218 protein-coding genes and 3 pseudogenes (2 of these 221 only partly in view) are annotated in these 223,316 nt (G+C 63.4%); 123 read left to right on the forward strand and 98 right to left on the reverse strand.

The window, feature by feature from the left end; genetic code table 11:
• Positions 1 to 620, reverse strand: partial view of a GNAT family N-acetyltransferase gene (locus ABIB66_RS03570; RefSeq protein WP_354206475.1) — the 5' portion only. Its footprint begins 517 nt before the window's first position; the window shows 620 of its 1,137 coding nt (coding positions 1-620); it begins with the start codon at positions 618 to 620; its stop codon lies off the left edge, out of view.
• 1,211 nt (positions 621 to 1,831) lie between these two features.
• Between ABIB66_RS03570 and ABIB66_RS03575 the strand changes: the two genes are divergently transcribed.
• The 9 genes from ABIB66_RS03575 to ABIB66_RS03615 all read left to right on the forward strand — a co-directional run bounded on the left by ABIB66_RS03575 (position 1,832) and on the right by ABIB66_RS03615 (position 9,921).
• On the forward strand, positions 1,832 to 2,980 hold the full coding sequence (locus tag ABIB66_RS03575; RefSeq protein ID WP_275167555.1) for an ABC transporter substrate-binding protein: 1,149 nt from the start codon (positions 1,832 to 1,834) through the stop codon (positions 2,978 to 2,980).
• A gap of 232 nt (positions 2,981 to 3,212) precedes the next feature.
• Positions 3,213 to 3,917, forward strand: coding sequence for a GntR family transcriptional regulator (locus tag ABIB66_RS03580; protein ID WP_354218090.1), 705 nt, complete (start codon positions 3,213 to 3,215; stop codon positions 3,915 to 3,917).
• Between the two features lie 51 nt (positions 3,918 to 3,968).
• A complete protein-coding gene (locus ABIB66_RS03585; protein WP_354254143.1) occupies positions 3,969 to 4,937 on the forward strand; it encodes an ABC transporter substrate-binding protein in 969 nt (322 codons plus the stop codon).
• Positions 4,938 to 4,939: 2 nt separating this feature from the next.
• Positions 4,940 to 5,695, forward strand: a complete 756-nt coding sequence (locus tag ABIB66_RS03590; RefSeq protein ID WP_354254222.1) for an ABC transporter permease — start codon at positions 4,940 to 4,942, stop codon at positions 5,693 to 5,695.
• Positions 5,674 to 6,480 (forward strand): ABC transporter ATP-binding protein, encoded by an 807-nt coding sequence (locus ABIB66_RS03595; RefSeq protein ID WP_275167552.1) that lies wholly within the window; start codon positions 5,674 to 5,676, stop codon positions 6,478 to 6,480. Before ABIB66_RS03590 ends, ABIB66_RS03595 begins: the two co-directional genes overlap by 22 nt.
• 7 nt (positions 6,481 to 6,487) lie before the next feature.
• Entirely contained in the window at positions 6,488 to 7,297 is an 810-nt protein-coding gene (locus ABIB66_RS03600; protein ID WP_275167551.1) for an ABC transporter permease, read from the forward strand.
• A gap of 11 nt (positions 7,298 to 7,308) precedes the next feature.
• Positions 7,309 to 7,968: a polysaccharide deacetylase family protein gene (locus ABIB66_RS03605; RefSeq protein WP_354204508.1), complete on the forward strand. Its 660-nt coding sequence runs from the start codon at positions 7,309 to 7,311 to the stop codon at positions 7,966 to 7,968.
• A gap of 3 nt (positions 7,969 to 7,971) precedes the next feature.
• Positions 7,972 to 8,841 (forward strand): fumarylacetoacetate hydrolase family protein, encoded by an 870-nt coding sequence (locus ABIB66_RS03610; RefSeq protein ID WP_354254146.1) that lies wholly within the window; start codon positions 7,972 to 7,974, stop codon positions 8,839 to 8,841.
• A gap of 36 nt (positions 8,842 to 8,877) precedes the next feature.
• The gene (locus tag ABIB66_RS03615; RefSeq protein ID WP_354204505.1) at positions 8,878 to 9,921 is read left to right on the forward strand and encodes a uroporphyrinogen decarboxylase family protein; all 1,044 of its coding nucleotides are present in this window, start codon (positions 8,878 to 8,880) and stop codon (positions 9,919 to 9,921) included.
• 49 nt (positions 9,922 to 9,970) lie between these two features.
• On the opposite strand, the gene ABIB66_RS03620 is transcribed toward ABIB66_RS03615, so the two are convergent.
• The gene (locus ABIB66_RS03620; RefSeq protein ID WP_354204503.1) at positions 9,971 to 10,729 is read right to left on the reverse strand and encodes an SDR family NAD(P)-dependent oxidoreductase; all 759 of its coding nucleotides are present in this window, start codon (positions 10,727 to 10,729) and stop codon (positions 9,971 to 9,973) included.
• A 162-nt stretch (positions 10,730 to 10,891) separates the two neighbouring features.
• On the opposite strand from ABIB66_RS03620, the gene ABIB66_RS03625 reads away from it, so the two are divergent.
• From ABIB66_RS03625 to ABIB66_RS03650, 6 genes are read left to right on the forward strand one after another with little or no spacing between them, the layout of a single operon-like run.
• The gene (locus tag ABIB66_RS03625) at positions 10,892 to 12,151 is read left to right on the forward strand and encodes an extracellular solute-binding protein (RefSeq protein ID WP_354204501.1); all 1,260 of its coding nucleotides are present in this window, start codon (positions 10,892 to 10,894) and stop codon (positions 12,149 to 12,151) included.
• Between the two features lie 2 nt (positions 12,152 to 12,153).
• On the forward strand, positions 12,154 to 13,095 hold the full coding sequence (locus ABIB66_RS03630; protein ID WP_473321536.1) for a carbohydrate ABC transporter permease: 942 nt from the start codon (positions 12,154 to 12,156) through the stop codon (positions 13,093 to 13,095).
• Positions 13,088 to 13,936: a carbohydrate ABC transporter permease gene (locus ABIB66_RS03635; RefSeq protein WP_354204499.1), complete on the forward strand. Its 849-nt coding sequence runs from the start codon at positions 13,088 to 13,090 to the stop codon at positions 13,934 to 13,936. Before ABIB66_RS03630 ends, ABIB66_RS03635 begins: the two co-directional genes overlap by 8 nt.
• A gap of 22 nt (positions 13,937 to 13,958) precedes the next feature.
• A complete protein-coding gene (locus tag ABIB66_RS03640) occupies positions 13,959 to 15,056 on the forward strand; it encodes a Gfo/Idh/MocA family protein (protein WP_354204497.1) in 1,098 nt (365 codons plus the stop codon).
• Between the two features lie 10 nt (positions 15,057 to 15,066).
• On the forward strand, positions 15,067 to 15,711 hold the full coding sequence (locus tag ABIB66_RS03645) for a ThuA domain-containing protein (RefSeq protein ID WP_354204495.1): 645 nt from the start codon (positions 15,067 to 15,069) through the stop codon (positions 15,709 to 15,711).
• Positions 15,708 to 16,757, forward strand: coding sequence for a LacI family DNA-binding transcriptional regulator (locus ABIB66_RS03650; RefSeq protein WP_354204493.1), 1,050 nt, complete (start codon positions 15,708 to 15,710; stop codon positions 16,755 to 16,757). Before ABIB66_RS03645 ends, ABIB66_RS03650 begins: the two co-directional genes overlap by 4 nt.
• A 23-nt stretch (positions 16,758 to 16,780) precedes the next feature.
• Here ABIB66_RS03650 and ABIB66_RS03655 read toward each other — a convergent pair whose 3' ends face one another.
• From ABIB66_RS03655 to ABIB66_RS03775, 25 genes are all read right to left on the reverse strand, one after another.
• On the reverse strand, positions 16,781 to 17,407 hold the full coding sequence (locus ABIB66_RS03655; RefSeq protein WP_354204491.1) for an FMN-dependent NADH-azoreductase: 627 nt from the start codon (positions 17,405 to 17,407) through the stop codon (positions 16,781 to 16,783).
• A gap of 3 nt (positions 17,408 to 17,410) precedes the next feature.
• Positions 17,411 to 18,985 carry an isochorismatase family protein gene (locus tag ABIB66_RS03660; protein ID WP_354204489.1) on the reverse strand — a complete coding sequence of 525 codons (1,575 nt, stop codon included), beginning with the start codon at positions 18,983 to 18,985 and terminating at the stop codon, positions 17,411 to 17,413.
• A gap of 17 nt (positions 18,986 to 19,002) precedes the next feature.
• On the reverse strand, positions 19,003 to 19,851 hold the full coding sequence (locus tag ABIB66_RS03665; protein ID WP_275167539.1) for an MBL fold metallo-hydrolase: 849 nt from the start codon (positions 19,849 to 19,851) through the stop codon (positions 19,003 to 19,005).
• A 41-nt stretch (positions 19,852 to 19,892) separates the two neighbouring features.
• Positions 19,893 to 20,777, reverse strand: a complete 885-nt coding sequence (locus ABIB66_RS03670; RefSeq protein ID WP_354254148.1) for an amidohydrolase family protein — start codon at positions 20,775 to 20,777, stop codon at positions 19,893 to 19,895.
• Positions 20,774 to 21,895 (reverse strand): vWA domain-containing protein, encoded by a 1,122-nt coding sequence (locus ABIB66_RS03675; protein ID WP_354204484.1) that lies wholly within the window; start codon positions 21,893 to 21,895, stop codon positions 20,774 to 20,776. Before ABIB66_RS03675 ends, ABIB66_RS03670 begins: the two co-directional genes overlap by 4 nt.
• On the reverse strand, positions 21,892 to 22,773 hold the full coding sequence (locus ABIB66_RS03680; RefSeq protein WP_354204482.1) for an AAA family ATPase: 882 nt from the start codon (positions 22,771 to 22,773) through the stop codon (positions 21,892 to 21,894). Before ABIB66_RS03680 ends, ABIB66_RS03675 begins: the two co-directional genes overlap by 4 nt.
• 7 nt (positions 22,774 to 22,780) lie before the next feature.
• A complete protein-coding gene (locus tag ABIB66_RS03685; protein ID WP_063992928.1) occupies positions 22,781 to 23,803 on the reverse strand; it encodes a xanthine dehydrogenase family protein molybdopterin-binding subunit in 1,023 nt (340 codons plus the stop codon).
• A 1-nt stretch (position 23,804) separates the two neighbouring features.
• Positions 23,805 to 25,400: a xanthine dehydrogenase family protein molybdopterin-binding subunit gene (locus ABIB66_RS03690; RefSeq protein WP_354204479.1), complete on the reverse strand. Its 1,596-nt coding sequence runs from the start codon at positions 25,398 to 25,400 to the stop codon at positions 23,805 to 23,807.
• A gap of 11 nt (positions 25,401 to 25,411) precedes the next feature.
• Positions 25,412 to 25,888, reverse strand: a complete 477-nt coding sequence (locus ABIB66_RS03695; RefSeq protein WP_354204477.1) for a (2Fe-2S)-binding protein — start codon at positions 25,886 to 25,888, stop codon at positions 25,412 to 25,414.
• Positions 25,889 to 25,893: 5 nt separating this feature from the next.
• Complete coding sequence (locus tag ABIB66_RS03700) at positions 25,894 to 26,712, reverse strand: FAD binding domain-containing protein (RefSeq protein WP_354254150.1); 819 nt, start codon at positions 26,710 to 26,712, stop codon at positions 25,894 to 25,896.
• Positions 26,709 to 27,158 (reverse strand): SRPBCC family protein, encoded by a 450-nt coding sequence (locus ABIB66_RS03705; RefSeq protein ID WP_354204473.1) that lies wholly within the window; start codon positions 27,156 to 27,158, stop codon positions 26,709 to 26,711. The genes ABIB66_RS03700 and ABIB66_RS03705 overlap by 4 nt, the downstream gene beginning before the upstream one ends.
• 5 nt (positions 27,159 to 27,163) lie before the next feature.
• On the reverse strand, positions 27,164 to 27,601 hold the full coding sequence (locus ABIB66_RS03710; RefSeq protein ID WP_007593021.1) for an SRPBCC family protein: 438 nt from the start codon (positions 27,599 to 27,601) through the stop codon (positions 27,164 to 27,166).
• A 9-nt stretch (positions 27,602 to 27,610) separates the two neighbouring features.
• A complete protein-coding gene (locus ABIB66_RS03715; RefSeq protein WP_354204471.1) occupies positions 27,611 to 30,511 on the reverse strand; it encodes a flotillin family protein in 2,901 nt (966 codons plus the stop codon).
• Between the two features lie 25 nt (positions 30,512 to 30,536).
• On the reverse strand, positions 30,537 to 31,370 hold the full coding sequence (locus ABIB66_RS03720; protein ID WP_275167529.1) for a phosphoenolpyruvate hydrolase family protein: 834 nt from the start codon (positions 31,368 to 31,370) through the stop codon (positions 30,537 to 30,539).
• Positions 31,371 to 31,373: 3 nt separating this feature from the next.
• A complete protein-coding gene (locus ABIB66_RS03725; protein WP_354204469.1) occupies positions 31,374 to 33,587 on the reverse strand; it encodes an ABC transporter permease in 2,214 nt (737 codons plus the stop codon).
• Positions 33,580 to 34,362, reverse strand: coding sequence for an ABC transporter ATP-binding protein (locus ABIB66_RS03730; RefSeq protein ID WP_007593014.1), 783 nt, complete (start codon positions 34,360 to 34,362; stop codon positions 33,580 to 33,582). Before ABIB66_RS03730 ends, ABIB66_RS03725 begins: the two co-directional genes overlap by 8 nt.
• Entirely contained in the window at positions 34,355 to 35,500 is a 1,146-nt protein-coding gene (locus ABIB66_RS03735; protein ID WP_354254152.1) for a branched-chain amino acid ABC transporter permease, read from the reverse strand. Before ABIB66_RS03735 ends, ABIB66_RS03730 begins: the two co-directional genes overlap by 8 nt.
• A 1-nt stretch (position 35,501) precedes the next feature.
• On the reverse strand, positions 35,502 to 36,512 hold the full coding sequence (locus ABIB66_RS03740; protein WP_354204465.1) for a branched-chain amino acid ABC transporter permease: 1,011 nt from the start codon (positions 36,510 to 36,512) through the stop codon (positions 35,502 to 35,504).
• A 200-nt stretch (positions 36,513 to 36,712) separates the two neighbouring features.
• The gene (locus tag ABIB66_RS03745) at positions 36,713 to 37,540 is read right to left on the reverse strand and encodes an AraC family transcriptional regulator (RefSeq protein WP_354204463.1); all 828 of its coding nucleotides are present in this window, start codon (positions 37,538 to 37,540) and stop codon (positions 36,713 to 36,715) included.
• A gap of 129 nt (positions 37,541 to 37,669) precedes the next feature.
• Positions 37,670 to 38,920 carry an ABC transporter substrate-binding protein gene (locus tag ABIB66_RS03750; protein WP_275167525.1) on the reverse strand — a complete coding sequence of 417 codons (1,251 nt, stop codon included), beginning with the start codon at positions 38,918 to 38,920 and terminating at the stop codon, positions 37,670 to 37,672.
• Between the two features lie 338 nt (positions 38,921 to 39,258).
• Entirely contained in the window at positions 39,259 to 40,224 is a 966-nt protein-coding gene (locus tag ABIB66_RS03755) for an ABC transporter ATP-binding protein (protein WP_354204460.1), read from the reverse strand.
• Positions 40,221 to 41,195 carry an ABC transporter ATP-binding protein gene (locus ABIB66_RS03760; protein WP_354204458.1) on the reverse strand — a complete coding sequence of 325 codons (975 nt, stop codon included), beginning with the start codon at positions 41,193 to 41,195 and terminating at the stop codon, positions 40,221 to 40,223. Before ABIB66_RS03760 ends, ABIB66_RS03755 begins: the two co-directional genes overlap by 4 nt.
• A 3-nt stretch (positions 41,196 to 41,198) precedes the next feature.
• A complete protein-coding gene (locus ABIB66_RS03765) occupies positions 41,199 to 42,059 on the reverse strand; it encodes an ABC transporter permease (protein WP_354204456.1) in 861 nt (286 codons plus the stop codon).
• On the reverse strand, positions 42,056 to 43,000 hold the full coding sequence (locus tag ABIB66_RS03770; protein WP_354204454.1) for an ABC transporter permease: 945 nt from the start codon (positions 42,998 to 43,000) through the stop codon (positions 42,056 to 42,058). Before ABIB66_RS03770 ends, ABIB66_RS03765 begins: the two co-directional genes overlap by 4 nt.
• Positions 43,001 to 43,073: 73 nt before the next feature.
• The gene (locus ABIB66_RS03775) at positions 43,074 to 44,615 is read right to left on the reverse strand and encodes an ABC transporter substrate-binding protein (RefSeq protein WP_354204452.1); all 1,542 of its coding nucleotides are present in this window, start codon (positions 44,613 to 44,615) and stop codon (positions 43,074 to 43,076) included.
• A 171-nt stretch (positions 44,616 to 44,786) separates the two neighbouring features.
• On the opposite strand from ABIB66_RS03775, the gene ABIB66_RS03780 reads away from it, so the two are divergent.
• Positions 44,787 to 45,812, forward strand: coding sequence for a MurR/RpiR family transcriptional regulator (locus ABIB66_RS03780; RefSeq protein WP_354254154.1), 1,026 nt, complete (start codon positions 44,787 to 44,789; stop codon positions 45,810 to 45,812).
• 147 nt (positions 45,813 to 45,959) lie between these two features.
• Here the strand turns inward: ABIB66_RS03780 and ABIB66_RS03785 are convergent, their stop codons facing one another.
• The 4 genes from ABIB66_RS03785 to ABIB66_RS03800 all read right to left on the reverse strand — a co-directional run bounded on the left by ABIB66_RS03785 (position 45,960) and on the right by ABIB66_RS03800 (position 47,569).
• Positions 45,960 to 46,235: a hypothetical protein gene (locus ABIB66_RS03785; protein ID WP_354204448.1), complete on the reverse strand. Its 276-nt coding sequence runs from the start codon at positions 46,233 to 46,235 to the stop codon at positions 45,960 to 45,962.
• Between the two features lie 167 nt (positions 46,236 to 46,402).
• A complete protein-coding gene (locus ABIB66_RS03790; RefSeq protein ID WP_354204446.1) occupies positions 46,403 to 46,576 on the reverse strand; it encodes a hypothetical protein in 174 nt (57 codons plus the stop codon).
• Positions 46,577 to 46,667: 91 nt separating this feature from the next.
• On the reverse strand, positions 46,668 to 47,000 hold the full coding sequence (locus tag ABIB66_RS03795; protein ID WP_275167517.1) for a hypothetical protein: 333 nt from the start codon (positions 46,998 to 47,000) through the stop codon (positions 46,668 to 46,670).
• Between the two features lie 278 nt (positions 47,001 to 47,278).
• Positions 47,279 to 47,569, reverse strand: coding sequence for a hypothetical protein (locus tag ABIB66_RS03800; RefSeq protein WP_275167516.1), 291 nt, complete (start codon positions 47,567 to 47,569; stop codon positions 47,279 to 47,281).
• Positions 47,570 to 47,888: 319 nt separating this feature from the next.
• On the opposite strand from ABIB66_RS03800, the gene ABIB66_RS03805 reads away from it, so the two are divergent.
• The 3 genes from ABIB66_RS03805 (at position 47,889) to ABIB66_RS03815 (ending at position 50,129) form a co-directional block, all read left to right on the forward strand.
• Complete coding sequence (locus tag ABIB66_RS03805; RefSeq protein WP_354204443.1) at positions 47,889 to 48,407, forward strand: hypothetical protein; 519 nt, start codon at positions 47,889 to 47,891, stop codon at positions 48,405 to 48,407.
• A gap of 425 nt (positions 48,408 to 48,832) precedes the next feature.
• A complete protein-coding gene (locus ABIB66_RS03810) occupies positions 48,833 to 49,108 on the forward strand; it encodes a hypothetical protein (protein WP_275167514.1) in 276 nt (91 codons plus the stop codon).
• Positions 49,109 to 49,373: 265 nt separating this feature from the next.
• Positions 49,374 to 50,129: an outer membrane protein gene (locus ABIB66_RS03815; RefSeq protein WP_275167809.1), complete on the forward strand. Its 756-nt coding sequence runs from the start codon at positions 49,374 to 49,376 to the stop codon at positions 50,127 to 50,129.
• Positions 50,130 to 50,446: 317 nt separating this feature from the next.
• Here the strand turns inward: ABIB66_RS03815 and ABIB66_RS03820 are convergent, their stop codons facing one another.
• Positions 50,447 to 50,884: a hypothetical protein gene (locus ABIB66_RS03820; RefSeq protein ID WP_354204440.1), complete on the reverse strand. Its 438-nt coding sequence runs from the start codon at positions 50,882 to 50,884 to the stop codon at positions 50,447 to 50,449.
• Between the two features lie 365 nt (positions 50,885 to 51,249).
• Here ABIB66_RS03820 and ABIB66_RS03825 point away from each other — a divergent pair, with 365 nt between their 5' ends.
• The 4 genes from ABIB66_RS03825 to ABIB66_RS03840 all read left to right on the forward strand — a co-directional run bounded on the left by ABIB66_RS03825 (position 51,250) and on the right by ABIB66_RS03840 (position 55,136).
• Positions 51,250 to 52,095 carry an HD domain-containing protein gene (locus ABIB66_RS03825; protein WP_354204438.1) on the forward strand — a complete coding sequence of 282 codons (846 nt, stop codon included), beginning with the start codon at positions 51,250 to 51,252 and terminating at the stop codon, positions 52,093 to 52,095.
• A 94-nt stretch (positions 52,096 to 52,189) separates the two neighbouring features.
• Positions 52,190 to 53,278 (forward strand): AI-2E family transporter, encoded by a 1,089-nt coding sequence (locus ABIB66_RS03830; protein WP_354204436.1) that lies wholly within the window; start codon positions 52,190 to 52,192, stop codon positions 53,276 to 53,278.
• 86 nt (positions 53,279 to 53,364) lie between these two features.
• Positions 53,365 to 54,573: an acetate/propionate family kinase gene (locus tag ABIB66_RS03835; protein ID WP_354204434.1), complete on the forward strand. Its 1,209-nt coding sequence runs from the start codon at positions 53,365 to 53,367 to the stop codon at positions 54,571 to 54,573.
• Positions 54,574 to 54,677: 104 nt separating this feature from the next.
• Positions 54,678 to 55,136, forward strand: a complete 459-nt coding sequence (locus ABIB66_RS03840; RefSeq protein WP_354204432.1) for a potassium channel family protein — start codon at positions 54,678 to 54,680, stop codon at positions 55,134 to 55,136.
• On the opposite strand, the gene ABIB66_RS03845 is transcribed toward ABIB66_RS03840, so the two are convergent.
• Entirely contained in the window at positions 55,114 to 55,797 is a 684-nt protein-coding gene (locus tag ABIB66_RS03845) for a helix-turn-helix domain-containing protein (RefSeq protein ID WP_354204430.1), read from the reverse strand. The genes ABIB66_RS03840 and ABIB66_RS03845 overlap by 23 nt on opposite strands.
• A gap of 316 nt (positions 55,798 to 56,113) precedes the next feature.
• On the opposite strand from ABIB66_RS03845, the gene ABIB66_RS03850 reads away from it, so the two are divergent.
• Positions 56,114 to 56,737: a response regulator transcription factor gene (locus ABIB66_RS03850; RefSeq protein ID WP_354204428.1), complete on the forward strand. Its 624-nt coding sequence runs from the start codon at positions 56,114 to 56,116 to the stop codon at positions 56,735 to 56,737.
• Between the two features lie 195 nt (positions 56,738 to 56,932).
• Positions 56,933 to 57,307, forward strand: a complete 375-nt coding sequence (locus ABIB66_RS03855; protein WP_354204426.1) for a response regulator — start codon at positions 56,933 to 56,935, stop codon at positions 57,305 to 57,307.
• A 12-nt stretch (positions 57,308 to 57,319) separates the two neighbouring features.
• Here ABIB66_RS03855 and ABIB66_RS03860 read toward each other — a convergent pair whose 3' ends face one another.
• Genes ABIB66_RS03860 through ABIB66_RS03870 form a run of 3 tightly spaced genes read right to left on the reverse strand, consistent with a single transcriptional unit; the run spans position 57,320 to position 60,550 of the window.
• On the reverse strand, positions 57,320 to 57,931 hold the full coding sequence (locus ABIB66_RS03860; protein WP_354204424.1) for an invasion associated locus B family protein: 612 nt from the start codon (positions 57,929 to 57,931) through the stop codon (positions 57,320 to 57,322).
• 31 nt (positions 57,932 to 57,962) lie between these two features.
• Positions 57,963 to 58,850, reverse strand: coding sequence for an alpha/beta hydrolase family protein (locus ABIB66_RS03865; RefSeq protein WP_275167504.1), 888 nt, complete (start codon positions 58,848 to 58,850; stop codon positions 57,963 to 57,965).
• An 11-nt stretch (positions 58,851 to 58,861) separates the two neighbouring features.
• A complete protein-coding gene (locus ABIB66_RS03870) occupies positions 58,862 to 60,550 on the reverse strand; it encodes an aspartate-alanine antiporter-like transporter (RefSeq protein ID WP_354204421.1) in 1,689 nt (562 codons plus the stop codon).
• 128 nt (positions 60,551 to 60,678) lie between these two features.
• Between ABIB66_RS03870 and ABIB66_RS03875 the strand changes: the two genes are divergently transcribed.
• From ABIB66_RS03875 to ABIB66_RS03895, 5 genes are all read left to right on the forward strand, one after another.
• Entirely contained in the window at positions 60,679 to 61,353 is a 675-nt protein-coding gene (locus tag ABIB66_RS03875; RefSeq protein ID WP_354204587.1) for a YoaK family protein, read from the forward strand.
• The gene (locus tag ABIB66_RS03880) at positions 61,350 to 63,092 is read left to right on the forward strand and encodes a SulP family inorganic anion transporter (protein WP_354204419.1); all 1,743 of its coding nucleotides are present in this window, start codon (positions 61,350 to 61,352) and stop codon (positions 63,090 to 63,092) included. The genes ABIB66_RS03875 and ABIB66_RS03880 overlap by 4 nt, the downstream gene beginning before the upstream one ends.
• Positions 63,093 to 63,264: 172 nt before the next feature.
• The gene (locus ABIB66_RS03885) at positions 63,265 to 66,018 is read left to right on the forward strand and encodes a decarboxylase (protein WP_354204417.1); all 2,754 of its coding nucleotides are present in this window, start codon (positions 63,265 to 63,267) and stop codon (positions 66,016 to 66,018) included.
• A gap of 15 nt (positions 66,019 to 66,033) precedes the next feature.
• Positions 66,034 to 67,734 (forward strand): aspartate:alanine exchanger family transporter, encoded by a 1,701-nt coding sequence (locus ABIB66_RS03890; RefSeq protein WP_275167500.1) that lies wholly within the window; start codon positions 66,034 to 66,036, stop codon positions 67,732 to 67,734.
• Between the two features lie 31 nt (positions 67,735 to 67,765).
• Positions 67,766 to 68,203 carry a hypothetical protein gene (locus tag ABIB66_RS03895; RefSeq protein WP_354204415.1) on the forward strand — a complete coding sequence of 146 codons (438 nt, stop codon included), beginning with the start codon at positions 67,766 to 67,768 and terminating at the stop codon, positions 68,201 to 68,203.
• A 189-nt stretch (positions 68,204 to 68,392) separates the two neighbouring features.
• Here the strand turns inward: ABIB66_RS03895 and ABIB66_RS43540 are convergent, their stop codons facing one another.
• Positions 68,393 to 68,536 (reverse strand): hypothetical protein, encoded by a 144-nt coding sequence (locus ABIB66_RS43540; protein WP_354055757.1) that lies wholly within the window; start codon positions 68,534 to 68,536, stop codon positions 68,393 to 68,395.
• On the opposite strand from ABIB66_RS43540, the gene ABIB66_RS03900 reads away from it, so the two are divergent.
• The gene (locus ABIB66_RS03900) at positions 68,501 to 68,830 is read left to right on the forward strand and encodes a hypothetical protein (protein ID WP_502917379.1); all 330 of its coding nucleotides are present in this window, start codon (positions 68,501 to 68,503) and stop codon (positions 68,828 to 68,830) included. The genes ABIB66_RS43540 and ABIB66_RS03900 overlap by 36 nt on opposite strands.
• Before the next feature lie 91 nt (positions 68,831 to 68,921).
• On the opposite strand, the gene ppk2 is transcribed toward ABIB66_RS03900, so the two are convergent.
• Together ppk2 and ABIB66_RS03910 are read right to left on the reverse strand one after the other, a co-directional pair.
• Positions 68,922 to 69,722 (reverse strand): polyphosphate kinase 2, encoded by an 801-nt coding sequence (gene ppk2 / locus ABIB66_RS03905; protein ID WP_354204411.1) that lies wholly within the window; start codon positions 69,720 to 69,722, stop codon positions 68,922 to 68,924.
• Positions 69,723 to 69,760: 38 nt separating this feature from the next.
• Positions 69,761 to 70,213 (reverse strand): hypothetical protein, encoded by a 453-nt coding sequence (locus ABIB66_RS03910; RefSeq protein ID WP_354204409.1) that lies wholly within the window; start codon positions 70,211 to 70,213, stop codon positions 69,761 to 69,763.
• Positions 70,214 to 70,393: 180 nt separating this feature from the next.
• Here ABIB66_RS03910 and ABIB66_RS03915 point away from each other — a divergent pair, with 180 nt between their 5' ends.
• The 6 genes from ABIB66_RS03915 (at position 70,394) to ABIB66_RS03940 (ending at position 77,287) form a co-directional block, all read left to right on the forward strand.
• Positions 70,394 to 70,804, forward strand: a complete 411-nt coding sequence (locus tag ABIB66_RS03915; protein ID WP_354254223.1) for a hypothetical protein — start codon at positions 70,394 to 70,396, stop codon at positions 70,802 to 70,804.
• A complete protein-coding gene (locus tag ABIB66_RS03920; RefSeq protein WP_275167495.1) occupies positions 70,797 to 72,029 on the forward strand; it encodes an HlyD family secretion protein in 1,233 nt (410 codons plus the stop codon). The genes ABIB66_RS03915 and ABIB66_RS03920 overlap by 8 nt, the downstream gene beginning before the upstream one ends.
• A 113-nt stretch (positions 72,030 to 72,142) precedes the next feature.
• A complete protein-coding gene (locus tag ABIB66_RS03925; RefSeq protein ID WP_354204583.1) occupies positions 72,143 to 73,486 on the forward strand; it encodes a TAXI family TRAP transporter solute-binding subunit in 1,344 nt (447 codons plus the stop codon).
• Positions 73,487 to 73,635: 149 nt separating this feature from the next.
• Complete coding sequence (locus tag ABIB66_RS03930; protein ID WP_354204407.1) at positions 73,636 to 74,628, forward strand: ABC transporter substrate-binding protein; 993 nt, start codon at positions 73,636 to 73,638, stop codon at positions 74,626 to 74,628.
• Between the two features lie 104 nt (positions 74,629 to 74,732).
• Complete coding sequence (locus tag ABIB66_RS03935) at positions 74,733 to 76,373, forward strand: DUF3300 domain-containing protein (RefSeq protein ID WP_354254224.1); 1,641 nt, start codon at positions 74,733 to 74,735, stop codon at positions 76,371 to 76,373.
• Entirely contained in the window at positions 76,370 to 77,287 is a 918-nt protein-coding gene (locus tag ABIB66_RS03940) for a DUF2950 domain-containing protein (protein WP_354204405.1), read from the forward strand. Before ABIB66_RS03935 ends, ABIB66_RS03940 begins: the two co-directional genes overlap by 4 nt.
• A gap of 112 nt (positions 77,288 to 77,399) precedes the next feature.
• On the opposite strand, the gene ABIB66_RS03945 is transcribed toward ABIB66_RS03940, so the two are convergent.
• The 3 genes from ABIB66_RS03945 to ABIB66_RS03955 form a co-directional block, all read right to left on the reverse strand.
• A complete protein-coding gene (locus ABIB66_RS03945; protein WP_354204403.1) occupies positions 77,400 to 79,094 on the reverse strand; it encodes a sensor histidine kinase in 1,695 nt (564 codons plus the stop codon).
• A gap of 102 nt (positions 79,095 to 79,196) precedes the next feature.
• Positions 79,197 to 80,564, reverse strand: a complete 1,368-nt coding sequence (locus ABIB66_RS03950) for an amidase (RefSeq protein ID WP_354254157.1) — start codon at positions 80,562 to 80,564, stop codon at positions 79,197 to 79,199.
• A complete protein-coding gene (locus tag ABIB66_RS03955) occupies positions 80,545 to 81,741 on the reverse strand; it encodes an MFS transporter (RefSeq protein ID WP_354254159.1) in 1,197 nt (398 codons plus the stop codon). The genes ABIB66_RS03950 and ABIB66_RS03955 overlap by 20 nt, the downstream gene beginning before the upstream one ends.
• A 26-nt stretch (positions 81,742 to 81,767) precedes the next feature.
• Here ABIB66_RS03955 and ABIB66_RS03960 point away from each other — a divergent pair, with 26 nt between their 5' ends.
• Positions 81,768 to 82,103 carry a hydroxyisourate hydrolase gene (locus ABIB66_RS03960; RefSeq protein ID WP_354204397.1) on the forward strand — a complete coding sequence of 112 codons (336 nt, stop codon included), beginning with the start codon at positions 81,768 to 81,770 and terminating at the stop codon, positions 82,101 to 82,103.
• Here the strand turns inward: ABIB66_RS03960 and ABIB66_RS03965 are convergent, their stop codons facing one another.
• Genes ABIB66_RS03965 through ABIB66_RS03980 form a run of 4 tightly spaced genes read right to left on the reverse strand, consistent with a single transcriptional unit; the run spans position 82,104 to position 85,958 of the window.
• Positions 82,104 to 82,919 carry an ABC transporter permease gene (locus ABIB66_RS03965; RefSeq protein ID WP_354204395.1) on the reverse strand — a complete coding sequence of 272 codons (816 nt, stop codon included), beginning with the start codon at positions 82,917 to 82,919 and terminating at the stop codon, positions 82,104 to 82,106. It lies immediately after the preceding gene.
• Positions 82,919 to 83,782, reverse strand: a complete 864-nt coding sequence (locus ABIB66_RS03970) for an ABC transporter permease (protein ID WP_354204394.1) — start codon at positions 83,780 to 83,782, stop codon at positions 82,919 to 82,921. Before ABIB66_RS03970 ends, ABIB66_RS03965 begins: the two co-directional genes overlap by 1 nt.
• A gap of 4 nt (positions 83,783 to 83,786) precedes the next feature.
• Positions 83,787 to 84,833, reverse strand: coding sequence for an ABC transporter substrate-binding protein (locus ABIB66_RS03975; protein ID WP_008138281.1), 1,047 nt, complete (start codon positions 84,831 to 84,833; stop codon positions 83,787 to 83,789).
• Positions 84,834 to 84,863: 30 nt separating this feature from the next.
• On the reverse strand, positions 84,864 to 85,958 hold the full coding sequence (locus ABIB66_RS03980; protein ID WP_354204391.1) for an ABC transporter ATP-binding protein: 1,095 nt from the start codon (positions 85,956 to 85,958) through the stop codon (positions 84,864 to 84,866).
• Between the two features lie 88 nt (positions 85,959 to 86,046).
• On the opposite strand from ABIB66_RS03980, the gene ABIB66_RS03985 reads away from it, so the two are divergent.
• Positions 86,047 to 87,438 (forward strand): amidase, encoded by a 1,392-nt coding sequence (locus tag ABIB66_RS03985; RefSeq protein WP_354204389.1) that lies wholly within the window; start codon positions 86,047 to 86,049, stop codon positions 87,436 to 87,438.
• Here the strand turns inward: ABIB66_RS03985 and ABIB66_RS03990 are convergent.
• Positions 87,435 to 88,184 (reverse strand): aspartate/glutamate racemase family protein, encoded by a 750-nt coding sequence (locus ABIB66_RS03990; protein WP_354204387.1) that lies wholly within the window; start codon positions 88,182 to 88,184, stop codon positions 87,435 to 87,437. The genes ABIB66_RS03985 and ABIB66_RS03990 overlap by 4 nt on opposite strands.
• A 2-nt stretch (positions 88,185 to 88,186) precedes the next feature.
• On the reverse strand, positions 88,187 to 88,897 hold the full coding sequence (locus tag ABIB66_RS03995; RefSeq protein ID WP_354204385.1) for a GntR family transcriptional regulator: 711 nt from the start codon (positions 88,895 to 88,897) through the stop codon (positions 88,187 to 88,189).
• A 203-nt stretch (positions 88,898 to 89,100) separates the two neighbouring features.
• Here ABIB66_RS03995 and ABIB66_RS04000 point away from each other — a divergent pair, with 203 nt between their 5' ends.
• Both ABIB66_RS04000 and hydA read left to right on the forward strand, forming a co-directional pair.
• Positions 89,101 to 89,841 (forward strand): maleate cis-trans isomerase family protein, encoded by a 741-nt coding sequence (locus ABIB66_RS04000; protein ID WP_354254161.1) that lies wholly within the window; start codon positions 89,101 to 89,103, stop codon positions 89,839 to 89,841.
• Positions 89,802 to 91,262, forward strand: coding sequence for a dihydropyrimidinase (gene hydA / locus ABIB66_RS04005; protein WP_354204380.1), 1,461 nt, complete (start codon positions 89,802 to 89,804; stop codon positions 91,260 to 91,262). The genes ABIB66_RS04000 and hydA overlap by 40 nt, the downstream gene beginning before the upstream one ends.
• Positions 91,263 to 91,386: 124 nt before the next feature.
• On the opposite strand, the gene ABIB66_RS04010 is transcribed toward hydA, so the two are convergent.
• The 4 genes from ABIB66_RS04010 to ABIB66_RS04025 all read right to left on the reverse strand — a co-directional run bounded on the left by ABIB66_RS04010 (position 91,387) and on the right by ABIB66_RS04025 (position 95,860).
• On the reverse strand, positions 91,387 to 91,926 hold the full coding sequence (locus tag ABIB66_RS04010; RefSeq protein WP_354204378.1) for a hypothetical protein: 540 nt from the start codon (positions 91,924 to 91,926) through the stop codon (positions 91,387 to 91,389).
• Positions 91,927 to 92,028: 102 nt separating this feature from the next.
• Positions 92,029 to 94,284: a xanthine dehydrogenase family protein molybdopterin-binding subunit gene (locus ABIB66_RS04015; RefSeq protein ID WP_354204376.1), complete on the reverse strand. Its 2,256-nt coding sequence runs from the start codon at positions 94,282 to 94,284 to the stop codon at positions 92,029 to 92,031.
• 1 nt (position 94,285) lies between these two features.
• A complete protein-coding gene (locus ABIB66_RS04020; RefSeq protein WP_354204374.1) occupies positions 94,286 to 94,750 on the reverse strand; it encodes a (2Fe-2S)-binding protein in 465 nt (154 codons plus the stop codon).
• A gap of 171 nt (positions 94,751 to 94,921) precedes the next feature.
• Positions 94,922 to 95,860 carry a helix-turn-helix domain-containing protein gene (locus tag ABIB66_RS04025; RefSeq protein WP_502917375.1) on the reverse strand — a complete coding sequence of 313 codons (939 nt, stop codon included), beginning with the start codon at positions 95,858 to 95,860 and terminating at the stop codon, positions 94,922 to 94,924.
• A gap of 357 nt (positions 95,861 to 96,217) precedes the next feature.
• Between ABIB66_RS04025 and ABIB66_RS04030 the strand changes: the two genes are divergently transcribed.
• A complete protein-coding gene (locus ABIB66_RS04030) occupies positions 96,218 to 97,231 on the forward strand; it encodes an aldo/keto reductase (protein ID WP_354204372.1) in 1,014 nt (337 codons plus the stop codon).
• Here ABIB66_RS04030 and ABIB66_RS04035 read toward each other — a convergent pair.
• On the reverse strand, positions 97,200 to 97,625 hold the full coding sequence (locus tag ABIB66_RS04035) for a hypothetical protein (RefSeq protein WP_275167477.1): 426 nt from the start codon (positions 97,623 to 97,625) through the stop codon (positions 97,200 to 97,202). The two genes, ABIB66_RS04030 and ABIB66_RS04035, sit on opposite strands and share 32 nt — an antisense overlap.
• On the opposite strand from ABIB66_RS04035, the gene ABIB66_RS04040 reads away from it, so the two are divergent.
• The 5 genes from ABIB66_RS04040 (at position 97,539) to dusA (ending at position 103,112) form a co-directional block, all read left to right on the forward strand.
• Positions 97,539 to 97,835, forward strand: coding sequence for a hypothetical protein (locus ABIB66_RS04040; RefSeq protein ID WP_354057493.1), 297 nt, complete (start codon positions 97,539 to 97,541; stop codon positions 97,833 to 97,835). The two genes, ABIB66_RS04035 and ABIB66_RS04040, sit on opposite strands and share 87 nt — an antisense overlap.
• Positions 97,832 to 98,173 carry a hypothetical protein gene (locus ABIB66_RS04045; protein ID WP_354055714.1) on the forward strand — a complete coding sequence of 114 codons (342 nt, stop codon included), beginning with the start codon at positions 97,832 to 97,834 and terminating at the stop codon, positions 98,171 to 98,173. Before ABIB66_RS04040 ends, ABIB66_RS04045 begins: the two co-directional genes overlap by 4 nt.
• A gap of 162 nt (positions 98,174 to 98,335) precedes the next feature.
• Complete coding sequence (locus tag ABIB66_RS04050) at positions 98,336 to 98,689, forward strand: putative quinol monooxygenase (protein WP_275167475.1); 354 nt, start codon at positions 98,336 to 98,338, stop codon at positions 98,687 to 98,689.
• Positions 98,690 to 98,899: 210 nt separating this feature from the next.
• Positions 98,900 to 101,779 (forward strand): ATP-binding protein, encoded by a 2,880-nt coding sequence (locus tag ABIB66_RS04055; protein ID WP_354254163.1) that lies wholly within the window; start codon positions 98,900 to 98,902, stop codon positions 101,777 to 101,779.
• A gap of 337 nt (positions 101,780 to 102,116) precedes the next feature.
• The gene (dusA, locus tag ABIB66_RS04060) at positions 102,117 to 103,112 is read left to right on the forward strand and encodes a tRNA dihydrouridine(20/20a) synthase DusA (RefSeq protein WP_354204366.1); all 996 of its coding nucleotides are present in this window, start codon (positions 102,117 to 102,119) and stop codon (positions 103,110 to 103,112) included.
• Between the two features lie 33 nt (positions 103,113 to 103,145).
• On the opposite strand, the gene ABIB66_RS04065 is transcribed toward dusA, so the two are convergent.
• The 5 genes from ABIB66_RS04065 to ABIB66_RS04085 all read right to left on the reverse strand — a co-directional run bounded on the left by ABIB66_RS04065 (position 103,146) and on the right by ABIB66_RS04085 (position 107,882).
• Positions 103,146 to 103,700, reverse strand: a complete 555-nt coding sequence (locus tag ABIB66_RS04065) for a TIGR02281 family clan AA aspartic protease (RefSeq protein WP_275167471.1) — start codon at positions 103,698 to 103,700, stop codon at positions 103,146 to 103,148.
• A 28-nt stretch (positions 103,701 to 103,728) separates the two neighbouring features.
• A complete protein-coding gene (locus tag ABIB66_RS04070; RefSeq protein WP_354204363.1) occupies positions 103,729 to 103,932 on the reverse strand; it encodes a DUF1289 domain-containing protein in 204 nt (67 codons plus the stop codon).
• Between the two features lie 44 nt (positions 103,933 to 103,976).
• A complete protein-coding gene (locus tag ABIB66_RS04075; protein WP_275167470.1) occupies positions 103,977 to 105,572 on the reverse strand; it encodes a sensor histidine kinase in 1,596 nt (531 codons plus the stop codon).
• Between the two features lie 137 nt (positions 105,573 to 105,709).
• Positions 105,710 to 106,987, reverse strand: a complete 1,278-nt coding sequence (gene nhaD / locus ABIB66_RS04080) for a sodium:proton antiporter NhaD (protein ID WP_354204361.1) — start codon at positions 106,985 to 106,987, stop codon at positions 105,710 to 105,712.
• 22 nt (positions 106,988 to 107,009) lie between these two features.
• On the reverse strand, positions 107,010 to 107,882 hold the full coding sequence (locus ABIB66_RS04085; protein WP_354204359.1) for an NAD(P)-dependent oxidoreductase: 873 nt from the start codon (positions 107,880 to 107,882) through the stop codon (positions 107,010 to 107,012).
• A gap of 182 nt (positions 107,883 to 108,064) precedes the next feature.
• Here ABIB66_RS04085 and ABIB66_RS04090 point away from each other — a divergent pair, with 182 nt between their 5' ends.
• The 3 genes from ABIB66_RS04090 (at position 108,065) to ABIB66_RS04100 (ending at position 111,000) form a co-directional block, all read left to right on the forward strand.
• Positions 108,065 to 108,502, forward strand: a complete 438-nt coding sequence (locus tag ABIB66_RS04090) for a VOC family protein (RefSeq protein WP_275167467.1) — start codon at positions 108,065 to 108,067, stop codon at positions 108,500 to 108,502.
• Between the two features lie 53 nt (positions 108,503 to 108,555).
• Positions 108,556 to 109,698 carry an Mrp/NBP35 family ATP-binding protein gene (locus ABIB66_RS04095; RefSeq protein ID WP_354204356.1) on the forward strand — a complete coding sequence of 381 codons (1,143 nt, stop codon included), beginning with the start codon at positions 108,556 to 108,558 and terminating at the stop codon, positions 109,696 to 109,698.
• Positions 109,699 to 109,908: 210 nt separating this feature from the next.
• Complete coding sequence (locus ABIB66_RS04100; RefSeq protein ID WP_027517246.1) at positions 109,909 to 111,000, forward strand: TRAP transporter substrate-binding protein; 1,092 nt, start codon at positions 109,909 to 109,911, stop codon at positions 110,998 to 111,000.
• Positions 111,001 to 111,406: 406 nt separating this feature from the next.
• Here the strand turns inward: ABIB66_RS04100 and ABIB66_RS04105 are convergent, their stop codons facing one another.
• Positions 111,407 to 112,465 carry an alpha/beta fold hydrolase gene (locus ABIB66_RS04105; RefSeq protein ID WP_354204354.1) on the reverse strand — a complete coding sequence of 353 codons (1,059 nt, stop codon included), beginning with the start codon at positions 112,463 to 112,465 and terminating at the stop codon, positions 111,407 to 111,409.
• A 313-nt stretch (positions 112,466 to 112,778) separates the two neighbouring features.
• On the opposite strand from ABIB66_RS04105, the gene ABIB66_RS04110 reads away from it, so the two are divergent.
• From ABIB66_RS04110 to ABIB66_RS04120, 3 genes are all read left to right on the forward strand, one after another.
• Positions 112,779 to 113,453 (forward strand): response regulator transcription factor, encoded by a 675-nt coding sequence (locus ABIB66_RS04110; RefSeq protein ID WP_007592584.1) that lies wholly within the window; start codon positions 112,779 to 112,781, stop codon positions 113,451 to 113,453.
• Between the two features lies 1 nt (position 113,454).
• The gene (locus tag ABIB66_RS04115) at positions 113,455 to 114,873 is read left to right on the forward strand and encodes a sensor histidine kinase (RefSeq protein ID WP_354204352.1); all 1,419 of its coding nucleotides are present in this window, start codon (positions 113,455 to 113,457) and stop codon (positions 114,871 to 114,873) included.
• Positions 114,874 to 115,118: 245 nt separating this feature from the next.
• Entirely contained in the window at positions 115,119 to 116,207 is a 1,089-nt protein-coding gene (locus ABIB66_RS04120; protein ID WP_275167462.1) for a TRAP transporter substrate-binding protein, read from the forward strand.
• Positions 116,208 to 116,282: 75 nt separating this feature from the next.
• On the opposite strand, the gene ABIB66_RS04125 is transcribed toward ABIB66_RS04120, so the two are convergent.
• From ABIB66_RS04125 to ABIB66_RS04145, 5 genes are all read right to left on the reverse strand, one after another.
• Positions 116,283 to 117,938 carry a TRAP transporter large permease gene (locus tag ABIB66_RS04125; protein WP_354204350.1) on the reverse strand — a complete coding sequence of 552 codons (1,656 nt, stop codon included), beginning with the start codon at positions 117,936 to 117,938 and terminating at the stop codon, positions 116,283 to 116,285.
• 28 nt (positions 117,939 to 117,966) lie between these two features.
• Positions 117,967 to 118,548 carry a TRAP transporter small permease subunit gene (locus ABIB66_RS04130; protein WP_354204348.1) on the reverse strand — a complete coding sequence of 194 codons (582 nt, stop codon included), beginning with the start codon at positions 118,546 to 118,548 and terminating at the stop codon, positions 117,967 to 117,969.
• Positions 118,549 to 118,717: 169 nt separating this feature from the next.
• Positions 118,718 to 119,752 (reverse strand): GTP 3',8-cyclase MoaA, encoded by a 1,035-nt coding sequence (gene moaA / locus ABIB66_RS04135; RefSeq protein WP_354254166.1) that lies wholly within the window; start codon positions 119,750 to 119,752, stop codon positions 118,718 to 118,720.
• Positions 119,753 to 119,862: 110 nt separating this feature from the next.
• Entirely contained in the window at positions 119,863 to 120,357 is a 495-nt protein-coding gene (locus tag ABIB66_RS04140) for a hypothetical protein (RefSeq protein ID WP_354204344.1), read from the reverse strand.
• Between the two features lie 136 nt (positions 120,358 to 120,493).
• Complete coding sequence (locus ABIB66_RS04145; protein WP_354204342.1) at positions 120,494 to 121,183, reverse strand: HAD-IA family hydrolase; 690 nt, start codon at positions 121,181 to 121,183, stop codon at positions 120,494 to 120,496.
• Between the two features lie 176 nt (positions 121,184 to 121,359).
• Here ABIB66_RS04145 and rpiA point away from each other — a divergent pair, with 176 nt between their 5' ends.
• From rpiA to gor, 3 genes are read left to right on the forward strand one after another with little or no spacing between them, the layout of a single operon-like run.
• Positions 121,360 to 122,073 (forward strand): ribose-5-phosphate isomerase RpiA, encoded by a 714-nt coding sequence (gene rpiA / locus ABIB66_RS04150; RefSeq protein ID WP_354055680.1) that lies wholly within the window; start codon positions 121,360 to 121,362, stop codon positions 122,071 to 122,073.
• Positions 122,074 to 122,075: 2 nt separating this feature from the next.
• Positions 122,076 to 122,594 (forward strand): DUF2059 domain-containing protein, encoded by a 519-nt coding sequence (locus tag ABIB66_RS04155; protein WP_354055678.1) that lies wholly within the window; start codon positions 122,076 to 122,078, stop codon positions 122,592 to 122,594.
• Between the two features lie 55 nt (positions 122,595 to 122,649).
• Entirely contained in the window at positions 122,650 to 124,038 is a 1,389-nt protein-coding gene (gene gor / locus ABIB66_RS04160; RefSeq protein ID WP_354254168.1) for a glutathione-disulfide reductase, read from the forward strand.
• A gap of 5 nt (positions 124,039 to 124,043) precedes the next feature.
• On the opposite strand, the gene ABIB66_RS04165 is transcribed toward gor, so the two are convergent.
• The 7 genes from ABIB66_RS04165 to ABIB66_RS04195 form a co-directional block, all read right to left on the reverse strand.
• Positions 124,044 to 125,183 (reverse strand): hypothetical protein, encoded by a 1,140-nt coding sequence (locus ABIB66_RS04165; protein WP_354254170.1) that lies wholly within the window; start codon positions 125,181 to 125,183, stop codon positions 124,044 to 124,046.
• 336 nt (positions 125,184 to 125,519) lie between these two features.
• Entirely contained in the window at positions 125,520 to 125,705 is a 186-nt protein-coding gene (locus ABIB66_RS04170) for a hypothetical protein (RefSeq protein WP_275167452.1), read from the reverse strand.
• Between the two features lie 63 nt (positions 125,706 to 125,768).
• The gene (locus ABIB66_RS04175) at positions 125,769 to 126,995 is read right to left on the reverse strand and encodes a carboxylate-amine ligase (RefSeq protein WP_354204337.1); all 1,227 of its coding nucleotides are present in this window, start codon (positions 126,993 to 126,995) and stop codon (positions 125,769 to 125,771) included.
• A gap of 21 nt (positions 126,996 to 127,016) precedes the next feature.
• Entirely contained in the window at positions 127,017 to 127,844 is an 828-nt protein-coding gene (locus ABIB66_RS04180) for a class II glutamine amidotransferase (RefSeq protein ID WP_354204335.1), read from the reverse strand.
• A 91-nt stretch (positions 127,845 to 127,935) separates the two neighbouring features.
• A complete protein-coding gene (locus ABIB66_RS04185; protein WP_354204333.1) occupies positions 127,936 to 128,562 on the reverse strand; it encodes an FMN-binding negative transcriptional regulator in 627 nt (208 codons plus the stop codon).
• A gap of 74 nt (positions 128,563 to 128,636) precedes the next feature.
• Positions 128,637 to 130,103, reverse strand: a complete 1,467-nt coding sequence (gene pdxR, locus ABIB66_RS04190) for a MocR-like pyridoxine biosynthesis transcription factor PdxR (RefSeq protein WP_354254173.1) — start codon at positions 130,101 to 130,103, stop codon at positions 128,637 to 128,639.
• A 172-nt stretch (positions 130,104 to 130,275) separates the two neighbouring features.
• Positions 130,276 to 132,033, reverse strand: a complete 1,758-nt coding sequence (locus ABIB66_RS04195) for an MOSC domain-containing protein (protein ID WP_354254175.1) — start codon at positions 132,031 to 132,033, stop codon at positions 130,276 to 130,278.
• 168 nt (positions 132,034 to 132,201) lie between these two features.
• On the opposite strand from ABIB66_RS04195, the gene ABIB66_RS04200 reads away from it, so the two are divergent.
• The 5 genes from ABIB66_RS04200 (at position 132,202) to ABIB66_RS04220 (ending at position 135,105) form a co-directional block, all read left to right on the forward strand.
• Positions 132,202 to 132,582, forward strand: a complete 381-nt coding sequence (locus ABIB66_RS04200; RefSeq protein ID WP_354204327.1) for a nuclear transport factor 2 family protein — start codon at positions 132,202 to 132,204, stop codon at positions 132,580 to 132,582.
• Between the two features lie 436 nt (positions 132,583 to 133,018).
• On the forward strand, positions 133,019 to 133,492 hold the full coding sequence (locus tag ABIB66_RS04205; RefSeq protein ID WP_275167445.1) for a tellurite resistance TerB family protein: 474 nt from the start codon (positions 133,019 to 133,021) through the stop codon (positions 133,490 to 133,492).
• Between the two features lie 2 nt (positions 133,493 to 133,494).
• Complete coding sequence (locus ABIB66_RS04210) at positions 133,495 to 133,857, forward strand: hypothetical protein (RefSeq protein WP_275167444.1); 363 nt, start codon at positions 133,495 to 133,497, stop codon at positions 133,855 to 133,857.
• On the forward strand, positions 133,854 to 134,489 hold the full coding sequence (locus ABIB66_RS04215) for a TerC family protein (protein ID WP_063992876.1): 636 nt from the start codon (positions 133,854 to 133,856) through the stop codon (positions 134,487 to 134,489). The genes ABIB66_RS04210 and ABIB66_RS04215 overlap by 4 nt, the downstream gene beginning before the upstream one ends.
• A gap of 31 nt (positions 134,490 to 134,520) precedes the next feature.
• Entirely contained in the window at positions 134,521 to 135,105 is a 585-nt protein-coding gene (locus ABIB66_RS04220; protein WP_007608795.1) for a TIGR00645 family protein, read from the forward strand.
• A gap of 22 nt (positions 135,106 to 135,127) precedes the next feature.
• Here ABIB66_RS04220 and ABIB66_RS04225 read toward each other — a convergent pair whose 3' ends face one another.
• Positions 135,128 to 136,066, reverse strand: coding sequence for a LysR family transcriptional regulator (locus tag ABIB66_RS04225; RefSeq protein WP_354204323.1), 939 nt, complete (start codon positions 136,064 to 136,066; stop codon positions 135,128 to 135,130).
• Positions 136,067 to 136,224: 158 nt separating this feature from the next.
• Here ABIB66_RS04225 and ABIB66_RS04230 point away from each other — a divergent pair, with 158 nt between their 5' ends.
• Positions 136,225 to 136,800, forward strand: coding sequence for a hypothetical protein (locus ABIB66_RS04230; protein ID WP_354204321.1), 576 nt, complete (start codon positions 136,225 to 136,227; stop codon positions 136,798 to 136,800).
• Positions 136,801 to 136,832: 32 nt separating this feature from the next.
• On the opposite strand, the gene ABIB66_RS04235 is transcribed toward ABIB66_RS04230, so the two are convergent.
• Positions 136,833 to 137,915, reverse strand: coding sequence for a substrate-binding domain-containing protein (locus tag ABIB66_RS04235; protein ID WP_354204320.1), 1,083 nt, complete (start codon positions 137,913 to 137,915; stop codon positions 136,833 to 136,835).
• Between the two features lie 112 nt (positions 137,916 to 138,027).
• On the opposite strand from ABIB66_RS04235, the pseudogene ABIB66_RS04240 reads away from it, so the two are divergent.
• Positions 138,028 to 139,511: pseudogene (locus ABIB66_RS04240) on the forward strand (aldehyde dehydrogenase family protein).
• 182 nt (positions 139,512 to 139,693) lie between these two features.
• On the forward strand, positions 139,694 to 139,957 hold the full coding sequence (locus ABIB66_RS04245; protein WP_354204319.1) for a hypothetical protein: 264 nt from the start codon (positions 139,694 to 139,696) through the stop codon (positions 139,955 to 139,957).
• 7 nt (positions 139,958 to 139,964) lie between these two features.
• Here the strand turns inward: ABIB66_RS04245 and ABIB66_RS04250 are convergent, their stop codons facing one another.
• Positions 139,965 to 140,861: an alpha/beta hydrolase family protein gene (locus tag ABIB66_RS04250; protein ID WP_354204318.1), complete on the reverse strand. Its 897-nt coding sequence runs from the start codon at positions 140,859 to 140,861 to the stop codon at positions 139,965 to 139,967.
• Between the two features lie 180 nt (positions 140,862 to 141,041).
• On the opposite strand from ABIB66_RS04250, the gene ABIB66_RS04255 reads away from it, so the two are divergent.
• The 3 genes from ABIB66_RS04255 to ABIB66_RS04265 all read left to right on the forward strand — a co-directional run bounded on the left by ABIB66_RS04255 (position 141,042) and on the right by ABIB66_RS04265 (position 144,637).
• Positions 141,042 to 142,430 carry a class II 3-deoxy-7-phosphoheptulonate synthase gene (locus tag ABIB66_RS04255; protein WP_354204316.1) on the forward strand — a complete coding sequence of 463 codons (1,389 nt, stop codon included), beginning with the start codon at positions 141,042 to 141,044 and terminating at the stop codon, positions 142,428 to 142,430.
• 4 nt (positions 142,431 to 142,434) lie between these two features.
• Positions 142,435 to 142,788 carry a diacylglycerol kinase gene (locus tag ABIB66_RS04260; RefSeq protein ID WP_275167439.1) on the forward strand — a complete coding sequence of 118 codons (354 nt, stop codon included), beginning with the start codon at positions 142,435 to 142,437 and terminating at the stop codon, positions 142,786 to 142,788.
• A 91-nt stretch (positions 142,789 to 142,879) separates the two neighbouring features.
• Positions 142,880 to 144,637 carry an NAD+ synthase gene (locus ABIB66_RS04265; RefSeq protein WP_354254177.1) on the forward strand — a complete coding sequence of 586 codons (1,758 nt, stop codon included), beginning with the start codon at positions 142,880 to 142,882 and terminating at the stop codon, positions 144,635 to 144,637.
• Positions 144,638 to 144,802: 165 nt separating this feature from the next.
• Here ABIB66_RS04265 and ABIB66_RS04270 read toward each other — a convergent pair whose 3' ends face one another.
• Positions 144,803 to 145,987: a DUF2865 domain-containing protein gene (locus tag ABIB66_RS04270; protein WP_354254178.1), complete on the reverse strand. Its 1,185-nt coding sequence runs from the start codon at positions 145,985 to 145,987 to the stop codon at positions 144,803 to 144,805.
• Positions 145,988 to 146,117: 130 nt separating this feature from the next.
• Positions 146,118 to 146,423 carry a hypothetical protein gene (locus ABIB66_RS04275; RefSeq protein ID WP_354204575.1) on the reverse strand — a complete coding sequence of 102 codons (306 nt, stop codon included), beginning with the start codon at positions 146,421 to 146,423 and terminating at the stop codon, positions 146,118 to 146,120.
• Between the two features lie 291 nt (positions 146,424 to 146,714).
• Here ABIB66_RS04275 and cysS point away from each other — a divergent pair, with 291 nt between their 5' ends.
• The 4 genes from cysS to ABIB66_RS04295 all read left to right on the forward strand — a co-directional run bounded on the left by cysS (position 146,715) and on the right by ABIB66_RS04295 (position 150,840).
• On the forward strand, positions 146,715 to 148,097 hold the full coding sequence (gene cysS, locus ABIB66_RS04280) for a cysteine--tRNA ligase (protein ID WP_354204309.1): 1,383 nt from the start codon (positions 146,715 to 146,717) through the stop codon (positions 148,095 to 148,097).
• A 115-nt stretch (positions 148,098 to 148,212) separates the two neighbouring features.
• On the forward strand, positions 148,213 to 148,722 hold the full coding sequence (locus tag ABIB66_RS04285; protein WP_354055631.1) for a GNAT family N-acetyltransferase: 510 nt from the start codon (positions 148,213 to 148,215) through the stop codon (positions 148,720 to 148,722).
• Entirely contained in the window at positions 148,719 to 150,317 is a 1,599-nt protein-coding gene (cimA, locus tag ABIB66_RS04290; RefSeq protein WP_354204307.1) for a citramalate synthase, read from the forward strand. The genes ABIB66_RS04285 and cimA overlap by 4 nt, the downstream gene beginning before the upstream one ends.
• 145 nt (positions 150,318 to 150,462) lie before the next feature.
• A complete protein-coding gene (locus ABIB66_RS04295; RefSeq protein ID WP_354204305.1) occupies positions 150,463 to 150,840 on the forward strand; it encodes a VOC family protein in 378 nt (125 codons plus the stop codon).
• Here the strand turns inward: ABIB66_RS04295 and ABIB66_RS04300 are convergent.
• On the reverse strand, positions 150,837 to 151,442 hold the full coding sequence (locus ABIB66_RS04300; RefSeq protein WP_275167431.1) for an LOG family protein: 606 nt from the start codon (positions 151,440 to 151,442) through the stop codon (positions 150,837 to 150,839). The two genes, ABIB66_RS04295 and ABIB66_RS04300, sit on opposite strands and share 4 nt — an antisense overlap.
• Positions 151,443 to 151,644: 202 nt before the next feature.
• Between ABIB66_RS04300 and ABIB66_RS04305 the strand changes: the two genes are divergently transcribed.
• The 4 genes from ABIB66_RS04305 to ABIB66_RS04320 all read left to right on the forward strand — a co-directional run bounded on the left by ABIB66_RS04305 (position 151,645) and on the right by ABIB66_RS04320 (position 156,251).
• Positions 151,645 to 153,600 carry an ABCB family ABC transporter ATP-binding protein/permease gene (locus ABIB66_RS04305; RefSeq protein ID WP_354204302.1) on the forward strand — a complete coding sequence of 652 codons (1,956 nt, stop codon included), beginning with the start codon at positions 151,645 to 151,647 and terminating at the stop codon, positions 153,598 to 153,600.
• 82 nt (positions 153,601 to 153,682) lie between these two features.
• Positions 153,683 to 154,381 carry a phosphatidylserine decarboxylase gene (locus tag ABIB66_RS04310; protein WP_275167429.1) on the forward strand — a complete coding sequence of 233 codons (699 nt, stop codon included), beginning with the start codon at positions 153,683 to 153,685 and terminating at the stop codon, positions 154,379 to 154,381.
• 86 nt (positions 154,382 to 154,467) lie between these two features.
• Entirely contained in the window at positions 154,468 to 155,349 is an 882-nt protein-coding gene (locus ABIB66_RS04315; protein WP_354254180.1) for a CDP-alcohol phosphatidyltransferase family protein, read from the forward strand.
• Between the two features lie 182 nt (positions 155,350 to 155,531).
• Positions 155,532 to 156,251: an RraA family protein gene (locus tag ABIB66_RS04320; protein ID WP_354055620.1), complete on the forward strand. Its 720-nt coding sequence runs from the start codon at positions 155,532 to 155,534 to the stop codon at positions 156,249 to 156,251.
• An 18-nt stretch (positions 156,252 to 156,269) separates the two neighbouring features.
• Here the strand turns inward: ABIB66_RS04320 and ABIB66_RS04325 are convergent, their stop codons facing one another.
• Positions 156,270 to 156,563, reverse strand: a complete 294-nt coding sequence (locus ABIB66_RS04325; protein WP_354204573.1) for a hypothetical protein — start codon at positions 156,561 to 156,563, stop codon at positions 156,270 to 156,272.
• A gap of 328 nt (positions 156,564 to 156,891) precedes the next feature.
• Between ABIB66_RS04325 and ABIB66_RS04330 the strand changes: the two genes are divergently transcribed.
• The 7 genes from ABIB66_RS04330 (at position 156,892) to ABIB66_RS04360 (ending at position 165,683) form a co-directional block, all read left to right on the forward strand.
• On the forward strand, positions 156,892 to 157,665 hold the full coding sequence (locus ABIB66_RS04330) for a motility protein A (protein ID WP_275167425.1): 774 nt from the start codon (positions 156,892 to 156,894) through the stop codon (positions 157,663 to 157,665).
• A 23-nt stretch (positions 157,666 to 157,688) separates the two neighbouring features.
• A complete protein-coding gene (locus tag ABIB66_RS04335; protein WP_007608835.1) occupies positions 157,689 to 158,519 on the forward strand; it encodes an OmpA/MotB family protein in 831 nt (276 codons plus the stop codon).
• A gap of 272 nt (positions 158,520 to 158,791) precedes the next feature.
• A complete protein-coding gene (locus tag ABIB66_RS04340; protein WP_354204297.1) occupies positions 158,792 to 160,690 on the forward strand; it encodes a potassium transporter Kup in 1,899 nt (632 codons plus the stop codon).
• A 141-nt stretch (positions 160,691 to 160,831) separates the two neighbouring features.
• Entirely contained in the window at positions 160,832 to 162,757 is a 1,926-nt protein-coding gene (locus tag ABIB66_RS04345) for a potassium transporter Kup (protein ID WP_354254183.1), read from the forward strand.
• A 302-nt stretch (positions 162,758 to 163,059) separates the two neighbouring features.
• Positions 163,060 to 163,386: a rhodanese-like domain-containing protein gene (locus ABIB66_RS04350; RefSeq protein ID WP_063996571.1), complete on the forward strand. Its 327-nt coding sequence runs from the start codon at positions 163,060 to 163,062 to the stop codon at positions 163,384 to 163,386.
• Between the two features lie 8 nt (positions 163,387 to 163,394).
• Positions 163,395 to 164,573, forward strand: a complete 1,179-nt coding sequence (locus tag ABIB66_RS04355) for an aminotransferase (protein ID WP_275167422.1) — start codon at positions 163,395 to 163,397, stop codon at positions 164,571 to 164,573.
• 3 nt (positions 164,574 to 164,576) lie between these two features.
• Positions 164,577 to 165,683, forward strand: coding sequence for a polyamine ABC transporter substrate-binding protein (locus ABIB66_RS04360; RefSeq protein ID WP_354204292.1), 1,107 nt, complete (start codon positions 164,577 to 164,579; stop codon positions 165,681 to 165,683).
• Between the two features lie 101 nt (positions 165,684 to 165,784).
• Here the strand turns inward: ABIB66_RS04360 and ABIB66_RS04365 are convergent, their stop codons facing one another.
• The 6 genes from ABIB66_RS04365 to ABIB66_RS04390 all read right to left on the reverse strand — a co-directional run bounded on the left by ABIB66_RS04365 (position 165,785) and on the right by ABIB66_RS04390 (position 170,629).
• On the reverse strand, positions 165,785 to 166,717 hold the full coding sequence (locus tag ABIB66_RS04365; RefSeq protein ID WP_354204290.1) for a lipid A biosynthesis lauroyl acyltransferase: 933 nt from the start codon (positions 166,715 to 166,717) through the stop codon (positions 165,785 to 165,787).
• A gap of 9 nt (positions 166,718 to 166,726) precedes the next feature.
• Positions 166,727 to 168,004, reverse strand: a complete 1,278-nt coding sequence (locus ABIB66_RS04370) for a beta-ketoacyl-ACP synthase (RefSeq protein ID WP_027569448.1) — start codon at positions 168,002 to 168,004, stop codon at positions 166,727 to 166,729.
• 100 nt (positions 168,005 to 168,104) lie between these two features.
• Positions 168,105 to 169,310: a beta-ketoacyl-ACP synthase gene (locus ABIB66_RS04375; protein ID WP_354055606.1), complete on the reverse strand. Its 1,206-nt coding sequence runs from the start codon at positions 169,308 to 169,310 to the stop codon at positions 168,105 to 168,107.
• Complete coding sequence (locus ABIB66_RS04380; protein WP_007608856.1) at positions 169,307 to 169,777, reverse strand: 3-hydroxyacyl-ACP dehydratase FabZ family protein; 471 nt, start codon at positions 169,775 to 169,777, stop codon at positions 169,307 to 169,309. Before ABIB66_RS04380 ends, ABIB66_RS04375 begins: the two co-directional genes overlap by 4 nt.
• Before the next feature lie 10 nt (positions 169,778 to 169,787).
• Positions 169,788 to 170,075, reverse strand: a complete 288-nt coding sequence (locus ABIB66_RS04385) for an acyl carrier protein (RefSeq protein ID WP_007592476.1) — start codon at positions 170,073 to 170,075, stop codon at positions 169,788 to 169,790.
• A gap of 212 nt (positions 170,076 to 170,287) precedes the next feature.
• A complete protein-coding gene (locus ABIB66_RS04390) occupies positions 170,288 to 170,629 on the reverse strand; it encodes a hypothetical protein (protein WP_354204287.1) in 342 nt (113 codons plus the stop codon).
• 268 nt (positions 170,630 to 170,897) lie between these two features.
• Between ABIB66_RS04390 and ABIB66_RS04395 the strand changes: the two genes are divergently transcribed.
• Both ABIB66_RS04395 and ABIB66_RS04400 read left to right on the forward strand, forming a co-directional pair.
• The gene (locus tag ABIB66_RS04395; protein ID WP_354204285.1) at positions 170,898 to 171,521 is read left to right on the forward strand and encodes a ParB-like protein; all 624 of its coding nucleotides are present in this window, start codon (positions 170,898 to 170,900) and stop codon (positions 171,519 to 171,521) included.
• 445 nt (positions 171,522 to 171,966) lie between these two features.
• Positions 171,967 to 172,206 carry a hypothetical protein gene (locus ABIB66_RS04400; RefSeq protein ID WP_275167416.1) on the forward strand — a complete coding sequence of 80 codons (240 nt, stop codon included), beginning with the start codon at positions 171,967 to 171,969 and terminating at the stop codon, positions 172,204 to 172,206.
• A gap of 9 nt (positions 172,207 to 172,215) precedes the next feature.
• Here ABIB66_RS04400 and ABIB66_RS04405 read toward each other — a convergent pair whose 3' ends face one another.
• The 3 genes from ABIB66_RS04405 to ABIB66_RS04415 form a co-directional block, all read right to left on the reverse strand.
• On the reverse strand, positions 172,216 to 173,157 hold the full coding sequence (locus ABIB66_RS04405) for a hypothetical protein (RefSeq protein ID WP_354254185.1): 942 nt from the start codon (positions 173,155 to 173,157) through the stop codon (positions 172,216 to 172,218).
• Positions 173,158 to 173,350: 193 nt separating this feature from the next.
• Entirely contained in the window at positions 173,351 to 173,929 is a 579-nt protein-coding gene (locus tag ABIB66_RS04410) for a peroxidase-related enzyme (protein ID WP_354204279.1), read from the reverse strand.
• A gap of 103 nt (positions 173,930 to 174,032) precedes the next feature.
• Positions 174,033 to 175,772 carry an ATP-binding protein gene (locus ABIB66_RS04415; protein WP_354254187.1) on the reverse strand — a complete coding sequence of 580 codons (1,740 nt, stop codon included), beginning with the start codon at positions 175,770 to 175,772 and terminating at the stop codon, positions 174,033 to 174,035.
• A gap of 439 nt (positions 175,773 to 176,211) precedes the next feature.
• Here ABIB66_RS04415 and ABIB66_RS04420 point away from each other — a divergent pair, with 439 nt between their 5' ends.
• On the forward strand, positions 176,212 to 177,174 hold the full coding sequence (locus ABIB66_RS04420; protein ID WP_354204276.1) for a catechol 2,3-dioxygenase: 963 nt from the start codon (positions 176,212 to 176,214) through the stop codon (positions 177,172 to 177,174).
• A 3-nt stretch (positions 177,175 to 177,177) separates the two neighbouring features.
• Here the strand turns inward: ABIB66_RS04420 and ABIB66_RS04425 are convergent, their stop codons facing one another.
• Positions 177,178 to 180,708 (reverse strand): molybdopterin cofactor-binding domain-containing protein, encoded by a 3,531-nt coding sequence (locus ABIB66_RS04425; RefSeq protein WP_354254189.1) that lies wholly within the window; start codon positions 180,706 to 180,708, stop codon positions 177,178 to 177,180.
• The gene (locus ABIB66_RS04430; RefSeq protein WP_354204272.1) at positions 180,708 to 181,190 is read right to left on the reverse strand and encodes a (2Fe-2S)-binding protein; all 483 of its coding nucleotides are present in this window, start codon (positions 181,188 to 181,190) and stop codon (positions 180,708 to 180,710) included. Before ABIB66_RS04430 ends, ABIB66_RS04425 begins: the two co-directional genes overlap by 1 nt.
• 283 nt (positions 181,191 to 181,473) lie before the next feature.
• Here ABIB66_RS04430 and ABIB66_RS04435 point away from each other — a divergent pair, with 283 nt between their 5' ends.
• The 9 genes from ABIB66_RS04435 to ABIB66_RS04475 all read left to right on the forward strand — a co-directional run bounded on the left by ABIB66_RS04435 (position 181,474) and on the right by ABIB66_RS04475 (position 190,114).
• On the forward strand, positions 181,474 to 182,931 hold the full coding sequence (locus ABIB66_RS04435) for a 6-hydroxynicotinate reductase (protein WP_354204270.1): 1,458 nt from the start codon (positions 181,474 to 181,476) through the stop codon (positions 182,929 to 182,931).
• Positions 182,928 to 183,824 carry a UPF0280 family protein gene (locus tag ABIB66_RS04440; protein WP_354204268.1) on the forward strand — a complete coding sequence of 299 codons (897 nt, stop codon included), beginning with the start codon at positions 182,928 to 182,930 and terminating at the stop codon, positions 183,822 to 183,824. The genes ABIB66_RS04435 and ABIB66_RS04440 overlap by 4 nt, the downstream gene beginning before the upstream one ends.
• A gap of 27 nt (positions 183,825 to 183,851) precedes the next feature.
• Positions 183,852 to 184,436 (forward strand): amino acid synthesis family protein, encoded by a 585-nt coding sequence (locus tag ABIB66_RS04445; RefSeq protein ID WP_354204266.1) that lies wholly within the window; start codon positions 183,852 to 183,854, stop codon positions 184,434 to 184,436.
• 25 nt (positions 184,437 to 184,461) lie between these two features.
• A complete protein-coding gene (locus ABIB66_RS04450) occupies positions 184,462 to 185,664 on the forward strand; it encodes an ABC transporter substrate-binding protein (RefSeq protein WP_354254191.1) in 1,203 nt (400 codons plus the stop codon).
• A 157-nt stretch (positions 185,665 to 185,821) separates the two neighbouring features.
• Complete coding sequence (locus ABIB66_RS04455; RefSeq protein WP_354204571.1) at positions 185,822 to 187,711, forward strand: ABC transporter permease; 1,890 nt, start codon at positions 185,822 to 185,824, stop codon at positions 187,709 to 187,711.
• Complete coding sequence (locus ABIB66_RS04460; RefSeq protein WP_275167406.1) at positions 187,708 to 188,499, forward strand: ABC transporter ATP-binding protein; 792 nt, start codon at positions 187,708 to 187,710, stop codon at positions 188,497 to 188,499. The genes ABIB66_RS04455 and ABIB66_RS04460 overlap by 4 nt, the downstream gene beginning before the upstream one ends.
• On the forward strand, positions 188,496 to 189,200 hold the full coding sequence (locus tag ABIB66_RS04465; RefSeq protein WP_354204261.1) for an ABC transporter ATP-binding protein: 705 nt from the start codon (positions 188,496 to 188,498) through the stop codon (positions 189,198 to 189,200). The genes ABIB66_RS04460 and ABIB66_RS04465 overlap by 4 nt, the downstream gene beginning before the upstream one ends.
• A 26-nt stretch (positions 189,201 to 189,226) precedes the next feature.
• A complete protein-coding gene (locus ABIB66_RS04470; protein WP_354204569.1) occupies positions 189,227 to 189,682 on the forward strand; it encodes a MarR family winged helix-turn-helix transcriptional regulator in 456 nt (151 codons plus the stop codon).
• A 42-nt stretch (positions 189,683 to 189,724) separates the two neighbouring features.
• Positions 189,725 to 190,114: a hypothetical protein gene (locus ABIB66_RS04475; RefSeq protein WP_354204259.1), complete on the forward strand. Its 390-nt coding sequence runs from the start codon at positions 189,725 to 189,727 to the stop codon at positions 190,112 to 190,114.
• A 5-nt stretch (positions 190,115 to 190,119) separates the two neighbouring features.
• Here ABIB66_RS04475 and ABIB66_RS04480 read toward each other — a convergent pair whose 3' ends face one another.
• Positions 190,120 to 190,809, reverse strand: a complete 690-nt coding sequence (locus ABIB66_RS04480; RefSeq protein WP_354204257.1) for a hypothetical protein — start codon at positions 190,807 to 190,809, stop codon at positions 190,120 to 190,122.
• Between the two features lie 108 nt (positions 190,810 to 190,917).
• Positions 190,918 to 192,114 carry an amidohydrolase family protein gene (locus tag ABIB66_RS04485; protein WP_354204255.1) on the reverse strand — a complete coding sequence of 399 codons (1,197 nt, stop codon included), beginning with the start codon at positions 192,112 to 192,114 and terminating at the stop codon, positions 190,918 to 190,920.
• A gap of 156 nt (positions 192,115 to 192,270) precedes the next feature.
• On the opposite strand from ABIB66_RS04485, the gene ABIB66_RS04490 reads away from it, so the two are divergent.
• The 8 genes from ABIB66_RS04490 to ABIB66_RS04525 all read left to right on the forward strand — a co-directional run bounded on the left by ABIB66_RS04490 (position 192,271) and on the right by ABIB66_RS04525 (position 196,182).
• Complete coding sequence (locus tag ABIB66_RS04490) at positions 192,271 to 193,044, forward strand: ferredoxin--NADP reductase (RefSeq protein WP_354204253.1); 774 nt, start codon at positions 192,271 to 192,273, stop codon at positions 193,042 to 193,044.
• A gap of 106 nt (positions 193,045 to 193,150) precedes the next feature.
• On the forward strand, positions 193,151 to 193,477 hold the full coding sequence (locus tag ABIB66_RS04495; protein ID WP_354204251.1) for a hypothetical protein: 327 nt from the start codon (positions 193,151 to 193,153) through the stop codon (positions 193,475 to 193,477).
• Positions 193,478 to 193,588: 111 nt separating this feature from the next.
• Entirely contained in the window at positions 193,589 to 194,860 is a 1,272-nt protein-coding gene (locus tag ABIB66_RS04500; RefSeq protein ID WP_354254193.1) for a cytochrome P450, read from the forward strand.
• 138 nt (positions 194,861 to 194,998) lie between these two features.
• Entirely contained in the window at positions 194,999 to 195,181 is a 183-nt protein-coding gene (locus ABIB66_RS04505) for a hypothetical protein (RefSeq protein ID WP_275167399.1), read from the forward strand.
• 13 nt (positions 195,182 to 195,194) lie between these two features.
• The gene (locus tag ABIB66_RS04510; RefSeq protein ID WP_354055569.1) at positions 195,195 to 195,395 is read left to right on the forward strand and encodes a hypothetical protein; all 201 of its coding nucleotides are present in this window, start codon (positions 195,195 to 195,197) and stop codon (positions 195,393 to 195,395) included.
• A 3-nt stretch (positions 195,396 to 195,398) separates the two neighbouring features.
• The gene (locus ABIB66_RS04515; RefSeq protein ID WP_275167397.1) at positions 195,399 to 195,626 is read left to right on the forward strand and encodes a hypothetical protein; all 228 of its coding nucleotides are present in this window, start codon (positions 195,399 to 195,401) and stop codon (positions 195,624 to 195,626) included.
• Between the two features lie 15 nt (positions 195,627 to 195,641).
• On the forward strand, positions 195,642 to 195,905 hold the full coding sequence (locus ABIB66_RS04520) for a hypothetical protein (RefSeq protein WP_007608913.1): 264 nt from the start codon (positions 195,642 to 195,644) through the stop codon (positions 195,903 to 195,905).
• A gap of 34 nt (positions 195,906 to 195,939) precedes the next feature.
• On the forward strand, positions 195,940 to 196,182 hold the full coding sequence (locus ABIB66_RS04525; protein ID WP_354204245.1) for a hypothetical protein: 243 nt from the start codon (positions 195,940 to 195,942) through the stop codon (positions 196,180 to 196,182).
• A 37-nt stretch (positions 196,183 to 196,219) separates the two neighbouring features.
• Here ABIB66_RS04525 and ABIB66_RS04530 read toward each other — a convergent pair whose 3' ends face one another.
• On the reverse strand, positions 196,220 to 197,470 hold the full coding sequence (locus tag ABIB66_RS04530; protein WP_354204243.1) for a DUF763 domain-containing protein: 1,251 nt from the start codon (positions 197,468 to 197,470) through the stop codon (positions 196,220 to 196,222).
• Positions 197,471 to 197,595: 125 nt separating this feature from the next.
• Here ABIB66_RS04530 and ABIB66_RS04535 point away from each other — a divergent pair, with 125 nt between their 5' ends.
• Positions 197,596 to 198,744, forward strand: coding sequence for a mechanosensitive ion channel family protein (locus ABIB66_RS04535; protein WP_354254196.1), 1,149 nt, complete (start codon positions 197,596 to 197,598; stop codon positions 198,742 to 198,744).
• Between the two features lie 84 nt (positions 198,745 to 198,828).
• Here the strand turns inward: ABIB66_RS04535 and ABIB66_RS04540 are convergent.
• Positions 198,829 to 199,809: pseudogene (locus ABIB66_RS04540) on the reverse strand (tripartite tricarboxylate transporter substrate binding protein).
• Positions 199,810 to 199,920: 111 nt separating this feature from the next.
• Between ABIB66_RS04540 and ABIB66_RS04545 the strand changes: the two are divergent.
• From ABIB66_RS04545 to ABIB66_RS04570, 6 genes are all read left to right on the forward strand, one after another.
• On the forward strand, positions 199,921 to 200,631 hold the full coding sequence (locus ABIB66_RS04545; protein ID WP_354204239.1) for a TetR/AcrR family transcriptional regulator: 711 nt from the start codon (positions 199,921 to 199,923) through the stop codon (positions 200,629 to 200,631).
• A gap of 29 nt (positions 200,632 to 200,660) precedes the next feature.
• Positions 200,661 to 201,545 carry an amidohydrolase family protein gene (locus tag ABIB66_RS04550; RefSeq protein WP_354204237.1) on the forward strand — a complete coding sequence of 295 codons (885 nt, stop codon included), beginning with the start codon at positions 200,661 to 200,663 and terminating at the stop codon, positions 201,543 to 201,545.
• A gap of 75 nt (positions 201,546 to 201,620) precedes the next feature.
• The gene (locus ABIB66_RS04555; RefSeq protein WP_354204235.1) at positions 201,621 to 202,334 is read left to right on the forward strand and encodes a PIG-L deacetylase family protein; all 714 of its coding nucleotides are present in this window, start codon (positions 201,621 to 201,623) and stop codon (positions 202,332 to 202,334) included.
• Complete coding sequence (locus tag ABIB66_RS04560; RefSeq protein WP_354204233.1) at positions 202,331 to 203,014, forward strand: 4-carboxy-4-hydroxy-2-oxoadipate aldolase/oxaloacetate decarboxylase; 684 nt, start codon at positions 202,331 to 202,333, stop codon at positions 203,012 to 203,014. Before ABIB66_RS04555 ends, ABIB66_RS04560 begins: the two co-directional genes overlap by 4 nt.
• 19 nt (positions 203,015 to 203,033) lie before the next feature.
• Positions 203,034 to 203,903 (forward strand): substrate-binding domain-containing protein, encoded by an 870-nt coding sequence (locus tag ABIB66_RS04565; RefSeq protein WP_354204231.1) that lies wholly within the window; start codon positions 203,034 to 203,036, stop codon positions 203,901 to 203,903.
• The gene (locus ABIB66_RS04570) at positions 203,903 to 204,826 is read left to right on the forward strand and encodes a DUF1932 domain-containing protein (protein WP_354204229.1); all 924 of its coding nucleotides are present in this window, start codon (positions 203,903 to 203,905) and stop codon (positions 204,824 to 204,826) included. Before ABIB66_RS04565 ends, ABIB66_RS04570 begins: the two co-directional genes overlap by 1 nt.
• Positions 204,827 to 204,838: 12 nt before the next feature.
• On the opposite strand, the gene ABIB66_RS04575 is transcribed toward ABIB66_RS04570, so the two are convergent.
• Both ABIB66_RS04575 and ABIB66_RS04580 read right to left on the reverse strand, forming a co-directional pair.
• Positions 204,839 to 205,150, reverse strand: a complete 312-nt coding sequence (locus tag ABIB66_RS04575) for a hypothetical protein (protein WP_275167386.1) — start codon at positions 205,148 to 205,150, stop codon at positions 204,839 to 204,841.
• 212 nt (positions 205,151 to 205,362) lie between these two features.
• Entirely contained in the window at positions 205,363 to 206,604 is a 1,242-nt protein-coding gene (locus ABIB66_RS04580; RefSeq protein ID WP_275167385.1) for an amidohydrolase family protein, read from the reverse strand.
• A 147-nt stretch (positions 206,605 to 206,751) separates the two neighbouring features.
• On the opposite strand from ABIB66_RS04580, the gene ABIB66_RS04585 reads away from it, so the two are divergent.
• The gene (locus ABIB66_RS04585) at positions 206,752 to 207,168 is read left to right on the forward strand and encodes a nuclear transport factor 2 family protein (RefSeq protein WP_275167384.1); all 417 of its coding nucleotides are present in this window, start codon (positions 206,752 to 206,754) and stop codon (positions 207,166 to 207,168) included.
• On the opposite strand, the gene ABIB66_RS04590 is transcribed toward ABIB66_RS04585, so the two are convergent.
• Complete coding sequence (locus ABIB66_RS04590) at positions 207,165 to 207,923, reverse strand: GntR family transcriptional regulator (RefSeq protein ID WP_354254198.1); 759 nt, start codon at positions 207,921 to 207,923, stop codon at positions 207,165 to 207,167. The genes ABIB66_RS04585 and ABIB66_RS04590 overlap by 4 nt on opposite strands.
• 194 nt (positions 207,924 to 208,117) lie before the next feature.
• On the opposite strand from ABIB66_RS04590, the gene ABIB66_RS04595 reads away from it, so the two are divergent.
• The 5 genes from ABIB66_RS04595 to ABIB66_RS04615 all read left to right on the forward strand — a co-directional run bounded on the left by ABIB66_RS04595 (position 208,118) and on the right by ABIB66_RS04615 (position 213,327).
• A complete protein-coding gene (locus ABIB66_RS04595) occupies positions 208,118 to 208,975 on the forward strand; it encodes an ABC transporter ATP-binding protein (RefSeq protein WP_354254200.1) in 858 nt (285 codons plus the stop codon).
• Position 208,976: 1 nt separating this feature from the next.
• Positions 208,977 to 209,753, forward strand: coding sequence for an ABC transporter permease (locus ABIB66_RS04600; protein ID WP_275167381.1), 777 nt, complete (start codon positions 208,977 to 208,979; stop codon positions 209,751 to 209,753).
• Between the two features lie 39 nt (positions 209,754 to 209,792).
• Complete coding sequence (locus ABIB66_RS04605; protein ID WP_275167380.1) at positions 209,793 to 210,818, forward strand: ABC transporter substrate-binding protein; 1,026 nt, start codon at positions 209,793 to 209,795, stop codon at positions 210,816 to 210,818.
• 15 nt (positions 210,819 to 210,833) lie between these two features.
• On the forward strand, positions 210,834 to 212,273 hold the full coding sequence (locus ABIB66_RS04610; RefSeq protein WP_275167379.1) for an amidohydrolase family protein: 1,440 nt from the start codon (positions 210,834 to 210,836) through the stop codon (positions 212,271 to 212,273).
• A gap of 145 nt (positions 212,274 to 212,418) precedes the next feature.
• Positions 212,419 to 213,327 carry an amino acid ABC transporter substrate-binding protein gene (locus ABIB66_RS04615; RefSeq protein WP_354204224.1) on the forward strand — a complete coding sequence of 303 codons (909 nt, stop codon included), beginning with the start codon at positions 212,419 to 212,421 and terminating at the stop codon, positions 213,325 to 213,327.
• A 212-nt stretch (positions 213,328 to 213,539) separates the two neighbouring features.
• On the opposite strand, the gene ABIB66_RS04620 is transcribed toward ABIB66_RS04615, so the two are convergent.
• Both ABIB66_RS04620 and ABIB66_RS04625 read right to left on the reverse strand, forming a co-directional pair.
• A complete protein-coding gene (locus ABIB66_RS04620) occupies positions 213,540 to 214,751 on the reverse strand; it encodes an acyl-CoA dehydrogenase family protein (protein ID WP_354204222.1) in 1,212 nt (403 codons plus the stop codon).
• 43 nt (positions 214,752 to 214,794) lie between these two features.
• Positions 214,795 to 216,420, reverse strand: coding sequence for a long-chain fatty acid--CoA ligase (locus ABIB66_RS04625; protein WP_354204220.1), 1,626 nt, complete (start codon positions 216,418 to 216,420; stop codon positions 214,795 to 214,797).
• Between the two features lie 178 nt (positions 216,421 to 216,598).
• On the opposite strand from ABIB66_RS04625, the pseudogene ABIB66_RS04630 reads away from it, so the two are divergent.
• The 8 genes and pseudogenes from ABIB66_RS04630 to ABIB66_RS04665 all read left to right on the forward strand — a co-directional run.
• Positions 216,599 to 218,447: pseudogene (locus ABIB66_RS04630) on the forward strand (flavin-containing monooxygenase).
• 39 nt (positions 218,448 to 218,486) lie between these two features.
• Positions 218,487 to 219,305, forward strand: a complete 819-nt coding sequence (locus ABIB66_RS04635; protein WP_354254202.1) for a lytic murein transglycosylase — start codon at positions 218,487 to 218,489, stop codon at positions 219,303 to 219,305.
• 108 nt (positions 219,306 to 219,413) lie between these two features.
• The gene (locus tag ABIB66_RS04640; protein WP_106943097.1) at positions 219,414 to 219,635 is read left to right on the forward strand and encodes a hypothetical protein; all 222 of its coding nucleotides are present in this window, start codon (positions 219,414 to 219,416) and stop codon (positions 219,633 to 219,635) included.
• 12 nt (positions 219,636 to 219,647) lie between these two features.
• On the forward strand, positions 219,648 to 220,070 hold the full coding sequence (locus ABIB66_RS04645; RefSeq protein WP_354055523.1) for a hypothetical protein: 423 nt from the start codon (positions 219,648 to 219,650) through the stop codon (positions 220,068 to 220,070).
• A 384-nt stretch (positions 220,071 to 220,454) separates the two neighbouring features.
• On the forward strand, positions 220,455 to 220,901 hold the full coding sequence (locus ABIB66_RS04650; RefSeq protein ID WP_354204215.1) for a MaoC family dehydratase: 447 nt from the start codon (positions 220,455 to 220,457) through the stop codon (positions 220,899 to 220,901).
• A gap of 94 nt (positions 220,902 to 220,995) precedes the next feature.
• Entirely contained in the window at positions 220,996 to 221,508 is a 513-nt protein-coding gene (locus ABIB66_RS04655; protein ID WP_354204213.1) for a hypothetical protein, read from the forward strand.
• 320 nt (positions 221,509 to 221,828) lie between these two features.
• The gene (locus ABIB66_RS04660) at positions 221,829 to 222,986 is read left to right on the forward strand and encodes a helix-turn-helix transcriptional regulator (protein ID WP_354254204.1); all 1,158 of its coding nucleotides are present in this window, start codon (positions 221,829 to 221,831) and stop codon (positions 222,984 to 222,986) included.
• A gap of 229 nt (positions 222,987 to 223,215) precedes the next feature.
• Positions 223,216 to 223,316: the start of a helix-turn-helix transcriptional regulator gene (locus tag ABIB66_RS04665; RefSeq protein WP_354204209.1), read on the forward strand. 871 nt of this gene lie beyond the right edge of the window; 101 of the gene's 972 nt are visible here — the first part of the coding sequence; its start codon is at positions 223,216 to 223,218; the stop codon falls past the right edge of the window.

Consider the following 223,316-nt stretch of genomic DNA (forward strand, 5'->3'; position numbering starts at 1 on the left):
AGGACGGAGGCGCTGTCGCTGCAGCATGAAAAAATTACGTCCCCCTTCTTCTGGAGCTGCCGGGCTTTCTTTGCGAGCTCCTTCTGGTAGGAACGGTCCAACGCACTGGCGCGCCATTGCTCGAATGGCGTGACGAGAACGGTGGCGTAGGCATTGGTGTCCATCGCTATGCGGCGAGGCGCAGCCAGAAGGTTCTCGATCGGAAGCCGTCCATCCGGCAGCTTGGTCATCCGGAGCAGATCGAACGGGCGGACGAGGCACCGAATTTCTGCGCACGCACTCTCGTCCTTGAGCAGCTCAGAAAATAGCTGCGGGCTGCACACCGGCGCCAGATAGTCGGAGACGCGGAGGTCGGCGAATTCGACGGTCCGTATCGGGCCGCGCCGGATCCGTAGCAAGGGCAGCACCATCGCAAGGGCGCCCGTCGCGCGGTGGCGGACCACAACAACCAGAGGAGTTGCCCCCGCATGAGACGCGAGCCTGGTGTAGAGGGTGTCCAGCCAGAGCGGATGCTGGAACGCGGTGGCGGCCGAGTTGTCAAACAGCTCCGCGTAGTCGGGCGACAGGAAGTCGAATCCCTGCTCGATGGCGATGTTGAATTTGTTGCTAGGTCTGTTCATGTGCAACCAAGAAAACAGATGGCTCGGGGTGGTCGATGGAGCCGGATCTACGCTCTATAGCAGGGTCGTTGCGGGGGAGACACCGGCGGCGTGTGATTTGCATTAATCCTTCGAGCAAGGCTCGTATGGTTACCAAACCGTTAATTTCCTGATCGAGCGGCCTCGCGGCATGGAGGTCGACCTATGAGAGAAATTATAGGCCGCGCTTAAGGAAGGTCAGACGGAGGTGGACTCCGGGGAACCCGGGAGCGCGCAGCCGCGTCTGCGGTTACAGGTCTCAGGCTAAGACGCGTCGGCCGAAACAGCCACGACCGCGTCAACCCCTCTTTTCAAATATATTCCACTTTACCGAAATTCGGTTTTAGCGTATGTGTCGCTCATCCCGGCTCATCCTTGAGGGGCGATCTTGTGGTCGTCACGTTCGCGAGCCGGGCTTGCGGTGGACGCGGCAGCGTTCGGGTGCGAAAGGCTAAGGGCAGGGCGGATTGCTCTCCGTGAGCCCGAGGCTTCGTTCCGACGAGCGGCGCTGCTAGGTTCGTCTCGTCATCAGGTCGGCGGCAACGTGCACAACGCCGTCGAAACCGGTGGCGAAATGGCGAACCGTGCGTACGGCAAAACCGTGTGGTCCTGGCCGTCGTTGCTACGGTCAAGCCCTGGCGAATGCGGCATCTGCGTCAACCGGCGCGATGTCGGTGAATTTCGCTGGGACGAGGGAGGCCAAAAGGAACTCGGCTCCCGGGAGAGCACGGCATAAGCCGTCCAACCATCGCGCAGGGAAGGCCGAGTGATTGGCTACACCTGTATGCTGCTGTGCGGTTTTCCTGCGTGTGCTTTTCGCGCAGCGGACCGCGGGTGCCAGCCGGCACCCGGCCTTCCCTGCGCCCTCTTGGATAAGAGGGTGGAGTGACGAAGCAAAGCTCGGGCGAAATGCGCCGCGAGAACGCGGCTGTGCGTCCGCCTACCCAGAGAGTCCGGTTCGGGCACCGATGCCTTGTCCCTACCGATGGCTTGTCCCTAACGCTAGGGACAGACGCGTTGCTGCGATCCGCTTAGCATGGTCCGCCCGGTTGCTCGGGACCGCGGGAGGAAACGCGTATATCGGACGACATGCCTTCTGAGCAACGACGGTGCCCCTGGGGAGCAGTGCAACCTCGAGCCGGGCGCCCGATGCAGCCGGCGGAGTCATCAGAGCGGACAAGGAGGAACAGGATATGAAGATCGGTTTCGCGCGAGCCTCGCTTCTTGTGGCATGCGTCCTTTATGGAACTGCTGCTCACGCGGACATCAAGATTGGAATTGTGATTTCGGCAAGCGGCCCGGGATCCGCTCTGGGCCAACCGCAGCTCAAGACGGTTGCAGCTCTTCCGAAAGAGATCGGTGGAGAGAAGGTGACCTATATCGTCCTGGACGACGAGTCGGATTCGACTAAAGGGGTCCAGAACGCACGCCGGTTGGTGATCCAGGACAAGGTCGACGTGCTGGTCGGCTCCTCTCTGACCCCGGTGACCATGCCGATGCTGGATGTCGCGCTCGAATCGAAGACGCCGCTGCTGTCGCTCGCTGCCGCTACCGCCATCGTTCAACCGATGGATGAGAAACGCGCCTGGGCTTTCAAGGTCGTTCCCAATGACGACCTCATGGCGGCGGCCATCCTCAAGCATATCGCGAAATCAGGCGTGAAGACGCTCGGCTATATCGGCGTTTCGGATGGCTACGGCGAGGGCTACTACAAGGAGGTGAGCCGCCTCGCGCCCACGTTGGGGCTGACCGTAACCACACATGAGGTCTATGCGCGAGCCGACACCAGCGTCACCGGTCAGGCGCTGAAGGTGATGTCGACCAATCCCGATGCCGTATTCATCGCCTCCGCAGGAACTCCGGCGGTCTTGCCGCAGCAGGCGCTCCGCGAGCGCGGTTACGCCGGGAAGATATTTCAGACACACGGCGTGGCCAGTGAGGAGTTCATCAAGCTCGGTGGCGCGAACGTCGAAGGCGCCGTATTCGCGGGCGAGGCTTTCACCATTGCCGCCGATCTTCCCACGGGAGATCCGTTTCGTCGCTCGACGGAGGAGTTCGTGACCGCGTATGAAGCGGCGAACGGGCAAAAGCCCAACATGTTCGCTGCTCACCTCTGGGATGTCGTCGCGCTGATAGGAAAAGCTGCACCGGATGCACTGAAGACGGCAAAGCCTGGCACAGCCGAATTTCGCGCGGCTCTGCGCGACGCACTCGAGCGTGGGCAGAACATCTATCTCAACAATGGGCTGTCGAACATGAGCAAGGCCGATCACAACGGTTACGACGAGCGCTCGGCCTTTCTGATCAAGGTCGAAGGCGGGAAGTTCCGCCTCGCAAAGTAGCGGGGCGCCAATCAGTTTTGTACGAGCGGGTGGCGGGACACCATGCCTGCGCCGATCTGGTCCGGTGGTCCGTTTTGGGGATCCAGAGATGGCTGATCGGGGATGGGGGCGCTCCATTCCCGGGGCGTCCAATGGGGCGTGAGATGAACAAGAAAAATCGATTTTCGATTTTCTATTGACCCTTTCGCGTTGCCTTGCCATCATTCGACCCATGGGTCCGCTTCAGTTTCACATGACCGGAGGCCCCGGGGATGGTCCGCGCAGCCTGACATCGGCGTTGCATGAGCGCTTGCGCGCCGACGTCCTGGCGACGCGGCTGCTTCCAGGCCAGAAGCTGCATATTGCCGGCCTCGCCAAGCAGTTTTCCGTGAGCCTTGCCGCCGTACGTGAGGCACTTTCCCGACTGGTGGCCGACGGGCTCGTGCTGGCGTCCGACCAGCGTGGCTTCCGGGTGAGCCCGGTGTCGCTCGCTGATCTCGCCGACGTGACGCAGACCCGGATCGATATCGAAGGCCTTGCGCTCCGTCGCTCGATCGAGCGGGGCGACGATGCCTGGCTTGCCTCGGTGAAATCCGCCTGGTCGGACCTGAAGGCGGTTCCCTATCGCTACCCCGACGATCCGACGGTGCATTATGAAGAGTGGGTGGTCCGCCATCGCATCTTCCATCGTGCGCTGGTCAATGCCTGCGGCTCACCGTGGCTGCTCGGCTTCCGCGACGTGCTGCACGAACAAAGCGAGCGATATCGCCGCCTCTCGATCCGCAGGGAAGTCGGCAAGCCGCGCGACGTTGAGGCTGAACACAGGGCGATTGTCGCTGCCGTCGTCAAACGCGACGCGGACGCGGCGGTTCGCGCATTGTCAAAGCACTTCGGCATCACCAAAGAGTTTGTCGAACTCGCCGCGCCTCGCATTGCGGAGGTGAACGGCGCAAACTGACGATCCGGAAAAATCCGGCAAAGAAAAACAGAGACCGGGAGGAAACAGATCATGAAAATAACTCGCCGCAAGGCGCTATTGGCGTCGCTCTTCGCAGCCGGCGTGCTCGCCGGCCCTGCCACTGCCGCCGAAACCATTCGCGTCGGCCTGCCGACCAAGACCTACTGGCCGACGACGATCGCCGAGACGGCCGTGCGGCAGAAATTGTTCGAGAAGGAAGGCATCCAGGCCGAGCTGACGATCTACCGCAGCGGTGCAGAGACGTTCGAAGGCATGGCTGCGGGCGCGGCCGATATCATCCTCGATCCGCCCTCGCTGGTCTCCGCGGGGCGCAAGAAGGGTGTGATGTCGCGGATCGTGGCCAATGCCGCGATGGGAAATTTTGGCTGGCAGTTGATGGTCCCGACCAAGTCGACGCTCGACGTCAAGGGCCTCAACGGCAAGAAGGTCGCGATCACCGCCGCCGGCTCCGGTTCCGACCTGCTCGCACTGTGGACACTCCAGGACAAGAAGATCGATTTCACGCGCGTCCCGGTTGGCGGCGGCGGTCTGGTGCCGAACCTCCTAGCGGGCAACGTCGAGGCCGCCGTGGTCTATTCGCCGCTGAGCTTCCAGATCTCGAAATCGGGCGAAGCCAAGTCGATCCTCGATTACGCCACGGCGGTGCCGCCGAACCTCACGGCAGGCTGGATCGTGCTCGACAAATTGGCGGAGACAAAGCCTCAGCTGGTTCAGAAGGCGGTGAACGCCCTCTATGGCGCAGTTGCGTTCATGCGCGCCAATCGGGACGTGACCGTCAAGCTGATCGCCGAGCTCTACGAAATGCCGGCCGAGATCGCCGCCCTGGAATACGACAACACGATCATGAAGCTCGAGACCAGCGGCGACATGGGCGCGCCCGACGTGAACGCGGCCGTGCAGCTGTCGCTGGACCTCGCCAAGCTCGGCGGGCTCAAGGACATCGTACCGGTCGAGGAAGTGATCTCGACCAGGTTCAAGCCGGTTCCGACCAAGCCGTGACGATGCAGAACTCACTCGCCATCAAGCTTGCACGGATCGCGATCGTCATCGCGGTCCTGGCGCTGTGGGAGGTGCTGTCGCGCACCGGCATCGTCAATCCGCGCCTGCTGCCCTCGGCGTCCGACACGTTCGCGACACTCGGCGACCTCCTGCAGCGCGCGGCCGTGCGGAAAGACCTGATGGTGACTGCGACCGAAGTACTGGCCGCGTTCGCGTTAGCCGTCCCCTTCGGCGCCGCGATCGGCTTCCTGGTTGCGGAGAACCGCTACTTCGCTGACGTGGCCAAGCTGCTGCTGTTCTTCGCCTTCAGCATCCCGAAGTCGATCTTCCTGCCGATGTTCATCCTCGTACTCGGCGTCGGGTTCGCCCAGAAGGTCGGCTTTGGCTTCTTCTCCACGATCTTCATCGTGATCATGTCGACGACCACGGCGGTGGAGTCGGTCAAGGTCGAGCATCTCACGGTGGCGCGCTCCTATGGCGCAACTCCGATGCAGACCGCGTTCCGGGTCTATCTGCCGAGCATGCTGCCGGTGCTGCTCGAGGCCCTGCGAATCTCCATGATCTTCAACCTCACCGGCGTGATCCTTGCCGAGATGTACGCCTCGCGCGACGGCATCGGCCACCAGATCGCGACCTGGGGCGAGAACTTCCAGATGAAGCAACTCCTCGCCGGGGTCGTGATGGTCGCCGCGATCGCCATGACCTTCAACGAACTTGTCAGATGGGTGGAAACGCGATGCAGCCATTGGCGAACGTGACCCCGTTGAAGCCTCCCGCGCGCGCCGGCGCGATCGAGGTGAAGAATGTTGGGCAGGTCTTCAAGACCAGGTCTCAGGACGTCGTCGCCCTGGAAGACGTCTCGCTCGATATCAAGCCGGGTCGCTTCGTCGTGCTGGTCGGCCCGAGCGGTTGCGGCAAGTCGACCCTTCTGATGATGATGGCGGGCCTGCGCCAGCAGACCTCGGGCTCGATCACCATCAGTGGCGCGCCGATTCTGCAGCCCGACCCGGACAGGGTCGGCGTGGTGTTCCAGGAGGCGAGCCTGTTTCCCTGGCTGACGGCCGAAGACAATGTCGAGTTTCCGCTGGCGCTGCGTGGCGTGCCCAAGGCGGAGCGCCGCGCCAAGGCGCAGGATGCGCTCACGCTGGTCGGCCTCGACGGCTTCGGCAAGCGCCATCCGCACGAGTTGTCAGGCGGCATGAAGCAGCGCGTCTCGATCGCGCGCGGGCTGGTGCAGGACCCGCCGGTGCTGCTGATGGACGAGCCGTTTGCTGCCCTCGACGAGCAGACCCGCATGACCATGGGTGACGAACTGCTGCGCATCTGGGCGGCGACCGGCAAGACCGTCGTCTTCGTCACACACAGCCTCACCGAAGCGGTCTATCTCGCCGACGAGGTGATCGTGATGTCGGCGCGGCCCGGCCGCATCGTCGATCATCTCCAGGTCCAGCTGCCGCGGCCCCGCACCTATGAGATGCTGAGCGGCGATGCCTTCGGGAGCTTGCGCGACCGCATCTGGCGGCATATCCGCAAATCGGCCTGAGGCGGAGATGAGCGCCAAAATAAGTGCGAAGACGCTGCGACGTCTGATCGTGATCGGCTTGATCGCGCTGTGGGAGCTGTTGCCGCAAACCGGTCTCATTCCCGAGCTGTTCTTGCCGTCGCTTTCGTCGACGCTGATGGCCGGATGGACCGACGCGGCCGAATACGGTCACGCGCTCGCAGTGACGCTTTATGAGGTGCTGATCTCCATGGCCTTCGCCTGCGGCGGCGGCATCCTGCTTGGCGCTATCGTCGGCAGCCTGCCGCGTCCGCGCGTCCTGATCATGCCGATGGTGTCGAGCCTCTATGCCGTGCCGCTCGTGATCCTCTATCCCGTCTTCACGGTGTGGCTCGGCATTGGCTCGGAATCCAAGATCGCCTTCGCCTCGATTTACGGCTTCCTGCCAACGATGCTGGCCACCGCCGCCGGCATCCAGACCATCGACCCTCAACTCCTGCTCGCGGCACGCAGCATGGGCGCCACGCTGAGCCAGCGGCTGGTTCGCGTCATCATTCCCGCGGCGATTCCGACAGTGCTGTCGGGGCTCCGCGTGGGAGGCGCACTGGTGATCGTTGGCGTCGTCGTCTCGGAGATGCTGATCTCCTCGGCCGGCATCGGTTATCTGATCTCGCGCTACCGCACGATCCTCGATAGTCCGCACGTGTTCGCCGGCGTCCTCCTCGTGCTGTTCATGGCGATCGCCTTCAACGCCGCGATCCGGTGGATCGAACGCAAGGCGGCGATCTGGCAGACCGGCACGCGCGCTGGTCAGGCCAACGATGACATCGCATCGGGCGCGATGCAGCCAGCGACCTGAGGAAATTCCGCGTGTTTGATCTGACCCTGACATTCGACAACGGCCCCGATCCCAACGTGACGCCGCGCGTGCTCGACATTCTCGGAGAGCGCGGCATCAAGACCACGTTCTTCGTCATCGGCGAGAAGCTCGCCGATCCCGCGCGGCATGGCCTTGCAATCCGGGCGCACGGGGAGGGGCACTGGATCGGCAATCACACCTTCACCCACAGCGTCCCGCTCGGCGAGCAGCCGGATCGCGCGACCGCGAAGAACGAAGTTGGCTGCACGCAAGCCGCGATCGGTGATCTCGCCCATCCGCAGCGCTGGTTCCGGCCGTTCGGTGGCGGCGGCAATCTTGATACGCGGCTGTTGAAGCCATCCGTCGTCGACTATCTCGCCCGCCACAAGCATAGCTGTGTGCTCTGGAACGCGATCCCCCGCGACTGGGACGATCCCGACGGCTGGACCGAGCGCGCCGTTGTCCAGTGCGGCCAGCAGCCCTGGACGCTGATGGTTCTGCACGATCTTCCGACCGGAGCGATGGACCATCTGGAGCGGTTCCTCGACCGCGCCGAGGCGGCCGGCGCCCGTTTCCGCCAGGAGTTCCCGCCACAATGCGTTCCGATCCGTAATGGCGCGATCGCACTTCCGATCAACGACTATGTTTCCTCCATCGAAGAGAGCGTTTGACTGATGAAAATCGCAAGTTTCACGATCGCCGGTACCGCGAGCTTTGGTATTGTCACCGACAACGGCGTCATCGATGCCGGCAAGCGTCTCAAGGCCTATCCGACGCTGAAGACGCTGCTTGCCAAGGGATCGCTCGACGAATTGAAGAAGCTTGCCGGCGAGAAGCCCGACCACGCGCTGCAGGACGTCACACTGCTGCCGACGGTCCCCGATCCCGACAAGATCTTCTGCATCGGCGTCAATTACGCCACCCATCTGGCCGAGAGCGGCCATCCCACCCCGCCACACCCGATGATCTTCACCCGCTTCGCCAACAGCCAGGTCGGACATGGCCAGCCGATGATCCGGCCGCTCGAATCCGAGCGCTTCGACTATGAGGGCGAGATGGCGGTTGTCATCGGTAAGGCCGGCCGCCGCATCTCGCGCGAAGCCGCATTGAGCCATGTCGCCGGTTATGCCTGCTACAATGATGGCAGCATCCGCGACTGGCAGCGCCACACCTCGCAATTCGCCCCCGGCAAGAATTTCGCCGGCACGGGCGGCTTTGGGCCCTGGATGGTCACGACCGACGAATTGACCGACGTCAGCAAGCAGACGCTGATCACGCGGCTCAACGGGGTCGAGGTGCAGAAGGCCCCGATCTCCGATCTCGTCTTCGACGTGCCGGCCCTGATTGCTTATTGCTCCACCTTCACCGAGCTCGCGCCAGGCGACGTCATCGTCACAGGCACGACCGGCGGTGTCGGCGCTTATCGTAATCCGCCGCTGTGGATGAAGGGCGGCGACATCGTGGAGATCGAGATCTCCGGGATCGGGGTCCTCAGCAATCCCGTCAAGGACGAAGCGCCGGCCAAGGCGACGCGCGCGGCCTGATTGGCCGCGCTCCACAGCAATAAGAAGGAGACCGTCATGCCGATGCCAACGCATATCCTCCCGACCACGGTGGTCGGAAGTTATCCGCAGCCGGAATGGCTCGTGAATCGCGCCATGCTGTCGAAAGTGGTGCCGCGCACGCGCCTGCACGACATGTGGCGGCTGCCAGCGGAACATCTGGAGGAGGCCCAGGACGATGCGACGATCGTCGCGATCCGCGACATGGAGCGCGCCGGTATCGATATCGTGACCGATGGCGAAATCCGCCGCGAGAGCTACTCCAACCGCTTCGCCACGGCGCTCGACGGTATCGACGGAGACAATCCCGCGATGATCGTAGCACGCACCGGTAACACCCAGACCCCGGTGCCGCGCGTCATCGGGCCGGTGAAACGCAAGGGGCCGGTCGAGCTGCACGACATGCAGTTCTTGCGCAGGAACACCGATCGTGCAGCGAAGATCACGCTGCCGGGTCCGTTCACCATGAGCCAGCAGGCCAAGAATGAGTTCTACAAGGACGACGAAGAGCTCGCGATGGCCTTGGCGGAGGCCGTCAATGCCGAAGCGCTCGATCTGCAAAGAGCAGGCGCGGACGTGATCCAGCTCGACGAGCCCTGGGTGCGGAACAATCCGGAGTCCGCCAAGCGCTACGCCGTCAAGGCGATCAACCGCGCGTTGGAGGGCATCACAGTGCCGACCGTCGTGCATCTCTGTTTCGGCTATGCGGCGGTCGTGCCAGGCTCGAACAAGCCGGCAGGCTATTCGTTCCTCGCCGAGCTCGACGATACGACTGCGGACCAGATCTCGATCGAGGCGGCGCAGCCAAAACTCGACCTCGGTGTTCTGAAGGATCTCTCGTCAAAGAAAATCATGCTCGGCGTGCTCGACCTCGCAGACCCCCAGATCGAGAGCGTCGATACGGTCGCCGACCGCATTCGCAACGGCCTGAAATATGTGTCGCCTGATCGTCTCGTTCCGGCGCCCGACTGCGGCATGAAATACATGCCACGTGCTGTCGCGTTCGGGAAATTGAAGGCGATGTGCGATGCGGCGGCCAAGGTTCGGCAGGAGCTTGGTTGACGAGGTTCCGAGCCGCTCGCAAGTAATGCACGATCCGGTCTGGTCCGCCTCAGACCCAGCCGCCATCGACGATGTAGTGCTGGGCTGTGCAGGCGGAAGCTTCGTCGGAAGCGAGGAAGATGGTGAACTTCGCGACCTCGTCCGGCACGAGCTTGCGCTTCAGGCATTGTCGTTGCATCAGCTCGACCTCGCCCTCGGGCGTCATCCATTTGTCGAGCTGGCGCTCGGTCATGATCCATCCCGGCGCTATCGCGTTCACGCGGATGTTGTAGGAGCCGTAATCGCGCGCCAGCGAGCGTGTGAGACCGATCACGCCTGATTTGCTGGCGGTGTAGGCGGCCATGCCGCCTTGTCCGGCGATCCACGACACGGAGCCGAAATTGATGATGGCACCGGCGTTCGCCGCCTTCATGTCCGGCAACACGGCCTGCGCAGCAAAGAACTGGTGCTTCAAATTGACCGCGATGCGGTCGTCCCAATACTCCGGTGTCATTTCCTCGGTGCTGTGCCGCTCGTCATGCGCGGCATTGTTGACGAGGATGTTGATCGCGCCGTGCACGTTCCGCGCCTCCGCGACACCGGCGCGCAACGCGGCGATATCGGTCAAGTCGACCCGCATGAAACTCGCGTTAAGCCCTTGGTCCGATAGCTCGCATGCCAGGGATTGGCCCTCGTCGACTTTGATGTCGAAGAACACGACATTGGATTTCTGCAGTGCGAAGCGCCGCACGATCGCAGCGCCAATTCCGGATGCGCCCCCGGTGACGAGAACAACCTTGCCGGCGAGGTCGGAATAAACGGCAGCCATGGATATCCCTCGATTTGCGTTGGGCAGCGCAACGCGCTGCCGACTCTCCCGCTCACCTTAGCTACTGCGCTCGTGAGGTGCATAGATCAGAATTTCAGTTGCGTACCTCAAAAATCGAAGGCAGGATTGCACCAAAGAATAAAAGCCGTTGGGAGGAATGTGATGAGACTGCTCGGGAAACTGGGACTGGCCGTTGTCGCATGCCTGTTCGGGGCGAAACTCGCTGCGGCCGAAACGACGGTCAAGTGGCTGCACATCGAGGCCAACCCGGCCCAGGTCAAAATCTGGGAGGAGGTTGCGCGCGCCTATGAGGGGTTGCATCCGGGCGTGAAGGTCGAGATGCAGTTCCTCGAGAACGAGGCCTACAAGGCCAAGCTGCCGACCATCCTGCAATCCAAAGACCGGCCCAACATCATCTACAGCTGGGCGGGCGGTGTCCTGAAGACGCAGATCGAGGCCGGCGTGCTCGAAGAGATCACCGATTCTGTGAAGGGTTACAGCGACAGTCTCACACCGGCGGCGCTCGCCGCCTTCACCAGCAACGGCCGTGTTTATGGTCTGCCCACAGCACTCTCGCAGGTTGGCTTCCTCTGCAACAAGGAGCTGATGGCCAAGGCGAAGGTCGATCCTGCCGGGATCAAGAGCTGGGACGATCTGCTTGCTGCCGTGAAGACGTTGAAATCCGCCGGCGTGACCCCGATCGTCGTCGGCGGCGCCGACAAATGGCCGCTGCACTTCTACTGGACGCATCTTGCTGTGCGCATCGGCGGCAAGGCGGCGTTCGATGCGGCGCTACGCGGCGAGAACGGCGGCTTTGCCGGGGAGACCTTCCAAAAATCCGGCGAGCTGTTCAAGCAGCTCGTGGATCTCCAGCCGTTCCAGAATGGCTTCCTGGGTTTCAAGAATCCGCAAGCCGTCGGCTATTTCGGCGACGGCAAGGCGGCGATGACGCTCGCGATCAGCACGGTCTATCATCTGCAACGCGCTCTCGCCGCCGACAAAGTCGGATTGAACGAAGACAAGATCTGCTGGTTCGACTTCCCGGTCGTGACCGGCGGCAAGGGCGCGCCGACCGATACGCTCGGCGGCATCACCGGTTGGCTGATTACGAAAGGCTCGCCGAAGGAGGCTGTCGATTTCCTGAAATATTTCGTCTCCAAGGATGTGCAGACGCGGCTTGCCGCCGGCAACTTCATCATCCCGGTGGTGCAGGGCGCGGATGTCGGCCTCAACAACGCTTTCATGAAGCTGATCGCCGCCAATCTGGCGAAGTCGAACTACCACCAGAACTTCTATGACCAGAGCCTCGGTCCGTCGGTCGGCCGCGTCGTCAACGATGTCACGGCCGAGATCGCCGGTGGCAGCATGAGCCCGCAAGACGCTGCCAAGGCGATCGAAGCGGCGTGGAAGCAGGGCAACTGACGGTGGCGCGGCGGACCGCGAGCGTGTCGGCGATCGGCGCTGCTGGCGAGATGGTGCCACAGGTCACGATCCGCGGCCCAAGTTGGGACGGCAGGCTGACGGTGCTCATCCTGTTCCTGCCGCCGGCGCTGCTGTTGTTCACGTTGTTCGTTGTGCTGCCGATCGGCGAAGCAGCCTGGTATTCGGGCTTCAATTGGAACGGGTTCGGCAGGCCGACCAATTGGATCGGCTTGGACAATTACCGCTTTGTGCTGGAGACCCGCGCCTTCTGGCTCGCGCTGCGCAACAACGGCCTGATTATCGGAGTTTCGCTCGCCATTCAGCTGCCGCTTGCGCTCACGCTGGCCTTGATGCTCGCCGAACGCTTTCGAGGGGCGGTGGCTCTGCGCATGCTGTTCTTCATGCCCTTTATCCTGGCGGAGATCGCGACCGGGCTGATCTTCAGCTTCGTCTATGATGGCGACTACGGCCTTGTAGCTTCGATCTGGCGCACCTTCGGCGCCGAGCCCCCACATCTGCTTGCCTCGACGGATACGGCCATGCTGGCGGTGCTGATCGTGATCGTCTGGAAGTACTTTGGCTTCCACATGATGCTGTTCATCGCAGCGCTCCAGAGCCTCGACAAGAGCCTGGTCGAGGCGGCACGCATTGACGGCGCGACCCGATCGCAAGCCTTGCGACATGTGGTCATCCCGTTGCTCTATCCGACGATTCGGCTCTCAGTGTTCTTCGCCATCGTCGGCTCGCTGCAGCTCTTCGACCTCGTCATGCCGCTGACGCGCGGCGGCCCTGCGGACTCCTCGAACACGATGGTGAGTTTTCTCTACAACAACGGCATCTCGCGCATGCGGGTCGGCTACGGGAGCGCTATCGGTGTCATTCTGTTCGCGATCTGCGTGACCTTTGCCTTCACGTACAAGCGATGGTTCATGCGCGATGAGTAACGCCAAGGCTATTCGCGCGCCGTTCGATCCCTCAATGCTGTTCAAGATGGTGTTCCTCGCCGTCGTTGCCATCATCGTCATGGTGCCGTTGCTCGCGACCTTGTTCGGTGGCTTCAAATCGCTCGGCGAACTGCGCGTCAATCCGTTTGGCTTGCCACGTCACTGGGAGTGGCAGAACTATGCCGACATCCTGTTCTCGGCACGCTACTGGCAGCTCTTGCGCAACTCACTGATTATCTCGACTCTCACGGTGGCACTGACCCTGATCGTCGCCTCGATGGCGGCATTCACCTTCGCCCATATCAGGTTCTACGGCAGCTCGATGCTGCTGAGCTACCTGACGCTGGGCCTGCTGTTTCCGGCCGCGACAGCGGTGCTGCCGCTCTTCATCAAAGTGCGCGATCTCGGGTTGCTCGATACATATTTTGGCGTTGCCCTGCCGCAGGCAGCCTTCGGTCTTGCGATGAGCGTGCTGCTGCTGCGGCGTTTCTTCAAGGACATCCCGTACGAACTGCTGGAGGCCGCGCTGGTCGACGGCTGCAGCTATATCAAGTTTTTCCGCTATGTGACGTTGCCTTTATCGCGGCCGATCCTGGCGACCGTCGGCACCATCACCTTCGTCAACAGCTGGAATGCCTATCTGTTGCCGCTGGTGATGCTCAACACCGACGCGCTCTATCCCTGGCCGCTCGGTATCATGATTTATCAGGGCGAGTATTCGTCCGAGTGGCATCTGATCCTCGCCTTCATCACGCTGACCATCCTGCCGACGATCGTTCTCTTTCTTCTGGCGCAGAAACACATCGTCGCTGGCCTCACCGCAGGCGCGGTCAAGGGGTGAACGGTACCTCACGGAGATCACAATGAGAAAAGTCGGCATCGGCATCATCGGCTGCGGCAATATCAGCACAGCTTATCTGAAGGCGGCCCAGCGCTTCCCGGTCATGGAAATCAAGGCGCTCGCCGATATGCGCAGCGACGTCGCGGAGCGGCAGGGCTCCGCCTTCGGATTGCCGGCGATGCGGGTCGATCAACTGCTCAAGCGGGACGATATTGAGATCGTCATCAATCTCACCGTGCCACTCGCCCACACTGACGTCAGCCTCGCAGTGCTAAACGCCGGCAAGCACGTTCATTCCGAGAAGCCGCTCGGCATCAACGTCACGGAAGCCCGCAAGGTGATGGATCTCGCCGCGCAAAAGGGTCTTCGCGTCGGCTGCGCGCCCGATACGTTCCTTGGCGGCGGACACCAGACCGCGCGCAAGCTGATCGACGATGGTGCGATCGGCAGGCCTGTGGCCGGTAGCGCGTTCTTCGGCTGCCCCGGCCACGAGCGCTGGCATCCGGCGCCGGGTTTCTACTATTTGCGCGGCGGCGGGCCGATGCTTGACATGGGGCCGTACTACATCACTGATCTCGTGCAGCTGCTCGGCCCGGTGGCGAGCGTGATGGGCTCGACCGCGCGTCCGAAATCCGAGCGGCTGGTCACCAGCCAGCCGATGAACGGCACGCTGATCCCGGTCGAAGTTGCGACCCATGTCGCCGGCACGCTCGAATTCGAGAGCGGGGCGGTTGTCTCAATCGCGATGAGCTTTGATGTGCCGAAGCACCGGCACGCGCCAATTGAGATTTATGGCGACAAGGGCAGCATGCTGGTGCCGGACCCGAACCGCTTCGGCGGCGAAGTGCAGGTCGCCAGGACCGGGGGCGACTGGGAGCCGGTGCCGCTGACTCATGGTCATGTCGATGGCGAGTTCCGTTCCATTGGCGTCGCCGACATGGCCTCCGCGATCCTGAATGACCGGCCGCATCGTGCCAGCGGCGCACTCGCTCTCCACGTGCTGGAGGTGATGGAGGCGTTCCAGACCTCCGCCGACGAAGGGCGACGCGTCAAGATCGAGAGCTGCGTCGAGCGGCCGGCGATGCTGCCGGCCGGGCGTGAAACCGGACAGATCGACTAAGGACAGAAACATGCGCAAGGCAATGATTGTATGGGGCGGCTGGCCGGGGCACGATCCCGATCTCTGTGCTTCGATGATCCGCGGCTGGCTGAAAGCGGAAGGCTTCGAGGTGCGGACCGAAACCACCACCGCCGCGTTCGCCGATCCCGCGATTCACGACCTGTCACTGATCATCCCGATCTATACCATGTCGAAGATCGAGAAGGCGGAAGCGCTCAACCTCTGCGCTGCGGTCCGCAGCGGCGTCGGGCTCGCCGGCCATCATGGCGGCATGGGCGACGCGTTCCGCGATTCCGTCGACTACCAGTTCCTGTGCGGAGGGCAGTGGGTTGCGCATCCCGGCAACATCATCGACTACAAGGTCGACTTGACGAAGCCGGATGATCCCATCATGAAGGGCCTGAAGAGTTTCGAGCACCGTTCCGAGCAATACTACATGCATGTCGACCCCGCCAACGAGGTGTTGGCGACGACGACCTTCACCGGCGAGCACGCGCCCTGGATCGAGGGCGTGGTGATGCCCGTGGTCTGGAAGAAGCGATACGGCGCGGGCAGGGTGTTCTATTCCTCGCTCGGCCACCGCGCCTACGAGCTCGACGTACCGGAGATCCGAACGTTGATGACCCGTGGCATGCTGTGGGCCGCACGCGAATGACTGCTGGTGCGACCCAGCCGGTGATTCGTGCCACGCTTGAGGACGTCGCGCGCACGGCGGGTGTTTCGCTCGCCACGGTCGACCGCGTCGTCAACCGGCGTGAGGGCGTGCGCGCCAAGACCGTCGCGCGAGTCGAGGCCGCGGTGGCAAAACTCGGCTATCGGGCCGACGTCGCGGCCGCTCGGCTTGCCCGCGGGCAGACGTTCCGCTTTGCCTTCGTGCTGCCGACCGGCAGCAACAGCTTCATGACCAACCTGACCGAGCAGGTCCAGCGCACCGCGGACTGGCTCGCCGGCCAGCGCGGCTTCATTGATGTCCTCCATGTTGACGTGTTCGATCCGGACGTACTCGCCGCCGCCCTGGAAAATCTCTCGCCGGCGTATCAGGGCGTCGCCGTCATCGCGCTCGACCATCCCAGGGTACGCGCGGCGATCGACGAACTCACCGCGCGCGGGGTCGCTGTGGTGACCCTTGTGTCGGACGCGCCGAGCTCGCGTCGCCTGCACTATGTCGGCATCGACAATCCGGCGGCAGGCCGCACCGCTGCAACGCTGATGGGACGGTTCCTCACTGGTCGCAAGGGGACGGTGGCCGTGATCGCGGGATCGTTGTCGCTGCGCGATCACACCGAACGGCAATTCGGCTTCCACCAGATCCTGTCCAGCGAGTATCCGAACCTGCTCGCGCTGCCGGTGATCGAGGGCCGCGACGACAGCGAGCGCACGCGAGAGCTCACTGCGGCACTGCTCGCGCGCCAGCCCGATCTGCGCGGCATCTACTGCTGCGGCGCCGGCAACCGTGGCATCGCCGACGCGCTCGAGGCCTCAGGACGCGCGCGCGAGGTGGTCTGGATTGCCCATGAGCTCACTCAATATACACGGCGTTTCCTGGTGCGCGGCGCGCTCGATGCCATCATCAACCAGGATCCCGGCCACGAGGCACGGTCTGCGGCGAGAATTCTGCTCGCGCATTGTTCGGGTGAGCCCATCAGCCCCGACCAGGAGCGCATCCGCATCGACATTTTTCTGCGGGACAATCTGCCGTAATCTCGACTGGCCGGCGGGGCGCATCAGAAGCTCGCGGCCATTTCGGCCAGACGTTGGTGGGCCCTTTCGCGGGCCGCTTCCATGGGCTGTTGCGGTCCGGTGGTTGGCCCAATCAGAATGAAACGGACATTGTTGATGCCGACAAAGCGCAAGATTTCGCGGAGGTAAGGCGTTGCCATGTCGATGCGGCCGCGGTTCATGCCGGTGGCAAAATCGCTGCCACTGGCGATGATGACGATGGTCGGCCGGTCCTTCAGCAGCGGGATATATCCCAGGGACGGGTCGAACCGGAAGGTGAGCCCGGGTTGGACGATGACGTCGAACCATTGCTTAAGCTTATAGGGAATGCTGAAGTTCCACATCGGCGTCGAAATCAGCACCCGCTCGGCGAGCGCTAAGCGCACCGCCATCCGCTCGGCTTCCGCGAAACTGTCCCGCTGCGCGTCGTTGAAGGCTTGCGCCTTCATCCGCGCATATTTGGCTTCGACAATGGGGCCTGAAAACTCCGGCAGGCGCTCCCGCCAGAGATTCATGACGTCCACGTCCCAGTCGGGCCGAGCTCGGCGAAAGCCGTCAAGGAAAACGCGTGCGCCGGCGCTTGACCAGGAGTCGTCGCGGGGCGAGCAGGACAGGTGCAGGAGCTTCGCCACCGCTCATCCCAGCGCTTTGATGACCGCATCGGCCTTGGTCACGACGGCGACGTTTTGCATGGCAAAGTTGATCGACGCAGCGTGCCAATCGGCGTTCATGGTCGAGCAGCAATCCTCGGGAACAACCATGAAGTAGCCCTTGTCGGCACCTGTCCGCGCCGTGTGCTCGACCGACATGTTGGTCCAGGCGCCGGTGTTGATGATCATGTCGCGGCCGGTTGCTTTCAGAATTGTTTCGAGCCTCGTGCCTTCCCAAGCGCTCATGCGCACCTTCTCGACCACGAAGTCGCCGGGCCGTGGTTCGAGACCTGACACCGGTGCCGCGCCCCAGCTTCCGCGCACCATCGCCTTGCTGTCGAGGAGACCCTCGAACAGCGGCGCATTCAAGGTCACGCCGGGCGCGCCGGACTCGACGACGAACCAGACATGAATGATGGCGACGCCGCGCGCCCGCGCCGTTTCCGCCAGGCGGCGAACATTCTCGACGACATGCTGCTGGCGCGCATGCCCGGGCGCGCCGGAATCGGCAAAGGCGCCACCGTCCATGATGACGTCGTTCTGGAGGTCCTGGATGATCATGGCACAGCGTCGCGGGTCGAGCTGCATTTCGCCGTCGGCGAGGACGGGTGCAGCGGAAGCAGAGCCGGTCGCTGCAGTGCCGCTGCCTCGCTTGCCGCTCATATAGGGCTCATGGCGCGGTCCGACCTTGGTGGGGACGGCATAGACCGAGTGCGTCGAAGTCAGGTACAGCGTGCGAAAATCCGGCCCGCCCCAGGTAAGGTTGGCGACGAGCTCGGGCAGGCGGAGCTTGCCGAGCAGCTCGCTCTGCGGCGAATAGACCCAGACCCCGCCGGGTGCCGTAACCCAGACGTTGCCGTGCTGGTCGCACTTCATGCCGTCCGGCAAGCCGGGCTCGAGTTCGGAGCGGATGCCGCTCCCGAATACACGCGCACTCGACAGCGAGCCGTCGCCGTTGACGTCGAATACGCGGATCAGTGCCTGCACGGTGTCGTTGACATAGAGCAGTTTCTCGTCGGGCGAGAAGCACAGCCCGTTCGGTTGGTCGAACAGATTGCGGTCAACGACCAGCTTCGGCTCGGCGCCGGGCACGACGCGATAGACGCCCTGGAAACCGAGCTGCCTTGGCCGCTCGACGCCATAGACTGGCATGCGGCCGTACCAGGGATCCGAGAAATAGATCGCGCCGGAGGAGTGCACGCAGACGTCGTTGGGGCTGTTAAGCTCCTGCCCCCCAAAGTGCGAGGCTAGCACCTCGCGCCGCCCGTCCGGCCGCTCGCGGATCAACGACGATGTCGCGTGCTCGCAAACGATCAAATTGAGCTCGGCGTCATAGGTCATGCCGTTGCATTTGTTCGACGGACGTTTGACCTCGGCGATGCCGCGCCGCCCATCCCAGCGCCGGCGCACGTCGCCCGGCATGTCCGAGAACAGCAGATAATGATCGACCGGATGCCAGATCGGTCCCTCCGTGAAGTCAAAACCGGTGCCGATCTGCGCGACCGGTGCGTAAGGATCGATCAGGGTCTCGAATTCGGAGCGCAAGGTGACGTGCGTCATCGTCCATCCTCTGGCGTCTAGGCCGGAAACCAGTTGCGCTGGGGCAGGGATTGCACGACCGGTCCAGGGACCTGGTCGTGCAGCCGGCCGACGACGTTGCCGCCCTCGATCTTGGCGGGACGGTCGTGGACCGGCAGCAGATAGCGCGAATTGCTGAGCAGCTTCTTGATGGCGGCCTTCTCGGCCCGCTTGGTGGTGCCGTGGTTGCCCGTGGTGCGTGGCTCCCAGTCGTGGATCTCGTTGAAGGGCGTCACGATCTGGTCGTTGAAATCATAGATGACGTCACCGCAGATGGTGGCGATGCCGTCGGCGGTTTCTACGATGATGTTCATCGACCCCTCGGTATGCGCATTCGCGGCGTCGCAGTAGACGCCCGGCATCAGCTCGATGGGACCCGTGATTTCGAGGTCGAGAAAGCGCAGCGCGCTCTTGGTGTGCAGACGGTCGATCAGATGCTTGATATCCGGCGCCGGATATTGCGGATGCATGAGGCCGGACACGGAATACTCGAGCTCGCGGCGGTTGAGGACGACGGTCGTGTTCATCGGAAACAGATCGTCCTTGCCAGCGTGGTCGATATGCAGATGGGTGTGGCAGACGAAACGCACATCGCCCATCCGCACGCCGTGCCGCGCAAGCTGGTTCTCAATCATGTGCTCGTGATACTGCAGGCCGCGCATCCCCAGCGTTTCCATGATCTGGTTGGAGCGGTAACCCGTATCGACCACGACCGGGTATTTGCCGCCGAGGATCAGGAAGCCGAGGGTGAGGACACGGCGGGTGCGGCCGCAGTCGTGGCCGAGAACCAGAAAGCTCGATTCCAGCTCGATATCGCCATAGTCCAGGATCTTGATTTCCAGCGGCATTCCGTCCCTCCTGTGTCCGTTCTTATTGGTTTCCTCGGCGCTCAGAGCCGATAGACGCGCATGGCGGTGGTTCTGAAGATGGCTTCGCGCTGATCATCTCGCAGCGGCGCTGCGGCGGCACGGAACGCATCGATCAACTCGCGGTAGCTGGTCCACAATTTCTCGATTGGAAAATTCGAGCCGAACAAGCAGCGTTCGGCGCCGAAGATCGCGATCGTGTCGGTCAGGACGGATGCGATATGCGCGGGGTCGTTGCGGTGGATGAAGGTTCCGAGCCCCGACAGTTTCGACACGACGTTCGGGCAGGCGGCGAGGCGGGCCATCCCGGCACGCCACGCGGCGCGGGCTGAGGGTGAAAGGTCCTCGAGCATGCCGGCGTGCTGGAGGATGAAGATCACCTTGGGGCAGGCTTCCGCAAGGTGTGCGGCGTCCGGCATCTGCGGCGTGAACACCTGAAGGTCAAAGCTCCAGCCATAGTCCGCAAGGCAAGCGATATTGCGCTGGATCACGGGATCGGTGCAGAGATCCGGCCGCGCGGCAAAGCGATAAAGCGGGTTCTCGTGCCAATGCAGTTGCATGCGAACACCGCGTACCAGGGCATGGCGCTTCAGGCGGTCGAGCTGTGGACGCACATCGCCCACTGAAAAGTCGGCGTAAGCCACGATGGCATGCGGCCAGCCGTGCTCCTCGGCGGTCTGCTGCACCCAAGCGGCCTCGTCCTCGAAGCGGTCATTGGTCCAGTTGGTCTGGACATAGACCGACCGGGTAACGCCGCTGCCTTCGAGGTCGCCGAGATATTCCTCGATCGGGTAATCGCGCCGGATCGGCTCGTATGGACCGAAGATGCGCGGTTGCATCGGACCGACCAGCCAGGGCAGGTCGGCCTGGCGCCAGATATGATGGTGCCCATCGACGATGTCGGTCACGCAACTCTCCTTTGTCCCAGCGCCAGCACGTGCGCGACGATCGACGCGCTCGATCCACCATCGACGAGGTCGTCGACGAGGCGTTCGATCGCGACCAGCGCTTCGGTCTGCGGGCGAAAGCCGGGACCAGACGCGAGCGGCGTCAGCCAGCTCACGCGCCACGCACGGCGCGATAGTTTCGCGACCGCGTCGCGCAGCGCATCGGGTTCGCCCCGCTCCAGGCCGTCGGAAACGATGATCACGGCGGCGCCCCGCGCGTATCCGCCGAAGCGGGGCACCGCGAGAAAGGCCTGAAGCGCATCGCCGATTCGGGTGCCGCCGTCCCAGTCGCTCACCACGTAGGCCGCGGCGTTGAGCGCTTGCTCGCGCCGCTTGAGACGCAACGGCCGGGTGATGCGGGTCAGCCGTGTGCCGAAGGTGAAGACCTCGACGTTGGGCGCCGCCTGCACCAGCGCGTGCGCGAACTTCATATTCTCCTCGGTGCGGGTCTTCATCGAGCCGGAGACGTCGATCAGAAGCAACACCTTGCGTGGACGCTGCCGCCGCTTCAAACGTCCCAGCCGGAGGATTTCGCCGTCGCTGCGAACGGAGTCGCGCAGGGTGCGGCGCAAATCCGCGTAGGGCCCGCTGCGTGCCCGCATGCGGCGATGGCCGCGCCGCTTCGGTAGGCGCCTGGGTGCCTCGCGGGACAGACGGCGCAGCGCACCGGTGGTCGAGAGCTGCGCAAACCGGCGCTCGACGAGGGCTTCGGCGCGCGCTGCTGCGAGACCGGACTCATTGGCTTCGTCCGACAACAGCGGCTCGTCGTTTCCGCGGGCCTCCTCTTGCAGCCGAACCGTCTCGTCGTCCTCACCGTCATCGACGCGCTCGATGGCCTCGTTTCCACGAAAGTGCAGATCGAACAGCCGGTCGAACGTTGCACGACGGTCCGGCGGAGGGGCCAGTGTTGCGAGGGCTGCCTGCCGAATGTCCTCCAGGCGGCGGGGACCGAGCAACTGGATTGCGGCCAGGAACGAGGTCGTCTGTTCCGGTGCGACGGCAAACCTGTTCGTTCGCAACAAGCCGACGAACGAGATGAAAACACGCGCAGCGTGCGGCAGTTCGGGTTCGGCGCTCATGCAGAGGCCTCCGCCAGCAGGGCATCGAGGCGCGGCGAGATAAAGTGCAGATCCTCCTCGTCTTTCAGGGCAACGCCGATCGAGCGCCTGAATGCATCAGGCCAGCGCGCCCCGCCCTTGTGCAGCAGCGTGGCGGCCTCAGCCCAGTCGACGGCCTCGGCAATCCCGGGCGCCTTGCTGAGCGGCTCGCGTCGCAGCTTCTCGACGGCCGCGACGACGGCCCGCGCGGTCCCTTCGGCGACGCTGGAGGCCCGCATCATCACGATGCGCGCTTCGCGCTCAGCGGTGGGATAGTCGATCCAGTGATAGACGCATCGCCTCCGCAACGCTTCATGAAGATCCCGCGTGCGGTTTGAAGTCAGGACGACGACCGGGCGCTCGGAGGCGCGCACCGTACCGCGTTCCGGGATCGAGATCTGGAAGTCAGACAGAAACTCGAGCAGGAAGGCTTCGAATTCCTGGTCGGCGCGATCGATTTCGTCGATCAATAGCACAGTCGAGTCAGGCGCGCGCAGCGTCGCCAGCATGGGTCGCTCGATCAGAAACGTTTCGCCATAGATGTCGATGCTCTCATCGCCGGCCTGACGGATGGCGAGCATCTGGCGCGGATAGTTCCATTCATAGAGTGCGGCGGACGCGTCGATGCCTTCGTAGCATTGCAGGCGGATTAGTCGGCGGCCGAGGACAGCGGCAATAGCTTTGGCGGCCTCGGTCTTGCCGACGCCCGGCGCGCCCTCGAGCAGCAATGGCTTGCCCAACGCCAGCCCGAGATAGGCCGCGGTCGCCAGTCCCTCGTCGGCGAGGTAATAGGCCGCCCGAAGCGCCTTCTCCAGGGCCTCGGGGCTGTCGATGCCGACGATGTTGCTGCGGACGGCCATCGAGTCCTCAGCGCCGCGCCTGAGGGCGCGCACCGCCCTCGGCCTTGATCGCGCGCAGCACCTTCTCCGGCGTAATCGGCAGATCGTCGATGCGGACGCCGACGGCGTTGAAGATGGCATTCGCAACCGCTGGCAATACGGGATTCGCGCACATTTCGCCCGGACCCTTGGCGCCAAAGGGGCCATCGGGGGCGGGACGTTCCAACACGGCGATGTCGTGCGGGCAGATGTCGCCAGGACCGGGCATGACATATTCGACGAAGTCGCGAGGGCCGTGGATAGGGTCGGGATAATAGGGTTCAGGCGTCTCGTAGAGCGCGTGACTGACGCCCATCCACGCGCCGCCGACGAGCTGTTGCTCGACCAGGCGCGGGTTGAGCGCACGGCCGAGCTCATAGGCCGAGTCCATGCGGATCATCGTGACCTCGCCGGTCTCGTCGTCAACCTCGACCTCGGCGACGAGACAGGCGTGGGCGTAGCAGGTCGCCGGCGACATCTCGCCGGTTTCCGGATCGACATTGGACAGGGGAACCAGGAAGATGCCACGACCCGCGATGGTCTTGCCCTGCTTGAACTGCGCCGCGATGGCGACGTCCTTGGTGGAGATCGAGCGGTGCGGCGCGCCCTTGACGTGGATGTTGCCACGCCCGTCGGTTTCGAGATCGGCGGCGTTGACCTCGAGTTCCTCTGCTGCGGCTTCCATCATCACGCCGCGCGCCTCGCGCGCCGCCGCCATCACGGCATTGCCGACGCGATGTGTGCCGCGCGAGGCGAACGAACCCATGCAATGCGGACCGGTATCGGAATCGGCGGTGTCGACATAGACGTCCTCGACGGGTACGCCGAGTGTCTCTGCGCAAATCTGCCGCGTTACCGACTTCATGCCTTGGCCGAGATCAATCGACGACAGCGCCACGGTGAACTTGCCGCTCGGATTGGAGTGAACCAGGGCCTGGCTGGGATCGCCACCGAGGTTCATGCCGATGGGATAATTGACCGACGCGATGCCGCGTCCGCGATGTCGGGTCATCTCAACGCCTCCTGGTGCCGAACACGGATGAGAATCGACCCGCCCCATGCGAGGGCGATGTTGGTCGCGATGGCTGCGGCGGTGGCGGTGCGGGCGGTGGGGGCTCGCGCGGCGGTTCGCGCGACGCGGTCGTTGGCAGGCGATCATAGCTCGTGCGCTGCTGCGCCGGCGTAGTTATCCGCGCGTTGGTGTCGGCAGGCGTCCGCGGGATGGCGGCGCGGCTGCCGCCTCCGTCCTTGCGGGAGGAGGCGCGCTTGAACTCGTCGCGGATCGGCCATTTGGCTTTCTCGGCAGCGACCTGGACGCACTCGATCAGTGCCGTGTTCTTGGCCTCGCGCCGATGCGCCTTCATGTCGCCGTCGCGATAGGCATTGAGGATACGGAACTCCATCGGATCCATGCCGACGAGGTTCGCGAGCTTGTCCATCTGGCACTCGATCGCAAAATCCATTGCCGTGACGCCGAAGCCGCGCATCGCGGTTGCCGGCGTACGGTTGGTGAAGACGCAGTAGACATCGCCATAGACGTTCGGGATGGTGTAAGGCCCTGGCAGGTGGGCTGCGCATTTGACCGCTGCATAGCTTGAGAGCCGCGTATATGCGCCGCTGTCGAAATATGCGCGGATCTTTCGCGCGACGACCCGGCCGTCGCGCATCACGCCGTCCTTGATGTAGATGCGCTCGGCGCCGCGCGGCGGGCCGTATTGCATCTCTTCTTCGCGTCCGAACACGTAACGCACGGGACGTCCCGTCAGCATCGCACCCAGGATGCATAAAGGTTCGGTCAGCGTGTCCACCTTGCCGCCAAAGCCGCCGCCGACGGTGCCGCCAATGAAATGGAAGGTGTTGGAGGGGACGTCGAGAATCTTGGCGCAGGTGTCGACTGAGAAGAACAGTGCCTGCGTCGACGTATAGACGACGTAGCGCCCGTTGGTGTCGGGCGCCGCGATCGAGCCGTTGGTTTCGGTCGGCGCGTGCTCGATAGGCGACATCTGGTAGCGCTGCTCGAGCACGTGATCGGCGGTCGCGAGCGCGGCATCGGCATCGCCGAAGCGGAGTTTTTGGTGGTCATATACGTCGTGATAAATGAAGGCATTCTTCGGATAAGTATCGTTGACGACCGGTGCGCCGGCCTTCAACGCATGTTCCACGTCGAACACGGCAGGCAACGGCTCATAGTCGATCCGCACCTTTGCAATCGCCTCGAACGCCTCGCGCTCGCTGTCGGCGACGACAGCCAGGATCGGTTCGCCCTTGTAGCGGACCTTGTCGACGGCCAGCGACGGTTCGTCGTCCTTGCCGAAATTGATCAGGCTCAAGAGCGTGTTGAGGTTACGGGGCACGTCGGAGCCGCGGATGATCCGGCGCACGCCGGCGGAGCGCTCGGCCTCCGCGGTGTCGATCCGTCGGATCCTTGCATGAGAATGGGTCGAGCGGACGACTTTCAGGTGCAGCATGCCCTGGAGCTTGTGGTCGTTGAAATAGCTCGATGTGCCCGTGACATGGCCGAGCATGTCCTGGCGCTGTGTGCCCTTGCCGATCTCGTTGAGATTATCGTCGCGCTCGTCCGCGAAAATGTCTTTGCGCAGTTCCAGCATGGTCTGGTCCTTCAGGCGCTCACCCGGCCGCCGGAGGCGGCGAGGATGGCGTTGATGATCGGCTCGTAGCCGGTGCAGCGGCAGATGTTGCCGGAGATCGCCTCGACGATCTCGGCGCGGCTCGGGGAGGGATTGCGGTCGAGCAGCGCCTTGGCCGCCATCAGCATGCCCGGCGTGCAATAGCCGCACTGGGCAGCAAAATTCTCGGCGAAAGCGCGTTGCAGCGGATGCAGGTTTGGTCCTTGCTTCAGGCTATCCAGCGTCTCGACGGAGCGGCCGGCGACGGTCTCGGCCAGCGTCAGACAGGAGAGATGAAGCTCGCCGTCGACCAGGACGCTGCACGTGCCGCAGCCCCCCTGGCCGCAACCGAACTTCGGCGTCATGTCGCCGATCAATTCGCGAAGCGCGACGAGCAGGTTGGTGCCGCCATCGACGAAAATGGCGACATCGCTGCCGTTGTGACGAAATTGCAGGGCAGTCCTGGCCATACGATCTATTCCTGACCCAAGAGAAGACGACGCAGATGTACGCCGACGATCTCGCGGCGATACCAGGCGCTGCCGAGCGCGTTGTCGGACGGCGATGTTCCTTCCACGGCTGCAGAGGCTGCGGCCGCAATGGTCGCGGCATCGAGCGAGCGGCCTTCCAGCGCGCGTTCGGCCGCCCGCGCACGTATTTGCGTCGGCGCCATCGATCCCAATGCAATGCGTGCCCCGGCGACCCGCCCGCCGCTGATAGGCAGATGTGCGGCGAGCGTGATAACCGAGCCGCCTTTGGGCTTGATTCGTGCGATCTTGCGGTAGCGGAAAGCCTCCGCGCTCGCCGGCCGCGTGCAGGACACCGACAGCACGAGCGTGCCCGCCTGCCTTTCACGTGACTGCAAAAACTCCTCAATCGGAATGTCGCGCGATCCAAAGCCGCCTTGCAGGGCCACGGTGGCATCGAGCGCAAGCATGGCGACGGTGAAATCGCCATAGGGATTGGGCGCAAACAGATTGCCGCCCACCGTACCCATGTTGCGCACCGCCGGGCCACCAATCGAGCGGGCAGGAGCGTGCAGGAAAGCGAGGTCGCGCTCGCCCAGAATCCGGGCGAAAGTTACGCCGGCACCCAGTGTGATCCGCGGGCCTGAGGGGTCGATGCGCATCAAGGCATGGTCATTGGCGCGCACGACGGTCGAGATGGAGATGTCGCCTTCGTTCAGTGCGCGGATCACGAGCGTGCCGCCGCCGAGATAGCGCGCATTGCGATCGGACGACAGCGCTGCGGCGGCCTCACTCAAACTCGTGAAGGTCTTCACCGTCACAGTCATGTTGACACAGCCTCCTTGAGGTGCCGGCGGATCGCGTCGAACCCCGCTTGGTAGATATCTTCCGCGACCATGTGGGTGATACGGTCCTTGTCCTCCGGCCGTGTCGAGAAGCGGGATTCCCAGTGCCAGAAGGTGCGGTCGCCGTCCGTCACGGGCAGCAGGCGGACGTGGGCCACGTAGTTGAACATCGGGACCGGCGTATCGAGCAGGCAATAGCTGAAGGTCTGCTCCAGATCCGATAGCGTCAGCAATTGCTCGCGCAGCTCGGAGCCGTCCTGGAGCTTGAACCGCCTGACACAGCCGATCTTGTCCGAGGCTTGGGCGCGCTCGATCGTGGAGGTCGCGACCGCCGGATGCCAACGATCGTGCCCGTTGAAATCGCGCAGCACGGCCCACAGGGAGCCGGTCGGCGCATCCACGATCGTGCTCTTGATGATGTGCGGCACGGCGCTCAGCCTCCGAACTGGCGTTTGAGAGCGTCGAAGCCGCCCTGGAACACGCCGCCGCCGATATTTGCGACGAGCTCCGCCTCCCGCTCGGGTGCGCAGTCGAACTCGGCGGTCCATTCCATGAAGGTCTGGTCGCCATCCGTGACCGGCGTCAGCCGAAGCGTGGCGACGTAGTCCTCGACCCCCATCGGGGATTCGAGGATCGAGTAGGTGCAGAACATGTCGTAATCGGACAGGCCGAGCAGCTTCTCCCGGATACGATCGCCGTTGCGCAGGCGAAAATCCCTGACGCAGCCGATCTTGTCGGAGGGCTCGCCGCCCTCGATGCGGCTTTCCGCAATCGCGGGATGCCAGTTCGGCAGACCGTTGAAGTCGCGCACCCGCGCCCAGACGCGGTCGTTGCGCGCGTTGACGACGGTTGAGACGTAGACGCGGGCCATGGTGCGACCTCAGCTCTTCTTCCGAGGGCTGCGCTCGGCGGGCGGCTCGCCCTCGGCCGAAGGCGAGGGTGCAGCGGCTGGCTTCTCGCCGCCGCCGCCCTTGCGTGCGGAGTCCTTGATGCCCTGCATGTCGCGCGCTTCCCGGATCAGGCCTGGCATCTTGGCGAGGCTGCCGCCTTCGACGCCGATGTCCGCCAGAAGCGAGTCGATCAGCGGCGCCTGGACGCGGTAGCGCAGCGCCGAGTCGATCACCTCGTCGGTGGCGCTGCGGCCGCCATTGCCGCCATGGCCGTTGCCGTTGAGGCCGTCGACCTGGAGGATGCGGATGCCCTCGATCTTCTCCATCGGCTTCACGCTCTCACGGACGATGCCCTCGATGCGGTCGAGCAGCTTTCGCCGGAACAGCGAGTAGCGCGCCTGGTCGGTCAGCACGTTCTCGGCCTCGTTGAGCATACGCTGCCCCTCGGCCTCGACCGCAGCGCGGATCCGTTCGGCTTCCGCGGCAATTCGCGTCTCCTCGGCCTGCTTCTCGGCGATCAGGATCTCCACGGTCTTACGGCGCTTCGCAATCTCGCTCTCGCGCGCGGTAATGACACGCTCGGTCGCTTCAGTGGCATGCACCCGCGCTTCCTCGGCCGAGGCCTTGGCCGCAGATTCCTCCAACGACTTCAGGTGGATGGCAATCGCCTTCTCCATCAGAACGGTCTCGACCTCCCTCTCGCGATTGATTTCAAGCTTGCGTAGCTCGCGCTCGCGGCCGATGCGGGCCTCGTCGAGGCCACGATCGGACGCGATGCGGGAGCGCTCGACCTCTTCGCGCGCGGCAATCTCGGCTTCCTGGAGCGACTGGACACGGGCGACCTCGAGTTGTTCGATGGAACGTCGGCGTTCGATCCGCGCCGCCTCCAGCGCATGCTCGCGCGAGACATCCGTGGTCTCGACCTCCCTGCGCGCGACAATCTCGGCCTGCCTGACCTGGCGGTCGGCGTCGATGCGCTCGGACTTCTTGGTCGAAAGCGCAATGACGCGGTCCTCGTCCGCGATCTCGATCGCCTTCTTGTGCTCGATGTTGAGGACTTCGCGCTTCTTGGAGGACGTGATCCGCTCGGCTTCGAGCGCGAGATCGACGCCGATGCGCTGGCGCTCGATGGCGTCGCGACGCTTCAACTCGGCAGCCTCGAGCACGGCGGTGCGCTCGATCTCGAGCGCGCGCGTGTCACGCTCGGCCTGAATACGCTCGGCTGCAACGGACTTCTCCTGCGCAATCCGGGCGGCTTCGATGGCTTCGCGTGAGGCAATGTCGGCTTCCTCGACGGCGCGGTTTCGGGCGATTTCCAGCGAGCGAACGCGTTCTTGCTGGGTGATGCGGGCAGCTTCCGTGGCTTCGCGCGCCGTGACCTCTGCGACTTCCAGCGTCTGGTTGCGTTCGATCTCCAACTGCCGGGTATTTTGCTCGACCGCGATGCGCTCGACGGCGAGCCTATGCTCGCGGGCGATGCGCGCCGCCTCGACCGCGCGTTGCGCCTCAATCTCGGCTTCCTGGATGTTACGCACCTGCTGGATCTCCAGCGCTCGGGTGCGCTCATCGGATGCGATGCGCTCGACATTGACGATCATGATCTGGGCGATGCGGGCCTTTTCGGTGGTCTCGCGGGCAGCGATCTCGGCTTCGTCCACGGCGCGAGTCCGGTCGATCTCGCGGCGTCGGGTCTCCTCCTCGTTCGCGATGCGGGCGTCGGTCACGACGCGGTCTTGCTGGATACGCGCTTTCTCGATTGCCTCGCGGGCGGTGATCTCGGCTTCCTCGACGGTCTGCATCCGCTCGATTTCGCGCTGGCGCACCTCGCGCTCGGAGGCGATGCGGCTGGTATCGATCGAGCGCTGGTTGGCGATCCGGGCCTTCTCGATATCCTCCCGTGCGAGCAGTTCCTTCTCCTCGATGGTGCGGGTGCGCTCGATCTCCCGCTGACGGGTCTCACGCTCCGAAGCGATGCGGGCTTCGGCGATCGCCTGGTCGTTGGCGATTCGCGCCTTCTCGATGGTTTCACGGGCGGAAATCTGCGCCTGCTCGGCTTCGGTCTCGCGCAGGGCTCGCTCACGTGCGACTTCGGTGCGTTGCAGGGCGCGGCGCATCTCGATGTCACGCTCCTGTTCGAGGCGCGCCGTCTCGCTTTCGCGTTCGATCTCAAGCGCCTGCCGCTCGGCCTCCAGGTTGCGGGAGCGGATCTTGATCATCGAAACCTGCTCGATGTCGTTGCGCAGCTTGCGTTTGGCCTCGATGTCCTCCATCAGGCGGGTCAGACCTTCGGCGTCGAAGCGGTTCGAGGGATTGAAGAATTCGAGATCGGTCTGGTCGAGATCGGTGATCGCGACTGACTCCAGCTCGAGTCCGTTCTGGGCGAGTGCTTCTGCCGCGTTGGCTTTGAGGCGGGCGACGTACTCACCACGCTGCTCGTGCATCTGCTCGAGGGTCATCTCCGAGGCAACGGAACGAATGGCTGAGATGAATTTGCCGGCGAGGAGGGCGTGGAGCTGCTCGGGCTCCATGGTGCGGCGGCCGAGCGTGGCGGCCGCGATAGACACGGCTTCGCGGGTCGCCTGGACCCGGACATAAAAGTCAGCCTCGATGTCGACGCGCATGCGGTCTCGGGTGATCACGGCGTCCTGGCGGGAGCGAACGATGCCCATCGGCTGCACGTTCATGTTGACCGGCGTGTAGTCGTGGATGAACGGCAGCACGAAGGCGCCGCCGTTGATCACAACGCGCTCGCCGAGCAGGCCGGTGCGAACGAATGATGTCTCCTTGGACGAGCGATGATAGAGCCAGTTCACGATGTAGACGCCGACCACGATCACCACGACGGCGACGATCAACCAGAGGATCAATTCACCGACCAGAGTCCCTGACATGTTTCTCTCCCTCGACCTTTCGGCGTTATCGCGCGCCGATCGCCTTGAATTTGCGAACCTGATCCGTCAGCGCCCGCTCGACCGGCAGCCGCTCCATCGAGGAGGCGCCGTAGAAGCCGTGGCAATTGCGTGTGTTCCTCATGATGAAATCGGCATCGTCAGGATCGGAGATCGGTCCGCCATGAGCGAGCACCAGAATGTCCGGGTTGACGCCGAGCGCGGCGGAGGCCCAGGTGTCGATGTGCGCTGGGCAATCAGTCAGCTTGTGTGCGGTCTGCGCGCCGATGGTCCCCCCCGTCGTCAGGCCCAGATGACAGACGATAATATCCGCGCCCGCGATCGCCATCGCGGCGGCCTCCTTCTCGCTAAAGACGTAGGGCGTCGTCAGCAGGTCCTTCTCGCGCGCCTTTGCGATCATGTCGATCTCGAGCGCGTAGGACATGCCGGTCTCTTCGAGATTGGCACGGAAGACGCCGTCGATAAGGCCGACGGTTGGAAAGTTCTGCACGCCGGCGAAGCCGAGCGCCTTCAATTGGTCCAGGAAAAGATCCATGTCGCGGAACGGATCCGTGCCATTGACGCCGGCGAGCACTGGCGTTCTGGTGACGACGGGCAGCACTTCGCCGGCCATCTCCAGCACGATCGCGTTGGCGTCGCCGTAAGCCATCAATCCCGCGAGCGAGCCTCGGCCGGCCATGCGGTAGCGGCCGGAATTGTAGATGACGATGAGGTCGACACCGCCGGCCTCTTCGCATTTGGCCGACAAGCCGGTGCCGGCCCCGCCGCCGACGATGGGCTCGCCGCGCCTTGCCATGTCGCGGAAGCGCTTCAACAGTGCAGCGCGTTCAAACCGGGCCATCGGTCACCTCGCTAGTCTCCGGCGCGCCCCGGTGCGGCCGAACAATGTTCGGAACGCGCTGACAATGGTGGAGGCGAACTCGGGGTCATTGATGTTCTTGGGAACGCGGATGAGCCGACGGTTGGCGGTCTGCCGCACGTTGCGCTCCAGCGTTCGGAACAGCGCCGCATCCGCGTCCGGATCCCAGAATGGCTGTCCTCGCGCGTCGAGCGCGGAGACGCCGCCCTCGGGCAGGAAGAAGCGCACCGGGCCGTCCATGCGGTTGAGCCGGTCGGCGACCCAGTGCCCCATGCGCTCGTTCTCCTCCGCCGTGGTCCGCATCAGGGTGACCTGCGGGTTGTGGACGTGGAACTTCCTGCCGCGGTAGCGTTCCGGGATGGTCTCGGGGGCACCGAAATTCACCATGTCCAGCGCGCCCACCGAGCCGACATAAGGCACCCGGCTGCGGATGATGGCGCCAAAGCGATCGTCGGTGGCCGGGAATACGCCGCCCATCAGGAGATCGCCGACCTCCGTGGTCGTGAGGTCGATGACGCCTGCGAGCTGCCCGGAATCGACTAGCTTCTCCATTGAGCGTCCGCCGACGCCGGTGGCGTGGAAGACGAGGCACTCGAAATCCTCGAGCAAGTCGGCGGCGATCTTCTGCACCGCGGGCGTGGTGACACCAAACATGGTGATGCCGACCGCCGGCAATCCGCTGTCGCCGCGATCCTTCCGTGCAGGCTGGTCAAGGCGCGCCTTGACCATGCCGGCCAGCGCATTGGCGCCGTTGGCCAGCACAGCGCGTGAGATCGAATTGAGGCCCTGCACGTCCGCAACCGAATGCATCATGGTGATGTCCGCGGGGCCGACGTAGGGCCCGACGTCGCCGGAGGCGACGGACGAGACGATGAGCTTCGGCACCCCGACAGGAAGCGTCCGCATACCCGGCGCGACAAGCGACGCTGCGCCCGAGCCGCCCGCCGAAATCACGCCGGCAACATTGCTCTGGCGCCGCAGCCAGCTGGCGAAGGCCTCGGCCATCGCGGTGACGGCGGCGCCCCGGTCGGGTCCGAATACCGCCGACCCGCCGCGACCATGGTTCAAGGCGATCTCCTGGGCGGAGACGTCGCTGGCCGCGTGCCTGCCGCTGGTGGAGATATCGACCAATCGGGTTCGCAGGCCGGTCCCGGCGATGATGTCGCGGATGAAGCGGAGCTCCGTGCCCTTGGTATCGAGCGTACCGACGACGAGCACGACCGGAGAGGCCTGCGTTTGCGTCGCGGCCGGTTCGCGTCGTCGCCGTGCCGTTTCGTCGAGTCGCATCACCTGTGTCGAGAACGTGCGGGCCGCAGCTTCGATGCGGGCGATCGGCACGGGCTGCGACCAGCGTGTCGGCGGCGTCGGGTTGGACATGTAGATCCGGATCGCGCCGCCTGGACGGGTCTGCTGCGAAGGAGGCTTCGCTTCCGTATCCGCTGGCGGCACGTCGAGGTCGAGCTCGAGTCCGGCGTGCATTCCGACACCGAGCAGGCGCTGCTGCAGTTCGCGATCGGCGGCAAGCCGCACCGAATCGATGATGCGGTTGACGCGACCATTGACCATGATCGCGACGTTGCGCGACACGGCGGTAGCCACGCCGATATTCTGCTCGATCACGAGCACGGACATGTCGCCGTCCTCGCCAAGCTGTAGCAGCATCTCCTCGACCTGGGCCACGATGACGGGCGCGAGCCCCTCGGTGGGCTCGTCCATGATCAGGAGCCGCGGGTTGGTCAGCAACGCGCGGGCGATCGCAAGCATCTGTTGCTCGCCGCCGGAGAGCTGGCCGCCGCCGTGATCCTTGCGCTCGGCTAACCGCGGAAACGTCTTGTAGATGCGCTCGACCGTCCAGGCGCCGCGGCGCAAGCCGGCGGCAAGCTGCAGATGCTCGTCGACGCTTAGTGAGCGCCACAGCCGGCGTCCCTGCGGAACGTAGCCGACGCCGAGCCGGGCTATGTGGGCGGGCGGCTGCCGGGTGATGTCATCGCCGCGGATGCGGATCGAGCCGCCGCTGACCGGCACCAGCCCCATGATGGCCTTGCACAGTGTGGTCTTGCCCATGCCGTTGCGGCCGACGACCGAGAACACGCCGGCCTCGAGCGTCAGATCCACGCCCTGCAGCGCATGCGAATGGCCGTAATAGACGTCCAGCCCACGGACTTCGAGCGCGGCGGCGGTACGGCGGACCTCATTCATGGCCGCCTCCGAGGTAAAGCTCCTGCACTTCGGGATCTGACTCGATCTCCTGCGGACGGCCTTCCTTGAAGATCCGCCCATTGTGCATCATCGTGACGCTCTCGACGACCCGCAGGGCCACGTCCATGTCGTGCTCGATGATGATGTAGCCGATATGCGCGGGCAGGGACGTCAATATCTCGATCAGCTCGGCACGCTCGGTCGGCGACAGTCCCGCGGCCGGTTCATCGAACAGGACGAATCGCGGCGCGCCGGCAAGCGCAAGTGCGATCTCGAGCTGGCGCTGCTGGCCATGCGCGAGCTCGGCAACGCGCTGATCCTTCACACCCGAGAGATGGACGGCCTGCACGAGATTTTCGGCCGCGTGCATCAACGCATCGTTCTGACCGGGGCGGAGGAACGAGAAGCGCCCCCGTGAGACGCCACGGCAGGCGAGGTAGACATTGTCCTGGACGGTGAGGCCGGGAAACAGCGCGGAGATCTGGTAGGTCCGGCGCAGGCCACGGCGGATGCGCTCATAGGGCGGGAAGTGCGTGACGTCCTCGCCGAAGAAGCGGATGGTGCCGGAAGAAGGTGGGAAGTCGCCGGTGATGCAGTTGAACAGCGTGGTCTTGCCGGCGCCGTTGGAGCCAAGCACGGCGCGCCGTTCGCCGGGGCGGACGGTAATGGTGATGTCGGTGAGTGCCGCGAGCGCGCCGAACAGACGCGTCACGCCGCGCAGCTCCAGCGCCGCGCCTGCGCCTACGACAGAGAGACGTTGCGCGACGCTATCCATGGCGGGATCCTTGGGTGGATCCTTGGGTGGATCCTTGGGTGGATCCTTGGCCAGATTCCCGGCCATGACGCCCGCTTGAACTTGCCGCGCCGGAGCGTTGGCGGCGCCGCCAGCTCTGCCAGAGCCCGATGACGCCGTCCGAGGACCAGAACACGATGGCGAGGAAACCGAGGCCGATCAGGAGGCGAAAGCGGTTGCCGTCGAGCCCCAGCTTGACCAGGAAGTCGAGTGCGAAAGTGCGCAGCAGCACGAAGATCAGCGCGCCGATAAAGGGTCCGATAGGGCGCGTGATGCCGCCGACGACTGCGATGATGAGGATATCGATGCAGGCTCCGACGCTCACGGATCCCGGCGAAATCTGCCGGTAATTCCAGACCTGGAGCACTCCTGCGAGCGCCGCGACAAAGGACGCGAAGGCGTAGGCCGCGACGCGATGCGCATTGACGTTGAAGCCAAGTGCCGCCATGCGGCGGGGATTATCGCGTACACCTTGCAGCGCGAGGCCGAACGGTGCGCGGGAGATGTAGTCGACGGCGAAGTAGCACAGCGCGGCTACCGCGAGCACGATATAGTAGAAGGGAATGTCGGCGCGCCAGTTGACGCCCCAGAAATGCGGTGTGGCAACGGTATTGATGCCGGTATGGCCGTTGAAGATCGCCCAGTTCTGGTTGGTGAAATAATAGAACGCCGCGCCGATCGCGAGCGTGATCATGATGGTGTAGATGCCCTCGGTGCGCACCGCCAGCGCGCCGCCGAGGGTGCCGAAGATGGTCGCGAGCGCAAGCGCCATCGGGACCGCAAGCCACCACGGCCAGCCCAGACTGATGTTGGCGTTGCCGCTGACGCCAAACACCGCGACCATATAGGCGGAGAAACCCGCGATGGTGAGCTGCATCAGGCTGACCATGCCGCCATAGCCGGCAAGAAACATCAGACTCAGCGCCATGAGTCCGAGGATCAGCGTGGTCGCAAAGATCTCGATCAGGAAGAAGCCGTTGGCGATCAGCGGCATGATCAGGAGAATGGCCGCGACGGCCCAGGCCGCCGGATTTTCGATCTCCGGCCATCCGCGCAATTTCGAGCGCTGCACCGCAGCGGCGGGACGAACCGGGACGCGGGCGTCGTGAGCGAGGGACATGTCAGCGCCTCGCCAGCAGGCCCTGCGGCCGAATTGCCAGCACCAAAACCATGATCAGGAAGGTCACGACTATGGCGTAGGTCGGGATGTAGACCGAGCCGAGCTGTTCGGCGAGGCCGATGATGAGCGCGCCCAACGCAGCCCCAGGAATCGAGCCCATCCCACCGACGATCACAACGACGAGGGAGGCGAGCAGGAAGCGGATATCCTCGCCCGGCGAGAGCGACTGGAACGTTCCGCCGACGACGCCGGCGACGCCGGCGAGGCCGGCGCCGAGCGCAAACACCACCACGAAAACGAGTTGGATCCGCACTCCGGTCGCCGCCAGGATGTCGCGATCGTCGACCCCGGCGCGGATGATCATGCCGATGCGCGTGCGGTTGAGCGCCAGCCACATCGCCACGCCGATCACGACGGAGGCGGCGAAGATCACGAGTCGGACCATGGGATAGCGGAGATAGACCGGCTCGCCTGAGGATTTGACCGCGGTGACCAGCGGCAGCTCCACAGGTCCGATCAGCCAGTTCGGGGTCTGGATCTGATAGAAATCGCCGCCGCAGGCCCAAAGCATCAAATCGGCGAATACGATCGAGAGTCCGATCGTCACCATGGTCTGGCGCAAGTCCTGGCCTTCCATGCGGCGGAAGACGAGGACCTGGAGCAGGACGCCGACCAGTGCCGTCAGGATGAAAGCGACGATGAAGCTGAGGACCCACGAGCCGGTCGCGGCGCTGATGGCGTAGCCGACATAGCCGCCGAACAAATAGAGCGAGCCGTGTGCGAGGTTGACGTTACGCATCAGGCCGAAGATCAGCGTAAAACCGCTGGCGACGAGGAAATAGAGGCCGCCGAGCGTGATGCCGTTGAAGAGCGCGTTGAGGAAGACCCGCTTGCGGCCGACCGCATCTTCAAGGCCCTGCGGCCACACTGCGAAAATCAGCCAAAGCGCCACCGCGATCGCGATGATGACGATCAGTGCCCAGGCGGGATGGCGTTCGACAAAGCGGGTCATGATCGCCGCTCCGTCTTCACGTCACCCCATCTCTCATCCCGCAAGCAGGACGGTGGGGCGCGCAGACCGTTGCCGGCCGCAAGCCCTGCCATGAACGTCCGCTCCCTATCGAGCGCGATCCTCTTTTCGGGACCGCGTTTGGCCTATCCTAATGCGGCTGTAACAGAGGCGTTTGATCGTGAGTATCTTTTCGCGCGCGGTCAGGCGCGCAAAACCTTGGCCGCGCGGCGATAATCGGTCGGCGCCATGCCGACATTGGCGGCGAAGAAGCGGGTGAATCCGCTCTGCGACGAGAAACCGAGATCGAAGCCGATATCGGCGATCGGGGCTTCGCTCGCCACCAGCGCCTCCAGCGCCTGCTCCATCATCAGCGTGTTGAGATAGAGGTGTGGCGTGACGCCGGTCTGGGTGCGGAACAGCCGGTAGAAATGCGGCCGCGACAGGCCGGATTCGCGCGCGATGGTGTCGAGCTCGATCTCGGCGCCGGGGCTCTCCGACATCATCTTGATGCACTTGCGCACACGAAAATCCGTGACGAAGCCGTTTGCGCGCGGATCGCGCGCGGTCGCGGCCTGTTGCCAGCTTTCGTCATAACAGATGTCGATGAGACTTCTCAGCTCGCCATCGAGGCTGTTGAGCGAGGGGGCGCCGCACACGAGGGCGGCTGCGTGCCTGATATGCTTGTCGAGCGCAACTGACCGCGTGAACTGGGTACGGCCGAAGCGCAGGCGGTCGGCGCCGGGCGCGTCGGGCGCGAACCACTCTGCATTGACGTAGAGCACGAAGAAAACGGCGCCGCCCTCGAGATCGGATGGCAGGAAATTATGCGGCTCCCACGGATTGACCGCGACGACGGAACCTTCTGTGAGCTCGTAACGTCCGTCGCTGACATCGATGCATGCGGAACGCCCACCCACATGGAAGATCAAATGACCTTCGCGATGTGCGTGGATGTTGAAAGGGCGGTTCAACTGATAGACCGTCGCCCGGCCAAAGCGGCCGTGGAAGACGGCGAGCGCCCGGCTCATGCCTCTCCTCCCAAAAGCTCTTGGTATTTTTTGGTAGCGTTCAACAACCGGGGAGAGAATGCAAGGGCGCACGTGTCGCGTCCTGGCAAATCTCTCCCCGGTCGGTCATCGCTCGCGAACGAGACTAGGTCAGTATTTCTTACATTCCGGTACTGTGCGGCTCGGCAAACCGATTTTAGCGAACACTGCGGGATCGTAGCCCAGCGTCTGGTTGACGTTCGGGATCACCTTCACGACCTTTGAGAACAGTGCGCCCTTGCCGTCGTCGACGACCTCGGTGACGAAGTTGGTGCCGATCGCCTGGCGGTTGGAGTCCAGCTTGATCTTGCCATTGGGTGCGTCGATCTCGATCTTGGCGAGGGCTTCCTTGTACTTGGCCTGGTTGTTGGAGAGGTCTCCGTTGACCTGACGAAGCGCCAGGATCAGCGCCATGGTCGAGTCGTAATAGTTGGTGGCGAGCAGCGATGGGCTGGGGAAGCGCTTGTTGGCCGGGAAGGCGTCCTGATAGTCCTTCACGAACTTCTGCCAACTCGGGTTCTCCCAGGTGTCAGCCTGGCCGCTCGCGGCCAGCGTGCCGATCAGGGCATTCTTGGCGTTGCCCTTGGACGACAGGATGGTCTGGTCGATCATAATCGAGCCGCCCATCAGATGCGCCTTGCCGCCGGCCTGCTGGTACTGGTTCAGGAAGTTGACGGCATCGGCGCCGCCGAGGCCGAGATAGATTGCGTCGACGTCGTCGGGCAGTGCGGCGATAACCGAGGCAAAGTCCTTGGTGCCGAGCGGTACCCATTGCCGGTTGGTGACCTGTCCGCCGGCACCGCAGAACTCGAGCACGAGGCCGAACACCTGCGTATAGATGAAGGAGTAGTCTTCGCCGACGGTCGCGATCTTGCGATACTTCTTTTCGTCATAAGCGTATTTTCCGAGGCCCACCTGCCACTGCGCGCCGTCCATGTTGTAGCGGAAAAAGTTCGGAGCGGGATCGACATAGGTCGTTTCCTGGGCCCCCGAGGCGGCGTTGATGAAGGTCAGTTCGGGATGGGTCTTTGCAAAATTCTTGACCGCGATGCCTTCGTCGCCGGAGAGCGGCGACAGCAGGATCTGTACCTTGTCCTGCTCGATCAGCTTGCGCACGGCTCGTACGGCGGAGTCGGGCGTCGCGTCGGTCGAGGCGATGACAAATTCGAGTTCCTTGTCGCCGACCTTCTTGCCGAGCACGTTGAGGGCCGTCTGGAAGCCGCGGATACCGTCCTCGCCGAGCACGGTGTAGGTGCCTTCGAGCGTCGCGGTGACGCCGACCTTGATCTTCTCCTGTGCGAAGGCGGTGCCCGAAAGTAACAGGCTGCTCAACGCGATCAGTCCTAGACTGCCTTTCAACATTGCTCTCCTCCCTTGGCGTTCTTGTCGCTGTTTTTCACCGCGCCCTGGCGCGTCCGCCGCGTCGTGCGGCGTTCGGGCAGGGCCAACGGTTCTTGAAGTGGAGGCTAACCGAACTCCGAAGCAGCGCACGTATCGGAGCTGTGCGCGGCTTAACGGGCAGTCTCATTTTGAATGCTGCGTCGCGATTAACATCGCGGTGCAACAGGCGTCGGGCTTCCCGAATTTGCATGCGCCTGCCGCATGGCGGTCGCGGACTGCCGCCGCGTGAATGGGAACGCTCGAATAGAGGAGAAATCAATCGTAGGCGTTGCGTGATTTCGCCGCGCGGCACTCGCTGGTTATACGTTGTGGCAGGCGATTGTCCGACCGTCCGCACCGACAGATCGAAGTTGTGGCACATCGACGAGACAGCGATCGCTGGCCATTAGACAGCGGGGCGCATATGCACAACCGTGCGGTCGTGTGAAGAGGCTCGGCGGTTCACCCATTTCGATCGCGCCCAGGATCCGCCTCGATGGATCCGGCTTCGGAATTGCTGCCACCAACGCGCGCGTATAGGGATGGAGCGGATGATCCAGCACCGTCCGCGTCCCGGCCTGCTCCACGATCCGGCCCATATACATGACAGCAACGCGGCTGCTGATCTGTCCGATCACGCCAAGGTCGTGCGAGATGAAGAGCATCGCCAGTCTCAACTGGTCACGCAGATCCATCATCAGATTGAGCACCTGCGCCTGCACGGAAACGTCGAGGGCCGAGACCGGCTCGTCGGCGACGATAATGGACGGCGTGGGAAGAATGGCGCGTGCGATTCCAACCCGTTGCCGTTGCCCGCCACTCAGTTCGTAGGGATAGCGGGCGGCGAAAGACGGGTTCAACCCGACGGCCGTCAAGGTGGCAGCTATGCCCGCGCTGCGCTCGGCGCGGCTCTTGAAGAAGCCGCTGATGTCGGCCGCCTCCGCCACCGAATCTCCAATTGTGCGCCGCGGGTTGAGCGATGCATTGGGATCTTGGAAAACCATTCGGACGTTCAGACGCATCTCGCGGAGGCCGGAGCCGCCGGCTCGGATCACTTCGGTTCCCTTCAAATTGATGTTGCCGCTGTCGGGCTGGACCAGCCCGACGAGGGTTCGGCCCAGCGTGGTCTTGCCGCAACCGGACTCGCCGACGATCCCGAGGACCTCGCCTTCGGCTAGCGATAGCGATACACCATCCACCGCCTCCACCCGGTATTTCCGACCGGCTCGCCTGGCACTGAACGAGACCATCATGTCCCGGACATCGAGGATGACATTGCCGCTCATGGCAGCTCCCCGCGGGCAAGCGGAAATGCGCAGAGCACCTCGTGTCCTTGGGAGGCCTCCAGACGAGGCGGGGTCGCCACGCGGCACTCATCGCGCACCGCTGCGCAACGTAGGGCAAACACGCAGCCAGCAGCGACCGTACCTGGCAGCGGCGGCTGACCAGAAATGGTTGGCAGCCGGCGCGCGCCGGAATTTCGCGACGGCATGCAATCCATCAGTCCGCGGGTGTAATGGTGACGCGGTGCGCCGAACAGCGCATTGACTGCCGCGGTTTCCACGATCCGGCCGGCGTACATGACGGCGACGCGATCGGCGAGCTGCGCAATGACTCCCATGTCGTGAGTGATGAACAGTATCGCCATATCCAGCCGGTTGCAGAGCTCGCGCAAGAGTCCGAGAATCTGAACCTGTATGGTGACATCCAGCGCTGTGGTCGGTTCATCGGCGACCAGCACCTGTGGCCGGCAGGCCAGCGCAATCGCGATCATGACCCGCTGGCGTTGGCCTCCGGACAACTGGTGCGGATACGCGGACAGCTGCATTTTGGGGTCAGGCAAACGCACCAGTTCGAGCAGTTCGCGTGCACGGGCGAGCGCCGCTGCGCCCGGAATTCCCTCATGCACACGCACGGCTTCCGCGATCTGATCGCCGATCCGGCGAACCGGGTTCAGTGAGGTCATCGGCTCCTGAAAGATCATTGCCATGCGGCCGTGGCCCGCTTCGACACGTTGCCAGGGCTGCAGCTGCGTTACGTCGCAGCCCTCCAACAGGACCCGCCCGGCCCGGACCCGGGGACCGGGCTGCGGCAGCAATCCCATGACTGCAAGCGAGGTCATGCTCTTTCCGCAGCCGGACTCGCCGACGAGGCCGAGGATCTCGCCCTTGGCCAGGCTGAAGGACACGCCCGCGACGATGTCGACCGGCGCGGTCTCCGGCCCCACTGACACCGTAAGGTCGCAAACTGTCAGCACGGCCTAACCCTTCTCACCAAAGACCTGACGGAACCGCGGATCGAGTCGATCGCGCAATGCATCGCCGACCAGGTTCAGAGAAAATGCCGTCGCCACGATCATCATGCCCGGAAAGAAGAGCAGCCACGGAGCGCGCGTGATGAAGGTGCGCGATTCCGCCAGCATATTGCCCCAGCTCGGAATGTCCGGCGGCGCGCCGAGGCCCAGGAAATCGAGTGAAGCCGCGCCGAGCTGCGCGAACGCGAAGACGAAGCTGGCCTGTACGAGAAGCGGTGAGACAAGGTTCGGCAAGATGTGCCTGCTAATGAGCCATGCCGTTCCGGCACCCATGCTGCGGGATGCCTCGACATAGGTTTCCGCGCGCAAGCGCAGTGTCAGTCCGTAGACGATGCGGGTCGTCGTCGTCATGTAGCCGAGCCCGATGGCCAGAATGACGGTGCCCACACTCGGGCTCAAGATGACAATCAGCCCAAGTGCGAGAAGCAGAGTCGGAAAGGCCATCAGCACGTCGACCATGCGCATCAGCAGGTGACCCAGCCGCGGAAACAGAGCGGAAAGTACGCCGGCCGGAACGCCCGTTGCGAGGGCGAAGACCACCACGCCCGAGCCGATCAGAAGTGCCATGCGTGATGAATGAATGGTGCGCGAGAGAGTATCCCGGCCGAATTGGTCGGTGCCGAACCAGTGGGTCACGTTCGGGGGCATCAGACGGATCAGGGGATCGATGGCATACGGATCGTAAGGCGACAGCCAGGGCGCGAAGACCGCGGCGAGCACAGTCGCCACAAGGACCCCGAGCCCGGCCAGCGCGATCGGGCGGGCGGTGAACGGCCTGAGCCACAATGTCACGCTGTTGCTGCTCATTGGAGCTCGACCCGCGGATCGAGCAGACGATAGCTCAGATCGACGATCAGATTGATCAGGAGATAAACCACCACGATGACCAGGATGACGCCCTGGATCACAGGGTAGTCTCGACGAAGGATCGACTGAACGACGAGGCGGCCGATGCCGGGCAGGGCAAACACGGTTTCGGTCACCACCGCTTCGGACAGCAGTGCGGCGAAGGTGAAGCCGAAGGCCGAGACGACCGCCAGGAGTGCATTACGCCAAATGTGGCGGCGCACCACCTGCCACGGCCGGATTCCCTTTGCACGCGCCGTGCGCACGTAGTCCTCCCGGGAGACGTCGAGCATGCTGGCGCGCGTCAGCCGCAGGATCAAGGCGGCATTCGGAGCCGCTAGCGCCAGGCTGGGGAGGACGAGATAGCGAAGATTGACGACACCGCCTTCGAAGATCGACGGATAACCGGAGCTCGGAAACCAGCCGAGCCATGCAGCAAAGATCAGGATCAGATAGAGCCCGACCCAGAACGTGGGTATCGAGGCCATCAGCATCGCCCCGCCGGACAATCCCTGATCGAGCCACGTGCCGTGCCGGACTGCCGCAATCATGCCGATCGGCACCCCGATGACCGCAACCCAGATCATGGTCATTGTGGCGAGCAAGGTGCTGGTCTCGGCGCCATCGGCAATCACCGACAGCACGGGTGCCTGGAAGAAGATCGACCGCCCGAGGTCGCCCTCGAGCACATGGCCGGCCCAAGTGAAATATTGCAGGATGATCGGTTGGTCGAGACCGAGTTGGTGTCTCAAGGCGTCGATCTGATCGGGAGTCGCGGTGTCACCGAGCAGAACATAGATCGGGTCACCTGGCACGATATGAATGAACGCGAAGATGATGATGGACGCTGCCACCAGCGTCACCGCCGTCGTTCCTGCGCGCTTGAATGCGTAAGACCACATGTGATTGTGCGCCTGATCAGCGGCAACGATGCGCGCCGGCGCTCGACAGTCCTCGCGGCCTCATTGCCCGTCCTTACTTCGTTGACACATTCCAGAACACGGGACCGTTCGGGTTGAGCCCCTTGAGCTTGGGAGACGCAATGTCATAGGTGTAGGCATCGCCTACTTTCATCACGGGTACCTGCTCATAGATCAGCGACTGGATCTTGTCCCATGTCGACTTGCGCGCGGCTGGATCGGTCGTGTTGATCAACTCAGCCCGAAGCGAGCCGATCTCGGGGCTGTCCCACCATCCGGGATAGCTCGCATTCAGGAACGTGAGCAGCAGCGGGTCGGGCGCGAAGGAATGGTGGGTGACGAAGATGTCCCACTGTTCCGGCTGGCCGCGCATCTTCAGAAGAGTCGCCCAATCGACGACCATCATCTGAACATTGATGCCGGCATCGGCCAGCTGGCGGGTGAAGACGGAGGCTTCGTCATAGTGTGCCTGATAGTTCGTCGAGACCAGCAGGCGGATCGGCGCCCCCGTGTAGTCCGCCTCCTTTGCGAGCTCCTTGGCCTTCTTCGGATCGTGCGCACTATAATTTGAGGCGCCGTCCGTCGAGTACCAGGGTGTGCCGTTGGGAAAGATCGATCCTTCGGCATTCCACAGGTCCTTGGGACCGAAGGCGACGCGCAGCGCCTGCGACTTGTCCAACGCGGTCTGGATGGCGCGGCGGAGCTTGTAATTGTCCTTCAGGATTCCTTGCTTCGAGTTCATGAAAAAAAGGCCGAAGATCGGCGCGTTGGTACGCTGCACCTGAACCGATGGATCTTTGCTCAGGGACTCGTACAGATCGCCGGAGATCATTTCCGCATAGTCGTAGTCGCCCGCCTGCACGCCGCTCACGCGCGTGCCGACGTCAGGCACCGGAATGAACCGGATCTTGTCGAAGCTCGCAAGGCGGGCGCCGGCGAAGCCGTCACCCTTTTCCTTCAACGGCTTGTAGCCGTCGAACTTTTCCACCTCGACGTAGCGGTTCGGCCGCCACTCCACGAACTTGTAAGGCCCGGTGCCGATATAGTCCTTTTGCTCGATCGGCCGGTTTCCCGCTTTGGCGGCAATGTCTTCCGGATAGATCGCAAGACCGCCATTGACGTCCGCAATGAGAGCCTTCCAGGCGCCGTTCGGCGCGGACAATTTCAGCGTGACTTCATACTTTCCGGTCGCCTCGACCGACGTAGCCGCCGCCATCAGGAGCTTGCCGCGCGCACCGAAACTGCCCCATCGCGTCATCGAGGCGACCACGTCCTTGGCGGTCATCTCCTTGCCGGTGTGGAAGAGGACACCCTCGCGGAGCTTGATGACGATGGTCCGACCGCCGTCTTCCGTCCGATCGTTCTCGGCCAGCATCGGACGCGGCGTATAGGTTGAGTCCAGCGCATACAGGGTCTCGAAGATGTGGCGGCCGATGACCGATGCCACATCGGCTGTCGTCAGCATGACATCGAGCGGCGGCGGTTCTCCGATGGTGGCTTCGCGCAGCAGGGTGGCGGCAGTAGCCTGCGCAATCAAGAATGACGCGGTAACCAGCCCCACGACGCCACGCATCAAGACACTTGGACCGTATCTCATGATCGCCCTCCCGCCTTGTTGAACCGCCTGCTTCCCGGTGCAGGGGATGTGCCTTTCAGCTGTTGGGCTGATGGCACGCTATTGCTTGTTTGAAAGTTACATACACAATTTGGCAATTATCAAGCGGAAAATGCTGTTCTTGATGGGGCATGCCGATATACGTTTGGTCGGATGCTGAAGGTTTCTTACGGCAGCTTCTTGCCAAGGGCGCAGGTGGATCTGACCTGGGGAAGGGCGGCAATGGCGCGTGCAAAGCGAAATCATCCGACGAGAGCCGTTGATGCAGCGATCTCGAAGCCGTCGGGCGACGACAATGTCGTGGTCGGCGACATCATCTCGCTCATCAGGCAGAGCGCTCCAAGCCTCAGCCCGTCCGAGCAACGCGTTGCAGCGGTGCTGCTGGCCGATATGGAGTTTGCCGTTCACGCCAGCAATTCCGAGCTGGCCCGTCGGGCGCGCGTGAGCGAGCCGACGGTCACCCGGTTCAGCCGCTCCGTCGGTTGCCGGGGCGTCCGGGACCTCAAGGTGAGGCTGGCTCAAGCAATGGCGGTTGGGCGGATCTACGTTGAGCTTCCCCCGCATGTCGGGACCGATCTGGCGCGCCCCGCGCTGTGGCGGTCGGTGTTTCAGGAAATTCGTCGTGCAATTGCCGCTGCCGAGGAGGGACTTCGCAAGGAGGACATCGAGAGGGCTGCCGAAGCTATCTCCCGCTGTTCGAAGCTTGCAGCGTTCGGGGTGGGGGGCGGTTCCACTCTTGCGGCGGCGGAAGTTCAGAACCGGTTCTTTCGTCTTGGGATTGCCGTCTCGCATGCCTCTGACCCGAGCTTGATGCGCATGATCGCGGCGACCCTCGGGCGGGATGACGTCGTCGTTGCCATCTCGACCACCGGTGCGGCGAACGAAGTGATCGACGCAGCCAGTATCGCCAAGCAATACGGCGCCTTGGTCGTGGCAATCACCAAGCCGCAAAGCAGGCTGGCCTCAATCGCCGATATTGCGCTTGGCGTGCACGTGCCCGAAGCGCCCGACGCGCTCAAGCCGACGGCGTCGCGCTATGCGTTTCTCGCCACCATCGACCTGCTCGCAGCGTCAACTGCCTATTGCAAGCCGCTCGAAGCCCAGGCACGCATGCGGCGGATCAAATACGAGTTGCTGAAGGGAAGCGACGGGGACGCCAAAGGGCCGCTGGGAGACTGAAAAATCTGCAGTGGCCCAACGAGGATTTGGTCGGTGCATTGCCGCTCGCATCCGGCCACGTCAATCGCGCTCCGAAGCCCGAAACCGCACATCCTGCAGAAAAATTATCCGGCAGGATGCGGTGTTCAGAGCCGGCAACGACGGCTATCAGCGGCAGACGTAGCTGCCATTGATCAGAACGCGGACACATGCCGTGCCGACAGCGGCTGCACCGACCGCCGCGCCGCCGACGACCGCGCGCCTGGTGGTGCGCCGTGCTACGCCAGCGACTGATACGGGTGTCAAGGGCCGCCCGACCCGTGCTTCAGCCCGGCCGAGCGAGAGCGAAAGGCCTTCGTCGACCGACCAGTCGATCGAGCCGGACACTCCAAGGGCGACCACGGCAGCCGCGAGTGATAGCTTTGTGACCAAACCACGCTTCATGATAGTCTCCGCCTGTGAGAGTGAATTTGGATCGCTCCATGGACTGGCGCTCGGACCATTGATCAAGATCAACGAACCGTGGAAATCGTGAAGCTGTTAGCGAAGGCGAAACACCAGAACGATTTCAGTCGGGGTCGGGTGCATGCGTCACACTTTTCGTCGCTTTTTTACTTCTGTATGCAGAGTGGCCTGAGCGTCTCGTCGGTACTGCGCGCTTTTGCGTATTCCATCAGCGCCGTCCGGGCTGCTTCGCAACGCTCTGCGCTTGAAAATTCTTGCGTCGAGACTACGGCGCCGTTCGCGACGCCGAGCCAGCTGATGACGACCAGAACATAGGTCATGGTATCCTCCCCCCTCAGTCGCCCATCTCGGAACGCAGCTTAGCGCGACGGGCGGCTTGATGAGCGCCGTCCATCGCGCCGCTATCAAGCTCTATTGGCAGACATACATGATGCCGTCACCGCCCTTCACCAACGAGCCTGGGACGCAACCGATGCCGTTGCGCGCTGCATAGTCGGTCCAGCCGCTATAGCCGTAGCTCCACGGTCCGCCGAAGTAATAGGCCCGAACAGCGTACCAGGGCAAACTCTCGTTAGTGTAGTAGTGTCCGCGATAAGAGGGAGTGACGTACAATCGCGTCGCCGCTTGCGCCTTGTCGACCTTCAGCGAAACTCCGCCTTGGTCGGTCCAGCCTATGGACAGCGTCGTGCCGCATACGAGCGCGGCGACGGCAACGGCAATTTTCCTTGCGCTTATCGACTTCATGGACGTTCTCCAAAAATGAAGTTTAACGCTACAACACCATCCCGGCACTGGGCCGCCGACTTGCTTTAGATCAAGGGATTGAAATAAATCGAGTCCGCTTCCTCTTCGAATTCGCCGGATCCAGTTCGGAGCGAGTTAAGTGAATCTGGAGGAGGACGCTCCGACGTCTGAAAAGTGCAGCCCGCCGGGTCGCATCGGAAAGCGCGCTGTCACGTGGGACGGCTTCTCCACACTGGAGCGAAGTATGCAATCGTGCGAGCGCTTTTTGCTGGAATGCGTCAGGCAGTCGGCGACAAGCTCCGAGACGGCATGACGCCTCTCGACCTGCTCTTCATCATGTCTGCTGTTTCGTTTGTAGGCTCGTGTTGCGCCTCGACCAATTTGCTGAACGCGAAGAACAATCGGGCGGTGATGCCACCTTTTAATTGGTGCTCATCATGAAGCGCCTCGGCGGCCTGGCGTGACCAGCTCCTTGCCTCGGCCATCCAGACTATTTGGTTTGCCGGATCCTGGCTTGCAAGCTGCCGGCAAAGTGCTGCGCGCGAACTCAGCTCGAATTGACTCATCATCGGCCCTCCCTGCCAGAAGCTCGATGTACGCGGTGAGAATTCTGCGTTGCGTGCCACATCTCTGCAATTGCCCTTCCGGCCATTGTACCAAGGGGCATGTCACTGACACTGATATGCCATGCGGCACTAACGCGAGGCGGTGTTGCGATAATTCCATTCGTTGATCTGGCTCAAGCGAAACCGCGTCGGGCGCGGTGAACATTAGTCCGCTGCAGCGTGCGTGCGCTTACCACGAAGCGTCGCCCATGCCTCAGCAAGTGTTTCACCAGGGGCGCGCCGCGGCGGAAGCGGCGGCGGCTCGATTTAGGCAACCACGTCCATGCAGGTTGCGTTGCTTCGCCAATTCTGCCGCCGTGGCCCGTTGCTTGCCAGACGAAAATCTGCGGCGGCGATGGCGCCGACAATGCCTATCTCACGATATCTGTTCTATGTCGGCGGTGCGTTGCTCGCGATGCTCTTCGTTGCGGATGCCTTTGTCCCGGTCCGGCCCGCTATACACGATGGCGTTGCGCGCTCCTCCACTATCCGCATCCACTCTGATTTGAGGTTGCCCGAACGGATCGTTCTCGACACTAGCCGGCCCACGATCGTGGCGGTTGACGTCCCCAAGGTCGAGCTCGCCGCCCCGCCGGGCGCCGACCTGCCACAGACGCGCGCGCGCGAGGCATTTGCTCGGCTTGGAGCCCTCGATGCCGAACGACCGCCAGCGCGTCCGTCGGCAAAGGCTGATGCGAAGCCGCAGCGTCAGAACAAAATTGTGAGGAGGCACATTGAAAGAAATATCCGGCTCGTCTCGCGACCTCCGCAGTACGGCTGGTTTGGCAACCAGGTCTGGTGAGCGTCTCCGTTCGTCGCTGCGGAGTGGGGTGCCCGCCGTTGATACTGATCAACGAATGCACGTCGAGGCTTCGCCTACAAACGTCCTCAAGATCGGGAGTAACTGACATGAGTGAAACGTCAAGGCCTGAACGATTGGATCGTCGCGGGGCTCTTTCATTGCTCGGATTGGCGACATCCGGCACGGTGCTGTTAGGAACAGAAGTGCCGGCTCAGACGATCGGCATGGAGCGACGCCAGGAGAGGCGGGGAGCCCGCCACGAGCGGCGTCAGGAACGGCGCACGGGCCGGACTGAACGCCGCCTGGAAAGGCGTACAGGGCGCACGGAGCGCCGTGAAGAGCGGCGCAACTAGGACGCCGACATGATCTCACCGATCATCGTTCACCGGCATATGTCTGCTTGATCGCGATCCGGAAGCTGGCGGATGCCGCAGACCTGGTACGTAACATTCGAGGTGCAGAAGCGTGGGACCTTGCCGAAGAGGCGAAGCCCACGGGAGACACGCACATTCGAGAGCGAAGCCGAGGCGCGGGCTTTCGCGCGAGAGAAGTTCAATGAGGGATTGATCGTGTTTGCAGGCACGCTCAATCCCTTTTTGCCGCGACGGCTGATCCCCTCGAGCGACATTCCGTCCTGGATAGAGCAAGACCAAGGCGACGAGGTTGCCGGCCAGGACGCCAAGCGCGACCCGGAGAAATAAGCGGTCCATCATGGTGACTGATGCTGATGACCGGAGGCGGCTCGGAGCGGGCGGCTGCCTTTTGGTGCTTTCGCATACTGGCGCCGGTCGTTCGACTCTGCTGGCGAGGCAACCCGGAGTCTGGTTCGAAATGTCTTGAGTGTTGCCATTTTGGCACGGGGAGTTTGTACCCTCGCCCGTAGAGTTTCAGCTGGAAGTTGGGGGATGATTGCAGTGCAACAAGCCGCCGTTCGAGCAATCAAAAAGCGGCCGGCAAGGAGAGAGCATGATGAAAAGACTTTTGCTGACAACCGTTGGTCTGGTGGCGCTGTGCACGGCGGGGAGCGCCATGGCTGCCGACATGGCCGTGAAGGCGCCGCCACCGGCACCGATTATTCCAATCTACAATTGGACCGGGTTCTATATCGGCGGCAATGGTGGCTGGGCGCAGAACCACAACTGCGTGGATTTCCTTGACGCGGCTGGCGTCGCCGTCGCTTCCGGCTGCCGTGATCGATCCGGTGGCGTCATCGGTGGCCAGCTCGGTTACCGCTGGCAAGCCAGCCAGTGGGTGTTTGGTCTGGAGGCTCAGGGCGATTGGGCGGATCTCAGCAATCAGCGCGTCAGCCTGTTCGATCCGACGCTCTCCACGCGCGCCAAAACGAGCGCCATCGGCCTCTTCACCGGCCAGATCGGCTACGCCTGGAATGCGTCACTGTTCTACGTGAAGGGCGGCGCTGCGGTGACAGACAATCGCCTCAGCGTGCTTGATACTGCGACCGGCGCCGAGCTCGCGGCGCAAAGCGCAACCCGCTGGGGCGGTGTCATCGGTGTCGGATTCGAGTATGGCTTCACCCCGAATTGGTCGGTGGGACTCGAATACGATCATCTATTCATGGGGCACCGAAATAATTCGTTCACGGTCGCCGATCCGCGCCTTGCCGCTTTTGTAAACGACCGGATCACCCAGGACGTGGATATGCTCACCGTGCGCTTCAATTACCGCTTCGGAGGGGCCAACCCCGTCGTCGCGAGGTACTGAACTCTCTCGGTCTGATGTCTTCAGGGGGCCGGCAGCAACGCCGGCCCTCATTTTTGTGGTCTTATCGTGCAAGCCAGGCAGCGTCTGCCGGCGCGATCGACCGGACCGCCGCGGTTGGTCGGAGTGCCGGACCGCACTGCTTCTCGTGCAGCAGCGCGCGCGACGGGACGCACTCCCAGGGCGACGCCCGGTCTTGCGACGAAATGCGCGGGGTAGTTCACAATATTGGCAGTATACGGCCGCGTTGGCGCTTTCAGCGCTCGCGAAGACGAGCCCTGGCACCAAGAGCGCGTGCTCAGGAGAATCCGAGGCAGATTCTACCAGCCGGAATAGTAGCTCCGTCTCGCGTAGTAGCCGCCATAACCGCCATAGCTTCCGTAGGCGCTGTAGGCACTGGGCGGACAATAATCATAGCCGTATCCTCCGCCGTAAGAGGAGTATCCGCCGCCGTAGGACGGATATGCACCATAGTAGCCGGAGCTTGCGATCGCGCCACCGACGACGCCGCCCGCGACCACCGCGCCGGCGCCCCAGCCACGGTAGCCTCTATATCCATAACCTCTGTAGCCATATCCGGCGCCGCGATATCCCAAACCACGATAGCCCAATCCCGCTCCGCGGTAGCCTCCACCCCATCCTCCGCGATAACCCCAGCCTCCGTAGCGCACGTTCACTACGTCGTTATCGAGCGCTGCTCTCATCACGCCGACGTTGGTGAGCAATGGCGCTGCTTCGCTTCCGGGTACAGAAATCATGGCGCTCGCGACAGTAAGAATTGCTGCAAATGCCCCTTTGATGAACCTCATAATGTCCTCCACTGGTTTAAATCTCGACTGACCGGCAAGAGAAGAATTCCGTCACGCCGGCGGCATGGCCGTGCACATGAAATGTTTGCCTTCGTTACCGGCTTGGCCTTGATTTGAATCAACGAGAGAGGCTGGAGACCGTGAGCGGCTCCGGCCGGTCACGGGTTCGCTTGCCCGAGGCGCGGCACCAGATGGATCGTCTTTAAGGTCGCAGAGCGCGGCCGGCTTGAAGAATCTGCGAATATCGCCAGCATTGATCGCAGAGAGACATGGCTTGATCTGCATCGTCGACAATACCATAGCGGAGAGACCTGATGATCACAGTTCCGGAACTGGTGTCGCAAGCTTTGGGCGCGTTTCTGACGACCGAAACCAAGGACCGGTTCGGTGCCTCCCATGCCGGTCTGACCGAACTGCTTCCGTTCGCGGCCAAGCTCACGATGGAGTGCATCGGCAATAGCGATGCCCTGTATCACAATATCGAGCATACGTTGCTCGTAACTCTGGCCGGGCACGATATCTTGACGGGACGTGCGCTGCTGCGGCCCACCACAGCAAACGACTATGCGAATTTCATCCTCGCGTGCCTTGCTCATGACATCGGATACGTGCGCGGTGTCGTTCAAGGCGATGAGGACGAGCTGTTCATAGCCGACGTGAAAGGCGGCACCGTTCGGCTGCCGCGAGGATCGTCCGATGCGGCATTGGCACCATACCACGTAGATCGGTCGAAGTTGTTTGTGCTGGAACGGCTGGATTCCATCGAGCAGCTGGATGCGGGCCGGGTTGCCCAGGCGATCGAATATACCCGATTTCCCTATACAATGTCCTCCAATGACAGCCTCATCGAAGAGGAGGGATTGCTGCTGCGCGCCGCCGATCTCATCGGTCAGCTCGGTGATCCCAACTATCTGAAGAAGTCGAACGCGCTGTTCTACGAGTTCGAAGAGATCGGACTCAACAAGACCCTGGGCTACGCGACGCCGGCAGATATCGTCTACAAATATCCGCAATTCTATTGGAGCAACGTCGCCCCTCAGATTCAGCCGGCGATACGCTATCTCAACGTGACGTCCCGCGGTCGGCAATGGATAGCGAGCTTGTACGGTAATGTGTTTCGGGCCGAGCGTGAGCTGAACCTGTCCGGACCTCAGCCCTAGAAGAGCGCGCGCTCGTTGATCTGGATCAAGCCAGCTGAGCGAGGAGACTGGCTAGTTCGCCTCAGCATGCGCGGCATGAGCTGAAGGCGCGTCCGTGAAAACACTCCGCCAGATATTCTCAGGAGACGAGATCATCCAGCTTCTGATCCGGCTGGGATTGCTGGGGCTGTTGCTCATCTGGGCCCTCCTCCTGGTCCGTCCATTCGTGCCCATATTGGCCTGGAGTGTCGTGCTCGCCGCTGCGCTGAACCCGGTATTTCGGCGCCTCTCCGACCTTCTGGGCGGTCGACCGAAGCTTGCAGCGACGATCCTTACTCTCGTCAATCTTGCTGTGGTGATCGGGCCCGCGACCTGGCTGGGCATGGGCGCTGTCGACGGGATCACCGATCTCGCCGCCCAGGTGACGGCTGGCGAACTGCATGTGCCTTCGCCGCCGCAGTCTCTCAAAGATTGGCCCATCGTCGGCGCTCAGCTCTTCGATCTCTGGGACCAAGCGACGACTAATCTCCGGTCGCTCTTGCGTGCAGTGGTCCCCTACCTGAAGCCATTCGCTGCGACCTTGCTCGGATTTGCCGGCAATGCCGGGGTGGGAACGGTCAAGTTTCTGCTGTCGGTGGCGGTGGCCGGGGTGCTGTTTCCGTATGGACCTCAGCTCGTGGCTGCGGGGCGCAGCTTTCTGTCGCGCGTCGTGCCGGACCAGAGCGAGCACTTTCTGGATCTAGCAGGTGCCACGATCCGCGCGGTGGCCCAGGGCGTGATTGGCGTCGCCATCATCCAGGCGTTGCTGGCGGGTATCGGCTTCAAGCTGGCCGGCATCGCCAGCGCGGGGCTGCTGGCTTTTGCGGTGTTGTTGCTGTCGATCGTGCAGATCGGCGGGGCCATCGTCATCCTGCCGGTCATCATCTGGATCTGGACCGACAAGGAATTTCCGATCGCCCTCCTGCTGACGGTGTTTTTCGTGATCGTATCGGTTCTCGACAACATCCTGAAACCGCTTGTCATGGGCCGCGGCCTGACCACGCCAGCGCTCGTCATCCTGATCGGGGTGATCGGAGGAACCCTCTTCCACGGGATCATCGGCCTCTTCATCGGACCTATCATTCTATCTGTGGTCTGGGAGCTGACGGTGGCCTGGATTCGTACCGAACGTGCTGTGCCGGCGAAACTGGCGATCGAGCGTTGACTGTCTGGCTCGCTTGGTGCCGTTGCTGTGACCGCCGGTGTTGATGCAGGGCTTTGACATGCTCCAACGAGTGCGACGTGAGTGCCATGGATACCATCCTTGTCATCAATGCCGGCTCTTCCCACCTCAGGTTCCGGATCTATTCGGTCGAAGGAGAAGGAATCTTACGACAGCAGATCAAGGGGCGGATCGACGGCATCGGGCGTTGCCCGCGACTGCAAGCGAGCAGTTCCGGCGGTGATCCGCTTGCCAATCGCGCCTATCCGATCGAAGCGGTGCTGGATATTTCGGCCGCACTGAACATTGCAGTCGCTTGGTTGCGGGATGAGCTTCATATCAGCCCCATTGCTGTCGGGCATCGCGTCGTTCACGGCGGGGCGGAGCATGACCGCCCGGTCCTGATTGATCAGGAGGTCCTGACTCGCCTGGATGGACTGACGGAATTGGCGCCGCTTCATCTGCCGCACAATCTGGCTCCAATACGTTTGATCCTGTCTGACTTCCCAACGCTCCCGCAGGTCGCCTGCTTCGAGACCGCATTTCATCGAACCCATGCTGAGGTGGCCGACCACTGCGCGATCCCGCGTTGGCTTCATGCCGAAGGCGTACGGCGCTATGGATTTCATGGCCTCTCCTACGAATATATCGCGAAGACCTTGCTGAAGGTTGCGCCAGAAATCGCGATGGGGAGGGTGATTGTCGCGCATCTCGGGCGTGGGGCATCAATGTGCGCGCTCCATGGAGGACGGAGCGTCGAGAGCACCATGGGGTTCACCGCGATAGACGGACTGCCGATGGAAGCGCGACCAGGGCAGATCGACGCCGGAGTCGTGCTTTATCTCATCTCGGAGAAGGGAATGGCAGCGTCCAGGGTGCAGGAGTTTCTCCTCGGAGATTACGGGTTGAACGGCCTCTCGGGCCTCAGCGGCGATATGCGTCAGCTTGAGGCAAGTGAGGATGTCGACGCAAAATTTGCGATCGACTATTTCGTTCATTGGGTCGGCCTTAACGCCGGTATGCTCGCAGCTGCGTTGCAAGGGCTCGATGCCTTTGTCTTTACCGCCGAGATAGGCGAAAGCTCCGCGTCGATCCGTTCGCGCGTGGCGGAGCGGCTCGCATGGCTCGGTGTCAAGCTTGATATGGCGCAGAATGCGCGGCAATCGCAGCTGATATCGTCTTCCGCCAGCCGCATTCCAGTTTACGTCGTGCCGTCCGACGAGGATCTCATGATCGCGAGACACACGTTGGCGCTGCTGATGAACCGTAGCTCGACAGCTCCAAACGGGGCATCGTGATACGTTCTCCTTGATCCGGGTTGCGGTCAGGCGTTGAGGGGGGCGTGGTCGGCGCTTGCGGGATTATCGGACGGCTTCTTCGATGTCGGCACCAGGAGTGTGTAATGGCGGTCCAATTCCTGCTCGGTACCTTGATCAGCGTGATCAACATCATGATTCACGCGCTGGTGACCGTTGCGGCCATCGATATCGCTCGTACCGCCGGATTAAGGCACACGGCGCGGCCCCGGTCGCACCTGATGGCCGTGATGGTCACCACTGCTGTCATTTTGATGGTCGCCCACACTGTCGAGGTTCTCATGTGGGCGCTCGCCTATGCGGCAGTCGGCGCGGCGCCTCCAGGCAGCGATCTGCTATATTTCACGTTCGTGAACTACACCACGCTTGGCTATGGGGACATTACGCCCGTGGCGGGGTGGCGATTGACGGGACCCATGACAGCGATGAACGGAATCCTGATGTTCGGATGGTCGACTGCGGTCCTGTTTGAGGTTCTGCGCAAGACGGTCGAGCATCGCGCCGCGATTGCGGCACCTAAGTCTAGTTCTGGAGATCGAGGCTAGCGAGCTTCAGCCTGTCCAGCAGCACGATCTGGCGCTGGGTGTTTCCGATGAAGCCGAGGATACCGAGCTCATGCAACCGCGATAGTGCGCGGGAGACGGTTTCCAGCGTCAATCCGAGATAGTCGGCGATATCGCGCCGCGACATCGGCAGCGCCATGATGCCGGCGGCCGTCAGCCGCTTGTCCATCTCGATCAGGAAGGCTGCGACTCGCTCCAGCGACGTCTTGCGGCCAAGCAGCAGCATGTGGTCTTCCGCATGCTGAAGGTTCTTGGTGGTCATGCTCAGCAGGTTGCGGGCGACCATGGGGTCGCCCTGCGCAACCAGCTCGAGGCTTTGGCGCCTGACCAGACGAACCGTGGTGTCGACGATCGCTTCAGTCGTGAATCGGTGCAAGCCGCCGTTCTCGAGCCCGAAAATATCGCCGGCCAGGTGAAATGCGCCGATTTGGCGCCGGCCGTCGGACAGCAGCTTATAGCTTCGCACCGCGCCCCTCTTCACCTGATAGACGTATTCCGCAGGCTCCCTTTCGCCGTAGACTTCCGAGCCTTTCTTGTAGGTAAATTCGTTTAAACTAATGATCGGGTTTGAATCGGTGTTTAACCCTAGCTCGCGGAGCGAATGAAGCCGCGAGGCGGCGTCGGCAGCGGTGCGAACGAACATGGCCAACTCCCGAACTGATGGTGACGCGGTATTTCCATCGTCGGGAATGAGGAGCCGCCGAAAATCCGCTTCCCGCGAAGGTTGTTTAGGCCATAAGTGGGGTTTTCAACCATTGTCTGTAGGTGCATTGTACCAAGGTACAGGAAGGGTTCGATGCGCTTGATGAGAACCCGTCAGAGTGTCTGTCAGATGGTGCGGCAATATGCCGAAAACAGACGCTCCATTCGCGGTTGTGGCATTCCAATTGTGCTGCTTTGCTCAGGTACTAAGGCGCATCTGGTCTTTCTGCATTTGAAGTACCCAGCGAGGAAAAAACTTGCCCGGCTTCGTTTATGTCGTGGACGACGACGCATCCTTTCGGATGGCGATCCAGCGTCGGCTTAAACTGGCTGGGTATGAAGTTGTGACCTACGCGTCCGCCCAGCAGTTACTGGATGATCCGCCAGGGTCCGACGATCCGGGATGTATCTTGCTCGATGTGCAGCTTCCGGGCCTGAGCGGGCCGGAGTTGCAAGCCTCCCTCGTCCAATGCCATTCGCCGCTGCCCATCGTCTTTCTGACCGGACATGCGGATACCGCGACGACGGTCCGTGCGATCAAGGCCGGCGCGGAGGATTTTCTGACCAAGCCGGTGTCGTCGGAACAGTTGATCGATGCGATTGAGCGGGCAATGGCTCAACAGGAGGCGGCGCGGAGTCAACACAGCAAGCTCGATTCGCTACGTTCTCGCTTGAGGTCTCTATCGCGGCGCGAACGACAGGTGTTCGACCTGATCGTACGCGGCAAAATCAACAAGCAGATCGCCTATGAGCTTGGAACGACCGAACGCACGGTGAAGGCGCACCGCCACCAAGTGATGACAAAGATGCAGGTACTATCGTTTGCCGAACTGGTGTCCGCTGCAGAGCGGCTCGGCCTTCTGGATTCGGCAAAGATGTGATGCAGGCCGTTTTCGTGGCTTCGTCAGGTCGGTGATCAGACCTGTACGATGGGACAATATGAAATGTTATTGACATATTTCGGCCTGGACCGCCTACATACCGGCGTCGTTAGCCGTCGGATTAGCGCAGGAACCTTTGCCCCGTAGCGTCGTTGCGACGCGAGTGCCAGGTTTCCAATCAGAAAGACGGGTCCATTGTTTGCACGTAAGCCGATTTACGTCGTGGATGATGATTTATCAATGCGCCGAAGCTTGGAGCGGCTGCTTCGGAAGCACGGCTTTGATGCGGTTGCTTTTGATTCCGCGGGTGCGTTGCTTCGTCATGGGTGCATCGAAGAGGCGTGCTGCATCGTTCTGGATATCAATCTAAACGGCGAGTCGGGTATCTCACTCCGCCGCAGGCTCGCCAGCGAGGGTGCCACGGTCCCCGTCATCTACATTACCGGCAACGACTGCCGGACGAATCAGGTTGCCGCGATTGAGTCTGGGTGCGCCGCCTATCTGGCCAAGCCCTTCGCAGCAAGCGCACTCATCGACTCCATTGAACGCGCCTGCGCCGAGCATGGCTGAAGCCGCCGCTGCTCACTCCTCGATGTCCTGCTCTAGGGTCTGTGTGGGCGCGCCGTTGTGTACCGAAGCGAACTGCGCCAGCGGTAACGATGTCGCCAGAGACAAAAGGTTGGAATCGGTGAGTTCGAGCAGGAGGACCTTGCCTCCATCCATGTCTTTGACGAACTTGGGATCCGCTGCGTCGGCGGCAATGCAGGTATTGGTCAGGCACCAGGTGTAGGGCAATGACTGGGCGCTTACTCCATCGATCGTCAGCTTGGCGGGCCTCTGCAGATACATCCCGACGGGGACAAACACTTGGAGCCGGGCAGTGCGGTCGCCGTCACGCTCGATCAGGTCCAGGCGCACCGCCATCTGGCCCGTTGCAAACTTGCCGGTGATCGAGGTCCGGCACAGCATCGGCGCGCCGCCGGGCTTTACGCAAAGCTTCCGCCAGTCGCCATAGGTGATGTCCTTGGCTTCGCGCTGTCCGCGAGGCGCAATTTCGGCGGGCTTTGCCTCGCGCGCATGCTCCTGCGCTGCCGAGTTCTGGGCTGAAGCCGGTCCGACAACGGTCGCTGCTAACAAAAGGGATAGGTAAGCGCGCGCCTGCTTGAGCCATGGTGTCGAAGCTGGGTTGATCATGTCAGTGCCTCCAGCCGCGCGTCCTCCGCGCCTACTTCTGTTCGTCGAGGAATTTCTCGACGAGTGGTGCCCACGTCGCGATCGTGTCAGGCGAGCCGACGAAGAAATGTCCTTCGTTGCCGAAGGGCGGCATCAGATGATATTCGGCCCTGCCGCCGGCAGCGGTGAAGGCCTCGTGCATGCGCTTCGACAAGGCGGGACCGAAAAACGTGTCGTTCTCGATATAGAACCACAGCATTGGAACGCGCGAGGTTCGGCCGAAATCGGCAGTCGCTTCGACCAGCTTGTCCGGTGCGCAATTGTTGTTGGGTTTGCCATCGACGCGGCCCCCGCGTCCTGCTGCGAATGTGATGATTGCCTTGACCTGCGGCGGGTTTGCACTCGAGAGCGCAATGGAAGCCCAGCCGCCCGCGGACTGTCCAATGACGATCACGTCCTTCGGCAGAACGCGCTTCTCGGCCACCATGTAGTCGATGATCCAGAGATCGGCTTGCGCAACTGCACGGCCGGCGTCGTGGAAGTTCGGATTGGTGCAATTTCCGACCTTGGAGAAGAACGGTCCGTAGAGACCATGCTCGGGAATATCGATCGCGGCTGCCCCATAGCCGGTGCCGACTGGTGCAACCACGAGGTAGCCGCGCTTGGCAAACCATTTGGCGGCGCCACGGAACTCCACCAACGGGAAGAAGCTGCGATCGACGGGCTTGAGCGACACGCCGTGGTTCATGATCGCCAGCGGGAAGGGGCCGTCGCCGACGGGCCGCACTACATAGGCGAACATCGGCAGCGGTAGCGGCAGAGCCCAGACCTCCTCCTGGATGCGGACATTGTCGTCGGCACGTGCTGGAGCAATAATGCAGGCCAGGATACTCAATGCTGCCGCCAGGTAAGTCACTGTTGAAGCATGGCGGAGATTCACGCGCGCCTCCTTCAACCGGCGAAAGTGCTGGCCACGATGATCGGTCCAAGCACGGTCAGCACAACGTTTCCGACAGCATAGGGCACCGCGACGCCGAGCACCGGCGTCTGGCTTTCTGCAACTTCGCAGGCGCCGGTCACGGCGGCATCGACCGTCATGGCGCCGGCGAGCGCTCCACAAATGATGACCGGATTCATGCGAAGCACGCGATGCGCGAATAGGGTGGTCACAATCAGCGGTACCAGCGTGACGACCAGGCCCATGCCGACCAGCAGCATACCGTGGGACTGGATCGCGACCCAGGCTGCGTGGCCGTTGCCGAGTCCGATCGCCGCGATGAAGCCGCCTAGCCCGAGGTCGCTCAGCGTTTGCTGCGCGGCGGGCGGCATTGCACCCATGGTCGGTCGGCGCGAGCGCAGCCAGCCGCAGAAAAGTCCCGCTATCAAGGCACCGCCGCCGCCGCCCAGAGTCAGGGGCACTGAACCGATCTTGACGCTCGCGAGACCGGCGAGAAGACCTACGGCAATGCCTGCGGCAACGAATGCAATGTCGGTACGGTCGTCGGAGCTCAGGATCTGTCCAACCTGCGAGGCGGCGCGCTCGATGTTGCGGGTGCTGCCGACCAGCGTCATGACGTCACCGACATAGACGCGGGTATCGGCGCTCAGGGGGACCTCGCGTCCCATCCGCGTCAAGGTGCGCAGGAACACGCCGCGCGCAGCGTCGCCAACGCGTTCAGCCACCTCCTTGACTGAGCGGCCATGGAGCTTGCGATTGTCGACGAGGACCTCGACCACGTTGCCGGGAAGCGCCTTCAGGATCTCGTCAGCGTCGATCTCGGTGCCAACAATCGGCTTTGCAGTGACGATGGCGGCGGTGCGGCCTGCGATAACGATGTCGTCGTTCGCTTCAAGAACAGTGTCGCGATGCGGTTCGACGTCAGCGCCCTGGCGCACGATCCGCTCGATCACGCTGCGGCTGCCGATCTGGTCTTCGACGGCACCGACGGCCCGTCCCGCCGCTGCCGACACCCGATACGCGCGGGCCTGGAATTTTCGATAATGCAGATTTTCAGTTTGTGGCGGGTTGCCGCCCGAAAGCTCCGCCTCGAGCTTTGCAGCTTCCGCTTTCAAATCGATCCGCATCAATTTCGGCGCGACAAACGGCACGTACAGGAGCGTGAGGATATAGCCGAGCACGTAGGTGACGGCGTAACCGGCGGCGATATTGGCGTCCTGTTGCTGAAGCACCTCTTTGGCCAGTCCGAGCTGGGATAGTGCGCCAGATGCGGTGCCGATGACCGACGATTGTGTCAGGGCTCCCGCAGCAAGACCGGAAGCGGTGCCGGGACCGAGCGCGAACACATGGGCAAATATGAGAACGATGACGAGGCCGGTACCACCAAGCACGAGCGCGAGCGCGACCTGAGCCAGGGTCCGGATGCTCAGCGAGGCAAAGAACTCGGGTCCGGACCGGTAGCCGATCGTGAACACGAACAGGCTGAAGAGAATAATCCTGAGCAGGGAAGGAAACGTGAAGGTGCCAAGCTGCCCGATCAGGACGGCAACGATGAGCGTGCACGCGGTGGTGCCTATCGAGAAGCCGCGGATTCTGACGCGACCAAGAATGGTGCCGAGCGCGACGGACAGCAGCAGGAAAATTTCCGGCGCGGCGGATATGATCCATCTGACCGTGCTCATGGGCGGGCCCTCCAGCCATTTGCGCCAATCTGGTTGGTGATAGCCGCCGATGCTTGATCCAGATCAACCTCGCGGTCGGTCAGACGCTCCCTGTTGAGTTGCAGGATTTCAAAACCCGACGTTGGGGCATGAGTACGATGGATACCACCGCCGCTTCGTCGATACGCCGCGACGAAACGGTGCCTGTCGCGCTGTTGCTGGCCTTCACCGGCGGCTACCTCGACGCCTATACGTGGATCGTCCACGGCGTCATGGCCAACGCCCAGACGGCCAATCTCGTCCTGCTGTGGGTCCATGGCTCCGTCGGCAACTGGGCGAAAGCGCTCCACTTCGTCCCACCAATCCTTGCGTTCGCGGTCGGTATCGTCGTCGCGTCATGGTTGCGCCGCGCGGCGGGAGAGCGCGCCATTGCCATCAGCATTCTGCTGGAAATCCTCCTGCTGGTCGTTATCGCCGTCCTGCACAATCGCCTGCCGGATCTCGCGGGTACACTTGGTATTTCGTTCGTCGCCGCCGTACAGAGCGCTGTCTTCACGAGAGTTGAGGGCGTGCCCTACAGCTCCGTCATGATCACGGGCAACATGCGGCAGGCAATTGAAGGGGTATTTGCTGTAGCTTCTGGCGATGGGGCGCTGCGGCCCTCGGGCGTTTTCGCGGTCTTGTGCATCACGTTCGGCCTCGGTGCCGCGCTTGGCGCCTTCGCGACCAAGCAGATCCCGAACCTGGCGCTCGGCGTTCCCGTGATCGCGCTCCTGGTCGTGCTGTTGCGTTGCGAAAGTCCAGGCGACGAGGCCAGCCCATGACCTCATCTGACCGCAGATCGCGCTGGACCTTCCTGTTTCCGCCCGCAATCTGGCTGGCGCAGTATCACAGTGCCTGGCTGCGTTCGGACGCAATCGCCGGAATCACCCTCGCGGCTTACGCCATCCCCGTGTCGCTGGCCTACGCGACTCTGGCGGGCCTGCCGCCTCAGATCGGCATCTACGGCTACATGCTCGGCGGCCTCGGCTATGCGCTGCTCGGGTCGTCTCGCCAGCTTGCGGTCGGTCCGACCTCCGCGATCTCGTTGATGATTGCGGCGACGGTCGGGACGCTGTCCGCCGGAGATGCGGCGAAATACGCCGAGATCGCAAGCCTGGCCGCATGCGCGGTGGCGTTGCTCTGTCTGATCGCGTGGTTGTTCAAGCTCAGCGTTCTCGTCCGCCTGGTGAGCGACAGTATCCTGGTCGGCTTCAAGGCCGGCGCGGGACTTACCATCATGATGAGCCAGTTGCCGAGCCTGTTCGGTGTCGCCGGAGGCGGTCACAATTTCTTCGATCGCGCCATCAAGCTCGCCGGCCAGCTCGGCGGCATCAATTGGCTGGTTCTGGCGATCGGAGCCATCGCGCTCTCGTTCCTGCTGGTGGGAGAGCGGCGGCTGCCGGGAAGGCCGGTCGGGCTCACGATCATGGCGCTGTCGATTGTCTTGGCAACACTGCTTGGCCTTCCGTCGCTTGGCGTACCAGTCACCGGGCAAATCCCAGAGGGATTGCCGGCTATCGGGTTGCCGAGTTTTGGTTTGTTGGAGCCCGACGAGCTCTTCCCGCTGGCTGCGGGATGCGTACTGCTGGCCTATATCGAAGGCGTCTCCGCCGCCCGCAGCTTTGCTGCCAAGCACGGCTATGCCCTCGATGTCCGGCAGGAGTTCTTGGGGCTTGGCGCGGCGAACCTCGTCACCGCCTTCGGCCACGGCTACCCCGTGGCCGGCGGGCTGTCGCAATCTGCGGTCAACGACAATGCCGGGGCGCGCACGCCGCTGGCCCTGGTGATCTGCTCGGCGACGCTTGCGCTGTGCCTGCTGTTCTTCACGGGTCTGTTGACAAACTTGCCCAAGGCAGTGCTGGCGACGATCGTCCTCGCCGCCGTCTACAGGCTGGTGGACATCCGCGCGCTGTTGCGGATGTGGCAAGTCAGCCGCATCGACTTTTATGCCGCGGCGATTGCCCTTCTGTCAGTGTTGCTCCTGGGCATCCTGCAGGGCGTTTTGCTGGCGGCCGTCGCGTCGATCTTCCTGCTCCTGGCGCGGGCCTCGCGTCCGAATGTTGCTTTCCTCGGCCGGCTCCCCGGTACCGGCCGTTACTCCGATAATGCGAGGCATGAGGGCGTCGAGCCATTGGTCGGCATCATCGCGTTTCGACCCGAAGCCTCGTTGCTCTACATCAATGCTGAAACGATCCTGGAAACAGTGTTAGGCACCTTGCCGCTGTCGGTCGGCGCCAAACTGGTTGTCTGCGATCTATCGGCATCCCCCTACATCGATCTGGCCGGCGCGCGCATGTTGCACGATCTCTATGACGAACTCGCCTCCCGGAATATCACGTTACGAATCGTCGGCGCGCACGCACAATTGCGCGATTTGCTGCGGGCTGAAGGCCTGGCGGAAAAGACCGACAGCGGAGCGTGGCTTCGTTCGGTTGACAGCGTACTCGGGGAGAGCACGACCGGGCAATCATCTGATCCCAATCCAAAAGATACACCCGACTTATGGGCGGGCCGGCTCTGATGCGATCTCACCATCGTCCTCAATCGATCACGCGGTAGCGCCTTGGACGATGTCCGCATCGCAAATTGTTCCGGGCCTCTTCAAGGTGCTCGACCCTTGACTTGGATCAATGGACCGAGGTGGGCGGGCATCACGATCCCGGACGAGACGTCGCAAAGATCCGGAGAGAGACATGTCCAAGGACGCCAAGGCTGCAGAAAAGCGCATCGATCAGTTCATTTCCGGGCCCGGCGGACGGGCGGATGATTGGCGCGATCTGGTCGAGGCAGCGAAGGCATGGTCGCGCGGCGGCGACCGCACGAAGTACGATGCGGCGCTGGCTGATCTTTCTGTCATAGAGGAGTTTCTCGGCTATCCCGGCCTGCAATTGATGGCGGCCTTGCGGGAAGCGGCAACGGCCGGGGATGCGGCGGAGTCACTTGGCCTTACGACGCGCATCACGCAGGCCTTGATGACACGATCCTTCCGCCAGCACGCCGGCGACTGGGATCCCAAGGACGACGGCGCCGATGCCTCGCCCGAGCTGGTGCCCTCGACCTTCGGATCGCATGGGGGCCATCGGCCCTATTTCGAAACACTGATTGTCACCGGCGTCTCTTCCAGCCACTGGCCGGCGCTCGCCGCCGAATGGCGCAAGCTGCGCCGCACGGTTGACTCCTTCGTATATGAGCCGGTGATCGTCGGCAGCCTCGAGGATGCCTTCTGCGCAACGATGCTCAATCCCGACATCGCGGCCGTCGTCATCAACGAAGGGTTCGGGCTGCGTTCGCGTCACGACGCGCCGATCCTGCGGACCATGACAGCCGGCGCGGGCCTCAATGACGAGGCCGACGCGTCCGCGCTCCGGCTTGCGCACATCATCAAGCGGGTACGTCCGGAGCTTGACATCTATCTGATGTCCAACCGCGACGTCGAGAAAATGGCTGGAGACCCCGAGGCCAACGTGGTTCGGCGGATATTCTACTCCATCGAAGAGCTTCTCGAGCTCCATCTCTCCATCCTCGAAGGTATCCAGGATCGCTTCGACACGCCGTTTTTCGACAATCTCAAGAAATATGCACAACGTCCGATCGGAACGTTCCATGCGCTGCCGATCGCGCGCGGCAAGTCTGTGTTCAGGTCGGACTGGATCCGCGATATGGGTGAATTCTACGGCTTGAACCTGTTCCTGGCCGAGAGCAGCGCGACGACCGGTGGCCTCGACAGCTTGTTGGAGCCGACCGGTACCATCAAGAAAGCGCAGGACAAGGCGGCGCGGGCGCTCGGCGCGGATCGTGTGTTCTTCGTGACCAACGGCACCTCGACCTCGAACAAGATGGCAGTGCAGGCGCTGCTCGGGCCGGGCGACATCGCGATCGTGGATCGCAACTGTCACAAGTCGCACCACTACGGCATGGTGCTGGCCGGCGCCCAGCCGATCTATGTCGAAGCGTTCCCGATGACCGAGTATTCGATGTACGGCGCGGTGCCGCTGAAGACCATCAAACAAGCGCTGCTGAATGCGAGAGCCGATGGCCGGCTGGACCGAGTCAAGATGCTCGACCTGACCAACTGCACCTTCGACGGCCACATCTACAACACCCGCCGGGTGATGGAGGAATGTCTCGCGATCAAGCCGGATTTGATCTTCCTGTGGGACGAAGCCTGGTTCGGCTTTGCGCGTTTCTCGCCGTTCCTGCGGCGACGGACCGCGATGGGCGCCGCCAACGAGATCGAGACCTGGATGCATGATCCGAAATCGGTCGCGGCTTACGACAAGCAGCAGGCCGAGCTCGGCAAGACCCCCTCGGACGAGTTGCTGCTCAAGACTCGTCTGATCCCGGATCCGCGTCAGATACGATTGCGCGTCTACCAGACCAACTCGACCCACAAGTCAATGTCGGCGATCCGGCAGGGGTCGATGCTGTCGGTCAAGGATGTCGAATTCCACACCGTCGAGCAGCAGTTCAAGGAAGCGGTGTTCACGCACGCGTCGACCAGCCCGAACCAGCAGCTCATCGCCAGCCTCGATGTCTCACGGCGCCAGATGGAGCTCGAAGGCTACGGTCTGGTGGCCAATGCGATCGAAATTGCGTTCGCGATCCGCAAGGCGGTCAACGGCAATCCGCTGATCTCGAAATACTTCCGGATTCTCGGCGCGGACGCGATGGTGCCGGCGCAATATCGCCAGAGCGGCTTCACCGACTATCTCGCAACAGGCATGAACTGGGCGAACGTCCTGAAGAGCCTGGACGATGACGAGTTCTGCCTCGATCCGACCCGCATGACCTTGGTGTGCGGCACCGCGGGCTACGACGGCACGCAGTTCAAGGGCATCCTCGCCAATGACTACAATATCCAGATCAACAAGACATCGCGCAACTCGGTGTTGTTCCAATCGAACATCAACAACACCCGCAGCGACGTCGCCCATCTGGTGAGGGTGCTGGCCGAGATCGCGGGCGAGGTCGACCGTGGCCTGGTTCAGGGCGGCGCCAACGCGAAGAAGACCTTCGACGCGCGGGTCAAGAGCCTGATGACCGATGTGCCCGACCTGCCGAATTTCTCGCACTTCCACGACAGTTTCCGTGGCGATGCCGGCACCAAGACCAACGAGGGCGACATCCGTAGCGGCTTCTACTCGGCCTATGACGCAGCGGGGTGCGAATATATCCGGCTCGGCGATTCCGAGATCGACCGCCGCCTCAAGGCCGGGCCGGACCTCGTCTCCGCGAGTTTCGTGATCCCGTATCCGCCGGGCTTTCCGATCATGGTGCCGGGACAGGTGATCACGCAGGAGACCATCGACTTCATGCGAAAGCTCGATGTGAAGGAAATCCACGGCTACGACGCCAAGGAAGGGCTGAAGCTCGTACGCGCCGAAGCCCTGGCGAAGATCGGCCGGCCCAAGCCCGGTGCGACGCCGAAGCTGAAGGCTGCATCGTAATAAAAGGGGACGGACATGCAGAGCTTTTTCACGTTCTTGCAGCAGAACCCGTTTCTGTTGCTGTTCTTCGTCGTTGGCGTCGCCGTCTGGATCGGCCGGGCCAGCATCAAGGGTTACGGCCTAGGCATGGTTGCCGGCGCCATCGTGGTGGGCGCCGGCCTATCTGTGTGGGCGTCGGTCTATGGCGTGAAGCTCGAGTTGAACAACTTCGCCAAGAGCCTCTTCTATTACCTGTTCATGTATGGGGTTGGCCTTCGTGTCGGGCCCTCTTTCATCAACAGCCTGAAAGGCGACGGCCTCAAGTTCTGCATCCTTGCGCTCGTGTCCAGTGTTGTCGGACTTGCGCTGGTCGTGATTTGCGCCAAGCTGTTTGCGCTGCCAATTGGTGCTGCCGGCGGCATGCTGGCGGGATCTCAGACCATGTCTGCCGCGATCGGTTCGGCCGAGCAGGCTATCACCTCGGGTGTGGTGAAGCTCCCTGAAGGCATGAAGCCCGAGGATGCGTCGGGCATGATCGCACTGTCTTACGGCATCACGTATATCTGGGGCACCGTCGGCATCATCCTGATCTGCAAATACCTGCCGCGCTGGTGGGGCGTCGACGCCAAGGCCGCAGCCAAGCAGTACGAGCAGGAGTTTGGCGTCAAGGACCTCGAGGGTGGCGGCCTGACCGGTTACCGGCAGTTCGGCCTCCGTGCCTACCGGCTCGATAATCCAGCCCAGGTTGGCATGAGCATTGCCAAATTCCGCACGATGAATCCCGAATACCGCATCGTCAATGTGGCGCGCCGAGGAGAACCGCTGGGTGCCGACCCCGAACTCGTTCTGGAAAAGGGCGACGTCGTCGCGCTCGGCGGCTCGACTGAGCATCTCACCGACAAGATGGGCCTGATCGGGCCGGAAGTTGCCGACGCCAAGGCGCTCGGCATTCCCATGGATCAGGCGGACATCCTCGTCACAAACAAGGCGATGGCGGGACGGACCTTTGAATCCTTCCGCGAGACGGCCATTGCCGGTCAGTTGCAGGTCACCAAGGTCGAACGTGGCGGCGTGCAGATTCCGGCCGGTCTCAAGACCGAGTTGCAGCGGATGGACATCGTCTCGGTGGTCGGCATCAAGTCGGCCGTCAACGAGCTCGGCGAGATGTGGGGCCGCATTGCACGGACCAACACCTCGACCGATCTGTTGACGCTCGCCGCAGGCATGATCATCGGCTTCCTGATCGGGATGATCGAATTCCCGGCCTTTGGTGCCAAGATCGGCCTCGGCAACGCCGGCGGTCTGTTGCTGTCGGGCGTGATCGTCTCATCGCTGGTCTCACGGCTGCGCTTCTTCGGCAATACGCCGAACGCGGCACGCAATGTGCTTGAGGATCTCGGTCTCGTGGTCTTCGTCGCCATCGTCGGCATCAATGCCGGCGCGGGACTATTGGCGCAGCTGACCGGGGCCGTGGCACTGAAGATCTTCGTTGCCGGCTTCATTGCCTGCACGATTCCGCCGTTCATCGTCTGGGCGATCGGCTTCCACGTCTTCAAGATCAACCCGGCCGTGCTGATGGGCGGCGTTGCCGGTGCGCGGTCGCACTCCGGCCCTTGCCGCGAGGCCGCGGTGGAAATCCAGAGCTCCGTGCCCTGGATTGGGTTCCCGGTCGGCTACGCCGTATCGGGCATTCTGCTCACCGTGTTCGGCTACTTCGCAATGATCCTGGCTCAATAGCTCGGCGTCAAAACCAGAGGAAAGAAAAGTCATGAGAAAAGTCGCTATCTATGCCGCCCTGGTCGCCTCGCTGGCAAGCGTCGCCGGATTCAGCACGCCATCCCGGGCAGAGACCGGCCAAGTTGCCGTTGTCTTCACCAAGGGCGGATTCATCGTTGGCGTCGGTGGGGGCGAGGGCGTTCTGCTGTATCGGGGCCACAAATATCCCTTCACCGTCTCGGGTATGAGCGTCGGCTTCACGATCGGCGCCTCGACCACCAAGCTGGTCGGTCGCGCCCTCAACCTGAGGGGACCGGAGTCGATCGAAGGCTCCTACGCTGTCGGCGGTGCGGGCGGTGCTATCGCTGCTGGCGCAGGTGCCGTTCAGCTACAAAACGGCAACGGCGTGATTCTGCAGCTTAGCGGGCCGAAGGTCGGTGCGGAGCTGTCAGCCGCTGTGGGGGGCGTGACGATAGCTTTGAAGCGGTAGAGCGGCAGTCGCGCCGCTTCGGCGGTCGCGGCGCTCTAGCTGAATGGCGGCTGCTTTTCTCATGCACGTAGGTCGGGGAAGCGCCCGCAAATCAGCGCCAGGTCGGGTGCCAACCGCGTTTCGCGAGGCATCGTCGAAGCGGATCACGGCACCCATATCGAGGGAGGACATGCCATGCTTCGTTATCTACTAGCTTTTGTTGCGGCCGTCGTTCTTCTCACGGCCACGCTCATTCCCGATGATGCCTATGCCCGCCGCGGAGGTGGCGGTGGTGGCTATCGCGGAGGTGGAGGGGGCATGCGCGCCGGAGGCTTCCATGGCGGCGGGGTTCATGCCGGACGCATCCATGGCGGAGGCGGACGCCACTACGCAGGAGGTCCGCGGCCCAGCCATCCGATTGCTGGTCCTGGCCGTCCAGGTTACCCCGTTGCGGGCCGTCCCGGCCGTCCCGTCGCCGGTTATCCCGGAGGCTATCCGCGATATGGCTATCGAGGCGCGGCTTACGGTGCTGCTGCCGTCGGTGCGGCCGCCGCGGGCGCTTACGGATACTACAATAACAACTACAACAATGGTTGCTATCAGGACACGTACGGAAATTGGGTCTGCCCCAACCAGTATCCATACTGAGAATGCGCCGCTGGCGGGCTCTAATACACCGTCAGCATTGGCCCCGGACTCAACGATCGGACCGCACCGGCAGTGCGGCCCGACCACTTTGTCAATAGCGTTCGGCGACGAAGTTCATTCCGCGCAGGCCGGCCTGGTCATTGTAGCGTCCTTTGTCGGAACGCTTCGGCAGCCTCACCTTGTCCTTCTTGATCCGCTTGTGCGGGATAGCCTCCAGGATGTGCGCGATACAGTTCAGCCGCGCCCGCCGCTTGTCGTCGGAGCGAATGATGTACCAAGGCGCCTCCTTCGTGCTCGTCTTCTTGAGCATCAGGTCGCGCGCGCGCGAATAATCATACCAGCGCTTGAAGGATTCGAGGTCCATCGGGCTCAGCTTCCATTGCCGCACCGGATCGTCGATGCGGGCGTTGAAGCGGCGCTCCTGCTCGTCCATCCCGACCTCGAGCCAGATCTTGATCAGGATGATGCCGCCATCGATGGCGTACTTTTCCATTTGCGGGCAGAGCGACAGGAAACGGTCGTGCTCGGCGGGCGAGCAGAACCCCATGACATATTCGACGCCGGCGCGGTTGTACCAGCTCCGGTCGAAGATCACGATCTCGCCGCCGGCCGGAAACTGCTTCATGTAGCGCTGGAAGAAAAGCTGCGTCTTTTCGCGATCCGATGGTGCCGGCAGCGCCACTACCCGGAATACACGCGGGCTGACCTTTTCGGTGATCGCCTTGATCGTGCCGCCCTTGCCGGCCGCATCGCGGCCTTCGAACAGGACGATGACTCGGAGCTTGTTTTCCTTTACATAATCCTGGAGGTGGCAAAGCTCGATCTGGAGCTTTTCGAGCTCCTTCTCGTAGTCTTTGCGCTTCATCCGCTCTGAGGCTTCAGCCTTTGCCATGCTTCGCGTTCCATTGCCTCGAGTTGGCCAAACCGTGATCAGTCGCCCCAGGAGATGGTGACCCCGATGTCGCCGGGCACGCCGTCCGGGAAGTCGATGACCTGATAGCCGATGCGATAGCCGCGCGGCTTGAGGTATTCGGTCCAGAGCTCGAAGATCTCCTTTGGAATTCCAGTCAGCGTTGTCTCCCAGCCCGCCTCCATCTGGTTGATCGCGCGGCCCTTGTCGGTGCACAGCGTGTTTGGGAAGCGATAGACCTGCACTTCGGTCAGGCCGTTGCGAACCGCGCGCTGGATGATGGTCGAGGCGAGCTTGATCTTCTCCTCCTCGGTCTTGCCGGACGGTTTGCTCAGCCGATCGATTAGAGCGCGTTTCTCGGCTTCGGCCGCGGCGGCAAGGCGAACATATTCCTCAGCCTTTCTGGCCTCCTCGAGCGCGGCTTCCTTGCGGATTTGCAGTGCGTTGGGAATGAGCTCATCGATGCCGGGCATGATTGTGCGTTCCTGGCTTGCTGTGGGATCGGAGTCAGGGCTAGGCTACGTTTCGCGCCGTTCGGACCCTTGATTCATATCAAGCAATTTTCTCACCTGCGCGGCCAGGGTAACTAATCGGCGCGCAGACCGCCCTGATCCCTTCTGTGGAGGCGACCATTGAGCGAGCAACTTCATCCGATGGCCCCGCATCATCTGCCGTTCTATCTCGCGCCGGGAAGTGGCACGGACGTGCTGATGGTGGTGATGGGGATCTTCCTGATCGGCACAGTACTCTGGGTTGGCACGCTCTATTGGAAGCTGCACAGCCTGCCGGAACGAATGGCCCACAAGTCGCAGAAGCTTCAGTTCGAGATCGTGGCCGTGCTCGGCATCATCTCGCTCTTTACGCACATGCACATTTTCTGGGTGGCCGGCCTTCTGCTCGCGATGATCGACTTGCCGGATTTCGGCACGCCGCTGCGGAGTATCGCAGGCTCGGTCGAGAGGATCGCCGACGCCGCGCCCGGCGAGGGTCGCGAGCCAGAAATCTCCAGCTTGCCGCCGGTTGAAAAGCCGATCGTCAAGGGAAAGGAACACAGCCATGTTTGAGCTCATGTTCTGCTCCCTCCTGACCATCCTGCCGGACTACCTCTACCGCCGCTATGCCCAGGGCAAACGTTTCGGCAAGGAGATCACTTTCTTTTCCATCTGGTATGAATTGCGATGGGGCATCACCGGCTGCCTGATGCTGACGATTTCGCTGATCACGATGATCTTCTACTTTCACCCGTCAACGACCTCGGCCGCGCTCTATTTTCGGACGGTCCCCATCCTTCCTGAAGGCTCCGGCCGCGTCGCGGAAGTCAATGTCGGCTACAGCGAGGCAGTGAAGAAAGGCGATGTGCTGTTCAGGTTGGACAGTTCGAAGCAGAAGGCCGCCTTGGAGACGGCCACGCGCAAGATCGCCGAGGTCGACGCCGCGATGACAAGCGCCGAAAACGACGTGGTCAAGGCCGAAGCGCAGATCCAGGAAGCCAAGGCCAGCCTTCAGCAGGCCAAGGACGAGCTGGACGTCAAGACGGAGCTGCAGCGCCGCAATCCCGGTATCGTCCCGCAACGCGATATCGAGAAACTACAGGTCGTGGTCAACCAGCGGCAGGCTGGTGTGGACTCGGCCACCGCGTCCAAGACGTCGGCGATGTTGCGGCTTTCAACGCTGTTGCCGGCTGAAAAAGCGAGCGGCCAGGCGGCGTTGGCTGAAGCGCAGGTCGATCTCGACAAGACCTTCGTTCGCGCCGGCGTCGACGGGCGGGTCGAACAGTTCTTCGTTCGACCTGGCGATCTCGTCGCCCAGATCATGCGACCAGCCGGCGTGTTGATACCGGCGGATGCCGGCAGGGGTAGGCTGCAGGCCGGGTTTGGACAGATTGAAGCGGGGGTGATGAAGGTAGGGATGGTCGCGGAAGCGACCTGCATCTCCAAGCCGTGGGTGATCATTCCGCTCGTTGTCACCGATGTGCAGGATTACATCGCCGCCGGCCAGGTCCAGGCTGGCCAGGAATTGATTGAACTTCAGAATGCACGGAAGCCGGGTTCGATACTCGCCTTCCTGGAGCCGCTCTACAAGGGCGGACTTGAAGGCTTGACGCCGGGCAGCAGCTGCATCGTCAATGCCTATACCAGCAATCACGAGGAGATCACTGCGAAGGAGACGGGCACTGCTCGGGCCGTCGCTCTGCATGTCGTCGATGGCGTCGGCCTCGTGCACGCCATGCTCTTGCGAATTCAGGCGCTGCTGCTGCCTATCAAGACGCTGGTGCTGAGCGGGCACTGACCGGCTTCGCTTTGGTTTGAATCGCACTTCGGTTCAGCGATGCGCCTCAGTTGAGCCGGTCTGGCGTCATGAGCCAGTCCGACCAACCAGCGCATATTCACTATGAGCGCCACATGGTCCCCGCAAAAATGCCGATCTGGCTTCGTTCCTTCATTGTCGCCAGCGCTGTCGTGCTCGTGGTTGGAGCTGGCCTGTTCGGCTACCGGTGGTATTCTCGCCCCACGACGCTGACCATCGCGGTCGGATCGCTGGACGGTGAGGCCGCTCGTCTGGTCTCGGCACTGGCGAGCCGGCTTGCCGTGGTGAACGCCCCGGTCCGGCTTAAGTTGGTGGAAACCACCAACGCGGTTGATGCTGCCGAGCAGTTTGCGGCGGAAAAGGTCGAGCTCGCTGTCGTCCGTGGCGACGTCGGCGACCTATCGCAGGCGCAGGCCATCGTGGTTCTCGCCCATGCCGTTGTCCTGCTAGTTGCGCCGCCGGGCTCCTCCATTACCGAAATCGCTGGTCTGAAGCGCACCAGCGTCGGCGTGATCGGCGGCGAGATGAATCGCAAGGTCGTCGACGTCCTCAGCGACGAATACGGCCTTGGACGCGCCAACGTGACATTCCGTAATCTCCAACCGGCAGACGCGCGGCGGGCACTCGATGCCAAGGAGGTACGGGCGATTCTGATCGTCGTTCCCCTTGCGGAAAAGTATCTCGCCCTCTTGCGCGGCCTCTTTCTGCAGACGCCGAAGACCGCGCCGGTCCTCCTTCCCGTCGAGGCGGCTGGTGCCATCGCGGAAAAGCAGCGCGCCTATGAAAGCTTCGACGTCCCAAAGGGGACGTTGCGTGGCTCGCCTCCCGTCCCGAGCGAGGATCTCACCACGCTGCGGGTTTCGTTCTATGTGGTCGCGCAAAAGCAGCTCAGCGCAGAGGTGGCGGGTAGCCTGGCCGACGCGCTGATGAAGGCGCGCAGGGACCTGCTCGGCGAATTGCCGATCCTCTCGCAAATGACCACGCCGAGCACGGATTCGGACGCCTTCCTCCCGGTCCATCCTGGCGCCGCAGCATTCTACAACGGAACGCAGCAGAGCTTTCTGGACGAATGGGGAAACGCGATCTTCCTCGCGCCCATGATTTTCGGCGGCCTCATCTCCGTATTGGCGGCGGCCTGGAAATTCCTTCAGGTACGTGATCCCTCGAAGGACGAGCGGGGGCTGGACCTGCTGTATGCGTTGGGGGTGCGGATACGCGGGACCGAGGCAGCGGCCGAACTGTCGGATATCGAGGCCGAAATCGACCGGGTTCTCCAGGCTCAGCGCGCCAAAGCGGCGGCAGGAGACGAGAGTGCGCTCGATGTCACCACATTGAATGTCGCTGCGCATCGTCTTCAGAGCCTGATTCACGACCGTCGGATCCTGCTGTCCGCGAACGGACATGAGCAAGCGCTCGGTCAGCCAGTTGACCGCACCTGACGGTGGTCACTCCAGACCAAGTCGAATCACGGCCGAACCCAAGCTTAGCTACCTTGATCTTGATCAAACCCTCCGGCCGCCAACCCCGTTTCCTTCAGCAATCGCGTCATGCGAAGGGTGCGGGACATTCGGGGGATAGCGGACGGGCAATGAAGCGTCGTGAGTTCATGGCCTTGGTCGGGGCTGCAGCCGCTTGTCCGGTTTTCGCGCATGCTCAGGACGGGGCACCGCGGCCGATGCCGTCGGTCGGCGTGCTGACTGGTAATTTGGTGGGCGATGGCGGCGCTCAGATGCGCGTCAATGCCTTTCAGCAGGGTCTCGCCGATCTCGGCTGGATCGCCAATCAGAACTACCGACTCGATGTGCGCTGGCCGGGCTCCAATCCGACATGGCAGGAACGTGAAGCTCGCGAACTTGTTGCCACCGGACCCGACGTGCTGTTTGCGACCAGCACGGCGACGACACGGGCGCTGCGGGCTGCAACGCAGGTCATTCCGATCATTTTTGTCGGGCTCTCGGATCCGGTCGGGACAGGCCTCGTCGTCGATCTGGCAAGGCCGACCAGCAATCTTACCGGCTTCTCGCTTTACGAGCATGCTATGAGCGGGAAATGGCTGAGCCTGTTGAAGGACATGGTGCCCGGCATGAGCAGTGCGATGCTTCTGTACAATCCCGAGACCGCGCCATATGCGCCCCTTTATCTTCAGGCCGCACACCAGGTGGAAAGTCGCCTGCGCATGACGGTTACCGGCGCCTCCGTCCGCAGCGGCGCCGAGATCGCGGGGGTCATCGAGACGGCGGCGCGGAATGGCAGCGGGCTTGTCGTGCTGCCGGATGGCGGGTTCTTCAGTACTCAGAGCGCAATGGCAATCCCGTTGCTGGCCCAGCGCCGCGTCCCGGCGATCTTCGCCGTCCGCTTCTATGCTGTGAATGGCGGGCTGATGTCTTATGGCGCCGACCTGACGCAACAGTTTCGCGACGGCGCTGGCTATGTCGCTCGCATCCTTCGCGGCGCCGAGGTCCGCAGTCTTCCGGTGCAATTCGCCACAAGGTTCGATCTCGTTATCAACGTGAGAGCCGCCCACGCGCTTGGGCTGGCGGTCCCGGAACGATTGCTGATGGAGGCTGAGCTGATCGACTAGCTTGCTCGGGCGTCCCGGGAGATGAGGCAGCGTTTCGTTGATCTCGATCAACAAATGTCAGCTCTCCGGTCTGATGATCGCCGGGAATGTGCATGGAGGATCTGATGTTTCGCTGCGGCAGGATCTTGATGGCGGTCGCGCTCGTGATCGCGATTCCGCTGGCGGCGGCGGCGCAGACGGCAGATAAGGCGCCGGCCTCCAGTCCGCAGCAGGCAGATCCCCCCGCGCAAGCAGCAGAGCTTCTGAAACCGGAGCAGCTCGAAGCTGTGGTCGCGCCGATTGCGCTCTATCCCGACGAGTTGCTTGCCAACGTGCTGGCGGCTTCCACCTATCCTCTGGAAGTCGTTCAGGCCGATCGCTGGCTGAAAGAGCGCAAGACTCTGAAGGGTGATGCCCTGAAGACTGAAGTCGAGAAGCAGCCGTGGGATGACAGCATCAAGGCGCTGGCCTCGACTGCTGAGGTTCTGGCCATGATGAGCGACAAGCTCGACTGGACCAAGGCGCTGGGCGACGCCGTGCTCGCGCAGCAACCGGATGTGATGGATGCGGTCCAGCGGTTGCGGACCAAGGCTTATGACAATAAAAAGCTGGTGACCACCAAGCAGCAGAAGGTGAGCGTCAAGACCGAGGAAAGCAGGCAGGTGGTCGTGATCGAGCCGGCGGTTCCCGATACGATGTACGTGCCGTACTACGAGCCTGCGACAGTCTACGGCGCGTGGCCCTACACCGAGTATCCGCCGTATTATTTCGGCTATCCATCCTACATCGGCGCAGGCGTCGTCGCGGCAGGTCTTGCCTTCGGCACCGCCTGGGCCATTGGGCGCTGGGGCAATTACTGGGGCGGTGGCTGCAACTGGGGCAACCGCAACGTCTATATCAATCACCGAACCACCAACATCGGAAATGGCTGGCAGCACAATCCTTCGCATCGCCAAGGGGTGCGGTACAACAACGCCAACGTTCAGCAGCGCTTTGGCAACAGCAACCTGAAGGCCGGCGCCGCCGACCGGATGGATTTCCGCGGCCGCGACGGACAGCAGAAGCCGGGACAGGATCGGCCAGGTGCGGGAGATCGCGCAGGAGATCGTGCCGGCGACCGCGCAGGTGATCGAAGCGGTGACCGACAAGGCGCGGCGGATCGTGCCAAGGCGGGAGGCGATCGTGCTAAAGGTGGTGGCGATCGCGCGGCCAAGGGTGGTGGTGCCAAGAATGCCGGCGCAAAAAGTGCCAGCCCTAAAGCGGGCGGTGCCAAGGGCGGCGGTGGCGCCAAGGCCGCGAACCGCGGTGGTGGCGGTGCCCTGAACGTGTCGTCGGGCCGCTCGGCGGCTGCAGCATCGGCCCGTGGCCAGGCGAGCATGGCGAGCATGGGACCGCGCGGTGGCGGCGGCGGAGGTGCGAGCTTCGCCGGCCGAGGCGGCGGCGGAGGCTTCCAGGGTGGCGGTGGCGGTGGCCGCGGTGGCGGTGGTGGCGGCGGACGGCGTTCCGATATCGGGCTGAAGCACGATGTCGTTCTGCTCGGCCATCTTTCAAGCGGCCTTGGTTACTACCGCTTCAGCTATATCGGCAGCGACAAGGCCTATGTCGGCGTCATTGCGCAGGAAGTCGAGGAAGTGAAGCCGGTAGCCGTCACCCGCGGAGCCGACGGCTATCTCCGGGTCTATTACGAAAAGCTCGGTCTGAAATTCCGTACCTATCGCGATTGGCTCGAGAGCGGCGCGCGGATTCCTGCGGGGGTGACGCCATGATGAGTTTGAAGTCGCTTCTTCGTGCGGCGTTGCCGGCCATCATGGCGCTGGCGCTCCTGAGCTGGCCATCCCTGGCGCAGCAATCCTATCCGACACCGGAGGATGCGGCAGCGGCGCTCGCTGCCGCCGTCAAAAGCGGGCCGGACCGGGCCATCCTGAAAGTGCTCGGCAGCGCTGCCGAGGACATCGTCTCGTCCGGTGATGAGGTTGCCGACGTCGACATCCGGAAACGCTTCGTCTCGATGTATGATGCTAAGCATTCGGTCAAGACAGAGGGTAACAAGAAGGCGATGCTGATGTTGGGTCCGGACGACTTCCCGTTCCCGATCCCGCTCGTCAACACCAAGACCGGCTGGGAATTCGATGCCGCCGAAGGCCGCATCGAAGTGCTGTATCGCCGCATCGGCCGCAATGAGCTCGACGCCATCCAGACCAGTCTTGCCTTTGTCGATGCCGAGAACGACTACGCTGACAAGGATCGCGGCGAAGGGGTCGGCGTGTACGCACAGCGCATCGTCAGCAGCGCGGGCAAGAAGGACGGGTTGTTCTGGCGCGACGACAGCGACCAGAGCCCGCTCGGCGCACTGGTAGCGCAGGCTTCGGCTGAAGGGTACCAGGCCGGGGATGGCCCGGAGCCCTATCACGGCTACTATTTCCGCATCCTGAGAGGGCAGGGCTCGAACGCGCCAGGCGGCGCGCTCAACTACGTCGTCAAAGGCAAGATGATCGGAGGTTTTGCGCTGGTCGCCTGGCCCGCCGAGTACGGCAATTCCGGCGTCATGACCTTCCTGGTCAATCATGCGGGCGTTGTCTACCAGAAGGATCTCGGGCCTCGGACCAAGGTCCTCGCTCCTCGCATGACTGCATTCGATCCGGACCAGACCTGGAAGAAGGTCGATGGTGCGAAACCCTGAGCGACGTACGTAGATGGTGCGCCTGGCATCCTCGTGTCGGTCGCCAACCTCAGCACGATCATGATCTCTCTGAAGTGAGCGAAAGGCGAAACGATGGTGACGCCTCGTACCGCTATTGCGCAGAAGACTGAGCGGAGATTGGAATCTCCAACTCGAAAACGGAGCCCCTGACGTCCGACTTGACCAGCCTCAGCCTTCCTCCGCACCTTGCGACCAGGTTGGAGGAGATCGCCAGTCCCAACCCCATACCGCCTTGCTTCGTCGTGAAGAAAGGGTCGAAGATGCGCTCTTGATGACGCGGTGTGATGCCGGTGCCGGAGTCCTCGACGGACAAATGGACGGTTGTGCTACCATCGAGGGCGGTTTTCAGACGGAGCTGCCGTTGATCGGCGGGGACAGAACTCATTGCGTCAATCGCGTTCTTGCAGAGGTTCAGGACAATCTGCTGAAGCTCAGTGCCGTCCAGGGCGACTGGAGGTATGTTGCCCTGAAGCTCCGTCGCTACTGATACACCATTGGTCAGGAGATCGTGCTTCAAAAGTCTCAGCGTAAGCTCGGCGATCTCCTCGACGTTTGCCGAAGCGCCGCCGTGTGCCGTTTTGATTGTCATCTCGCGAATGCTCGATATGATGTCAGCGGCCCGGCCGCCGTCGGCTTCGATGTCACAGAGGATGTTCTCGAGTTCCGCAAGTTCAGGGGATGCAGCTCGCAAGTGACTGAGGCCCGTCGCAGCATTGAGCGAGATGGCTCCCAATGGCGATCTCAACTCATGGGCGATCGCGCCAGTGACCGCGTCGATGCTGAGAAGCCGGTTCGCTCGTTCGCGCCGCTGCAGGGCGATGACGCTGGCGAGGCGTGAATAGAGAAACATCGTTTCGATGAGCAATACGGTCAGCAACATGCAACTGCCGACCAGAACGAAACCGCGTGCTGCATACCAACCGATGGTGAACCGTACCGAGCTGCCGATGATCGCCACCAGGAAATTGGGCAAGTAGGCGAGTAAAGTCACCATCAGCCAAAGGTCAAGAATGGTGCGCATGCGTGCAAACATGACGGTCAGAGCAGTCACATTCCATAGCAGTAGTATGAGGTTGACCTGATTACCGAGGGGCGTCTGATGCCTGACGTCGATCATGTAGAAGCTAGGGAGAAGTTCGGCTTTCGCGGTCACCATCCACGTCAATCCCGTCACCGTAGCGGCGATGCAGCCGAGAGCTAGCATGATCGCGGTTAGCGCAGGTCTGCCTGGTCTGCCGGCGGTGGAATAATCCTTTGTGAATCCGTACACCAGGATCGCTGCGGGAAAAGCCGTGTGCCAAAGCACGTAAAGCCAAGCGGGGCTATCCAGTCCATTTCCAATGACACCTGCGGGAGCGTATCCGTTCGGAAAGGCGAGCGTTTGCAGGAATGCGAACGATCCGCTGAAAACGTATCCGCTTGCCAGTGCGAGAAGTGCCCGTTGGGGCTGGATCGCAAATTGAGCAAACAGCAGGGCTGCCGTGATGAACTCGGCCAGAGCCAATGTGGTCTGCAATATCGGAACGAAACCATTAATCTGGCCCAATTGGATCCGAGCGAACGGCGCGATGACGGCTGCAAGGACGATGAGCAAGACGGCGACACTCACCGCCCAGGCCTTTTGACGAGGGGTTGCGGGTATGTTTGCGATGATCAATGGGAATTCTTGCTCATCGTCATGAGCAGGCTCGGCGGCCGCGTTGGCTGATCGCTGGCTCGCTAGCGCAATACCCGACCCTGATGCTGTCGCACCGCCGACAAGTCCCATGAACTTGCGCTGGCTCATGCCGCCTCCGGGCCCACGAGACAGCATCTTACTCGTCCCCGCGCCCGTTGAAAGCCCATAGGGCGATCGGCGTGTTCCGGCAGAGACATCTACCGGCAGGATTTATGTTCGCAGCATGGCCTCGATCTCTTGCGCTGCTTGAAGCAGCGTGCGGTCCTGTCCGCGCGCGGCGATGACCTGAAGGCCAAATGGAAGTCCGCACCCGTCTGTTCCGCACGGTATCGAAATCGCCGGCAGCCGGGCATGATTGACAAAGGGAGTTAACGCCGCGTGCGCGCGCGGGCTCGCCGCGCGGCCACCGATCATGTCGGGTCCGAGCTGGGTGAATGGCCAAGCGACACAGGGGACGGTTGGCGCCAGCAGCAGATCGACCTCGGTGAAGAATGCCGCGAAAGCATTGGCGATCGCGGCGCTTGCCACCAGCGCACCGGCAACGTCGGCGCCAGACCATGACAGCCCTCGCTCGATCTGCTTGGCGATGTCAGGATCGAAGACGCTCGGATCCGCGCGGAAGGCGTCTCGATAGAGTGCGGCGAGACCGGCGTGCTGAAGCGGCATGATGGCCTCTTCCGTCGCGCCCGCCGGCCAGACGGGATCGCGCTGGGCGATGCTGAGGCCTGCGGCGGAGAGACGCGCGATGGCGAAAACGAGCCCGTCAGCGACAACGTCGTCGACCGCGACGTCGAGCCCAAGGCGTGGCGAGAACGCGATGCGCAGACTGGCGGTATTTTTGGCCTTTTGAGCGATGCCGACTGAATCCGGATCGCGCGGATCGACGCCGGCCATGGCCTCGAACGCCAGCGCGATGTCGGCAACATCAGTGGCGATCGGCGCGATGACGGAGAGGCCGAAGAACGGTTCGGCGAAGCCGGGCCCATAGGGGATCGCGCCATAGGAGGGCTTGAACCCGGCGACGCCGACATGAGCCGGCGGCCTGCGGCTCGATCCGCCCGCATCTGTGCCGATCGCTAGCGGTACGAGGCCGGCCGCAACCGCGGCAGCCGGACCGCCCGACGAGCCACCGGGGGTCAACGTGGGATCGAGTGGATGCCGCGTTGGCCCATACAGGGGAGAGGTGGTCACGCCCTTGCAGGCGAATTCCGACGTTGCGCCGATGCCGACGACGACGGCGCCGGCCTTGCGCAGCCGCTCAATCGCAATCGCATCCCGCGGCGCGGCGAATTCGGCGAACAGGCGCGAGCCCTGTGTCACACGCCAGTCGCCGACCCAGATGTTGTCCTTGACGATGACGGGGACACCGGCGAGCGGCATCGTCTCGCCGGCACGCAGGCGATCGTCGATCGCTGCGGCGTCGGCAAGCGTACGCGCGGGAGCGGTCGTCACCACCGCGTTCAGCGCCTTGGCGGCCTCGATGCGCGCAAGCGCGGCCTTGGCGGTCTCGACCGCACCCGTTCGTCCGGCGGAGACGTCGGCCGCAATCTCGCACGCGCTACTTTCTTGCTTCTTCATCGCCTCCCCAGATCAGTGCCAACGTGCCGCAGAGGGTGAGGCACGCCAAGGCGAAGAAGGCGGCCCCGAGACGGGCTGCGCCGTCCAGGAGCGACACCAGGGCCGGTGCTGCCAAGAGGCCGGCATAGGATGCGGTCAGCACCGCGCCGGTGGTCTCGCCAATCCTGTCCTGCGGGGCGAGGCGTGCGATCTCGGCGATGAAGACACCGTTCCAGCCCGAGGCTGTCAGGCCGAACAGAGCTGCAATCGCGAACTGGCCGGTCCGTCCGAGCGATGCGCCATCGAGACCCAGCAGCGCTGCGCAGAAAGTCATGCCGAGACCGATGACGACGAGAACTCCGCGCGAGGCATTGAGGCGCATTGCGACGAGGCCCCAGCCGAGCCGGCCGATCAGGCCGCCGGCCTGGGCGCAGGCAAGCGCCATGCCGGCCTCGATATGGCTGAGGCCGAGTTCGCGGGTGCCGAGCGTGACGAAAACCGTATTGAGCGACACCTGCATCGCGCTGAACGGCATCGAGGCCAGCGCCAGCATTGCGATGCGCCGATCCGCGGTCACCAGTGCCAGCAGCGTGCTAAGGCCAAGCTCCGGCAGTGGAGCGACCTTGGCGACGTAGGCCGGCCGCAGGCGCTCGAACCATGCTATCGCCAGCAGCGCGCAGGCGCCCACGGCGGCAAAGCACCAGGCTGGCCCTAGCGAGATTGCGATCGCGGGCAGAACCAGCGACCCGCAGACGGCACCGATCTGGTTTCCGGTCTGGCGAACCGAGAACACGAACGCACGCCGCTCGGTCGTCACGAGTCGCGCCAGCAGCGCCGCGCTTGCGGGCGTCTCAGGTCCGAAGGCGAGGCCAAGACAGAGGCCGGCTGCGAGCAGGGCCGCCGTCGAGCCGAGCGAAGCCAGCACCATGCTGGCGATGATCGCCGCCGCGCAGAGGCTCGCGATCCGCAGCGAGCCCAGGCGAGCGATGAACCCGCCGCCCCAGAACGAGGCGGGAATGCCGACCGCGAACACGGCGCAGGAGAACATCGAGAGCTGCCAGACCTCGATATGGGCGCGCGGTGCCACCACGCCCGGCGCGAACAGAGCCAGCGCCACCAGCGCCTGAAGCGAGGTCATGGCGCCAAGCGCCGGCAACAATGCGGGTGCTGGCCGAACGGCCGTGTTTGCGTCTACCATGGCGCTGCGTTCATTGGAGGAACATAGTGGCAGGCGGCATTTCCATTCACGCGGTCGATGTGGCGAGCGGACGCCCAGCGCAGGGCCTGCGCGTCGAGATCTGGCGGATCGATCCGGACTCGCTGCGTATCGCCGACGGACGGCTTGGTGCCAACGGCGTGCTCGATCATCCCGTTGCGCAGGGCGCGGGCGTTACGGCAGGCGAGTACGAGGTCCTGTTTCATCTCGGCGAGTTCTTTGGCGACCGCGACGGTTTTCTCACGGTGACGCCGTTCCGCTTTCGCATCAAGGATGTCAACGAGCATTTTCATTTGCCACTGAAATTCACGCGCTGGGGCTATTCGCTGTTCCGCGGCGCCTGATCAGTTGGTCAGCCGCCGCGACAATCCCGTGACGCGCTCCATGATGGCGACCAGCGCGACGGTCGCAATGATTAGCACGCCCGACAGCGCGGCGATGGTGACGTCGAGCTTGCCCTCGAGGTCCTGCCACATCCGGATCGGCAGCATGTCGGTTGCGGCATCACGCAGGAACAGCGACACCGGCACGTTGTCGAAGGACGACATAAAGGCGATGAAGGCGCCCGCAATGATACCCGGCCGGATCAGCGGCAGCACGATGCGCCGGAAGGTGTAGGTGCGGCTGGCGCCCAGCACGGCCGAGCTCTCCAGCAGGGTGGGCTCCAGCTGGGCGAGCGCCGCAATCGTGTTGCGCACGACATAGGGGACGCAGACCACGGTATGGCCGATCACCAATGTCAGCGTCGACACCGGCAGTCCGACCAGCGAGAACAGCATCAAGGCGGCAAGGCCGAAGGCCAGCGCCGGCAGCACCAGCGGCGACATGAACAGGGAATCGAGCAGCCGCGCCGACAGCGTCGGCGAGCGCGAGATCGCCAGCGCGGCGGCAACGCCGAGCACCACGGACAGGCCCGTCGCCCATAGCGCCACGAGGAGGCTGTTCTTGGCTGCGAAGTGCAGCTGCCAGGCGTTCCATAATTCGGCGTACCAGCGCAGCGAATAGCCCGGCGGCGGAAAACGCAGCGAGAAGCCGCTGGTGAAGGAGACGATCACCACCACCAGCGACGGCGCGATGATGATGATCAGCGCGACGATCGCGATTACGGTCATGACCAGCTCGAAGCTGAACGCCTCCAGGGTACGCTTGCGTCCGCTCATCACGCGCCTCCATAGCCGCGCGACAGGCGGCCGAGCGTGGTGAAGACGGAGACGACCGCGAGAACGGCCAGCAGGAAGATGATGGAGATTGCCGATGCAAACGGCCAGTTCTGCAGCGTCGAGGCCTGCTGATAGAGATACATCGGCATGAACAGCATCTGTCCACCGCCGATCAGCGACTGGGTGATGAAGGCCGTGATCGCCGCGGCATAGGTCAGCGTGCAGCCGGCGATCACGCCGGGCAGCGACAGCGGCAGCACGATCTTGAAGAAGGTGCGCCAGCTTCCGGCGCCGAGCGAGCAGGAGGCATCGTCGAGATTGGAATCGATCCGGCCGAGCGCGGTGATCAGCGGTAACGTCATCAGCGGCATCTGCACCTGCGCCAGCGCGATCACCACGCCGAACTGGGTGTAGAGCAGTTTTATGGGCGTATCGATGATGCCGAGCGATTGCAGCGTGGCGTTGATGATGCCCTGGCGGCCCAGGATGACGATCCAGGCGAAGGTCCGGACCACGACGCTGGTCAAAAGCGGCAGCAGCACGATCAGGATGATGATGGTCTGAAGCCGCGGCCCGACCCGCTGGTAGAGCCAGGCGATGGGAAAGCCGAGCACGAGGCAGACGGCCGTCACCTCGGCCCCCAGCAGCAGCGTCGAGCCGAGCACGCTGAGGCTGAAGGGGTCGGTGAGGAAGTGCAGATATTGGCCGAGACCCCAATGGAGCGCGGACGTGTCGTTGTGCAGCGAGAGCCACAGCAATTGCAGCAGCGGCGCCACGAAGAACACCAGGAAGAACAGCGCCAGCGGCGCTGCCAATCCCATCCCGTAGGACGTGACGTCTCGTGATGCCGGTGCTGCGCCCATGGTATTAGATCTTGATCTCGCGGTTGAAGCGCTCGATCCAGGCCGAGCGCTGCTCGTTGATCTTCTTCCAGTCCTGGAACACGAATTTCTGCTTCAGCTCCGCGGTGTCCTTGGCGAGCACGCGCGCGATCTCGCCGCCCATCGTCACCTTGGAATTGGTCGGCACGATTAGGTAGGGCGGGTTCATCAGCGTGGTCTGTACCTCCGGCGTCAACGACGCCTCGATCAGCTTGAAGGCGAGCTCGCGGTTGGGCGAGTTCTTGACGATGTGGATCGTGGTCTTGAACGCGATGGCGCCTTCCTTCGGAGCCACGAACTCGACCGGCACGCCGCGCGCTTTCAGGATCTGGATGGCGTTGAAATTACCGGGCGAGATATCGATCTGGCCCTGCTGGAACAGGGTGGCGAGCGCGCCGGGGTTAGCGGCGACCGCGGCGAGATTGGGCTTCAGCTCCTCGATCGCCTTGAAGCCGGGATCGACATTGGCCTCCGAGCCGCCGCGCATCTTGGCAATCTCGACGAGCCAACCGGTGCCGAGCGTCGAGTTGAGGTTGGTGATGCCGACGCGGCCCTTGAACTCGGGCTTCCACAGATCGGCCCAGGAGGTCGGCGGCGTCTTGACGGCTTCCGGATTGTAGGTAAGGCCGACGACCTGGAAGAACGGGGCCGGGCCCATCGGCTCCTGCGCCTCGGCGATCAGGTCCTTGTAATAGGCGCTCTTCTCGACGGGGTATGGCTCGACGAGATCCTGGCCGATCGCGACCAGCGCCGGACCGGGATCGTGCAGCATGACGTCGATCGGCGGATTGGCCTTGGCGGCGTTCACCTTGGCGATCTGGTCGACCGAGAGCATGGGGTCGAGCACCATCGCGGCGTCCGCGTTGGCCTTGCGGAAGGCCGGCACCAGCACGGCCTTGTGCGCCTCCTCCCAGCTTCCGGTGAAGGTCGCGAACACCAGCGGGCGGGCCTGGGCGTAGCTCAATCCGGGAAACGCCTTCATGGCGCCGAGTGTGAGTGCGGTCGTCATCAGACTTCGGCGGTTCATGATCATGGTCGAACTCCCTCTGGACAAAGATTGGATCTAAAGCGTTGCAGGAAAGGCGTTGGCGAGCGACGGAGCGAGCGGAGCAAGGCGCACCGCGGCGCCGCTCTCCAGCGTGCGCGTCTCGCCGATGCGCGCCTGGGAGATCTTGACGCCGGAGCCGTCGGCGGTGGTGACTTCGTGCACGACCGTGGCCCCTAGCGGCAGCGACATGCCGACCACGCCGGCAAAGCCGGTCTCGTCACCGACGAACTGCAGATGCTCGGGGCGTATGCACACGGTGACGCGGCCGCCTTCGGTGAGGGCGCCGCCGGCGGGACGCGCGATGATTTCCGCGCCGGCGTCGAGGCGGACTTTTGCCGCCGTTCGATCCGCCGAGACGACGACGCCGGGCATGCGATTGCTGGCGCCGACGAAAGTGTTCACGAACAGCGTTTGCGGCCGGTCATAGACGTCGGACGGCGATCCGAACTGTTCGAGCTTGCCGTGGCTGAGCACGGCGACGCGATCAGCCATCGACAGCGCCTCTTCCTGGTCGTGGGTCACGATCAGCGTGGTGATGCCGGAGACACGCTGGAGCCGCTTGACTTCGATCTGCATGTCGAGCCGCAAATTCTTGTCGAGCGCGGCAAAGGGCTCGTCGAGCAGCAGGATCGACGGCTTGATCGCCAGCGCGCGAGCGAGCGCCACGCGCTGCTGCTGGCCGCCGGAGAGCTGACGTGGCAACCGTTCCGACATGGTCGGCAGCTGCACCAGATCCAGCAGGCGCTGCGCTTCGCGCTGGCGGGTCGCTTTGTCGATGCCGCGCGCGGCCAGCCCGTAAGCGACATTCTCGCTGATGCTGAGATGGGGGAACAGTGCGTAGTTCTGGAACACGATGCCGACCGCGCGGCGGTTCGGCGGCAGCGCGTCGACGATGTCGTCGCCGATGATGATCCGTCCCTGCGTCTGCGCGATGAAGCCGGCGATGATGCGTAGCAGTGTTGTCTTGCCGCAGCCGGACGGCCCGAGCAGAGCGATGATCTCGCCGCCCTTGATGTCGAGATTGATGTTCTCGACCGCGAGCGCGCCGCTCGGATAACGGTGGGTGACGGCGTCGACGACGAGCGATCGGCCGCCTTGCGCTTCAGCCATGATGTTGCCTCCCGTTCACCCGAGTAAGAAAGCAAGTCTCGTGCCCGCGACGGTCGCTTTTCGCTGCGAGTTTTGGCATTGTGGCGCAATGACATCGGATCGATCGGTTTGCGACCTCACTGCCACGGTCCTTGCGCGCGCCATTGCGAAGGGCGAGCTGTCGTCGCGCGAGGTTGTCGAGGCGCATCTCGAACGGATTGCGCACCAAGACGTGCAATTGGCGGCATTCGTGACTGTCGATGCGGAGGGGGCCCGCCGTGCCGCGGATATCTGCGACGCCGCGCCGGCGCCGGTCGGCGCACTGCATGGGCTGCCCGTAGGGCTCAAGGACCTCACGGACACGGCGGGGCTCGCGACCACTTATGGGTCGGTTCTGTTTCGTGATCACGTTCCGGCTGAGGACGATCTCGTGGTCGCGCGGCTGCGGCGCGCTGGTGCGATCATTCTGGGCAAGACCAACACGCCGGAATTCGGCTTCGGCGCGGTATGCACCAACAAATTGTGCGGCCCGACCCGCAATCCGTTCGATTCCGCGCTGACCTCGGGCGGTTCGTCCGGCGGCTCCGCTGTTGCGGTCGCGGCCGGCATGGTGCCGCTGGCGCATGGCACCGATTTCGGCGGCTCCGTGCGTACACCCGCAAGCTTCTGCGACGTCGCTTCGATCCGTCCGACGCCCGGCCGCATCCCGTCGCCGCATCGCCCCCTCGGCTGGGACATGCTCGCCACCCATGGCTTCCTCGCCCGCGATGTCGACGATCTCGAACTCGCGCTGTCGGTCTGTGGGGGAGGCGACGCGAATGATCCGCTTTCGGTCGGCGTCGTCACCGACGATCGGCCGATCGCAAGACGTCCCAGAATTGCGGTGACCCCCGATTTCGCTGTCGCGCCTGTTGCACGCGAGGTCCGTGCGCGGTTCGCCGCGGCGTGCGAGGCGCTCGCGGCCGCGGCCGATGTCGCGGCCGCGTCGCCCGATTGCGGCGGTGCGATCGAGACATTTCGGACGCTGCGCGCCGCGCACATCGCCAACAGCTATGGCGAGCTGCTGAGGGCGCGCCGCGCCGAGCTCACGCCCACCGTGATCTGGAACATCGAGGCGGGCGCAAAGCTCGCCGCGGAGGACTATCTCAACGCCGAACGGCGCCGCACCGCGATCTACCGCAGCTTCCGCGAGCTGTTCAGCCGCGCCGATTTCCTGGTCGCGCCGGCGGCGTCCGTTCTGCCCTGGCCAAATGAGATCAGCGACGTCACCGTGATCGATGGCGCGGCGCTGGAGACGCCGATCGACTATCTCGCCGTCACCTTCATCGTGTCGCTGGTCGGTTTCCCGGTCCTGACCATGCCGGCGCCGCGAGGGGAGAACGAGTTGCCGTTCGGCATCCAGATCATCGCACCACCGGGATGCGAATCCCGTCTGTTTGCCTTCGGCCGTGCCATCCAGAACGAACTTGGTTTTTCGCATCGCTGGCCGAAGCTCCCCTAGCTGTCGCGATGCTCAAGCCGGGCGGCGAGCGCATCGGCAAGGCCAAGCGTGGGTTTGGCGGCGGGACGGCGGTACGTGCCTGCAATTGCCTTGCACAGGCGCAGCGCCACCAGGGCCTCGGCCTGCTTCACCGAGGCGATGACTTGATCGACGACGGGGACGGGGATCCGGTCGGCGACGCGCTCAGCGAGGCCCGAGAGCGGCGCACCTGCAAAAATCAACACGTCCGCATCGTCTTCCACGATCGCGCGCCGGGCGAGATCGACCAGCACATCCTCCTTCTCGGTGCCGACCTCGGAGATCGCCTGGAACGGCGTATCGAGCATGCGGATACCGGCACAACGCTCCCAGAGCCCGTGGGCGCGGACGCATTCCTCGTACCAGGGGCCAAGCGCCTGGGCGAAGGTGACGATGGCGAAGCGGCGCCCGGCCATGCAGGCGGTCAGCATCGCTGCTTCCGCCATGCCGACCACGGGAATGTCAAAAGTTTCGCGCGCGGCGAACAGGCCGGGGTCGCCGAAGGCGGCGATGATCGCGGCGTCGACATTGCGATGCTGCTCGGCCAGCATCTCAAGCGCAATGGCGCCGCCGATCTGCGCCTCGGTGCGCGTCGAGATGTAGGGCACGCCGCGGGTCGCGGTGCAGGGGATCAGCTCGGTCCCTGGCGCAGCCGCGCGCTGCCCGACTCCCGTCATCAGTTGCGTGACTTCGGTGCTGGTGTTCGGGTTGAGCAGCAGCAGCTTCATGGTTACGCCGCCGTCCGGTTGGCTTGAGAGGCCGCGATGACTTCGAGCAGCGCAGTGCCGGTGCGGTGGACATGGGCGCCGAGCAGGCGGCCGGCCGCTTCGCTGTCGCGCGCCTCGATAGCCGCCAGGATACCGGCGTGCTCGTCGACCGAATTGCTCCAGCGGCGGTCGGCGCCGAGCGCGAGGTAACGCGCGCGTTCGGCGCGGGAGATCAGCGTCTCGTGCGCCTCGCGCAGCGGCGTGTTGCGCGCCATGCGGACGATGGTGTTGTGGATCTCGCCGTTGATGGCGAAGTACTCGTCGAGCTTGCCGTTGCGATGATGGCCTTCCATGCGGGTCTGAAGCGTGCGCAGGCGGGCGAGATCGCGCTCGGTGGCGCGCTCCGCGGCGAGCTCGGCGGCCAGACGTTCGATGCCGGCCAGCGCCTCGAACAATTCCGAGATGCCGCCGACCGCGATGCCGGCAATGCGCGGGCTGCGGTTGGGGCGAAGCTCGATCAGTCCTTCGGCCGCGAGTACCTTCATCGCCTCGCGCAGCGGGGTGCGCGATACGCCCAGCTCCTTCGAGAGCCTTGTCTCCTGGGTCTGCGATCCCGGCGCCAGCTCGCCGCGAATGATCATCGTCCGCATCCGCGCAGCGGCGCGCTCATGCAGGCCCATCCGCTTGAGTTTGGGCGACTTTCGGCCCTGGTTCGGTTCGGATTTTTGCTGCACGCAAGCCTCGCTGCTTGCGCGCAATCTAATCCAATCTCTGTCAAACCCGTGCTCAATTAGGAGACGTATGTAGCTCAAAATAAAAGCATATCGAACAAATTGCATGCAGTATGCAGATTGCGGGTTGCGCGGGTGCGAGGGATGCGGATGATCCTGCTGAGGAGCGCAGTCGCGCTTCGCCGCAAATGGAGCGAAGGCGATCGATGTTAGTACTGCGCAAGCGTCTCGGCATGATCACGCCATCCTCCAATTCGGTGCTCGAGCCCGTCACCAGTGCGATGCTCGCCGGCGTCGACGGCGTCACTGCGCATTTCTCACGCTTCCGCGTTACCGAGATTGCGCTCGACGCCGCCGCGCTGAACCAGTTCGACGCCTCGGTGATGCTGCCCGCAGCGGATTTGCTCGCCGATGCAAAAGTCGATGCCATCGCCTGGAACGGCACGTCCGCGAGCTGGCTTGGCATCGACCGCGACCGGAGCCTTTGCGAGGCGATCACAGCGCGCGCGAGCGTGCCGGCAACGACCTCCACACTCGCCTGCATCGATGCCGCCCGCGCACTTGGCGCCAAGCGTGTCGGCCTGGTCTCGCCCTATACGGACGACGTGCAGCGGCGGATCGCGGACGTGTGGGCTCAGGAGGGCATCACCTCGCATGCGGAGCGGCATCTGGGCTTGCGCGACAATTTCTCTTTCGGCGAGGTCGCGCCTGCAACGATCGCGGACATGATCCGTGCCGTGGCTGCGGAAGGCGCCGACGCGATCGTTATCCTCTGCACCAACCTCGACGGCGCCGCGCTGGCCGCTTCGCTCGAACGGGAATTGGATATCACCGTGCTGGATTCCGTCGCTGTCACGCTGTGGCGGACCCTGAGCCTCGCCGGCGGCGACGTTGCGGCTCTTGCGGAATGGGGCAGGATATTCCAGACCATGCCGGTCATCAAGTGATGGAGACTCCTGTGGCGCAACTCGATCTCGCCGTTCGCGGCGGCACCATCGTGACGGCCGGCGACGAGTTCCGCGCCGATATTGGCATTCGCGACGGCCGCATCGTCAGCATCGCCGAGAGCGTCGAGGGCGCAGCGCGCGAGATCGACGCAACCGGTCTGCTGGCGCTGCCGGGTGGGATCGACAGCCATGTCCACATCTCGCAACCGTCCGGTCCCGACGTGGTGATGGCCGATGATTTCGCGTCGGCGACGCGTTCGGCAGCCGCCGGCGGCAACACCATGGTGTTGCCCTTCGCGCTTCAAGAGAAGGGCACGTCGCTCCGAACCTGCGTCGAAAACTACCGCAAACTCGCCGAAGGCGAATGCTATATCGACACGGCGTTCCACCTCATCATCTCCGATCCGACCGCGGTCGTGCTCGGGCAGGAGCTGCCGGCGCTGGTGAAGGACGGCTACACCTCGTTCAAGGTGTTCATGACCTATGACGACCTCGTGCTGAGCGACCAGCAGCTGCTCGAAGTGTTCGAGGTCGCGCGCCGCGAGGAAGCGCTGGTGATGGTCCATTGCGAGGGGTACGACGCCATCCGTTTTCTCACCTCGAAACTCGAGCGAGAGGGGCATATCGCCCCGTATTTCCATGGTGTGTCCCGGCCGCAGGCCGTCGAGCGCGAGGCGGCGCATCGCGCTATCAGCCATGCCGAAATCGTCGGTGTCCCCATCATGATCGTCCACGTCTCCGGCCGTGAGGCGATGGAGCAGGTGCGCTGGGCCCAGCAGCGCGGGTTGCCCGTGCATGCCGAGACCTGCCCGCAATACATCACGCTGACGGCCGACGACATGAAGGGCCTGAACATGGACATGTCAGGTGCGAAATATGTCTGCTCGCCGCCGCCCCGCGATGCCAAAAGCCAGCAGGCGATCTGGGAGGGCATCACATCAGGCGTGTTCCAGACCTTCTCGTCCGACCACTGCCCGTTCCGCTACGACGATCCCAAGGGCAAGCTGACGCCGAACGGTCGAACCTCGTTCCGCTGGGTGCCGAACGGTATTCCGGGTATCGAGACCCGGCTGCCGATCCTGTTCTCCGAAGGCGTATCGAAGGGACGGATCAGCTTGCAAAAATTCGTCGAGCTCACCGCGACTAACCATGCACGTATCTACGGCCTCTATCCGCGCAAGGGCTCGATCGGCGTCGGCTTCGATGCGGATATCGTGCTCTGGGATGCCAAATTGAAGAAACCTATTCGGCAGGCCGATCTGCATCACGGCTCGGACTACACGCCATGGGAAGGGTTCGACGTCACGGGATGGCCGGTAACGACGATCGCCCGTGGCCGGGTGGTGTACGAACACGGCAGGATCGTCGGCACCAAAGGCGCAGGCGAGGTTCTCAGCCGCGGCAGGTCGAGCCTGATCTGATCGGGCTCAACACGCTGCTGCGCAACTGTGCCGGCCGTGCGCGCGGGCGATGGCCGTCTCAAGTCCACAGACAATGCCGGTCATATGTTCGTATCCAGCCCTCGCATGCGGCAAAACCGATCGCTCAATTCGGACAAGGTTGCCCGGCCGCCCCCCACAAGGCGACGTCCTTGACATGTTCCTCGAAACTGCCTGGAGGCGTCGTCCGGCCCGCGCCGGGCGCCCAACCGCGCGGAATGAAGCCGCTCAATGACGCGTCATGGCGCAGATGCTCCACCAGCCCGGCGGCGTCGCGGCCGCCATTGCGCTTGGGGTCCTTCAGTTGCGCGCAGATCTCGGCGCCGCTCTTTCCGAACCAGATGAAAGCAACGGGAGCGAGTTGCCAATCGATCCCGGCGCGGGGCGGAGCGGGAGCCGGCTCGTTTGCTTGCGTGGAAGTCATGTGACAGGTCGAGCAAGGGACCGCCTCCTCGCCCTTGCGGCTTTCTCCGCCGTGGATGTTCATGCCATGCACGCGAGGTTTGGTTTCGCCGGCCGGCGTCCAGATCGGAATCGCCTTGGCGTCGACGTGGCAATTCGCGCAGCGGGGATGTGTCACCACCGCTTCAATCCGATTCCAGGCCTTCAAACCCTCGCTGCGGCTGACGCTGCCCGGCCGCAGCACATCTTTGGCAACCTCGTCCTTCGCCGCGACAATGCCTGTGAGGACCGCGACGGATGAAGCAGCGATGACGAGCGCAATCAGCGATATTTTCATGGCTCTGCCTCACACGAAATCAATGAACTTGTTGAACGGCATTTCGCGGATGCGCTTGCCTGTAGCCGCGAATATCGCGTTGGCGAGCGCGGGCGCGGCCGGAGGAACGGGAGGCTCGCCGATGCCGCGTACTTTCGGGTCGTTCTCGAGTGCGCGGACTTCGATGACCGGACATTGATAGATTCGCATCGCTTCGTGGTGGTTGTAGTTGGTTTGCTGGACCGCACCCTTGGCGTAGGTGAGCTGGCAGTTCATGGCATGGCCGAGTCCCCAGACCACACCTCCCTGCACCTGGCTTTCCAGATTCACGGGATCGACGACCTTGCCGACATCGACGGCGACCCAGACTTTGTCGATCCTGACGCCTTTGTCGGTCATTGTGACCTCGATGACCTCGGCCGTCGGTGTCCCGAAGGATTCCACGAACGCGACGCCCCGGCCTCTGCCGTTGCCGAGTGGCCCGTTCCAGTTCGACATCTCCGCAACCGTCTCCAGCACCTTGCGGTAGGTGGGAACGGAGCACATCGCGATGCGCGCCTTCAACGGATCAAGCCCCGCCGCGTGGATCAGCTCGTCGATGAAGCTCTCGGTGAAAAAGCCGGCCGTCGAGGCTCCGACCGACCGCCATGTGGTGCTTGGCGACAGCCCTTGCGCTTCATAGCTCGTGGCCCGGAAATGGGGCAGGTCGTAATAGACGTTCCACAGACCGGCGGCTAACTGCGGGTCGGGGTCCTTCGACGGCGCTCCCATCCGTTCGAGCAACCCTTTCAGCGGAGCCGTCGATGCCAATTGCAGATCGGCCGCGACGATCTTCCCCTTGTCGACACTGCCTCTGTGGCGGGCGATTGCAATCTGCCTCGGGATGTCCTGCAGGAAGTCCTGCTCGCGCGAAAAGACCAGCTTGATCGGCGTTCCCCGCATCTGATTGGCGATCTCGGCCAGGACGCGGATATTCTCGAATTCCAGACGGTGACCGAAGCTTCCACCGGTCCACTGATTGTGGAACGTCACCTGTTCCGGCTTGAGGCCGATGGCAGCTGCCGCGATGCTTTGGACGGCCTGAGGGCTCTGATGGCCGACCCAGATCTCCATGCCGGAATCGGAGACAATGGCAAGCCCACTGAGCGGCTCCAGAGGCTGATGCCCGACATAAGGCGCGCGATATTCGGCTTTGACGAGCGTGCCCTGTTTCAGCCCAGCCTCTACGTCCCCGACTTTCCGCCATTCCTTGCCCAGGAACTGCGGCTTGAACGATCCTTCAAGGACTTTCCAATGGCCGGCCTGTTCGGCAGGGTAGATCGAGGGCGCCCACACGCATTGGATGGCATCGACCGCCTTCATGGCGTACCAGCTGTTGGTTGCGATCACAGCGACGCCGTTCTTCAATTTGAGGATCTTCTTGACCCCCGGCATCGACTGCGCCTTGCCTGCCTCGTAAGATTTCAGCGGCTGGCCCTTGTTGGGGTTCAATTTGACGGCGGCATACATCATGCCGTCTATCTTCTTGTCGATACCGAATTTCAGCTCGCCCATGACCTTCGATCGGACGTCGAGGCGCATCATCGGCTTGCCGACCATTCGCCATTTGGACGGATCGCGCGGCTTCGCATCGAGCACCGGCGCGATCCGAGCGGCCTCCGCCGCAAGTTCGACATAGGGAATCTTGGTCCCATTGGGCAGGATGACGTGGCCAGACTGCGTGTTGATGTCGGCCAGCGCGACACCGGAACGCTTGGCCGCTGCAGCCTTGAGCGTTTCGCGCGCGACCGCGCCGGCGATACGCAACTTTTCGTAGGTGTCCGGAATCGAGCTTGACCCGCCAGTCATTTGCAGGCCCGACTTTCGCAAAGCTTCGAGCGCGTCGGCACGCGCGGCCTCCGCCGCCGGGCTATGGTCCGCCGACAGGAAGGGCGCATTCTCATTGGCAAATCCGGTGTTGAAGTAAGCGGGACTCGGCCCAGCGAAGCGAACCTCGAATTGACCTGGGTCGAGGTCCATCTCTTCTGCAATCAGGATCGGCTGCGCCGAGCCGACGCCCTGACCAATATCAGCGTGTTGGGCAATGAGCGTTATCTTGTCCGGGCTGATCTCGACCCAGGGATTGAAGGTGACTGAGTTCGGCCCGAGCCCCGCGGCCAGGGGATTGCCGTTCGTTGCCGTAGCAGCCATGGCCGCATCGCCGTAGGAGCCGAAAGCTATTCCGCCCGCTATCGCGGCGGAGCCGAAAACGAAAGCGCGACGGGAAATATTCTTGATGTCCTCCATCTCACTTCTCCGCCATTTTCTTTGCGGCAGCCGCGTGGATCGCAGCGCGGATACGCGGGTAGGTGCCGCACCGGCACAGATTGCCGGACATCACTTGGTCGATAAGCTCATCCGTCGGCTTGGAAGCGCGTTCAAGCAGCGAGATGGCCTGCATGATCTGGCCGGTCTGGCAGTAGCCGCATTGTGGGACCTGATGTTCGATCCAAGCTTGAAGAACCGGATGCTGATCCCTGTTCTCCAATCCTTCGATCGTGACCACCGACTTTCCCGCGACTTCGCCGATGCGCGACTGACAGGATCGAACGGCCTTTCCATCAATATGCACAGTGCAGGCGCCGCATTGCGCGACACCGCAACCGTACTTCGGGCTTGTAATGCCGAGTTCGTCGCGCAACACCCAGAGCAGGGGCATTTCGGGTACGACGTCAACCTGGCGCTTGATCCCATTGACCGTGAGTTCGATCATGTCGCTACGTCCTTGGCGGATTGTTGATGCGGTCGTGTTGGAACTGGTGTCCTGACATCTTGCTTCCCTCACGCCGATCGACATGTGGCCGCTTGCGATCGGGACATCCATTTGTTCGCCCCAACAGCACTGTCTCATGCGTGCCGAGCGGTATTGCCGAATCCTGCGCTTTCATGCGCAATCTCTGCCGAGTCCCGCAGCGATGCGGTCGGTCCTGACGTCGAGCGGGCCGCAGCACAGCTCGCGGTAGTGCCCCGGTGTGAGGGTGGTGGCCTTGCGGAACACGCGCGTGAAATTGGCTTGGGACCCGAAACCGAACTCCAGCGCAATGTCGACCAGCGACGAATGGTTGCGTGCCAGTTCTTGCCGCGCGGCCTGGACGCGCCGATCGGTCACGTAGCGGTGTGGCGAGAGGCCTGTCGCCTCGCGAAAAAGCCTCGAAAAATGATAGGGACTGAGGCAGGCTTGCGCCGCCAACTCATCAAGCCTGATGTCAAGGCCGAGCGAGGCCTCGATATGGTCGAGCACGCGTTGAAGCCGTCGCTCATCGAGCGACGGTGATTTCTCGGGCGGCCGCCAGCGGTCGATCGTGTAATGCGCCAGAAGATGCGCCGCGAGCGCGACCTGGATGCCTTCCACAAACAACGCATCTGTCGGCTGGCGCGGACGATGGAGCAGGTCACGCAAGGGCGAGCAGACGTGGAAGAGAACCTGGTCTGGCAGGCCGTGGGCATAGGCGATCTCGACCTTCGCCGGATCGATATCGAAGTCGGCAAGGGCGCTTTGGTCCAGCAGCGCCGGCGGAAGGTAGAGATGGAGACATTCCATCCGGTCCGAAAGCTCGAGATGGCTCTCCTGCGTACCCGCCGGTACGAGGTAGCTCATGCCCGGCCGGGCCAGGCTCTTCTGGACTTCGCCATTGCCGATCCGGTGGACCATCCCGCCGCCTGACAGCAGCATGACGAGTTCGGTGCAAATGGGGGCGGGGGTTGCTTGGTGGCCCGCCTCGAATTTCCGGTGTTCAATGCTCAGCGCAGGCCACTCGCTGGTCTTCGCGAGCTTCTCGCTGTTCTGATATTTTTGATCTCCATGCGTGACGAACGCCATCATGACCTCCGTCCCGGCCCCGTACGCGAGCGAGCGATGATTTCATCCAGCGGACAGTCGCAGTCTCGATCGCTGCCCGCTCAGGGATTTCTCACAAACCGCCGCATGCGTGTCCAGAGGCGGGGCGGTTAAAAGAGGTAAAAGGCAAGCATGGCAAGGGCTTGGCAATGCGCCCGCCAGTTTCGAAAGCTGATCTCGCGCCGAATGAGCAAGATGCGTCCGTCATCTCGCAAGAATCGAAAATACCACAATGGGCGCGCGATCTAGTGATGGCTCATCTAACTGCGATTGCTGCAGTCGACGTTCTCGCGATCATCCCTCGACGAATGGCTTCGCCTGCCACAACGAAGGACATGCGCTATGGCCCTTAGGGATATTCTGTCCAGCAGGCTTGGCTTCGGCGCGGCGCCACTCGGCAACATGTTTCGCGACATTCCGGAGCAGGAAGCGCTCGCGACGGTGAACGCGGCCTGGGACGATGGCATCCGTTATTTCGACACTGCCCCCTTTTACGGCGCAGGTCTCGCAGAAATCCGCATGAGCGCTGCCCTGGCCGCCAAGCCGCGCGGGGACTACGTGATCAGCACCAAGGTCGGTCGTCTGATTCAGGACGAGATCGAGGATCTGGGTGCCCGCGACCTCGGCGAGAAGGGCGGCGTCTTCAGATATGGACGCCCCAACAAGATTGTGAACGACTACTCGCGCGATGCCACGTTGCGCTCGATCGACGACAGCCTGAAGCGGCGGCTAGGCACCGACCGTATCGATATCGTTTTCGTGCACGACGTCGCGCAGGATTTCTACGGCGACGAGTGGCTGTCGGTCTTCGAAGATGCGCGCAAGGGCGCCTTCAAGGCGCTTGACCGGCTCCGCGACGAGGGTGTGATCAAGGGATGGGGGCTCGGCGTCAACCGCGTTGAACCGATCGAACTGCTGCTTGGGCTGGAAGGCCCGCGTCCTGACGGGTTTCTTCTCGCGGGCCGTTACACGCTCCTCGACCACGCACGGGCGCTTCAGAGGGTAATGCCGATGGTCGCAGAGCACGAGCTCGCAATCGTCGTCGGCGGTCCCTACAGTTCCGGGGCACTCGTCGGCGGCCCGAATTTCGAGTATGCTCCGGCGGCTCCCGAGATCCTCGGCAAGGTGGCGCGGATCAAGGCGATCGCTGACCGCTACGGCATCAGCATGAAAGCAGCGGGCTTGCAGTTTGCGCTGGCGAATCCGGTGGTTCAGGCCGTCATTCCGGGCGCGAGCCGTCCGAGCCGCATCGCTGAGGATCGCGCAGCTCTCCTCGAATCCATCCCTGCCGATTTCTGGCACGAACTCCGTTCGGCAGGTCTGGTCAATCCCGCCGCGCCGCTTCCCGCCGATTGAACGGCGCAATCGGCGCTCCGACTTTTCGGCTCGGCTGCGCGTCGACCGACAGGAACTGCTCGTGAATCAAACAACGGCCAAGGAGACGGACATGACGGACAACCGGGACAACGCGACGGGAACGGGGCGCCGTAGCGTGCTTCGAGCGGTCGGTGCTGCCGTGGTGACCGGTGTTGCCGCCAGCACGCGCCCCGCCGCAGTCGCCGCAGCTCAGGGCACGGATGCAATGTCGGCTGTCGAACGCAACCAGGCGCCGCTTGGCGCGCGACTCCAGGGTGTCCAGCACTTCGGACTTACGGTGCAGAACATGGAGCGGGCCTATCAGTTCTATACTGACGTACTGGGCGGTACCGAAGTTTTCCGTCACGGCGATTTCAAAGGTGACGGAGTGCATAACACCTGCTGGCCGACTAGGAGATTGAGGCGAACGCTCGTGGGGTCAATCCCCGTACCATCGGGGTCCCCGATTTGCGGAGCGGCGCGCAGCGGCTGGATGTCCGCTTCATTCAATTCGACAACATGGTGCTTGAGCTGCTGCAGTATCGCGAGTCCGATCAGCCGATGGGCACTTCGAAGAGCTTTGCCGAACCGGTGGAGCACATGAGTCCCGCGTTTCCGCGCATGATGCATATCTGCTTCTATGTTCGCGACGATGTCGATTTCAACAAGTTCATCACCGACCTCGAAGCCGAATCCGCTCGCCGCGGCCTGACGCGGGTGAGGGCAAACCGGACGGTCCGGGTCACGACCGAGGCGGAAAGGAAAGCCGCGCCGCAGAGCGCCAATACGAACCGGGTCACCGAGGAGCCCTCGAACGGCTGGGAACTGATCTATTGCAAGGGTCCGGAAGGCGAGCAACTTGAATTCGTCAAGGCGCTGGGCCCGGTGAAGAAGCGTTTCAGCGAAGCCCTCGCGAAACGGCAGCAGGCGATCACACGCTGATCCACAGATCACGGGCGACGGACATCCGATCTCCAGCCGGTTGCCAGCTTGGCCCTGCGAAGCGTTCGTGACTGACAATTCAAGATACTCATGATGCCAATTCTCGTCCGTAACTCGCTCGCCGCCCTGCTGTTCGCCGTCTCGATCACCGGAGCCGCGTCTTTGGCGGTCGCCGAAGAAGCGCCGCGAATCCGCTACCAGGAAATTCCGGAAGGCGCCTATTCGGTGGTGGCGCAGGTGCGAGCCAAGCCGGGTAAGGAAGATGCGCTGCGCGCAGCCACGTTGCCGCTCATTGCCAAGGTTCGGAGCGATCCCAGGAATCTGGTCTATTTTCTCGCGGAAGATCGGACAAAGCCAGGCCACTTCATCTTCTACGAGGTCTTCGCCAGCAAGGCCGATTTTGACGCACATAATGCCATGCCCTCTGTCCAGGAATGGTTTGCCAAGCTGCCGGAGCTTGCCGAGGGCGGCGTCGAAGTCATGCATATGGCAATCCTTGCCACGCCGGAAAAATAGCCGGATTCCGATCGAGCACTCAATCGGCGGCTCGCATGTGAACAAGCACTATCTGAGCGGGTGCACCGGCCGCTGGATACGCAATCTGCGCTATGACGTTCCTGCGGCAAATTGCTCTTCGCAATCGTGCTAATTCGGAAGCGCGCTATTCAACCTCTTCGCAATGCATGATAATTCCGCTTGATCTATTAGATCGAGCGGCAAGTATCGATGCTGGCTGTCACGGAGACACGACAACGGAGCGGGCGCCCGCAGGAATCGGCGTTCTCTTTCGGCCCATTTCGACTGATTCCTCGGCGCCAGTTGCTGCTTCTGGATGGGCGCCCGGTGAAGTTGGGAGGGCGTGCATTCGAGCTCCTGCACCTGCTGGTGCAGCGCTCTGGCGACCTCGTCAGCAAGAATGAGTTGATGGCGGCGGCTTGGCCGGGCACGTTCCTCCACGACAGCAACCTCAAGGTCAACATGTGGAGCTTGCGGCGTTCGCTGGGCGATACGCAGATCGAGCCTGTGTATATCGCGACGGTCGCCCGTCGAGGCTATAGGTTCATCGCCGATGTGCAGGCCATTGCCACCGACATCACCGACGATCCGGCGCGCGCTGATCCCGTCGTCCCGTCACGGCCGCCTTCCTTGCGTGGCATCGTTGGCCGCGAGTCGGACATGGCGGAGATTGCCGAGCTGTTGGCCCGGAAGAGGCATGTCACCCTTGTTGGGCCCGGTGGCGTCGGCAAGACGACGCTTGCCGTCGCCGTGGCGCAAGTCTTCGCCCCCCAATGCCGCGATGGCACGTGCCTCGTCGATCTCACCACAATCTCCGATCCGATGCTTTTCGGCCCCGCGCTGGTGACGGCGCTTGGGATCCGGGGCAACTCGGACAACAGCCTGGCCGTCGTGCTGGAGTATCTTAGGTCGCGCCAGATGCTGATCATCCTCGACAACTGTGAGCACGTGCTGCCTGCGGCGACCATCTTCGCCGGGAGCTTCGCGGACGACACGTCGCCGTCGGTTCTGCTCGCGACGAGCCGGGAGGCGCTTGGTACCGCGACCGAGCATGTCGTGCGGCTTGGCTCGCTTGCCGCGCCCAGAGTGGGCGAGACCACAACAGCTGTGCAGGCGCTGAAATTCCCGGCGGTGCAATTGTTCGTTTGCCGTGCGGCCGAATGGTCGGACTACCAGTTTAAGGACGAGGATTGCCCGGCCATTGTTTCGATATGCCATGCGCTCGATGGCCTTCCTCTGGCTATCGAGCTGGCGGCGGCCCAGATCGGCACATTCGCTCCTCTCGAATTGGTGGCGGCGATGGACGGGAACCTGGGTTTTCGTGCAGCAGGCGCCGAAGTCACGCCTCCGCGTCATGAAACCCTCATGGCGACGATCGACTGGAGCTTCAGGCTCCTCTCGCACAAGGACGCAAGGCTGTTTGCCTTGCTGTCCGTGTTCAACGATGCGTTCGAATCCGAAGATGCGGCTTTTGTCGCTGAGGGCGCCGGGCTGAATCCGGTTGACGTCGCGACCGGGCTCGGCAGTTTGGTCGCCAAATCCCTTCTGAGCGCAGAGTCCGACGGGCCGAGCTTGCGCTACCGACTGCTCGACAGCACGCGGCGATATGCAGCCGAGCGGCGGGAGAGGGATCGTGCTTGCCATCAGGCGCTACGCCACCATGCGGAGCGCGTCCTGGCGCTGTTCGAACAGTCTGAAGATGAATGGAACTGGCGCGAGCCGGCTGATTGGACGAATCGCTATCTCGACCGCATCGCCGATCTGAGGGCTGCGCTATCGTGGGCATTTGGCAAGCATGGTGATCCTATCCTCGGAATCAGACTGACGGTCGCCGGGATCACTTTGTGGTCGGAGACCTCGATCCTGTCGGAGGCTCAAGCGCGGCTGGAAACGGCGCTTGCTCTGGCCAGGACCGTCGAATGCGATGATCTGCTGCGGGCAAAACTTGCCTGTGCGCTCGGATGGAGCCTGTTCTACGCCCGTAAATTGTCGAACGAGAACGAAGTTGCCTGGCTCGATGCCATCGAATTTGCAAGGCGCGCGCGGGATTGCGAATATCAGCAGCGCGCGCTGGTGGGGTTTGCATTTTATCTGCTTCAGATCGGACATGTCCCACGTGCCATAACCTATCTCGAGGAAGCCACCGAGCTCGCTGAGCGCGACCGCGACCTGACGGCAACGTCCGAAGCCGATCGGGCACTTGCCTGGGCCCGAGCCTTCGCCGGCGAGTTGAGCCGAAGTCGCCCGGTTCTCGATCGCCTCGCTGCGACCTATTCGCTGGCCGATAGCCGTTCGCGCAAGGACGCGAACGAGGTCTATCGCTACATCACGGTCCGCTTCAATCTGCCATTCGTTGCCTGGATGCAGGGACAGCCGGACTACGCGTCCAGACTGGCCAGCGACGCGGTCGAGGCCGCAGGCCGCAGTGGCCAATGGGTGTCCCAGTCGAATGCGCTCGGCCTTGCTGCGCTACCGGTGTCGCTCGAAACGGGAAATCTGGAAGCCCTTGAAAGCTACACGGAAAGGATGCGCGCCAATCTCGAGCGGGAGCGCATCTCGCGCTGGGTCCCGGTCGAGCGCTACTTCTCCGCGTGCCTTCGCGACCTGCGCGGCGACCCGCGCGCGGTGGAGGACATCCGAGCGGCGATCGACGAACTCATCGAATGCCGCTTTCTCATGCGAATTGGCAGCTATCTCGCGGTCCTCGCCCGCGCGCTGCTGAGACAGGGACGTATCGACGAAGCGCGCGCAGCCATTACCCGGGCTCTCGCGCATCAGGAACGCCAGGGCGAACGCTGGTGCCGGTCGGAGTTGCTGCGGATCGATGCATCGGTGCTGCTTCGCGCAGGTGAGGCTCCGCTGGCTGAAAAGCGGCTGCAGGAGGCTCTCGCCGAAGCGCGGTCCATCGGCGCACTGACGTTCCAGTTGCGTATCGGCACCGATCTTGCGAGGCACTGGATCGCACTTGGTCGCAGGCGCAAGGCTGCCCAGTTGCTCAGCCCGATCTATGAAGAGTTCAGCGAGGGCTTCGGATCAAAGGACCTCGTTGAGGCTTGGGAACTTTTGCGCCGAGCGCGAGCGAAAAATTAGTGCTGCGAGCAGCATGCTCAATGACGGCTTGACGATCGAATACAGTAGGCTGCCGGCAGCGAACGGAACGGCTTGGACCCTTTGGCGAACTCGCCGATCGAGGGCTTTGCGGCGGTCGATGTTGCGCTCCATGTCGAGCGGCCAATCTTCACCGTCCTTGCGACGGCGGAAGGTCTCTGACACATAGCGGCTCTGCGACGGACCTGGACGCGCCAGTTCCTAATTCGTGGACGCGACGTGCACCGAGAGGTCGAGACGGGTACAAACGTGTGCAATTTCGGCTAGATTGGAGTGCACGGGTTCGTGTTTCATCCTATTGACACGATAAGGTAAATCATTGAAAGCGCAAAGCTATCGCTTTTCCGTGGCCCCTATGATGGACTGGACCGACCGGCATTGCCGGGTGTTCCACCGTCACCTGACGAAGCGGGCGCTGCTCTATACGGAGATGCTGACCACTGGTGCCATCATTCATGGTGACCGGGGGCGGCTGCTTGGGTTCGACTTGGTCGAGCACCCGGTCGCGCTTCAGCTCGGCGGGTCGGATCCGCGCGACCTGGCGCTGGCGGCGCGGATCGGCGAGGAGTTCGGTTATGACGAGATCAACCTCAATGTCGGCTGCCCCTCCGACCGCGTGAAGGACGGCCGTTTCGGCGCTTGCCTCATGGCAGAGCCTGATCTCGTGGCGAGGTGCGTCGAGGCGATGAAGGGTGCGGTTGCCGTGCCCGTCACCGTGAAGTGCCGCATCGGCATCGACGACCAGGATCCGGAAGTCGCGCTCGACAACCTTGCGCGCGCGGTCGTCGCCTCCGGCTGCGATGCGCTGATCGTGCATGCCCGGAAAGCCTGGCTCAGCGGTTTGTCACCGAAGGAGAATCGCGACATCCCGCCACTCGACTATGATCGCGTCTATCGCCTCAAGCGCGCGATGCCCGATGTACCTGTCATCATCAACGGCGGCATCCCCGGTGTCGACGAGGCCAAAGCACATCTCGATCAAGTTGACGGTGCGATGCTCGGACGGGCCGCCTATCAGGAGCCGTGGCGGCTGCTCTCTGTCGATACCGACATTTTCGGCGAGGCGGCGCCGCATGCCTCGATGCAGGATGCGATCGAGGCGATGATGCCCTATATCGAGCAGCAGCTCGCGCGCGGCACGAGGCTGCACTCCATGACGAGGCATTTCGTCGGTGCATTCCACGCCGTGCCCGGTGCACGCGCCTTCCGCCGACATCTTGCCGAGCAGGGTGTGAAGCCGGGCGCCGGCCTCGAGGTGCTGCGCGATGCGATTGCGCGTGTCGGTGCCCGCGCGCCGGCGGAGGCGGCGACCTAGCCGTAGTCGCACGAAGAGCCGGTTTGCAAAAGTCTAGTCGACTGCCAGGCGCGAGCGGCGGTGACTGGTCTGGAGCTCCGGATAACCGGTGAGCATCAGCTTGTCGGCACGCACGCCCCAGCTCTCCAGGCGATCGAGGAAGCTCATGCCGAGCAAGTTGGTCTTCATCTGACCGCGCGGCACGACGAGGGCGGGGACCGATTTCTCGACGAGGTGGCCGACCGAGAGGCGGTCGATCGTGAGGCGAGCCGCCTTGGTGCGACCGCCCGCGGTTTCGAGATCGACGTCGTATTCGAGCATCTCGAGCGGCAGCCCGATCGCTTTCGCAGTCTCCCAGGTCAGCACCACCGAAGTCGCGCCGGTGTCGATGACCATCGGTGCGGCCACGCCGTTGATCTTCGCGCGCAGCGCGAATTCGCCGCCTTGGCCGCGCTGAATCTGCACCGCGGGGGCGGGCGCTGCGGTCTGCGTGCGAAAGATATGCGAGACCTTGCTGCTCGCCCGCGCGATCTGGTCGGAATCGCCATAAGCGACGACGGCACCTGCCGTGCAGGCAAGCATAATGAGAACGAGCAGGAACCGGATCATTGCGCACCTGCCGATGCGCTCAGGCCGGTCAGGTGCGTTCCGGCGACCCCGCGACGGGCGCAAGTCCAGCCTGATTCATGCGCGCCGGCAACAGCGCCATGACGGCGAGTCGTTCCGCGCTCTCCATGGCGTGCCAGCGCGCGATCTCCGGCAATGTACGTCCGCAGCCGAAGCACAGCCTGGTCTTGGGATCGATCATGCAGACGGCCACGCACGGCGTTTCTTTGCTCATTCGGACATAGTGGCGGATGGTCAGGCATGTCTGCAAGCATCTCGTTACGAGCCCGTACCTGCGCTCATGATCGGCTTGCGACGGGGCCGGCGCTTCTCGTCCGCTACCGCGGAACTCTCGGGTTGGAGCGGCGGAGAATCATCCGACATCGGCGCCAGCGCGCTCATCACGCGCTCGGGCGGGAAGGTGACGATCACTTCGGTGCCGATGCGCAGCTTCGATTTCAGCGTGAACGTGCCGCCATGCAGATCGATCAGATTCTTGGCGATCGGCAGGCCGAGACCGGCGCCCTGTTCGGCCGATTTGATCGAGTTGGAGCCTTGGCCGAACGAGGCCAGCACGACCGGGATCTCGTCTTCGGGGATTCCGGAGCCGGTATCCTTCACCGAGAGATATTGTCCGCCTGAGGCCGTCCAGCCCGCCTTGAGCCAGATCTCGCCGCCTTGTGGGGTAAACTTGATCGAGTTGGAGAGCAGATTGAGCACGACCTGGCGGATCGCGCGCTCGTCGGCCCACAGCCGCGGCATCGCCTGCTCGAACACCTCGTGGATGGTGATGCCGCGGCTCGAGGCGCGCAGCTTCATCAGATGATGGCAGTCGGCGACGATGCCGACCAGCGAGACCGCTTCCTCATTGAGCTCGTAGCGGCCGGCCTCGATCCGCGACAGATCGAGGATCTCGTTGATGAGGTTGAGCAGGTGGACGCCGGAATTGTGGATGTCGGCCGAGTACTCCTTGTAGACCGGCACGGCATGCGCGCCGAAAATCTCGCTCTTCATCACCTCGGAGAAGCCGAGGATCGCGTTGAGCGGCGTGCGCAGTTCGTGGCTCATCTGCGCCAGAAAGCGCGACTTCGCGACATTGGCGGATTCGGCGCGGTGGCGCGCTTCGTCCGAGATCGCCTTGGCTTGTTCGAGCTCGCCGATCAGCGCGTCCTTCTCGGCCCGCGCCTCGAGCGTGGCGAAGGTCGAAGAATGCAGGCGGTGAGCCAGCAGCACGAAATATCCTTCGGCGGCGACGGCGAGCGCGGCCAGGATGTAATTGTCCAGCGAGCCGGTCATCACGAAGCTCAGCGCCATCGCGACCGCGACCGGCGCGGTGGCGGCAAGGGCGGCGATCGGCAGATTGGCGGCCAGCATGCTCGATACTGCGATCACCAGCAGCATCAGGAACATCATCAGCGATTCCGTGATCATGTCGAGCACGGGATGGATCAGGATCGCCATCCAGCAAAGGCCATAGAGCAGGTCGAGCACGACGAAGCGCGTCTGCCATGTGCGCGTTGCCGCGGGCGAGGCGGGCTCGGCCAGGAAGCGGTGGCAGCTGCGGATCATCGCGGCATGGATGCAAAGCATGCCGGCGGTCCAGGCGGCGGCCGGGATCGGCTGCATCCACAGCCCAAACAGCACGCCCGTCGCGACCACAAGCAGCATTACGACATAGGAGGCCGACAGCCGGGTCTGGGCGTAATGGCGCAGCATCTCGGCGTCGAAGGCCGGCCGGGTTCCACTGGTCGACGTTAACTTGTCGCGCGCCTCGCGCACCCGCTGTGCCGCGGCCCGGCGATGGCTCGCCGACGGCACGCTCACCGGCTCGGCCGGAAGCTGCACAACCTCGGGCTTTTCAGCGGGTTTACTCATCGCACAACAACAATTCCTGCCCGCGCGGGACGGGCCTTCTGCATTGTCTATCTCTGGCAAGAAATCCTTAAGAGGTGACTTAAGGAGCTAAAGAATTACGTTAACCCGGCGTTAATTTTGGATCCGGCGTGAGCCGCTCAATGCAGCGCCGCGTGCTGCGCGATGTACACCACGGCGCCCGCCAGATAGCCGGCGAGCGCGGGAACGGCGATGCGGCGGGCGTACCAGAGGAACTCGATGCGCTCGAGCCCCATGGCCGCGACGCCCGCGGCCGAGCCGATGATCAGGATCGAACCGCCGGTGCCGGCGCAATAGGCGATGAACTCCCAGAGGAAGCTGTCGGGTGGATAACGCGCCAGGTCGTACATGCCCATGGTCGCGGCGACCAGCGGCACGTTGTCGATGACGGCGCTGAGCAGCCCGAGCACGATCACGATGATGTCCTGTCGGCCGATCGTGGTGTCCAGCCATTTGGCCACCATAGAGAGCACGCCGGCATGTTCGAGGCTGGCGACGGCGAGCAAAATGCCGAGGAAGAACACGATCGAGCCCATGTCGATCCGCGTCAGCGCATTGGCAAGCGTGAGCGGACCACGGACATGCTCATCCTTGTTGCGATGAACGATCTCGCCGACCAACCACACGATGCCGAGCCCGAGCAGGACACCCATGAAGGGCGGCAGGTGCGTGACCGTCTTGAAGGCGGGCACCGCGATCAGTACGCCGAGTCCGAGATAGAACATCACATTCCGCTCGAACGGATCGACACTTTGCAATCCGTCCTCTTTCGGCGGCGGTGCGATGGTCTTGCCCTTGAGCGAAAAGCTGATGAATGCGAGCGGCACCAGCAGGTTGAGCAGCGAGGGCAGGAACACCGCGCCCATGATATTCACCGGCGAAATCTGTCCGCCGATCCACAGCATGGTCGTGGTGACGTCGCCGATCACGGTCCATGCACCGCCGGCATTTGCGGCGATGACGATGAGCGAGGCAAACAGCAGGCGGTCGTCGCGCTTGGCGATCAACCGCTGGATCAGCGAGACCATGACAATGGTGGTGGTCAGATTGTCGAGAATGGCACTGAGGAAGAAGGTCACGAAGCCAATCAGCCATATCAGACGGACCTGGCTGGTCGTGCTGATGCGGGAGGTGATGACCTCGAAACCGTCATGGGCGTCGATGACCTCGACGATGGTCATCGCGCCAATCAAGAAGAACACGATCTGCGCGGTGGCGGCGACGGACTCATCGAGCTGACGACCGACCAGCGTGTGGTCTCCCGTCGCGAGCGCATAGATTGTCCAGAGCACGCCTGCGCCGAGTAGCGCAGACGCGCTCTTGTTCACCCCGATAGGATGCTCAAGCGCGATCGCCGCATAGGCGAGGACGAAAATTGCGGCGAGTGCGATCAGCAAGGCAGGATCACTTCGTCAGGTGTCAGCGATTGAGGCGCGCGAGCAGGCTCGACGTATCCCAGCGCTTGCCGCCCATCTTCTCGACCTCGGAATAGAACTGGTCGACCAGCGCGGTCACCGGCAAATTGGCGCCATTGCGACGGGCTTCGGCGAGCGAGATCGAGAGATCCTTGCGCATCCATTCGACCGCGAAGCCGAAATCGTATTTGTCGTCGTTCATGGTCTTATAGCGGTTCTCCATCTGCCAGGACTGCGCGGCGCCCTTTGAGATGGTTTCGATCACGGCCGCGACGTCAAGGCCGCTTTTCTTGGCGAAGTGAATACCCTCGGAGAGGCCCTGGACGAGGCCGGCGATGCAGATCTGGTTGACCATTTTGGTCAGCTGGCCGGAGCCTGCGGGCCCGAGCAATTTGCACATCCGCGCATAGGCGCCTGTGATGATCGGCTCGGCGCCGGCATAGGCGTCCTGCGCGCCGCCGCACATCACCGTCAGCACGCCGTTCTCGGCACCGGCCTGGCCGCCGGACACGGGTGCGTCAATGAACTTGAAGCCGGCCTTGGTGGCGGCCGCATCGAGCTCACGGGCGACCTCGGCGGAAGCGGTGGTGTGGTCGACGAAGGTCGCACCCTTCTGCATGCCGGCAAACGCGCCGTCGGCACCGATCGTGACCGCGCGCAGATCGTTGTCGTTGCCGACGCAGCACATCACGAAATCCTGGCCCTCGGCTGCGGCCTTCGGGGTCGCCGCGGTCTTGCCGCCGAACTTGTCCGCCCACTCCTTCGCCTTGGCCGCGGTGCGGTTGTAGACGGTGACCTCATGGCCCCCTTTTTTCACGAGGTGTCCGGCCATGGGGAAGCCCATCACGCCGAGACCGAGGAAAGCGACTTTAGCCATCTGTGGTACCTTGTCCGTAGTTTGGGTTTTACGGTTCTTGCCGGGCGAGGGGCGCCCGGTTCCGCCATTGCGGCAGATCGGGCGCACCATAAACCCTTGAGGCCGGAGGGCAACGGCTTCGTTTGGCCCCCGCCTGTGCTAGGATGGCGGACCTAAGGACTTCAAAAAAAGGGAGCAAAGGCATGGGCGGCGTAAGCGTGGGCGTGCTCGATCATTTCAACATCCGGACCCGGAATCTGGCCGAGACCGTCCGTTTCTATGAGGACGTGCTGGGCCTGGAAAAAGGCGCCCGGCCGAATTTCGCCTTCCCCGGCGCCTGGATGTACAGCGAGGGTAAGCCGGTGGTGCACCTCGTCGATATTTCTCCGACTGCCGAGCCACAAAAGCCGGATTCCGGCGTTGTCCACCATGTCGCCTTCGCCAGCCGCGGGTTCGACGGCATGAAGCAGCGGCTGGCCTCAAAGGGGATGACGTTCGACTCCCGCCAGGTGCCCGGCGGTGAACTCTGGCAGATCTTCGTTCACGACCCCAACGGGGTCATGATCGAGCTGAATTATGAGGCGGCGCTGGAGCAGGGCGCGGCGCCCGCCGAGATGGCTGACGATATCGGCAGGCAGTAGCCTTTTGGCCGTTTCCGCTCTAATGGGGCATCTTGAATTCTAGGAGATGCGCTTTGAGCGTGACGCAGCAACAGGTTCTCGACAGCCTCGCCAGGATCAAGTCGCCCCGCGGGGTCGCGCTCACCAATGCCAACGTGCTGAGCGCGATCAGCGCGGCCGACGGCAAGGTGTTCTTCTCGATCAATGTCGATGCCGCCGAGGCGCGCGCCTGGGAATCCGTCCGGGCCGAGGCCGAAGCTGCTGTGCGCGCGATTCCCGGCGTCACCACCGTCATGGTGGCGCTGACCGCCGAGCGCAAGGCCGGCGCGGCGCCACCACCGCCGCCAACTCCCAGCCGCGGCACGCCGGGCGTGCAGCCGGTCCACGCCCACAAGCCGCCGCCACAGGGCGGCGCCCAATCGCCGATGGCGCGGCAGTCCGAGATTCCGGGCGTCGCTGCCGTGATCGCGGTCGCCTCGGGCAAGGGCGGCGTCGGCAAGTCCACCACCGCCCTCAATCTTGCGCTGGGCCTGCGCGATCTCGGCCTCAAGGTCGGGCTGCTCGATGCCGACATCTACGGTCCCTCGGTGCCCCGGCTGACGGGTCTGCATGAGAAGCCGGAGCTGGATGGCGAGCGCAAGATGATTCCGCTCAGGCGCTTTGGCTTGGCCATCATGTCGATCGGCTTCCTGGTGGAGGAAGAGACCGCGATGATCTGGCGCGGACCGATGGTGATGTCGGCGGTGACGCAGATGCTGCGCGACGTCGCATGGGGCCAGCTCGACGTCCTAGTCGTGGACATGCCGCCAGGCACCGGTGATGCCCAGCTCACGCTGGCGCAGAACGTCCCCTTGAAGGGGGCCGTGATCGTCTCGACTCCGCAGGACCTGTCCCTGATCGACGCGAGGCGGGGGCTTGCGATGTTCAAGAAGGTCAACGTGCCCGTGCTCGGCATCGTCGAGAACATGAGCTATTTCCAGTGCCCGCAATGCGGCACGAAATCCGACATTTTCGGCCATGGCGGCGCGCGCCACGAGGCCGAGAAGCTCGGGGTGCCGTTCCTGGGCGAGATCCCCCTGCACATGGCGATTCGCGCCACCTCGGATGCCGGCACGCCCGTGGTGGACAGCGAACCGGGTGGTCCTCATGCGGCGATCTACCGCGCCATTGCGGGACAGGTGCGGGACCAGCTCAAGGGCGTCATCGCCGCAGCCTGAGCGGATCCAAACCAAAATCAATACTTTGGGGACATGCGACTTTCGTAGAGCCCTGTCATGCCAATGTCGCGTTTCGAAAGCGGGGCTTCCGTGTTAAAGGCCCACGGCAGTCAAGCCCCTTCGGTTCGACGCGGCCCAAGAACGCGTCGCCGGAATGAGCGGCAGCAAAGAGGAAGTTAGGGGAAACGCCCCAACAAGGAGAGACTAAAGATGAAGCGTCGTGATTTCCTGAAAGTGTCGGCAGCCGGTGCGGCGGCGACCGCCGCGGTAGCCTCGCCGGCGATCGCGCAGTCCTCGCCCGAGATCAAGTGGCGCCTGACGTCGAGCTTCCCGAAGTCGCTCGACACCATCTATGGCGGTGCCGAGCAGATGGCGAAGTACGTCGCCGAGATGACCGACAACAAGTTTCAGATCCAGGTCTTCCAGGCGGGTGAAATCGTTCCGGGCCTGCAGGCGCTGGATGCGACGCAGAAGGGCACCGTCGAGATGTGCCACACGGTGTCGTATTACTACGTCGGCAAAGACCCGACCTTCGCGATCTTCGCATCGGTGCCTTTCGGCCTGAACGCACGCCAGCAGAATTCCTGGCTGTACCAGGGCGGCGGCAACGAACTCGCCAACGAGTTTTTCAAGAAGTCGAACGTGGTCGGCTTCCCCTGCGGCAACACCGGCACCCAGATGGGCGGCTGGTTCCGCAAGGAGATCAAGACCGTTGCCGACCTCTCGGGCCTCAAGATGCGCATCGGCGGCATCGCCGGTCAGGTGCTCCAGAAGGTCGGCGTGGTGCCGCAGCAGCTCGCCGGTGGCGACATCTATCCGTCGCTCGAGAAGGGCACCATCGACGCCGCCGAATGGGTCGGTCCCTACGATGACGAGAAGCTCGGCTTCGCCAAGGTCGCCAAGTACTACTACTACCCGGGTTTCTGGGAAGGTGGTCCGACCGTTCACGCCTTCGCCAACATCGATAAGTGGAACGAACTGCCGAAGAACTATCAGGCGATCCTCACCAACGCGACCGTCAACACCAACACCTGGATGGCCGCGCGCTACGACATGGTGAACCCCGGCGCCCTGAAGCGTCTGGTCGCCGGCGGAACGCAGCTTCGCCCCTTCACCAACGAAGTTCTGGAAGCCTGTCTCAAGGCGACCAACGAATTGTGGGGCGAGATCTCGGCCAAGAATCCCGACTTCAAGAAGTCGATCGACGCCATGCAGGCCTACCGCTCCGACGAATATCTGTGGTGGCAGGTCGCCGAATACACCTACGACAGCTTCATGATCCGCTCGCGCACCCGCGGCTGATCTTCGCAAGAACTCGGAAGGCGACACGCCCGGTCTCGTTCGCGAGGCCGGGCTTTTTCTTTGGGACGACGTGATCGGAAAAGGCGAGGCGGAAGCCGCCGAGCGGCGGTGTCGCCGGGGGACGGGCGGGGCCTCCAACAAAAAATCTGAAAAACAACCCCATGCACAGTAGACGAGGGGTGAGAGGACAGGGCGTTGCGAGTGCAGCCAAACGCTTGATGCGATGGAGCTAATTGGGGACAGGCCCGAGCATCGCGCGGTCGATGGCAACTTCGCTTTTTTGGCAGCTAAAGCGGGGCAGGCGCGCGTGCTTCAGCGAGACCGTTTGACTCGTCGGGCAAAACAGTGGCATAAAGGCATTATCGTAAAATCCGAAATTGTTGGCTTGGGTGGCTCCTCGCGCTCGTCACGCGTCGGAAGTCTCTCGGGGCTGTTGTACGCCCGGACCTTCCCGTCCATGAGTCAACACGGCCTCGGCAGCAGCTTCGTCGATGGCCGCCATCACCTCAGCGGTTGCAGAATGATGGATCATGTGTCCCGCTCGGTCGATCCGGCGCAATTTGCTCTGCTTGATCTCGCTATGCAGCCTAACCGACTGCTTGATATCGATCAGGCGATCGTCCTGGCCCGCGATAATGATCGTGGGCATCTCGAGTTCTGCATAAGTCTTCGAACCTGAGAATGCGGCGGGGATCAACATCGTCGCTTCGGCCGCTGTGGCCCGCATCTGTGATGGGCGGAGCGCCATTTCTTTCGGAAAGCCCGCGAACTTGCTCGGGACCGGCCGGGGGCCAAACAGCTTGCGCAAGATCGCGGGCCACATCATCCGACCGGCTAGCGGCGAAATCGTATAGCTGATGAGGTCCCCGAGCACCGGTAGGGCGGACAGCACTGACGCCGCGCTGTCCGAGCGGGGAGTCGGGAAATAATAACCCGAGGCCAGCACGAGAGCCTGCACGAACGAAGGATGTCTTGTCGCCAACGCAACCGCAACCGACGCTCCCCACGAATGGCCAAGGACGATCGCTTGAGAGACGCCGAGCTGATCGAGCGCCTTCTTGAACAGGTCCGCCTGGGGATCCGGAGTCCAGACGACGTGCCTCGGCCGCGAGCTATGCCCAAAACCGGGACGATCGAACACGATGACCCTGTAGTTCTCGGCTGCGAGATCGATCAATCCACTCGAGTCGAAATCCTGGACCATGCTGCCATTGCCGTGAAACAAAACCAGCGGCTTGCCCCTGCCGCGTTCCAAATAGTGCAGGCGAACGCCCTCGACGTCGATGAACCGCCCCTGCGGAGGATTATCGCGTTGCGCTTTGTTCGCGAGCCGCCGGTTCATGATTGCGGTAGCCGCGATGAGGGTACCTGCGGCAGCAAACGCGGTGGCGCCCGGATGTCGCGTGATGGCGGTCAGGCTGTCGGATAGAAGGGAGCTGGAACGTGTTTGTCGTGCAACCCGCATGTGCATTACCTTAGGTGGTCTGCACGACGCCCCATCAAATGAGAAATGTTGCAGCTGAGTTGAACGGTTCGCCGGGGTGTTCGTTCCTTGGCAGGATCGATGCGGCGCCGGCGGCGAGGCCCAAGGAGGCAAACGTCCGCCATACGCGACCTCATCCGCACGTGCCCTGATTGGCTTACAGGAACCTGACGGAAGGGAGCGGCCGGCCCGGCCTGCTGCTTTTTCGCTGGCCGAGATGCCCCGGATGGTGGAAGAGATCGAAGATGCGGCGCGAGCCGTGCGGTGATACCGGAACATCCCGCGGGAAAATGCGATGCGCCTTCTGATCGTCGAAGACAATGCCGAGCTGTCGCGGCTGGTTGCCGGCGGGCTGTCGGCGGCCGGCTATGAGAGCGACATCGTCGGCAGCGCCGCCGAGGCGCGCGAAGCCGTGAGCAGCGTCAGCTATGCCGCGATGATCCTGGACCTTGGACTACCCGACGGCGATGGCCTGTCGGTGCTGCGCGAGCTGCGCCGGCAGATGGAGCCCTTGCCGGTTCTGGTGCTGACCGCGCGCGGCGGCTTGCAGGATCGCGTCAGCGGCCTGCGCAGCGGCGCCGACGACTATCTCGCAAAACCGTTCGCGATGGAGGAGCTGGTGGCGCGGCTGGAGGCGATCCTGCGCCGTCCGGGCCAGTTGCTCGGCCGCTCGCTGCGCCTCGCCAACCTCGTCTATGACACCGAAAGCCGCCAGATCTTCGTCGACGACCAGCCGCGCATCATCTCCGCGCGCGAGACCTCGGTGCTTGAGATCCTGCTGCGCCGGCAGGGGCGGGTGGTGCCGAAGAAGAACGTCGAGGACCACATCTTCGGGCTCGACGGCGAGGTCGCCTCCAACGCGGTCGAGGTCTACGTCTCGCGGCTGCGCAAGCAGCTCGCCGAGCATGGCGCCAAGGTCGTGATCCACACCATCCGTGGCGTCGGCTATCTCATGGCCGAGGAGAAATAGCGTGGCCCGGATCGGACCTCACGCCGGATTACGCGCCGGGGTCCGTGCGAGGTCGCCGACGTTCAAATCGCTGATCTGGCGCATCGTGTTCCTGCACATCGTGGCGGTCGCGGTGGTCGCGATTTTCCTGCCGCTGGTGCTGTTCTGGCTGCTCAATTCCGAGATCGACCAGCTGCATCGCGATGCCATGCGCGCGCAGGCCGAGGTGTTGGCCGAGCGCATCGTCGCCCAGCCCGACGGGCTGTTGACGTTCAACCTGCCGGACAGTCTCAAGGGCCTTTATTCGGAAGCCTATGGCCGCTACCAGTACGACATTCGCGATGCCGAGGGACATCTGCTGTTCTCGTCGCGGCGCAAGACCGGCGCTGCCACGACCGCACCGCCGCTCTCCGAGACGATTTCCGGCGCCGGTGTCACCCGCACCATTGACGGCAAGGTGATACGCATTCGCGTCGCGGAGGACCTCGGGCACCGCGACGTCATCATCGACGATATCGTGTCGAACTTCTTCCGGCGGGTCGGGTGGATCACCATTCCGATCCTGCTGGTCCTGCTCGCCATCGACATCATCATCTTTCGCCGCGCTGTCGCGCCGCTGTGGAAGGCCTCCGAGGAGGCGAGCAATATCGGCCCGGCGCGCACCGACATCCGCCTGCCGACGGAGCAGATCCCGCGCGAAATCATGCCGCTCGTCATCGCCGTCAACCAGGCGCTCGACCGCCTCGAGGATGGCTTTCGGGTGCAGCGGCAGTTCACCGCCGACGCCGCGCATCAGTTGCGCACGCCGCTCGCGATCCTGCGCACGCGGATCGAGACGCTCGGCGACGGCGCCGCGAGGCAGGCGCTGCATGCGGATATCGAGGGCATGAGCCGCATCGTCGTGCAGCTGCTGGAGATCGCTGAACTCGACACGCTGGTGCTCGATCCCGGCGAGACCGCGGATTTGCGCGCGGTCTGCGCCGAGGTGGTCGGGTCGATCGCGCCGCTCGCGATCGCGCAGCACAAGGATATCGCGCTGAGGGGCACCGAGGCACCGGTACTGATCCACGGCAATTCCGTGATGCTCCAGCGCGCGATCTTCAACCTCGCCGAAAACGCCATCAAGTTCACGGCAAAGGACACGTCGGTCGATGTCGATGTGAGCGCGGACGGTGCGGTGCACGTGCGCGATTACGGCCCGGGAATTGCGGAAGCCGAGCGCGAATTGATCTTCCACCGCTTCTGGCGCGCCGACCGCCAGCGCAGTGACGGCGCCGGCCTCGGGCTTTCGATCGTGCGCGCCGTCGCGGATGATCACGCGGCGACGGTTGCGGTGGAGAATCGTCCGGGCGGCGGCGCGCAGTTCACGCTGCGGTTCAGGCTGGCGAATGGCGTGCAGCCAGCCGGCCCCAATCCGGCGGCCGGAGCGGCGGCAGCCTGAACCTGCGCCGTCTCGATGGCGACGTGTGGTCGCCAGGCGTCCAACGGGTCTGCACCACTTCGTGCTCCGTCTTCCGATCACCGGCTATCGATCTAAGCCTAAAGTCGTAGGACCCGATGGCGCGGGAGCTGAGCATTTTCATCCCTCACATCGTGAGGGATGGAAATCGGACGAGACATGTTCCATGCTGGCCTCCAAGCCTCAGCAAGAAGGCCCACCGTCACAATCCATCAGGGTAGGAAATCATGAAAAGACGAGACTTTATCAAGGTCACCGGGCTTGGTGCGGCGGGTGTCGCCACGCTCGCCGCTCCAGCGATCGCGCAGACGACGCCCGAGATCAAATGGCGCATGCCGACGAGCTGGCCGAAATCACTCGATACGCTCTATGGCGGCGCCGAGATGATGGCCAAGATGGTCGCGGAAGCGACCGACAACAAATTCCAGATTCAGACATTTGCCGGCGGCGAGATCGTGCCGGGCCTTCAGGTGCTCGATGCCGTGCAGAACGGCACCTGCGAAATCGGCCACACTGCGTCCTACTATTATTTTGGCAAGGACCCGACCTTCACCTTCGGATCGGCGGTGCCGTTCGGACCGAACATGCGCATCAACCAGGCCTGGTACACACTCGGCGGCGGCAGGGACATCCTCAACGAGTTCTACAAGAAGTACAACGTCGTCTCGCTGCTTGCCGGCAATACCGGCTGTCAGATGGGTGGCTGGTTCCGCAAGGAGGTCAAGACTCCCCAGGACTTCAGCGGATTGAAATTCCGCATCGGGGGCTTCGCCGGAAAAGTGATGGCCAAACTCGGCGCGGTGCCGCAGCAGATCGCCGGAGGCGACATTTATCCGGCGCTCGAGAAAGGTACCATCGACGCTGCCGAATGGGTCGGACCTTATGACGACGAGAAGCTCGGCTTCGTCAAGGTCGCGCCGCATTATTACTTCCCGGGTTGGTGGGAAGGCGGGCCAATGCTTCTCGCCTTCGTCAACCAGGACAAGTGGAATGCGCTGCCGAAGCACTATCAGAGCATCCTCGAGCAGGCGGGTCACTATGCCAACAATTGGATGATGGCGAAGTACGACCAGGCCAATCCACCGGCGTTGCGGCGCCTGCTCGCGGCCGGCGCCAAGCTGCATCCGTTCTCGCCCGAGGTCATGCAGGCCTGCTTCAAGGCGTCAAAGGAGCTGCACACCGAAGTCTCGGCCAGCAATCCGGACTTCAAGAAGGTCTACGAATCGCTGACCGCGTTCTCGAACAACGGATATCAGTGGTTCCAGGTCGCCGAAGTCGGCTATGACAACTTCATGGCGCGCAACTCGCAGAGCTGATCGCAGGGCGCGATCCGCCAAACGAAAGAACCCGGAGCGAAAGCTCCGGGTTCTTTTTTGCAGGCGGGCCGGGCGCTATTGCTTCGGCTGGCCGAAGTCGAGCGGCGGCAGATCGATCTGGGGAATGTCGATCTTGATGCTGTTGGGATCGACGGTGGACTGCACGCCCTTGTAGTGCATCACCATCGACGGGAACATGATCACGAGCAGCACCATGATCATCTGGATCACGACGAACGGCACCGCACCCCAATAGATCTGTCCCGTCGTGACCGGCTCCATGCGCTTGCCCGTGACGCGATCGGTATAGCGCTCCTTCGGCGCGACCGAGCGCAAATAGAACAGCGCAAATCCGAATGGCGGGTGCATGAACGACGTCTGCATGTTGACGCCGAGGATGACGCCGAACCAGATCAGGTCAATCCCGAGATGCTCGGCAGCCGGCCCGAGCAACGGGATCACGATGAAAGCGAGTTCGAAGAAGTCGAGGAAGAACGCCAGCACGAACACGAAGGCGTTGACGAAGATCAGGAAGCCGACCTGGCCGCCTGGCAGGGAGGTCAGCAGGTGCTCGACCCAGACGTGGCCGCTGACACCGTAGAAGGTGAGCGAGAACACGCGTGCCCCGACCAGGATGAAGACGACGAACGCGGACAGCTTCGCCGTCGATTCGGTGGCCTGACGGATCAGGTCCCAGGTCAGCCGCCGCTTCGCGGCTCCGAGAATGAGGGCGCCGGCTGCACCCATGGCGCCGCCTTCGGTGGGCGTCGCGACACCGATGAAGATCGTGCCCAGCACTAGGAAGATCAGGAACAGCGGCGGCACCATGACGAAGGTGGTCTGTTGCGCCATCTTCGAGAGGAAACGGAAGCCCGTCAGCTTGTCGAGGACCCAGTTCGCGATGGCGACGAAGAACGCGAAGAGGATGCCGAAGAACATGCTGAGCACGACGAAGTCGGCGCCGTGTGTCTCCGAGTTCCGCATCATGAACCAGCCGAAGACGCAGCTCGCCAGGAACAGCACGCCGAGCGACTTGAGTCCGCGGTCGCCGCTCTCCTCGCGGAAACCGATCGCTTCCTTCGGCAGGCCCGGGGCGGCGTTCGGGAAAATCATGGTCACGAGGAACGCGTAACTTGCATAGAGGCCGGCGAGCACCAGGCCCGGAATGAACGCGCCCTCGTACATGTCGCCGACCGACTTGCCGAGCTGGTCGGCCATCACGATCAGGACGAGCGACGGCGGAATGATCTGCGCCAGCGTGCCGGAGGCCGCGATGATGCCGGTCGCTACGCGGCGGTCGTAGCCGTAGCGCAGCATGATCGGCAGCGAGATCAGGCCCATCGAGATCACCGAGGCCGCCACAACGCCGGTCGTCGCCGCAAGCAGGGCGCCGACGAACACCACCGCGTAGGCGAGGCCGCCGCGGATGGTGCCGAACAACTGGCCGATGGTGTCGAGCAGATCCTCAGCCATGCCGGAGCGCTCGAGGACCAGTCCCATGAAGGTGAAGAAGGGAATGGCGAGCAGCGTGTCGTTGTTCATCACGCCATAGACGCGCTCGGGCAGCGCCTGGAGAAAGTCCGGGTGGAATTGCCCGAGTTCGACGCCGATGATTGCGAAGAAGAGGCCGACGGCGCCGAGCGAAAATGCAGCCGGGTAGCCGAGCAGCAGCACGATCACCAGCGTCGCGAACATGATTGGCGCCATATTGGCGACGATAAACGCGGTCATTGAATCCCCCTACGATGCCGCTTGGCGATCACTTCTGTTCGATCGCTTCAACGAGGTGCTCGACTTCGGCCTCCAGCGCCGAAATCTGCGACTCGTGGGGATCCGGTATCATGCCGCGCATGATGGCGATCCGCTTGATCAGTTCGGAGACGCCTTGAACAAGCAGGAACGCGAATCCGATCATGATGAGCGACTTGGCCGGCCATTGCGGCAGGCCGCCCGCATTGCCGGATTGCTCGTTGATCTGAAGCGAGCGCAGGAAGAACGGTATTCCGGTCACGATCATGACAACGGTCAGCGGGATCAGGAAGAAGATGTGCCCGATGATGTCGATGATGTTGCGAGCCCGCTTCGGCATCATGCTGTTGAAGATGTCGATCCGGATGTGCTCGTTGTCGAGCAGCGTCCAGGACGCGCACAGCAGGAACACGATGCTGAAAAGCACCCATTGCAGCTCGAGCCACGAGTTGGAGGACGTGTCCAACGTCTTCCGAATGATCGCATTCACCGCCGAGATGACGACGGCGAGCAGGATCAGCCAAGCCAGACGCTTGCCCGTCCAACGTGTGAACGCGTCAATTCCATTGCTCAGCTTCAGGAGCGCTTGCAAGATTAGTCCTCCCCGATTTGCCCCGGCCGTCTTGACTGCGCCGAGTGGCGCGTTGGCTTGTCTCGCCGCGCAGGCATGAGGCAGCCGCACCAAACCAGCGAGTTTGCCGCCAGTCAATCGGAAGTTTGTTGATAGTTAAGGGGAATAAGCCGCGGCCGGGCAGCCGGCGCTAGCCGCCGGTGACGCTCATGTGCCTGCTGACGCTGGGGCGGTCGTGGCGGCGATCGATGATGAAATCGTGCCCCTTCGGCTTCAGCCCAATGGCCCGGTCGATCGCATCCGCAAGCAGCGAATCGTCGTCCGATGCACGCAGAGGTTTGCGCAAATCGGAGGCATCCTCGTGGCCGAGGCAGGTGTGCAACGTTCCCGTGCAGGTGACACGCACGCGGTTGCAGGATTCGCAGAAATTATGGGTCATCGGGGTGATGAAGCCGAGTTTGCCGCCGGTCTCGGCGACGCTGACATAGCGCGCCGGCCCGCCGGTGCTCTCGGCCAGATCCATCAGCGTGAACTGCTGGGCGAGGCGCGCGCGCACCAGCGACAGCGGCAGGTATTGATCGATTCGTCCCGATCCGATCTCGCCCATCGGCATGACCTCGATCAGCGTCAGCCCCATGCCCTTGCCGTGGGCCCAGCGCATCAGGTCGGGAAGTTCGTCCTCGTTGAGGTTCTTCAGCGCAACGGCATTGATCTTGACCGCGAGGCCCGCAGCGCGTGCCGCCTCGATGCCTTCCAGCACCTTGTCGATCTCGCCCCAGCGGGTGATCTCGCGAAACTTCTGCGGGTCGAGCGTGTCGAGCGAGATGTTGATGCGGCGGACGCCGCAATCGGCGAGCTCGCTTGCGTGTTTCGCAAGCTGGGTGCCGTTGGTGGTCAGCGTCAGTTCGCTCAACGCGCCGCTCTTGAGATGCCGCGACAGCGAGCGCACCAGCGTCATCACGTTGCGGCGGACCAGCGGTTCGCCGCCGGTGAGCCGCAGCTTCTTCACGCCCTTGGCGATGAAGGCCGAGCACAACCGATCGAGTTCCTCCAGTGTCAGCAGATCCGCCTTAGGCAGGAACGTCATGTCTTCTGACATGCAGTAGAAGCAGCGCAGGTCGCAGCGGTCGGTGACGGAGACGCGCAAATACGAGATGGTCCGTCCGAACGGATCGGTCATCGCGCTCGACAGCGCGGTGCGGGGGCTCGCGGAAAGTCCGTTCATACCAAAATGCCTTGTCACTTGCGGCAACGCGAGCAGCTTTTGCTTCAGCGGTGTCCTGGAAGCAATCTAAGCATCGAACGCGTCAGAGACAATTGGGGGGATGACGGAGGTCAGCGCTTGCCCGTGTTTGGATCGGGGAACGGCGAGCCCGCAGCCGGTGCAGCACCAGGGGCAGCGGCGGGCGCCGCCGGTTTCGGCTTCTTCGGCCGGTGCGGCTTGCGCACCGGTTTTGGCGGAATGGCCGGCTGGAGCTCCGCGAAAACCGGGTTGGGGTCGGTGGTGACCGAGGCGGGCGTCGTGAAGTCGCCGGGATTCCTGATGACGTTCACCGGCACGCTTACCGGCTGGTGTTTTGGCAGCGCGAAAGCGACCGTGAAGGGGGCGTCGGGGGCGGGAACCGACACGGAGCAGGGGGTCTTGCAGCCCGCTCCGAGTGAGGTCGTGGCGTCCGCACCCGGGGGATTGGATTCGAGCCGGACCTGGACGGTCGGCGGGGCCGATTTGAACATGTCCCAGGAAACCGAAGATATCGAGGAGCAGCCGGCAAGGCTTGTTGCCCCGAGGACACTTATTCCAGCTAACGCAAACGAGATGACACGACGCATGACATCCACCTAGTGCGACGAACCGCCACATCCCCGGACGAACTTAGGAGCGTCGTTCCGAACGAGCAACCGGCGGGCCGCGCATAGTTAGCAGATGGTTAACGCGGGATTCCGCGGAATAACCAAGCGATGTCAATTACTTGAGATCTGCGTGCGCAGTCATCAGGCTGCTGGCGGCGGCCGGCAGGTCGCGCATGTGATGGATCAGCCGGTCCGGCTTCAGCTCGGCGATCGGCACGTCCGTATAGCCGAAGCTCACCCCGATGACGGGAACTCCGGCGCGCCGGGCCACGCCGACATCGGGTCCGGCGTCGCCGACCATGATGCTGGCTTTGACCTCGCCGCCGGCCCGCGCCACCGTTTCGCGGAAAATGGTCGGATCGGGCTTTTGGACGCCAAAAGTGTCGGCGCCGCAGATCGCGGCGAAGCGCCGGCTCAGGTCGAGCTGGTCCAGCAGGCGCTTCGACAGCCATTCCAGCTTGTTGGTGCAGACCGCGAGGCGATGGCCCTGGGCCGCAAAATGGTCGAGTGCGGCCTCCAGCCCCTCGAAGGGGCGGGATTCGACGGCGATATTGTCGGCGTAATAGGCGATGAAATCGGCCGTCATACGGTCCATGTCGGCAACCGTGACGCTGCGGCCCTCGGCCTCCAGCCCCCGCTCGATCAGCTTGCGGGCGCCGGCGCCGATCATATTGCGGGCCGAGGCCATCGGCACGGGCGGTAGCCCTTCGCGGTCGAGCACGTAATTGAGCGCGGTGATCAGGTCGGGCGCCGTATCCACAAGCGTGCCGTCGAGATCGAAGACGATGGTGTGGGAGGGGGTCATGGTCCAGCGCTACCGGCCCGGCCCCGCCCGCGCAAGGGCCGAAGCCATAAGATCACCTTATAAGGTGGGCCCGGAGGCCTGTTCCCCCAGACCCTGTTCTCCGAGGGAAAACGAGGCTACACAGGCCGCCGCAAGCCTATCCGGCAGCACACTCGTCATTCAGGGACGGCGCAAACGTGAACATGGACCAATTGAAGCGGCAGGCTGCGGCGCGCGCCCTCGAGGACGTCCGAGACGGCATGCAGCTCGGGCTCGGCACCGGCTCGACCGCGAAACACTTCGTCGAGCTGCTCGGCGAGCGGGTCCGCGCCGGACTGAAAGTGATCGGCGTGCCGACCTCCGAGGCGACGCGCCTCGATGCAATCCGCTGCGGCGTGCCGCTGACCACGCTGGACGAGATCGACCATCTCGACATCACAATCGACGGCGCCGACGAGATCGATCCCGAGCTCAATCTGATCAAGGGCGGCGGCGGAGCGCTGTTGCGCGAGAAGATCGTGGCGGCCGCCTCGGATCGCATGATCGTGATTGCCGACGACACCAAATGGGTGCCGACACTCGGCCGCTTTCCGCTGCCGGTCGAAGTTATTCCGTTCGGGCTAGGCGCAACGCGACGCGCGATCGAGAAGGCGTTTGCGGAATGCGGCGTTTCCGGGCAGATGGCGGTCCGCAACGGCAAGGACGGCCACGTTTTCGTCACTGATGGCGGCCACTGGATCGTCGATGCCCAGCTCGAAAAGATTGAGGATCCCGCCCGCCTCGCCACGGCGTTGAGCGCGATCCCCGGCGTCGTCGAGCATGGTTTGTTCATCGGCTTGGCCAGCTCGGCTGTTTTGGCGGGTGGCGAGGGAATTCGCGTGATTGAACGGCGAAAGCCGAAGGGAGACTAGGAATGAAGAGCGTTTGGAAATTGTTGCCCGTCGCGACCCTCGCTGTGGGACTGGCTCTCTCGGTCGCCCCGGCCGGGGCCCAGCAGCCAGCGGCGCCGAAATCGTCACCGGCGGCCATCGCGGCCGCCAAGGAAATCCTGGCGATCAAGAACGCCAGTGCGATGTACGCGAACGCCGTGCCCGGCCTGGTCGAGAAGACCAAGATCGCGCTGATCCAGCAGAACCTCAACTACCAGAAGGACCTCACCGAGGTCGCCCAGGTCGTCGCCCAGCAGCTCAAGGGCCGCGAGAGCGAAATCGGCGAAGGCATGGCGCAGGTCTATGCCAGCGAGTTCACCGAGCAGGAGTTGAAGGATCTCGTCACCTTCTATAAGTCGCCGCTGGGCAAGAAGCTGATCGAGGCCGAGCCGCGCGCCATCGGGCTGAGCATGGCCTTCATGAACTCCTGGGCCCAGAACTTCTCCGAGACCGTGATGGGCAACTTCCGCGCCGAGATGCGCAAGCGTGGCAAGGAGATATGACAGTCCCTATCTGATCAGAATCCGGATCATGTTCTGAAAGAGGTCGGAGTGGACAATGGCTGAATTCGACGTCGACCTCTTTGTCATCGGTGGCGGTTCGGGCGGCGTGCGTGCCGCCCGCATCGCGGCCGGTTACGGCGCCCGCGTGATGATCGCGGAAGAGTACCGCATGGGCGGGACCTGCGTGATCCGCGGCTGCGTGCCGAAGAAGCTGTTCGTCATCGGCTCGCATTTCCGCCATGAGATCGAGGACGCCGCCGGTTTCGGCTGGACCGTTCCACCTGCGACCTTCGACTGGCCGACGCTGATCGCCAACAAGGACAAGGAGATCGCGCGTCTGGAGGCGGCTTACACCGCCAATGTCGAAAAGTCGGGCGCGCAAATCGTCAAGAGCCGCGCGGTGATCGAGGACAAGCACACCGTTCGCCTGCTCGAGAACGACCGGAAGATCACCGCAAAATACATTTTGATCGCCACCGGCGGCGCGCCCAATCACGGCGCTCCGATTCCCGGCATCGAGCACGTGATCTCCTCCAACGAGGCGTTTCACCTGACGAAGCTGCCGAAGCGGATCGTGATCCAGGGCGGCGGCTACATCGCGCTGGAGTTCGCCGGCATCTTCGTCGGCTTCGGCTCCGACGTCACAGTGATCTATCGCGGCGACAACATTCTTCGCGGCTTTGACGAGGACGTTCGCGCCCACGTCCGCGCCGAGATGGAGAAGCAGGGCATCACCATCCTCACCGGCTGCACGGTGGCGAAGGTCGATCGGCACGGCGAAGAATTCACCACGCATCTGTCGAACGGATCGAGCCTCGCCTCCGACCAGGTGATGTTCGCGATCGGCCGCCATCCGGCGGTGGCCAATCTCGGCCTGGAGAAGGCCGGCGTCGCCATCAACCCGCGGAACGGCGGTATCGCGGTCGATCATTTCTCGAAGAGTTCGGTCGACAGCATCTATGCGATCGGCGACGTCACCCATCGCTTCAACCTGACGCCGGTCGCGATCCGCGAGGGCCATGCGTTCGCCGACACCGTGTTCGGCAAGCGCGAGGTGCAGGTGGATCACGCCAACATCCCGACCGCCGTGTTCTCGCAGCCGGAGGTCGGCACCGTCGGCCTCACCGAGACCGAGGCCCGGGCGCAATTCAGCCATGTCGACATCTACAAGACCACGTTCCGCCCCATCAAGGCGACAATGTCGGGCCGCGATACCCGCGTGTTGATGAAGCTCGTCGTCGACGGTTCAACCGACCGCGTGCTCGGCTGTCACATCGTCGGCGATGCCGCGGCGGAGATCACGCAGGCGGTCGCGATTGCGGTGAAGATGAAGGCGACCAAGGCCGATTTCGACGCGACGATCGCGCTGCATCCGACCGCGGCCGAAGAGCTCGTCACCATGCGCACCCCGACCGCACGCCACGTCCGCCAGGCGGCGGAGTAGCCCGCTCAGCCGTAGAGGTAGCCCACCGGCTTGCCCTCGGTCCGCAGAGGACGGATGTCCCTCTGCGTGATGATCTGACCGGCGAGGCCGTCGATCTCGTCGCGTTGCGTCGGCGTCCAGCTGCGGAGGTCGTTCATGCCTTTGAGAAGGCCGAGCCGAAGGACCTGGGTGTTCTCACCCACGCCGACGAGGCTTGTGGCGTTCTTGCCTGCCGTCACCACGTCGCCGGCCGCGAGCTCAAAGGTCTCGCCAGTCTTGTTCCTGAATTCGGCCGTCCCGCGGATGACGCGGTAGATCACGACCTCACCCTTGGCGAAACAGGCGGCGTCCGCTGCTGCCGACGTGCTCTTGGGCAAGAGCGATTGGCCGCGCGGATCGGTTGCGATGATGTGGCCGGTGACGAGATGGCCGCTCGGCACTTCGATGCCGATGTCGCGCACATAGACCGGCATGGATGATTTGACCGGGTTGTCGGTGAGCGGCTTGAACAGCGCATCCAGCGCCAGCGGGTCCTGAAGCCAAAAGCCTGCGTCCGCAGGGCGATCATGCAGGGAGTGGCTCCATGCCACCCGTGGCGTCTCGTCTTCGCTGATCTGATCCGGGCCGACAATGGTCGGATTTGGAAAGGTCGTCGGATCGGTGATGAAGGCTTCGAGGAATTTGCCGGAATAGCCCATGGAAATCGGATCCGGCGCCACCGTTTGTGGCGTCTTCAAATTCTCTTCGGTCGACAATCCGGACCAGGTGTAGAACAGCTGGCGGTGCACGATCGCGCTTTGCAGCATCACCGCGCCGGGGCCGACATTGTAGAAGCGTCCGTCATAGTCGAAGGTGAACGCGCCCGAGGTGACCAACACGAGCTGAAAGCCGCCCGGCGGCAGATGAAGATGGAAATCTGTCGGACCGGTGTCGGGCAGATAGATCGGCAGATTGGTCGCGACTTCGTGCAGCAAGAAGGTTTCGTTGTTGGCGTGGAAACCCTCGTTGGCGCGATTGTAGAGGGCTTGCGGCCGGTACGTCGCCTCGAACTTCGCATTCCGGTCGCGGTCGATCGCCACGAAATCCTGAGCGTTGAGGCGAAGGGGCGCGCCGTCCGGGCGGGTGAGGCCGGTGATTTTGAGATCGCCGGCGGCATGCACGTTCATGGCATTCTCCGATTCTGGGCCGCTCACCCGGTCTCTCGGCGCACGCATCTTGCTGCTCCAATCGGGTGAGCAGGGGATCAGGCCTGATGCTGCCCTGCGAATTTTGGGCCAGTCGAGGCGCCGCGCGGCACCGAGGCTTTGCCACCCGCCGCCACGCGAAGAAAAATCGAGGTTGCACCTGAGGTTAGATGACAAGCTTCGTCAGCCTGCATGGCCATGTTCGCCCCGTCTGCAAACCCGGCGACGAGAGGTGTCTTGTCTAATTTGTCGGCATTCTGGCGCGGACGTGCAGCCGTGCCGATCAGGAGAAGTCGGCGTCCGGGTGTCTGAAGCCGTTCATTCGAAAGATCGACGGACGATCCGCTCGGGCTTGCCGTATGGGCTGTCAGCCCACTTCGCCATGTCCACTGCACGCGCCTCGATGAGCTCGCACCACAGGCAGCTGAGCTCCGCGAGCCCTTTGGCAGAGAGCATCGGAATGAGACCATGGCCGCAGCCGGCGCAACATTTGACGCGATTCATGGTTCTCTCCGCGACCTTCCGGATTCAAGACCGACATTGTCGCTCCCGAAGCTTGCGCGGACGCTATGAGGGCGCGGCGACGCCTGCGGCCGGGGTGCTCGTCCCCGCGATCGTCGCCTCTGCGATCCAGCGCGACACGGCGGCGATGTCCTCCGCATTGTCGCGGAAGGCGCGAAGCTGGAATTCAGCCGAGCTGCCTCGTTCCACGATGGTGCGGCAGTGTTCGACCTCGGCGGCGCAGTTCAGCGCAGCGGCGTCTTCGGCGATGTCCTCGATCACGCGGGAGAGCAGCTCGGAGATCTCGACCGGCCCGTCCTTGGAGGCAAAGATGCAATCGGTGCCGTAGCGCTGGGCGCGCCATTTGTTCTCCACCGCAATCGCGCGTTCGACCGCGGTGACCTCTTTCGACAGATGGGGCCGCAGGTAGAGATAGCGCGTCAGGCAGCGATAGAGCGAGGCAATGGCAACGGCGTCGTCGACGAAGGTGCAGGTATCGGGCGCACGCAGCTCGAGGGTCGGGTGCTTCATGGAAGGGCGCATGGCCCACCAGATGTGGCTTTCATCGGGGATCACGCCGGAGCGCTGCAACGCGCCGACATACTCGTCGTAGTCCCGCCTGCTCTCGAACAATTCGGGCAGGCCGGTGCGCGGCAGCTCGGAATAGGCGGCGAGCCGGTAGCCCTTCAGTCCGGTCTTGTGTGAATTCCAGAACGGAGAGGAGGCAGATAGGGCAATGAACAGCGGCAGCTGCGGCAGCATCGCTCGCATCACCGCCATGCGCTTTTCCGGATCGGGCAGTTGGACGTGCACATGCATGCCGCACATCAGGTTGCGGTGGCCGATGCTGCGCAGATCTTCGATCATCTCCTCGTAGCGCGGCTTCGGGCTCGGCTGCGACATGCGCCACACCGCGGTCGGATGCGTGCCGCAGGCCATGATCACGAAACCGTATTGTGCCGCGACGTTCGCGACTTCGCGACGCAGGAAGCGAAGCTCTTCGCGCGCATCGGCGACGTCGACATGAACGTTGGTGGCGACCTCGAGCTGGGACTGCAACATCTCCCGCATCGCCTGACCGCCTGTCGACCAGTTCGCAGATTCGAAAAGCTCATTCGGGGTCTGGATCGCGACCTCCAGGCTGCGCCGATCGGCGAGGAAGTATTCCTCCTCGAGGCCGAACGAATATTCCTCGGCCTTGCCGCGTCCGCCGGCCGAGCGAATGACGAGGTGCTGCCTGTCCTCGGAGGAATCGAGTCGCAGCAGTTTCAAGACGTCTGACGCCAATGTCATCGTGCCGCCCGGCCAAGGTATTTACCTGCGGGCGATAATCCTTCTGGCGGGGGCGGGTTCCGCGTCGGCCCCACTGGAAATTGCAAGGTCGAACGGAACAATTCTCGCGCTTTCGGACGCACGTGCGACCAGTGCGTGATTCGCGGGTACTTCCGTCCAGTCCGTTTCCTTGTCGAACGGCTCGGAGACGACGATGACCTGGCCGCCAGCCTCGCGGAAATACAGCGTGTTGGCGGCATCGTTGACCGCAACCCGAAAGGCATAGAGATCCCGGCCGTTGGCGATGGCGCTGGTGAAGCGTAGCCGCTCACGAAGCTCGCCTTCGTTGACGAGGCCGACGAGGGCCTGAAGCACGCGACGCGTTGCGCCGAGCGGATCGGCGTCGAGTCCCGCGCCCATCATGGCGAGAAAGACAGCTTCCGAATCGGTCGTGCCTGTCCGTGAGGGGTAGTAGGCATCGGGGATCAGCGCCTCGACCTTGCGCCGCAGGCGGTTCCAGCTTCCGACGAAACCATTGTGCATGAACATCCACTGGCCGCAGGCGAAGGGATGACAGTTCTGCCGCGTCACCGCGGTGCCGGTGGCGGCGCGCACATGGGCAAAGAACAGATGCGAGCGCAGATGGCGGCAGAGGTAGCGGAGATTCTCGTCCGACCAGGCGGGGCGTGTTTCACGATAAAGACCAGGCTCCGGATGCTCGCCGTACCAGCCGAGACCAAAGCCGTCGCCATTCGAGCCGGCCGTCGACTGAAGCGAGCGGATGCTTTGCGCAATCAGCGAATGCTCGGGCTCGGTGACGTAGGGTTCGAAGGACGTCGTCTCGCCCCGGTATGCGATCCAGCGGCACATAGGAATCCTGTCAGGAGATGCTTGCTGAAATGTATCAACGAACCTGACAGGACGATGGTTCCCGACGCGAGTGTCGGGAACCAAATGGTCACTACACCGGAACCGGAATCAACGGCGCGACTTCCCGATCGTGTGCGCTCTCGCTTGCTGCGAGACCTTGTGCGACGCCGACACGGTCGGCCTCGGGACGGTTCTGGCTCATCTTGCGCTTGCCTTCGAACCGCACGACGGGAATGCGCACGCCGACGATTCCGCGCAGCTGCGCTGCGATAAAATCTTCGGGGGCATCAGTAACGGCCCACGGCTTGGCGCGTGATCCTTCATGCCTGTTCGTGAGCCGCGTCACGGCATCGAGCAGGCGCTCAGGCTCCTGGAAGAATTCAACCGGGCCGTAAGCATGGACCGCGACGTAGTTCCAGGTCGGCACGACCTTTTCGGTCTCCTGCTTGGTCGCGTACCAGGACGGCGTCACATAGGCGTCGGGACCGCTGAAGATTGCCAGCGCATCTCCGATCGGCGGCAGTTTCCATTGCAGGTTGGCTTTCGCCACATGTCCGTACAGCACGCCGTGCTCGCCTTCGCTCTCGTCGAGAAAGAGCGGCAGCGGCGTGGCGACCGGGCCTTCGCTGGTGGCCGTGACCAGACTGGCGAGCCGGGCGCCGCGAATGGTCGCCCGGATGCTCTCGATGTCGTCTTTGAAGGCGGGAGGGATGTACATGGTCTATCTCCGGTGTTGATCTGGAGATAGCCGGAATCTGGCTTATAAGAAACTGCCAGTTATCGTCTGTTTGATCAGTCCAGTTCGGCGACGGCCTGTGCAAGAATCCTGCAGCCGCGCTCGATCTGTGCGACCTCCAGCGCCGAATAGCCCATGACGAGGCCGACTGTCTTCCGCGGTCGGCGAGGTCCGACGAACAGTGCCGAGACGGGATAGATGCCGACGCCCTTTGCATGGGCCGCCTTGATCAACGCGTCCTCTCGCTTCTGCGGCAGGTTATCGAACCACGCCACGATGTGCAGGCCGGCGGCCGTGCCCTCGATCCGGACGCGATCCCCGAACCGGCGGCGAAGCGCGTCGAGCAGCGCCCGCTGGCGTTCGGCGTTGCGCCGGCGCACGCGCCTGATGTGGCCGTCATAGGCTCCGCTTTCGAGCATCGACGCGAGAGCGTCCTGTTCGATCAGCGGCGTGTGCCGGTCCATGATCTGCTTAGCGGCGGCGAACAAGGATCGCAGGGCGGTGGGCACCACCAGATAGCCGATCCGCAAGGTGGGGGAGAGCGTCTTGGAGACGGTGCCGAGATAGATTACGTTGTCGCCGCCCTCCAGCGTATGCAGCGGCGGGATCGGCTTGGTGTCGTAGCGATACTCGCTGTCGTAATCGTCCTCGATCACGTAGGCGTCGTTTGCCCTGGCCCAGGCGAGCAATTGGTGCCGGCGTCCGATCGGCATGACGCCGCCGAGCGGATATTGGTGCGACGGCGTGACATAGGCGAGGCGGGCTTCGACGCCATCGAGCCGCGTGGTCTCCAGTCCATCCGCGTCGACCGGGATCGGGATTGTCTCGGCGCCCGTCGCTGCGAAAGTATGCCGCGCCATCTGATAGCCGGGATCCTCCATCACGAAGCGGTCGTCGGCGTCGAGCAGCAGGCGGGCGCAGATGTCGAGGCCCTGCTGCGAGCCGTTCACGACGAGGATCTGATCGACCTCGCAGCGGACGCTGCGCGACCGCCACAGATAGCCCTGAAGCGCGGTCCGCAGCCGCAGCGCGCCGCTGGGATCGTCATAGGCCAGCCGCTCGGGCTTGCGCGCCATCGCGGCAGTCACGGCCTTCTTCCATGCCAGCACCGGGAAATCCGACGGCGCGAGCTCGCCATAGCGGAAGTTCGCGACGAGCCCGCGCGGCGGCTCGGTCCAGCGCGGCGGGTCCTGAAGCAATCGCTCACCGAACGCAGACAGCCGCACCTTCCGCGCCGATGGCTGCGACACTACGCGCGTGCGTCCCCGTTCGACGACGGCGCGGGCCACACGCGGCCGCGCACCATGGCGTGTCTCGATGAAGCCTTCGGCGGCGAGCTGTTCGTAGGCGACCGTGACGGTCGAGCGCGCCACGCCCATCTCGCCGGCCAGCGCGCGGGAGGACGGCAGCAACCCGTTGGTCCCGTACACCTGCGCCACGATCTGATCTCTCAGGGCCTCGTAGATCTGGCGCGCGCCCATGCGGTCGGCACGGGGGGCGGGTTTGGTCTTCATCTGGATCATCCACATTCCAAGCCGGCATTCGCCCGAGCGGACCATGTCGGAATGTGGTTCTAATCCCGTTCGCCGAGAGTTTCGACGTAAGCCTTGCCGTAGGGATGAAAATGCTCCTTGCGGCCCTGGTCCCACAACGCAAGGAGGCCGGGGCGCCACCTCGCATAACAGGTCTCCACTTTTATAGATCAATCACGACGTCGTTGCGGGGGCATGAGCAGCAGATCAGGACATTGCCGTCCGCCGGCGGATCGAGCGGATCCGGCGCATAGTCGACCGTCCCCGCGATCAATCCGCTCTCGCAATTATGGCAGACGCCGGTCCGGCACGACCAGCGCACGGGGACATCGCAGGCTTCGGCCAGCTCCAGCAGGCTGGCGTAGGCCGGTCCCCAGCACACGTTGAGGCCGCTGCGGGCGAACGAAACCATCGGGCCGGGGCCGGGGGCGCCGACCGGCGCATGCGCTCGCTTCTGCGGGGAGGACGCTATGCCGGGCGTCAAGGATGGTCCGGCGCCAAACAATTCGGTGTGGATGCGATCCGGTGCGATGCCTAACGTGGTGAGGCCAGCTTTCAGATCGCTCATGAAAGCTGCCGGTCCGCACAGATAGAAATCGCCGTCACGCGGCACGCTCAGACTCTGGAGCAGGCGTGCGTCGAGATGTCCGGCTGTATCGAACTCCACATTGAGACGATCGCCCGGGTCAGGCGCGCTGTAGCAGACGTGGCTACGGTGATGAGAGAGCCCACTTAGCAATTCGCGCGCCTCGGCGGCGAACGCCTGTTCGCGGCCGTTGCGGGCGCCATGCAGCCACCACTCGTCCCGCGTCGTCGCTTCCGCCGCGAGCGCGTGGAGCATTGCGAGCACCGGGGTGACGCCGATGCCGGCGCTCAGCAGGACGACGGGCCGGGCCCCTCGTCGAAGCGTGAAACTGCCGCGCGGCGCACCGAGCTGCACGGCAGCGCCGGCCAGCAGCTCGTCGGCGATGTAGCGGCTGGCGGCGCCGTGCGCTTCGCGCTTGATGCTGATGCGATAGGACGTTGCATCGGAGCCGCTCGACAGCGAATAGCTGCGCGTCATCGCCTGCGCAGCGGAAGGCTCGAGCCTGATGACGACGTATTGACCGGGCAGCGCGGTCGCCACGGGATGTCCGTCGGCAGGTTCGAGGATCAGCGACGTCACGTTACCGCTTTCCGCGATCTTGCGCGCCACGCGAAAGGAGCGGAATCCGCGCCAGGCCGGAGCTGGGCTCGACGCCGGCCCAAGCCCGGCGTTTCCCGCGGTCTTGTTGTCCTTCTGCTGCTGGAGCAGCGCCTCGAAGGAACGCTGCCAGCCGCGGCTCAGCGCGGGAATCCGCAGCGCGCGCTCCAGGCGTTCGCGCGGATGCGGCGGCGTGTAAAGCAGCGCATTGATCTCGAACACGCTCATGCGCTCGGGTCCCACGGCGATCTGCGTGATCTCGTCGCCGGCTTCGACGTCGCCTTCCTCGATCACACGGAAATAGAACCCGGGCCGGCCGTGCCTGACGAGCAGCGCGGCCATGTCCGGCTCGTCCATGCGAATGCCGAGCCGGTAGCAGGTGACGCGCGGTTGCGTCACTTCGAACAGCGCGGAGCCGATCCTGTAGCGGTCTCCGATGCACACGTTGGTGTCGGCGAGGCCCTCAACCGTAAAGTTCTCACCGAACTGGCCATGAACGAGGTTCGATCGACCCAGATGCTCCTGCCAGTACCGATAGGATTCGTCCTGATAGACGAATACGGCACGATGTTCGCCGCCATGACCGTCCGTATCACCCTGGCCGTCGCCATCGATGTTGAGCCGGCGCACCCTGCGCGGGCCTGTGACCTGCGCCTTCCAGATGCCGGTGTGGACGGTCCGACCCTGCCAGGCGACGTCACGCGGCAGACCGACATTGACCGAAAGCAGACGTGCCATTGCGGGTTCCCCAATCACTGCGCGGCTCTGCCATCATCCTTGCATCCGGAGGGCCTTTTTGGCTCGTTAGTCGTTGTTAGAGGTTGCGAGCAAGTCTTGTCACCGGCTCCCTGCGCGCCAATCTGAAATGGCGTAACGAGGACGCAGTCGGGACAACGGGAGATCACGATGGATGATCAGGGCAAGCTGGCCGCGCTTCAGCGCCATTGGATCGCTTCGGATGCGAACGATTTCGAGGCCGAGCACGACATCTATCGCGAGGACGCGGTGCTCGACTATCCGCAGTCCGGCGAGCGGATCCGCGGTCGCAGCAACATCCAGCAGAGCCGGTTCGTGCAGCCGAACAAGAAGCGCTTCACGGTTCGGCGAATCGTCGGCGCTAACGATCTCTGGGTGAGCGAGTTCGTGCTGACCTATGACACTGTGCCGTCTTACGTCGTGAGCATCATGGAATTCCGCGACGGCCTGGTGGCGCACGAGACGCAATATTTCGGCGATAGGTTCGAGCCGTCGCCCTCGCGGGCGAATCTTGTCGAGCGGACGGGGTAGGCTGAGCGCTCCGCACTCCGCTGTCATTCCCCGCGCAGGCGGGGAATCCAGTACGCTGCGGCTTCTCGACAAACTACGGACGTCTCGGAGTACTGGATCGCCCGCCTGCGCGGGCGATGACAGCAAAAGACATGATCGCAGGTGCGGAGCACGCAGAACTGCTTAGCCAACGTGGCAACACGGAACCGATGCGGCGGCTGGTCGCAGTCGCGGCGCCTTGATTCCGACGGCCCCACCTTTATGTGTGAAAGGAACAAGAATCCGGGCCCCTCTGGCGAGGAAGTCGACATTGTCGGCAAAACCTCGCGATGTCGGATGACCTGTCCCGCGCGAATGCGATGGATCGGCCGATCGTCGGGCCTTCTTGAGAGTCTCTCCGACCCAATCGTCCCCATCGCAGCCCCGTGCGGTCATTTCGCAAGATACGGGAGCAACGATGTCCGACGCCAAGCATTCAAATCCGATCGAAATCGAGATCACGGAGCCGTCCAGCCTGAACGAGCAGGCTGCGGTAGCGCTGGTGATCGTCGGCGCGCTGGTTGCGGTCGCCGACCGGCAAGTTTCGCCGGTCGAACGCGACGAGGTCGTCCGTTTCATCCGGGATCGCAAGCTGGCACCGCACATGTCTGACGACCGGCTCTACGCGATGTTCGACGAGCTTGCCGAACGTCTCGAAGAACCGGATTTCGCCAATGTGGTGATCGACAATTTGCGTCCGGTTTCGGACCTGCCGCTGTCGGCTCATTTGATGGAACTGTCGGAGCGCGTCGCGGCCGCGGACGAGGACGTGCATCCCCATGAAGTGCAGGCGATCAAGCTGTTGCGCTTGCTGACGCTGGTGCTGCCGCGCGCAAAGCAGGTGGCGCCGGGTGCAGTGCGTGCCGATCAGCGCATCGCCGCCGAGGAATAAGCATGAGCGCAGTTTCGGACGAGGATAAGACAGGGACTGCGGGCGCTACCGGCCAGATGGCCGGCGGCGACCCGCGCCTCGACAAGCTTGTCCTTCGCCTGCCGCCGCGCATGGGCGACACCGTCACCTATCTGCTCAAGCCGTCCAGCCGCTGGGTGAGAATTCCCTCGGGCGCGCTGCTCATTGTCGGCGGCGTGCTCTCCTTCCTGCCGGTGCTCGGCGTCTGGATGCTCCCGCTCGGCCTGGCTTTGCTCGCTGAAGACGTGCCCGCGCTGCGATCCTCGCGCGCCAAGGTTTTGGATTGGGTCGAGCGGAAGAAGCCGCACTGGCTCGATTCGTCCGCACCGAAAAATGACCAATCATGACTGAATTCATCACAACCGAAGCGCTGACCGCGCTGTTTCAGGTCGTCCTGATCGACCTCGTGCTCGCCGGCGACAATGCCGTCGTCATTGGCCTTGCCGCAGCGGGCCTGCCGGCCGAGCAGCGGCGGCGCGCAATCGTCGTCGGCATCATCGCCGCCACCGCCCTGCGCATCGTCTTTGCCGGCGTCGCGACCCAGCTTCTGCAAGTGATCGGGCTATTGCTCGCCGGTGGCGTGCTGCTGCTCTGGGTATGCTGGAAGATGTGGCGGGAGCTGCGCGAGCAGTCCGCGCATGCGAACGAGTTCGCGTTCAGCCACGGCGGCAGCAGCGCTGCTCCTGCCTCCCGCAAGACCTTCAGACAGGCGGCCGTGCAGATCGTCGCCGCCGACGTCTCGATGTCGCTCGACAACGTGCTCGCGGTCGCGGGCGCTGCGCGCGAGCATCCCTACATCCTCGCCTTCGGCCTGTTATTGTCGGTCGCGCTCATGGGCGTCGCCGCCGATTTGCTCGGCCGCGTGCTCCAGAAGCAGCGCTGGATCGGCTATGTCGGCCTCGCCATCATCGTTTACGTCGCCTTCGAGATGATCTATCGCGGGTCGCTCGAGCTCGCGCCTGTGATCGCGAGTCTCTGAGGCAACGTCTGTCTATCATCCGGAGTGATCAATGACGTCCGAACCCAAAGCACCTTCGGCGGTTTCCGTGCCGGCGCCGCAAATCGGCGCGTTCGCCCAACTCATCTTTGGCTCGCGCTGGCTGCAAGTTCCGCTTTATGTCGGCCTGATCGTTGCGCAGGCCGTCTATGTGCTGCTGTTCCTGAAGGAGCTCTGGCACCTGGTCGTGCACTCGTTCGACGCCAGCGAGCAACAGATCATGCTGGTCGTGCTCGGGCTGATCGACGTCGTGATGATCTCGAACCTGCTGGTGATGGTGATCGTCGGCGGTTACGAGACCTTCGTCTCGCGACTGAACCTCAGCGGTCATCCGGACGAGCCGGAATGGCTCAGCCATGTCAACGCCAGCGTGCTCAAGATCAAGCTTGCGATGGCGATTATCGGCATCTCCTCGATCTCGCTGCTCAGGACCTTCATCGAGGCGGGCAATCTCGGCACGACGCGTAGCAATTTCACTGAGAGCGGCGTGATGTGGCAGGTGCTGATCCATCTGACCTTCATCATCTCCGCCATTGGCATCGCCTGGGTCGACCGCCTCAGCGAGAGCGGCCAGCGCAAGGGAGCCGGCCACGGCTGAGCACTCGACCGGCGGCGCCTGATCAGGCGATCTGCGGGTAGGCCGCGTTTTCCTGCCGCTCGCGCTCGCCCAATTCGCGCACCAGCTCTTGCAGGAAGGATTCCGTGTAGGCGGGCAGGGTGCGCTCGGCGCGAACGTAGATGCCGAGGTCGGACCAGACCGGGCTGCCGGCATTGTCGAGCGGCAGGAAGACGAGCCGGCTGTCGCGTGACAGCCGGCCGATGCCGAGCTGGGTCTGGAAGGCGACGCCGACGCCGCGCGCGGCGAGCTCGCGCATCAGGTCGATCGAGTTGGCCTGGATCGCAGGCTCCGGCGTCTCGGACAGCTGCGCGATCAGCGGCTGGAGCAGATGATAGATCGACAGCTCCGGCAGCGCGTGGATGACGGGAAAGGCGAGACATTGGGTCAGCGTGACCGTCTTGCCGCGCGCCAGCGGATGCTCGCGCGCGACGACAGCACCCAGGCGAAACCGTTTCAAGGCGACCTGGCGCAGGTCCGGCGGATGCCGCAGCGCCATGGCGATGCCGATGTCGGCCTCGCCGCGGCTCAAAGCCTCCAGCACATCCGACGATCCCTTCACCTCGGTGGTGAAACTGACGCGCCGGGCCCGGCCGCGATGTGAGGCGATCAGGTCCGGCAGCACCGACTCCGTGAGCGACTCGATGCAGGCAATGCTGACGGTGCCGTGCCAAGTCCCCGACAGGGACGCGACGTCCGAGCGGAAGCGGTCGAGATCCTGGAGCACGTTCATGACATGCCGGGCCAACATCTCGCCGACCGTCGTCAGCGTCAGGCCGCGCGCATTGCGCTCGAACAACGGTGATCCAACCTCCTGTTCAAGCTTGAGAATCTGGCGGCTTACGGCCGAGGAGGCAACGTTCAGCAGGCGCGCGGCGGCCCGGATCGAACCGGTGCGGCGGACGGCGTGGAAGTACTGGATGGCCGGTGAGTGAAAGCGCATGGGACCCCCGGCTGGACTATAGCTGTTGCCGAAACGGCATCAACATGTACGAAATTCTCTGCTTTTCGAGCGCGCTTCTCCCACCTAGGTTCGCCGCCGGCTTGGCCGGCCCCGCCGGACCGTCATGCCATGCGCAACGAGGCGCGAGGGGATCCGGGGTGGACGAGAACATTGTTTGCGAGGTCGCGCCGGACACGCGTCTGGTCGATCGCCGTCGCGCGGCTGCCTATGTCGGCGTGACCGCCGGACGCTTCGAGCAGCTGGTGCGCGACAGCGTCGTGCCACCGCCGGTCATGGTGGACAACAAGCGGCGCTGGCCGCTCGCGTTGCTTGACGTCGCGAAGGACGCGGTTGTCAGCAGCAGCATGCCCTGCTTGCCGCAGGTGACGGTCGAAATTGCGCAGGACGCGCGTCCCTGCGAACGGGCCCCGGCACCAGCCTCGCACGAACTGCCGGACCAGGCCTGGTTCGAGCAGCGCGCGCGGTTCGTTCAGCGCGTGCGCCGGTCGCTGCTGTCGGGCAACGAGATACGTCTTTTGCGCGAGTTCAAGCTGCTCAGGCAGAACCAGATCAGCATGTTCGGCTATTACGGCAGCTTCGAAGCCCTGATGGTGCGCGGCTACATCGTCGAGCTCGCGCGAAAGCCTCCGTCGAGCCGTCCGCTGGTGACGTATCGCCTGACCGCCCAGGGCGAGCAGGTCATGTCGGCGCTGAAGGACGAGCCGGCGATCTGACCGGCGCGGACAGGCGATGGAATCCTCCGGCATCATCGCACGGCGTGCATCTCCAGAAACGCCTTCACGCCGGTGACGGTGCCGGTGTCCGACGGCACATAACCCGGCAGGGTGGCGACGGCCGCGCGAAAATCGGCGCTGCGGATGATCTCCAGGATGCGTCGCATCGGCCCGGTGTCCAGGAACGCGCGCTTGCAGACGAAGAAATAATCCTCGGTGAGGAGCCGGATGAAATCGAGCCCGAAATGCCGGGCGGCGGCTTCGACGCCGAAACTCGCATCGGCCATGCCGCTCGCGACATAGGCTGCAACCGCGGCGTGGGTGAACTCGATCTGCTGCGCGCCGTTGATGCGGCTCTCGTCAATTCCGCTTGCCGCGAGCAGTTGGTCGAACAGAAGCCGCGTGCCGGAATCGTGGTCGCGGTTGACGAAGCGGACTTTTGGTCCGGTGAGATCATCGAGCGAAGCGATGCGCAGTGGATTGCCGCGCGCGACCATCAATCCCATTTCGCGCGTGACGAAGCTGATGATGCGATCCTCGCGCGGATCCAGCCATTCGCGCGCAGCCTTGATGCCCTGGGCGCGCAGCGCGCCGTGTGGCAGATGCAGGCCGGAGAGATCGCAGGCACCCTGCGCCAGCGAGACCAGCGAATGCTGGTTGCTGACATAGCGGAGATCGACGCCGATGCCGGGCTCGCGGTCGAGGAATTCGCGCAGTTTTGCGACCGCAAAACCGTGGCTGGCATGCACGCGGATCACCGACGGGCGCTGCTCGAGGAACGGCTTGATCTCGTTCGCCAGCTCCTGCGCCAGATTTTCGAGCTGAAGTCCGAGGCGGGCCTGCATGCGCTCGCCCGCCCACACCAGCCGCTCGCCGAACGGTGTGAGCTTTGAGCCCTTGCCGCGCTGGGTTTCCACCAGCGGCGTGCCGAAGAACTCCGACCATTGCTCGATCAGATTCCAGACGTGGCGATAGGAGAGGTGCGCGTCCTTGGCTGCGCTGGTGATCTTCCCGGTTCTCCTGATCTCGTTGAGGACCCCGAGCATGACGATGGCGGTGCGCGGATTGCCCTCGCGGCGAAACCGCCAGACGGCCTCGATCTCGATCTGAAGCATTGGGCCTCCTTATGAACTAAACTTCATATGACGGCGATCCATTTGCAATTCATATCATATTTACTCCAGTCCATAGGCGCCTAGTCTGTATACCAGAACGGGAGGAAATATGATGTCTGTTGCATATGACTTTGCACACTCGCCGGCCACCGAGTTCATGTCCCGGCCACAGCATCTGCTGATCGACGGCCGCCGCATCCCCGCAAGCTCCGGTCGCACCTTCAAGTCGCTCAATCCGGCCACCGGGCAGGTCATCGCCGTCGTCGCCGAAGGCAACGAGGCCGATGTGGAGCATGCGGTCGCCGCCGCGCGCCGGGCTTTCGAAGGCCCATGGCGCACGATGCGGGCGTCCGAACGCGGCCAGATCCTGCTGCGCTGGGCTGAGCTGCTGAAGGCTCACGCCGAGGAGATCATCGAACTCGAGTCGATCGATGCGGGCAAGCCGATCGCCGCGACATCGCGGCAGGATTTTCCGGCCGCCGTCGACACGCTGATCTACTACGCCGGTTGGGCCGACAAGATCAGCGGCGACGTCGTGCCCGTGCGCGATGATGCCCTGACTTACACCGTGCGCGAACCGGTCGGCGTGGTCGCGGCGTCGTGCCCTGGAATTTCCCGCTGATGATCGGGATGTGGAAGCTCGCGCCGGCGCTGGCCTGCGGCTGCACCATCGTGATGAAGCCGGCCGAGCTGACCTCGCTGTCGGCGCTGCGCATCGCCGAGCTCGCGCTCGAAGCCGGCCTGCCGGCGGGCGTCTTCAACGTGGTCACTGGCCCCGGCCGCGTCGTAGGCGACGCGCTGGTCAATCACCCCGACGTCGACAAGGTCACCTTCACCGGCTCTCCCGGTGTGGGGCGGGGAATCATGAAGGGCGCCGCAAGCAATTTCAAGCGCGTCTCGCTTGAGCTGGGCGGCAAGTCGGCCAACGTCATTTTCGACGATGCCGATCTCGAAGCCGCATCGAAAGCTGCGGCTTCCGGCATCTTCTTCAATGCCGGCCAGGTCTGCTCGGCCGGCTCGCGCGTGCTGGTGCAGGAGAAGGCCTATGACGAGGTCGTCGAACGACTGGCGGCGCGCGCAAAGTCGCTCAGGATCGGCGACCCGCTCGACCGCAAGACGACGCTCGGCCCGGTCATATCCGAGAAGCAGATGAAGTCGGTCCTCGACTATGTCGAGATCGGCCGCAAGGAGGGTGCGACCCTCGTCACCGGTGGTGAGAAGGTCGGCGATCGCGGCTACTTCATCAGCCCCGCGGTGTTCGCGAATGTCGCGCACGAGATGCGGATCTCGCAGGAGGAGATCTTTGGCCCCGTCGTCAGCGTCATCAAGTTCAAGGACGAGGCCGACGCTTTGCGGATTGCCAACGGCACGGCTTACAGCCTCGCCGCCGGCGTCTGGAGCCGCGACATCGGCAGGCTGCAGCGCTTCGCCAAGCGGGCGCGCGCGGGCACGGTCTGGATGAACACCTATGGCTATACCGACGTGCGGCTGCCCTGGGGCGGCGAGCGCGACTCCGGCCTCGGCCGCGAGCACGGCACCGCCGCGCTCGACAATTTCACCGAGCCAAAGGCTGTCTGGATGAATCTGGCCGTTTGATACCTCCCGAGCGGCCAAGCCTGGAGCCCGCCTGACTACAGGCGGGCTCTTTTTTTCGAGATCGATAAAATTGTCTGCATTCCGCTCAGCGGCGGCAAACCCTGCGAACAAGAACTATGCGGCCTTAAACCCCGGCTTTGGAACCGGCGTGCATTCTGCCTGCAACAGGGTAGGGCATCAGCATGTCAGTTCTCAGGGAGGTCGTCGTCGCGATCGCGGGAGTGTACGCACTTCTGTTCGCGTGCGACGCAATGTTCGGGATCGGCGAGGCGCGCTTCGACGAAGCCTATTACAGCGCCAGCTTCTACGCGCCGCGGCCGAAGGAGTTTCGTTTCGCCGGCGACACGCCGCCGGCCGTCCGCGTCAGCGACGCCTTTGCGCAATTCGCACCGGGCGAAGCCAAGCCGAACAAGCGCTACTCGTCGCTGACAACGATCATCCGGTAAGCGCCGTCTACTCTCCCTGGATCCACTCCGCGACGCTGCGCCACAATGTGTCGCGATGGTCGGGGCGGAAGAAGCCAAAATGGCCGATCGCCTTGGCGCCGACGTCGGACGGCTTCACGTTGATTACCTCCGGCTTGATCGCGGTGAATCCGCGCGCGAGCAGCTCGACCGCCGGCCGCGTCGCCCAGGGATCGTCGGAGAAGCAGAGTGTGCGCAGCTCGCCCTTGAACTTGGCGAAATTCTCCAGCGCCGGCAGCTTTGAATCGAAGAGATAACGGGGGCTCGAGACCCACTCGGCCCATTGCAGGAAGACGCCCTTGGGCAGATCCTCACCGATGCCGGCCCAGCCCGGCGCGTAACCGAGCGCGTGGACGAGCGGCACGCCGACAAAATTCATGAAGGCGAAGACGCGGTATTTTTCCGGCGACGTCATCAGCCGCCAGGTCGCCGCCTGCGAGGCCACGAACGCGGCGCGCGAAATCTCCGTGTTGTTGGCGATCAGCCCGAGCGCCTGGCCGCCAAAGGAGTGACCGACATAGGCCAAGGGCAGGGTATTGTAGCGCTCGCGCATCCAGTGCACCGCGGCGCTGACGTCGAGCGCGGCCCAGTCCGACATCGAGGCCTTGAAGCCGACCAGCGATTTCGGCTGGTTGTAGCCGACCATCGCCGGCAGCCGGGAGTCGCCGATGCCGCGATAGTCGTAGGTCAGGACCGCGCAGCCGCGATGGGCGAGATAGGAGGCAAAGCCGCGATAGATTTTTCGCGGGACGGCGGTCGCCGAATTGACCAACACGGCATGACGTTTGGTGCCGCGGGGCAAGAATAGCGTACCGCTCAGCGCATACCCGTCGGTCGCCGGGAAGCTGATCTCGTCGATGAAAACGTCGTCCAGTGCCATGTCCATGGGCCGAAGGTATCTTGCCAGTTCCGAGCCGTTTCCCAGCAAATGCGAATTTGGCTTTCCCCGCAAGGCTTTGCAGTGCCAGACGGATTTACAACTGGCGGCCGGTGGCCAGCCTGTGTATAAGGCGACCCTCGCAACCCACAGATCAGGTTGTGCTTTTTGCTTTACGGAGAGATTGCGATGTCCGAGCGGTGGACGCCCGAGTCCTGGCGCAGCAAGCCGGTGCTACAGGTGCCCGATTATCCCGACGCCAAGGCCCTGGCCGACGTCGAGGCGCAGCTTGCGACCTTTCCGCCGCTGGTGTTCGCGGGCGAGGCGCGCAATCTGAAGAAGGCGCTGGCTCGGGTCGCGGCCGGTGAGGCCTTCCTGCTGCAGGGCGGCGACTGCGCCGAGAGTTTTGCCGAGCACGGCGCCAATAACATCCGCGACTTCTTTCGCGTGTTGCTCCAGATGGCGGTGGTGCTGACTTATGCCGGCGCCGTCCCGGTGGTGAAGGTCGGGCGCGTCGCCGGCCAGTTCGCAAAACCCCGGTCCTCGTCGACCGAGAAGATCGACGGTGTCGAGCTGCCGAGCTATCGCGGCGACATCGTCAACGACATCGCCTTCACCAAGCAAGCGCGCGTCCCCGATCCGCAGCGCCAGCTGATGGCCTATCGCCAGTCGGCCGCGACGCTGAATTTGTTGCGTGCGTTCGCGACCGGCGGCTACGCCAATCTCGGCAGCGTGCATCAGTGGATGCTCGGCTTCCTCAAGGATAGTCCGCAGTCCCGCCGCTACAAGGAATTGGCCGATCGCATCTCCGATGCGCTCAATTTCATGCGCGCCTGCGGCCTCGATCTCGAGGCGCACCCCGAGCTGCGCGCCACTGATTTCTACACCAGCCACGAGGCCCTGCTGCTCGGCTACGAGCAGGCCATGACCCGCGTCGATTCCACCACCGGCGACTGGTACGCGACCTCGGGGCACATGATCTGGATCGGCGACCGCACCCGCCAGCTCGACCACGGCCATATCGAATATTTCCGCGGCATCAAGAATCCGATCGGGCTCAAGTGCGGCCCGTCGCTCAAGCCCGACGAGCTGCTGAAGCTGATCGACGTGCTCAATCCCGACAACGAACCGGGCCGGCTGACGCTGATCGGCCGCTTCGGCTCCGACAAGATCGGCGAGCACCTGCCGAACATGATCCGCGCCGTGAAGCGCGAGGGCAAGGTGGTTGTCTGGTCGTGCGATCCCATGCACGGCAACACCATCACCTCGACGTCAGGCTACAAGACGCGGCCTTTCGACCGCATCCTGTCCGAGGTGAAGTCGTTCTTCGCGATCCACGCCGCGGAAGGCACCCATGCCGGCGGCGTGCATCTGGAGATGACCGGTCAGGACGTCACCGAGTGCCTCGGCGGCGCCCGCGCGATCACCGACGAGGATCTCAACGACCGCTATCACACGGTCTGTGATCCCCGGCTCAACGCCGAGCAATCCATCGACATGGCTTTCCTGGTCGCAGAACTGCTCAAGCAGGAACGCGCAGGCAAGGTCAGGCCGATGCCGGCCGCAGCGGGGCTCTAAGACCTTGCTGCGAATCTGGAAGGCCACGATCAATTCCCGTAACGGTCTGGCCTTTGCGTTCCGCTCGGAGCAGGCCGTCCGCGAGGAGATCGTTGCGCTCCTGTTGTCGCTGCCGCTCGCATGGTTCGTCGGCGCGACCGCGATGCGCGCGGTCGAGCTGATCTGCGCGGTCGCGTTCGTGCTGGTGGTCGAGCTGCTCAATACTGCGATCGAGAAGCTTGCCGACCGGCTGACCATGGATCACGACAAGCAGATCGGACGGGTCAAGGACATGGGCTCGGCCGCGGTCGGTATTGCGCTCCTGATGGCCGGCGCGTTCTGGATCATCGCCATCATCGAGCGTTTGGGATTTCTCTAAAGCGCGTATCGCGCTTTAGACTGTTTTTTGGGCATGATCTTTTCGGAAAACCGCTTCACACTTTTCCGGATCATGCTCTGATCGGAGCGCCATGACCGAACGTCTCAACGCATTCGCGGTCACGCTCGCCCAGCTCAATCCGACCATGGGCGACATCGACGGCAATGCCGCGAAAGCGCGCGCAGCGCGCGTGCAGGCAGCCGCCGACGGCGCCGATCTCGTGCTGTTTCCGGAATTGTTCATCGCCGGTTACCCGCCGGAAGATCTGGTGCAGAAGCCTTCGTTTCAGGCCGCCTGCCGCGCTGCGATCGAAGCGCTGGCGCGCGAGACCGCCGATGGCGGGCCGGCCATGCTGGTCGGCACGCCTTGGGTCGAGGAGGGCAGGCTCTACAATGCCTGCGCGTTGCTCGATGGCGGCCGTATCGCTGGCTTGCGCTTCAAATGCAATCTGCCGAACTACGGCGTGTTCGACGAGAAGCGGCTGTTTTCGCGCGGCCCCGCGGCCGGCCCCGTCACCGTCCGCGGCGTGCGTATCGGTGTGCCGATCTGCGAGGACATCTGGCTGGAGGAGTCCGAGGACTACGAGAACGTGGTCGAGACGCTGGCCGAGACTGGCGCCGAGATCATCCTTGTGCCGAACGGATCTCCTTACGCCCGCAACAAGGCCGACGTGCGTTTGTCGGTCGCGGTCGCGCGCGTCACCGAGAGCGGCTTGCCGCTGGTCTATCTCAACCAGGTGTGCGGCCAGGACGAGCTGGTGTTCGACGGTGCTTCCTTCGCGCTCAACGGCGACCTTTCGCTCGCGGCGCAATTGCCGGCGTTCGCGGAAAGTATTACCACACTGCGCTTCGCGAGAAGCGGCGACGATTGGCGTTGCACCGGTCCGATCGCCGCGCAGCCCGAGGGCGACCACGCCGACTACGCGGCCTGCGTGCTGGGTCTGCGCGACTACGTCGCCAAGAATGGCTTTCCCGGTGTGCTGCTCGGGATTTCCGGCGGCATCGACTCCGCGCTGTGCGCAGCGATTGCGGTCGATGCGCTCGGTGCCGATCAGGTGCATGGCGTGATGCTGCCTTATCGCTACACCGCGGCAAGCTCGATTGCGGACGCCGGCGAGCTCGCCGGCCATTTCGGCATCCGCTACGAGGTGCTGCCGATCGCGGAGGCGGTGAATGGGTTCGAGACCATCCTGTCCGGCGTCTTCAAGAATCTGCCGCCCGATGTCACCGAGGAAAATCTCCAGGCCCGCACCCGTGGCACGCTGCTGATGGCGATCTCCAACAAGACCGGACTGATGGTGGTGACAACCGGCAACAAGTCGGAAATGTCGGTCGGCTACGCCACGCTCTACGGCGACATGAACGGCGGCTTCAATCCGATCAAGGACATCTACAAGACGCAGGTGTTTCGGCTGGCAAGCTTGCGCAATTCGTGGAAACCCGAGGGGGCGCTGGGGCCGGCCGGTGAGGTGATCCCGCCTGACATCATCACGCGTCCACCGACCGCGGAGCTGCGCGAGAACCAGACCGACCAGGATTCGTTGCCGGCTTACGACGTGCTCGATGCCATCCTGGAGCGTCTCATCGAGCGCGAAGAGCCGCTCGACCAGATCATCGCCGCCGGCTTCGACCGCGAGACGGTCATCCGCATCGATCGTCTCCTCAATGTCGCCGAATACAAGCGCCGCCAGGCTGCCCCCGGCGTCAAGGTCACGGCCAGGAATTTCGGCCGCGACCGCCGCTATCCCATCACCAACCGTTTTCGCGACAAAGGCGAGCAGCTCGCCGCCCCGGACGAGACGCTGGTATCGCGCGGGAGCAAAGCCTCGATCGACGCGTTCGAAGGGTGAGGCTGGCCGAAGTTCGTGGATGGACGCTGTCGCCACGTACGACGCCGTCATCATCCGCGAAGGCGGATGATCCAGTACGCCGCGGCGGGCGTTGTCGAAACCCAAGTGATGACACGGAGTACTGGATGCCCGCCTTCGCGGGGCATGACAGTTGTGCGTGGTGACCTACTTCTGCTGCTGCGGCAGGAAGCTCGGCCCGACCGAGCGGATCGGCTTGTTCTCGGACGAGGTCGCGGGGGTGCCCGTTTCCGCCGGCGGCGTTGCTGCCGGCGCGGTTGCCGTCGCCGGAGCCGCGCCCTTCTTGGCATTCGCGGGCGTGCCCTTGTTGAGCTGCCGCTGCTGCATCTTCTTGGCGCTCTCCTCGGTGACGATGATGTCACCCTGCTGCTCTGCCGACGCCTTGTCGTCGGTAGATTTGAGCGCATCGGCCCAGGTCTGGCCCGCGGCCTTGCAGGAGCAGGACGGGTTGAACTCGCTGCGGAATTTAAACGCGGTTGGCAGCGCCGTGTAGGGCTGGCCGCTGGTGGAGACCGCGGAGTTCATGTCTTCGCCGGGATTGCGATGGGTGTAGAGCACGGCTTCGGCGGCCGGGCACAGCGCCTTGCAGGTCTTCTCGTCGTCGGGGAAGCGCGCCGGCACGGTCGCAAACGAGACAGGGAAGTAAGCGCCGTCGCAGGTGCGTACGCACACGGTGCGATAGGTCCCTGATTGCGGGCCGAGATCGGACGGCGGCACGCCTTGCGGATTGTTGGGGTTGTTGCCGCCGAACAGATTGCTCAGGAAGTTGCCGCCGCCTTGCGACTGCGCTGCGTTGGCATATTGCGGGCCGCAATTGTTCTGCGCCAGCGCTGCCAGCACCGAGCGGCGCTGGTTGTCACGCTCGGGACTGAAGCCGCCGGGGCCGCCGCCGCGCAGGCGTTCGAGATTGCCGGTGATCTGGTCCAGGTTGGCGCGCATCTGCTGGATCTGGGTATTGACCGGACCGCATTGCGCCGACTGGCCGCTGAACAGCGAGAAGAAGCCGGAGGAATCGCAACCCATGCGCTTGGCCTGCATGGTGACGCGGTCGAGCTCGGCCTGCTGCTTGGTCTGGGATTCCTGATAGCGGCGGATCTGGTCTTCGCGCGCGGGATCACCGCCGCCGCCACGATCGAGACCGGCGAGCTGGCCTTCCAGACGCGCGCACATCGGGTTCGGTCCGAGCCCGTTCTGGCCGGGCGGAGGCGGCGGTCCCGGCGGGCCGGCCTGTGCGGAGGCACCATTAGCGAGCACGACCGTGCTCAAGAGCACGGCGCAGGCAAGGATCGAGCGAGCACGGGAGAGAGACAAAAATTCAGGCATATCCGCCATTCTAGCGAGGTCACGGCCACGCGTGATGTGGGGGGCCGAAGCGCGCCCTCCCATAGCCGCTTCCTGCGGCATCGTCACGTCGTTTCAGAGGCCAGCGATTGGGCCTAAAGTACGCCAGTTCCGAGCGAATTCAGCGCTGGCAGGTGATTGCGACATATTCATCGCAATGGCCATGGGAGCAGTTTGCGCCGGATTTGGGGACAGAGCCGGTAATTTCGTCGGGATCGACCCGGCGATAGGCCGAAGCCTGGGCAAAATCGCGTGACTGGCAGTAGGTGCGGGCGACCTGCGCGCCGCATTTGTCGCTCTTGGCCAGGCACTGATCGATGCCGTAACCGTCCGCCTGGTTGGGGATGATGAAGACGCGGGTCTCGGCGAGAGCGCTGGAAACAACAAGGATGGAGGCGCAGGAAATGAGCGCGAGCAATGATCGCATAAAAACACCGGGGCAAAAAAGAAGGAACTGCCAGTTCCAGAATGGGCTCAAATGGTTAAGGAGATGAACCATCTATGCGTGGCGGCTGCGCATAGCGGAGATAAAACGGCATTTCCCGGCTCTCTTGACGCGGGGCCGCCTCATAGCCCATATGTTCCGTTATGAACGGTCTCCTCGTCATTTGCGCCATTTGCCGCGAGATTACGAGCTAGCGATTCGCTGGCTGGAGCCGTCTTTTCTCAAAACCATTGAGAGCACTGGACGCCCGGCCAACAGCCGACGGGTATCCTTATGGAATTGCGCCTTTACGATACGCTGAGCCGGGAAAAGCGCACCTTCGTGCCGCTCGATGCCAAGGACGTCCGCATGTATGTCTGCGGACCGACCGTCTATGACTTCGCCCATATCGGCAATGCCCGGCCGGTGATCGTGTTCGACGTGCTGTTCCGACTGCTGCGCCATCTCTACGGTGAGGCGCACGTCAAATATGTCCGCAACATCACCGACGTCGACGACAAGATCAACGACCGCGCCGCGCGCGATTTTCCCGGCCTGCCGCTGAACGAGGCGATCCGAAAAGTCACGGAGCAGACCGGCAGACAGTTTCACGCTGATGTCGACGCACTCGGTGCGCTGCGGCCGAGCGTCGAGCCGCGCGCCACCGAACACATCGGCGAAATGCGCGAGATCATCGAACGGCTGGTCGCCGGCGGCTTTGCTTATGCTGCCGAGGATCACGTGCTGTTCTCGCCGCAGGCGATGAACGCGGCCGATTCCGGGCTGCCGCGCTATGGCGCGCTGTCCAACCGCTCGCTGGACGAGATGGTTGCCGGCGCCCGCGTCGATGTCGCGCCCTACAAGAAGGGCAACACCGACTTCGTGCTGTGGAAGCCGTCCAAGCCCGGCGAGCCGTCATGGCCGTCACCGGCCGGCATAACCGCGCAGGGGCGCCCGGGCTGGCACGTCGAGTGCTCGGCCATGGCCTGGAAGCATCTCGGCGAGCACTTCGACATCCATGGCGGCGGCATCGATCTCGTGTTTCCGCATCACGAGAACGAGGTCGCGCAGACCTGCTGCGCCTTCCACCGGGAGCGGATGGCGAATTACTGGATGCATAACGGCTTCCTGCAGGTCGAGAGCGAGAAGATGTCGAAATCGCTCGGCAATTTCGTCACGATTCACGAGCTGCTCGCGGATTGGCCGGGCGAAGTGTTGCGCCTGAATATGCTCAAGACGCATTACCGCTCGCCGATCGACTGGACGATGAAGTCGCTTGAGGAGAGCGCCAAGACGCTCGACGACTGGTATCGGGTTGCGGCTGACGTCACGGCCGGCAAGCCCGCCCCGTCAGTGGTCGAGCCGCTGCTCGACGACCTCAACACGCCGCTGGCGATTACGGCGCTGCATGGCCTGCGCGGCAGCGATGTTGGTGCTCTCGGGGGTTCGTTGCGTCTGCTCGGCTTTCTCTCCGAGAGTGCCGCGCAGTGGGAAGGGCGCAAGCAGCTGGCGAGCGGCGTCGATGCCAAGGAAGTCGAGCGGCTGATCTCGGAGCGGACAGCAGCGCGAGCGCGCAAGGACTTTGCGGAGTCCGATCGTATCCGCGATCTGCTTGCCGCGATGGGCGTTGCGATCAAGGATTCCAAGGAAGGGACGACGTGGGAGGTCGCGCGATGAAGCGGCCCGACACGCCCTTTCCGCGGCACTGGTTCTATTACATCGCGCTGAAAATCCTGCTGCTCGGCGCTGCCGTGGCGCTGGCGCTGAAACTCTATGGGATGTGGTGAAGACGATGGCACAAGCACTCCCCAAGCCCGGCCTGCGGCCCTTCCTGCCGGAGGACGTGCCGGTTCTCGCCGCGATCTTCACGGCCAGCATCGAAGAGCTGACCGGCGACGACTATAACGAAGCGCAGCAGCAGGCCTGGATGACGGCGGCGGAGGACGAAGAGTTCGGCAAGCGACTCGCCTCCGACCTGACGCTGATCGCAACGCTGGAGGGATCGCCCGTGGGCTTTGCGTCGCTGCGCGGCAAGGATCATATCCGCATGCTCTATGTGCATCCGGCCGTGGCCGGGCAGGGCCTCGCGACGATGCTGGTCGATGCGCTGGAAAAGCTTGCGGGCGGCCGCGGTGCCGACAAGCTGACGGTCGACGCCAGCGACAACGCGCAGGGCTTTTTCGCCAAGCGCGGCTATGTCGCCATGCAGCGCAACAGCATCACCGTCAACGACGAGTGGCTGGCCAACACCACAATGCAGAAGACGCTCGGCAGCGGACCCGCATCGGGAGCACTGCAATGAGCAAGGAGCGCCTTTATCTGTTCGACACCACGCTGCGCGACGGTGCGCAGACCAATGGCGTCGATTTCACGCTGACCGACAAGCAAATCATCGCCCAGATGCTCGATGAACTCGGCATCGACTATGTGGAGGGCGGCTATCCCGGCGCCAATCCGACCGACACCGAGTTCTTCGGCACCAAGCCGAAGTTTTCGCATGCGCGCTTCACTGCGTTCGGCATGACGCGGCGAGCCGGCCGGTCGGTCTCCAACGATCCCGGTGTGGCCGGGCTGCTGGAAGCCAAAGCCGACGCGATCTGCTTCGTGGCGAAGTCGTCGGCCTATCAGGTGCGCGTGGCGCTGGAGACGACGAAGGAGGAAAACCTCGCCTCGATCCGCGACAGCGTCGCAGCAGCAAAGGCCGCCGGCCGCGAGGTGATGCTCGACTGCGAGCATTTCTTCGACGGTTACAAGGAGGATTCCAGTTTCGCTCTCGCCTGCGCCAAAGCTGCTTATGAAGCCGGCGCGCGCTGGGTGGTGCTGTGCGACACCAACGGCGGCACCATGCCGAACGAGGTGGAAGCCATCGTTACCGAGGTGACCAAGCACATCCCCGGCGATCATCTCGGCATCCACGCCCATAACGACACCGAGCAGGCGGTGGCGAATTCGCTGGCCGCGGTGCGCGCCGGGGCGCGGCAGATCCAAGGCACGCTGAACGGCCTCGGCGAGCGGTGCGGCAACGCCAATCTCTGCTCGCTGATCCCGACCTTGAAGCTGAAGGCCGAGTTTGCCGACGCCTTCGAGATCGGCGTCACGGCGGAAAAGCTCGCAACCCTGGTCAAGGTGTCGCGCACGCTCGACGACATGCTCAACCGCGTGCCGAACCGTCATGCAGCGTATGTCGGCGAGAGCGCGTTCGTCACGAAGACCGGCATCCACGCCTCCGCCGTGCTGAAGGATCCGCAGACCTACGAGCATGTCCTGCCGGAGCTGGTCGGCAATCACCGAAAGGTCCTGGTGTCCGATCAGGCCGGCCGCTCCAATGTCATCGCCGAGCTCGACCGCGCCGGCATCGCCTACGAGAAGAGCGATCCGAAGCTGTCGCGGCTGGTCGAGGAATTGAAGGAGCGCGAGGCGCAAGGCTACGCCTATGAATCCGCCAACGCCTCGTTCGAGCTGCTGGCGCGGCGCACGCTCGGCAAGGTGCCGCATTATTTCGAGGTCGAACAGTTCGACGTCAATGTCGAGCAGCGCTACAATTCGCATGGCGAGCGCGTCACCGTGGCGCTGGCGGTGGTTAAGGTCGACGTCGCCGGCGAGCATTTGATCTCGGCGGCCGAAGGCAACGGTCCCGTCAACGCGCTCGACGTCGCGCTGCGCAAGGATCTCGGCAAGTACCAGAAATATATCGAAGGCCTGACGCTGATCGACTATCGCGTGCGTATCCTCAACGGCGGCACCGGCGCGGTCACGCGCGTCCTGATCGAGAGCGAGGACGAGAACGGCGACAGCTGGACCACGGTCGGCGTCTCCCCCAACATCATCGACGCCTCGTTCCAGGCGCTGATGGATTCGGTGATCTACAAGCTGGTGAAGTCGGGAGCGCCGGCGTAGGGAATAGTGACGTGAGCTATGGCGGCGCCATCAATGCCGTCATTGCGAGGAGCGAAGCGACGAAGCAATCCAGAGTGCTTCCGCAGGGCCAGTCTGGATTGCTTCGCTTCGCTCGCAATGACGAGGAGAGAGGGGAGCGCGACCCATGATCGACCACATCTCCGTCGGCGTCAGCGATCTGCAACTTTCGGCGACATTTTACGAAGCGACGCTCGGGGCCCTCGGGCTCACGCGCGTCGTCACGCGGCCGCGGACGATCGGCTTTGGCAAGGCCTATCCCGAATTCTGGATCAATCTGCGCGAGGGCATGCCACGCGTGCCGCCGGAGAGCGGCGTGCATATCTGCCTGCGGGCCAAGACGACCGCCGAGGTCGATGCTTTTCACACCGCCGCGCTGTCCGCCGGCGGCGCGTCCGACGGCGCGCCGGGTATCCGCCCGCACGATCGCGTGCGTTATTACGCAGCCTTTGTCGTCGATCCCGATGGTAACCGGATCGAGGCGGTGACGTTTCCCGCGGACTAAAGTTTGCGCGCCATTTCCGGGGCGAGCTGCTTTTCGGCATCGTCGATCTGTGCCGCAGCCGCCTTCAGCTTCGGCAAAATCTCTTCGATCCGATCGGCCTTGAGGATGTCGACCGAAAGCCCGGCGCGGATGAACTCGGTCTGACGCATGTGCGAGAGCAGCGAGAACAGCGGCTCCCAGAAATTATCGATGTTGGCCAGCAGCACCGGCTTGGCGTGACGTCCGAGCTGCTTCCAGGTCAATTGCTCGACCAGTTCCTCCAGCGTGCCGACGCCGCCAGGCAAGGCCACGAAGGCGTCGGAGCGTTCGAACATCAGCCGCTTGCGCTCGTGCATGTCGGGGGTGACGATCATCTCCTGCACGCGGGTCAGCGCGTTTTCGCGCATCCGCAGGAAATCGGGGATGATGCCGGTGACGGTGCCGCCGTGATCGAGCACGGAGGTCGCCACCGAGCCCATCAGGCCGAGCGAGCCGCCGCCGTAGACGAGGCGGATGTTGTTCTCAGCGAGCGCCTTGCCGAACGCCTTGGCGCCTTCGGTGAAACGGGGATTTGTTCCTGGGCCGGAGCCGCAATAGACACAGACGGTTTTGATCGTGCTCATTGGTGCCATGATGCATTGCAGCGAAGAGGCGTCAAGCCCAATCGGTGATTCGGGACTTCCGGAAATCTACCGGTAAACGACGAAGAACAATCGAAGATTCGCCATCTGGCGGGGTGCATGGGCATCGGTAAGGCTCTATATGACAAACGAAAATCCTTAATGGCAACGCAGCCCGCATCTGACGGGCTTTTCAGGCTTCTTGATGGACCAAGCTCAATCGCCCGCCGGCCCCAACGTTCCTGATCCCGCCGGGGGGCCGCTGGAGCGGGCCACGCTGATGGGCACGCTGGCGCATCTGTGGCCCTATATCTGGCCGGGCGACCGTTTCGACCTGAAGATGCGCGTGGTCTGGTCGATGGTGCTGCTGCTAGCTGCCAAGCTGATCACGCTGACGGTTCCTTTCAGTTTCAAATGGGCGACCGACGCGCTGACCGGCGCCAACACGGCGCCGGTGCAAGCCGACAATTGGCACCTTTGGGTGATTGCCTCGCCGCTGCTGCTGACCGCGAGCTACGGCGTGATGCGCATCGTGATGGCGGTGCTGACGCAATGGCGCGACGGCATTTTCGCGCGCGTTGCCATGCATGCGGTGCGCAAGCTCGCCACCATCACCTTCATCCACATGCACGAGCTGTCGCTGCGCTTCCACCTGGAGCGCAAGACCGGCGGCCTGACGCGCGTGCTCGAGCGCGGCCGCGAGGGTATCGAGGTCATCGTGCGCATGGTGATCCTGCAGCTGATCCCGACCATCGTCGAGGTCTCGCTGCTGATGGCCGTGCTGCTGTGGCAGTTCGATTGGCGCTACGTGCTCGCGACCCTCGTCACTGTCGCGGTCTACATGTACTATACCTACATCGCGACCGAGTGGCGGATCGGCATCCGCCGCAAGATGAACGATGCCGACACCGAGGCGAACACCAAGGCGATCGACTCGCTGCTGAACTACGAGACCGTCAAATATTTCAGCGCCGAGACCCGTGAGTCGCAGCGCTATGACCGATCGGTCGCGCGTTACGAGGAGTCGAGCGTCCAAGCTTACACTTCGCTTGCCGTGCTCAACACCGGGCAGGCCGTGATCTTCACGCTGGGGCTGACCGCGACCATGCTGATGTGCGCGATCGGTGTGCGCAACGGCACCAACACGGTCGGCGATTTCGTGCTGGTCAATGCCATGATGATCCAGCTTTACCAGCCCTTGAACTTCATGGGCATGGTCTATCGCGAGATCAAGCAGGCGATCATCGACATCGAGAAGATGTTCAACGTGCTGGGGCGCGAGGCCGAGATCAAGGATGCGCCGGGCGCGAAGCCGCTGGTGGTCTCCGCGGGCAATGTGCGTTTCGAGGACGTGCGCTTTGCCTATGAGCCGTCCCGTCCGATCCTCAAGGGCATCAGCTTCGAGGTGCCGGCCGGCAAGACGGTCGCGATCGTCGGACCGTCAGGTGCGGGCAAGTCGACCATCTCACGCCTGTTGTTTCGCCTCTACGACATTTCCGGCGGCAAGATCCTGATCGACGGCCAGGACATTCGCGAAGTCACGCAGGCGAGCTTGCGCGCGTCCATCGGCATGGTGCCGCAGGACACCGTGCTGTTCAACGACACCATCCGCTACAACATCCGCTACGGTCGCTGGGACGCCAGCGATGCCGAGGTCGAGCAGGCAGCGCAGCTGGCGCAGATCGATCGTTTTATCCGCATGGCGCCGAAAGGCTACGAGACCCAGGTCGGTGAGCGCGGCCTGAAACTGTCCGGTGGCGAAAAACAGCGGGTCGCGATCGCGCGCACCGTGTTGAAGGCGCCGCCGATCCTGGTGCTGGACGAGGCGACCTCCGCGCTGGACACCCACACCGAGCACGAGATCCAGGGCGCGCTCGAGCGCGTGGCGAAGAACCGCACCTCGCTGGTGATCGCCCATCGGCTTTCGACCATAGTCGGCGCCGACGAGATCATCGTGCTGGACCAGGGCCGCATCGCCGAACGCGGCACCCACGCGAAACTGCTCGCGGAGGAGGGACTTTACGCCAGCATGTGGAACAGGCAGCGCGAGGCCGAGGCGGCGCGCGAGAAACTGGCCAGGATGGCCGATCCCGGCGAGGCGCCCAACCGGGAGCCTCCGCCGGTCGCCGATGTCCTGACGACGCCTGCCGCGGCGGAGTGACCTTGTCTCCGGTCCCAACTCTGGCCTAAACAACACCACCGCGCGGGATGACCTGCGCCATCAACCCTGAGCGGCAATAGCGATGTCCATTCTCGATTCGATCCAGCGTCAGATCCCGCCGATCCACAAGGAGGGTTATCCCTTCATCGGTGGCTTTGCGCTGGCAAGCCTCGTCCTGTTCTGGCTGTGGTCGCCGTTGGGGTGGATCGGCACCATCCTGACCGTGTGGTGCGCGCTGTTCTTCCGCGACCCCGTCAGGGTGACGCCGGTGCGCGAGGGGCTCGTGGTGTCGCCGGCCGACGGCCGTGTCTCGATGATCACCATGGCGCTGCCGCCGGCCGAGCTCGGGCTCGGCGACCGGCCGCTGCCGCGCGTCTCGGTGTTCATGAGCGTGTTCAACTGCCATGTGAACCGCAGCCCGATCGCGGGCCGGGTGGACCGTATTGCCTACCGCCCCGGCCTGTTCATCAATGCCGAACTGGACAAGGCGAGCGAGGACAATGAGCGCAACTCGCTGGTGATCACGACGCCGACGGCGCGGATCGGCGTGATCCAGATCGCGGGCTTGGTCGCCAAGCGCATCGTCTGCTTCGTCAAAGAGGGGCAGGCGATCGGCGCCGGCGAGCGTTTCGGCCTGATCCGCTTCGGCTCGCGGCTCGACGTCTATCTGCCGCTGGGCACCAAGGCGCTGGTCTCGGAAGGGCAGACCGCGATCGCCGGCGAGACGATTCTGGCCGATCTCGCCGGAGACGACCCGAGCCGCGCCTATCGCGCCAATTAACCAATAAGTCGGCCTGAAGGGCCTTCCGCCGCAATGGCGGAGGGGAACGCGGCTTGCTATATCTCGCCTCAAGGTGAGGACGAGCCATGACGCCCTACGACTCTAGAGATCCAGACGTACGCCGCCGGCGGTTCCGCCCGATCCCGGTGCGCATGCTGGTGCCCAACGTCATCACACTGCTGGCGATCTGCGCCGGCCTGACCTCGATCCGGCTCTCGATCGAGGGGCGGATGTCGCTTGCCGTCTACGCCATCGTGTTCGCGGCGGCGCTCGACGGCATCGACGGCCGCATCGCGCGCATGATCAAAGGGCAGTCCAAGTTCGGCGCCGAGCTCGACAGCCTCGCCGACTTCGTCAATTTCGGCGTGGCGCCCGGCCTGATGCTGTATTTCTGGCAGCTGCACGAGCTCGGCAATGCCGGCTGGATCGCGGCCATGGTGTTCGCGATCTCTGGCGGCCTCAGGCTGGCGCGCTTCAATGCCACCATGGACGATCCCAACAAGCCGGCCTTTGCCGCGAATTTCTTCACCGGCGTGCCGGCGCCGGCCGGCGCGATCACGGTGCTGCTGCCGATCTATATCGCGTTCCTCGATCTCGGCCGGCTGCCTGCGGCGGTGACGGCTGCGTATACGCTGCTGATCGCCTTCCTGATGGTGTCGCGCCTGCCGGTGTTCTCCGGCAAGACCAAGCGCATGCGGGTGCCGCCCGAACTGGTGCTGCCTGCATTCGTCGCAGTCATCGTCTTCATCGCGCTGCTGATCGCCTATCCCTGGCACGTGCTGTCGATCGGCACGGTGCTGTATCTCCTCGCTTTGCCGCTCGGCTACAAATCCTATCGCGATCAGGCGCGCGCCTTGGAAGCCACCGGGCCGGCAGGAGGCGAAGTCTCGTCGCCGCCGTCGGCACCGACGCTGACAAACCTGTCGGAGCCGCCGCGCGACGACGACCGGCCCCACCGCTTGCACTGAGCAGGAAGACACTGAGCAGCAGGGCACTGGGCAGCAAGCCACTGAGCAGCAAGCCACTGATCAACAAGACTTGGATATCTGCCATGAGGCGCCCTGAGTTGGGTTGAGACCCGATCTCGGCTATATCGCCAGGTGCCGGCGGCACCGCGCCAACAGCGGCCGCCAATCTGGGAGAGAACGCCGTGACGAATACTGCGACCGGGCCGCTGCCCGCTTCCGTCCTCGAAGCGCTGGGCCGCTATGACACCCCGACGATCTGCAATGCCATGGAGATCGTGGCGCCCGAGCGCCGGCTGATCGGCTACACCACCAAGCCACTGGTCTGCCCATTTCCCGATCTGCCGCCGATCGTCGGCTACGCCCGCACGGTCGCGATCCGCTCGGTGCTGAAAAATTCGCTACCGCCGGAAGAGCAGTCCAAGCGCCGCATCGACTATTACGAATATGTCGGGACCGGCCACGGTCCGCGCATCTCGGTGATCCAGGACATCGACGGTCCCGACGTCGGCTACGGTGCGTTCTGGGGCGAGGTGCAGAGCAACGTGCACAAGGCGCTCGGCTGCCTCGGCGTCATCACCGACGGCTCGATCCGCGACATCCCGCAATGGGCACCTGGATTCCAGGCGCTGGCCGGCTCGATCGGCCCGTCGCATGCCTGGGTACATGCGGAGAGCTTTGGCGGCGAGGTGCGCGTTGCCGGCATGACCGTGAAGTCGGACGACCTGATCCACGCCGATCTGCACGGCGCCATCGTGATCCCGCGCGACATTGCCGCAAAGCTGCCCGAGGCCGCCGAGCTCTGCGGCCGCCGCGAGACGCCGATCCTCGAAATCGCCCGCAGCCCCGACTTCTCGCTGGAGAAGCTGAAGGCCGCACTGAAGCGCTCGGCGGAAATCCACTAACGGGCGCACCGGAACGACCTAAGGCTGCGACGCCGCTCGCAGGCCGCCCTGGTCCGTTAGGAACAGGGCGGCTTGGTCCGGCTCGCCGAATACCGCGGCAGCGCATCCGATCAAGGTGAAGCCGCCGGCAAAATCCCACAGCGTGATATCTTCCGCATTGTCCGGCATCTGGATCAGGCACGCTGCGATCACGGCCAGGGCCGCCTCGACAAAGAGCAGCACGCTGAATGCCGGCAAGACGAGCTCGGGTTCGAGCATGTGGAGCGCCAGCACTGCGGGAAGCGCGGTGAGAAGACTGAACAGCGTCACCATTGCGATGCCTTCCGCCATGAGGGGCCGGTCCGGTCCAGAATACCAACTGATCGGTCGCGCCCGATGTGGCGCAGGGCCGCAGCCGAAGCTTTCGCGCACGCACGGTGATGGGTGCGCGCGGCGCCGTATGGTTAGCAAAATGTTGAAATGCCTGTCGGCAGTCGGCAAAAGCCGGCGCCTTTCAGCGCGCTGCGGCCGCCGGGCGCGCCGGCTCAACTTAACCTTTACGCGTCTTTAATCGCGGCTCACTAGGGTCTCCGATGCGGTTCGGGGTTGGGCCGCGCCATCGGCCAGGACGGCCGTTGTTGCGTTCGCGTTGGAGTCTCCCATGGATATCATGACGAGCATCGGGCTCGTGGCGGGCATTATCGTCATCGCGACGATGATGCTGCTGGGCGGCGATCTCCACATGTTCGTCTCCGAGCATGCGATGATCATCATCTTCGGCGGCTCGACGGCTGCGACCATGATCCGCTTTCCGCTCTCGACGCTGATCCATGGCCTGCCGCTCGGCGCCAAATTTGCCTTCACAATGAGCCGTCTGTCGGCGCACGATCTGGTCGACGAGCTCGCCCGCATCGCCGAGATCGCCCGCAAGCAGGGCCCGGTGGGGCTGGAAAAAGTAGAGACCGACGAGCCGTTCCTGGCCAAGGGCATCCGCTACGTCGCCGACGGCTACGACCTCGATTTCATTCGCGACAATCTCGAGCGCGACCGCGACAATTTCCTGATGCATCTGGACGAAGGCAGCAAGATCTACCGCGCCATCGGCGACTGCGCCCCGGCCTTTGGCATGGTCGGCACGCTGATCGGCATGGTGCAGATGTTCGCCAACATGACCGACCCGTCAAAGCTCGGCCCGTTCATGGCGACCGCGCTGCTCGCGACTCTCTACGGCGCGCTGGTCGCCAACCTGTTCTGTACCCCGATCGCGGACAAGCTGCATGGCAAGCTCCTGGACGAAGAGACCAACCGCACGCTGATCATCGACGGCATCCTGATGATCCGCGACTCCAAGAGTCCGACGCTGGTCCGCGAAATGCTGCTGGCCTATCTGCCCGAGAAGCACCGCCACGCCGAAGGCGAGCCGGTTCCGGCCTGATTCTGCCCGCCGGGATTTGAGATATGGCCAAGAAGAAGCGCGGCGATTCACACGGAGGCGGTCACGGCTGGTTCGTGACCTTCGCCGACCTGATGGGCCTGATGATGAGCTTCTTCGTGATGCTCGTCGCGTTCTCGACTCAGGATGCCAACAAGCTGAAGGTCGTCGCGGGCTCCATGCGCGACGCCTTTGGTGTCCAGACCGAAGCGCGCTACTCCGGCATCGTCGAGTCCGACGGCCTGCCGACCCGCCCTCGGCTGAAGAACGTCGATCACATTCAGCCTGAGGACTCCTCCAACACGCCGACGCCGGACCAGGAGGATCGTGACCGCACGTCGGGCGCGAAGATCAAGGTAGACCGCAATTTTGCGCTGGCGGCGGCCTCGCTGCGGCAGGCGTTGCAGGACATGCCGGAACTGACCGAGATGTCCAAGCACATCATGTTCGAGGAGACCAAGCAGGGCCTCAACCTTGAGATCGTGGACCAGGACGGCCGCTCGATGTTCGCCGACGGCTCCAAAGTGCCTTATGACCGCACCCGCCGTCTGATCGAAAAGCTCGCTGTCCCGCTCAAGGCGACGCCGCTGCGCGTCTCCATCGCCGGCCACACCGCGGCTGGATTTGTGCCGACCCGCAGCGACTACGGCGCCTTCGACCTGTCGGCCGACCGCGCCAATGCCGTGCGTCAGATCCTCGAACGCGAGGGCCTGCCGGGCGCCCATGTCTTTGCCGTCTCTGGCAAGGCGGACACCCAGCCGCTGTTCCCGGACGATCCGTCGCTCGCTGCCAACCGGCGGGTGACCATCACCCTGATGCGTGAAGATCCGCCGCTGCCGCCGAATCTGAAGCCTTAGGGCGTCTCCGAGCGAGGTGGACGCCGCTTCGTCTGAAGAAGACGCGACAAAACAAGGATGTAGAGCCCGTTCCGCTTCAATCGGAACGGAAAGGCTCAGGGCTCTTGTGCCACCATCGTACCTGAGGCATGTCGTCGCGTGGGCGATGACCGTTGCTGCGGCGTCACAGCATCTGCCCCGGCGCCTGCTATGGTGATGTGCCGATTGACAGGGGCGCCGGAACCGTCAAAAGGCGCCGGATCAATTCTCGGGCAGAAGCGTTCCAGTTTCATATGACGGCGAGCATCACATCGACCGAAGCTCAGGACGGGCCGGTCACCTCTGGTTTCTGGGGCCTGACGCTCGGGAGCATCGGCGTCGTCTTCGGCGACATCGGCACGTCGCCACTCTACGCATTCCACGAGGCGGTCAGGGGCGCGGCTCATGGCCAGCCGGTCTCGCGGGTCATGGTGCTCGGCGTGCTCTCGCTGATCCTCTGGGCGCTGCTGATCGTCGTCACCGCCAAATACGTTCTGCTGCTGCTGCGCGCCGACAACAACGGGGAGGGTGGCACTCTTTCCCTCATGGCGCTCGGTCAGCGCGCGCTCGGGCGGCGAAGCTGGTTCCTGACGGCGCTCGGCGTCGTCGGCGCCTCCATGTTCATCGGCGATTCCATGATTACGCCGGCGATCTCGGTGCTGTCGGCGGTCGAGGGTCTGAAGCTCGCAACTCCTGCCTTCGAGCACTATGTCGTTCCCCTGACCGTTCTCATCCTGGCGCTGCTGTTCGCGGTCCAGAGCAAGGGGACGGCGCTCGTGGCCTCGGCCTTCGGGCCGGTGATGGTCGTCTGGTTCACCGTTCTTGCCGTGCTGGGCGCCATTCACATCGCCGACGATCCGTCGGTACTCGCTGCGATCAATCCCTATTACGCGCTGCAATTCCTGCTGTCGCACGGCACGATCGGCCTGGTGACGCTGGGCGCGGTGTTCCTGGCGGTGACCGGCGGTGAGGCGCTCTACGCAGATCTGGGCCATTTCGGCCGCAAGCCGATCCAGTCGGCCTGGATGTTCTTCGTGCTGCCTGCTCTCCTGATCAACTATTTCGGGCAGGGCGCGCTGGTGCTGTCCGATCCCAGCGCGATCGAACATTCCTTTTACCGCATGGTGCCCGAGCACTTCGTGCTGCCGCTGGTCGGGCTTGCGACCGCCGCGACCGTGATCGCGAGCCAGGCGGTGATCACCGGAGCCTATTCGCTGGTCTATCAGGCCGTGCAGCTCGGCCTCCTGCCACGCTTCGAGGTGCGCTTCACCTCGGAAACCCACGCCGGCCAGATCTATCTGCCGCGGGTAAACCGGCTGCTCCTGATCGGTGTGATGCTGCTGGTGCTGTTGTTCCACACCCCCAGCAACCTGGCATCCGCCTACGGCATCGCGGTCTCCACCACCATGGTTGCCGACGGCATCATGGGCTTCATCGTGATCTGGAAATTGTGGAACTGGCGCGCCGCGACGGCCGCAGCCGTGATCCTGCCCTTCGTCGTGGTCGACATCAGCTTCTTCAGCGCGAACCTTCTGAAGCTGCTGGAAGGCGCCTGGGTGCCGCTGCTGTTCGGCGTCATCATGGCCGGGACAATCTGGACCTGGCGGCGAGGGTCGGGGATCCTGATCCAGAAAACGCGCCGCATCGAGGTGCCGCTGGACGATCTGATCCGGAGCCTGGAGAAGCGGCCGCCGCATATCGTCAAGGGCACCGCGGTGTTCCTGACCAGCGATCCTTCCTTCGTGCCGACCGCGCTGCTGCACAATCTCAAGCACAACAAGGTGCTGCACGAGCACAACGTGGTCCTGACCATCGAGACCGCGCATACGCCGCGGGTTGATCTGTCGGAGCGTTTCCGGATGGAGAAGATCAGCGACAAGTTCTTCAAGGTCCGCCTGCGCTTCGGTTACATGGAGCAGCCGAATGTGCCCAAGGCGCTTGCAATCGCGCGCAAGCAGGGCTGGCAGTTCGACATCATGTCGACGTCGTTCTTCGTGTCCCGGCGCTCACTGAAGGCGTCGGCGCAGTCCGGCATGCCGCTTTGGCAGGACCATTTGTTCATCGCACTGAGCCGGTCCGCCAACGACGCCACCGACTATTTCCAGATTCCCACCGGACGGGTGGTTGAAGTCGGAACCCAGGTCACCATCTAAGAGGCGGTCGGCGAAGCTATGCGAAATTGCATGCCTAAGCCCCGAAATCGGGCTAGGCTATGCCGGTAGCGCAGGCCTATAAGCCGCGCGCCCTTCTGCCGTTGTGCAGTGAAGCATTTTTAGAGGCCATCAGGCTCTCCCATGACAAGTGATGTAGCGATTTCCGCCCCGGAAACGGCGGCGGCCAATGGGCATGGCGATGCCCACACCACCGCCCGTTTCGGTGCGCTGACACTCGGCAGCATCGGCGTCGTCTATGGCGATATCGGCACCAGCCCGCTCTACGCGTTCCGCGAAGCCGTCATGGCGGCCTCTGGCGCGGAGGGGGTGCCGCCGGCAGCCGTGCTCGGCGTGCTCTCCCTGATCCTGTGGGCGCTCATCGTCGTGGTGACGCTCAAATACGTCGTGATCCTGCTCCGAGCCGACAACAACGGCGAGGGCGGCACGTTGGCGCTGATGGCGCTGGCCCAGCGCGCAGTCGGCACCCGCGGAACAACCATCGTCATGCTCGGCATCATTTCCGGAGCCCTGTTCTATGGCGACGCCGTGATCACGCCGGCACTCTCGGTGCTGTCGGCGATCGAAGGCATGAAGGACATCACGCTGCACTTCGAGCCCTACATCGTACCGCTGACCGTGATCATCCTGGTCGGTCTGTTTGCCGTGCAGTCCCGCGGCACCGCTCGCGTCGCCGCCTTCTTTGGCCCGATCATGTGCGTTTGGTTCGCTGTGATCGCGATCGCGGCGATCCACCCGATCATCGAGCAGCCGCAGGTGCTGTTCGCGCTGAATCCGCTTTACGCCGTGTCCTTCATGATTCACCACGGCATCATCGGGTTCGTGACGCTCGGCGCGGTGTTCCTGGCGGTCACCGGTGCCGAGGCGCTCTATGCCGACCTCGGCCATTTCGGCAAGCGACCGATCCAGACCGCCTGGCTGTTCATCGTGGTGCCGTCGCTGGCATTGAACTATCTGGGGCAGGGCGCCCTCGTGCTCGGCGACCCCGGCGCGATCGTGAGCCCGTTCTTCCAGCTCTTTCCGCAAGGTTTTTTCCGCGGCTGCATGGTCGTGCTGGCGACGGCCGCAACTGTCATCGCGAGCCAGGCGGTCATCACCGGTGCCTATTCGCTGACGCGTCAGGCGATCCAGCTCGGTCTGTTGCCGCGGTTTGAAATTCGCCATACGTCCGAAGCCCATTCGGGCCAGATCTTCATCCCGCGCATCAACCAGCTCCTGCTGGTCGCGGTGGTCCTGCTGGTGCTCTTGTTCCGCTCCTCCAGTGCGCTGGCCTCGGCCTACGGCATCTCCGTCACCGGGACCATGGTGGTCACGGCGATGATGGGCTTCGTGGTGATCTGGAAGGTCTGGCGGTGGTCGCCGTTCACGGCTGCCGCCCTGATCGCGCCGTTCCTGTTCCTTGACCTCACCTTCCTGGCCGCCAATCTGCTCAAGGTACTCGAGGGCGGCTGGGTGCCGCTGGCGCTCGGCGCGCTCATGATCATCCTGATGTACACGTGGCGGCGCGGCAGCCGGCTGCTGTTCGAGAAGTCGCGCAAGCTCGAATTCCCGCTCGCCGACCTCGTGGCGATGCTCGAGAAGCGGCCGCCGCAACGCGTGCCCGGCACCGCCGTGTTCCTGACCAGCGATCCCCTCAGCGCCCCGACCGCGCTGATGCACAGTCTGAAGCACTACAAGGTGCTGCACGAGAAGAACGTCATTCTCACCATCGAGACCGCACAGACCCCGCGCATCGATCCGGCCGAGCGGGTGAAGCTGGAGCAGATCTCGCCGACCTTCTCCAAGGTGACGCTGAAGTTCGGCTTCATGGAATCGCCCAACGTGCCGAAGGCGCTGGCGATCGCCCGCAAGCTCGGCTGGCAGTTCGACATCATGTCGACCTCGTTCTTCCTGTCGCGGAGGGCGCTCAAGCCGGCCGCCCATTCCGGCATGCCGCGCTGGCAGGACCGGCTGTTTATCTCGCTCAGCCGTTCCGCCAACGACGCAACCGACTATTTCCAGATCCCCTCCGGCCGCGTCGTCGAGGTCGGCACCCAGGTGACCATTTAGCTCGCCGCTGTCATCGCCAGGCTTGACCGGGCGATCCAGTATCCAGAGACCGTGCGTAGATACGGGGAGGCCGCGGCGTACTGGATTCCCCGCTTTCGCGGGGAATGACACCGAGTTAGCGGTGAGGGTGTGAAGCAGGAGCTTCAGGCATCCTGAAGGTCGCGCTTCAAGTCGCTGCGATTTAGCTTTAACTTGCGCAAGGCAGCTCAAGCCTTTGTAGCGCTTGATTTTCACCGGCCGAGAGGCGAGGTTGCCGGCCGCCGGGATCGCCCCGGCAGCGGCCCGCGACGTTGGAGGATGATGTGGCAAATCAAGTACAGGATCTGACCCCGGACGAGGTCTCCAAGGGTGTCGCGGAAGGGCGCTATCTCCTCGTCGACGTGCGCGAGCCGAACGAGGTCGAGGCCGAGGCTTATCCCTACGGCGTGGTCGTGCCGCTCTCGACCTTCGATCCCAAAGCGATCCCCGATCCCGAGGGTAAGGAGGTCGTGTTCGCCTGCCGCTCGGGCAAGCGTTCGGTGACGGCCTCGCTGGCGGCGCAGGCCGCGGGCCTGCCTTACGACAAGCATCTGGCCGGAGGCATGCTCGGCTGGAAGGCGGCGGGTCTTCCCAGCAAGGTCGGCGGCTGACCCCGCCGATGTCCAAGAGCTCGTCCCTCAACAAGGTCTTCGCGGACCTTCCCGTCACCATCTTCGAGGCAATGTCGCAAGCCGCGCGCGACAATGCCGCCATCAATCTCGGGCAGGGCTTCCCCGATGATCCCGGCCCCGAGGACATCCGCCGCGCCGCGGCCGATGCCTCGCTGAACGGCTACAACCAGTACCCGTCGATGATGGGCCTGCCGGAACTGCGCCAGGCGATCGCGACCCATTACGGCCACTGGCACGGCCTCAAGCTCGATCCGATGAGCGAGGTGATGGTGACCTCCGGCGGCACCGAGGCCCTGACCTCGGCCATCCTCGCCGTGGTCCAGCCCGGTGACGAAGTGGTGTGCTTCCAGCCGGTGTACGATTCCTATCTGCCGATCATTCGCCAGGCCGGCGGCATTCCGCGCCTGGTCCGGCTTGAGCCGCCGCATTGGCGGCTGAATGAGGACATGCTGAAAAGCGTCTTCAATTCAAAGACCAAGGCGGTGCTCTTCAACAACCCCCTGAATCCGTCCGCGGTGGTGTTTCCGCGCGAGGACCTCGAGCTGCTGGCGCGCTACTGCCAGGAGTTCGACGTCATCGCGATCTGCGACGAGGTCTGGGAGCACGTCACCTTCGACGAGCACAAGCACATCCCGCTGATCACCATCCCCGGCATGCGCGACCGCACCATCAAGGTCGGTTCGGCCGGCAAGATTTTTTCGCTGACGGGCTGGAAGATCGGCTTCGTCTGCGCCGCGCCGCCGCTGCTGCGCGTTGCCGCCAAGGTGCACCAGTTCCTGACCTTCACCACCGCGCCGAACCTCCAGGCCGCCGTCGCCTACGGCCTCGGCAAGCCGGACGAGTATTTCCTGTCGATGCGCAAGGACCTGGCGCGGAGCAGGGACCGTCTCGCCAAGGGACTGGAGAGCCTCGGCTTCCCGGTGCTGAAGTCGCAGGGCACCTACTTCCTCACCGTTGACCTGTCGCCGCTGGGGCTGAACGAGAGCGACACCGAGTTCTGCTGGCGGATTGTGAAGGACTACAAGGTCGCGGCAATCCCGGTGTCGGCCTTCTACGAGCAGGATCCTGTGACCTCGGTGGTGCGCTTCTGCTTTGCCAAGAAGGACGAGACGCTCGATACCGCGCTGGAGCGGCTGTCGGACGCGGTGCGCGGGCGCAAGAGGTAGGAGATGACGATCGTCAGCCGCTTTGGTTTTGGCCTCGCGATCGCCGCCGCGCTGACGTTGCTCTCCGCCCCCGCAGGGGCCGAGGAGCGGGTCGTCAACTTCTACAACTGGTCGAACTACGTGGCCCCCGACGTCCTCGAGGCCTTCACCAAGGAGACCGGCATCAAGGTGGTCTACGACACTTTTGACGCCAACGAGACCCTGGAGACGCGTTTGATGGCCGGCAAGTCCGGCTATGACGTCGTGGTGCCCACCGCCTATTTCCTCCAGCGCCAGATCAAGGCCAACATCTTCCAGAAGCTCGACAAGTCGAAGCTGCCGAACCTGGCCAATGCCTGGCCGGTGGTGACCGAACGTCTCGCGATCTACGACCCCGGCAATGTCTACGCCGCCAATTACATGTGGGGCACGACGGGCATCGGCTACAACGTCGCCAAGCTGAAGCAGATTCTCGGAGCGGATGCGAAGATCGATAGCTGGGACATCGTGTTCAAGCCGGAGAACCTCGCAAAATTCAAAGACTGCGGCGTGCACATGCTCGATTCCGCCGACGACATCTTTCCGGCGGCGTTGAATTATCTTGGGCTCGATCCGAACTCGACCAAGCAGGCCGAGCTCGAGAAGGCCGCCGATGTCGTCGCCAAGGTGCGGCCCTCCGTGCGCAAGTTTCATTCGTCCGAATATCTAAGCGCGCTCGCCACCGGCGAGATCTGCTTCGTGGTCGGCTGGTCCGGCGACATCATGCAGGCCCGCGCCCGCGCTGCCGAAGTCAAGAGCGGCATCGAGATCGGCTACGCCATCCCGAAGGAGGGCGCGCAGATGTTCTTCGACAATCTCGCGATCCCCGCCGATGCGAAGAACGTCGCGGAAGTCTACGAGCTGATCAACTATCTCTACCGTCCGGACGTGGCCGCCAAGAATACGGACTTCCTGTCCTACGCCAACGGCAACCTCGCCAGCCAGAAGCTGGTCGATCCGAAAATATTGAACGACAAGAATATCTATCCGGACGAGGCAACGCTCGCAAAGCTGTTCGTTATCACGGCCCGCGAGCCGGCGACCCAGCGGGTCATCAATAGGCTCTGGACCAGGGTGAAGACGGGACGGTAATCGCGCCCGTCATTGCGAGGAGCGAAGCGACGAAGCAATCCAGAATCTTTCCGCAGAGGGAGTCTGGATTGCTTCGCTTCGCTCGCAATGACCAAACAAGATCACCGCCACCGTCGGTGTAGCCACAGCCACTGCTCGGGATGCTCGCGGACCCAGCCTTCCACCACGCTGGTGATCGCCTGGGTGGTGCCCTGGATGTCGATCCTGCCGTCAGCGTCGCGCACCGGCTGGACCTCTTCGGTGATCTCGGCAGTGAAGCGGCCGCCGGGAAGGCGGATGACGCGGACGCCGTGGATCGGGCATTCGACCTGGCGCAACAGGCGCGCCAGCATCGGATTGGCGCGAGTCTTGCGGCCGAAAAAGGTGACCTCGACGCCGCCGGTCAGATACTGGTCGATCAGCATCGCGACGTGCTTGCCGTCCTTGAGCGCCTGCGCAAGCCGCAGCGGCGCGTCGCGCCCCGCCGGGATCAGCGTGCCCATGTTGACCTGGCGCATCTCCTGGATGATGCGGTCGGCGGAGGCGATATTCGGGCGGCGGTAGAGGATTGCCGCATCGAGCCCGTGTGCGACCGCGGCGAGCGCCGGCAATTCCCAATTGGCCAGATGCGCGGCGAAGATCAGCGCCGGCTTGCCGTCGTCGCGGATTTGATCGAACAACTCGATGCTGCGGCTGGGCAGTTCGATCCGACTGTTTTCCGGATGATCGCGGTCGTAATCCCAGACGTGGTCCATATGGGCGAATTCGGCGCCGACGCGACCGAGATTGTCCCAGACGCCCATCAGGATGGATTCGATTTCCTCGGGCGACTTGTCCGGAAACCCCGCGGTGAGATTGGCGCGGCCGATGCGGTGCTCGCGCAGGCGCGGCCCGATCAGCCTGGTGACGCGTGCGAAAAACTCCGAGGTCTTGGCCGGATCGAAATAACGCGTGGTGCGCAACATGCCGACGGTGGCAGCGCCGATCAGGCCTCCACCGATCGATTTGGCCGTCTCCCGCGCGCGGGCCTTCGTTCTCGCAGGAAGCAGCGCCATGCGTCCGGTTCAGGCCGGTTCGCGGGTCAGGATCAGCGAGGCGTTCTGGCCGCCGAAGCCAAACGAGTTCGACATCACTGCGGTGACGCGGGCATCGCGTGCCTTGTTGCCGACGACGTCGAACAGGATCGTGGGATCCGGATTGTCGTAGTTGATCGTCGGCGGGATGCGCTGATGCTCCAGCGTCAGCAGCGAGAAGATCGCCTCGACCGCGCCGGCGGCCGAGATGGTGTGGCCGACCATCGACTTGTTGGAGGTGACCGGAATCTTCGAGACGAGATCGCCGAACACGGCCGATGTCGTATTGTACTCCATCTTGTCGTTCTCGGGCGTCGCGGTGCCGTGCGCGTTGATGTGGTCGATCTGGTCCGGCGTCATGCCGGCGTCGGCCAGCGTCTTGTTCATGCAGCCGATGATCGGCTTGCCGTCGGGCGACGAGCGGGTGCGATGGAAGGAATCGGTGAGTTCGCCGCAGCCGGCGATCACGCCGAGGATTTTTGCGCCGCGCGCGGTGGCCGCTTCATAGCTTTCGAGCACCAGCGCACCGGCGCCTTCGGCCATGACAAAACCGTCGCGGTTCTTGGAGAAGGGACGGGAGGCCGCCTGCGGCGGATCGTTCTGGGTCGACAGCGCCGAGAGCAGCGAGAAGCGCACCAGCGCCTCCGGGTTCACGGTGCCGTCGGTCGCCACGCACAGCGCAGCATCAGTTTCGCCGCGGCGGATCGCCTCGACGCCGAGCTGGATCGAGGTCGCGCCCGAAGCGCAGGCCGTCGACAACGAGATCGGCGAGCCCTTGGTGCCGAAAGTCTCGGCGAGGTAGGCGGCGACCGAACCGAACATGAAGCGGTGGTGATAGGCGCTGTACTTGCCGCCGCCGGAGATGCGCAGCAGATCGTCGTAATTGAAGTCGAGCTTACCAACGGCGCGGCCGAGCTCGCGGCGCTGCGGCCATTCGACTTCGACAGGTGCGACCGCAAGGAAGAGAGGACCCGGGAAATCCGCCTTGGCGCCGATGCCGGCTTGGTCCAGCGCCTCCTGCGTCACCAGTTCGGCCATCCGCTCGGACAGGCCGGTGGAGGAGAACGGATCGACGCTGACGAAATCCACCGTGCCGGCCATCGTCGTTTTCAGGCCGTCCACCGGAAAGCGTGTGATGGTGCGGATGCCGGATTCGCCGGCGACGAGCTTCGCCCAATTGTCGGTCTTGCCGTTGCCGAGCGAGGTCATGATGCCCATGCCGGTGACGACGACGACGGGGCGCCCGAGTTTGTCGCGTGGTGCAGTCATGTCGATCCCCGCTTGAGCTGGAGCATGATCCGAAAAAGCGTGACGCGGTTTTCCGAGAAGATCATGCCCAAACAATAACCTGCCAAAAGCGCAACACGCTTTAGCTTACTGCCTCGACCAGCGCCATGCCTTCGCCGCGCCAGTGTCCGGCCCCCACCACCACAATCTGGGTGGGCGCTCCCTGCATTTCAATCTCGGTGCCCGTGGAATCGTTCGGCGGAAACAGCGCGCCGCGAGAGATCGACAGCGCGGCGAGTGCGATGCCGAGTGGGAATTGCGTCTCCATGGTGTGGCCGAACATCGTGCCGGTCGAGCGCACCGGGAACTCGGCGTGGCCCTTCAGGAAGCCGTGCTCTTCTGATGTCGCCGGCTCAGCGCCGGTCGCACCGGATATGATCGCGCCCTTGCCGTCGCGCTTCGGCAACTTTGCCCAAAGCTTCTCCAGCGTCGCGGCCATGTCGCCGGGAGTCTTGCGCCGGGCAAGGTCGGCAACGACGCTCGACAGCTTCGCGAATGGCTTTGCGCCCCGCGCTTCCGCATGCGCCTTCGATTCCAGCACCAGAAACGCGCCAGCCGAGCCGAGCGCGAAGCCGGCGTGGTCCTTGCGCGCCCACACGGGTGCGAACTTGTCCTTGAGATTGAAGTCGCCGAATTCGTAGAGGACCATCAGGTCCTTGCGCTCGCCATTGTGCGAGCCGCCGATCAGCGCGATGTCGCTCTCGCCGGAGGCGATGCGCGACAATGCAATACGGGCGGCATCGGCGCCGGCAACCTCTTCACCCATGAAGGTGCGCGAGGTGCCGCCAATGCCGTGCACGATGGCGATGTTGCCGGCGAGCAGGTTGGAGAGCTGGGCCAGGAACAGCGTCGGCCTGAGATCGCTCATCAGCCGCTCGTTGAGGAAGCCGGGCGCATTGGCGCCCTTGGCCTCGGCCGTGAGCACGCCGGTGTCGACGTTGAGATCGCGCTCGCCGCCGCCGGCGGCGACCACCATGTCGATCTTCGACAGGATGTCCTTGTTGCCCTTGATTCCGGCGGAGTCGAGCGCAAGCCCGGCCGCATAGGTGCCGATGCGCTGCCAGGCTTCCATCTGGCGCTGGTCGCCCTTCTTCGGGATCTGGCTGTCGAAGGTCACAGGCATCAGGGGGTGCACGATATAGGGTGCAAAGCCCTTCTCATCGACATTGATGCGCTTCTCCTGAAGCGCGGCCCAGTTGGCGTCCAGGCCCTCGCCGAGCGAGGTGGCCAGGCCAATGCCGGTGATCCAGACTTCCGTCTGGGCGGGCTTCGAAGCAGTCTCGGTCATGGCGATACGGCCTGTTGCGGAAAGCCGACGCGTTTGGCGACCGCGTCCATGTGGGCGCGCATATCCGCATGGGGAAAGGGAATCTGCGTGAAGGTCAGCGTCGAATTCGCGCGCAGCTTGCCGCCGACCTTGATCTTGGCTTCGGTCACGGCGTAGCCCGAGCCCTGATGGGCAAGGCTCGCCTCGATGCTCATGAGATCGCCGGGGAAGACCGAGCCGCGCACCTTGGCCTCCTTGACGGCGGCCAGGATCGGCATGCGCTCGAATTTGAGCACGCCAAGCTGAAGCCAGCCCGAGGCCTGCGCCATCGATTCGATCAGGAGCACGCCGGGCATCAGGGGATAGCCCGGGAAGTGCCCCTCGAAGATGGTGCTCTCCATCGGGACCTGAGCCTCGACGACAATCGTCTTCGCGTCGACGTTGAGGTCGACGACGCGATCTATCATGTGGAAGTATTCGAGTTGCATGACCGCGCGCTTAGGCGCTCGCGCCCTTGGCCGCAACCAGTTCGTCGATGCGGGCGCACAGGTTTTTCAGCACGAAATACTGCTCGGTGGTCGCTTTGCCGTCGTTGACCTCCTGGGTCCACTTTTCCAGCGGCAGCTTGATACCGAACTGCTTGTCGATCGCGAACGCGATGTCCAGGAAATCGAGGCTGTCGATGCCGAGGTCATCGATGGCGTGGCTATCCGGCGTGATCGTGTCGCGCGGGATGTCGCAGGTTTCAGCGATGATCGTAGCGACCTGATCGAATGTGGAGGACATCACTAAGCCTTTGATATATTGCAGATATTTGTCAGATTGTCCAGAGTGGAACGGTGGGTGGGCATCGCGCCCCGATGACGCCCTCAACCCCCCTCTGGCCGGGTCGAAAGCCCGTATATCGGAGCGCCGCCCTGAGTTCAATGGAGCCGGACGGGTGTGGGGACTGGACTGGGGACGCCCCGGCTGAGCCGCTCCGGCCTAAGGACCGTCGCCTAGATGTGCGGCGTCGTGATCTTGACGCAGTCGCGGCGGCCCATCAGCACGCAATCCTGAGTCCGGCGCAGGTCGGCGATGCTGACCGCAAGCCAGATCCCGATCGCGGTCAGTGCGATGGTGAAAGCCAGCGCCGCGATGTTGGCGAGCATGCGATGGCGGAAATCGTCCGGTCCAGGGCGGGGCTGCTCGTAGCGCGACAGGTCGAGCGGCTCGGGCGCGACGCGCAATTTCTGCACGGTAGCATTGCCGCGGTAGCCCGTCGGGGAAGGCGAGGTGCGCGGCCTGAACTGGAGCACCCGGTGCTCGTCATCCGAGCTTATGGGCCGCTGGGTTGTCATGGTGCAGGGATCACTCCGAAGCAGCGATTTTTAGATAGCATAGGTGGTGAACGCGTTGCAGAAAATCTTCTCAACGCGCACGTGCATTGCGCGTTCGCACTATCCTGCGGGGCTGCGAACGAATGACCGCGGAACCGTCGTCCCCGACATGCAGAGGGTGCGATGCAAAAACCTCCACCCAGCCGAATGCATTTGCCGGCGCGAGGGCCATGCCATAGTTCAGGGAACCTGATCACGCAGCTGCAACCATGTTAAGGGCCTTGCGACCATGACCAATACGCGCGAACCGAGAGTGCATCCGGTGTCGATCCTGTCGCTGCGGCCGACGCAGATGACGGTCGGGATGCGCGAGGTCAAGGAGAAGCGCAAGCGCTGGCGCGAGCACGACAAGAAGAAGCAGGCCGATCTGCTCGGCAAGCATATGATCCCCGTCGTGCACGGCCCCGACGAGCGCTACTACGTGATCGACCATCATCATCTCGGTCGCGCGCTGCACGACGAGGGCGTTAAGGAGGTGCTGGTTACCATCATCGGCGACCTCAGGATGGTCAAGCGCGAAGCGTTCTGGGGCGTGATGGACAATAAGCGCTGGGTCTATCCCTACGACGCCAAGGGCGAACGGCGGCCGTTCCGCGATTTGCCGAAATCCGTCGTCGATCTCAAGGACGATCCCTTCCGGAGCCTTGCCGGCGAGCTGCGCCGCATGGGCGGCTTCGCCAAGGACACCACGCCGTTCTCCGAATTCCTGTGGGCCGATTATCTGCGCAGAAAGCTGTCGCGCAAGGCTGTGGACGCCAATTTTGACAAGGCGCTCGAGAAGGCGATGTCCTCAGCCAAGAGCAAGGATGCGATCTATCTGCCCGGCTGGTGCGGACCGGCGGAGGATGATTAGGCGCAACGCTCACATCGGTACGGCATGCGGCGCCACAGACCGGATCCGATCACAGTCTCTTGAGCGAAACCATCCCTCTGTCCGCGCGAAGCGGTGCTGAAACAAAGCCGTGTCATCTGTTGGTGTCGTCGAGGTCATACAGGAGGCCGAAATGCGCCGTCTGGTTTTCGCCGGTGCCCTGCTCGTGGTCGCTTCAGCCGGGATCTCGGCATCGTTTGCCGCAGTACACCATGCCAAGACGATTGACATTTTCCGAGCGCTTTGCCCCGGCGCTCGAGTTGATGGCGAAGCGCTAGTCCAGCGCCCAGTGCTGCGCAGCCGCAGGCAGCGCAGTTGCGATGCCGCCACAGCGTGCGAGGGGCGGTCCGAGCCCGCTTGCGTAGCGGCGAAGCGCGCTTGACGTATCGCAAACAGGCTTTGATGCCGGCCGGTAAGGTCCGCCGGCATGACCGCCGAACCAGCCTTGCGCATCCGCGTCGCCGGGTGGCTCCGGATCATGCCGTCTGGAGACATGATGATGAGTCTGATTCTTCGCATTCTGTTTGTGTTTGCCGGAGCCGTCACCGCGCTGTTCGTCGCGCGTGACGCCCTGAACTTCACGATCATCCAAACCTTCGTCGCCATCCTGCTCATGACCGCCGTCGTGGCTCTCGGGAGCCTTTGGAGCCTGCGGCGAAAGGCCTGAGCGAGGCCTTCAACCAGCAGCGTCGCGATCGATTTTGCGCAAGCGGACAAAGGCGGCCCAGGCCCGCGGATAATCCTTGTCCGTGGGATCAATCGCAAGTAGCGCGCGGCATGCTTCCTTGATCTCCTCAGTCGAAGGACGCCTGGCCGGAACCCCGGAGGATTTGGCTTCCTCCCAGCGAGCCTCGATATCTTTCGCGAAAGCCAGGGCCTCGGCGCCCGTCCGCTTCTGCACCAATTTCGCCAGCGGATGGTCCGAGGGGAAGGTCGGCCATGCGGCCGGCGGCTGATCGACACGCCACGTCAATTCATCTGCTTGTCGCCCCTCCACGCCCGAACTTGAATGCTGTGCTACTGGCGCCCGTCCTGCCCCTGCAAACGCTGCCGAACCCGATGAGCCGGCCGATCTCTGCGGGGCCGCCAAACCTGGCGCGACCGCCGCTGTCTGTCCGGCCAGCTGGCCAAGCTGTTGTTCCATCGTTCCGCCGTTGGACTTGGGGATGATTTTTTCGACGGTCTTGATCATCGACAGCGCGCCTGGCGATATCAGCGTGTTCTGGTCGGCAATTTTGTCATCGGCCGCGGCTGGGCAGGGCTTGTAAGCAGAGCGCTGCGACGTCATCCGCCCGTCGTCGTCGATACGGGCAAAATCGATCGCGACGGTGTAAACGAACGCGACCTCGACATACTGCCTCTCTTTATCCATCGCCTTTACGGAGCCGCATACGTATCTTCCCCTGTCTGCATCGATCGTTCGCAGGCCGTTGAAGTGAGCTGAATTCGGCGCAATGAGGACGCGTAAGACGGCAGCCCGCGCCTTGCCATGCTCCGATTCGAACATGCTCCATATCTCGCTCGCGTCGATGAAGTCGGGCTGATAGTTCCATGCGTATCCGGCCGCGAAGAATGCCGTGCCAATACAGGTCGCGATAACAAATGCCCGCACGTTCATGAGAAGCCCCCAACAGGCACGACTCATCAGCGTCTCCGGTGACGGAAACTGCGCAAGTTGTGCCAAAGCGTTTGTGCTAGTTGAGGGTGAGATTCTTAATTAAACGTGTGCGATTGCGAAAACGCAGAGTTCCCGTCAAACGGGAACTCATCCGCTGGACTGCCGGCGATCCTTCCGCAGTCGCGGCGGTCACTCATTTCTTCGGCAGCCGTCCCATCAAATAGAATTCGTCATTCGGCCGCATGCCGGTGAAATTCGCCAGCCGGTTCGATAACGCAAAGAAGGCGGAGATTGCGGCGATATCCCAGATGTCGTCGTCGCTGAAGCCATGCGGCGCGAGCGCGGTGAAATCATCCTCGGAAATCCGCTGCGCATCGGCCGAGACCTTCATCGCGAAGTCGAGCATCGCCTTTTGCCGCGGCGTGATGTCGGCCTTGCGGTAGTTCGTGGCGATCTGGTCGGCGATCAGCGGGTTCTTCGCGCGGATACGCAGGATCGCGCCATGCGCAATCACGCAATATTGGCACTGATTCGCCGCCGAGGTCGCGACCACGATCATCTCGCGTTCGGCTTTGGTGAGGCCGCCGTCCTTCTCCATCAGCGCGTCGTGGTAGGCGAAGAAGGCGCGGAACTCGTCCGGGCGGTGGGCCAGCGTCAAGAACACGTTCGGCACGAAGCCGCTCTTCTCCTGCACGCCGAGGAGACGCGTGCGGATGTCGTCAGGCAGCGCATCGAGGGCGGGAGCGGAGAAGCGTTGCGCGGGCTTTGTCATGGGCATGGATTCCGGCTTGGGGCCGGCAACCATAGTCGATGCCGGCGCTATGCTCAACGTGACGCCAGGCTCGCAATGCCGGAGCTGGAAAACGAGCGTTGCTTTACCGCAGCGGCTTCTTCAGCAGCGAGAAGCGGTCCGGATCCAGCCCCATCGACGGTTGCAGCATCGGGGCTTCGACGTTGGAGAGCGTCTTCGCGGGCGGCGCCGAGAACACCGGATCGTTCGGCACGTCGCGCTGCGAGGTGGCACCGCGCCAGCGCTCGAGCACGGCGCCGACGAAATGCATGTCGTAACCGGAGGTGACGGATGGTACGCTGCTGATGGTGGCTTCGCCGCGCGGCAATTGATGCGGCGGCACCTCCTTGAAGCGCAGCCGCGTCGGCAGCGCGACACCTTCGCCGAATGCCAGCACTTCGCGGGTGCCGAGCGACGGCACGAACGAAAGCAGGTTGGCGGCGGCATCCGACACCGCGGCGCGCAGCAGCGCCTGGTCGCGCTCGTTGGCAAGACGCATCGTGAACAGCGTGTTGCACTGGGAGATGATAGTGGCGTCGAGCTCGGCCGGACGCTGGGTGATGAGGCCGAGATAAACGCCGTATTTGCGGCCTTCCTTGGCGATGCGCGACACCGCCTTGCGGGTCGGCCCGAAGCCCACATTACGATCGGCGGAGGCGTAGCGGTGAGCCTCTTCGCAGACGAACAGCATTGGCGAAACGCCGTCGCTCCACAGGCCGAAGTCGAAGGCCATGCGGCAAAGCACCGAGACGACGGAATCGATGACTTCGGCCGGGAAGCCGGCGAGCTGCATCACGGTCATCGGCTTGCCGTTCGCCGGCAGGCGAAACAGATGACTGATCACCTCGGCCATGGTGTCACCGCCGACGTTGGCGTTGTCGAACATGAAGGCGTAGCGCGGGTCGTTGCGGACCGCCTCGATGCGGGAGATCAGCTTGTGATAGATGATGCGCGAGGAGCGGTTCTCGAGTTTGCCCATGCGCTCATCGATCAGCGACATCAGATCGACCAGGCGATAGGGCACCGGCGTATCGACGGTGTAGCCGATCTGCTTGGGATCGATGCGCTTCAGGCCAATGCGATCGGCGTTCTGGTACTGGGTATAGACGCCCTTGGCGAGCGGAATGACTTCTGCGAGGACGTCGAGCTCCTCGGGCACGCCGGCGCGGCCGCCGAACAGCACGTCGACGATTTCCTCGAAATTGAACAGCCAGAATGGCAGTTTCAAATTGCGCGGATTGAGCACCAGCGCGCGGTCCCCGAAGCAGCGGCCATATTCGTTGTGCACATCGAGCAGGAAGATGCGCAGGTTCGGGCGCGCCTTAAGGATCTCGTTGAGCAACAGCGACACACCGGTCGATTTGCCGACGCCGGTCGATCCCAGCACTGCAAAGTGCTTGGAGAGCATTTCCTCGATGTCGACATAGGCGACGACGGAGCTGTCCTGCTGGAGGAAGCCGACATTGATCTGGTCGGAGCCGGTCGGCGCGTAGATCGTGCGCAGCTCCTGGCTCGTGATCAGATCGACGGAATCGCCGATTGTCGGATAGTTGGTGACGCCGCGCTGGAATTTGGCCTTGCCGGTCGCGTTGAGGATTTCGCCCAGCAGGTCGACCGAGGCGATGGCGATCAAATTGTCGTTGCTCGACAGGTTTTCGCAGGACACCTCGGTGATCATCGCGACGATGACCGAGCTGGCGCAGCGGATACTGACGAACCGGCCGACAGTGGCCCGCACTTCCGAGACCGGCATGCGGCTTTCGGCCAGCAGCCCGACCCGGGCGAGCGATCCGCGAACCGAAATCACGCGTCCAAAAGATGTCACAATGAATGAACCTGGCAAGAGCAACGGGTTGACCCGGACTATGCACGGCCGTCGCTGGACAAACGGTTAAGCGGCAGGGGCCGGCGCTTCGTTAAATCCGCGACAATTCGGGTGCGAGGTTTGTTCCCAATGCATACTTCCTGGCAGAAGCGGCCGGAAAATGCTGCTTTTTCCCGGCCGGCGGGCCCGACGGGGTTTTGAGGAAGATTTTACCATTCGGGCAGTCGGTCCGCCGTTCGGGGACGGGTCGTCATCTTCGACGGGCCGTCATTCGCTAAGAGCGACGACTTTGATTTGTTGACGGGACCTAATCATTTGTACATTGGTGCAAATGAACCGCGGGCCTCGGGGCCGCCCACCGGCGCATGAGCGGATTGCCGCCGGCGCCAGCTCGAGGGATCCGATCCAGCGGATCGCAAGCCACGCCTTGGAGGACATCATGCAGCCCGAACCGATCCTCGATCTCGCTCATCTCGGCCACATGGAGCTGCTGACACCGAAGCCGGACGAGAGCCTGAAATTCTTCGTCGACGTGATGGGCATGACCGTCAGCGGGCAAAAGGGCGAGTCGGTCTATTTGCGCGGCTGGGACGACTATGAGCGCTATTCGCTCAAACTGACGGCGTCGAAGACATCGGGCATGGAGCACATGGCGTTACGCGCGCGCAGCCAGCAGGCGCTGGAGCGCCGAGTCGCGGCGCTGAAAGGGTCCGGGTTCGACATCGGCTGGATCGACGGCGACATGGGGCAGGGGCCGACCTTCCGCTGCCGCGATCCCGATGGACACATCGTCGAGCTCTATTTCGAGACCGAATGGTATCAAGCGCCGCCCGAGCTGAAACCCGCACTGAAGAACCAGGCGCAGCGCTTTCCCGCTCGCGGCGTCAATGTCCGCCGCCTGGACCACCTCAATTGCCTCGCCGTGGACATCAAGGCGAACCGCGAGTTCTTCGAGAATTATCTCGGCTGCCGCCTCACCGAGCAGATCGTGCTGAACGACGGCCGCGAAGCGGCAATGTGGCTGACGATGTCGAACAAGAGCTACGATTTCGCCTATTCGCTCGACCATTCCGGCACGCCCGGCCGCTTCCACCACGTCACCTACGCGCTCGACAGCCGCGAAGAGATTTTGCGCGCCGCCGACATCTTCCTGGAGAACGGCATCCACATCGAGACCGGCCCGCACAAGCACGCTATCCAGCAGACCTTCTTCCTCTACGTCTACGAGCCCGGCGGCAATCGCGTCGAAGTCGCCAATGCCGGCGCGCGCCTCATCCTCGCGCCCGACTGGAAGCCAATCGTGTGGACGGAAGAGGAGCGCAAGAAGGGGCAAGCGTGGGGCCTGAAGACGATCGAGTCGTTCCATACGCACGGCACGCCGCCGGTGGAGCACAAGAAGTAGCGCTCAGTTCGCGGCGGCTCTCACACGCGCAATCGTCTCCTTCACGCCGGTCCATGACGGCCTGTCCGGTGCGAACTGCTTGCGCAAGAAGGTGACCAGTTCCTCGACCTGCGTATCGCTCATACTGTTCTTGAATGCCGGCATGTAGCCGAGATCGCTCGACACCGGCTCGGCGATGCCGTGCAGGATAATCTGCACGAGATTGTCCGATGCGGCGCTGTGCAAATTGCTGTTCAGTGCGAGCGAGGGCCGGCTGCCGAACAGCGGCAGGCCGCCGACCTCATGGCAGACGGCGCAGGCGCCCTGATAGAGCCGCGCGCCTGTGGAGGAAGCAAGCGTGACCAGTGTTGACGCTTCAAGCCTGGTCGCGAGTGCGTCCTGCGTCGGCGTCCCGGTCGCGGTGTCATTGAACGAGTTGAGATAGACGGCCATGGCGCGGATGTCCTGATCGGGCAGGGCTTTGAGGTCCCTGACAACAGGCGCCATCGGCCCGGCGGCGACGCCATGGTATCGCGAGTGGCCGGTGCGCAAATAGACGAAAAGCTCGTCTTCGCTCCATGGGATCGGCGCGTGCGAGAGCGAGGTCAGCGGCGGCGCCTCCCAGCCTTCGGCAAAGCCGCCGGCGAGATAGGCGCCACGCTGCTCGGCGCCGAGTGCGTTGCGCGGCGAATGGCAGGCGCTGCAATGGCCGAGACCCTCGACGAGATAAGCGCCGCGATTCCAGACCTCGGATTTGGCGGGATCGGGCTTGAATTCGCGCGTCTGGTGGAACAGCGCATTCCATCCGGCAAGTAGCGGGCGGAGATTGAACGGGAAGGCGAGCGTATTCGCAGGCTGCGTCGCGCGCACCGCGGGCTGCGCCATCAGATAGGCGTAGAGCGCCTGCATGTCGGCATCGCCGGTCTTCGAAAAGTGCGTATAGGGGAAGGCGGGATAGAGCTGCCGTCCGTCACGATGCAGCCCGTCGCGCATCGCGCGCTCGAACGCGGGATAGGACCAAGCGCCGATTCCGGTCTCGACATCTGGCGTGATGTTGGTCGCGTAGATCATGCCGAACGGCGTCTCCAGGGCGCGGCCGCCGGCGTTGGGCGCTCCGCCGATCGTGGTGTGGCACTCCGCACAATTGCCGAGCGCGGCGAGTTGTTGACCGCGCGCGATCGTCGCTGCGGAATAGACCGATGGGTCGGGCCGCGCGATCGGCGCGATGGCGCGGCCGGGCAAAACAGCCGCACCGATGCCAATCGCCGCGGTGCAGACGGCCGCGATCGTGGCGAAGATGCCGGCGCGTTTGGCGAAGGGGTTTTCCCAGATGCGGGATGGCTGTGGCGTAGCGGGAGCTGGCAGGGCCTGCGGCGTGGCTGGGGCGCCGCCGTGCAGCCCGTTGAGGACACGTTCAGGCGTGAACGGCGGCTCGCGAAAGCGCACGCCGGTGGCATCGAAGATCGCGTTCGCAATCGCTGCCGCACTCGGGACCGAGGCGGATTCGCCGACGCCGAGCGGCGGCTGGTCCGGCCGCGGCAGCAGCAACACGTCGATCTTGGGCACGTCAGGGAAGGGGATGATCGGATAGGCGCCCCATTCCCGCGCCGCGACTGCGCCGCGCTCGAACGAGACCTCCTCCATCAGCGCGCGGCTGGTGGACTGGATGACGTTGCCATGGATCTGGTGGCGCACACCGTCCGGGTTGATCATCAATCCGGAGTCCTGCCCCGCGACGACTCGCGTGACGCTGACCTCGCCGGTCGACTTGTTGACGGCAACGTCGGTGACCCAGGCCGACCACGCCGCGCCATAGCCGGGAAATTTGCTGTGGACGTAGAGCGCATAGGCAAAGCCGCGCCCATGCACGATCTCGCCGTCTTTCTCTTCGCGCATCGGCCGCGGCGTCCAGCCCGCGCGCTCGGCGACCGCATGGACGAGATCGACGGCGCGCTGGTCCTTCAGGTAACGCAGGCGATATTCGATCGGGTCGACGCCGGCCTCGGTCGCGGCTTCGTCGATATAGGATTCATGCGCAAAGGTGTTCGGCAGGGCCGAGACGCCGCGAAACCAGGACGCGCGCACGATCGGCGCCATGTCGTGGGCGACGACGCGCATGTGGTCGTAATCGTAAGGCGGGATCGCGGTGCGGTCGCCCATCTGGAGGACGTCCGGCTTCGGCGATATCCGCCCCGTCAGCAACAGCGCCAACGTCGGCGCGGCATTCGAGGGATAGCGCGTGGCGAGATCGTAAGCAGCGACGTCACCCTCCGCGTTCAGGCCGCCATTGACGTCGATGAGCTGCGCGGCGCCTTTGGGCTCCCAGGCGTGTTCCTGTTCGCGCGTCAGCTGCACGCGCACGGGCCGGCCGACCGCGCGCGAGAGCAACAGCGCGTCCGCGGTGACATCGTCGGCGCAGTTGCGGCCGTAGCAACCGGCCGCCTCCAGCCTGATGACCTCGATTTCGCTCTCGGGGCGCTCGATCAGCAGCGCCAGGTCTGCGCGCAGCACGCGCGGGTTCTGCGTGCCCGACCAGACGCGGATGTTGCTGTCCTGGAAGTCGGCGACCGCGCAGGACGGGCCGATCGAGGCATGCATCTGATATGGCCAGACGTAAGTGCGCGGCATCGGCTTGGCCGCGCCGGCAATGGCAGCATCGACGTCGCCCTTGTCGATCAGCGTGCGCGGCGTCGACGGGTTGGCGCGCAGCGCCGTCTCCACGTCGGTGAGATCGGTCAGATCAGGCGTCGGTCTCCAGCTCACTGCAAGCTGCTCTGCCGCGCGGATCGCGTTCTCCTCGCGCTCCGCGACGACGCCGACGAAATCGCCGATGCGCACGACGGCTATGATGCCGGGAATGTGGTGCACCGAGGATTCATCGATCGAAATCAGGCTGGTGCCGACGAACGGGCCGGCGTCGACGCCGGCATAGGGCGGGCGCACCACGCGGCCGTGAAGCATGCCTGATACACGGATGTCGTGCACGAAGGTCAGCTCGCCCGTGGCCTTGGCCGGCAGGTCGACGCGGGGCATCGATTGGCCGACAATGGCGTAATCGCCGACCTGCTTGACGGCGACATCGTCGGCAAGCTCGAGACGAATCGTCTCTCCGCCGATCAACTCGCCATAGCTGACGCTGCGATTGTCGTGCCCGCGCACAAGGCCGTCTTCGATCCTGAGATCGGCTGCCGGCAGATCGAGGCGCTCGGCCGCACGTGCGATCAGGAAGTATCGCGCCTGGGCGGCGGCTTTGCGCAGGGGAACGGCGGTGATCTGGATGGTCTCGCTCGCGATCGTGGCGCCCTGGTTCGGCACCGTTGCAGTGTCGCCGAGCACCACGACGACGCGGGCAAAGGAGACGTCGAGCTCTTCAGCCACGATCTGGCCAAGCGCCGTGCGGATGCCGGTGCCGAGATCGACATGACCATTGTAGGCTGTGACCGAACCGTCCGCGGTGATGCGGACGAAGGTCTCGGATGAGCTCGCGTCCACGGTGCGGACGACGACGAGCGAGCCGGATTGCAGCTCAGCTCCGTTCGGATGCGGGGAGGCCATCAATCACCGGCCTCGGCGAGCTGGCCAGACGCACGCATCACGGCGCGCAGAATTTCGATATACGTTCCGCAGCGACAGAGATTGTAGCGCAGCGCCGCCAGCGCCTCCTGTTCGGTGGGCCGCGGGTTGATCGCAAGCAGAGCCTTGGTGGTCATGATCATGCCGTTGAGGCAGTAACCGCATTGCGCGGCCTGTTCGTCGATGAAGGCCTGCTGCACCACGTCCGGCTTGTCGCGGGTGCCGAGCCCTTCGAGCGTCACGATGTCGCGGCCGGCGCAGCCACTGATCGGAATCACGCAGGAGCGCGCCGCCGCGCCATCGATCAGGACAGTGCAGGTGCCGCATTCACCGAGGCCGCAACCGTATTTCGGACCGTTGAGCGCGAGATCGTTGCGCAGCACGTAGAGCAGCGGCGTGTCTCGCGCCGCAGTGAGCTCGTGGATTCTGCCGTTCACGGTGATGCGGATCGATGTCTGCGTCATCCTCGTTCCCAAGTCGACTCGTCGAGCGCCGCGGCCAAAGCTTCGCGAAAATTCCAAGCCCGCTCAAAATCTACGTTGCGACGATACCGTTTGTACACAAACGTGCAAGCCGTGCATGCCGCAGTGCAGCGCGAATGCCTTCTTTGTGGACAGGGCGGATAGGCAAATGAGGTTTTATGCGGCAGGCGTATGTTTTGCGCCGCACCGCCGCTTGACAGCCATCGGGAGGGCGCGCAACATCGTTCGTGTACAAATGATAACTGCACTGTCGGCTGGCTTTGACATGGTGACTGAACCTACGAGCGCCGCCATCGACAAGATCCGCTGCGATGCGTGTCCGGTGATGTGCTATATCAAGCCGGGCGCGGCGGGCGCCTGCGACCGCTATGCCAATCACGAGGGCAAGCTCGTCCGCGTCGATCCGCATGTGATCCTGGAGCGCACCGTGTCGCATGGCGGCAAGCTCGTTCCGTTCAGCCGCACCGAAGATTGGGACGGCAAGATCGTCCACGAGCCTTCCACCTTTGTAACGGCGATCGGCGCGGGTACGACCTATCCCGACTACAAGCCGGCGCCGTTCATCGTCTCGGCGGAGGTCGACGGCGTCGATATGGTGACTGTCGTCACTGAGGGCATCTTCTCCTATTGCGGCATCAAGGTGAAGATCGACACCGACCGCTATCTCGGGCCGGAGACCGCGACCGTCCGTGCCCAAGGCGAGGCGGTCGGTCATGTCACCACCAGCGAATACGGTTCGCAGATGCTGTCGCTCGGCGGCGTGCATCATCTGACCGGCGGCTCCAAGAAGGAAGGTCGCGTCACCTGCGACACACTGATGGACCTGGCGAATTGCAAGGCGGTCGAGCTCACCATCGACGGCGGCGCGAGCGTGGTGGTGCAGGCCGGCCAGCCGCCGATCGTCAACGGTATGAAAGAAGAGCGCATGCGCGTCGGCTGCGGCTCGGCGACGATCGGCATGTTCGCCAAGCAATGGCACGGCAAGGTCGACGAGGTCGTCGTGGTCGACGACCATATCACCGGCGTGCTCTCGGAGCACCAGGCCGGCAAGCTGCTCGACATCGCCGACACCGGCATCAAGATGAAAGGGCGGCGCTCGACGCCCGGCCGCTATTTTCAGGTCGCCGATCCCGGCACGGGTTGGGGCGGCACCAATATCTCCGATCCGCTCGCAATCCTCGGACCGTTTGATGCGAAGGAGGCCAAGCCTGGCCTCTCCATGCTGATGGTCTCCACGACGGGCGAACATTCCTCTTATTATGTGCTCGACGAGACCCTGAAGCCGGTCGAGACCGAGATGCCTGATGATTTGAAATTCTCGGTCGAGCGCATTCAGGAGAATTGCGAACCGGCGCTGTGTACGGTGCTGTTCATGGCGGGCGCCGGTGGTTCCTTGCGAGCGGGCGTGACCGACAATCCGGTGCGGCTGACGCGCTCGGTGAAGGACGCGCTGACGCGTGTCACTAGTGGCGGCGCGCCGGTCTATGTCTGGCCGGGCGGCGGCATCACCTACATGGTCGACGTGACGCAGATGCCGGCAGGGGCATTCGGTTACGTGCCGACGCCCGCGCTGGTCGCGCCGATCGAATTCACGATGAAGCTGTCGGACTATGCAGCGCTCGGCGGGCACATGGATTATGTGAAACCGCTCGCCGAAGTTCAGGGCGGCGACGATGTCCGCCAATTGCCCTGGCAGAACCCGATTCCGGGACCTCGGGCATGACAAGGCTTCCGCAAATCGCGTTACTGTCTGACGGCCGGCGGCTGCATTTGCAGGATGGACCGATTGATCTCATCGTCGAGGCGAGGGGTGCCTCCGACGCAGTGCGTGCAGCCTATGAGGCTGCGGCCGGACGGTTCAGCGGGCTTCTCGACGAACTCTGCGCGGAACTGCCGGAACTGCGGACCGCTGTCGAGGAGCGGACCTCGTTGAGAGGCGTTGTGGCGCGTCGCATGCACGCCGCGGCGGCGCCCTATGCCGCTGATGGCTTCATCACGCCGATGGCGGCGGTTGCCGGCGCCGTGGCGGAGGAGATTCTCGGCGCAATGCTGAACGCTGCGGCGCTCGATCGGGCCTATGTCAACAACGGCGGCGACATCGCCCTGCATCTCGGCGAGGGCGAGCATTTTTTGGTGGGCCTGATGGACCGGCCCGATCGCGACGGCGTGATGCGGACAATCAGGGTGGACGCCGATGATCCCGTCCGCGGCATTGCCACCAGTGGACGGCACGGCCGCAGCTTTTCGCTCGGAATTGCCGATGCGGTGACCGTGTTGGCCGGAACGGCATCGCAAGCCGATGCCGCCGCGACGATCATTGCGAACGCTGTCGATCTGCCGGGGCATCCTGCCATTATCCGAAAGCCAGCGAACGAACTTCAGCCCGACAGCGATCTTGGCGGGCGGCTCGTGACCCGTGACGTCAGTGAATTGTCGCATAACGAGATCACCACCGCGCTCGAATCTGGCGCGGAATGTGCACGGCAATTATTCGATCGCGGATTGATCGAGGGTGCCGTGTTGCAGCTTTGTGGTGATATGCTTGTCATCGGGACCAAGGATATTGAACGGCAACGACCGCGCCCGCTTGTACAAGAGAACGCGGTTCATGCCTGAACAGGGAAGCGGCTTGAGGAAACAATCATGAGCGCGATCATCCGCAAGATCGTCACCGTCGTCGAAGAGACGCAGATGGAGATGGGCCGCCAGGTCTCGCCGCCGACGCGGCGTGCGGCGGCAATCGCCGTGATCGAGAACCCGTTTGCTGGAAAGTATGTCGAGGATCTCTCGCCGCTGATCGCGATTGGCGAAGAGCTCGGCGAGCTGCTGTCGAAGCGCGCGGTGGTGGCGCTCGGCATCGACGGGTCCAAGGCGCAGAGCTATGGCAAGGCGGCGGCCGTCGGCGAGAACGGCGAGTTAGAGCATGCCGCCGCCATCCTTCACCCGAAAATGGGCGCGCCGGTGCGTAAAGTGCTGGGCAAGGGCGCTGCGCTGATCCCGTCGTCGAAGAAGCGCAGTGGACCCGGCACGACGCTGGACATTCCGCTGGGCCACAAGGATGCCGCCTTCGTGCGCAGTCATTTCGACGGCATGGAAGTGCAGATCAACGACGCGCCGCGCGCCAACGAGATTATGGTCGCGGTCGCCGTCACCGACAGCGGCCGTCCTTTGCCGCGCGTCGGCGGGCTGACGGCTGCGGAGATCAAGGGCGAAGACGGACTGCGTTAATCTTTTCAGAAAAGTGGAGGTTGGGATGCGAGCAAAGAACTATTTCGCCGGCGCGGCATTTGCGCTGTTGGCGAGCGGCATGGCTCATTCGGCTCTGGCGCAGGACATCAAGATCGGCGAGATCAACAGTTATTCGTTGCTTCCGGCGTTCACCGAGCCCTATCGCAAGGGCTGGCAGCTCGCGGTCGAAGAGATCAACGCGGCCGGCGGCATCAACGGCAAGAAGCTGGTCGTCATCTCCAAGGACGATGGCGGCAAGCCGGCAGATGCGCAGACCGCGGCCAACGAGCTGGTGTCGAGCGAGGGCGTGGCGATGCTGACGGGTACGTTCCTGTCGAACATCGGTCTTGCGGTCAGCGACTTCGCCAACCAGAAGAAGGTGTTTTTCCTGGCGGCCGAGCCGCTGACGGACGCCATCACCTGGTCGAAGGGCAACAAGTACACTTTCCGACTGCGTCCTTCCAACTACATGCAGGCGGCGATGCTGGTGGAAGCAGCCAGCAAGCTGCCGGCAAAGCGGTGGGCGACGATCGCGCCGAACTATGAATACGGCCAATCCGCGGTCGCGGTGTTCAAGAAACTGATGTCGGAGAAGCGGCCCGACATCCAGTGGGTCGACGAGCAGTGGCCGCCGCAGGGCAAGATCGACGCGGGTCCGGTGGTGCAGGCGGTTGCCGCGGCCAATCCGGAAGCGATCCTCAACGTCACCTTCGGAGCCGATCTCGTCAAGCTCGTGCGTGAAGGCAACACCCGCGGCCTGTTCAAGGGACGCGAAGTTGTGTCCTTCCTGACCGGCGAGCCCGAATATCTCGACCCGCTCAAGGAGGAGACGCCCGAGGGCTGGATCGTCACCGGCTATCCCTGGTACTCGATCAAGACGCCCGAGCACGACGCGTTCCTGAAGGCGTATCAGGCCAAGTACAACGACTATCCGCGTCTCGGCTCCATCGTGGGCTACCAGACCATCAAGTCTGCGGCGGCGATCCTGGCGAAGGCCAATTCGACCGATCCGGAGAAGCTGATCGCTGCGGCGGAAGGACTGTCGATGCCGTCGCCGCTGGGCGAGATCACCTTCCGCAAGATCGATCACCAGTCGACGCTCGGTGCCTATGTCGGCAAGACCGCGCTGAAGGACGGCAAGGGCGTGATGGTGGACTCGGCTTACAAGAAGGGCGCGGACTATCTGCCAAGTGATGCCGAAGTCGAGAAGCTGCGTCCGAAGGATTGATCTCCGCTGCCGTAGGGTGGGTTAGCCGCAGGCGTAACCCACCACGGTCTGTACCCGCAGGACCACAAGAGGTGGGTTACGCTGCGCTAACCCACCCTACGAAGCTCTCTCTCCCCGCAAGCGGGGAGAGGTGATGCAACACCAACCCGGACCGCCGATGGCCTTTTACGTCGTACAGTTTCTGACCGGTCTCGCCAGCGCAGCGTCGCTGTTTCTGGTGGCGTCGGGCCTGTCGATCATCTTTGGCGTAACGCGGATCGTGAATTTCGCGCACGGTGCCTTCTACATGATCGGCGCCTATATCGCCTTCACACTGACGGAGCGCCTATCGGGGACGTTCGGATTCTGGGGCGGGATCGTCATCGCAGCGCTTGCCGTGGCGGTGATCGGCGTCATTGTCGAGATGGTGCTGCTCCGGCGCATTTATCACGCGCCCGAGCTGTTCCAGCTGCTCGCGACGTTCGGCCTGACCTTGATGGTCGAGGACCTGGTCGTCCTGATCTGGGGCCCAGACGATCTCGTGGGGCGCCGTGCACCCGGCTTCAAGGGGGCAATCGACTTCTTCGGCCAAAACATCCCGAGCTATGATTTATTCTTGATCGTGCTCAGCCCGCTCGTGCTCGGCATTCTCTGGCTTTTGTTTCAGCGCACGCGCTGGGGCGTTCTGGTGCGCGCAGCGACGCAGGACCGCGACATGGTCGCAGCGCTCGGCGTCAACCAGAAATGGCTGTTTACATCCGTGTTTGCGGTCGGCGTTTTCCTGGCCGCGCTCGGCGGCGCGCTCCAGATTCCGCGCGATGCCGTGCATCATGCGATGGATTTGCGTATCATCGTCGAGGTTTTCGTCGTCGTGGTGATCGGCGGCCTCGGCAGCATCATCGGCGCTTTCGTCGCGGCGGTGCTGGTCTCCGAGCTCAACGCCTTCGGCATCCTGATCTTTCCAAAAATCTCCATCATCCTGGTCTTCCTGGTGATGGCGGCGGTGCTGATCGTGCGGCCCTGGGGCCTGTTCGGCAAACCAGAGGCCCCCGCGCGCAAGACACCGGGCCTCACCGTCAATCCCTGGCGGCCGCTGACGACGAATGAGCGAATGGCTGCGCTTGCAACGCTCGTCATCGCGGCGACGCTGCCGCTGTTTGCCGGCAATTATGCACTGACCGTCGGCTCGGAGATCGCGATCTCAGTGATCTTCGCCGTCAGCCTGCACTTCCTGATGTCGGTCGGAGGGCTCGCCTCCTTTGGCCACGCCGCCTATTTCGGCCTCGGCGCTTACGGCGTTGCTTTCCTCGCCAAGATGGCGGGACTGCCGATGATCGTCTGCCTGTTGCTCGGTCCGCTGCTCGGCTGCATGGGGGCTGCCGTGTTCGGCTTCTTCGCAGTGCAGCTCTCCGGCGTCTATTTTGCGATGCTGACGCTCGCCTTCGCGCAGATCGTCTGGTCGATCGCGTTCCAATGGGTGAGCGTCACCGGCGGCGATAACGGCATCCTGGGCGTCTGGCCCGCGAGCTGGGCGGCGAGCCCATCGCATTTCTACTGGCTGTCGCTCGGCGTTGCGGCACTCGTGACGATCGCGTTGCGGGCGATGGTGTTCTCGCCGTTCGGCTATGCGCTGAGGGCGACGCGCGACTCGTTGTTGCGCAGCGAAGCGGTCGGCATCAACGCCAAGCGCATCCAGTGGACGGCCTTTGTGATCGCGGGCACGACCGCCGGCATCGGCGGTGCGCTGTTCGCCTACCTCAAGGGCAGTGTCTTCCCGGACAATCTCGGCATCTCGCTCTCGGTCGATGCGCTTGTGATGGTGCTGCTCGGTGGCGTCGAGACGGTGTCGGGCGCGGTGATCGGCGCCATCGTCTACAAGGCCTTGAACATCTGGCTGGTCAGCCAGACCGACCTGTCAAAACTCGTGCTCGGCGGATTCATCGTTCTGATCGTCGTCGTCTTCCCCAAGGGCATCGTCGGCATGCTGGAGATGCTGGCGCAGCGTCGCAGGAAGGCATTGCCGCCGGGCTCCCCCTTGCTTGCCAAGCCGATCGAGTCCGCCGAATGAGCCTCGCCCCCCCACTTCTTGCGGTCGAAGGACTGACCAAATCCTACGGCGGCGTCCACGCCGTGCGCGGCGTCTCGTTCTCGCTACGCGCCGGCGAAATCCTGGCGTTGATCGGACCGAACGGCGCGGGCAAGAGCACCTGTTTCGACATGCTCAACGGACAGAACAAGCCTGATAGCGGCCACGTCCGCCTGCTCGGCGAAGACACGACCGGCAGGAAGCCGCGCGAGATCTGGCGGATGGGCGTGGGCCGCACGTTCCAGATCACCGCGACCTTCGCGACCATGACGGTGCGCGAGAACGTGCAGGTCGCGCTGGTTTCTCACGGCAAGCAGCTGTTCAATCTCTGGGGCTCGGCGCCGAACTTCGACCGCGGCGAAGCCGGGCGGCTACTCGAGCTGGTCGGCATGGGCGGCTATGCGGATCGTCCCTGCGGCGAGCTTGCCTATGGCGATCTCAAGCGGCTCGAGCTCGCTGTCGCGCTCGCCAACCAGCCAAAGCTGCTGCTGATGGACGAGCCGACCGCCGGCATGGCGCCACGCGAGCGAGTCGATTTGATGCGGCTGACCGCGCAGATCGCCCGGGAAAAATCGATTGGCGTTCTCTTCACCGAGCACGACATGGACGTGGTGTTCGAGCACGCCGATCGCATCATCGTGCTCAACCGCGGCACGCTGATCGCCGAGGGCTCGCCGGCGGAGGTGCGCGGCAATCCGCAGGTGCAGGCGGTCTACCTCGGCGAGGGCCTCCTTTACGAGGCCGGGCATCGCGAGGGAGCATCGGCATGAAGCTCACGGTGCAAGATCTCAATAGTCATTACGGCCCGGCGCATATCCTGTTCGACATCGGCTTCGAGGTCGGCGAGGGGGAAGTCGTGGCGTTGCTCGGCCGCAACGGCGCCGGCAAGTCGACGACGTTTCGCTCAATCGTCGGGCTCGTCGCGCAGCGCTCGGGTCGGATCATGTTCGAAGGCAAGGATGTCTCGGCACGTCCCACACATGAGATCGTGCGGGACGGGCTTGGCTACGTGCCGGAGGAGCGGCGTATCTTCACCGACCTGACGGTGGACGAAAATCTCGAAGTCGGCCGCCAGCCGAAGCGCCCGAACGCGCCGCACTGGACCCGCGACAAGCTGTTTTCGCTGTTCCCTAACCTCGGCGAGATGAAAAATCGCCCGGGCGGCCGCATGAGCGGCGGCGAGCAGCAGATGCTCACCATCGCACGCACACTGATGGGCAATCCGTCGCTGGTGCTGCTGGACGAGCCCTCGGAAGGCCTGTCGCCGAAGATCGTGGAGCAGATGGTCGATGCCATCCTGACCATGAAGAAGGAGGGCGTCAGCATCGTCGTCTCCGAGCAGAATCTGCACTTTGCGCGGCTGATCTCCGATCGCGCCTATATCATCGAGCGCGGCCGCATTTGTTTCGGCGGCACCATGGCCGAGCTCGATGCGCGTCCGGATATCCGCGACGCGCATCTGTCGTTGTGAAGGCAAAGGGCAAGGGCATCGAGCGGATGGCGAGAAGCGTCGCGGCGAAGAAAAGCGTCAAACCGGCAAAGCCGCCTTACGTGCTCGATGAGCAGGTTGGCTTCATCCTTCGCCAGGTCTGGCAGCGCCACAGCGCGATCTTCTCTCGCGAGATCGGCACCAATATTACGCCGACGCAATGGGCGGCACTGTCGAAGCTCGCCGAGGCCGGGCCATGCTCGCAGAACCAGCTCGGGCGCCTCACGGCGATGGATGTGGCGACGATCAAGGGCGTGATCGATCGTTTAACGGCGCGCGGCCTCACCGAGACCAGCCAGGATCCTGAGGACGGACGGCGGCTTCTGGTCAGCCTGACCCGCGCGGGGCAGCAGCTGGCGGAAAAGGTGGCGCCGAATGCGCTCGCGATCACGCGGGAGACGCTGGCCCCGCTCGAGGCAAGGGAGCGCGAGACGCTGATGGCGCTGTTGAACAAGCTGCGGTGAGGCGCGACTAACCTCGGTGAAGGTCTTGTCGAGGTTTTTGATATGAGAGCGGCGACCCGGCTTGCGATGGCTCTGAGTATGAGTGCGGTGCTGGCAAGCCAGTGTGCTCCTGCCCTGGCTGCGCAAGCCTATGAGGGGTTCTGGGCGTCAACCAAAAAGGATTGCCGCGACCAGGACAGTGCCAACCGCATGAGCATCGAAGGCGGCAACCGTCTCTATTGGTACGAAACCCGGTGCCGCGCCAGTGAGATCACTGCCGACGGGAAGCTCGCCTGGAAAATGAAGCTCGCCTGCGAAGGTGAGGGCGAGAAGTATCGCTCCAGTCCCCGGGTTTCCATTGCAGCGGATGGCAAGCTGGTGATGGACAACAGCCCGGTCGGGCCAGGAAAGCGCCAGACCTACGTGCGTTGTGAAATCGCAAAACCGCGGTGATGCCCTTACGCCTTCCCCGGCCATTTGGCGCGATAGCGGATTTCGCTGCCGTCGGCGAGCCGTCGCCACGTTCCGAACTCCGGCGTATGCGGAGCCCAGGCCGTCAGTCCGATCGGGTACACTCGGCTGGGCTGTCCCTGGATGTTGACGGCGAGCTGCCGGTGCGAGGTTCGGAACGCCAGTTCGACTTCGCCTGCGATAACGGGCTGATCGCCGTCACGATGGAAGCCGGTCGGGTTCAATTCGCCCGGCATGGTGTTGAGGTCGGTCTGCAATTCGATAGTGATGTCTTGCGGTGATTTCGGCACCGTTGCGCCGGCCGGAAGGCGAACCTCGAACACGAGCAGGGGAGTGGCGCCGTTCCGGTTGAGCCAGGGTGTGGCCGTCATGTACGCGACGCCCATGTAAGTGGCCGCAGCGGCAACGCAGAGCAGGGCGACGACGCCGAGCGACTTCAGGCTGTTGCGCGCGAGACCGCTATTGCTTGCATCCGCGCCGGAACGTGTCACCAGCCAGCTGGCAAGCACCACGCCAGCGATCGCTCCGATGGGTGAGTAGACGAACAGTGCCAACAGGCCAGACGTGATCGGGTCCGCCCGGTTGCCCAGATCGAGCAGTGAAAACAGCACAAAGGTCGCGACATAACCTCCGACCGCACCGGCAACGCCGGCAGCAATCCGCGACGAATTCTTCATGTCTGCCTCGACGTCCAGCAATGAACTGCCTGCGTTAGACGCAGCAGGCTGGTGACTTGTTCAATGCTTTCAGGGGACCGCGCGGAGCGGCGAGCCGCTCCGGCTGCGTCACTTCGCCACCACCTCGGGCACCCTGCCGGCCGGTGGGGTGTTGCGGCTCCGCTGGGTGCGCACGATACCGTCGATAATGGTCATGCCGATGCCCGGGAGGTCGCCGAGCTGCACGCTCTCCAAAATGTTCTTGCCGGCCGAGTGCTGCGCCTTGTCCATGATGACGAAGTCGGCGGAACGGCCAACTTCGATCAGGCCGCAATCCAATTCGCGCATCCGCGCCGTGTTGCCGGTGGCAAGGCAAAACGCGACCTCGGCCGGCAGGTCGCCAAGCGAGGACAGCATCGAGACCATCCGGAGAATGCCGAGCGGCTGTACGCCGGAGCCGGCCGGCGCGTCGGTGCCGAGGATGACGCGATGCAGATCGCCCATCTCGCGCGCGATGCGCAACGTGAACAGCGCCGAGCGCTCATTGCCGTTGTGCACGAGTTCGAGGCCGCGCTTGCAGCCCTCGCAGATGCAGCGGATCTGGTCGTCGGGAAGCGCCGTGTGGCCGCCATTGATGTGGCCGACCACATCGGTGTCGGCCTCCAGCACCACGTCCTTGTCGATCAGGCCGGAGCCCGGAATCGAGGGACCGCCGGTGTGGATCGTGCTCTGGATGCCGTATTTGCGGGCCCAACCGACCATTTTTCGCGCGGTGGGGCCGTCCTTGACGCCGCCCAGGCCAACTTCGCCGAGCAGCTTGACGCCGGCTGCGGCCAACTCCTTGAAGTCCTCCTCGACCATCTCGCATTCGATCACAGGCGCGCCGGCGTGAACCTTCACGCCGCCAGGCCGCAGATTCCAGAATGCGCGCTGTGCGAAGATCGCCATCGCCTTCAACCCGACGACGTCGCGCGGGCGGCCGGGCATATGCACCTCGCCGGCGGAAATCATCGTGGTGACGCCGCCATGCAAATTGCTGTCGATCCAGCCGATCTGGTTCTGGCGAGGCGTCCAGTCGCCTGCAACAGGGTGGACATGGCTGTCGATCAGGCCGGGCGCCACCGTGGTGCCGTTGGCCTCGACGATGGCGGTCGCGCCTTCGGTGTTGAGGTCCTTGAAGCGGCCGATCGCGGTGATCTTGCCGTTCTCGGCGACGATGGTGTCGCCGTCCAGGATCGGCTTTTCCAGCGCGCCGGACAGGATCAGGCCGATATTGCGGATCACGAGCTTCGAGGGTCCGGTGGCCTGGGGTGCGTCATGCGCCATGGAATGGGTCCTTGTCCTTAACTGCAACGCTTCCGATCTTGGGCAGCCTTGACCGCGGGATCAAGCCGGATTATTCATTAGTATACAAATGATCGTGTACAAACGACGCATAGCTGCCGCCTTGAGAACCGCCACGACGCGCCACGGAAGGGTGAGATGAGCAATTTCAATCAGGAAGCCGTCTTGAGCGTCCACCACTGGACCGACACGCTGTTCTCCTTCAAGACCACCCGCAGCCCGACCTTCCGCTTCCGCAACGGCGAATTCACCATGATCGGCCTTAAGGTCGGCGAGAAGCCGCTGCTGCGGGCCTACAGCGTCGCCAGCGCCAATTACGAGGACACGCTGGAGTTCTTCTCGATCAAGGTGCCGGACGGCCTGCTCACCTCACGGCTCCAGCATCTGAAGGAAGGCGACGAGATCATCGTCAGCCGCAAGGCCACCGGGACGCTGGTCATCGACAATCTGGAGGACGGTCGCAACCTCTACCTCATCGGCACCGGTACGGGCCTTGCGCCGTTCCTGAGCGTGATCAAGGACCCCGAAACCTACGAGCGCTTTGAGAAAGTCGTGCTGCTGCACGGTTGCCGGCACGTGAAGGAGCTCGCCTATGGCGAGATGATCACCGAGACGCTGCCGAAGGACGAGCTGATCGGCGAGTACATCCGCAACCAGTTGATCTACTATCCGACCGTGACGCGCGATCCCTTCCGCAATCGCGGCCGCATCACCGACCTCATCACCTCGGGCAAGCTGTTTTCCGATATCGGCCTGCCGGCCCTGGAAGCCGCCCACGACCGCGTCATGATATGCGGCAGCCCGGCGCTGGTGGCGGATACCCGCGTGCTCCTCGGCGAGCGGGGGCTGATCGAGGGCAATCACGGCGAGCCGGCCCAATTCGTCGTCGAAAAGGCCTTCGCCGAGCGCTAAGCCCGGAACTCCCGCGCAAGAAGACCGTATTTTCGCCTCCGGGCGCCCGTTGCGGCGCCGATTCGGCACGCGATACACTGCGGGAGCGAATCAGCGGAGTTCCCCCATGGTTGCGGACAGCGACAGCAACATCGCCTGGCACCGGGTTCAGTTGAAGAAGAACCGCGCCGAGTTGAAGGCGCTCGAGACCGCGCGCTTCACGATGGGCGAGATTGCATCTTCGAAACGGAACGGCCAAACCCAGAAGGCGATCGGGGAATTCAAGCGCAAGATCGCGCAGTCCGAGCGCGCCATCGCCGATCACGACAAGCGCACGCGCCGTCCGCTCACCACCGACCTGCAAAGCCTCAGCAAGGGCAGCTGGAGCAATTGGGACGCCTACACCAATCAGCAGCAGCGCAAGATCGGCCCGCGTTCGCCCGGGCGGGGGTGAGACTCGACTCTCACGCCTGCCACCGATGCCGAAGCGGAGGTTCCGTACCCCTTGCGTGGGCAATGACACGCACCATCTCGCTGAGACGCCATCAACCGCTCCGGTGATCACATGGCACCACGCCTCGATTTCACCAGCGAGGCCTTCTTTCGCGATCCTCCCAAGGCGATCGCAACGTTGCGCATGTCCGGTCCTGTGGTCGCGGCGCGATTTCCTTTCGTCGGCGACGTCTGGATCACCACGACCCATGAGGCCACGGCGCAAGTCCTGAAAGACGGCGCCGATTTCACGCTGCGCAAGGAGGATGGCGACGTCGCAGGTTTGCGCTGGTGGATGCCGAACTACGTCAGAACCATCGCCAGCAACATGCTGACGATGGACGAACCGGACCACACGAGGCTACGCAGCATCGTGGACGAGGCCTTCCGCCGCCGCGCGATCGTCGCGATGGAGCCGCGTATCCGCGCCGTCGCGGATGGTCTCGCCGACGAGCTGTTCTTGGCGGGAAGCCCGGCCGATCTCGTCCAGCGCTATGCCCGCATCCTGCCGCTCGCGGTGATCTCCGAGCTGTTGGGATTGCCATTGGCCGATCGCTCTCGCTTCATCGCCTGGGCCAATACAATGTCCTCGCTCACGAACGTCGCCAGCTTCTTCCGCATGCTGTTCGCGTTCCGCAAGATGCGAGCCTATCTCGAACGGCAGTTGCAGATTGCCCGCGTGCGGGGCGGCGAGGGCCTGATCGCGGAGCTGGTCCAGGTCGAGCGTGAGGGCGGCCAGATCACGCCAGACGAAATGGTGTCGATGGTGTTCCTGCTGCTCGCGGCGGGCTCGGAGACCACCACGCATCTCATCAGCGGTTCGGTCTACGAGCTCCTCAGAAATCCTGGCGTCCGCGACTGGCTGGCACAGGACTGGAGCCGCGTCGGACTTGCGGTGGAGGAATTCCTGCGCTTCGTGTCGCCGGTGCAGTTCTCGAAGCCGCGCTATGTGAGGCGGGATATCGAGCTTGCGGGCGTGCGTCTGAAGAAGGGCGATCGCGTCATGGTGATGCTCGCCGCCGCGAACATGGACCCGGCGATGCATGATCGTCCCGAGAGCCTCGATCTCGCACGCAAGCCGAACCGTCACATCTCCTTCGGAACGGGAATCCATTTCTGCCTTGGCCATCAGCTGGCCCGGATCGAGGCAGCGTGTGCCCTGGAAGCGCTGTTCGTGCGATGGCCGAAACTTGGCTTTGCTGTGGACGTGTCTCAGATCCACTGGCGCAAGCGACCCGGCATGCGTGCGATCGCGAACCTCCCTGTCGTGCCGGACGGCTACAGAGCACAGGCGACAGCGTCAGCTGAATCGATGATGGTTCGTTCCCGGCCAGCGGCGTGCTGAGACTTACACGCCCTCGGAAATTTTTCTGTACCCGGTCGCTAGGAACGGCATGTCGCTGCTTTAGTTGTTTTTGGGACATCGGAAGCCGGATGAGTTCCTCCGGTCGATGTCGCAGAACCAACATCAGGAGACAGCATCATGACTGGCAAGATGCCACCTGTTCCCGCCGAGAACCAAAGCCCGAAGGGAACCGGCGACGCCAAGCAAGTGTCCTCGACTGCCCCGCGCGGCCAGCAGCGTGCGCAAAATCCGGATCAGCAAGGGCAGCAGGGCAACATCAAGCAGAACACCACCAACCAAGGCTATCAGCAAGATCGCTGAGGAGCGGACTTTCATGTCGACATCCACCAAGACACCGAACAGCATCCGTCAGGGCGGACCTGGCGCATCGCACGAGAATGCGAAGACACCGCTCGAAGTGAAGAAGCCACCGGCGGACGACCCGCAGCGCAAGCACAGCCGCGTCTCCGGCGGAGGTGGCGAGCACGATTCACACCACAGGCATGACGAGGCCGGAAAAGGCGGAGGCAGGTGAGACATGACCAGTAAGCAACCCAAACTCTACGCACCGACCGAAAAGGATCTGCACGACAACCCCATGATCGGTGGATCGAAAGGCGCAACAATGGCCGGTATCTCGCCTGAGGACCTCGAGGACGCCTTGGGCGAGAACACGATCGAAGGCGACGTCGAGAACGACGTGAACGCCGCTGGCGGTATCGACAAGGACGTCGCACGCAGTGGCGCGCACCGACGAGGCCGCTAGCTCTGGAGGACAAACATGCAAGGCAAGAAGACCCACGAGCAACAGGTTCGCATCCTCGAGCGCAAGCCGGATGTTCCAGACGCGCGAGAGCTTGAACGGGCCCTCGGCCACAATCCGGAGGACACGGCGGTTCACCGAGCGCGACCTGAGGCGCGGCAGAGTGAATTTCCGGTGAGCCGAGGCGGCCTCAACCAGGAAAGCGACCACAACAAGCACAACGATTCCGGCCAGAGCGGCCACAAGCCGCCGAAACCAACGCCGGCACAGCAGAAGCACTGAGCCTCACGGGCGATCAAAGCAAGAGGAGAAAAAGATGCCAGGTGGTCATGGCAGCAAGACGCATTTCAGATCGGGCATGCACGGCAAAGGCGACGGCACCGGCGCCATGACGGACGTGCCCAAGGAGAAGATCGGCGACAACATGGTGCTGTCAAACCGCGACAAGGCACAGCACTCGGACATTCGCGGCATGGACGGCAAGTCGATCCAGACGGATCAATATCAGGATCACTCGGCTAACCGGCTCGATGAGGAATCGAAGGACGGCGATACCTGAGAGAGGCGCTCCTCCCGCTAAACTTGCGGACCGGTCTTCAGCCGGTCCGCTTTTTTGTCGGCCCGAGATCACGCTCCCAGCCGAACACGGAGCGGCCGTCGAGATCGGGCGAGGCCGCACGCTCTCCGGCGATATAGGCTTCGACCGACGGCCCGTGCGCGGTTCGCTCCAGCCGCCGCGCCTGGTCGTCGACGCGCTTGATGGCCTGCATCTCTTCCTCGCGTCCGAGCTTTGCGTTCTGGATCGCGCCCTTCAGCACGCGAATGGTCTCGTCGTAGACCTTGATCGGGACAGGGTAGGGATGCCGGTCCTTGCCGCCGTGGGCAAGCGAGAAGCGGGCGGGATCATTGAAGCGGTAAGGCGCGCCGTGTACGACTTCGGCGACCATCGCCAGCGAACGCACGGTACGCGCGCCAACGCCGGGCGTCAGCAGCAGCTCCGGAAAATCGACCGGGCCGCGCTCGGCCGCGGCCGCGAGTGTGCCGTGCAAGCGGCGCGCGAACACATCTTTTGGCCGGACGTCGTGATGCGCGGGCATGATCAGGTGCGGCAGCATCGCCTGAGCGGGCTCGGGCGCAGTCCCGGCGAGCCGCTCGAATTCGGAAAGGATGCGATCCGGGCCGAGATCGCTGAGGAGCTCAAGCTGCGCGGTGCGCGAGATATCGGCGCGATGGTCGGTGAGATTGACGATCTCGCCCTGCAGCGGCCCGTCGATCGCGCTGTGCGGCGTATCGACAAAACTCTTCAGCGCCTCGGAATGCCAGTGATAGCGGCGAGCCTGTCGCTTGTCGCCGTTCATGCCCTGCTGCACCACAGTCCATTTGGCGTCGGCGGTGACGAAGAAGCCGTGCAGATAAAGATCGAAACCGTCCTGGACCGCGGCGCTGTCCACCTTCGCCACAAGGCGACTCGCACGCGTGAGCTTTGCGCCGTCGAAGCCGACGCGGTCGCCGAGCTGCATCAGTTCGTCCGGGGTCTTGCGCGAGTGCTGGCCACGCCCGCCGCAGACATAGATTCCGAGCTCATCCTGGAGGGGGCCTAGACCTCGCTTCAGCGCGCCTATCACTGAGGTCGTGATGCCCGAGGAGTGCCAGTCCATCCCCATCACGGCGCCGAACGACTGGAACCAGAACGGGTGCGAGAGCCGCTGGAGGAATGCATCGCGTCCGTAGTGATGCACGATCGCCTGCGTGACGATCGCGCCGAGCGAAGACATGCGGGTCGCCAACCAGGGTGGAACCCGGCCGGTGTGAAGAGGAAGGTCGGCGCTGCCGGTCCGTCGAGTCATGATTGCTCAGAAATAGCGCAATTCGACGACGGATGCACCAAGGGGATGCTGCATTGCACCGAGTGCGGGAGCGAAGCCGCTCTAAATGCGTTGAGCGCGGACGCTAATGCAACGCGGGGAGACGCATGAATCTGCAAGCAATTATGGCCGACCTCGACGAGATGCTTGGCTGGGTGCCTTCCTGGTTCGTCGGTCTCAGCTTGATCTTCATCGCGATCCTGCTTGCTTTGTTCCTGTATCGGGTCGCGGTATGGCTCCTCAATCGTGCCTTCGGAACCCGCCTCTCTTTGCTGGCTGTGTTCATCGAGCGTACCGCAGGTCCAGCTAGGTTAGCCCTGTGTCTTGCTGCGGTTGCGCTGGTTCTGCCGCTTGCGCCGCTCGACGACATCATCCGCACGCCGCTGATGCGTGTGTTCGTCGTGGCTTTCATCGCCCTGATCGGCTGGATATCGATCCGGATCGTCGACATGAGCGCGGCGCGCTATCTCCAGAACTTTCGTGACGTCACCGAGAATCTCGTTGCGCGCAAGCACGTCACGCAGGTGCGGGTGTTCAAGCGGGTCACAGACACCATCATCGTCGTCATCACGGTGTCGACTGCGCTGATGACGTTCGATTCGGTGAAGCAATACGGCGTCAGCCTGTTCGCCTCGGCCGGCGCAGCCGGTATCATCGTTGGTCTTGCCGCCCGTCCGCTGCTGAGCAACCTGATCGCGGGCTTGCAGATTGCGATCACCCAGCCGATCCGCATCGAGGACGCCGTGATCATCGAAAACGAGTGGGGCTGGGTGGAGGACATCGCCTCGACCTATGTGGTGATCCGGCTGTGGGATTGGCGCCGCATGGTGGTGCCGCTGTCCTATTTCATCGAAAAGCCATTCCAGAACTGGACCCGCGACACCGCGTCCCTGATCGGCGTGATCGCGCTCCACGTCGATTATCGCGCCGACGTGCCGCGGATCCGGCGCTGGCTGGAAGAAGCAGTGAAGGAGTCCAAGCTCTGGGACGGCGAGGTGGTCAATCTCCAGGTGATCGACGCGGATTCTCGCACCATCGAACTTCGCGCCCTCGTCAGCGCCAGGAACGCGCCGCAGTCCTGGGATTTGCGCTGCGAAATGAGAGAGAAGCTCATCGCCTTCATCCGCGACGAGATGCCGGAAGCGCTGCCGCGCGAGCGCGCAATCCTGATCCCGTCGGGAGGAGGCGATGACGATGCCGATTTCGTGCGGCGTTCCGCGCCGCCCGAGAAGATGCGCGCGAGCGCACGCAATTGACTTACTCGCGCGTCGCGTTCGTGGCCGCGAAAGCCTGCCCGCTACTGGATCGTGTCGAGCGCGCCGGTTCTCATGCGAAGCACCTCACTGCGCGCGGATGTCGGCGGCCTTCATCACCGGCTCCCATTTGGTGGCCTCGGCATGCATGTAGGCATCGAATTCCCTCGACGAAGAACCGACCGGGGCTGCGCCGATCTTGCCGAGCGTCGACAGCACGTTCGGGTCCTGCAACGCCGTCTTCAGATCGGTTTCGAGCTTCGCCACGATCTCCGGCGGCATTTTCGCCGGGCCGAGAACGCCCCACTAGACGGAGACGTCGTAACCCGCCACGCCCGACTCGGCGATGGTCGGAACATTGGGCAGCGCCTTGGAGCGTTCGGCCGAGGTCACCGCGAGTGCGCGCACCGGGCCGCCTTCGATCTGGCCGATGGCCTCCGCAAGCGGATTGATGCTGAGCGGGATGTCACCGGCGATTACGGCGGTCAGCGCGGGCGCGCCGCCCTTGTAAGGGATCGCGACGATCTTGGTGCCGGACATGTATTTCAACAGCTCACCGGCGAGGTGCGCCGAGGTGCCGTTGCCGGACATACCGTAGGAGAGCTTGTCCGGCTCCTTCTTCGCCGCAGCGAGAAGATCGCCGAGCGTCTTGTAGGGGCTGTCTTTGGCGACGACGATCGCGAGCGGCGAGGAGGCGACTTCGGTGATCGCGGTAAAATCCCTAAACGTCTCGTAGGGCACGCTCGGATAAATGAACTGATTGAGGGGATGACCGCTCGCGACCAGAATCAGCGTGTAGCCGTCGGGGGCGGCCTGCGTCAGTGCCTGCGAGGCGACGATGCCGCCGGCGCCGGGGCGATTGTCGACCACTGGTTGCTGGCCCCAGGTCTTCGCCAAGGCCTGTCCGAGCGTGCGCGCGAGCACGTCGACCGCGCCGCCGGCCGCGTAGGGCACCAGGATGTGAACCGGTTTGCTCGGATAATTGTCGGCGGCCTGTGCGGCGCCGCCCGCCAGCAGCAGACCGGCACCTAGCATTAAGCTGCCGATCTTCTTGTTCAAATCCAGCATTTTCAGCACTCCTTGCGGGCGTTGTGCGCGGACCGCCGGCCTCGAGCCGTCCAGACGCCGCCATGGTTTTTGTTGACGAGACCTGATTTTTTGTACGATAGTACAAATCACATGATACGCAACGCCGCCAGCAAGGAAACGGCCCGCAAGCCGAACATGCGCGAGGCAATTCTCGCCGCGGCCGAGGAGCTGTTCGCCACCAACGGCTTCAACGCCGTGTCGGTGCGCGATATCGCGCAGGCAGCCGGCGCCAATCCCGGCAGCGTCACCTATCATTTCAAGACCAAGGACGGCCTGCTGCTGGAAATCTACCGGCGCCATTGCGGGCCAATGAATTTGCGTCGTTCCGAGTTGCTCGCGGCCGCCAAACGCGTGCGCGATCTCCAGGACCGGCTCGAAGCGATGGTGCGGGCCTATGTCGCGCCGGCCTTCACCTCGGGCAGTGATCTTGCCGGGGGCGGGGCGCGGTTCACGCGCCTGCGCGCGGTGATGTCCGCGGAGGGCAATGAGGTCGCGCGGAAAATCATCGCGCAGACTTTTGACGATACCAGCCACGCCTTCATCGACGCGATCCACGACAGCCTGCCGCACGTTCCCCGCACCGACATCGTCTGGCGCAGCCACTTCCTGCTCGGCGCGCTCTATTACTCGCTGGTGACGCCGGATCGCGTCTCCCGCCTGTCGCGCGGCGAGGCCGACGGCAGCGATGCCGCAAGCGCCATCGAGCAATTGGTGCAAGCCGCCGTGGCCGCGTTCCAGGCGCCGGCGCTCGATCAGGCTGCGCCGGCACGGCGGCGGCCCGTCGTCAGCAGCAAGACTTAAAGACGCGGTCTCGTTCGGCGGTTTATCTGATGGCAATGATGTACACGCCGACCATTCCGCCGCCCGATCCGGACACGCGCACGCCGAAGTTCAAGCTGCCGAAGCTGTCTTGCGACGCGCATTGCCACATCTTCGGGCCCGGCGCGAAATATCCCTACGCGCCGGGCCGCTCCTATACGCCGCCGGATGCGCCGCTCGAGCATTTCCGCACGCTGCATGCCAAGCTCGGGGTCGAGCGTGCCGTCATCGTCAATGCCAGTGTGCATGGCACCGATAACACGGTGGCGCTGGACGCCATCGCGCAGAGCAATGGCGCCTATCGCGCGGTCGCCAATATCGACGGCTCCATCACGGAGCGCGGGCTTCGCGTGCTGCACGAGGGTGGTTTCCGCGGCTGCCGCTTCAATTTCGTCCGCCATCTCGGCGGCGTCCCCGACAAGCGGGTGTTCGACCGTATCGTCGCGATGGTTGCGCCGCTCGGCTGGCACATCGACCTGCATTTCGACGCGATCGACCTGCCTGAATATGCCGACATGCTGACAAGGCTGCCGCTTAGCTACACGATCGACCATATGGGACGGGTGAAGGCGTCCGAAGGGCTCGATCAGCTTCCGTTCAAGATCCTGATCGAGCTGATGCAGCGCGACGAGAAATGTTGGGTCAAGATCTGCGGTTCGGAGCGGGTGTCGTCGGCCGGTCCGCCGTTCACCGACGCGGTGCCGTTCGCGCGAAAGATCGTCGAGACCGCGCCCGACCGGATCATCTGGGGCACCGATTGGCCACATCCCAACGTCAAGGCGATGCCGAACGACGGCGATCTCGTCGACCTGATCCCGCTGTTCGCGCCGGAGCCGGAGTATCAGCAGAAGATCCTCGTCGATAATCCAGCCCGCCTGTTCGAGTTCGAGGAATGACGGTGTCCGTGATCGATAAATTGCTCATCAAGGAAAGAGATAAATTGCTCATCAAGGAAAGAGGGGAATAAGCCCATGAAAGCAGGTCTCGTGATCACGGCCCATCCGGGCGATTTCGTCTGGCGCGCCGGCGGCGCCATCGCTCTGCATGCGAAGAAGGGCTATCGCATGAAGATCGTCTGCTTGTCCTTCGGCGAGCGCGGCGAGAGCCAGTTCGCCTGGAAGGAGAAGGGCGCGACGCTGGAATCGGTCAAAGGCGGCCGCAAGGATGAGGCGGAGCGCGCTGCCAAGCTGCTCGGCGCCGAGATCGAGTTCTTCGACTGCGGCGACTATCCGCTGAAGCTGACGGAAGCGCATTTCGACCGCATGGTCGACATCTACCGCGAGCTCAATCCAAGCTTCGTGCTGACGCACGCGCTGGAAGACCCCTATAATTTCGATCATCCGAACGCGGCGCATTTCGCGCAGGAAACCCGCGTGGTCGCGCAGGCCATGGGCCACAAGCCAGGCGCGCAGTACAAATATTCGGCGCCGCCGGTGTTCCTGTTCGAGCCGCACCAGCCGGAGCAATGCAATTACAAGCCGGACCTGCTCCTCAAGATCGACGAGGTCTGGAAGGAAAAGTACGAGGCGTTCCAGATTCTCGCCGCGCAAAAACATCTCTGGGGCTATTACGAGCGCGTTGCGCTCAATCGCGGCATCCAGGGCAGCCGCAACACCGGTGTGCCCATGACGTATGGCGAGGCCTATCAGCGCTTGTTCCCGACGGTAGCGGAGGAGCTGGCATGAGGCCCGTCGTCGTTCGCAACATTGAGCGAGCCGATCCCGCCGCTATGGCGGAGTACGGCGTCTCGACCGTGCACGAGGCCTATGGCCGCATCGGCCTGATGAAGCCATATCTGCGGCCGGTCTGGCCGGGCGCGGCGATCGCCGGTCCCGCCGTCACTGTGCTGGCGCAGCCGGGCGACAACTGGATGATCCATGTCGCGGTCGAGCAGTGCAGAAAGGGCGACATTCTCGTCGTCGGTTGCACCACCGACAACACCGACGGCATGTTCGGCGAGCTGCTCGCGACTTCGCTGCAGGCCCGCGGCGTGCAGGGGCTGATCATCGATGCCGGCTGCCGCGACGTCAGGGCACTGCACGAGATGAACTTTCCGGTGTGGTCCCGCGCGGTCTCGGCCAAGGGGACGGTGAAGGCGACGCTCGGCGCGGTCAATGTCCCCGTGGTCTGCGCCGGCGTCAACGTCGACCCCGGCGACATCATCGTGGCCGATGACGACGGCGTCGTGGTGGTGCCGAAGCGCTATGCGGCCGAGGTCGCCGAGAAGGCGAAGAAGCGCAACGCGGACGAAGGCGGCAAGCGCAAGCGGCTGGCTTCGGGCGAGCTGGGCCTCGACATGTACAGCATGCGCGAGGCCTTGGCGAAAGCCGGGCTCGTCTATGTCGACAATCCCAGGGATGTCTGAAGAGAAGCGGAGCGGGCCGATGGATCGTCTCAAGCTGAAGGCCGTGCTCGGCAGTCACCCCCATGTCCAGGCGGTGAAGAGCGGCGAGCTCCGCTCCGACCTGTTCGATCTCGATTTCGTCGAGTACACGCCGACCAACACCGCGTTCAAACCGATGGTGCGCGAGCAGGCCTTCGACGTCTGCGAGATGGCGATCGTCACCTATCTGATGGCAAAGGCGCATGGCAAGCCGCTGGTGCTGCTGCCTGCCACCATGCTCGGCCGCTTCCAGCATTCTTATGCGCTCTATAATCCCGCGCACGGAACCCTCGGGCCGTCCGATCTCGAAGGCAAGCGCGTCGGTATCCGCTCGTTCACGACCACCACCGGCGCCTGGATCAGGGGCATCCTCGCCAATGACTGCGGCGTCAATCTCGGCAAGCTCCGCTGGGTCACGTTCGAAGACCCACACGTCGCCGAATATGTCGACACCACCGAGCGCGCGTCGAAAGGCAAGAAGATCTTGCAGATGCTGCTCGACGGCGAGCTCGACGCCGTCCTCGGTGAGGCCTCAAGCGATCCGAAACTGAGGCCGCTGTTCCCCGATCCGGCCGCGGAAGCCGCCATATGGTACGCGCGCCGCGGCGTCGTGCCGGTCAACCATCTCGTGGTCGTGACCGAGCAGCTGACGAAATCGCGTCCTGACGTGGTTTCGGGCGTCTATGATCTGCTCAAGCGGAACAAGACCCAGATGGGGCCTGCGGCGACGCCCGATCTCGTTCCGTTCGGAATCGAGGCGAACAGGAAGCCGCTGGAGCTGATCATCGACTATGCATTTCAGCAGGCGCTGATCCCGCGCCGCTATGCGGTCGAAGAGCTGTTCGACGAGACCACGCGAGGACTGAACTGATGGCGGGCGATCCCAAGCGATGGCAGATCGGGCTGATCGGTTATGGCGAAGTCGGCAGGATCCTGGCCGAGGATTTGCGCCAGCAGGACATCAGGGTCACAGCCTATGACATCAAGCTCGGAGGCGAGCAGGGCGGCTCACTGAAGGAGCATGCGGAGAAATTCGGTGTCGGGCTCGCAGTCTCGCACGCTGAGCTGGCCGCGAAGTCCGATTTCATCATCTCCGCGGTCACCGCGAGCCAGGCCGTGCCGGTGGCAAAGGCCTGTGCGGCCGCGATCAATCAGAGCACATGGTTCCTGGATTTCAATTCGGCGTCTCCCGGCGCCAAGCAGCGCGCGGCCGCGCTGATCGATGGCGCCGCCGGACGTTATGTCGAGGGCGCCGTTATGACGTCGGTGCCGCCTTATCGGATCAAGGTGCCGCTGTTGCTCGGCGGTCCCGGCGCAAGGGAGCTGCAGCCGCTTTTGAACGCGATCGGTTTTGCGGCCAAGGTTGCAAGCGACAAGCTCGGTGTGTCATCGGCGGTGAAGATGTGCCGCAGCATCATGATCAAGGGCCTGGAGGCCATGGTGATCGAAAGCTTCACCACCGCGCGCGCCTATGGCATCGAGGATGCGGTGTTGGCTTCGCTGGCGGAAACCTTCCCCACGATCGATTGGGAGAAGCAGGGTGCTTATTGCTTCCAGCGCGTGATCGAGCATGGCCGCCGCCGCGCCGAGGAAGTACGCGAAGTCGCCGAAACCGTGCGTGAAGCCGGACTGACGCCGTGGTCCGCGCAGGGCACCGCCGAGCGGCAGGCCTGGGTGGCGGACCTCGCCGATGAGGGCCTGTTCGGAACGAAGGCCACCAAGGAGTTCGCCCGCAGCGCTGACTGGCGCACCGAGGCGGACCGAATCCTGGCGAAGATCAATCGCGAGAAATAGGGCGGCTCTTGCTCAGGACTTTACCGCGCAACAGCCCGTGAGCTCGTCCCGGACGCGTTCGATCAACGCCATCAGGTCTTCGGTCTTGCGGGCCAGCCGATCGTTCGCGACTTGGGTCCGGAATTCCGCGCGGATCACCCGAATGCACTTGTCGGCGGTGTCGAGCGTCAGGAGCATGCGCGTCAAGTCATCCTGGGTCCGGATGCTCGCCAGATCGAGGTTTGACAGGACATGCCCGATGCCGTCGAGCCGTTTTATCGCGGCATCGCCGGGCGTTCTCGCTCGAATGGCGTGATGGTCGATGCTGCTGAATGCGCTGAACATGTCGATGCTTCCCCGATGAATGCAGACATCAGTGCAGGTTCTGCTTTGAACGGCACCGCGGGACTGGCAATACGCTCAGCTATCGGCAATCAGCGCGGATCGACTATCCGGTATTCTACCGGATTCGGAATATGAGAACGATCGGCGGTAACATCGAACGGAAATAACGCGGCATCCGCCTCGCTTCAATGCAGATATGCGTCCAGAGCGGCTCAGGAGCCGGGGCGAAACAGAATGGGTCGTTGCCGCGCAAAAGTCTGCCGGCCGTTCTTGAAGCCCATCACGATATCCGGCAGCTCGGCGATCGCGAAGCGGCTGTCTTGCGTATCGAGCACGACGAGATCGGCGGGGTTTCCGACCCTGATGCCGTAATTCCGTAGGTTCATCAGCCGCGCCGGCAGCTCGGTCACGAGATCGAGGCACGCATCGAAGTCGTTCACCGAGGCATGCGCGACGTTGGCGTAGAAGTTCGCCATTCGGAGCAGGGAGGCATCGCCGAACGGCGTGAAGGGATTGAGCACGTTGTTGGTCGCGATCGAGCACACCACGCCGTCGCCGGAGAGCTTGTGGGCGAGCGTCAGCCCGCGTGGCGCGTTGTGGGTCGCTTCGCGCCCCATCAAATAGAGATCGGTTGCCGGCAGCACGGTGACGGCAACGCCGGCCTTCGCCAGTTGCGCTGTGGCGGCCTTCAGCCGCTCCGGTGGCAGTGCGGAGAGTTTCGTCGCATGGCCGATCGCCACGCGGCCCCCGTAGTTGCGCCGCTCGGTCTGCCGGCAGACCTCGTCGAGGTGCCACCAGGAGGGATCGAGATCGAAATCGAGATGGAGGTCGACATCCACGTCGAACGCCTCGGCGAGGTCGAAGATGCGTGCGAGATGGGCGTTCGGGTCGGTGTCCGTGTAGGGACAGCCGCCGATCACCTCGCCGCCGTCGCGCAGCGCCTGGATCAGAAGCTCCTCGCTGCCGGGATCGTTGGTGAGGCCTTCCTGCGGAAAGACACAGAGCGACAGGTCGATCGCCCAGGCATAGTCACGCTTCAGCGCCTTCACCGCCTCGAAGCCGCGCAAGCCGATGCGCGGATCGATTTCGACGTGGGTTCGCATGCGCGTGGTGCCGTGGGCGATGGCGCGTTCGAGCACCCGGGCGCCGCGCGCGTAGACGTCCTCGACCGAGAAATCCTTCTTCATCCCGGCGACGGCGCGGATCGCTTCCGAGACGCTGCCGTGATCATGCCCGCAGCGGCCAAGCAGGCAGGCCTTGTCGAGATGGATGTGGCTGTCGACGAAGCCGGGCAGGGCGAGGCGCCCGCCGACATCGACTTCGACGGCTTCGCAGGCGAGCTTCGGCTCGATCGCGGCGATGCGGCCGGCCTTCACGCCGATATCGACCGGTGCGGCGGATGATCGCAACAGCGTGTTGCGGAAGATCAGGTCGAGGGCGGTTTGGCTGGTCATGGCGTCTGATTCAGGTGGATAGCCTAACGGAAGCGGAGGAGGTGGGCAGCTCTAGATTGTGTGCAGTTCCGCAGGCGAATTGTTCAAAAAACGTGCATGCAATTCGAGGAGTGAATTGTAGAATGTGTCGGCCCCGGAGAACCCGTCATGTCCGCTCCTGCAACAGCCCAACGTCCGACAACCGACGCTGAGATCGTCGAAGCTTATCTCACGGCCTCGATGATACCCGATCCCGATGCAGCCGCAGCCTATATGAAGCCGGGGACGGTGATCACGTTTACAGGCGGGCGCGAATTCGGTCACCCGCGCGGGCCGACCGGCTTCAACGCAAAGCGCTATCGCTGGGTCAAGAAGAAGATGGATCGGTTCGACGTCTGCCCGGGCGCGGACGAGACCGTCGTCTACAGCGTAGGCACGCTCTATGGCGAGTGGATCGACGGCACGCCGTTCGAGGGCAATCGTTATGTCGATCGTTTCGTCGTCAGAGGCGGCCAGATCGTGAAAATGGATGTCTGGAACGACAGCGCGGAGCGCATTTTGGTTCAACGCGGGATCGAAGCCTAACCGCGCCGAGCGACTTTAGGCAGTTTGACGACGCGGTCCCTCGTGACCTCATCGGCGTAGGGCGCGAGAACATCGAGCAGATCGCGGCCGCGCTGCGGAGTCGGGGCGACCAATGCGCGATTGGCCACAGAATCCAGATGATGGTGCATCAATTCCATCACCTTGGCCTCGTCGCCCTTGGCGAGCGCGGCGATGATGGCGCGATGCTCGTTGATCGCGCATTCGGTCGAGTGCGGTCGGCTGTACAGCGACAGCGTCAGGCAGCAACGGTAGGCAACCTCGCTGACATAGCGCACCAGGATCGGGCTATTCGTCATCTGGGCGAGCAGGATATGGAATTCGGTGGCCAGCCGGATCGAGGCTGCGTCCGTGCCGCCACGCGCACGGTCTTCCGCATCGACGTGGTCGGTCAGCTCGCTGATCTGGCTCTTGGTTAGTTTGCCCGCGAGCTGGCGCACCACGAGCCGCTCGAGCTCGATGCGGATATCGAAGGCGTCGCGCGCCTCCTGCCAGCTCGGCGTCGCCACCACTGCGATCCGGTTGCGGCGGAGCTCGACCAGGCCTTCCGCCGCCAGTTGCCCTAGCGCGTGGCGGGCAATGGTGCGGCTGACGCCGAAGCGCTCGCCGAGTGAATCCTCGGGCAGCTTTGCGCCGGGCTCCAGCGCCTGCTCAATGATCGCGCGCCTGAGCGCGCGGCAGATCATGCTGACCTTGTCTGACGATTCGGAAGTCTTCCTGGTGGCGCGCGCCGGCATCGGCGATTCCTTGGGTGGGTGTCACCTCTGTTTAGCACGGCGTTCCGGCAATTTAGCGCCCCAATTGCATGCAGTTTGACGGTCCGATTGCCTAAATCGAATCCGCTTCGCAGGCACGGAATTCTCTCAGGACATTGATTTTACGAGCTTTGCCCGCTGGCATCCACCTTGCATGCACTTTGGCTGTGATGCGCATGCAACCCAACGCTCAATTTGACGGTCAGCCCGTTTCCGAAGAGGCCGCCGCGACAGCGATAGAGCTGTCCGAGGCGTCAGTGACCTTCGGACGCGGCGACCGCGCCGTGCCCGCTCTGTCCAAGACCAGCCTGAAGATCGCCGACGGCGAGTTTGTTGCATTGGTCGGCCCGTCCGGATGCGGCAAATCGACCATTCTGCGTCTCGTCAGCGGCCTGGTGCAGCCCACCAGCGGGGTCGTCATCGTCGGCGGCCGGGAGGTCGCGGCGCGCGCGCTGCGGGTCGGCATGGCCTTCCAGAACCCGACCATGCTGCCGTGGATGACGATCGAGCGGAACATCATGCTGCCGCTCAAGATCGTCGAGCCGTTCCGCTCCAATTTCCGCAAGCTGCGCAAGACAGCGTTCCGCGACAAGGCCAACGCGCTGCTGGAGCAGGTCGGCCTCAAGGGCTTTGGCAGCCACTTTCCCTGGCAGCTCTCCGGCGGCATGCTCCAGCGCGCCAACCTCTGCCGCGCGCTGATCCACGAGCCGCGCATGCTGCTGCTGGATGAGCCATTCGGCGCTCTCGACCAGTTCACCCGAGAGGAGCTGTGGACGATCCTCCAGAACCTCTGGATGACGCATAAGCCGACGGTGCTGCTCGTCACCCATGATCTGCGCGAAGCCGGCTTCCTTGCCAGCCGCATTTGCGTAATGAGCGCGCTTCCCGGCCGCATTCTCGACGACAGTCGTGTGGAGTTCGCGCGGCCGCGCACCGTTGCCATGACCTTCGAGCCGGAATTTGTCGCGCTGAACCAGAAGCTGCGCGCCTTCATCGAGGATGCGCGCGGCGCGGCCCAACAGAGGGCAGGCTGAGATGTCCGCAATCTATATCAGGCAGAAGGCGTGGTCGGCGGGACTGATCGTGCTGTTCTTCGTCGCGTGGGAACTGTTTTGTCTCGCGACCGGAATGTCGGATCTCGTGCTACCGCGGCCGTCGCAAGTATTCGTGACCTTGTACCAGCGCTTTCCGGTGTTGTGGCCCCACATCGTGCAGACGCTTGCCACCACAATGTTCGGCTTCGTGCTCGGCGTCGCGCTCGGTGTCGCGCTCGGCGCCACCATCGGCGTCTCCAAGACGGCCTATGACACCTGCTATCCTCTCTTGATCGGCTTCTCCTCGATCCCCAAGGTCGCGGTGGTTCCGATCTTCGTGCTGTGGTTCGGCTCCGGCACGGTGCCCGCGGTCCTGACGGCGCTCTCGATCTGTTTTTTCCCGATCGTCGTGAATATCGCGACGGGACTTGCGACCACCGAGCCCGAACTCGAAGACGTGCTGAAGGCGCTCGGCGCCAGCAAGTTCGACATCCTCTGGAATGTCGGCCTGCCCAGGACGATGCCGTTCTTCTTCGCCTCTCTGAAGGTCGCGATCTCCTACGCCTTCGTCGGCGCGGTGTTGTCGGAGACGGTCGCCTCCAACCGCGGCCTCGGTAACGTCATGATGACCGCGTCATCGAATTTCAACGTGCCGCTGGTGTTCGCCAGCCTGTTCGTGCTCGCCGCCCTCGGCGTCGCGCTTTACGTCGTGTTCTCGCTGATCGAGGGGCGTGTCACCGGTTGGGCCACGCGCAAGAACGACGTCATCGCCACCTGATTTTTTCAAACGTCACGCAACGAAGCTGAGGAGGTCTCGATGTTGAGAAAAGTAACTGCCGCAGTGCTGGGATTGGCCCTGTCCACGGGCGTCGCCGCGGCCGAGGACACCACGATCAAGTTCACGCTGGGCTGGAAGACGCAGGGTAGCGATGCCGCGTTCTTCTATGCCAAGGACAACGGTTTCTTCAAAGAGGAAGGCCTTAACGTTGTCATCGACCAGGGCGAGGGATCAGGTGCCACCGTCACGCGCGTCATGTCAGGCGCCTATGACGCAGGGTTCGGCGACGTCAACGCCATCATCCAGAACGCCTCGACCAAACCGCAGGACGCCCCCGTCATGGTCTACATGATGTGGAACCAGCCGCCGTTCGCGATTGTTGCCAAGAAGACCAGCGGCATCAACACGATCAAGGATTTTGAAGGGCACACGCTCGGGGGCGCGCAGGGCACGCCGACGACGCGGCTGCTGCCGGTGTTCACGCGCAAGAACGGCCTCGACGGCGACAAGATCAAGATCTCCAACATGGCGCCGAACCTGCAGGAGCCGATGCTGATCAAGGGCGACATCGATGCTGCTCTCGTGTTCAATATCACCAGCTACTTCAATCTCGTGCTCAACCGCCAGGATCCCGACAAGGATTTCAAATGGTTCTCTTTCGGTGAATACGGCCTCGATCTCTATTCCAACGGCGTGATGGTCTCCAAGAAGCTGATCGCGTCGAACCCGAAGGCGGTAGCGGGCTTGGTGCGTGCCATCAACAAGGGCGCGATTGCCGTCGCCAAGGACCAGAACGCCGGCATGAAAGCCGCGCTGAACTACGACAATCTGATCGACGTCGCAGTCGAGAAGCGTCGGCTGCAATATTCCTTCGACAAGCTGATCGTCTCGGCTGAGATGAAAGAAATCGGGATCGGTGACATCAAGGACGACCGCATGACGCGGGCTATCGGCATCGTGGTTGAGGGCTATCAGCTCGCCCGGGCGCCGACCCCGGCGGAAGTCTTCTCGCGCGAATTCCTGCCGCCGCGCGCGGAGCGGGAGTTGGTGTATACGGCCAACTGATTGGGAGGGGTGGTCATGGTCACGGAGATTGCGGCGACCAGCCTGTTCCGTGGCATCGATCGTGGTGTCTTCGACAATGTCGTGCTGCGGCACGACGGCGGTGTCATCACCGATGTTTTTGAAGGAGCGGGGCCAACCAGCGGTCCTCGCTCCTTTGTCATTCCAGCGTTCGTCAACGCCCATGACCATGCCCGCGCGACCGCGTCGTCCTTTGGTGCGGTCGGCATGCCCCTGGAGAGCTGGATCCTGCGGACCGCACTGGGTACGCCGGTCGATCCCTATCTGACCGCGGCCTCCGCGCTGGCGCGCTCGGCCAAGACCGGCTGCGCGGCGATGATGGTTCACTACACGCGGCCGAGCGGGACGATGCCCATGCTCGATGAAGCCAAGGCGATCGCGAGGGCTGCATCCGACGTCGGCATCCGCATCGCCTTCGCGCTGGCCGTGCGAGACCAGAATCCAATCGTCTATGGTGATGCCGAACCGGTCCTCACTGGGCTCTCCCGCGATGATCGCAAGACCATCGAGGACCTCTTTGTGCGCGTACCCATGTCGCCCAACGCCTATATCGAAATGACCGACGCCATTGCCGCGGCGATCACTGGCCCCATGGTCGATGTGCAGCTTGGGCCCGCCGGCGTGCAATGGTGCTCGAAGCCGCTCCTTGAAGCCGTTGCCGAGAACTCGGTGCGGACCGGCCGCCGCATCCACATGCACCTGCTGGAGACCGTGTATCAGCGCGCCTGGGCGGACCAGAACTTTCCCGACATGGTGCGATGGCTGCGCGACATCGGCTTCCTCTCCGAGCGGCTGACGCTCGCGCATTGCATCCACGCCCGCCCGGATGAGCTCGAGATGATCGCGGCCTCTGGCACGCGCATCGTTACCAACTTCAGCTCTAACATGCATCTGCGCTCAGGGCTCGCCCCGATCGCCGCCGCGCACAAATGCGGTTGTGCCATCGCCGTCGGCGTCGACGGGCTGGCGCTCGACGAGGATGACGACGTCCTGCGCGAGATGCGGCTGGTTCAGATGGTCCATGGCGGCCTCGGCTTCAGGCAGACATGGACGCCGGCCGAACTGTTCGCGCTCGCCGTCCACAACGGCCGGCGCGCTACCGGCGCGCCGGGGACGGGCGAGCTCGCGCCCGGCAATCCCGCGGACTTCGCCGTGATTGATCTCGACCGGCTCGACCGTGACCAGATCATGCCGGTTGATTCCATGGCATTACTGTTCGCCCGCGGCAATGCGTCCATGGTCAAGGAAGTCGTCGTTGCGGGGAAAACGATTGCCAAGGACGGGGCTTGTATTGGCGTTGACCTGCCGGCCATCGAGCAGGAGTTACGCGCGATGTATCGCGCCAATGTCGGCAAGTTCGCGAGCTTCCAGCGGATGTGGCCGCCGCTGTCAAATCTGCTATCTGGCTGGTTCGAGCAGCAGCTCACTTGCGAATAGACGGGCACGAATACACCTTGGCTGGCGTCGATATAAAACCGCGATAGCTGATAGGTACAACCTCGTCTGGCGGTTGGTCCTGCCATGGGTTACACCATCCGCGGCTGCGCGCCGGCGCAAGCCGCTGATCCCTGAGGAGCTCCCGATGCGTCTTCCCACTGTTGTCCTGGCCCTCACATGCCTTGCAACTGCCGCCTCAGCCGAAGACCTGTCGGGTACGCTTCAGAAGGTCAAAGAGACCAAGAAGATCACGCTGGGCTATCAGGAGGCCTCGGTCCCGTTCAGCTATCTCGACGGCAACCAGAAGCCGGTCGGCTTTGCCATGGATATCTGCCTCAAGATCGTGGATGCCGTGAAGAAGCAGCTCGGCATGGCCGATATCGCCGTCGACACCCTCGCCGTGACGTCGTCGAACCGGATTCCGCTGATGGTCAACGGGACGCTCGACCTGCATTGCTCGGCGACCACCAACAATGCCGATCGCCAGAAGCAGGTCGCATTCACCAACACGCACTTCCTCAGCGCAACGCGATTTGCGGCCAAGAAAGCCGCAAAGATCAACACCATCGACGATCTCAAGGGCAAGGCGGTGACGGCGGTGGCCGGCTCGGTCAACCTGACGCAGCTCGCCAAGGTCAACACCGAGCGCAATCTCGGCATCAATGTGATGCCCGCCAAGGACCAGGCCGAAGCCTTCCTGCTGCTGGAAACTGACCGCGCCCAGGCCTACGCGCTTGACGACGTGCAGCTCGCGGTCGCGATCGCGCGCTCGAAGGAACCACAGCTCTTCATGATCAGCGAGGAGACGTTCTCGAAGCCTGAGCCTTACGGGATCATGCTGCGGCGGGAGGACGCGCCGTTCAAAGCGCTCGCCGATCGCGCGACCGCGGAGCTATACGCGAGCCAGGAGATCGAGGTCCTCTACAAGAAGTGGCTGCAATCGCCGACGCCGCCGAACGGCCTCAACTACAACGTCCCCATGTCGGGCGCCTTGCGCAACGCCTTCAAGAAGCCGAGCTCCAGCTTCGACCCGGATGTGTACGTCGTGAATTGAGGCGAGGGCGCCAAGGCGCTGGTTGCAATCGGGCTGCGTGTCATTGTGCCCTCGCCCCTTGCGGGAGAGGGCAGCTCCGCTGGTTGATGCAGACACCCTCGGATGAGGGGGTTGTCTTCGCTGAGAGAGACCCCTCATCCGGCGCTTCGCGCCACCTTCTCCCGCAAGGGGAGAAGGAACAGGGCACTGTGCTCATCGGCCAGTGTGGGACGCTAGGCGTTCGAATATTTCTTCAACTCGAACCGCGCGATCTGGTTCCTGTGCACTTCGTCTGGGCCGTCGGCCAGACGCAGCAAACGCGCGGTCGCATAGGCTTGCGTCAATCCGAAATCGTTCGACGTGCCGCCGCCGCCATGGGCCTGGATCGCCCAGTCGATGATCTGGCAGGCCATGTTGGGCACGGCGACCTTGATCATCGCGATCTCGGCTTTCGCCACCTTGTTGCCGACGGTATCCATCGCGTAGGCGGCGTTGAGCGTCAGCAGCCGGGCCTGTTCGATCATGATGCGGGCTTCTGCGATGCGCTCCTGCGTCACCGTCTGCTCGGAAACCGGCTTGCCGAAGGCGACGCGGCTGCGCACCCGGCGGCACATCTTCTCCAGCGTGCGTTCGGAGAGCCCGATCAGCCGCATGCAGTGGTGGATACGGCCGGGACCGAGGCGTCCCTGCGCGATCTCGAAACCGCGGCCCTCGCCGAGCAGCATGTTCTCCTTGGGGACCCGCACATTGGTGAAGACGACCTCGGAGGCACGGTCGGGCACGCCGTAGAAGCCGAACACGGGCAGGGGACGCTTGACCTCGACGCCCGCTGTGTCCATCGGCACCAGGATCATGGATTGCTGCTTGTGGCGGTCCGCATTGTCGGGATCGGTCTTGCCCATGAAGATGCAGATCTTGCAGCGCGGGTCGGTCGCGTTGGTCGTGTACCATTTGCGGCCGTTGATGACGTAATGGTCGCCGTCGAGGACGATCGAGCTTTCGATGTTGGTCGCATCGGATGAGGCGACGGCAGGCTCGGTCATGGCAAAGCAGGAGCGGATTTCGCCTGCGAGCAGCGGCTTCAGCCAACGCTCCTTGTCCTTGTCCGTGCCATAGCGCTCCAGCACCTCCATGTTGCCGGTGTCGGGCGCCGAACAGTTGAAGACTTCGGGCGCGAGATGCGAGCGGCCCATGACCTCGCAGAGCGGGGCATATTCGAGATTGGTCAGGCCTGCACCGTGGCTGGAGTCCGGCAGGAACAGATTCCAGAGGCCTTCGGCGCGCGCCAGCGGCTTCAGCTCCTCGACGACCGGATAGACCTTCCAGGGCCCCAGTTCCTCCGCCTCGCGATAAAAGCGCTCCTCGTTCGGATAGACGTGCCGGTCCATGAAACTTTCGAGCCTGCGCTTGAGCTCGACGACTTTGGGGGACATCGGGTAGAGCATCTTTGGTCTCCTTGATCGATGGACAGGCCGGCGCGCGATCGGCTCAAGGGGCGCGATACTCTTTGAATTTCTCGCGCAGCGCCGATTTGAGCACCTTGCCGGTGCCGGTCATCGGGAACTCGTCCATGAACTCGACCGCGTCGGGCATCCACCAGCTCGCGATCTTGGGGCGCATGTGGTCGAGCAGCGTCTTGCCGTCGACGGTCGCGCCCTTCTTGCGGACGACGAGGAGCAGAGGCCGCTCCTGCCATTTCTCGTGGCTGATCGCGACCACGGCAGCTTGCAGCACATCGGGATGAGACAAGGCGACGTCCTCGAGCTGGATCGAGGAGATCCATTCGCCGCCGGACTTGATCACGTCCTTGGAGCGGTCGGTCAGCGTGACGTGGCCCTGAGGGTCGATCACCGCCATGTCGCCGGTGATCAGCCAGCCGTCGCGGTCGAGGCCTTCATCAAGTTTCATGTAGCCGGACGCAACCCACGGTCCCCGCGCGCGCAGATGGCCAACGCTCTTGCCGTCGCGCGGCAGCTCGTTGCCGCCGTCGTCGACGATGCGCAAGGCGGTGCCGAAACAGGCGCGGCCCGAAACCTGGCGGCGGTCGAACTTCTCCTTGTCGTCGAGATGTTCGGAGCCCGGCCGCAGGCCCGGCATCGAGCAGCCCAAGGCTTCGGTCATGCCCCAGGCCTGGATGTAGTCGATGTCATACTCGCGCTTGAGCTTCTCGACCATGGCGCGCGGCGGCGCCGAGCCTGACGACAATGTTGCACGGAGTGTCGAGAACCTGTTGCCGGTTCGTCCGAGCCAGTCGAGCAGGATCAACCAGAAGCTCGGCACGCCCGCCGACAGCGTCACCTTCTCGCCTTCGAGCAACTCGTAGAGCTTGTCGGGCTCGTAATTGCGGCCGGGCAGCACCAGCTTCGAGCCGGTATAGGGCGCGGTGAACGGCATGTTCCAGCCGTTGCCGTGGAACAGCGGCGCCATCGGCATCATCACCTCGCGCACGCCTTCCAGGTGCCCGGGCAGGAAGTCGAAATTGCAGGAGACCATGGTCTGCAGGATCGCGGCACGGTGCGAATAGATCACGCCCTTCGGATTGCCCGTGGTGCCGGAGGTGTAGCAGATCGTGGACGCCGATTTTTCGTCGAACTCCGGCCATGCGAAGCCGGCGTCGTTCTCCCGTTCCAGAAGCTCCTCGTAGCAATGGACGTTGGCAACCTTGGTCTCCGGCATCCGCTCGCGCGAGCACATCACGACATAGGCTTCGATCGATTTGAGCTGCGGCGCGATCGCTTCCACGATCGGCAGTGTGGCGCGGTCGATGAACAGCAGCCGGTCCTCGGCATGATTGACGATGTAGACGAGCTGTTCAGGGAACAGCCGCGGGTTGATGGTGTGCAGCACATAGCCCATGCCCGGCGCGGCGTAGAACATCTCGAAATGCCGGTGCGTATTCCAGGCCAGCGTGCCGACGCGGTCACCGGGCATCATGCCGAGCCTCTTGAGCGCCAATGCCATGCGCTTGATGCGCGGATGGGCGTCGGCATAGGTGTAGCGATGGATGTCGCCTTCGATCTCGCGGGCGACAACCTCGGCCTCGCCGTGATAATCGGCGGCATACTGGATCAGGCCGCTGATCAGGAGCGGCATGTCCATCATCAATCCCTGCATCGTGTCCTCCGGACCGCCATGTCGTTGCATGGCGTACGCTTTGTGATGTGAGCTTGAGGTTAGCGGAACGCCACGCGACGTTCACGCAAAAAGCGAGGGACGTGATTGCGCGCGTCTCTTTTTCAGGGCTAAGTGATGCGAGCTGCCGGCGAAGCAGTGTCCGCCGGGGAGGAAACGGATGTCAGCGCAAAGACACAAGACCGGTGCAGCCGGCGAATCTACAATCGACATTGCGGCACTCCGTGCGCGCTATCGCGAAGAGCGCGATCGTCGCCTGCGCACCGAGGGCAAGGCGCAATATGTCGAGGTGACCGGCGAGTTCGGGCGCTATCTCGACGATCCCTGGGCCAATTCCGGATTTGCGCGCGAGGCTGTCAGCGAACAGACCGAGGTGCTCATCGTCGGCGGCGGCTTCGGCGGCCTTCTGTGCGGCGCGCGACTGCGCGAAGCCGGCATCGATGATTTCCGGGTCGTGGAAAAGGCCGCCGATTTCGGCGGCACCTGGTACTGGAATCGGTACCCTGGCGCGGCCTGCGATACCGAGAGCTACATCTACCTGCCGTTGCTGGAAGAGACCGGCTACATGCCGGTGCGCAAATATGCGCGAGCACCCGAGATCTACGAACATTCGCGCCGCATCGGCCGTCACTTCGGTCTCTATGAGCGCGCGCTGTTTCAGACCGTCATCACGCGCATGGAATGGCAGGAGCAGGAGGCAATTTGGCTGGTCGAGACCGATCGCGGTGATTGCATCCGCGCGCGCTTCGTCATTCTTGCCGGAGGCCCGCTGAGCCGTCCGAAGCTGCCGGACATTCCCGGCATCGAAAGCTTCAAGGGACACAGCTTCCATACCAGCCGCTGGGATTACGCCTACACCGGAGGCACGGCCGAAGGTGGTCTGACCGGTCTTGGCGACAAACGCGTCGGCATCATCGGCACCGGCGCCACCGCCGTGCAATGCGTGCCGCATCTCGGCCGCTCGGCCAAGGAGCTCTACGTCTTCCAGCGTACGCCGTCGGCGATCGGCGTGCGCGACGACCGCCCCACGGATCAGAGCTGGGCGCAGGGGCTCAGGCCTGGTTGGCAGCGCGAACGCATGGATAATTTCACCGCGGTGATCTCGGGCGAGCCCTTCGAACAGAATCTGGTGCAGGACGGCTGGACCGGCCTGCTCGGCGAGATCCTGCTGGCGCCGCGCCGCCAGCCCCAGCCGGTGACCTCGATCGAGGAGGCGCTCAAGGTTATCGAGCAGGCGATTATCGCAAGATGGAAGAGATCCGGGCGCGCGTCGATGCGATCGTCAAGGACGAGGCGACGGCTTCGGCGTTAAAGCCCTGGTACAAGGCCTTCTGCAAGCGGCCGTGTTTCCACGACGAATATCTCGACACCTTCAATCGCCCCAACGTGCATCTCGTCGACACCAGGGGACAGGGCGTCGAGCGCATCACCGAGAACGCGGTCGTGGTCGATGGCAAGGCTTATGAGCTCGACTGCCTGATCTATGCCAGCGGCTTCGAGGTCGGCACCGACTACGCCCGCCGCATGGGCTTTGAGGTCTATGGTCGCGACGGCATCAGCCTGTCCGCGCGCTGGCGCGATGGCGTCAAGACATTGCACGGCTTCTACAGTCGCGGCTTCCCGAACTGCTTCCAGATCGTCACGGTGCAGGCCGGCCAGAGCGCCAACTTCCCACACATCATCGACGCGCAGCGCACGTCGCCTATGTGATCGCCGAGGCGCGCAAGCGCAAAGCCCGGACGCTGGAGCCGACGCTCGAGGCCGAGGACGCCTGGGTCGAGGAGGTGGTCAAAGCCGCGCTCGGCCGCCAGACCTATCTCGCCGAATGCACGCCCGGCTACTACAACAATGAAGGCGTGTTTGATCCGATCGCGGCGAGAAACAGCCAGTATTGGCGCGGGCCGGTGGCATTCCTGCGGCTGCTCGACAAGTGGCGCAAGGAAGGCAATTTGGATGGACTGGAACTGTCGTATGATCACGCCATGGAGTCGGCGCCTTCGTCCGGGTAAGCTCGGGCATTGGATCGCGCCAGAGAGAGGACATCGGACATGATCAGGGGCAGAACTGTAGCTGGGGCGGTTTTTGGGGCGATGACGCTGCTCGGCTGCCTGGCGCCCGCCGCTCACGCCGCGCAATGCGGCAGTTCGTCGGCCGGCTTCGAGGCCTGGAAGCGCGAATTCAGCGCGGAGGCGCAGGGCAAGGGCGTCGGCCAGACTGCGCTCTCGGCGCTGATGCAGACCAATTACGCCAGTGCCACCATCGCGGCCGACCGCGGCCAGCGCAGTTTCTCGCTGACGCTCGACCAGTTCCTCGCCAAGCGCGGCGCCACCACCATCGTCGCCAAGGGCCGCCAGCTCAAGCAGTCGCAGGCCGCCTTGTTCGCCTCGATCCAGCAGCGCTATGGCGTCCCGCCGGGGCCGCTGATCGCGATCTGGGGCATGGAGACCGGGTTCGGCAGCCAGCGCGGCAACCAGAACATGCTCTCCTCGATTGCGACGCTCGCCTATGACTGCCGCCGTCCCGAATTCTTCACCGAGCAGCTCTATGCGGCGCTGAAGCTGGTCGATCGCGGCACGCTGTCGGGTGCAACCCGCGGCTCGATGCACGGCGAAGTCGGCCAGACCCAGTTCATGCCCAAGAACATCCTGGCCTATGGCACCGGCAATCTCGAAGTTGCCGCCAATGCGCTGAACTCGACGGCGAATTTCCTCAAGGCCCATGGCTGGCGTGCAGGAGCCGGTTACCAGCCGGGCGAGCCGAATTTCGTCGCCATCGAGGCCTGGAATGCCGCCGGGGTTTATCAGAAGGCGATCGCCCTGATGGGACGGCAGATCGACGAGGGCGGAGGAACGGCCGCTTCGCGTTGAGCAGCTCAGCAAGGCGTGATGCGCCGACAAGAGAAAGTTGTTGCCATCAGGAACCGACGGCACGAGGTTTGCTTAGATCGAACAGGGCTGGGCATGAGGAGACTCAACATGGCAACCCAGATCGTGATGGACCAGACTGGCGACACGCGCCACGAGTTTGATCCTGGCAATGCCGAAGCGCTGGCGCGGGCCGAACGGCGCTTTCGGGAGCTGACCGGAGCGGGCTTCACCGCCGCGCTGCGAACCGGACCTGGCGAAGTCACCCGGATCCGATCGTTCGACCCGACCGTGCAGGAAACGCTGTTCTATCCCCGCCTGGTCGGCGGTTGATCTGAGCTGCTCATGATCGCGGCAGTCTGGCTCCGCGCGCCGGCGCGTGCGCGTCTGCATGCGCTACGCGAACTCTATCGGCGCTTCTTCGGCGAGAACACGCCGGATGCCCGCGGCCGCCGGCTTCTGGCCGATTGGCTGTCGCCGGCGCAGCGCGCGCAATTCGAGCAGCACCGGCATTTCGATGTCGTCGGCTGCGATACCGGCAAGACCTATCGCATCCATTATGGCACCGCGGCCAATGTCCATGAGATCGATGCGGCCGGAAATGCGACGATGGGGTGGTGCTTCGTCCCGTCAGGCTTTCTCGTTCCCGGCGACGTGATGCTCGCACAGAAGATCGCGCTCGAGACGGACGAAAGGGGAGCTCTCGCGCTCGCCAACAGGTTTCCGCCGGCAACCCATTCGGAGCACTTCTACCGGCGGCCGTTCTAGGGCAAGGCTATCAGTGCACGGCTATCAGTGATGTGTGGTGCGATAGGCATCCACCGCGTGCGCTGCAAAAACGCCGACGCTGCAAAGCGCGAGCAAGGCCGAGATCAGCTCGATCATAGCTCGTCCTCCTGCGGTGGCAGGGCAACGAGGTGCTGACAGCAGGAGTAATCCCAGATTAGGTCGAGGAAGAATTGCATGGTGGCCGTCCCTGTATGATTTTGACAACCAGATAACCGGCCATCTGTTTCAGGCGTGTTTCGTCGCATCTGGAAACGGGTTTCTTGGGGAACCCCCGGGCTGGTTTGTGCGCTGCGGAGCCGCTACATCCCGCTCTTGCTCAATTCTGTTAGCGCGAGGCGGCGCATCACATTGCGAGGCGAAATCATGGCGCGGGTCGAGTGGTTCGACGATCTCACCATTGGAATGCAGTTCAAATCCCCTGAAGTTCACGTCACCGAGGCCGACATCAAGCGGTTCGCGGCAGAGTTCGACCCACAGCCGATGCATCTCGACCACGAAGCCGCCAAGCAGACGCTGTTCAGGGGTCTCGCTGCCTCGGGATGGCACACCGCCGCGATTGCCATGAGCCTCGCGATCCAGACCCGCCCCTTCGGCCCGCATCCGCTGATCGGTGCCGGCGTCGACGGGCTGCGCTGGACCATCCCGGTACGGCCCGATGACCGCCTGCATCTGGTCGGGGAGGTCATGAGCCTGACGCCGTCGAAGTCGAAGCCGCAGGGCATCGCGCTGGTGAAATGGACGATGTTCAACCAGAACGGCGAGGAGGTTTACACCTTCACCCCGATCGCGATCGTGCCGCGGCGGGAGTAGGGCGAGGTCGGCGTCCTACGCAAACCGGGGGAAGCCCTTGCGAGCCGCCGGCAGAGGTGGTCATCTCGGTCCGGGGAACACGCTGGAGGCTGACATGAAACGATCTCTTCTCGCTGTCGGGTTGCTGGCCGGCGCCTTGAGCGCAGCCGCTTTGACCGCAAGGCCGGTGCAGGCGCAACAATCCAAGGTCGGCGACTGGACCATCGAGAAGCGCACGCAGGACGCACATTGCAATGCGAGCCGCGGCTACAAGGACAAGCAAGACGAGAACCGGGACTACGTCATCGTCATCACCCATTCCGAGAAGGCGATCGTGATCGTGATGATCTATGACGGTTGGGAGTGGGACAAGGTCGGCGAGATCCTCCGGGCCGATGTCGGCACCGATGACGCCGATATCATGAAGAAGGCGAAGTGGGAGGTCATGGACAAGACCACCGTTCGCGGCATCTTCGAATACGATCAGTCCATGATGGACCGGCTGTCCAAGGCCAAGCGTCTCTCGCTCGATTTCGAAGACGATGACGACGACAGCATCGAGATGCAGGTGCCGCGTGCCGGTGAAGCGCTGGCGGCGCTGAAATTCTGCGAGGAGAATCGCAAGTAAATTGCCGGCGCCGGATGCGACGCCGGCGGGATCGGTGGCCGCAGGATTTTGCAGCGCGCACGGCGTCTGACGCATCGCACGCGTGACTGATCGCACACAGTCGGCGCGCTGTTCGCATATATCCTAGTCTTTGGCGAAAACGTCCAAGCCGCATCCTGCGGTTGACGTTACGCAAGGACGATGTTCGATATTCCAGCATTTCGTTGCAACGTTTTCTCCGCGTCGAAGGCGGCGATTGACCGGTCCGTCTCCTTCGCCAGTCCCCGGATCGCCATCTATCTCGCGCGGGCGAGCCATACGCAGATTGCGTCGTCCGGCCGATGACAATCCTCCACGCAAATCGATTCTCGTCCCTCGTCGGCGAGATCTACGACGCGGCGGTCGATCCCGCGCTGCGCAACGGGGTGCTGGAACAGGTTTCGCATTTCGTCGGCGGATGCGCCGCGACCATCCTGTCCAGGGACAGAGCCAAGCTCTCGATCGAGATCCACGAGCATTTCGGCACCGAATCCCGCTTCCGCCAGCTTTATCGCGACCGATATGTGGAGCTGGACCCTCTGCTCGATCGTCATCTCACGCTCGCGGCGGAGCAGACGATCGGCGTAGCCGACATCATGCCTCAGGCCGATTTCCTGGCAACGAGCTTCTATCGCGAGTGGGTGGAACCGCAAGGAGCGATAGACCTTGCAACCGTTGCGCTTGAGAAGTCGGACACGCGCGCCACGATCCTGCAGGTGTTGCGCCACCGCTCGCGCGGTATCGTTGACGAGCCGATGCGTGAGCGCATGCGGCTGCTTGCTCCGCACCTCCAGCGCTCCAGGATCATGGGCCGGCAGATCAGGGCACGCTCGCATACCGTGGACGACCTTGCCGAAGTCCTGGATAGACTGAGCACGGCGATCTGCCTGCTCGACGCAGACGGCCGGGTCGTGCATGCCAACGCAGCATGCCGCGAGCTGTTCGCCGATGCGAGCCTGCTCGCCATGGTCGGCGACCGGATCGTGGGCCGCAACACCCAGACCGACAAAATATTCCGCGGTCTGTGCGAAACAGATTCAGGCAGCGAAACTCGTTCCGCTGCCCGCCGTCGGATCGAGCTTGCGACATCAGTCGATGGGCAGCACTATCTGCTCCACGCTTTTCCCCTGAAGCGCGATCGCACTCCATCGCGAGATGCTGCAGCCACGGTGCTCTTCGTTCAGAAGGCATCGGCGGCGACATGGCTCGCAGCCGATGCGATCGCTGCGGCATTCAAACTGACACCGTCCGAATTGCGCGTTTTGATGGCCATTATCGAGATTGGCGGCGTTCCAGACATTGCGGCAAAGCTCGGCATCGCCGAAACGACAGTGAAGACGCATCTCGGCCGCCTGTTCGAGAAGACCGGCGCTGGCAGGCAGGCCGACCTGGTCAAGATCGCCGCCGGCTTTGCCGTTCCATTCGCGCGTCGAACGAACGGTAGTGACGACGTCGTGTGATCCATTTCACCTGGTTTGCCGGTATCTGCCGTGATCTCAATCCATTGTGATGAGCCGAGCTCCCGTGTCCTCCGAATGCAGGACGCGAGTCGTTTGATACTTTCGTATATCGCGTTGCAGAAAAGTGAAGAGCAGCGAGCGCCGTGAGGAGATGCCGCGATGGCATCGAACGCGAGTGTGAGGAAACGACAGCGCGTGGCCGGACCTGCTCGTCGGTTGGAGGATTGCAGTGAGCCAGTTTGATTTTTCCGTTCTCAATGTTTCAACGAATGAAATTCCCGAAAACGAGCGTATCCCGCTGCTTCGCGATTTCTACTGCCGCGGGGTGTT

The organism is Bradyrhizobium sp. F1.13.3, from assembly GCF_040548265.1.
GTDB lineage: Bacteria > Pseudomonadota > Alphaproteobacteria > Rhizobiales > Xanthobacteraceae > Bradyrhizobium.

Excerpts from the sequence above, each read along its gene's own strand:
- ABIB66_RS03810 (WP_275167514.1), top strand. The coding sequence starts at position 48,833 with ATGCCGCAGACCTGGTACGTAACATTCGAGGTGCAGAAGCGTGGGACC.
- ABIB66_RS04340 (WP_354204297.1), top strand. The coding sequence starts at position 158,792 with ATGACGGCGAGCATCACATCGACCGAAGCTCAGGACGGGCCGGTCACC.
- ABIB66_RS04520 (WP_007608913.1), top strand. The coding sequence starts at position 195,642 with ATGCAAGGCAAGAAGACCCACGAGCAACAGGTTCGCATCCTCGAGCGC.
- ABIB66_RS04185 (WP_354204333.1), bottom strand. The coding sequence starts at position 128,562 with ATGTACATCCCTCCCGCCTTCAAAGACGACATCGAGAGCATCCGGGCG.
- ABIB66_RS04600 (WP_275167381.1), top strand. The coding sequence starts at position 208,977 with ATGTCCGCAATCTATATCAGGCAGAAGGCGTGGTCGGCGGGACTGATC.
- ABIB66_RS03710 (WP_007593021.1), bottom strand. The coding sequence starts at position 27,601 with ATGGCCCGCGTCTACGTCTCAACCGTCGTCAACGCGCGCAACGACCGC.
- ABIB66_RS04105 (WP_354204354.1), bottom strand. The coding sequence starts at position 112,465 with ATGCGGGTTGCACGACAAACACGTTCCAGCTCCCTTCTATCCGACAGC.
- ABIB66_RS03650 (WP_354204493.1), top strand. The coding sequence starts at position 15,708 with ATGACTGCTGGTGCGACCCAGCCGGTGATTCGTGCCACGCTTGAGGAC.
- moaA (WP_354254166.1), bottom strand. The coding sequence starts at position 119,752 with ATGAACGGACTTTCCGCGAGCCCCCGCACCGCGCTGTCGAGCGCGATG.
- ABIB66_RS04470 (WP_354204569.1), top strand. The coding sequence starts at position 189,227 with ATGGCGAGAAGCGTCGCGGCGAAGAAAAGCGTCAAACCGGCAAAGCCG.
- ABIB66_RS04245 (WP_354204319.1), top strand. The coding sequence starts at position 139,694 with ATGTCAGTTCTCAGGGAGGTCGTCGTCGCGATCGCGGGAGTGTACGCA.
- ABIB66_RS03820 (WP_354204440.1), bottom strand. The coding sequence starts at position 50,884 with ATGATTTCTGTACCCGGAAGCGAAGCAGCGCCATTGCTCACCAACGTC.
- ABIB66_RS04195 (WP_354254175.1), bottom strand. The coding sequence starts at position 132,033 with ATGGCACGTCTGCTTTCGGTCAATGTCGGTCTGCCGCGTGACGTCGCC.
- ABIB66_RS04205 (WP_275167445.1), top strand. The coding sequence starts at position 133,019 with ATGTCCGACGCCAAGCATTCAAATCCGATCGAAATCGAGATCACGGAG.
- ABIB66_RS03750 (WP_275167525.1), bottom strand. The coding sequence starts at position 38,920 with ATGTTGAAAGGCAGTCTAGGACTGATCGCGTTGAGCAGCCTGTTACTT.
- ABIB66_RS03925 (WP_354204583.1), top strand. The coding sequence starts at position 72,143 with ATGGTCCCCGCAAAAATGCCGATCTGGCTTCGTTCCTTCATTGTCGCC.
- ABIB66_RS04030 (WP_354204372.1), top strand. The coding sequence starts at position 96,218 with ATGGCCCTTAGGGATATTCTGTCCAGCAGGCTTGGCTTCGGCGCGGCG.
- ABIB66_RS04165 (WP_354254170.1), bottom strand. The coding sequence starts at position 125,183 with ATGAACGTGCATGCCGCCGGCGATCTCAAAATCACCGGCCTCACCCGC.
- ABIB66_RS04525 (WP_354204245.1), top strand. The coding sequence starts at position 195,940 with ATGCCAGGTGGTCATGGCAGCAAGACGCATTTCAGATCGGGCATGCAC.
- ABIB66_RS03885 (WP_354204417.1), top strand. The coding sequence starts at position 63,265 with ATGTCCAAGGACGCCAAGGCTGCAGAAAAGCGCATCGATCAGTTCATT.
- ABIB66_RS03615 (WP_354204505.1), top strand. The coding sequence starts at position 8,878 with ATGCCGATGCCAACGCATATCCTCCCGACCACGGTGGTCGGAAGTTAT.
- ABIB66_RS04275 (WP_354204575.1), bottom strand. The coding sequence starts at position 146,423 with ATGCGATCATTGCTCGCGCTCATTTCCTGCGCCTCCATCCTTGTTGTT.
- ABIB66_RS04550 (WP_354204237.1), top strand. The coding sequence starts at position 200,661 with ATGGCAATGATGTACACGCCGACCATTCCGCCGCCCGATCCGGACACG.
- ABIB66_RS04295 (WP_354204305.1), top strand. The coding sequence starts at position 150,463 with ATGATCGACCACATCTCCGTCGGCGTCAGCGATCTGCAACTTTCGGCG.
- ABIB66_RS04180 (WP_354204335.1), bottom strand. The coding sequence starts at position 127,844 with ATGTGCCGCTGGATCGCATACCGGGGCGAGACGACGTCCTTCGAACCC.
- ABIB66_RS03595 (WP_275167552.1), top strand. The coding sequence starts at position 5,674 with ATGCAGCCATTGGCGAACGTGACCCCGTTGAAGCCTCCCGCGCGCGCC.
- ABIB66_RS04485 (WP_354204255.1), bottom strand. The coding sequence starts at position 192,114 with ATGGCGCATGACGCACCCCAGGCCACCGGACCCTCGAAGCTCGTGATC.
- ABIB66_RS04565 (WP_354204231.1), top strand. The coding sequence starts at position 203,034 with ATGGATCGTCTCAAGCTGAAGGCCGTGCTCGGCAGTCACCCCCATGTC.
- ABIB66_RS03660 (WP_354204489.1), bottom strand. The coding sequence starts at position 18,985 with ATGACGCACGTCACCTTGCGCTCCGAATTCGAGACCCTGATCGATCCT.
- ABIB66_RS04495 (WP_354204251.1), top strand. The coding sequence starts at position 193,151 with ATGGTTGCGGACAGCGACAGCAACATCGCCTGGCACCGGGTTCAGTTG.
- ABIB66_RS03915 (WP_354254223.1), top strand. The coding sequence starts at position 70,394 with ATGGCCCCGCATCATCTGCCGTTCTATCTCGCGCCGGGAAGTGGCACG.
- ABIB66_RS03600 (WP_275167551.1), top strand. The coding sequence starts at position 6,488 with ATGAGCGCCAAAATAAGTGCGAAGACGCTGCGACGTCTGATCGTGATC.
- ABIB66_RS03840 (WP_354204432.1), top strand. The coding sequence starts at position 54,678 with ATGGCGGTCCAATTCCTGCTCGGTACCTTGATCAGCGTGATCAACATC.
- ABIB66_RS04505 (WP_275167399.1), top strand. The coding sequence starts at position 194,999 with ATGACTGGCAAGATGCCACCTGTTCCCGCCGAGAACCAAAGCCCGAAG.
- ABIB66_RS04325 (WP_354204573.1), bottom strand. The coding sequence starts at position 156,563 with ATGGTGACGCTGTTCAGTCTTCTCACCGCGCTTCCCGCAGTGCTGGCG.
- ABIB66_RS03685 (WP_063992928.1), bottom strand. The coding sequence starts at position 23,803 with ATGACCCGACATCGCGGACGCGGCATCGCGTCGGTCAATTATCCCATC.
- ppk2 (WP_354204411.1), bottom strand. The coding sequence starts at position 69,722 with ATGGCAAAGGCTGAAGCCTCAGAGCGGATGAAGCGCAAAGACTACGAG.
- ABIB66_RS04545 (WP_354204239.1), top strand. The coding sequence starts at position 199,921 with ATGATACGCAACGCCGCCAGCAAGGAAACGGCCCGCAAGCCGAACATG.
- ABIB66_RS04515 (WP_275167397.1), top strand. The coding sequence starts at position 195,399 with ATGACCAGTAAGCAACCCAAACTCTACGCACCGACCGAAAAGGATCTG.
- ABIB66_RS03955 (WP_354254159.1), bottom strand. The coding sequence starts at position 81,741 with ATGGTAGACGCAAACACGGCCGTTCGGCCAGCACCCGCATTGTTGCCG.
- ABIB66_RS03645 (WP_354204495.1), top strand. The coding sequence starts at position 15,067 with ATGCGCAAGGCAATGATTGTATGGGGCGGCTGGCCGGGGCACGATCCC.
- ABIB66_RS04460 (WP_275167406.1), top strand. The coding sequence starts at position 187,708 with ATGAGCCTCGCCCCCCCACTTCTTGCGGTCGAAGGACTGACCAAATCC.
- ABIB66_RS04125 (WP_354204350.1), bottom strand. The coding sequence starts at position 117,938 with ATGACCGCGTTTATCGTCGCCAATATGGCGCCAATCATGTTCGCGACG.
- ABIB66_RS04045 (WP_354055714.1), top strand. The coding sequence starts at position 97,832 with ATGAGTCCCGCGTTTCCGCGCATGATGCATATCTGCTTCTATGTTCGC.
- ABIB66_RS04510 (WP_354055569.1), top strand. The coding sequence starts at position 195,195 with ATGTCGACATCCACCAAGACACCGAACAGCATCCGTCAGGGCGGACCT.
- ABIB66_RS04500 (WP_354254193.1), top strand. The coding sequence starts at position 193,589 with ATGGCACCACGCCTCGATTTCACCAGCGAGGCCTTCTTTCGCGATCCT.
- ABIB66_RS04640 (WP_106943097.1), top strand. The coding sequence starts at position 219,414 with ATGGCAACCCAGATCGTGATGGACCAGACTGGCGACACGCGCCACGAG.
- ABIB66_RS04450 (WP_354254191.1), top strand. The coding sequence starts at position 184,462 with ATGCGAGCAAAGAACTATTTCGCCGGCGCGGCATTTGCGCTGTTGGCG.
- ABIB66_RS03880 (WP_354204419.1), top strand. The coding sequence starts at position 61,350 with ATGACCTCATCTGACCGCAGATCGCGCTGGACCTTCCTGTTTCCGCCC.
- ABIB66_RS04315 (WP_354254180.1), top strand. The coding sequence starts at position 154,468 with ATGACGCCCTACGACTCTAGAGATCCAGACGTACGCCGCCGGCGGTTC.
- ABIB66_RS03965 (WP_354204395.1), bottom strand. The coding sequence starts at position 82,919 with ATGAGCGGACGCAAGCGTACCCTGGAGGCGTTCAGCTTCGAGCTGGTC.
- ABIB66_RS03720 (WP_275167529.1), bottom strand. The coding sequence starts at position 31,370 with ATGGCCCGGTTTGAACGCGCTGCACTGTTGAAGCGCTTCCGCGACATG.
- ABIB66_RS03790 (WP_354204446.1), bottom strand. The coding sequence starts at position 46,576 with ATGACCTATGTTCTGGTCGTCATCAGCTGGCTCGGCGTCGCGAACGGC.
- ABIB66_RS04225 (WP_354204323.1), bottom strand. The coding sequence starts at position 136,066 with ATGCGCTTTCACTCACCGGCCATCCAGTACTTCCACGCCGTCCGCCGC.
- ABIB66_RS04480 (WP_354204257.1), bottom strand. The coding sequence starts at position 190,809 with ATGAAGAATTCGTCGCGGATTGCTGCCGGCGTTGCCGGTGCGGTCGGA.
- ABIB66_RS04040 (WP_354057493.1), top strand. The coding sequence starts at position 97,539 with ATGGAGCGGGCCTATCAGTTCTATACTGACGTACTGGGCGGTACCGAA.
- ABIB66_RS03725 (WP_354204469.1), bottom strand. The coding sequence starts at position 33,587 with ATGAATGAGGTCCGCCGTACCGCCGCCGCGCTCGAAGTCCGTGGGCTG.
- ABIB66_RS03625 (WP_354204501.1), top strand. The coding sequence starts at position 10,892 with ATGAGACTGCTCGGGAAACTGGGACTGGCCGTTGTCGCATGCCTGTTC.
- ABIB66_RS03800 (WP_275167516.1), bottom strand. The coding sequence starts at position 47,569 with ATGATGAGTCAATTCGAGCTGAGTTCGCGCGCAGCACTTTGCCGGCAG.
- ABIB66_RS04390 (WP_354204287.1), bottom strand. The coding sequence starts at position 170,629 with ATGACAACCCAGCGGCCCATAAGCTCGGATGACGAGCACCGGGTGCTC.
- ABIB66_RS04065 (WP_275167471.1), bottom strand. The coding sequence starts at position 103,700 with ATGATCCGGTTCCTGCTCGTTCTCATTATGCTTGCCTGCACGGCAGGT.
- ABIB66_RS04255 (WP_354204316.1), top strand. The coding sequence starts at position 141,042 with ATGTCCGAGCGGTGGACGCCCGAGTCCTGGCGCAGCAAGCCGGTGCTA.
- ABIB66_RS03665 (WP_275167539.1), bottom strand. The coding sequence starts at position 19,851 with ATGCCGCTGGAAATCAAGATCCTGGACTATGGCGATATCGAGCTGGAA.
- ABIB66_RS04530 (WP_354204243.1), bottom strand. The coding sequence starts at position 197,470 with ATGACTCGACGGACCGGCAGCGCCGACCTTCCTCTTCACACCGGCCGG.
- ABIB66_RS03765 (WP_354204456.1), bottom strand. The coding sequence starts at position 42,059 with ATGAGCAGCAACAGCGTGACATTGTGGCTCAGGCCGTTCACCGCCCGC.
- ABIB66_RS03680 (WP_354204482.1), bottom strand. The coding sequence starts at position 22,773 with ATGGCCGTCCGCAGCAACATCGTCGGCATCGACAGCCCCGAGGCCCTG.
- ABIB66_RS03890 (WP_275167500.1), top strand. The coding sequence starts at position 66,034 with ATGCAGAGCTTTTTCACGTTCTTGCAGCAGAACCCGTTTCTGTTGCTG.
- ABIB66_RS03785 (WP_354204448.1), bottom strand. The coding sequence starts at position 46,235 with ATGAAGCGTGGTTTGGTCACAAAGCTATCACTCGCGGCTGCCGTGGTC.
- ABIB66_RS04200 (WP_354204327.1), top strand. The coding sequence starts at position 132,202 with ATGGATGATCAGGGCAAGCTGGCCGCGCTTCAGCGCCATTGGATCGCT.
- ABIB66_RS04560 (WP_354204233.1), top strand. The coding sequence starts at position 202,331 with ATGAGGCCCGTCGTCGTTCGCAACATTGAGCGAGCCGATCCCGCCGCT.
- ABIB66_RS03975 (WP_008138281.1), bottom strand. The coding sequence starts at position 84,833 with ATGATCATGAACCGCCGAAGTCTGATGACGACCGCACTCACACTCGGC.
- ABIB66_RS04555 (WP_354204235.1), top strand. The coding sequence starts at position 201,621 with ATGAAAGCAGGTCTCGTGATCACGGCCCATCCGGGCGATTTCGTCTGG.
- ABIB66_RS04085 (WP_354204359.1), bottom strand. The coding sequence starts at position 107,882 with ATGGCTAAAGTCGCTTTCCTCGGTCTCGGCGTGATGGGCTTCCCCATG.
- ABIB66_RS03920 (WP_275167495.1), top strand. The coding sequence starts at position 70,797 with ATGTTTGAGCTCATGTTCTGCTCCCTCCTGACCATCCTGCCGGACTAC.
- ABIB66_RS04330 (WP_275167425.1), top strand. The coding sequence starts at position 156,892 with ATGGATATCATGACGAGCATCGGGCTCGTGGCGGGCATTATCGTCATC.
- ABIB66_RS04140 (WP_354204344.1), bottom strand. The coding sequence starts at position 120,357 with ATGCGTCGTGTCATCTCGTTTGCGTTAGCTGGAATAAGTGTCCTCGGG.
- ABIB66_RS03755 (WP_354204460.1), bottom strand. The coding sequence starts at position 40,224 with ATGAGCGGCAATGTCATCCTCGATGTCCGGGACATGATGGTCTCGTTC.
- ABIB66_RS04365 (WP_354204290.1), bottom strand. The coding sequence starts at position 166,717 with ATGGCGCTGCTTCCTGCGAGAACGAAGGCCCGCGCGCGGGAGACGGCC.
- ABIB66_RS04535 (WP_354254196.1), top strand. The coding sequence starts at position 197,596 with ATGAATCTGCAAGCAATTATGGCCGACCTCGACGAGATGCTTGGCTGG.
- ABIB66_RS03780 (WP_354254154.1), top strand. The coding sequence starts at position 44,787 with ATGCTGAAGGTTTCTTACGGCAGCTTCTTGCCAAGGGCGCAGGTGGAT.
- ABIB66_RS03695 (WP_354204477.1), bottom strand. The coding sequence starts at position 25,888 with ATGGCCAGGACTGCCCTGCAATTTCGTCACAACGGCAGCGATGTCGCC.
- ABIB66_RS04410 (WP_354204279.1), bottom strand. The coding sequence starts at position 173,929 with ATGACAAAGCCCGCGCAACGCTTCTCCGCTCCCGCCCTCGATGCGCTG.
- ABIB66_RS03715 (WP_354204471.1), bottom strand. The coding sequence starts at position 30,511 with ATGTCAGGGACTCTGGTCGGTGAATTGATCCTCTGGTTGATCGTCGCC.
- ABIB66_RS03930 (WP_354204407.1), top strand. The coding sequence starts at position 73,636 with ATGAAGCGTCGTGAGTTCATGGCCTTGGTCGGGGCTGCAGCCGCTTGT.
- ABIB66_RS03950 (WP_354254157.1), bottom strand. The coding sequence starts at position 80,564 with ATGAAGAAGCAAGAAAGTAGCGCGTGCGAGATTGCGGCCGACGTCTCC.
- ABIB66_RS04650 (WP_354204215.1), top strand. The coding sequence starts at position 220,455 with ATGGCGCGGGTCGAGTGGTTCGACGATCTCACCATTGGAATGCAGTTC.
- ABIB66_RS03985 (WP_354204389.1), top strand. The coding sequence starts at position 86,047 with ATGACATCGGATCGATCGGTTTGCGACCTCACTGCCACGGTCCTTGCG.
- ABIB66_RS04355 (WP_275167422.1), top strand. The coding sequence starts at position 163,395 with ATGTCCAAGAGCTCGTCCCTCAACAAGGTCTTCGCGGACCTTCCCGTC.
- ABIB66_RS04075 (WP_275167470.1), bottom strand. The coding sequence starts at position 105,572 with ATGAGTAAACCCGCTGAAAAGCCCGAGGTTGTGCAGCTTCCGGCCGAG.
- ABIB66_RS03900 (WP_502917379.1), top strand. The coding sequence starts at position 68,501 with ATGCGCGCCGGAGGCTTCCATGGCGGCGGGGTTCATGCCGGACGCATC.
- ABIB66_RS04270 (WP_354254178.1), bottom strand. The coding sequence starts at position 145,987 with ATGGCGGATATGCCTGAATTTTTGTCTCTCTCCCGTGCTCGCTCGATC.
- ABIB66_RS04395 (WP_354204285.1), top strand. The coding sequence starts at position 170,898 with ATGACCAATACGCGCGAACCGAGAGTGCATCCGGTGTCGATCCTGTCG.
- ABIB66_RS03795 (WP_275167517.1), bottom strand. The coding sequence starts at position 47,000 with ATGAAGTCGATAAGCGCAAGGAAAATTGCCGTTGCCGTCGCCGCGCTC.
- cysS (WP_354204309.1), top strand. The coding sequence starts at position 146,715 with ATGGAATTGCGCCTTTACGATACGCTGAGCCGGGAAAAGCGCACCTTC.
- ABIB66_RS04660 (WP_354254204.1), top strand. The coding sequence starts at position 221,829 with ATGACAATCCTCCACGCAAATCGATTCTCGTCCCTCGTCGGCGAGATC.
- ABIB66_RS04645 (WP_354055523.1), top strand. The coding sequence starts at position 219,648 with ATGATCGCGGCAGTCTGGCTCCGCGCGCCGGCGCGTGCGCGTCTGCAT.
- pdxR (WP_354254173.1), bottom strand. The coding sequence starts at position 130,103 with ATGATCCAGATGAAGACCAAACCCGCCCCCCGTGCCGACCGCATGGGC.
- ABIB66_RS04455 (WP_354204571.1), top strand. The coding sequence starts at position 185,822 with ATGGCCTTTTACGTCGTACAGTTTCTGACCGGTCTCGCCAGCGCAGCG.
- ABIB66_RS04100 (WP_027517246.1), top strand. The coding sequence starts at position 109,909 with ATGAAGCGTCGTGATTTCCTGAAAGTGTCGGCAGCCGGTGCGGCGGCG.
- ABIB66_RS04300 (WP_275167431.1), bottom strand. The coding sequence starts at position 151,442 with ATGAGCACGATCAAAACCGTCTGTGTCTATTGCGGCTCCGGCCCAGGA.
- ABIB66_RS03585 (WP_354254143.1), top strand. The coding sequence starts at position 3,969 with ATGAAAATAACTCGCCGCAAGGCGCTATTGGCGTCGCTCTTCGCAGCC.
- ABIB66_RS04360 (WP_354204292.1), top strand. The coding sequence starts at position 164,577 with ATGACGATCGTCAGCCGCTTTGGTTTTGGCCTCGCGATCGCCGCCGCG.
- ABIB66_RS04625 (WP_354204220.1), bottom strand. The coding sequence starts at position 216,420 with ATGCAGGGATTGATGATGGACATGCCGCTCCTGATCAGCGGCCTGATC.
- ABIB66_RS04210 (WP_275167444.1), top strand. The coding sequence starts at position 133,495 with ATGAGCGCAGTTTCGGACGAGGATAAGACAGGGACTGCGGGCGCTACC.
- ABIB66_RS04235 (WP_354204320.1), bottom strand. The coding sequence starts at position 137,915 with ATGCTTCAGATCGAGATCGAGGCCGTCTGGCGGTTTCGCCGCGAGGGC.
- ABIB66_RS03740 (WP_354204465.1), bottom strand. The coding sequence starts at position 36,512 with ATGACCCGCTTTGTCGAACGCCATCCCGCCTGGGCACTGATCGTCATC.
- ABIB66_RS03825 (WP_354204438.1), top strand. The coding sequence starts at position 51,250 with ATGATCACAGTTCCGGAACTGGTGTCGCAAGCTTTGGGCGCGTTTCTG.
- ABIB66_RS04420 (WP_354204276.1), top strand. The coding sequence starts at position 176,212 with ATGCAGCCCGAACCGATCCTCGATCTCGCTCATCTCGGCCACATGGAG.
- ABIB66_RS04250 (WP_354204318.1), bottom strand. The coding sequence starts at position 140,861 with ATGGACATGGCACTGGACGACGTTTTCATCGACGAGATCAGCTTCCCG.
- ABIB66_RS04155 (WP_354055678.1), top strand. The coding sequence starts at position 122,076 with ATGAAGAGCGTTTGGAAATTGTTGCCCGTCGCGACCCTCGCTGTGGGA.
- ABIB66_RS04025 (WP_502917375.1), bottom strand. The coding sequence starts at position 95,860 with ATGATGGCGTTCGTCACGCATGGAGATCAAAAATATCAGAACAGCGAG.
- ABIB66_RS04215 (WP_063992876.1), top strand. The coding sequence starts at position 133,854 with ATGACTGAATTCATCACAACCGAAGCGCTGACCGCGCTGTTTCAGGTC.
- ABIB66_RS03675 (WP_354204484.1), bottom strand. The coding sequence starts at position 21,895 with ATGAGCGCCGAACCCGAACTGCCGCACGCTGCGCGTGTTTTCATCTCG.
- ABIB66_RS04380 (WP_007608856.1), bottom strand. The coding sequence starts at position 169,777 with ATGCAACTCGAATACTTCCACATGATAGATCGCGTCGTCGACCTCAAC.
- ABIB66_RS03610 (WP_354254146.1), top strand. The coding sequence starts at position 7,972 with ATGAAAATCGCAAGTTTCACGATCGCCGGTACCGCGAGCTTTGGTATT.
- ABIB66_RS04615 (WP_354204224.1), top strand. The coding sequence starts at position 212,419 with ATGCGTCTTCCCACTGTTGTCCTGGCCCTCACATGCCTTGCAACTGCC.
- ABIB66_RS04145 (WP_354204342.1), bottom strand. The coding sequence starts at position 121,183 with ATGACCCCCTCCCACACCATCGTCTTCGATCTCGACGGCACGCTTGTG.
- ABIB66_RS04610 (WP_275167379.1), top strand. The coding sequence starts at position 210,834 with ATGGTCACGGAGATTGCGGCGACCAGCCTGTTCCGTGGCATCGATCGT.
- ABIB66_RS04570 (WP_354204229.1), top strand. The coding sequence starts at position 203,903 with ATGGCGGGCGATCCCAAGCGATGGCAGATCGGGCTGATCGGTTATGGC.
- ABIB66_RS03620 (WP_354204503.1), bottom strand. The coding sequence starts at position 10,729 with ATGGCTGCCGTTTATTCCGACCTCGCCGGCAAGGTTGTTCTCGTCACC.
- ABIB66_RS04090 (WP_275167467.1), top strand. The coding sequence starts at position 108,065 with ATGGGCGGCGTAAGCGTGGGCGTGCTCGATCATTTCAACATCCGGACC.
- ABIB66_RS03835 (WP_354204434.1), top strand. The coding sequence starts at position 53,365 with ATGGATACCATCCTTGTCATCAATGCCGGCTCTTCCCACCTCAGGTTC.
- ABIB66_RS04490 (WP_354204253.1), top strand. The coding sequence starts at position 192,271 with ATGAGCAATTTCAATCAGGAAGCCGTCTTGAGCGTCCACCACTGGACC.
- hydA (WP_354204380.1), top strand. The coding sequence starts at position 89,802 with ATGGGGCAGGATATTCCAGACCATGCCGGTCATCAAGTGATGGAGACT.
- ABIB66_RS43540 (WP_354055757.1), bottom strand. The coding sequence starts at position 68,536 with ATGAACCCCGCCGCCATGGAAGCCTCCGGCGCGCATGCCCCCTCCACC.
- ABIB66_RS04370 (WP_027569448.1), bottom strand. The coding sequence starts at position 168,004 with ATGACTGCACCACGCGACAAACTCGGGCGCCCCGTCGTCGTCGTCACC.
- ABIB66_RS04015 (WP_354204376.1), bottom strand. The coding sequence starts at position 94,284 with ATGGAGGACATCAAGAATATTTCCCGTCGCGCTTTCGTTTTCGGCTCC.
- ABIB66_RS03815 (WP_275167809.1), top strand. The coding sequence starts at position 49,374 with ATGATGAAAAGACTTTTGCTGACAACCGTTGGTCTGGTGGCGCTGTGC.
- ABIB66_RS04585 (WP_275167384.1), top strand. The coding sequence starts at position 206,752 with ATGTCCGCTCCTGCAACAGCCCAACGTCCGACAACCGACGCTGAGATC.
- ABIB66_RS04170 (WP_275167452.1), bottom strand. The coding sequence starts at position 125,705 with ATGAATCGCGTCAAATGTTGCGCCGGCTGCGGCCATGGTCTCATTCCG.
- ABIB66_RS04310 (WP_275167429.1), top strand. The coding sequence starts at position 153,683 with ATGTCCATTCTCGATTCGATCCAGCGTCAGATCCCGCCGATCCACAAG.
- ABIB66_RS03910 (WP_354204409.1), bottom strand. The coding sequence starts at position 70,213 with ATGCCCGGCATCGATGAGCTCATTCCCAACGCACTGCAAATCCGCAAG.
- ABIB66_RS03590 (WP_354254222.1), top strand. The coding sequence starts at position 4,940 with ATGCAGAACTCACTCGCCATCAAGCTTGCACGGATCGCGATCGTCATC.
- ABIB66_RS03970 (WP_354204394.1), bottom strand. The coding sequence starts at position 83,782 with ATGGGCGCAGCACCGGCATCACGAGACGTCACGTCCTACGGGATGGGA.
- ABIB66_RS04430 (WP_354204272.1), bottom strand. The coding sequence starts at position 181,190 with ATGACGCAGACATCGATCCGCATCACCGTGAACGGCAGAATCCACGAG.
- ABIB66_RS04445 (WP_354204266.1), top strand. The coding sequence starts at position 183,852 with ATGAGCGCGATCATCCGCAAGATCGTCACCGTCGTCGAAGAGACGCAG.
- ABIB66_RS04425 (WP_354254189.1), bottom strand. The coding sequence starts at position 180,708 with ATGGCCTCCCCGCATCCGAACGGAGCTGAGCTGCAATCCGGCTCGCTC.
- ABIB66_RS04605 (WP_275167380.1), top strand. The coding sequence starts at position 209,793 with ATGTTGAGAAAAGTAACTGCCGCAGTGCTGGGATTGGCCCTGTCCACG.
- ABIB66_RS04465 (WP_354204261.1), top strand. The coding sequence starts at position 188,496 with ATGAAGCTCACGGTGCAAGATCTCAATAGTCATTACGGCCCGGCGCAT.
- ABIB66_RS04475 (WP_354204259.1), top strand. The coding sequence starts at position 189,725 with ATGAGAGCGGCGACCCGGCTTGCGATGGCTCTGAGTATGAGTGCGGTG.
- ABIB66_RS04595 (WP_354254200.1), top strand. The coding sequence starts at position 208,118 with ATGCAACCCAACGCTCAATTTGACGGTCAGCCCGTTTCCGAAGAGGCC.
- ABIB66_RS03875 (WP_354204587.1), top strand. The coding sequence starts at position 60,679 with ATGAGTACGATGGATACCACCGCCGCTTCGTCGATACGCCGCGACGAA.
- ABIB66_RS03735 (WP_354254152.1), bottom strand. The coding sequence starts at position 35,500 with ATGTCCCTCGCTCACGACGCCCGCGTCCCGGTTCGTCCCGCCGCTGCG.
- ABIB66_RS03805 (WP_354204443.1), top strand. The coding sequence starts at position 47,889 with ATGCAGGTTGCGTTGCTTCGCCAATTCTGCCGCCGTGGCCCGTTGCTT.
- ABIB66_RS03690 (WP_354204479.1), bottom strand. The coding sequence starts at position 25,400 with ATGCTGGAACTGCGCAAAGACATTTTCGCGGACGAGCGCGACGATAAT.
- ABIB66_RS03770 (WP_354204454.1), bottom strand. The coding sequence starts at position 43,000 with ATGTGGTCTTACGCATTCAAGCGCGCAGGAACGACGGCGGTGACGCTG.
- ABIB66_RS03870 (WP_354204421.1), bottom strand. The coding sequence starts at position 60,550 with ATGAGCACGGTCAGATGGATCATATCCGCCGCGCCGGAAATTTTCCTG.
- ABIB66_RS04000 (WP_354254161.1), top strand. The coding sequence starts at position 89,101 with ATGTTAGTACTGCGCAAGCGTCTCGGCATGATCACGCCATCCTCCAAT.
- ABIB66_RS03990 (WP_354204387.1), bottom strand. The coding sequence starts at position 88,184 with ATGAAGCTGCTGCTGCTCAACCCGAACACCAGCACCGAAGTCACGCAA.
- ABIB66_RS04440 (WP_354204268.1), top strand. The coding sequence starts at position 182,928 with ATGACAAGGCTTCCGCAAATCGCGTTACTGTCTGACGGCCGGCGGCTG.
- ABIB66_RS04175 (WP_354204337.1), bottom strand. The coding sequence starts at position 126,995 with ATGACATTGGCGTCAGACGTCTTGAAACTGCTGCGACTCGATTCCTCC.
- ABIB66_RS03945 (WP_354204403.1), bottom strand. The coding sequence starts at position 79,094 with ATGAGCCAGCGCAAGTTCATGGGACTTGTCGGCGGTGCGACAGCATCA.
- ABIB66_RS04305 (WP_354204302.1), top strand. The coding sequence starts at position 151,645 with ATGGACCAAGCTCAATCGCCCGCCGGCCCCAACGTTCCTGATCCCGCC.
- ABIB66_RS04385 (WP_007592476.1), bottom strand. The coding sequence starts at position 170,075 with ATGTCCTCCACATTCGATCAGGTCGCTACGATCATCGCTGAAACCTGC.
- ABIB66_RS04345 (WP_354254183.1), top strand. The coding sequence starts at position 160,832 with ATGACAAGTGATGTAGCGATTTCCGCCCCGGAAACGGCGGCGGCCAAT.
- ABIB66_RS04590 (WP_354254198.1), bottom strand. The coding sequence starts at position 207,923 with ATGCCGGCGCGCGCCACCAGGAAGACTTCCGAATCGTCAGACAAGGTC.
- ABIB66_RS03700 (WP_354254150.1), bottom strand. The coding sequence starts at position 26,712 with ATGACTGTGACGGTGAAGACCTTCACGAGTTTGAGTGAGGCCGCCGCA.
- ABIB66_RS04580 (WP_275167385.1), bottom strand. The coding sequence starts at position 206,604 with ATGACCAGCCAAACCGCCCTCGACCTGATCTTCCGCAACACGCTGTTG.
- ABIB66_RS03940 (WP_354204405.1), top strand. The coding sequence starts at position 76,370 with ATGATGAGTTTGAAGTCGCTTCTTCGTGCGGCGTTGCCGGCCATCATG.
- ABIB66_RS04655 (WP_354204213.1), top strand. The coding sequence starts at position 220,996 with ATGAAACGATCTCTTCTCGCTGTCGGGTTGCTGGCCGGCGCCTTGAGC.
- ABIB66_RS03860 (WP_354204424.1), bottom strand. The coding sequence starts at position 57,931 with ATGATCAACCCAGCTTCGACACCATGGCTCAAGCAGGCGCGCGCTTAC.
- ABIB66_RS04055 (WP_354254163.1), top strand. The coding sequence starts at position 98,900 with ATGCTGGCTGTCACGGAGACACGACAACGGAGCGGGCGCCCGCAGGAA.
- ABIB66_RS04400 (WP_275167416.1), top strand. The coding sequence starts at position 171,967 with ATGACCGCCGAACCAGCCTTGCGCATCCGCGTCGCCGGGTGGCTCCGG.
- ABIB66_RS04070 (WP_354204363.1), bottom strand. The coding sequence starts at position 103,932 with ATGAGCAAAGAAACGCCGTGCGTGGCCGTCTGCATGATCGATCCCAAG.
- ABIB66_RS03935 (WP_354254224.1), top strand. The coding sequence starts at position 74,733 with ATGTTTCGCTGCGGCAGGATCTTGATGGCGGTCGCGCTCGTGATCGCG.
- ABIB66_RS04405 (WP_354254185.1), bottom strand. The coding sequence starts at position 173,157 with ATGAACGTGCGGGCATTTGTTATCGCGACCTGTATTGGCACGGCATTC.
- ABIB66_RS04620 (WP_354204222.1), bottom strand. The coding sequence starts at position 214,751 with ATGCTCTACCCGATGTCCCCCAAAGTCGTCGAGCTCAAGCGCAGGCTC.
- gor (WP_354254168.1), top strand. The coding sequence starts at position 122,650 with ATGGCTGAATTCGACGTCGACCTCTTTGTCATCGGTGGCGGTTCGGGC.
- ABIB66_RS04220 (WP_007608795.1), top strand. The coding sequence starts at position 134,521 with ATGACGTCCGAACCCAAAGCACCTTCGGCGGTTTCCGTGCCGGCGCCG.
- ABIB66_RS04120 (WP_275167462.1), top strand. The coding sequence starts at position 115,119 with ATGAAAAGACGAGACTTTATCAAGGTCACCGGGCTTGGTGCGGCGGGT.
- ABIB66_RS03745 (WP_354204463.1), bottom strand. The coding sequence starts at position 37,540 with ATGAGCCGGGCGCTCGCCGTCTTCCACGGCCGCTTTGGCCGGGCGACG.
- ABIB66_RS04335 (WP_007608835.1), top strand. The coding sequence starts at position 157,689 with ATGGCCAAGAAGAAGCGCGGCGATTCACACGGAGGCGGTCACGGCTGG.
- ABIB66_RS03635 (WP_354204499.1), top strand. The coding sequence starts at position 13,088 with ATGAGTAACGCCAAGGCTATTCGCGCGCCGTTCGATCCCTCAATGCTG.
- cimA (WP_354204307.1), top strand. The coding sequence starts at position 148,719 with ATGAGCAAGGAGCGCCTTTATCTGTTCGACACCACGCTGCGCGACGGT.
- ABIB66_RS03580 (WP_354218090.1), top strand. The coding sequence starts at position 3,213 with ATGACCGGAGGCCCCGGGGATGGTCCGCGCAGCCTGACATCGGCGTTG.
- ABIB66_RS04285 (WP_354055631.1), top strand. The coding sequence starts at position 148,213 with ATGGCACAAGCACTCCCCAAGCCCGGCCTGCGGCCCTTCCTGCCGGAG.
- ABIB66_RS04375 (WP_354055606.1), bottom strand. The coding sequence starts at position 169,310 with ATGACCGAGACTGCTTCGAAGCCCGCCCAGACGGAAGTCTGGATCACC.
- ABIB66_RS04575 (WP_275167386.1), bottom strand. The coding sequence starts at position 205,150 with ATGTTCAGCGCATTCAGCAGCATCGACCATCACGCCATTCGAGCGAGA.
- ABIB66_RS03980 (WP_354204391.1), bottom strand. The coding sequence starts at position 85,958 with ATGGCTGAAGCGCAAGGCGGCCGATCGCTCGTCGTCGACGCCGTCACC.
- ABIB66_RS03730 (WP_007593014.1), bottom strand. The coding sequence starts at position 34,362 with ATGGATAGCGTCGCGCAACGTCTCTCTGTCGTAGGCGCAGGCGCGGCG.
- ABIB66_RS03845 (WP_354204430.1), bottom strand. The coding sequence starts at position 55,797 with ATGTTCGTTCGCACCGCTGCCGACGCCGCCTCGCGGCTTCATTCGCTC.
- ABIB66_RS03575 (WP_275167555.1), top strand. The coding sequence starts at position 1,832 with ATGAAGATCGGTTTCGCGCGAGCCTCGCTTCTTGTGGCATGCGTCCTT.
- ABIB66_RS04035 (WP_275167477.1), bottom strand. The coding sequence starts at position 97,625 with ATGCACTCCGTCACCTTTGAAATCGCCGTGACGGAAAACTTCGGTACC.
- ABIB66_RS04435 (WP_354204270.1), top strand. The coding sequence starts at position 181,474 with ATGGTGACTGAACCTACGAGCGCCGCCATCGACAAGATCCGCTGCGAT.
- ABIB66_RS04635 (WP_354254202.1), top strand. The coding sequence starts at position 218,487 with ATGATCAGGGGCAGAACTGTAGCTGGGGCGGTTTTTGGGGCGATGACG.
- ABIB66_RS04110 (WP_007592584.1), top strand. The coding sequence starts at position 112,779 with ATGCGCCTTCTGATCGTCGAAGACAATGCCGAGCTGTCGCGGCTGGTT.
- ABIB66_RS03775 (WP_354204452.1), bottom strand. The coding sequence starts at position 44,615 with ATGAGATACGGTCCAAGTGTCTTGATGCGTGGCGTCGTGGGGCTGGTT.
- ABIB66_RS04020 (WP_354204374.1), bottom strand. The coding sequence starts at position 94,750 with ATGATCGAACTCACGGTCAATGGGATCAAGCGCCAGGTTGACGTCGTA.
- ABIB66_RS04265 (WP_354254177.1), top strand. The coding sequence starts at position 142,880 with ATGACCGAACGTCTCAACGCATTCGCGGTCACGCTCGCCCAGCTCAAT.
- ABIB66_RS03895 (WP_354204415.1), top strand. The coding sequence starts at position 67,766 with ATGAGAAAAGTCGCTATCTATGCCGCCCTGGTCGCCTCGCTGGCAAGC.
- ABIB66_RS03640 (WP_354204497.1), top strand. The coding sequence starts at position 13,959 with ATGAGAAAAGTCGGCATCGGCATCATCGGCTGCGGCAATATCAGCACA.